Raw genomic sequence first — 230686 nt, forward strand, 5'->3', positions numbered from 1 at the left:
ACAGGGCTCTTAACGGGTTGTCGGGTAGCATCCAGAGCAGGATGAAGCCCACCATCAGAAAAAGGATGACCAGCTTGGCAACCAGATTTGGAGTCAGCGCAACGATCAGATTGGCGCCCAGAAAAATGTAAAACAGTGAGTAAGTCGCAATTCCGATGGCGACGCCATGGGAGGTAAATCCGCCGTTAAAAAGCTTGTAAGCATGCACAACCGCGTAATTCAAAAATGCATAAGCCACGCATCCGAGGGCGTGGGTTAATAAACATAGGTCGAGACGGACGTAGCTGTTCATACTGCTATCAGTTTTCCAGAATCTCGTAGGGTGTATTACTGATGAAAATATTCAGCCAGCTTTCTTCCCATTGCGGCATGGAAATTACAAAAGCCTTATCTTTCTTTTCGAAGGAGATCCAAGTAATTCCAACCTCAGCATCATCTTCAAATGTACGCATATCCAATGACTGAGTATCATACAACGGGGTTCGATATACCTTTTCTGGCTCTTTTGAATCGATAACTCTTAAATACGCCATACCACCAAGCATGAAGATCCTGCCGACACGTACATTCTCAATTGTGTAGCGGCCCGAGGGACTAGCTGTAGTTGTACTTGCAGGATAATCCAGCATTGCGTTCAAGCAATAAACGAGCAATGCAATAAACACCAAGAGCAAACTGATAGGCACTAGCCATTTCTTTTTAAGCGTAGTCATTTTTTCGCCACACCCAGTTCGACAGCGGATTGTACACGAGTAAAAATGCGCATCATTTATTCCAAACATTAATAACTGTCGCGGGAACGTTTTGATATTGAACATCAGACAAAACCTGGAAATCACCGCCTTTTTTAAATTCCATCCGATATTTTACAAAGTGAGAATTTGTAATATAGAAATAACGCGAGCTCTCTATTTCCCTAAACATCGCCTGAGAATCTTCCGCACTGATATAGGGGTTTGAAGCGATGTCTGACTTCATCTGCGCTGCACCGGTATTTGCGGTGGCCGCATAGGCAGGGTTGGCTATACCATCAAAGTTCCAGAACCCCAATGGCTGACTGAAATTGTCATCCGGTGAGTCATTGAAGTCATACGCATCCTCAGCATAAAACCCAATTCGCTCCACAAACAGCTGAATGCTATCTACGGAAATCACCAGTTTTCCTTCTGGAAATACGCGAACATTAAAGTTTGCCAGCGCAGCTCGCAACTCATCAGTCTTGTCTATCAGGCCAAATTTAACTGCTCGACTATTACTGTATCCAAACTCTTCAACCTTCCTGGCGCTCGCAAACTTAAAAGAATAGACACCCGGCGCCGAGCCAAAATACTTATCTTTAATCTTCTTGCTTATATTATTACGACCTGCAGTATTATCCCAAGCAGACTTAAGCTCTTCAATGACAGCTTTCGCAGGTTCAAACTGCATCAACCAGTCCATTTTTACGATAGTGTCATTCACGTAGGCGATGTCAGCAAGAGCAATATGGTCTTTGACCTCTTTACTCATCGCACCATCGGCGGTTGGCCATGGCGCGCCATCAAACCAGTGGCGCATAAGCTTCGCAGCAACTGGCCATTTCATCTTATCCATCGCATCAGGTATATCTGTGATTTTGAATTGACGGACAGCTGCAGACTTACCAGTTTGGTTACTGGCCGGCGTCAGACTTGATGCTATTTTCGTATCCGCCATAACAAAATCCTTTTATCCAATTACAACTTCAGATTGCTGTTCAATAGTCAACTCATAGGACTCCGCTATAGAGGACGAGATTTTTTGCGTCTTCCCGTCGGCTCCCGTGACCCCACTGATAACTTTCCCCGAGGCTGTTTTGAAGCTGTATGCCACTCCCGCCAGTGGCTTCCCAGAGTCCTGACAATTGATGACGTAGTGCTCGTTAAACGGCCATTTGATCTCCACCGGCAACGGCGGCACAAACGGCGCCGGCGAATGCGAATTGCCAATAATCACCGTCCCGGACCCAGCCGTGACCTTGTTGCCATGGGTCCCCACCGAATCAACCGTCGCGGCAGGCTTGCCATTGATCAATACAGTGGTCGCCAAACCGCCCGACATCGCACCACCACACGCCGAGGCATCGCCTTGGCGGGCGGCCGCGAGGCCGTCGAAGAATACGTCGCCGGAACCGGCGGCGATCGGGTTGGTGCCGTGGCCGGGGAGCGGGCAAGCGGTGGGGTCGGATACGCGTGCTGCGGGTTTGCCAGACATCGGGGATCTCCTTAGGTGACCTTGACTTGACCGCTGCCATCCAGGCGCGCGGAGAAACTGACCTGACGCTTGAAACCCTCGACTTCCAGCAAGCCTTCGATACTGAAGGCCAGGCGCAGTTGATCGTGGTCACGCGGCAAGGAAATGACACGCACATTACTCAGGCGTGGCTCGTAGGCTTCGATGAAGTTTTCGATAGCCAGACGTGCCTGACTGAGGGAGTCGTGCAGGCTCAGGCGCATGTCATTGAGATCGGGCAACCCGTAGTCGGCCAGCGTTTGCACGCTGCCGGCCCGGGTGCTGAGCATTTTGGCCAGATGGGCAGCCACTGACGCCATGGCGCAAGCCTCAAGGCTGTCGCCCTTGCGTAGTTGTGCGTCGCCGTTGAGGCGTTCGAACAGGCTGCCGTATCCGTCCATGAGTCGCTCTTACTCTTTGTCCAGCTTGCCAACCAGCGACAGGGTGAAATCGGCACCCATGTACTTGAAGTGCGGACGCACGTTCAAGCTCACGCGGTACCAGCCCGGCTCGCCTTCAACGTCGCTGACGATCACTTGCGCAGCGCGCAGCGGACGACGGCCACGCACTTCGGCGCTCGGGTTTTCCTGGTCGGCCACGTACTGACGGATCCACTTGTTCAGTTCCAGCTCGAGGTCGGTACGCTCTTTCCACGAACCGAGTTGCTCGCGCTGCAGCACTTTCAAGTAGTGAGCCAGACGGTTGACGATCATCATGTACGGCAGTTGGGTGCCGAGCTTGTAGTTCAGCTCTGCCGCCTTGCCTTCTGCGCTGATGCCGAAGAACTTCGGCTTCTGCACCGAGCTTGCGGAGAAGAACGCCGCGTTGTCGGAGCCTTTGCGCATGGTCAGGGAGATGAAGCCTTCCTCGGCCAGTTCGTATTCACGACGGTCGGAAACCAGAACTTCAGTAGGGATCTTGGTTTCGATTTCGCCCATGCTTTCGAAATGGTGCAGAGGCAGGTCTTCAACCGCGCCACCGCTCTGCGGGCCGATGATGTTCGGGCACCAGCGGAATTTGGCGAAGCTGTCGGTCAGCTTGGTGCCGAACGCGTAAGCGGTGTTGCCCCACAGGTAGTGCTCGTGGCTGTTGGCAACGGTTTCCTTGTACACGAACGACTTGACCGGGTTTTCTTCCGGATCGTACGGGTTACGCAGCAGGAAACGCGGCACGGTCAGGCCAACGTAGCGCGAGTCTTCCGAGGTACGGAAGCTCTGCCATTTGGCGAATTGCGGGCCTTCGAAGTGGTCTTTCAGATCTTTCAGATCCGGCAGGCCGGTGAAGCTTTCCAGACCGAAGAATTTCGGCCCGGCGGCAGCGATGAACGGCGCGTGGGACATGCACGAAACGCTGGCCACGTACTGCATCAGCTTGACGTCTGGCGAGCTTGGCGACATGTAGTAGTTGGCGATGATCGCGCCCACCGGCTGACCACCGAACTGGCCGTATTCAGCGGTGTAGATGTGCTTGTACAGGCCCGACTGCATGACTTCCGGCGAATCTTCGAAATCGTCCAGCAGGTCTTCTTTGGAGACGTTGAGGATTTCGATCTTGATGTTTTCGCGGAAGTTGGTGCGGTCGACCAGCAACTGCAGACCACGCCACGACGATTCCAGCGCCTGGAAATCCGGGTGGTGCAGGATCTCGTCCATCTGACGGCTGAGCTTGGCATCGATCTCGGCGATCATGCGGTCAACCATGGCTTTCTTGACCGGCTCACCGTTGTTCTGCGGCTTGAGCAGCTCTTCGATGAACGCCGACACGCCACGCTTGGCGATGTCGTAGGCTTCGTCGTCCGGGGTCAGACGGGTTTCGGCGATGATGCTGTCGAGAATGCTGTATTCGCCGCTGGCGGCGCTCTTCTCTTGTGCTGCGCTAGTGCTCATTGTGTTGGCTTCCTTGGCAAGAGTCTCAGGCGTCCGGGGCTGCGGCGTTCAGGCCCAGCTCACCGAGTACGCGACCGCGGGATTCGTCGTCGGCGAGCACGCCTTCGATCGCTTTACGGAACGCAGGTGCGTTACCCAGCGGGCCTTTGAGGGCCACCAGCGCATCGCGCAGTTCCATCAGTTTTTTCAGCTCAGGCACTTGCTCGACCAGGCTGGCCGGGTTGAAGTCCTTCATCGAATTGACGCGCAATTGCACGGCCAGCTCTTCAGCCTCGCCATCTTCCTGCAGACGGTTCGGCACGCTCAGCGTCAGACCCAGCTCTTGCTTGGCCAACACTTCGTCGAAGGTCATCTTGTCGATGCTGATCGGCTTGCGATCTTCGATTTTGCGATCGTCCTTGCGGTGGGTGTAGTCACCGATTGCCAGCAGCTTCAGCGGCAGTTCAATCTCTTCCTGAGCTCCGCCGGTGGCGGGTTTGAAGGTGACGTTGATGCGTTCCTTGGGGGCTACCGAGCCTTCTTTGGCCATGGCTTTTCTCCTTGCGGTTGTGGCCCTGGGGCCTATTCGAGTACCACTTCGAGGTCGAGGTGGCACAGCCTGCGATAAATCTCTTCCTTGCTTTCACGTACGGCGTGGTTCTGCGGCAACAACTCGCAGCAACTGTGCAGCAGGTGCAGCACTTGCAATGCAAGATCGGGCTCCCAGGCGTGCAGGCCTGAGTCCTGTAATGTCTGATCGAGGGTTTCCAACTGGTTCTTGGCCAGTTCGTATTTCTTGGCCAGGAAACACAGCCGCGCGAGGGTGAACTGCCAGAAGAAGCGTTCACGGCCACCGTGGGCTGATTGCAGGCCTTGCTTGAGAATCTGCACGGCCGGCTTCAAGCCTTCCTTGCGCAGGATCGGCTGGACTTCCTCGAGGGCTTTTTCCCAGGCCGGCTGGGTTTCGACGTTCTCGCTTTCGACCTTGCGCGGCGCGCTGGCGCTTTGCAGATGCGGCATGACGTTGGCGGCGATCCACGCCCGGGTGGACGGATCGGCAAACGGCGCGCCGTCATGGAAGCGCAACTCGATGATGCCCGGCAGGCGCTGAATCAAAAGCGCGAAGTGGATTTCCACTTCGCGCATGGCCAGCTCGGCGTTGAGGTTCTGGAGACATTCCCAGACCATCCTCTGGCCATCGAACCAGAACGGCGCCTTCGCCAGGCTCGCCTCCAGTTCCACCAGCAGGTCGGCGTATTTGCCCTGATCGAAACGGTCCTGATAGAGCTTGAGTTTTTCCAGCGGCAGGCCGCGCAGCACGGTGATCTGCTCGGCGTTGCGCTCGGGCACCGCGTCGATGGTCATCCACAGCAGCGTGCGATTGAGGCGCAGGGCACGCAGGTCGGTGGCTTTCTGTTTGAGCCACCAGGCACACAACGGACGGGCGCTGTCCTGCTGGGCGCGCAGGGCTTTGTGCGCATCGCGTTCGTTGTCGATCGGCGCGCCAGGAGTGAGCAACTGGGTCGCGGCCTGCTTGACCTGCGCCACCGCCGCGCCCACCACGCCGGGCGCCGGCTGGTTGTCGGCGGCGCGCTGAATCATGGTTTTCAGGCGGCGGGAGATCGGCAGCAGCAGCGGCGCGTCATCGCCCAGATGTTCAGTGCACGCGGCCTCAAGACCGGCCAGGTGCTCGGAGAGCTGCCGGAACATCGGCAGCTGCTCCTTGATCGCAATGTTTTCGGTGATGACCTGCTCGAGACGCGGCACCAGCCAGCCGATCGCGGCGGCACGGGTGCGGGGTTTGAGCGGGTGGACGTCGGCCCAGTTGTTTTCCGACAGATGGTGCAGCAGACCGAGGCCGGCGAGCAGCCCGGGGAAGGATTCGCGCTGGTACAGCGACCAGGTCAGCCAGGCGCCGACACGCAGATCCTTGGATTGGGTACGCAGCAGATTTTCGCTGTTTTCGCGGATTTTCAGCCAGTCGATCTGCCCGCTTTCGTGCATCGACGAAGCCTTGGCCAGCTCACTTTCCAGCGCCTCGAATTCGCTCGAAAAACGAACGTCTTCGCCCGCGAAATTCTCTTTGGAAACAGAGACTTTTGCGAGTTCGAGGTAATGGGCGGAAAGTTTGCTTGAGTAGGACATCCATGGCCTTTATTAAGGATTACAGTCATGCGCGCGAATGGAGTTTCAGCAACGCGGGACAGTATCGAAGAGCAGTTCAGCGACTCATCCAATTGAGATGTGCTCTTTCAAGTGGGCGCATCGTAATCACTATGATGGCCACTAGCAAGCATCTGATTAAACAACAAGACGAACTGTTCATTGCGGTCTGTAGGAGATCGCCCTATATGTCGCAGGGGTTTCCCTGAGGCCGATTGATACACAGTGCGTTTACCATGGTCCTGCGAAACCATTGATCCAGAGCCTCCCGTTGCAGACGGGCGAGTTTACCGGACGCTCATGTCCTTGAGCGACGTGCAGCATGACAAATCCGGAAAAAAATAGAAGTAGGACACTTCTGAATAAAGACCGGCATCTTTTAACCTTTCGCAGACGACAACGAGCAACGGCAAAAGTGCTAGCAAAATGATGGCATTTCATATAATTGAAACTTGTATCTTCAACATATACGCTGCTCCACAGCGAACTCGATAGTTATTGATGTACCTTTCCCCGGCAATGCCTTCACCTCATGCCAGAAAATACTCTGACAAAACTCAGGGATACTTCTTACATAATTCATATCCTGCAGGCTTGGTTAAAGATCCGAGCCCAAGCAAATCCCCTTGAAACGCAGGTCTGGAGCTTTACTTCATGGAACTGAAACCACTGTTTTTCGCCGCGCTCATGTGGCTGCCCATCACCCACGCGTCAGCGGAAACCCCACCATTGGACGGCCATTACTACCTGACCGGCGCAATGGAAATGGGCGCCGAGTTGCTCTTGCGCAAGGACGGCACCTTTGATGCCGGTGTGGCGTATGGCAGCGCCGATGGCTTTGCCAAAGGCACCTGGAAAGTCGAGAACCAGACCGTAGTGCTGAAAAGCAAAACCAAGCCTGCCTCCAACAGCGATCTGGGCGGACTGTTCCAGGACCTGCAACTGGCGATCGAGCCAAACTGCCTGGCCGTGGATTTCGGCAACGGCAAGGCCTGCTTCCGACGCCAGTAAGCCAACAGACAGCCACAAAAAATGGGCACCCGACCGCAATCGGTGTGCCCATTTCTCATTTGCGGTTCTCCCCGTTATTCAGGGGAGCACGCCGCCATCAAGGATTGACGCTGTCTTTCAACGACTTGCCTGGCTTGAACGCCACGGTGTTGCTGGCCTTGATCTTGACCGGTTCGCCGGTCTGCGGGTTTTTGCCGGTGCGGGCGCCGCGGTGGCGTTGCAGGAAGGTGCCGAAGCCGACCAGCGTCACGCTGTCCTTGCGGTGCAGGGCGCCGGTGATTTCTTCGAGGACGGCGTTGAGGACGCGATTGGCCTGTTCTTTGGTCAAGTCTGCCTTTTCGGCGATTGCAGCGGCGAGTTCTGGTTTACGCATTAGTGAAGCCCCTTTGACGGTTTTTTGTTGTTATGTCCGTGCTGTTCTCGTTGGAACAGCGCCCAAGGCGCCGCAGGCTCTACTCTGCGGCAGACGGGAGTGAGAATGGCACGCCGCCAACGGCGGCGCCAGTCTCCCCAAGACCTTTGTCGGGGCAAAAGAGCGGTGTTTGCGACAGAACGACCGGCATTTACGCCAGCAGCGGCGGCAGCTGTTTGTTCAGGGCCAGTTTTTCCATGACCGCCCCGCCGGTCAGGGCGTAACCGAGCAACTGACCTCCGGCACTGTGGCACAGCGCTTTGATGTCGGCACCCTGCCCTTCGACGCTCCAAACGCCTTCGCTGCCCCGTGGCGGCGGCGAAACCACCAGCGGGCACACCGGGGTTTTCACGGTGATCGGCATCGGACCGTAGCTGACGGCCGTCGGGTTTCCCGCCAGCGTTTGCGCCAGCGCCCGTGCACAACTCATCAGCGGCATCACGTAGAGCAGATTGAGCCCGTCGACTTCGGCGCAGTCGCCCAAGGCGTAGATGTTGGCGTGGGAGGTCTTCAGGTAACGATCGACCATCACGCCGCGATTGATCTGCACGCCGGCAGCCGCTGCCAGATCGATGCGCGGGCGCAGGCCGATCGCCGACACCACCACGTCGCACGGGATGATCTGGCCGTCGGACAGGTGCGCTTCGAGGCCATCGGCGACTTTCTCCAGCCGGGTCAGCACCGGGCCGAGGTGAAACTTCGCCCCGATACTTTCCAGCCCGGCCTGCACGGCCGCTGCAGCGGCGGGATGCAAGAGCATCGGCATGACCTGTTCGCACGGCGCGACCAGTTGCACTTCGTAGCCGCCGAGGATCAGGTCATTGGCAAACTCACAGCCGATCAACCCGGCGCCGAGCAACAACACCCGACGCTTGCCCGCCGCTGCGGCACGGAAGCGCGCGTAGTCTTCGAGATCGTTGATCGGGAACACCAGTTCCGCGCCGTCGCCTTCGATCGGCACGCGCACGGTTTCCGCGCCCCAGGCCAGAATCAGGTCGCGATAGGGCACGGCTTCTTCACCGATCCACAAGCGTTTGTGGCCGGCGTCGATACCGCTGATGCGCGTGTGGGTGCGCACCTCGGCTTTCAACTGCTCGGCCATGGCGCCGGGTTCGGCCATGCTCAGGCCGTCGGCGTCCTTGTTCTTGCCGAAACCGGTGGAGAGCATCGGCTTGGAGTAAGAGCGGCCGTCATCGGCGGTGATCAGCAGCAGCGGGGTTTCGCTGTCGAGCTTGCGAAACTCGCGGGCCAGGTTGTAGCCCGCAAGCCCGGTGCCGATGATGACGACTGGTGCGCTCATGCCTTACTCCTCTGATTTGCTTAGTTGATTTCGATCATTTCGAAGTCCATTTTGCCGACGCCGCAGTCGGGGCACAGCCAGTCTGCCGGTACGTCTTCCCAGCGGGTGCCCGCCGCGATGCCGTCATCCGGCCAACCATCGGCTTCGTTATAGATCAGGCCACAGACGATACATTGCCACTTCTTCATTCAGGTACTTCCTCAGGGTTCAGGCGTAGTGCCGGCGCGGACGGTCGATGGGTGCTGCGTTGCCATCCGGCTCAGGGCGTTTTGTACTGAGGGTGCCGCGCAGATGCAAGCCTGTTCGGCGCAACGGCGGCCGGCGCCGCTCAATCCTGTCGCCCGCCATGGTAAGCTCGCCGCCTCATTTGCGGCCAATAATGACTCATTGTGCAACATTCAAATGCCTGCCCCGCCCCGCTCTGGCTGACCCAAGACCGCCTGACGCCCCGCCCCGATCCGTTGACCCTCGACTGGTTGTTCGACGAAGGCTCGCTGACCCGCCGTTTGACCCGTTTGTCCGAGGACGGCTTCAGCGTGTCGCCGCTGTTCGAAGGCTGGGGCACCTTGCGCGCTGATGAATGCGCGGCACTGGATCTGGCCGAGGGCAGCGAAGGCTGGGTGCGCGAGGTGTATTTGCGCGGCCACGGCGAGGCCTGGGTGTTTGCCCGCAGCGTTGCCTCGCGGGCGGCCCTGCAAGGTGATGGTTTGCACATGGATGAACTGGGCAGCCGCTCGCTGGGCGAATTGCTGTTTTGCGATCAGGCGTTCCAGCGCCGCGCCATTGAAGTCTGCCACTACCCTGAACAATGGTTGCCGCCAGCGGTGCAAGCCCCTGAGCTGTGGGGCCGGCGTTCGCGTTTCGACCGTGGCGCGCTGAGCGTGCTGGTCGCGGAAATCTTCCTGCCGAGCCTGTGGGACGCCGCCCGCGCCCATCCGGAGAACTGCTGATGTATCAGAGCCTGCTCAAGTCCCTCAACCGTCTGAACCCACGCGCCTGGGATTTCGTTCAGTTGACGCGCATGGACAAGCCGATTGGCATTTACCTGCTGCTGTGGCCAACGCTGTGGGCATTGTGGATTGCCGGCAAGGGTTCGCCGTCGCTGGCCAACATCGTCATCTTCGTCCTCGGCGTGGTGCTGACCCGTGCCGGCGGTTGCGTGATCAACGACTGGGCCGACCGCAAGGTCGACGGCCATGTCAAACGCACCGCGCAACGGCCGCTCGCCGCTGGCCGGATCAGCTCGAAGGAAGCGCTGGTGTTCTTTGCCGTACTGATGGGCATCAGTTTTCTGCTGGTGCTGTGCACCAATGCGCCGACGATCTGGCTGTCGCTGGGCGGCTTGGCGCTGGCATTCACGTATCCGTTCATGAAGCGCTACACCTACTACCCGCAAGTGGTGCTGGGGGCGGCGTTTTCCTGGGGCATGCCAATGGCCTTTACCGCTGAGACCGGCGAGTTGCCAGCAGCGGCGTGGTTGCTGTGGATCGCCAATCTGCTGTGGACGGTGGGTTATGACACTTATTACGCAATGACCGATCGCGATGACGACCTGAAGATCGGCGTGAAATCCACGGCGATTCTGTTTGGCGAGGCGGATCGGGTGATCATCCTCAGCTTGCAGGCATTGTCGCTGGCCTGCCTGATTCTGGCCGGGTCGAAGTTCGAGCTGGGGATCTGGTTCCACCTCGGTTTGCTGGTGGCTGCGGGATGTTATGCGTGGGAGTTCTGGTACACGCGCAGCAAAGACCGTATGCGTTGCTTCCAGGCCTTCTTGCACAACCATTGGGCAGGGTTGGCGATATTTGTCGGGATCGTGCTGGATTACGCACTGCGCTGATGCATGACACCTGTGGGAGCGAGCCTGCTCGCGAAGGCGTCATTTCAGTCACCTCTGCGACAACTGACACAACGCTTCGCGAGCAGGCTCGCTCCCACAGTTTTGTGCGTCTCGGTTATTTGGCCTTGGCGACTTTCCATGCGCCGTCCATTTTGCCGTCGCCGGTCATGTCGCCGGCCTTCTTGTCCATCACGAAGGTGTACAGCGGCATGCCCTGGTAGGCCCACTGCTTGCTGCCATCATCACGAGTGATTACCGTCCAGTCCCCCATCGACTTGTCATTCGCTGTCGCCATTAGCGGCGGCCAGTTTGCCGCGCACTTGTCATTGCACGCGGACTTGCCAGCGGAGTCCTTGGCAAAGGTGTACAGGGTCATGCCCTTTTGATCGGTGTACATGCCGTCCTTTTCCATCGCCGGATCGGCCGCCATGGCCAGCCCCGGCGATGTCAGGGCGGCGGCCAGCAGCAGGGCTTTGAACGAAGCAGTCATCTGAGTCATGGAAACCTTCTTTTGTGGTTGTCAGGATTCGGACTTAGAGCTTAGTCGAGGATGGGTGCAAATGTTGCGGGCCTGAAATACTGTCACACGACTGCAATAATTCCGTTATCTAATGCGGCGCAAGACAGTTAAATGACAAGAGGATTAAGGCATGGTTGGCAGGAGCATTCTGATCGTCGACGACGAAGCGCCCATTCGCGAAATGATCGCCGTGGCGTTGGAAATGGCCGGCTATGACTGCCTCGAGGCAGAGAACTCGCAGCAGGCGCATGCCATCATCGTCGACCGCAAACCGGACCTGATCCTGCTCGACTGGATGCTGCCCGGTACCTCGGGCATCGAACTGGCCCGGCGCCTCAAGCGTGACGAGCTGACCGGGGACATCCCGATCATCATGCTCACCGCCAAGGGCGAAGAGGACAACAAGATTCAGGGCCTGGAAGTCGGCGCCGACGACTACATCACCAAACCGTTTTCGCCGCGTGAACTGGTCGCCCGCCTCAAGGCAGTGCTGCGCCGCGCCGGACCGACCGATGGCGAAGCGCCGATCGAAGTCGGCGGCCTGCTGCTCGACCCGATCAGCCATCGCGTGACCATCGACGGCAAACCCGCCGAAATGGGCCCGACCGAGTACCGCTTGCTGCAATTCTTCATGACCCATCAGGAACGCGCCTACACCCGTGGCCAGTTGCTCGATCAGGTCTGGGGCGGCAACGTGTATGTCGAAGAGCGCACCGTCGACGTGCACATCCGCCGCCTGCGCAAGGCCCTCGGCGACGCTTACGAAAATCTGGTACAAACCGTACGCGGCACCGGTTATCGGTTCTCTACAAAAGCGTAAAAGCAGCTGCAAGTTTCCAGCTACAAGCGGCAAGTGAAAGCCGATCCGTTTTAGCTTGGAGCTTGCGGCTTGAAACTTGAAGCTGCGGCTAAGGACGCCTCTGTGAATCAAAACTGGCATGGCACCCTGATTCGCCACATGCTGTTGCTGGTCACCGCCTGCCTGGTGATCGGCCTGATCACCGGCTATTACGGCTGGAGCCTCGCGGCGGGTCTGGGACTTTATCTGGCCTGGACGCTCAAGCAATTGCTGCGTCTGCACGAATGGCTGCGCCAGCATCAACCCGACGAAGCGCCGCCCGATGGCTATGGTCTGTGGGGCGAGGTGTTCGATAGCATCTATCACCTGCAACGCCGCGACCAACGGGTGCGCGGACGTCTGCAAGCGGTGATCGACCGGGTGCAGGAGTCCACCGCCGCGCTGAAAGACGCGGTCATCATGCTCGACAGCGACGGCAATCTCGAATGGTGGAACCGCGCCGCCGAAACCCTGCTCGGTCTGAAGACTCCGCAGGACAGCGGCCAACCGGTGACCAACCTGGTGCGCCATCCGCGCTTCAAGGAATACTTCGAGCAGGACAGCTTCGCCGAGCCATTGGAAATCCCTTCGCCGACCAACGATCGCGTGCGCATTCAGCTGTACCTGACCCGCTACGGCAACAATGAACACCTGATGCTGGTCCGCGACGTGACGCGCATTCATCAGCTGGAACAGATGCGCAAGGACTTCATCGCCAACGTCTCCCACGAACTGCGTACACCGCTGACGGTGATCTGCGGCTATCTGGAAACCCTGCTGGACAATGTCGAGGAAGTGAACCCGCGCTGGAGCCGAGCCCTGCAACAGATGCAGCAACAGGGCGGGCGCATGCAGACACTGCTCAACGACCTGTTGCTGCTGGCCAAGCTGGAAGCCACCGACTATCCGTCGGACAACCAGCCAGTGCAGATCGACACATTGCTGCAATCGATTACCAGCGATGCGCAGCAGTTGTCCGGGGCGAAGAACCAGCGCATCAGCCTCGAGGCCAATGCCGGAGTGCTGCTCAAGGGCAGCGAGGCCGAGCTGCGCAGTGCGTTTTCCAATCTGGTGTTCAACGCGGTCAAGTACACCCCGGCCGAGGGCAACATCCGCATTCGCTGGTGGGGCGACGATCAGGGCGCGCACCTGAGCGTGCAGGATTCCGGCATCGGCATCGACAGCAAACACTTGCCGCGCCTGACTGAACGTTTCTACCGCGTCGACTCCAGCCGTAACTCCAACACTGGCGGCACCGGCCTCGGCCTGGCCATCGTCAAGCACGTGCTGCTGCGCCACCGCGCGCGCATGGAGATCAGCAGCGTGCCCGGCCACGGCAGCACGTTCACCTGCCATTTCGCCCCGGCCCAGGTGGCCAGCGCACGGGCGATCAGCGCCACCGAGTGATGCCGCCCGGCACACGCCACTAGGCAATCGCACGGTCAGCCGCTACATTGGCTGACTTGTGCCTGCTTTTCAGGCGCTGTTTCTCCCTACTTTCGAATCACACGGAACCCGCAAAACTCCATCATGGACCCTTCCCCTGGCTTGTCCCTCGCTACCATTTTTGCCGACTTCGGCATGATTCTTTTTGCTCTGATCCTGGTTTTGCTCAACGGCTTTTTCGTTGCAGCGGAATTCGCCATGGTCAAATTGCGCTCGACCCGGGTCGAGGCTATCGCTGAACAACACGGCTGGCGCGGGCACATCCTGCGCACCGTGCACAGTCAGCTCGATGCCTACCTGTCGGCGTGCCAGCTCGGCATCACCCTCGCCTCCCTCGGTCTGGGCTGGGTCGGTGAGCCGGCGTTCGCGCATATTCTCGAGCCGCTGCTGAGCGCAGTCGGCGTCGACTCGCCCGAGATCATCAAAGGCGTGTCGTTCTTCACCGCGTTCTTCATCATTTCGTACCTGCACATCGTGGTCGGCGAGCTGGCGCCCAAGTCGTGGGCGATCCGCAAACCCGAGCTGTTGTCGCTGTGGACGGCGGTGCCGCTGTACCTGTTCTACTGGGCGATGTACCCGGCGATCTACCTGCTCAACGCCAGCGCCAACGCGATTCTGCGTATCGCCGGGCAAGGTGAACCCGGCCCGCACCATGAACACCATTACAGCCGCGAAGAACTGAAATTGATTCTGCACTCCAGCCGTGGCCAGGATCCCAGCGATCAGGGCATGCGCGTATTGGCCTCGGCAGTGGAAATGGGCGAGCTGGAAGTGGTGGACTGGGCCAACTCCCGCGAAGACCTGATCACCCTGGAATTCAACGCGCCGCTGAAGGAAATCCTGGCGATGTTCCGTCGCCACAAGTTCAGCCGTTATCCGGTGTACGACAGCGAGCGCCAGGAGTTCGTCGGCCTGCTGCACATCAAGGATCTGCTGCTGGAACTGGCGGCGCTGGACCACATTCCCGAGTCGTTCAACCTGGCCGAGCTGACCCGCCCGCTGGAGCGCGTATCGCGGCACATGCCGCTGTCGCAGCTGCTGGAGCAGTTCCGCAAGGGTGGCTCGCACTTCGCCGTGGTCGAGGAGGCTGACGGCAACATCATCGGCTACCTGACCATGGAAGACGTGCTGGAAGTGCTGGTCGGCGATATCCAGGACGAACACCGCAAGGCAGAGCGCGGCATCCTCGCCTATCAGCCGGGCAAGTTGCTGGTGCGTGGCGATACGCCGTTGTTCAAGGTCGAGCGCCTGCTCGGCATCGATCTCGATCACATCGAAGCGGAAACCCTTGCCGGGCTGGTTTACGAAACCCTGAAACGGGTGCCGGAAGAGGAAGAAGTGCTGGAAGTCGAAGGCCTGCGGATCATCATCAAGAAGATGAAAGGGCCGAAGATTGTTTTGGCCAAGGTGTTGATGCTGGATTGATGGGAGTTTGGGGGGCTCTTGTGGCGCGGGGATTTATCCCCGTTGGACGGCGCAGCCGTCCCAAAACCATTGAATGCAGTCAGTTAGTACAGAGTTGCAATATTTGGGGCCGCTTCGCGGCCCAACGGGGATAAATCCCCTCGCCACAAAAACCCTCAACACCCTATCGCGCCTACTGTTTGCCCAACGCAAAGTTGGGCAACGCCCCCAGCGGCTGGTTGAACTGATAGGGAATCGACACCAGTCCTTCGCCGGTATTGCGCTGCACCACGAAATGCAGGTGCGGGCCGCTGCTGTTGCCGGTGTTGCCCGACAGCGCCAGCGGGCTGCCGACCTTGACCCGCTGGCCTTCGCGCACGCTCACCGAACCCTGTTTCAAATGCAGGTACACGCCCATGGTGCCGTCGTCGTGCAGCACCCGGACGAAATTGCCGGAGGCATCGGTGCCGCGCCCGCTCTGGGAGTTCTCGGTCTTGACTACCACTCCCGCTCGCGCGGCGATGATCGGCGTGCCCACCGGCATGGCGATGTCCATGGCGTAGCGGTTTTTCGGCCCGTAGTGGCTGTACTGGCCGTTGGCGCCCTGGCTCAGGCGAAACGGCCCGCCACGCCAGGGCAGCGGATAGCGATAGCTCTGTGCGGTGCCTGCGGGGTCGCCCAGTGAATACTGGAACTGCGGCGAATACACCAGCGGCTGGTCACGACTGATCGCGGTCAGCAGCGCCAGCCGCGTGTTGCTGCGCGGTGGCAGCACACGACGGATCGCCCGCGCGGGCGCGCCACGCACATTGCTCGTGCCGATGAAGGCCAGGGCAACCTCGACCGGCGCGTACAGATCGTTGCGCGCAAACACTACGTCGACGCCCTTCTGCTTCTTGATGTCCAAGTACACCTGGCGGTCGAGGCGCTCGACCATGCGGTCCTGAAACACGAACACCTTCGCGCCTTTGCTCGGGCGGTCACTGTACGAGACCACGCCGTTGGCGTCGGTGGATTTGTAAATGGTCATGGCCATCGCCAGCTGGGAGGCCAGGCAGAGACCGCAGAAAAACAGCAGGCGCGCGAGCATGGGCAAAAGTCTGTCGAAGGAAGGCCTGGGAATCAGCCTAGCAGCTGAGACAGACCAGGCTAGTCGACAGATGTTTCAAAATGGCCAGCGCGGGAGATGGGTGGTGCTTTTGATGGCCCCTTCGCGAGCAAGCTCGCTCCCACAGGTTCGGTGTGATCTCTGTGGGAGCGAGCCTGCTCGCGAAGGCGGCCTATCGGGCGACGAAGCTTACGCGCCGGGCACGAAGTGCTTCTGCGCCGTGCCCCGGGCGATCAGGCGCGAGATGTAGTCGAGCTTCTGCGCATCCTGGTCGACAAAGCGGAAGGTCAGTTGCAGCCAGTCGCTGTCGGCTTTCTGCTCGTGGGCGACGATCGCGTGCAGGTAACCATTGAGGCGCGCGATCTCGGCGTTATCGCCCTGCTCCAGATCAAGCACGGCGCTGTCGAGGATCTGCGGCAGGGTTTCAGTGCGCTTCACTACCAGCAGGGCTTCCTTGATGCTCAAGGCCTTGATCACGCATTGCTGAGTACCGCTCGGCAGGCGCAATTGGCCCTGACCACGACCGCCCACCGGCGCCTTGGATGCACCGGGCGCCTGAACTGGCGGGCTATTGAGCAAACCGCGCGACGGTGCAGCGGCTGGAGCGGGGGCAGCAGCGGCAGGCCTGGCCGCAGCGCCGCCGACCACGGCCGGCTTGCCGCCGGTCAGTGCGCTCAGGGAATCGTTGCCGAACGCCGAATTCATCTTGGTCGGCGCGCTGTTCATCAAGGTGTCGAGCTTGCCGACCTTGTTCAGTGCCTGCTTGACCTTGGTCAGCAGTTGCTCGTTGGTGAACGGCTTGCTGACGTAGCCGGAAACGCCGGCCTGAATCGCCTGCACGACGTTTTCCTTGTCGCCACGGCTGGTGACCATGACGAACGGCATGGTCTTGAGGTTGTCCTGCTCGCGGCACCAAGTCAGCAGTTCGAGGCCGGACATTTCCGGCATCTCCCAGTCACACAGCACCAGGTCAAAAGCCTCTTTGGCCAGCATGGCCTGGGCCTTTTTGCCGTTGATGGCGTCCTCGGTGCGGATTCCCGGGAAGTAATTACGCAGGCACTTTTTCACCAGGTCACGAATGAACGAAGCATCGTCCACGACCAACACACTGATCTTGCTCATCCAACACCCCTATTAAAATCCCGGCAAGCATAACGCTGGCTGATGGCACATTGCCAAAACTCTTCAGTCACGCCGGGACTTTTCGTTCGCGGGTGCTGCTTTTTAATTCGATCTGCCTTGTGTAAAGCGCAAACAAAAACGCCCGGCCAGAGGGCCGGGCGCTTTTCTCAGGCAATCTTACTTATCGTCAGCTTCGCCCGGAACATTAGCGGTTTCAGTGCTTGTGCCTTCAACTTCTTCCTTCATGCGCTTGAGTCCCATGTGGCGCACGTCGGTGCCGCGCACCAGGTAGATCACCAGTTCGGAGATGTTGCGCGCATGATCGCCGATGCGCTCCAGCGAACGCAGGACCCAGATGATGCTCAACACCCGCGAGATCGAGCGCGGATCTTCCATCATGTAGGTGGCCAGCTCACGCAAGGCGGTTTTGTATTCGCGGTCGATGATCTTGTCGTACTGCGCCACCGACAACGCCAGATCGGCATCGAAACGGGCGAAGGCGTCCAGCGCATCGCGGACCATGTTGCGCACCTGGTCGCCAATATGACGAACCTCGACGTAACCGCGCGGCGCTTCGCCTTCTTCGCACAACTGGATGGCACGACGGGCGATCTTGGTCGCTTCGTCGCCGATACGCTCGAGGTCGATCACCGATTTGGAAATGCTGATGATCAAACGCAGGTCGGAGGCTGCCGGCTGACGACGGGCGAGAATGCGCAGGCATTCTTCGTCGATGTTGCGTTCCATCTGGTTGATCTGGTCATCGATCTCACGGACCTGCTGAGCCAGGCCGGAGTCGGCCTCGATCAGCGCCGTGACCGCGTCGTTGACCTGCTTCTCGACCAGCCCGCCCATGGCAAGGAGGTGGCTGCGCACTTCCTCCAGTTCAGCGTTGAACTGCGCGGAAATGTGATGGGTAAGGCCTTCTTTGGAAATCATTGTTCGCTCCGCGAAAGTTGCAAGCTTCAAGCTGCAAGCTTCAAGCAGTTATGTGTAAGTCCTGATATCGCACCAATTCTTTCTTGCCGCTTGAAGCTTGCGGCTTGCAGCTGCCCCAATCAGCCATAACGACCGGTGATGTAGTCTTCGGTCTGCTTCTTCGCCGGATTGGTGAACAGGGTATCGGTGTCGCCGAATTCCACCAGTTTGCCCATGTACATGAACGCCGTGTAGTCGGACACCCGCGCTGCCTGCTGCATGTTGTGGGTCACGATGACGATGGTGAACTTGGACTTCAGCTCGTAGATCAGCTCTTCGACTTTCAACGTCGAGATCGGGTCGAGAGCCGAGCAGGGTTCGTCGAGCAGCAGCACTTCCGGCTCGACCGCAATAGTACGGGCGATGACCAGACGCTGTTGCTGACCACCGGACAGGCCGAGGGCCGAGTCGTGCAGGCGGTCTTTGACCTCGTCCCACAATGCCGCGCCTTTCAACGCCCATTCAACGGCTTCGTCGAGGATGCGCTTCTTGTTGATGCCCTGGATGCGCAGACCGTAGACGACGTTCTCGTAGATGGTCTTCGGAAACGGGTTGGGCTTCTGGAACACCATGCCGACGCGACGACGCAGTTCGGCAACGTCTTCGCCCTTGCGATAGATGTTGTTGCCGTACAGGTTGATCGCGCCCTCGACACGGCAGCCGTCGACCAGATCGTTCATCCGGTTGAAGGTACGCAGCAGCGTCGACTTACCGCAGCCCGACGGGCCGATGAACGCGGTCACGCGCTGTTTCGGGATGTTCATGCTGACGTCGAACAGGGCCTGTTTCCCGCCGTAGTACAGGCTCAGGCCCGGTACTTCGATGGCAACGGTTTCCTGCGCCAGGTCCAGGCTCTGCTTGTCGCGGCCCAGGGCAGACATGTTGATGCCGTGGCTGTGTGTTTCGTGCTGCATGGGAGGCTCCCTGTGCTAACAAATTCGGTTCGGAACACTGCTTGTTGCAGCTTCCATCAATATTCCAGTGGACGCGGTTCAATGTGGGAGCGAGCTTGCTCGCGAAGGGGCCCTTACGGCCGCCAAAAGCTTCGCGAGCAAGCTCGCTCCCACAGGGTTCGTGTCGTCCTTAGCTGTCCAGTGCTTTGTATTTTTCGCGCAGGTGGTTGCGGATATACACCGCCGACAGGTTCAGCGTCGCGATCACCAGCACCAGCAGCAGCGCGGTGGCGTACACCAGCGGGCGGGCTGCTTCGACGTTGGGGCTCTGGAAGCCGACGTCATAAATGTGGAAGCCCAGGTGCATGATCTTCTGATCCAGGTGCAGGTACGGATAGTTGCCGTCCACCGGCAGCGACGGCGCCAGTTTCACCACACCCACCAGCATCAGCGGCGCCACTTCACCAGCGGCACGGGCCACGGCGAGGATCATCCCGGTCATCATGGCCGGGCTGGCCATCGGGATAACGATTTTCCACAGCGTTTCCGCTTTGGTCGCGCCGAGGGCCAACGAACCTTCACGCACAGTGCGGGGAATCCGCGCCAGACCTTCTTCGGTCGCCACGATCACCACCGGCACTGCCAGCAGCGCGAGGGTCAGCGAAGCCCAGAGCAGGCCCGGCGTGCCGAACGTCGGCGCCGGCAGAGCTTCAGGGAAGAACAAGCGGTCGACCGAGCCACCCAGCACGTAAACGAAGAAGCCCAGACCGAACACGCCGTAAACGATCGCCGGTACGCCAGCGAGGTTGTTCACCGCAATGCGAATGACACGGGTCAGGGTGTTCTGCTTGGCGTATTCGCGCAGGTACACCGCTGCCAGCACGCCGAACGGTGTAACGATCATCGCCATGATCAGGGTCATCATCACGGTGCCGAAGATCGCCGGGAAGATCCCGCCTTCGGTGTTCGCTTCACGCGGGTCGTCGGAGAGGAATTCCCAGATCTTGCTGAAGTAGAAACCAACCTTGGTCAAGGTGCTCATGCCGTTTGGCTGGTAGGCATGCACGACTTTGCCCAGACCGATTTCGATTTCCTTGCCGTTGGCGTCACGGGCGGTCAAGGCGTCGCGGTTGAACTGAGCATGCAAATCAGACAGACGTGCTTCGATGTCCTTGTAGCGCGCGTCCAGCTCGGCGCGCTCGGATTCCATGTCCGCCTGCGCGGTGGCGTCGAGTTTGCCTTCCAGTTCCAGTTTGCGCCCATGCAATCGGATGCGTTCAAGACCGGCGTTGATCGCGCCGATGTCGGTTTTTTCCAGCGTCTTCAGTTGAGCAGCAAGATCGTTCACCCGATCGATGCGCGCTTGCAGCTCAGGCCATGCGGCCTCGCCTTCGGCGATGACCTTGCCATCCTGTTTGACGTTGACCAGATAGCCGTAGAAGTTGCCCCACTCGCGACGCTCGATCGCCATCAATTCTGGCGGTGTGGTCTGCTTGGTCAGCCACTCGCCGACGATCCACGTGAAGTCATTGCCGTTCAGGTCACGGTTGCCGACCTTGATCAGCTCGCGGGTCATGAATTCCGGACCTTCGTCAGGCACCGGCAGGCCGGCGCTCTTCAGACGCGCGCGCGGCACTTCTTCTTTCTGCACCACTTCGCCGATCACCAGGTGATTGGCCTGGCCCGGTACGTCGTAATGGGCGTGGATCAGGTCCGCCGGCCAGAAGTGACCGAGACCGCGCACGGCAATCACCGCCAACAGGCCAATGGTCATGATGACCGCGATGGACACCGCGCCACCGCTGATCCAGACGCCCGGGGCGCCGCTCTTGAACCATCCTTTCAGGGAGTTCTGTTTCACAGACTTCTACCTTTGCTTAAAGCGACGAGTATTTCTTGCGCAGACGCTGACGAATCAGTTCTGCCAGGGTGTTCATGACGAAGGTGAACAGCAGCAGCACCAGCGCCGAGAGGAACAGCACGCGGTAGTGGCTGCCACCGACCTCCGACTCGGGCATTTCCACCGCGACGTTGGCGGCCAGGGTGCGCAGGCCTTCGAACAGGTTCATCTCCATCACCGGGGTGTTGCCGGTGGCCATCAGCACGATCATGGTTTCGCCGACCGCACGGCCCATGCCGATCATCAGCGCCGAAAAAATCCCCGGGCTGGCGGTCAGGATCACCACGCGGGTCATGGTCTGCCATGGCGTCGCACCGAGGGCCAGCGAACCCAGGGTCAGGCCGCGCGGCACGCTGAACACGGCGTCTTCGGCGATCGAGTAGATGTTCGGGATCACCGCGAACCCCATGGCCAGACCGACCACCAGAGCGTTGCGCTGGTCGTAGGTGATGCCCAGGTCGTGGGAGATCCACATGCGCATGTCGCCACCGAAGAACCAGTTCTCCATGAACGGACTCATGTACAGCGACAGCCAGCCCACAAACAGGATCACCGGAATCAGCAGCGCACTTTCCCAACCGTCCGGGACTTTCAGGCGGATCGATTCGGGCAGGCGGCTGAAGGTGAAACCGGCGACCAGAATGCCGATCGGCAGCAACATCAGCAGGCTGAAGATGCCCGGCAGATGGCCTTCTACGTACGGCGCGAGGAACAGGCCGGCGAAGAAACCGAGGATCACCGTCGGCATCGCTTCCATCAGTTCGATCACCGGTTTGACCTTGCGGCGCATGCCCGGGGCCATGAAGTACGCGGTGTAGATCGCCGCAGCGACGGCCAGTGGCGCGGCCAGCAGCATGGCGTAGAACGCGGCTTTCAGGGTGCCGAAGGTCAGCGGCGACAGGCTCAGTTTCGGTTCGAAATCGGTGTTTGCCGCCGTCGATTGCCAGACGTATTTAGGCTCGTCGTAGTTCTCGTACCAGACCTTGCTCCATAGTGCGCTCCACGATACTTCCGGGTGCGGATTGTCGAGCAGCAACGGCTGCAGCTTGCCGCCGGCTTCGACGATCACTCGGTTGGCGCGCGGCGACAGACCAAACAGGCCCTGGCCTTCAACCACCTGATCGACCAGCAACGTGCGGTGTGCAGTGCTGTGGAACACGCCGAGCTTGCCGCTGGCATCAAGGGCGAGGAAGCCTTTGCGGCGCTCTTCGGCAGCGATTTCAACGATCGGCGTGGTGCCCATCTGGAAGGTGCGGATCTGCTTCAGACGCTGCTCGCCATCGGTATCGCGGGCCATGAACCACTGGGCCAGACCGCCCTTGGAATCGCCGACGATCAGCGAGATACCGCCGACCAGCTGCGCGGTGGCGGTGACTTGGGCGTCAGCGTTTTCCAGCAGTTTGTAGCGCCCGTTGAGGCTCTTGTCGCGCAGGCTGAACACGTCGGCCTGGGCACGCCCGTTGACCACGTACAGCCATTGCTGGCGCGGGTCGACGAAGATGTTTTTCACCGGCTCGGTCATCTGCGGCAGATCGATGCGCGTCTGCTCGTTGGTGACTTCGCCGGTCATCATGTTTTCTTCGCTGGTCAGCGAAAGCACGTTGAGTTGCGAGCCAGTGGAGCCGACCAGCATCAGCGTCGAGTCGGTGGCATTGAGGCTGACATGCTCCAGCGCGCCGCCGCTTTCGTTCAGCGCGATCGGTGCCTCGCCATAGGGATATTCGATGGCCGGGCTGATGGTTTTCTTGCCATCGGGGTAGGTGACTTTATAGGTATGACGGAACACCAGCGCCTGACCGTTGGACAGCCCCACGGCCACCAGCGGATGACCCGGCTGGTCTTCGCCAATAGACGTCACGGTGGCGCCCGCAGGCAGCGGCAGATCGACACGCCTCAATTCAGCGCCACTGTCGAGATCGAAGAACAGCGCCTGGCCCTTGTCGGACACACGCATGGCTACCTGATTCTGCTCTTCGAGCGAGATCATCAGCGGCTTGCCCGCGTCCTGCATCCAGGCCGGGGTGATCGAGTCTTTCGCGGTCAGGTCGGCACCTTGAAACAACGGCGCTACAACGTAAGCGAGGAAGAAGAAGATCAGGGTGATGGCCGCCAGCACCGCCAGGCCGCCGACGAGGACGTACCAACGGGTGAAGCGATCCTTGAGCGCGCGAATGCGGCGCTTGCGTTGCAGCTCAGGCGTATTGAAATCAATGCGCTTGGGAGGGGAAGACGTAGTCATTGGGGAATTGGCCAGATCATTCATGCGCACACCCTAGCGATCCTGTATGACAGAAAGATGACAGTGCAGTGACGCAGCAAATCCGCCAGCCGGAAGTCCGGCAGCGGAGTCGAAAATTTGGTGGTTGCAGGAGCGCGTCTGCTCGCCAAGGCGTCGGGTCAGTCACATCGATGCTGCATGTGACCACCCCTTCGCGAGCAGGCTAGCTCCCACAGGAGTCCGGCTTCAGGCCGGCCTCAGGGTGTTACTTCTTGGCGACAGCGCCGCCTTCCTGCAGACCGAGGTCAGCCAGTGCCTTGGCGGCAACCTTGGCTGGCAGCGGGATGTAGCCGTCTTTCACTACCACTTCCTGGCCCTGCTTCGACAGCACCAGCTTCACGAACTCGGCTTCCAGCGGGGCCAGAGGCTTGTTCGGGGCTTTGTTGACGTAAACGTAGAGGAAGCGCGACAGCGGATACTTGCCGTTCAGGGCGTTTTCTTCGGTGTCTTCGATGAACTCGCCGCCTTCTTTCTTGGCCAGGGCGACGGTTTTCACGCTGGCGGTCTTGTAGCCGATGCCCGAGTAGCCGACGCCGTTAAGCGAGCTGCTGATCGACTGCACCACCGACGCCGAACCTGGTTGTTCGTTGACGTTAGGCTTGTAGTCGCCTTTGCACAGGGCTTCTTCCTTGAAGTAGCCGTAGGTGCCGGACACCGAGTTACGGCCGAACAGCTGGACTGGCTTGTTGGCCAGGTCACCGGTCACGCCCAGGTCACCCCAGGTCTTGACGTCAGCTTTGGCACCGCACAGACGCGTCGAGGAGAAGATCGCATCGACTTGAGCCATGGTCAGGTGCTTGATCGGGTTGTCCTTGTGCACGAACACCGCCAAGGCATCGACGGCAACCGGGATTGCGGTCGGCTTGTAGCCGTACTTCTGTTCGAAAGCCTGTAGCTCGTTGTCCTTCATCTTGCGGCTCATCGGGCCCAGGTTGGCGGTGCCTTCGGTGAGTGCAGGTGGCGCGGTGGAAGAACCGGCAGCCTGAATCTGGATGTTGACGTTCGGGTATTCTTTTTTGTAGTTCTCAGCCCACAGGGTCATGAGGTTGGCCAGGGTATCGGAACCGACGCTGGACAGGTTGCCCGACACACCAGTGGTCTTGGTGTAGCTCGGGATAGCAGGGTCAACAGCGGCGAACGCGTTGGCAGTCGCAACGCCAGCAGCGACAAAAGTCATTGCCGCCATCAAACGCTTCAGTTTCATGCCTTACTCCTAGCAGATAGGGTGTGTTAAGTCGGGGCCAAGTATCAGCAGGCCATGTGAACACTCTATGGCTGAAATATGACAATTGGATGAAAGGCCAGCATCGGGTTTTGCTGGATGAACAGAGCGTTCCCACGCTCTGCGTGGGAACGCCGCCATGGACGCTCTGCGTCCGCATTTGAGACGTGACGCGGAGCGTCACAGGATGCGTTCCCACGCGGAGCGTGGGAACGATCAGGCGCGAGAGAAAATCAACGCCCCTTCTTCCAGAGCCACGCCCCGACCAGAATCCCCATCCCGCACAGCACTGCCACATAGTACGCAGGCCCCATCGCGCTTTCTTTCAGCAGCAGGCTCACCACCATCGGCGTCAAGCCACCGAAGATCGCGTACGCGACGTTGTACGAGAACGACAAGCCACTGAAGCGAACCACCGGCGGGAACGCCTTCACCATCACGTACGGCACCGCGCCGATGGTGCCGACCAGCAAACCGGTCAATGCGTACAGCGGGAACAGCCAGTCCGGGTGGTCGGCGAGGCTGTGGTAGAAGGTCCAGGAGCTGATCAGCAGGCCCAGGCAGCCAAAGACGAAGACGCGACCGGCGCCGAAGCGATCGGCCAGCGCGCCGGCGCCAATGCAGCCGAGGCTGAGGAAGACGATGGCCAGGCTGTTGGCTTGCAGCGCCGTGGTCGGCGAGAAGTGGTAGACCGTTTGCAGCACGGTCGGGGTCATCAGGATCACTACGACGACGCCGGCCGACAGCAGCCAGGTCAGCAGCATCGAAATGGCGATGGCGCCGCGATGATCCCGCAGCACCGCGCGCAACGGCACTTCTTCGGCCAGCGCTTTACGCAGTTGCAGTTCGGCGAACACCGGAGTTTCGTGCAGCCAGCGGCGCAGGTACACAGAGAACAGGCCGAACACGCCGCCGAGCAGGAACGGGATCCGCCAGGCGTAATCCGACACTTCGGCTGGCGTGTAAATGCTGTTGATCGCCGTGGCGACCAGCGAGCCGAGGAGAATGCCGGCAGTCAGGCCACTGGTGAGCGTGCCGCAGGCATAACCGATGTGCTTTTGCGGTACGTGTTCGGAAACGAAGACCCACGCCCCCGGCACTTCGCCGCCAATCGCCGCGCCCTGGATCACCCGCATCAGCAGCAACAGGATCGGCGCCCAGATGCCGATCTGCGCGTAGGTCGGCAGCAGGCCCATGATCAGCGTCGGCACGGCCATCATGAAAATGCTCAGGGTGAACATCTTCTTGCGCCCCAGCAGGTCACCGAAGTGCGCCATGACGATGCCGCCCAAAGGGCGCGCCAGATAGCCGGCAGCAAAGATGCCGAACGTCTGCATCAAGCGCAGCCACTCGGGCATGTCGGCCGGGAAGAACAGCTTGCCGACGACGGTGGCGAAGAAGACGAAGATGATGAAATCGTAGAACTCCAGCGCCCCGCCGAGGGCGGACAGCGACAGAGTCTTGTAGTCATTGCGGGTCAACGGTCGTGCGGGTTGCTCGGGCTGCGCGAGGCTCGAAGGCGCTGTGGTCATGGCAAGGGCTTCTCTTATAGTCGAATCTGTCGCCACAACAACGCTGGCGGTGGCTCGGACAGGTTCGGCACCATAGCAAATTGTTCGAAAAAGCACATAGAGGCGCGTAATTGACGGTCGAAATCAGAACCGGGTGGTCGTCGCGGGGTCTATCGACCGATATACTCGCCACCTGCGCAGGATTTGTAAGAGGTTGCTGTGCGAAAACGTTGTTGGCCCGTCCTTTGCTCGGGATTTAGCCTTTTTCGCAGAGTTTCCCTTTAGGCGCCTGATGGAAAACGTGACGAACGCAGTGTGTTCGGTGTTGAATCGTTTTTCTTGAAGACGGCTACCACCCGCAATACCCACGAAGAGTCACGGGTCAGAGGCCCCTCGGCATGATAGAGCTCGAACAAGAAGATCCGATCCCACAGGGCGACCTGGCCCTGCAAATCACCGCACTCCCGCGCGAAACCAACGGCTTTGGCGATATTTTCGGCGGCTGGCTGGTCGCGCAGATGGATCTGGCCGGCACCGCCATGGCCAGCCGGGTGGCCGGTGGCCGCGTTGCCACTGTCGCCATCGATCGCATGGCGTTTCTCGTCCCGGTCGCGGTCGGCGCGCAGTTGTCCTTTTATACCCAGACCCTGGAAATCGGCCGCAGCTCGATCCAGATGATGGTCGAAGTGTGGAGCGATGACCCACTGTCCAGCGAATGGCGCAAGGTCACCGAAGCGGTTTTCGTTTTCGTCGCCATCGACGGCAGCGGTCGCACCCGTTCGGTGCCGCCACGCGCGCGTTAAACCTCGCGGCCGTTTTGCGGTCGATAGTCGTCCCCAGTGTCTGATCGAGAGTTGCCCATGAACACGCCCAACGTTGAAGCCGTGAAACAGGATGAACTGAACTGCTGGCGCATCCGCCACGGCAAGGCCGAAGTGCTGGTGGCCCAGCAAGGCGCGCACATCCTCAGTTATCAGATCGACGGCCAGCCGCCGATCATCTGGCTCAACGACAAGGCCGAGTTCAAGACCGGCAAAAGCATCCGCGCCGGCGTGCCGGTGTGCTGGCCGTGGTTCGGCAAATTCGAACGCAATCCGAGCAGCGTGCAGGCCATGTACACCGGCGAGCAGCCGGCCCCCGCGCACGGTCTGGTGCGGGCGATGGACTGGGAGTTGGGCAACATCGAATCAGAGGCTGACGGCATCAAGGTCGAATTCAAGCTGCCCTACCCGGAAGGTGGCCTGCCGGGCTGGCCCCACGAGGTCGATCTGACCCTGACCCTGCATCTGGCGGATCAACTGCATTACAGCCTGACCAGCCATAACCGGGGTACTGACAGCGTCACGCTGAGTCAGGCGCTGCACACCTATTTCGCCGTGAGTGACGTGCGTAATGTGCATGTCGACGGCGTGGCCGGGCTGAATTACATCGAGACCCTGGACGACTGGAACACGGCCAGCCAGAGCGGCGATCTGCATTTCGCCGGCGAGACCGACCGTATCTACCTCGACGTTCCGCCACAATTGAGCATCGTTGATCCGACCTGGGAACGACGCATCGTGCTGACCTCCACCGGCTCGCGCACTGCGGTGATCTGGAACCCATGGATCGACCGTGCCGCCGCCCTGCCGGACATGGACGACGACGGCTGGCAGCGCATGCTGTGCATCGAAACGGCGAATGTGATGGATGATCTGGTGACCCTGGCGCCGGGGGCGAGCCATACCATGGGTGTCAGCGTGGCCAGCAAACCGCTCTAAGCAACACCCGATAAAACTGTGGGAGCGAGCTTGCTCGCGAAAGCGTCGTATCAGTCAACATCAATGTGACTGAGAGACAGCATTCGCGAGCAAGCTCGCTCCCACAGTTGTTTTGTGTCGGTCCTACAGATCAGATTCCTGCACCACCCGCACCTTCTCCGCCTCCAGCGCATACGCCGCATCAGCGAGGTCATTGCTGACCTTCTCGATTTTCAGCGTGCCGGTCACCCACAGCGGTGTGTAGATATCGTCCAGCTTCAAACCCTTCGGATATCGCACCAGCACCAATTGATTGGACGGCGGTGGCGGTACGTGGATGCAGGCGCCCGGATACGGCACGAGGAAGAACAACGTGCTGCGGCCCTTGGCATCCGACTCAAGCGGCACCGGGTAACCACCGATGCGGATGTGTTTGTCATTCATCGACGCCACGGTTTTCGTCGAATACATCACCGCCGGCAGACCTTTGGCCTGCTTCATCCCGCCCTTCTCGGTGAAGGTGCCGGTGGCTTCGGGGGAGTTGTGGTCGATTTCCGGCATGGCCTCGAGGGCCTTTTGATCCGACTTGGGCATCAGTTCCAGCCAGTCGGTTTCCGGCAGTTCGCCGGCGTGGGCGAGATAGCTGCCCAGCAAGAGGAGAATCAACAGAAGACGGCGCATGAAGGTGCTCGGCAGACAAAGGAATGGACGGTGAGTCGCCGCGCATTCTAGCCCTCCCGGCCGCGCGGGCCGAGAGGGCTTGGTCGCTTTCGATCAGTTCTTTTTGATCAGACCGTAGATCACCAGCAACACGACAGCGCCGACCAGTGCGCCGAGGAAACCCGCGCCCTCGCCCGCCTGATAGATGCCCAGAGCCTGGCCGCCGTAGGTGGCTGCCAGCGAACCGCCGATACCGAGCAGGATGGTCATGATCCAGCCCATGCTGTCATCGCCCGGTTTCAGGAACCGAGCCAGCAGGCCGACGATCAAGCCGATAAAGATGGTTCCGATAATTCCCATGGCATTTCCCTCTGATTTGGTAGATATGCCAAAGCCTAGACAGACTTTGGCATCCTGCCATGAGAGAACGGCGGCCCCTGAATGGTTCCGCCGCGGCCACATGAAACTGGTTTACTCGGCGATCAGCGCTTGGACCTTGATGATCTGCGCTTGCAGCGTGGCCATGTCGGCGCAGCGCAGGTTGGCATGGCCGACCTTGCGTCCGGCCTTGAAAGCTTTGCCGTAGTGATGCAGATGGCAGTCTTCGATGGCGATGACTTTTTCCACCGGCGGCACTACACCGATGAAGTTGAGCATCGCGCTCTCGCCGACCTTGGCGGTCGAACCCAGCGGCAGGCCGGCCACGGCACGCAGGTGGTTTTCGAACTGGCTGCACTCGGCACCTTCGGTGGTCCAGTGCCCGGAGTTGTGCACGCGCGGGGCGATTTCGTTGGCTTTCAGGCCACCGTCGACTTCGAAGAACTCGAAAGCCATCACGCCGACGTAGTCGAGGTGCTTGAGCACACGGCTGGAATAATCTTCGGCTAGCGCCTGCAACGGGTGATCGGTGCTGGCCACCGACAGCTTGAGGATGCCGCTGTCGTGGGTGTTGTGCACCAGCGGATAGAACTTCGTTTCACCATCGCGGGCACGCACGGCGATCAGCGACACTTCGCCGGTGAATGGCACGAAGCCCTCCAGCAGGCAGGCAACGCTGCCCAGTTCGGCGAACGTACCGGCAACATCTTCCGGCTTGCGCAGGACTTTCTGGCCCTTGCCGTCATAACCCAGGGTGCGGGTTTTCAGCACGGCCGGCAGACCGATGGAAGCGACGGCGGCGTCCAGGTCGGCTTGCGACTGGATGTCGGCGAAGGCCGGGGTCGGAATGCCGAGGTCTTTGAACATGCTCTTTTCGAACCAGCGGTCACGAGCAATGCGCAGGGCTTCGGCGCTCGGGTAGACCGGCACGAATTGCGAAAGAAACGCCACGGTTTCGGCCGGGACGCTTTCGAATTCGAAGGTCACCAGATCGACTTCATCGGCCAGTTGGCGCAGATGATCCTGATCGCCGTAATCGGCCCGCAGGTGTTCGCCCAACGCAGCGGCGCAAGCGTCCGGCGCAGGGTCGAGAAAAGCGAAGTTCATGCCCAGCGGAGTGCCCGCCAGAGCCAACATGCGACCCAACTGGCCGCCACCGATTACACCGATCTTCATCTCAACAACCTCAGGCAATACGTGGGTCTGGATTGTCCAGGACGCTGTCTGTCTGCTCGGCACGGAAGGTTTTCAGTACCGCATGAAATTGCGGGTGCTTGGCGCCGAGGATGCTCGCCGAGAGCAGGGCGGCGTTGATTGCGCCGGCCTTGCCGATGGCCAGGGTGGCGACCGGAATGCCCGCCGGCATCTGCACGATCGACAGCAGCGAATCGACGCCCGAGAGCATGGCCGACTGCACCGGCACGCCCAGCACCGGCAGGTGGGTCTTGGCCGCACACATGCCTGGCAAGTGGGCGGCGCCACCGGCACCGGCGATGATCACCTCGATGCCGCGGCTTTCAGCCTCTTCGGCGTACTGGAACAGCAGATCCGGGGTGCGGTGGGCGGAAACCACCTTGACCTCGTACGGGATGCCGAGCTTTTCCAGCATATCGGCGGTGTGGCTAAGGGTGGACCAATCGGACTTGGAGCCCATGATCACGCCAACCAGTGCACTCATCGTCGCGCCTCTTCTCTCTGGAGCGCCCGCAGGCGCGTCATAAAACAACAAGCCACGCAGGTTGCGTGGCTTGATTGTACGAAAAATGGCCGGACGTGCCGGCCGAAGGCCGCGCAGTATACCGCAAAGAAAGCAATAAACAGCCCCCGAAACGACCATCTGTCAAATGAGCGAAACGCCCGGTTTTATTGACCTTGAGGTCAGCGAAAGAACAGCGCAAAAATCCCCCTGTGGGAGCGAGCCTGCTCGCGAAAGCGTTGTGTCAGACGATACCTCAGGGCCTGACACTGCGCATTCGCGAGCAGGCTCGCTCCCACATTCGATCTTCATCAGCTTCAAGCGCTTTGTGCGGCGCCGCCTTCAAGCTTGCGCCACAGCAACCGCACGTTGGCCTTGCGCACCAGGGCGCAGCGGTACAGGCGGATCTCCAGCGGCACATGCCACTGCGGGCCGCCGCACACCACCAGTTCACCGCGAGCCAGTTCGGCGCGCACACTCAATTGCGGCACCCAGGCGATGCCGAGGCCTTCCAGCGCCATGCTTTTCAGGCTGTCGGCCATCGCGGTTTCGTAGATCGTGGTGAAGCGCAACTGGCGCTGGCGCAACAATCCATTCACCGAACGCCCAAGAAACGCACCGGCGCTGTACGCCAGCAACGGCACGCTCGCCTCGCCTTCCAGATCGAACAGCGGTTTGCCATCCAGATCTGCCGCGCACACCGGCAGCATTTCGGTCTGGCCCAAATGCAGCGACGGGAAGATTTCCGGGTCCATCTGCATCGCCGAATCCGGGTCGTAGAACGCCAGCATCAGATCGCAGCCACCTTCACGCAAAGCGTGCACGGCGTCGCCAACGTTGGTCGCCACCAGCCGCGTGGCGATGTTCAGCCCTTCGTTGCGCAACTGGGCGATCCAGCGCGGGAAAAAGCCCAGCGCCAGCGAGTGTGCCGCCGCCACCTGCATCACCTCGCCCTGCCCGCCTTCCAGATGATGCAGATGGCGCAGCACTTCGCCGAGCTGTTCGACCACTGTGCGCGCGGTCACCAGAAACAACTGCCCCGCCGCCGTCAGTTCGACCGGCGTGCGCGAGCGATTTACCAAGGTCAGCCCCAGCGCCGCTTCGAGGCTGCGGATCCGCCGGCTGAACGCCGGCTGGGTCACGAAGCGCCGTTCGGCCGCCTGCGAGAAGCTGCGGGTGGCGGCCAGGGCACTGAAGTCCTCGAGCCATTTGCTTTCCAGATTCATCACGTCCTCCCGGACACGCACCAAAACAGGTCACACGTCTGCCGCACAGGCGGCGTCACACGGGCATTATGCCGAATGTGCATAGGGCAGTGCTGAACAGCATTGGCCCAAAAATCCCCACAAGCCTAGCATTCGCAGCGTTCCGGCACAGACCGGGTCCTTATCGAGATGATTTCTATCATGTCCTCCGCTGCATCTTTCCGCACAGAAACCGACCTGCTTGGCGCCCTCGAAGTACCGGCCCATGCGTATTACGGCATCCAGACCCTGCGAGCGGTGAACAATTTCCGCCTCTCGGGCGTTCCGATTTCGCATTACCCGAAACTGGTTGTGGGCCTGGCGATGGTCAAACAGGCCGCCGCTGACGCCAACCGCGAGCTGGGTCACCTGAGCGAAGCCAAGCACGCTGCCATCAGCGAAGCCTGTGCCCGATTGATCCGCGGCGATTACCACGAAGAGTTCGTGGTCGACATGATTCAAGGTGGCGCCGGCACCTCCACCAACATGAACGCCAACGAAGTGATCGCCAACATTGCTCTGGAAGCGATGGGCCACGAGAAAGGCGAGTACCAGTACCTGCACCCGAACGACGACGTGAACATGGCGCAGTCGACCAACGACGCCTACCCGACGGCGATCCGCCTGGGTCTTCTGCTGGGTCACGACGCGCTGCTGGCCAGCCTCGACAGCCTGATTCAGGCGTTCGCGGCCAAGGGTAAAGAGTTCGACCACGTCCTGAAAATGGGCCGTACCCAGCTGCAAGACGCCGTGCCGATGACCCTCGGCCAGGAATTCCGCGCGTTCGCCACCACCATGGGCGAAGACCTCGCGCGTCTGAAGACGCTGGCCCCGGAGCTGCTGACCGAAGTCAACCTGGGCGGCACCGCGATCGGCACCGGCATCAACGCCGACCCGCGCTATCAGGCACTGGCTGTTCAACGTCTGGCTTTGATCAGCGGCCAACCGCTGGTACCGGCCGCCGACCTGATCGAAGCGACCTCCGACATGGGCGCCTTCGTGCTGTTCTCAGGCATGCTCAAGCGCACTGCGGTCAAGCTGTCGAAGATCTGCAACGACCTGCGCCTGCTGTCCAGCGGCCCACGCACCGGCATCAATGAAATCAACCTGCCGGCGCGTCAGCCAGGCAGCTCGATCATGCCCGGCAAGGTCAACCCGGTGATCCCGGAAGCCGTGAACCAGGTCGCGTTCCAGGTCATCGGTAACGACTTGGCGCTGACCATGGCAGCCGAAGGCGGCCAGCTGCAACTGAACGTGATGGAGCCGCTGATCGCTTTCAAGATCCTCGATTCGATCCGCCTGCTGCAACGCGCCATGGACATGCTGCGCGAGCACTGCATCGTCGGCATCACCGCCAACGAAGCGCGCTGCCGCGAACTGGTCGAGCATTCGATCGGTCTGGTCACCGCACTGAACCCGTACATCGGCTACAAAAACGCCACCCGCATCGCCCGTATCGCCCTTGAAAGCGGCCGCGGCGTGCTGGAACTGGTGCGCGAAGAAGGTCTGCTCGACGAAGCCATGCTCGCCGACATCCTGCGCCCGGAAAACATGATTGCCCCGCGTCTGGTTCCGCTCAAAGCCTGAGCCGACGCGAACTTGTAGCACCGCTCACCAGGTCGAGGGACTAGACACCTCTCACCTTTTGAGGGCTTGGGGATTTTGTCCCCGAGCCCTTTTTTTTAACTGTTTGATCCTGAAACCCGAACGTAGAGGACTGAACAATATGCAGGTGAGCCCTTGTGGCAAGGGGATTTATCCCCGTTGGGCTGCGAAGCGGCCCCGATACCAACAATAAGGATGTACCAGAAACACCGCGTGCAATGGTTTACGACTGCTTCGCAGCCGAACGGGGATAAATCCCCTCGCCACAAACGCCAAGTGTTTCAAAGCTTCGTTTCGTCGCTTGCACCACTACCGTGCAGACGGGCGCGCCACTGATCGGTATAGTGCCGCCCCTCTTCGCGTGAGCGGTCGTCGGTAACGAGGCCATCACCCATGCGAAACCCGAACTAATAACAAAACCCGCGATATGGATCCGGGACGAAACCTTCGCCTCACCCGTCGTGCCGCGTGCATGCCGGTGTAACACGATGTTTCTCCGATCCAGCATTTGCACCCACAAAAAACAGCGAGGATAAATCCATGCTCGAAGTCATCAACGACTTCCTCTCAGGGAAAGTACTGATCGTGCTCATTGTCGGGCTCGGTAGCTACTTCACGATTCGCTCGCGTTTCGTTCAACTGCGTCATTTCTTCCACATGTTCGCGGTGTTCCGCGACAGCCTCAAAGGCAGCGCCGGGCAGCTCAGCTCGTTTCAGGCCTTGATGCTCAGCCTCGCCGGCCGCGTCGGTGCAGGCAACATTGCCGGTGTTGGCATCGCCGTGACCCTCGGTGGTCCGGGTGCGGTGTTCTGGATGTGGGTAACCGCACTGGTCGGCATGTCCAGCAGCTTCTTCGAGTGCACCCTGGCCCAGGTCTACAAGCGCGCGGATGGCGACGGCCTGTACCGTGGCGGTCCGGCCTACTACATCCAGCACGGGCTCAAGCTCAAAGGCATGGCGATAGTCTTCTCCGTTCTGCTGCTGGTCACCTACGGCTTCGCCTTCATCGGCCTGCAGTCCTACACCGTGACCCACTCGCTGCAGAACGCCTTTGACTTCAACCCACAACACACCGGTATCGTCCTCGCGGTGCTGCTGGCCATCACCTTTATCGGCGGCATCAAGCGCATCGCTTCGGTCTCCGACCTGCTGGTGCCGATCAAGACCCTGGCCTACATCGGCGTGACCCTGTACGTGATCGGCACCCAGATCGAACACGTGCCGGCCATGCTGGAAACCATCTTCAAGAGCGCCTTCGGCCTCGACCCGGCCTTTGCCGGCCTGCTCGGCAGTGCCATTGTCATGGGCGTGAAGCGTGGCGTGTTCGCCAACGAGGCGGGTCTGGGCAGTGCGCCGAACGTCGCCGCCGTCGCCGCCGTCAAGCACCCGGGCGCGCAGGGAGTGGTCCAGGCTTTCAGCGTGTTCCTCGACACCTTCGTGATCTGCACCTGCACCGCGCTGCTGATCCTGCTGTCGGGCTTCTACACCCCGGGCTTCGAAGGTGACGGCATCGTCCTGACCCAGAACTCGCTGGCTGCCGTGGTCGGTGACTGGGGTCGCATGTTCGTCAGCGTCGCGCTGTCGCTGTTCGTCTTCACCTGCATCCTCTACAACTACTACCTGGGCGAGAACAGCTTGCAGTTCCTCAGCCGCAACCGCGCCCTGCTGATGCTGTTCCGCGGCCTGGTGCTGGCGCTGGTGGTGTGGGGTTCGATGCAGGACCTGACGACAGTGTTCGCCTTCGCCGACATCACCATGACCTGTCTGGCCTTCGTCAACCTCGTGGCCCTGGCCATGCTGTTCAAGGTCGGCCTGCGGGTGATGCGCGACTACGATGAGCAGCGTCGCGCCGGCGTCAAACAGCCAGTGTTCGATTCGAGCAAATTCGCCGACCTGGATCTGGATCGCAACGCCTGGCCGGTCAACCCGCCAGCAGCGGCGGGCCAGACTGAAACTGCGCCGCAAGGCGTACCTGCAGCGCAACGCTGACAGGTGAATGACGGGCGCATCCCCTGCGCCCGTCAGTTATTGTGATGCAATAACTTGCAGGAGTGAGCCTGCTCGCTCCTGCAAGGCCCTCATCGTTTCGGAGAATCCTATGAGCTCGTCGACCTATCCCGCCGCTCAACACGTCATGGTGCTCTACACCGGTGGCACCATCGGCATGCAGGCCAGCGCCAACGGGCTGGCCCCGGCGTCCGGTTTCGAAGCGCGGATGCGCGACTACCTGCACAGCCAGCCTGAGCTGGTAGTGCCGCAGTGGCAGTTTCGGGAAATGTCTCCGCTGATCGACAGCGCCAACATGACCCCGGCCTACTGGCAGCAACTGCGCGAAGCGGTGGTCGATGCCGTGGACGTGCAAGGCTGCGACAGCGTGCTGATCCTGCACGGCACCGACACGCTGGCGTACAGCGCGGCGGCGATGAGTTTTCAGTTGCTCGGCCTACATGCCCGCGTGTGTTTCACCGGCTCGATGTTGCCGGCGGGCGTGACCGACAGCGATGCCTGGGAAAACCTCGGCGGCGCGCTGGTCGCCCTCGGCCAGGGCCTGGCGCCGGGCGTGCATTTGTACTTCCACGGTGAACTGCTGGCGCCGACCCGCTGCGCGAAAGTGCGCAGCTTCGGCCGCCATCCGTTCAAACGCCTGGAGCGTCAGGGCGGTGGTGTGAAGGCGCCTTCGATTCCAGTCGCGCTGAACTACAACCAGCCGAAGCAACTGGCGAAAGTCGCGGTGTTGCCGCTGTTTCCCGGGATCAGTGCCGAGGTTCTCGACGGTCTGCTCGACAGCGGCATTCAAGGTCTGGTGCTGGAATGCTACGGCAGCGGGACCGGGCCGAGCGACAATCCAGAGTTCCTCGTCAGCCTTGGCCGCGCACGGGATAACGGCGTGGTGGTGGCTGCAGTGACGCAATGCCATGAAGGTGGGGTCGAGCTGGATATCTACGAGGCTGGCAGCCGCTTGCGTGGGGTCGGCGTGTTGTCCGGTGGCGGCATGACGCGCGAGGCGGCGTTCGGCAAGTTGCATGGTTTGCTGGGGGCCGGGCTGGAAACGGCTGAAGTGCGTCGATTGATCGAACTGGATTTGTGTGGTGAGTTGATCTGAGCACGGCGCTGGATTGCCCCTCACCCTAACCCTCTCCCAGAGGGAGAGGGAACTGATCGTAGTGTCTTGCGCTATACACCGACCTGATAAACAGTGTCGATTACGGATTCGGCGGCGGTGTCTCACGTCGGTGTATTTCTGCAATATCCCCCGTTCGGCCCCCTCTCCCTCTGGGAGAGGGCTGGGGTGAGGGCCTGCGGCATGCAACTTGCTGCGTTCCAGCCACCTCCAGGCTGGAAGATCCCATGCTCCACTCCCACCTCACCACCCTCAACGCGGTCTCGCTGATCCTCAACACGTTCAAGGCCGAAGGCCTGTCGAGTGAGGCGCTGCTGGCTGGCAGCGGCATCGTGGCGGCCGATCTGCAGCGTGCCGATACGCGCATCACCACCCATCAAGAGATGCAGGTCTGCACCAACGCGGTCGCGCTCAAACGTGACATCGGCCTTGAGTTGGGCCGGCGCATGCACGTGTCCTGTTACGGCATGCTCGGTTACGCCCTGCTGACCTGTGCCACCTTCGGTGACGCTTTGCGTCTGGCGATCCGTTATCCGGCGCTGTTGGGCACGTTGTTCGAACTGAGCCTGGAAGACGATGGCGAGCAGGTCTGGTTCGTCGCTGCTGATTACCGTGAAAGCCCGGCGATGGCGGTGTTCAACGCCGAATTCTGTCTGGTGTCACTGAAAGTCATCTGCGACGACTTGCTCGGCCATCCGCTGCCGCTGCGCGCCACGCGCTTCGAACATGCAGCGCCGGACTATCGCGACAGCTACGCCGAACCCTTCGACTCGCCGCTGCACTTTTCGGCCAAGGACAACGCCTTCGCCTTCGACCGCCACTGGCTCGAGCAGCCGCTGCCGCTGGCCGACGCGATCACCCATCAGGCGATGGCAGAGCGCTGCCGCAAACAGAATCTGGAGTTCACCGGACGCCAGGCCTGGCTGGGGCGGATTCGGCAGTTGCTCAGCGCACAATTGAATGCCGCGCCGGGACTGGAAGGTCTGGCACAGCAGATGAAGTGCTCACCGCGCACCCTGCGTCGGCATTTGAAAGACATGGGCAGCAGCTATCAGGAACTGCTCGATGAACTGCGCTTCGAACGGGCCAAGCAGATGTTGTGTGAGGATCAGCTGCCGATCTATCGGATCGCCGAGACGCTGGGCTTCAGCGAGACCGCGAGTTTCCGCCATGCGTTTGTGCGCTGGAGCGGCGTGGCGCCGAGTCAGTTCAGACCGCATTGATGGCTGCTCCAGGCATGAGCCTGCATGAACAAGGGGCGAATTTCGGTCAGAGGTTTTGGCCATATCTATCCCCTTTTGGCCGCTCCCGACGTTCTCCGATTCAACTTGCGCCGCAACACTGAAGACCACCGAATCAGCCTTGCGGAGAACAACAAATGCTGACGATCTACTCAGACGATCACCACTTGCACCATGGCCGCTGCGAACTCATCGATGGCCAGCTCAAGCCGTGCTTCGAGATGCCGTCGCGTGCCGACCATGTGCTGCAACGCGTGCACAAGCAAAACCTCGGTGCGGTCGAAGCGCCGAAGGATTTCGGCCTGGAGCCGATCGCGCGCATTCACAGCCGCGGCTATCTGGAGTTTTTCAAAGGTGCATGGCAGCGCTGGACCGAGTTCAACACTGACGGCGACTTGCTGCCTTACACCTGGCCGGCGCGCACCCTGCGTGCGATCAAACCGACCAGCCTGCATGGCCAGCTCGGTTATTACAGCTTCGACGGCGGCGCGCCGATTACCGCCGGCACCTGGCAAGCGGCCTACAGCGCAGCGCAAGTGGCCCTTACCGCGCAGGCTGAAATCCAGCGTGGCGCACGCGCGGCCTTCGCCCTGTGCCGTCCGCCGGGACATCACGCCGCCAGCGACTTGATGGGCGGTTATTGCTACCTCAACAACGCCGCCATCGCCGCTCAGGCCTTTCTCGATCAGGGCCACAAGAAAGTCGCGATTCTTGACGTCGACTACCACCATGGCAACGGCACTCAGTCGATTTTCTACGAACGCAGCGATGTCCTGTTCACTTCGATCCACGGCCACCCGGAAGCGGAGTTTCCGTTCTTCCTCGGCTATGACGACGAGCGCGGCGAAGGTGCCGGTGAAGGTTTCAATTTCAACTATCCACTGCCGGCCGGTTCCGGCTGGGATGTGTGGAGCGCGGCGCTGGATCAGGCCTGCGACGAGATCGCTCGCTATGGCGCCGACATCATCGTCGTCTCCCTCGGCGTCGACACGTTCAAGGACGACCCGATCTCGCAGTTCAAACTCGACAGCCCGGATTATCTGGCCATGGGCAAACGCATCGCCGCCCTCGGCAAGCCGACCCTGTTCGTCATGGAAGGTGGCTACGCGGTGGAGGAAATCGGCATCAACGCGCTGAACGTGCTGGAAGGTTTTGAACAATGAAAAAGCGACTGATCGCCTCGGCGCTGTGCGCGGCTCTGCTCAGCGCTGGCGCCTACGCCGAAGAACGCACGCTGCGCGTCTATAACTGGTTCGACTACATCACGCCCAAGGCGCTGGACGACTTCAAGGTACAGAACAGCCAGACCAAACTGATCTACGACATCTTCGACACCAACGAAGCGCTCGAGGCCAAGCTGCTCACCGGCAACTCCGGCTATGACGTGGTGGTGCCGTCCAACGTGTTCCTCGCCAAGCAGATCGAGGCCGGGGTGTTCCAGCCGCTGGATCGCAGCAAACTGCCGAACTGGAATCACCTTGATCCGAAACTGATGAAGCTGATCGAGGCCAACGACCCGGGGAACAAGTTCGCCGTGCCATACATGTACGGCACCATCCTGATTGGTTTCAACCCGGCCAGGATCAAGGCGGCCCTGGGCGACAACGCGCCCGTGGACAGTTGGGACCTGATCTTCAAAGAGGAAAACATCAGCAAGCTCAAGCAGTGCGGCGTCGCCCTGCTCGACTCGCCGTCGGAGATTCTGCCGCTGGCTCTGCAACACCTCGGCCTCGACCCCAACAGCGAGAAGCCGGCGGATTACGCCAAGGCCGAAGCGCTGCTGATGAAGATCCGCCCTTACGTGACGTATTTCCATTCCTCCAAGTACATGGCTGACATTGCCAACGGCGACATCTGCGTGGCCGTCGGTTATTCCGGCAGCTTCTCGCAAGCGGCCAACCGCGCCAAGGAAGCGAAAAACGGCGTGGTGGTCGATATGCGTTTGCCGAAAGAAGGCGCGCCGATCTGGTTCGACATGCTCGCCATTCCCAAGGGCGCGAAGAACACCGAGGACGCCTACACCTTCATCAACTATCTGCTGCAACCGGCGGTGATTGCTCCGGTCAGCGACTTTGTCGGTTATCCAAACCCGAACAAGGACGCCACCGGCCTGGTCGATCCAGCCATTCGCAACAACCCGAACCTGTACCCGACCGATGCGGCAATGAGCACGCTCTACACCTTGCAGCCGCTGCCTCGGGATGCCGAACGCGCACGCACGCGGGCCTGGACGAAAATCAAGTCCGGGACCTGAAACCGGCTCGTTTGCCGAAGACCCGCCGAGGCGGGTCTTTTTTTTGCCTGGCAGCTTTATCTACCGCACGGGTCGCTGTCGCGCCTTTTAACTTGACCTGCTCCGCCGCCCTCGCGGCGTCCCGACAGAGCAGGAAACCACCATGACCGCCATTCCCAAAGCCAGTGCCGTCGATATCGTGACTCAGCTGGTTACCGGCCCCTCGCTGCAAGAAGTTGCATCAAAAACGCTGCGCGAAGCCCTCAAGACGTTGTATCCGAATCTCGACATAGACCCGCGTCTGGCGATGGTCGTGCAACCCACCTGGGCCATTGTGGAGGGTCGAGTGGTACCCGACGGGTATCAGGCTGGATCGCTGACCAACGCCCTGGTGCGGCTCGGCCTGTCCGGTACCACGGTGACGTACCTCGATGGTGAGCATTACCTGACCCTGCAACCCGGCGTGCCCGCCCCTGCGCATCTGCCGGTGAAGATCGATGCGATCGGCCTGTTGCTCAACGAACTGGCACCGCTGCTGTTCATCGCCTACAAGGAACAGCACGTCGACTACTGGGACGAGTTCACCTATCCCGGGCAACCACGCTGGCAGCAATTGTCCGAGGCACTGCGCAACCTGTGGAACGTCGATGCCAGCGTCGGCTGGGATGCCGATGAAATCGCCATGGCCCAGGCGATTTTCAAACAGCCCGACCCGCAACAACGCCTGGCCCCCGCCCCGTACTCGGCAAAGGCATATCTGATTGATCTCGATCGGGGGAACGCCGACACGCAAAGCCACTTGACCCTGCTCGACGCCGCAGTGTTGGTCGGCAGCATCGCAGACCGTACGTTGATTCTCACCCACGCGATTACTCAGGGCTTTCAGCGTTTCGATTCACTGGAGGAACTCGGCGAGGCTCTGCTGCGGATATATGGCGCAAACGCCACGGGCGAAGATCTCAAGTGGCGGCTGGTCGAACCCCAGGGCAATTTCTTCGACCAGCAGGCCTGCACCCTGATTTCCCTGGAAGCGGATGCCTTGGGCAAAATCAGTTTTTTTCAGGACTCCCCTGATAAACGCGTCTATCCGCATACCGGCACGGCCGGCAAACCGGCACAACCGACACCGCGCCTCGAAGCGCACTTCGAGCGTTTACAGCCGATGCTTCCGGACTGGCTGAACGACGCCTTGCCCATCGATCAGACACGTTACAGCCGGCACCTGCTGGACCTGACGACGCTGCAGCACGAGAACAACGGCAAATCCTTTCAGAACGAAATCACCAGCCTGCAGGCGTTCACTCGGGCAGCGCTGATCAAACAGATTCTCAAGGAGCAGCCCGACGCCAAAGACGTGAACATCGACAACATCGAAATCACCATCACCAGTCTCGTGGTCTGGGGCACGTTTGTGTTGCCGGGAAATACTCAGACTCAGACATGGACGCTGACCGAGCTTGCCCTGCAAAACCTCGCCGGCCTGCCCTTGGGCAACAAGACTGTGCGGTACAAGGATGGCAGCCCGGTACCCGAGTGGATGAGCGCGACTTTTCTGGAGAAGCTGGTCAGCGCCGTCGACATTGGCAAGACCTACCCGGCGCATCTCAAGGCCGTACTGATAGACGACTCAGTGCAAGCGTCACGGTTGGAAAGGCTCTATACCAGTCAGCTACGCGTCGAGCTGCCATTGCTGGCGTTGCAGCACAAGATCCAGGGCAGAGCCGGCATTGACGAATCGGGTTATCGATACGTGGTTGCCGCATTGGCCACGACTGACGCAGAACGCTACGTCGATGGTGAGGAAATCGTCATTCGCCCATTGGCGTTCGTGGCCCATCGCAGCCGCTCCACCGCAGACACTGTCGACAACATGTATGTCATAGGCCCGCGCGATGCCGACAAAGGGCCGTGCGTGCTGTATCGACCGTTGTTCGACAAGGCTCTGCTGCAATATCCGGGATTTGCCAATCTGCTCTTTGCGATCCAGCATTCGCGACATCTGCGCGATTCGGTACTGGCCTGGTTGCCGGACGATGTGCGCTTCAATTACAGCCAGTTCGTCTTCACCGCCAGGCTGCCCTCGGTGTGGACGATCCCGCAACTGATGATCAACCCGACCACAGCACTGGACATGTCCGGCGCGGTCGCGCTGGGCACTCAGGTGATCGCCAGCGATGTCCTCGCCACCCTGCACGAACGCAACGTCAAGGCGCTTGTCACTCAAGCCGACCGGCAATCGGTATCCGATGCAGAAGCACGCTGGGCCTCGCTGAAACAGGGTGGCTGGGTGATGCTCAATGCCGCACTGCCGTTTCTGGGCCGCAGCGTAGGTACAGCGGCGTGGATCTGGCAGATCATGGATGATCTGCAGGAAATCACCGACGGCGCCAACGAGCAATCGGCGAAAGTCGCCTGGACGGCCATCGCCGATATCCTCCTGGCGCTGGGCATGGTGCTCGCCCATCGTGCGGCAATGGGTGATGCGCCATCGACGCCCGTGGCCACAACGCTCGAAGAGGACACAGCAACGAGCAAACCTGCCGCCAGAATCGTCAAAGCGCTGCGCCAGCCGGACATCACCGGCCCGCAATTGACCGAAGCCCATGGCACATCGATTGACAGCATCACGGCGCTGAAACGATCCCCGTTGGCCCTCGCCAAGCTGTTGGATACGTTCAACCTCGCCAAGCCCAAAGGGCTTGGCGCTGCCACCAGAGAGGGTGCGCAGCGAGGCCTCTACGCCCACGCAGACAAATGGTACGCCCGCGTCGGTGAACGCTGGTTCGAAGTCGCGCGCAACGCGCATGGCGATGTGCACATCGTCGATACGCGTCAGCCCACCCGACCTGCCGGACCCAGGCTGGCCTATACCGCCAACGGCCAGTGGGTAATCGATCTGCGCTTGCGTCTGCGCGGCGGCGGATTGGAAGAAGGTCGCCAAGCCGCGCAAGGCATAAGAACCAAGGAGGTGGCCATATTGGCCGAGCAGATTACTGCATTCGATTTGACGATGGAGAGCAAAGGGAGCCGTCTCGATGCAGACCGCAACAGCCTGCACGATGCCCCTGCGCAGGCACGTGAGCAAGCGCTTGCGCAGTACCTTGCCACGCTCGATTCACAGCACAACGAATATGCCGCAAACATTAAGCTGATCAAGAAACTCAACTGCAAGCAATCCATTCCCAACTACCGCACGGTAATGCCGGAGCGGTTGGACATGCAGTTGTTTCTGGGACAGGAGTGGCTGAGTAATAACGCTTCGGATTACCAGCAGCGGGTACTGGCGGTGCAGGCGATACTCGACGACGAACTGCGCAGCGAATCGCAGGCAGCCACCTCTGCGTTCGAACAGTTGAACGATGTCACTCAAACCATTATCGAGAAAATGGAGTCGGCTGAAGCCTGCATGAAGGAGCTCACCAGGCTGGGACCGGATGGCTTTGATATAAAGCAGAAATACAACATCAGCCTTGCGCCCTACCCGCTGGATGATCTGAAGACTTTGCAGATCAGTCTCGGCCAGTACACCTGCATCAAGCCCGGCGATTCCACCGCTCATGTCGAGGCACAACAAGCGCTGGCCGGTCTGTTCGAAGATGCTGCGCTGAACGTTCAGAGTTCACGGGACCTGAGCGCCGATGAAAGCCTCAGTGATCTGCGCATACGCATCGACGCCCTGAGCCAGGTGAGCGAACAGTTTGCTTCCGTGGACAAGCGATTCGATGACCTGGCGAGTGAATATTCCGAACACATACACACGGAGCGACTCAAGCAGTTGCAGGCGCGCGTGGCCGCATTCAAGGAAAGCGCCGACAATCGACTCGCCGATCTGTTGCGCTACCGGCATTTACTGGTGCCGCAAGCCGGTCCGTCGAGACCTTCCCCGTCATCTTCGAATCGGCAGATCATCAAGACGCGCAACAAGGGCATCCTGGTCGGCGAACGGAAAAAAAGCCTCGACGGCAAAGACACCGATCTGGTCGAGGTCAGTACAGCACTGACGAGAGTCATCGCGACATTCAAGGAGGAGTCGCCAGGTATCTGGGTCGAACAGAATGCACGGCCGGCACCGTCGCTAAAAGCCCGGCCCAACCTCAACAACAGCATCAGCGCAGGGCAGGCCTTGATCGACGGGCTGGCGGCGTTCCATCGGCGCATCGAGGCGCGCCTCAAACGCGGCTCGCGCATTCCGGTGGAAGTCGAAGAGGAATACCACAACCACGCCGCCCTGTTGCGCAAGGCCGGTGCCGCCATCGATGAAGCGTTGACGGTGAGTAACCTCACCGCAGCTCTGCATGAACCGTCCGAAACGCTCAACCACAAGCTCGACGCTGCGGCTACGACGCTGGAGGAAAAGGGCACCAGCACGCGAATCCGTCTGGTCAAGCAACAACTACCAACAGCCGCCGGGGTCGAGTGGCTCAAGGACAAGGGCGAAGTGAACATTTCGAAAACCCTGACCCGACGGCGCCTGAGGCGCCATAAGAATGACTTCCTCGACGAGTATCAGATTCGTGATGCGCATACCGACAAGGTCCTCTGCTATGCGCATTTCCATTACAGCAGCGCCGACGCGCCCGATGGCGCATTTTTGCGTGGACACATGAAGACAGTTGCCCAGCACCGCCTCGGAGGCACCTCTGAAATAACCGATGTGGATAATCAGAGGCTGATCGAAATCCATCGCAGCGAAATTTCCAGTCGCAGCGCCGAAACGCTGTTCTTCAATCTCGCCAAGCCTGCCGCAGACGCGACAGCGCCGCTTTGATTGCTGGCTCTGGTACAGCAGCGAACCCCAACACCAGGCCGGCGCGCTTATCCATGGGCGTAGTCGAATCGGGGAGCCAGTAGCTGCTCAGGCCGTTGATTTCGACATCGACCTCAGCGGCCTGAGCGATCAATTGCTGCTCGCGCTCGATGCTGTCCACGGCGACGGTCAAGTGCAGCCCGGCCGGCACGGCGGGCAGTTGACCGACGCCGGCGACCGTCGGCCAGCCTTCGAGCAGGCAGTTGCGTCGGCTCAGCGCAGCCCGGCGCATGCGGCGGATATGCCGCTGGAAATGCCCGGCGGCCATGAATTCGGCCATCACCGCTTGCGTGCTGACCTCCGAGTGCCGCACATCGACGGCGCGGCGTTGCGCGAACGCCTCGACCAGCGCGGGCGGCAGCACCAGATAGCCCAGGCGCAACGCCGGAAAAGCGACCTTGCCGAACGTACCGACGTAGAGCACACGCCCCTGACGATCAAGTGCCGCCAACGGTGCCAGCGGTGCGCCGGTGTAGCGATACTCGCCGTCGTAATCATCCTCGACGATCCAGCCGCCGACACGTTCGGCCCAGGCGAGCAACTCCAGACGCCGGGCCAGGCTCATCACCACACCGGTCGGGTACTGATGAGACGGCGTCACGTAAGCCACTCGACAATCGCTGAGCTGAGCCATGGCGCTGCAATCGATGCCGTCGCTGTCCACCGCCACCCCATGCAATTTCGCCCCCGCTACAGCGAAGGCATGCCCGGCGGCGCGATAGCCCGGATTCTCGATCGCCACACCGTCCCCAGGCTCGACCAGCAGCTGTGCACAAAGGCTGATGCCCTGCTGCGCGCCACTGGTGATCACAATTTGCTCAGCCGTGCACTGCATGCCCCGCGAGCTGCGCAAATACGCAGCAATCATGCCGCGCAGCCGCGCGTCACCGGCCGGGTCGCCGTAACACAGCTGTTGCAGATCCGGTTTACGCCAGAAAGCCGCGTTGAGCTTGGCCCAGACCTCGAACGGATACAGATCGAATGCAGGCACACCCACCCGAAAAGCACGCGGCGGACCGCTCGGTGGTCGCGGCAAATGATGCTTTTCAATGCAGGAAAATCCGTCGCTGTGGATAACTTTGCTGGATGAATTTACAGGTAAATCCAGCCAATTTGTGGATAAGGCTGTGGGTAAGGCTGTTGACAAGCCTGTGGATGAATTTGTGGATAGTTTTTTCTCAGGCGTGGATGCCTGAGCCAATTGCGCCACGTAAGTACCGTCGCCAACGCGCCCTTCGATAAAGCCCTCGGCATACAACTGATCGTAGGCGCGCACCACGCTGTTGCGGGAAATGCCCAGCGCCGAGGCCAGGTCTCGGCTGGCCGGCAATCGCGTGCCACTGGCCAGACGTCCATCCAGCACCCTCAGGCGCAGAGCCTGATAGAGCTGGCGGCTCAGGCCCTGACGGCGATCAAGCTCTATACCGGCCGGGTTGAAGGGCATCGACAAGGGTGGCAGATCAGGCATGGCGAATGGACCTATGAAATGGCTCAGCAATGGCTCTTACAACGGACCAATAGCCTGCCTAGGATGCAGGCATTCGCCAAGGAAAATCTGTCCATGTACACGCCACGCGCCTTTGCCATCGAAGACTTGTCCCAACTGCACGAACTGATCCTCGCCACGCGCCTGGCCATTCTGGTCAGCCACGGCGAAAGCGGCCTGCAAGCCAGCCACGTGCCGGTGCTGCTGCATCGCGAACAGGGCGAATACGGCACGCTCTACGGCCATCTGGCCAAGGCCAATCCGCAGTGGAAAGACCTGCGTGACGGCGCCGAGGCCATGCTGATCTTTGCCGGACCAGACGCCTACGTCAGCCCAAGCTTGTATCCGAGCAAGGCCGAGCACGGCAAGGTCGTGCCGACCTGGAACTACATCGCCGTGCACGCCTACGGCCAGGCTGAGACCTTCAGCGATGGCGGCCGCTTGCTCGACATTGTCAGCACCCTCACCGACCGTCACGAGGCAGGCCGTGCCCAGCCGTGGTCGGTCGACGATGCGCCGGCCGACTACATCGACACCATGCTCAAAGCCATCGTCGGCTTCGCCATTCCCATCGACCGCCTCGAAGGCAAACGCAAGCTCAGCCAGAACCGCAGCGCCGAAGATATTGCCGGGGTGCGCGAAGGCCTCGCCGCAAGCCCCGACGCCAACGACCAAACCCTTGCCAGCCTGATGCGCTAAGGATCTACCCATGACCCAGATCGACATTCGCCCGGTCAGCGCCAATGACCACGCCGCTTGGCTGCCGCTGTGGCAGGCGTACCTGCGCTTCTACAACACGGAACTGCCGGACGCTGTCACCCAAAGCACTTGGCAGCGTTTTCTCGACCCGAACGAACCGACCCACGCCGCCCTCGCCTGGGCTGAAGGCAAAGCGCTGGGCATGGTGCATTACATCTATCATCGCTCGAACTGGAGCATCGAAAATTCCTGCTATCTGCAGGATCTGCTGGTGGTGCCGGAAGCCCGTGGCACCGGTGTCGGTCGGCTGTTGATCGAGCATGTCTACGCTACCGCCAAGGCTGATGGTTGCTGCAAAGTCCACTGGCTGACCCATGAAACCAACGCCACCGCGATCCAGCTCTACGAGCGCATCGCTGAACGCCCGGGCTTCATCCAATTTCGCAAGGCACTGTAAGGAGACGCGCACATGACCGCTTCACTCGCTGACTGGAAAGGCGTCCCCGCCCCCTCCGCCACCCTGCTCGAGGGCCGTTTCATTCGTCTGGAAAAACTCGACCCGGCGCGGCATGCCGAGCAACTGTACGCCGCCCTCGAAGGGCCCGGTGCCGATCCGAAGCTCTGGGATTACTTGCCTTACGGTCCGTTTCCCGAGCGCAGTGCGTTCAACGACTGGCTGAACAATCATGCGGCCAACAGCGACCCGTATTTCTTCAGCGTCATCGACCCCGCGACTGGTCAGGTGCAAGGCATCCTCAGCCTGATGTCGATCGTCCCGGCGCAGGGCCGCATCGAAATCGGCCACGTCACTTTCGGTGCGCCAATGCAACGCTCGCCGAAAAGCACCGAGGCGGTGTACCTGCTGGCCAAGTATTCGTTCGAGTTGGGTTACCGGCGCCTGGAATGGAAGTGCAACAACGGCAACGCCCGCTCCAAATACGCGGCGGAGCGTCTGGGTTTCAGCTTTGAAGGCGTCTTCCGCCAGCATATGGTGGTCAAGGGGAAGAACCGCGACACCGCGTGGTATTCGATTCTGGATGGGGAATGGCCAGCGATTGGTGCTGGGTTCGAGCGCTGGCTGAGCGATGAAAACCAGACGCCTGATGGCCAGGTGAAAGGCTTGGCCGAGTGCCGTAGCTGATCGTCACAAAGCCCCTGCTCGCGAAGGCGCTGTGGCAGTCACTGAAATATTGACTGACTGACCGCTTTCGCGAGCAGGCTCGCTCCCACAATTGGCGGGGGCAGGCTTATCGACGCAGCTTCTGCGCCAGCACCGCAATGTGCTCCGGGCCGATCCCGCAGCAACCACCCAGATGACTGGCGCCGCGCTGTTGCCAGTCCAGCGCCCAGTGCAGATACCCCGGCGGATCGAGATCGTCACGCAACGGGTCGAGCCCGTCGTTGGCCGTGGCTTCTTTCGGTTGCGGAGGAAACGCGTTGGCATACGCGCCGATGTTGATCGTGACGCCGAGACGCTCAAAGGTTGCGCGCGCCGCATCGATAGCCGCGCCAATCACTTCAGGCTGACTGCAATTGAACAGCAGGGTTTCGACGCCGAGTTCAGCCGCCACCGCAGCCGCTTCGGCTACCGGCTCACCGGAGCGCAGGCGTGGCACTTCATCGGTGTCTTCATCCTTGAGGGTGAACGACAGCCAGAACGGTTTACCGTCCTTCGGCAACCCGGCGTGAATGGCCCGCGCCTCGATAATCGAACTCTGGGTTTCCGCCAGCCACAGATCAACATGCGGGGCCAACCCATTGACCAGCGGCGTCAGCAGCTCGGTCACGCGATCCGCTTCGAACAGATCTGGACGATACGAACCAAACAGCGGCGGCAACGACCCGGCAACACGCACTGGCTTGCCGGATGCCTGCACCGCCCGCCGCGCCAACTCCCCCGCCAGTGCCGCGAGCGCCTGGCCCTCAGCCGCAAAGCGCGCCTCGCCAATGTGAAACGGCACCACCGCGTAACTGTTGCTGGTGATCACGTCCGCGCCGCTGTTGATGTACGCGGCATGCACCGCTTCGACCGCCTGCGGCGCTTCACTCAGCGCCAGTGCCGACCACTCCGGTTGGCGAAACGGCGCGCCGGCGCGTTGCAACTCGCGTCCCATGCCGCCGTCGAGAATGACCCTGTTCGCTGCGCCCATATGCTTTTCACTCATATGCTTATGAAAATAACTCACTATCAGAGTCGTTCTTATAACTATTTAATACGCACCACTCGGTTAATAACAACCTCTTTTTTCAACAGGAAGCGACTGTGAAACTCCAACCGCTATTGGCCCTGGGCCTGACCATTCTGGCCTCCACCCAAGCCTTCGGTGGCGCGACGCTGGATCGTGTCGAACAGAAAAAAGAGCTGGTCGGCGTGCTCATGGAAAGCTATCCGCCCTTCTCGTTTCTCAATGAGCAGAATCAACTCGACGGTTTCGATGTCGACGTTGCCAAAGCGGTGGCGGACAAGCTTGGCGTCAAACTGCGTCTGGAAACGCCGTCCTGGGACGTGATCGCCGCCGGGCGGTGGAGCGGGCGCTACGACATCTGCATCTGCTCGATGACCCCGAGCAAGGCCCGCGCCGAAGTGTTCGACTTCCCGGTCGAGTATTACGCCTCGCCAGCGGTAATCGTGGTCAACGCCAAGGACGATCGCATCCACAGCGCCAAGGATCTGAGCGGCAAAAAGGTCGGCCTGACCAGCGCCTCCAGCTACGAAAGTTATCTGAACAAGAACCTGGTCATCGAAGGCGCCGAGGATACGCAGTTGCAGTATCCGTTCGAGGATGTGCAGATCGCTCCGTACGACACCGACAAACTCGCCTTCCAGGATCTGGGCCTGGGCGCCGGCGTGCGCCTGGATGCGATCCTCACCAATCTGGTCACCGCACAGCCGCGCCTGAACCAGGACCAGCGCTTCAAATTGGCCGGCGAACCGCTCTACTCGGAACCGAACTCGGTGGCCATCGAAAAGGGTGATCCGCAGTGGGACGCCAAGGTGCGCGAGGTGTTTGTCCAACTGAAACAGGACGGCACTCTGAGCAAGCTGTCGCAGAAATGGATCGGCGCCGATATCAGCCAATGACTTCCTTTCCGACCCCGCCACAGCCACCGCAACCGGTGGCTGAAACACGCCTGCAAAAGCTCTTTGGTTTCCGTACGCGCCTGTACCTGACGTGGGCGGTGCTGTTCTGCCTGTTTGCCGGATTCTTCCTCAGCTTCGACCTGAAGTTCGCGATCATCCTCGACAAGCTGCCCAACCTCCTCGGCCTGAAGCTCGCGCCGAACGGCTTCCTGCAAGGCGCAGCGCTGACGCTGTTTCTCTGCGCCTGCTCGATCATCGCCTCGTCGCTGCTCGGTTTCATCACCGCGCTGGCGCGCCTGTCGAACAGCGCCGTCGCATTTGGCATCGCCAGTTTCTACACCTCGTTTTTTCGTGGCACGCCACTGCTGATCCAGATCCTGCTGATCTACCTCGGCTTGCCGCAACTGGGCATCGTCCCCGGCGCCATCGTCGCCGGCATCATTGCCCTGTCGCTGAATTACGGCGCCTACCTGAGCGAAATCTTCCGCGCCGGCATCCTCGGCGTCGATCACGGCCAACGCGAAGCATCCCTGGCGCTGGGCCTGCGCGAAAGCGTGATCTTCTGGCGCATCACCCTGCCCCAGGCCATGCGCACGATTATCCCGCCGACTACCAACCAGTTCATCTCGATGCTCAAGGACTCGTCGCTGATCTCGGTAATGGGCGTCTGGGAAGTGATGTTTCTCGCCCAGTCCTACGGGCGCTCAAGCTATCGCTACATCGAAATGCTCACCACGGCGGCGATCATCTACTGGCTGATGTCGATCGGGCTGGAGCTGATTCAAGCACGGATGGAGCGGCATTACGGCAAGGCGTATGTGCGGCGTGGCTGAAGCGTATTCAAACGGTGTCCCGGCGTATTCGCACAACGCCCATTTTCATGCCGAATGGGCGGAACACCGCGTTCAGCGACTTCAGGGTCTGATTGCCTTCGCCATGTTCGATATGCACCAGCGTGCGCACTGAAATCTTGCACATCTTCGCGAACTGGGACTGATGCAGACCGGTGACTTCGACCCGTAAACGGCGCACGGCGTCACCGATTTCCAGAGTGCCTTCGGCCAGTGATTCCTTGATGCTGTCGATAAGCGCCATGCGATCAAGGACAGTAAGGCCCCGTGCAGATTTGAGTTTACTCATGACGCGGCAGATTCGTTTTGTGAGAGGCGCAATTTAATGCAGCGTGATGACAGTTTTGGTAATTAAACTGCAACAAAATGCAGACGGGAGCCGCTGGGGCTTCAATCGACGCAAAACAATGCAGATGGACCCCCGACGTATGTCGCTGTGACCCATATAGGCTGTAGGAAAACGAACCGCCGCCACCGCGCAAAAGCCTTGTTTGCGAAATCCCGTGAGGATTTTCGACAGAACGATCCGACGTCGCCTGCACAGCATCAGGAACCGACCGACATCGTTTTTTTCAAGGCAGCAATAGAGTTGAGCCTTTCATACAAGGAGGTTGAACTCGATGCCTGCCCTACACAAATACCGTCCCCATCACCTCGCTCTGGCGATCGCGCTGACGATCGGATCTGCCGAGGCGTCCATCGAACAGCTGCCCGACGTCCAGGTTTCTGCGCAGATCAGCGAAGACAAAACCGCCAAGCCTCGAAAGAAGAAAACACCCACACCGAAAGTGGATCCTGATGACTTGTTTGCGATCAAGGAATTCATCGGCCCGCTGGAGCACACTTCTCCGTCGCCCGGGCAGGCCTCTGACGCGCCTTCGGTCGATGCCGTACGCGCGACGGTTGCGATCGAGGATTTCAGTCCGGCCTTTTATGAAGGGCTGGAGTTTCCAGAGTTCGTGGTGGAGGAAACCGGCGATGAGGAATTCGATCTCGTCGACCCGTTTGAACGCGACATGTTGGCGATCACGACGCAGCGCTCTTTTGTCTCGAGCCCGCTCGAGAATATCGACGGCGTATCCCTGCAACTGGGCGATGGAGATGACCTGCTGGTGATCAATAAGGGCGCCCGTTGGGACGGTCGCCTGGACGGTGGCAAAGGTGCGAACGGGTTGCTGTTCAATGCCGTAGAAGGCGGCGAGATCGGTGAGACGCGCAATTTCTCAGCCATGCGTATCGCACGTGGACAGTGGACCCTGCGTCACGCTTTCGAGGGTGATGCTGACGTCAAAGCCGACGCCGTGCTGCTCAACTACGCATCGATCAATGGTGTCGATGTCGACCCGGGAGCGGTCTTTGGCGGTTATGGACACGTGACGGGGCTATATGTCGCAGGAACCCTGCTTGCCAGCCAGCAACACGGCTCTCCCAATATCAAAGGCAATCTGACGCTCCATGAGGACGCTGTGTTTTCTTACGCCGTATCTGCCGACCGCGGCTCAGATCCCGTGCATGTTCAGGGCACCGCGAGCCTGGGGGGTGCGCGTGTCGAGATTTATGGCGTACCGGGCGACTACGCTCGTACCAATGAGTATCGGCTGTTGTCTGCAAACGTCATTGATGGCGAGTTCGGTGAGGTCACCACCAATCTGGCCTACATGACACCAACGCTCTCCTATGAGCCAAACGCGGTGAACCTGCACTACGTGCGCAACGATGTAGGGTACGAACAACTGGCCCGAACGCGCAGTGCTCGTTCGATTGCGCAGAGCTTGGATAATCGAGGGGCTTCCACTCAAGCTTTCGATATCGGCACCAACAGGGCCGTCGCCGCACTGCTGACCAGCGATAAAACCACCGCGCCCATCGCCCTCGATCAACTTGCCGCAGGCAGCAATGCCAACCTCGCCAAAGCCACGCTGAGCAGTATCACGCCGGTCAGTACGAGCATGCTTTCGGCAATGTGGCAGCTGGACAATCATTCCGCCTCGACCTACGGCTCGCGCAGTTCACCGCGTCAGGCCGCAGGCAACGAAGACTCCGGGCGGGTGTGGATTCAGGCGTTGGGCCTCGGCGGCAAGGTTGATCGCGACGCTGACGGTATCCTCCAACATGCCTCGCAAGGGCTGGTCGTGGGCGCCGACTGGCGACTCGACGAGCACTGGCATGTCGGCCTGCTTGGCGGCAAATCGCAGACGAAATTCGATGCCCGCCAGTACGACGGCGATCTCGACAGCTGGCATCTCGGCGCCTACGCCATGCGTCAGGATGGCCCGCTGTCACTGCGCCTCGGCGCGACCTACGCCAGCCATGACGGCAGCAGCACACGGCGGGTCGCGTTCAAGGGTTTCAGCGATCGTCTCAAGGGCAACTACGACGCCCATACTCAACAGGCATTCGCCGAAGTCGGGTTCAATCTGGGCCGGGATAGCATCACCCTCGAGCCCTACGCCAGCCTCGGCTATCAGCGTTATCAACGCGACAGCTACAACGAAAAGGGCGGCGACGCGGCGCTGAAAGTCTTCGGTCAGACTCGCGACAACTTCAGCAGCACCTTTGGCCTGCGGCTTGCGCAGATCAATACGCTGGATAACGGCATGCATTTGACCCCGCGCTTGAGCGCAGGCTGGAAACATACCTTCGGCGAGGTCGACAGCGACACCGGCCAGCAACTGCGCAAGGGCGGCAAGCGCTTTGAAGTGACCGGGGCGGCACTGGATCGGAACAGCCTCGCGGTGGATGCGGGCCTCGACCTTGGTCTTTCGGCGGCGCACACACTGGGCGTGGGCTTAACGGGTGAGCTGGGTAATGACAGCCGATCGTATGGCGTGGCGGGTCAATGGCGCATGGCGTTCTGATGGATCAAGCACGCCTCCTGTGGGAGCGAGCCTGCTCGTGAAAGCGCTGGATCATGCAAAGATGCTATTGGCTGACCTGGCGCATTCGCGAGCAGGCTCGCTCCCACATGTGGTCCCTGATGACCTGAGAAGGTAGGAAAATCACAGGCAAAAAAAGGGGAGCACATGCTCCCCCGAGGTTTAAAGCGTTGGATCGCGACTGTTATCTCAGCCTTCGATCTCGATGAGGATTTCGCCCGGGTTGACCCGGTCGCCCTTGGCCACATGAATCGCGGTGACCTTGCCGGCAATGGCGGCCTGGACTTCGGTTTCCATCTTCATCGCTTCGGTGATCAGTACCGCCTGGCCAGCCTTGACGGTGTCGCCCTCCTTGACCAGCACATCGACGATGTTGCCCGGCATGGTAGTGCTGACATGGCCTGGTGCCGAGGCCTGTTTGCGTTTGCTGCTGCCGCCGCCAACGAATTCGTTGAGCGGCTCGAACACCACTTCTTCCGGCATGCCGTCGATGGACAGATAGAAGTGGCGCTTGCCTTCAGCCTTGACGCCGACACCGGTGATGTCGACGCGATAGGTTTCGCCGTGGACGTCGATGACGAACTCGGTCGGCACGCCTTCGCCGCCCGCCGAAGCAACGGCGCCCGCTTCCGGGATTGGCAACAGCACTTCCGGCGTGAGGGTGCCGGCGGCACGCTCCTCGAGGAACTTGCGGCCGATGTCCGGGAACATGGCGAAGGTCAGTACGTCTTCTTCGGACTTGGCCAGCGCGCCGATATCGGCACGCAACTTGGTCATTTCCGGCTTGAGCAGATCGGCCGGGCGCACGTCGATGACGTCTTCGCTGCCGATCGCCTGACGGCGCAGTTTTTCATTGACCACGCCCGGTGCCTTGCCGTAGCCGCCCTGCAGATACAGCTTCACTTCGTTGGTGATGGTCTTGTAGCGCTCGCCGGCCAGCACGTTGAAAAACGCCTGGGTGCCGACGATCTGCGAGGTTGGGGTCACCAGCGGCGGGAAGCCAAGGTCTTCACGCACGCGCGGGATTTCTGCGAGCACTTCGCTCATGCGGTTCAGAGCGCCCTGCTCTTTCAACTGGTTGGCGAGGTTGGAAATCATCCCGCCCGGCACCTGGTTGACCTGCACACGGGTGTCGACGGCGGTGAATTCGCTTTCGAACTGGTGGTACTTCTTGCGCACGGCATAGAAGTACAGGCCGATTTCCTGGAGCAGCTCCAGATTCAGGCCGGTGTCGTACTCGGTGCCCTTGAGCGCGGCGACCATTGATTCGGTGCCCGGGTGGCTGGTGCCCGAGGCGAAGCTGGAGATCGCGGTGTCGATGTGGTCGGCACCGTTTTCGATCGCCTTGAGCTGGCACATGGCGGCCAGGCCAGCGGTGTCGTGGGAGTGGATGAACACCGGCAGCGACTGCTCGGCTTTCAACGCGCGCACCAGTTCACCGGTGGCATACGGGGTCAGCAGACCGGCCATGTCCTTGATCGCTACCGAGTCGCAGCCCATGGATTCCATTTGCTTGGCCTGGGTGACGAAAGCCTCGATGGTGTGCACCGGGCTGGTGGTGTAGGCGATGGTGCCTTGCGCATGTTTGCCGGCAGCCTTCACTGCTTCAATGGCAACACGCAGGTTACGCACATCGTTCATCGCATCGAAAATGCGGAACACGTCGATGCCGTTCACCGCTGCTTTGGCGACGAAGGCTTTGACCACGTCGTCGCTGTAATGGCGATAGCCGAGCAGATTCTGCCCGCGCAGGAGCATTTGCAGGCGGGTATTGGGCAGCGCCGCACGCAGTTGGCGCAGGCGCTCCCACGGGTCTTCCTTGAGAAAGCGCACACAGGCGTCGAACGTCGCGCCGCCCCAGCATTCCAGCGACCAGTAGCCGACCTTGTCGAGCTTGTCGCAGATCGGCAGCATGTCTTCGGTGCGCATGCGGGTGGCGAGCAGCGATTGGTGAGCGTCGCGCAGGATGGTGTCTGTTACGAAGATTTTCTTGCTCATTCTTGTATTCCTCACAGGCCTGCGTGGGCGGCGATGGCGGCGGCGATGGCCAAGGCCAGCTCTTCGGGTTTGCGCTTGATCGAGTAGTTGGTCAGTTCCGGGTGGCTTTCAACGAAGCTGGTGTTGAACTGGCCGCTACGGAATTCCGGGTTGCGCAGGATTTCCTGGTAGTAGGCGGCGGTGGTCTTCACGCCCTGCAGACGCATGTCGTCCAGCGCCCGCAGACCACGGTCCATCGCCTCTTCCCAAGTCAGCGCCCAGACCACCAGTTTCAGGCACATCGAGTCGTAGAACGGTGGAATGGTGTAACCGGTGTAGATCGCCGTGTCGGTGCGCACGCCCGGGCCGCCGGGGGCGTAGTAACGGGTAATTTTGCCGAAGCTCGGCAGGAAGTTGTTCTTCGGGTCTTCGGCGTTGATACGGAACTGCAACGCAAAGCCTCGGTGCTGAATGTCTTCCTGCTTCACCGACAGCGGCAGGCCGGAGGCGATGCGAATCTGTTCGCGGACGATGTCGATGCCGGTGATTTCTTCGGTGATGGTGTGTTCCACCTGCACCCGCGTGTTCATTTCCATGAAGTACACCTCGCCCTCGGCGAGCAGGAACTCCACGGTGCCGGCGTTCTCGTAGCCCACAGCCTTGGCTGCACGGACCGAAAGGTCGCCGATGTAGGCGCGTTGTTCCGGGGTCAGCTGCGGACTCGGCGCGATCTCGATCAGCTTCTGATTGCGGCGCTGGATCGAGCAGTCACGCTCGAACAGATGCACGACGTTGCCGAAGCTGTCGCCAAGGATCTGCGCTTCGATGTGCTTGGGATTGACGATGCATTTTTCCAGAAACACTTCCGCCGAACCGAACGCCTTGGTGGCTTCGGAGATGACCCGGGGGAAGTTCTGTTCGAGTTCTTCGCGGCTGTTGCAACGACGGATACCGCGACCGCCACCACCGGAGGTGGCCTTGAGCATTACCGGGTAACCGATGCGGTCGCCCTCAACCAAGGCTTCTTCGATGCCGGAGACGTTGCCCTCGGTGCCGGGCGTCACCGGTACGCCGGCCTTGATCATGCTGCGCCGCGCTTCGGTCTTGTCGCCCATGCGCCGGATGACTTCCGCCGACGGGCCGATGAATTTGATACCGCGCTCAGCGCAGATTTCCGCCAGCTCGGCGTTTTCCGACAGGAAACCGTAGCCGGGGTGCAGCGCATCGCAGCCGGTTTCCACGGCGAGGTTCACCAGCTTGCGCGGGTTCAGGTAGCCGGCCAGTGGCTCGGCACCGACGCTGTGGGCCTCGTCCGCACGCTTCACATGCAAGGCATGGCGATCGGCGTCGGAGAAAATCGCAACCGAGCGAATGCCCATTTCGGCGCAGGCTCGTACGATGCGTACGGCAATCTCACCACGGTTGGCGATCAGGATCTTTTTTATCACTTGGAAATTCCCTTGAGCCGGTGGCACCACGACCTGCTGGAGCCAGGTCGACGCGTGACCAAATGTTTCAATTCAGTCGCAGGTCCACACTAGCGCTGCTGAGGGATTAACAAAAATGAATAAAAATTGGGTCAGGCATAAGTAAACACTTATAGTCTGAACATCCGTGTTCCATGAGAGCCTGAATAAAATGCGTAAGTCATTGATGCGTATGACATTGCGTCAATTGCAGATCTTTAATGAGGTGTGTGATTTACGTTCCTACAGCCGCGCCGCCGAGGAAATGTCCCTCACACAACCGGCCGTGAGCCTACAGATTCGTCAGCTTGAAGAGCTGATTGGCCAACCGCTGTTCGACTATGTCGGCAAAAAACTCTACATGACCGAGGCGGCGGAAGCCCTTCAACGCGCCAGCCGCGACATTTTCGGGCGCCTGGAAAACCTCGACATGCAACTGTCGGACATGCAGGGTTCACTGCAGGGTCAGCTGAAACTGGCAGTGGAATCGAGCGCGAAATATTTCGTGCCGCATCTGTTTGCTGCGTTCAAGCGCCAGCATCCGGAAGTCAATTTGCAGCTGACGGTGGTCAACCGTGGCCAGGTCATTCGCCGCCTCTCGGACAATCGCGATGATCTGGTGATCATGTCGATGGTGCCGCAGGACATGGGCCTGGAATTTCTGCCGTTTCTCAACAATCCGATTGTCGCCGTGGCGCGCCCGGATCACCCGCTGGCGCACATGGGCCCGTTGCGCTTGCAGGATCTGGAGCCGTATACGCTGCTGATCCGCGAGCCGGGCTCGGGCACGCGCCTGGCCTGCGAAGAATATTTCAAGGAAAAGCGCGTGCACTTCACCCAGACCCAGGAGGTAGCCTCGGCCGAAGCCCAGCGCGAATGCGTGGTGGCGGGTCTGGGCCTGGCGCTGCTGACGCGCCACGCCCTGAACCTGGAGCTGGCGACCGGCGGCCTGGTCGAGCTGCCGGTCGAAGAGTTGCCGCTGCTGCGCAGCTGGTGTCTGGTGCAGGCCAAAGCCAAGCGGCTGTCACCGGTGGCGCACGCCTTCCTGGCGTTCATCCGCAGCGAGCGGGCGCAGATTATTGCGTTGGTTGAGCGTTTCGACGGGAAGCTGCGGGGGTCGCCTGCCAGTGCGTGATCTCGGGAAAATCGCCGATCTCGGCCTGAAGCTGGCGAAGTTCGAAGCGATCCTCGATTGCGCGGCGAAATTCCATGCGGCGCTGGTCTTCCTGCTGACGACGGGTTTTCGCGGCGCTGTTGCGTTCTTCGTAGGGCTGAGCCATTTCGAGTCTCCCAGGGCGAGTACGGGAGTTTCACGATAGGCATGGAGGATGACGGTTTGGCTGCGCGGGGATGACAATGTGATGAAATGTGCGCAGGGATGTGCTGTTGTTGAAGATGCTTTCGCGAGCAGGCTCGCTCCCACATCTGATCCCGTTATGACCCAGAGTTTGTGTTCTCAGGAGGTCCCCTGTGGGAGCGAGCCTGCTCGCGAACAAGGTCGGAACGAACCTTGCTCAATCATCCAGCGCTTTCACGGCTTTTGGAGACAAACGCAAACTGCGCAGACTGCGCTTGACGCTCTTGAGGTGATTGACCAGGCTCGGCCCGCGCGCCATGGCCACGCCCATTGCCAGCACGTCGATCACCACCAGATGAGCGATTCGCGAGGTCAGCGGCGTGTAGATCTCGGTGTCTTCGTGCACATCGATCGCCAGATTGACGGTCGACAGTTCGGCCAACGGCGTCTGGCTCGGGCACAGGGTGATCAACGACGCCCCGCTTTCGCGAACGAGGTTAGCGGTGATCAGCAAATCCTTGGAGCGCCCCGACTGGGAAATACAGATCGCCACATCGGTAGGCTTCAGCGTCACAGCCGACATCGCCTGCATATGCGGATCGGAATACGCCGCTGCGGTCAGCAGCAAACGGAAGAACTTGTGCTGTGCATCCGCGGCCACCGCACCGGAAGCACCGAAGCCGTAGAACTCGACACGCTGCGCCTGCGACATCAGCGTCACCGCGCGCTGCAGCTCCACCGGATCGAGCTTCTCGCGCACTTCCATCAAGGTGTGCAGCGTGGTGTCAAAAATCTTCAGGCTGTAGTCGGCGACGGAGTCGTCTTCGTGGATCGCGAACTGGCCGAAGCTGGCGCCGGCGGCCAGGCTTTGCGCCAGTTTCAGTTTGAGATCTTGAAAGCCGGAACAACCGATGGCGCGGCAGAAACGCACGATGGTCGGCTCGCTGATGCCGACGCTGTGAGCCAGGTCGGCCATGGAACTGTGCATCACTGCCGCAGGGTCAAGCAGCACGTGGTCGGCGACCTTGAGCTCCGACTTGCGTAACAGGTGACGTGACTGGGCGATGTGTTGCAGCAGATTCAAGGGGCTGGACTCTTCTTGTGGGCAAGGATGTAGCAAGCTTGTAGTTATACTACATGAATGGGCATTTTGCCTGCTCAATGCGTAACTCGATGTCCCGGCGGCAGGCACGCTGAGGAGCATGTAGCCCTTACTGCGGGTTTTTCTGATCACGCAAAAGGCCGGCCAGACAAGCAGCGTCTACCGGCCGGCTGATCAGATAACCCTGCACTTCGTCGCAGTGTTCGGCGCGCAGAAATGCCAGCTGATCCTCACGCTCGACGCCCTCGGCCACGACTTTCAGGGCCAGTCCGTGGGCCATGGCGATGATCGCGCGAGTGATCGCTGCGTCCGCACTGCCCTCGCTCAAGCCGCGAATGAACGCCTGATCGATCTTCACGTAATCCACCGGAATGCGCTTGAGGTAACTCAACGACGAATACCCGGTACCGAAATCATCGATCGCCAGTTTCACTCCCAGATCGCGCAGTTGCTGGAACGTCGCAATGATGTGTTCGACGCTGTCGAGCAAATGACTTTCGGTCAGCTCCAGCTCGAGGTAGTGCGGCGCCAGCCCGGTTTCTTCCAGCACCTGCCGGACCAGACTGACCAGTTTGCCCTGACGCAACTGATGCACCGACAGGTTCACCGACACGCGGATCGGCGCCAGGCCCTGGCGCTGCCATTCGCACGCTTGCCAGCACGCCTGACGCAAAACGAATTCGCCGATCGGCCCGATCAGACCGGTCTCTTCGGCCAGGCCAATGAAGTCCGCCGGCGGCACTTGGCCCATGCTCGGATGATCCCAGCGCATCAGCGCTTCAGCGGCATTCATGCGGCCGGTTTGCAGGCACAGTTTCGGTTGGTAGAACACCGTCAGTTGCTGTTCTTCAATGGCTCTGCGCAGGTGGTTTTCCAGCTGCAAACGTTCGAGTGTGCTGGCTTGCAGACTGTCGGTGAAGAACTGGAAATTGTTGCCGCCCAGATGTTTGGCATGCTGCATGGCCATGTTCGACTGGCTGACCAGCGCCGAGATCTCACGCGCGTTGTCCGGCAACAGGCTGATGCCCATCGAAGCGCTGACCACCAGTTCATGCCCGTCAACGCTCAGCGGCAAACGCAGCTTGGCCGACAACCGCGTCGCGACCCGTGCGAGGCTCGACAGATTGCCGTAGGCATCGAACAGCACGGCAAATTCGTCACCGGACAGGCGCGCAATGGTGTCGGCTTCCGGCAAGGCATTGACCAGCCGCCGGGCCATCTTCTGCAGGAGCTGATCGGCGACTTCATGGCCGAGACTGTCATTGAGCAATTTGAAGCGATCGAGATTGATGTGCAGCAACGCCAGACTGCGGCGCCCGCCCTGGCGCACGCGCTGATGGGCTTCGTGCAGGCGTTCGCGGAACAGCGAACGGTTGGCCAGGCCGGTGAGCTCGTCGTAATGGGTCAGATAGCGCAGGCGTTCTTCCGAGGCCCGCCGCGCCGAGAGATCGGCGAAGAAGCCGACGATGTGGCTGACATTGCCACGGCTATCACGCACGGCATTGAGTTGCAGCCACTGCGGATACAGCTCGCCGTTCTTGCGGGTTTCCACGAGTTCGCCCTGCCAACTGCCGTACTGCTCCAGCGCATGACGGATCGCCACATAGTGACGACGGGCATCGCGGCTGCACGGCAACTCGACGACGTTGCGCCCGAGCATGTCGTCTATCTCGTAACCGGTAACCCGGCTGAAAGCCTGGTTGATCGCGATCAGCGCGTATTCCGGGTCAAGAATCACGATGCCTTCGCTGGCCGCTTCGAACACCGTCGCCGCCAGCCGCTGCTGCTCTTCGAGGCTTTTGCTGGCGCTGATATCGCGGCGAGTGCCGACCATGCGAATCACCCGGCCGTTGGCGCTGCGTTCTACGGCGCGGCCACGGTCCTCGATCCATACCCAATGGCCGTCGCCGTGGCGCAGGCGATATTCGACCTGATAATCCTCGGTGCGCCCCTTCAGATGCTCGACCAGGGCGAACTTGAGTGACGGCACATCTTCAGGATGCAGTCGTGGCTTGAGGTCGCGCAGCAGCGCGGTGACGTATTCCGGGGCGAGGCCGAACAGTTCCTGAATCTGCGTGTGATGGACCTCGTCGGTCTGCAGGTTCCAGTCCCACAATCCGAGCTCACTGGCCTTGAGCGCCAGCGCCAGGCGCGCTTCGCTTTTGCTCAGGGCCTGATTGGCGGCATCCAGTTCGCGGCTGCGCTGGGCCACGCGATCTTCGAGATCGACCTGCGCTTCACGCAACTGCGCCTCGGCACAGCGGCGCTGTTCGATCTCTTTGCCCAGCTCCTGATTGAGTTGTTCGCTGCGCGTCTGCGCTTGCTGCAAATGCTCGATCAGGTGCTGATTCTGGAAACGCCGAAGCAATCCACGGTCGATCAGCCGATTGACCTGCCACGCCACCACGCTCAACGAACCGAGCAGGATCAGACCCAGCCAGCCCCAGCCCCGGGCCTGATCGTCGCCGCCCCAGAACAGGTAGCCGATCGCTGGCAGCAGGCACGGCAAGGTAAACGAGAGGAACGCCGGCAGGCTCACCGCGTAGGCGACACTGGCGGACAGCGTTGCCGCGCCGATCAGGCCAAACACCCAGGCTTGCTGCATGAAGTTGTCAGCGGGTACCAGAGCGATGCCGGCTCCCGCCAGCGTCAGGCCAGTCATGGTCGAACCGAGCAGGAACATGCGGAACCAGATCGGCTGGGCCTGACGATCGGGAATCGCCGAATCGAACGCAGCTACCTGAATCACCCGCAGCGCGACCAGCGACAGCAGCCACACCAGCCAGACGCTGACCACGAAGTAGCGCTGCGGGCTCCAGAGCAAAGCGGCGCAGACCAGACCATTGATCAACATGAACAGCGTGGGCAACAACGAGCCCTGATACAGCAGACGCGTGCGCTCCACCGCCATTTCGACGGCATAGTGCTTGCGGATCACCCGGGGGTCCACGGAGGGCCCCGACAGTTCGGCGCTGAGGATCATGGGCAACGTTCTTGTTCTTATAGGAGGGCGTGCGCCCGAAACGTGCACGGAGCATACACAAGCCGATCCCGATGCCAAACTGCTGCGGATCACAATTGCAGGGAAATTTTCCGCCGCTTGCGCACCGCTGCAACCCCTCAGGCGAGACGGGCCGAAGCCTGCAGCCAGTGACCGACCGGTCGTCATCGGCAGCACATTCATCGGCTAATGCAACGCACGGTTTGCCCGGGCCTGCGGCGCACCCTAGAATGCCCCGATGCGCGATGATCTCTCCCTTCTGCTGAACTCCCTCAACGATGCCCAACGCCAGGCCGTAGCAGCCCCCGTTGGCCGTCAGTTGGTCCTGGCCGGCGCCGGTTCCGGTAAAACCCGAGTGCTGGTGCACCGTATCGCCTGGTTGATCCAGGTCGAAAACGCCTCGCCTCACTCCATCCTGTCGGTGACCTTCACCAACAAGGCCGCTGCCGAGATGCGCCATCGCATCGAGCAGTTGCTGGGCATCAACCCGGCCGGCATGTGGGTCGGCACCTTCCACGGCCTCGCGCACCGCTTGCTGCGGGCGCACTGGCAGGAAGCGGGCCTGAGCCAGACCTTCCAGATTCTCGACAGCGATGACCAGCAGCGTCTGGTCAAGCGGGTGATCCGCGAGCTGGGCCTGGACGAGCAACGCTGGCCAGCGCGTCAGGCGCAGTGGTTCATCAACGGCCAGAAAGACGAAGGTCTGCGGCCGCAACACATTCAGGCCAGCGGCGACCTGTTCCTCGCCACCATGCGCGGCATCTACGAAGCCTACGAGTCGGCGTGCCTGCGGGCTGGCGTGATCGATTTCTCCGAACTGCTGCTGCGCGCGCTCGATCTGTGGCGCGATCACCCCGGCCTGCTGGCGCACTACCAAAAGCGCTTCCGGCACATTCTGGTCGACGAGTTCCAGGACACCAACGCCGTGCAGTACGCCTGGTTGCGCCTGCTCGGCAAGGGCGGCGACAGCCTGATGGTGGTCGGCGACGACGACCAGTCGATTTACGGCTGGCGCGGGGCGAAGATCGAGAACATCCATCAGTACTCTTCCGACTTCCCGGACTCCGAAACGATTCGCCTGGAGCAGAACTACCGATCCACTGCCGGCATCCTCAAAGCCGCCAACGCGCTGATCGCCAACAACACCGGGCGTCTCGGTAAAGAGCTGTGGACCGACGGTGGCGACGGCGAAGCGATCAACCTGTACGCCGCGTTCAACGAGCATGACGAAGCGCGCTACGTGGTAGAAACCATCGAAAGCGCGCTGAAAACCGGTCTGGCCCGTAGCGATATCGCCATTCTGTACCGCTCCAACGCCCAGTCGCGGGTGCTTGAAGAAGCCCTGCTGCGCGAGCGCATCCCGTACCGCATCTATGGCGGTCAGCGCTTCTTCGAACGCGCGGAAATCAAGAACGCCATGGCGTATCTGCGTTTGCTTGAGGGTCGCGGCAACGACGCGGCGCTGGAGCGGGTGATCAACGTGCCGGCCCGGGGCATCGGCGAGAAAACCGTCGAAGCGATTCGCGAGCATGCGCGGCACAGCGATGTGTCGATGTGGGAAGCGATGCGCCTACTGGTGGCCAACAAAGGCTTGACCGGCCGTGCAGCGAGCGCGCTCGGTGCGTTTATCGAGCTGATCGAGAACCTCGCCGCCAAGTGCGCCGAGATGCCGCTGCACCTGATGACGCAAACCGTCATCGAGCAATCCGGCCTGATCGCTTATCACGAAGCGGAAAAAGGCGAAAAAGGCCAGGCCCGGGTGGAAAACCTTGAGGAACTGGTCAGCGCCGCACGCAACTTCGAGAACACCGAAGAAGACGAAGAACTGACGCCACTGGCGGCGTTCCTCGGCCACGCTTCGCTGGAGGCCGGCGACACTCAGGCCGACGAGCACGAAGACAGCGTGCAGCTGATGACCCTGCACAGCGCCAAAGGCCTGGAATTCCCTTACGTGTTCCTCGTGGGCATGGAAGAAGGCCTGTTCCCACACAAGATGAGCCTGGAAGAACCGGGGCGTCTTGAAGAGGAACGGCGTCTGGCTTACGTCGGTATCACCCGGGCGATGCAGAATCTGGTCATGACCTACGCGGAAACCCGGCGCCTGTACGGCAGCGAAACCTACAACAAGGTGTCGCGTTTCGTCCGCGAAGTGCCGAAAGGCCTGATTCAGGAAGTGCGCCTGTCCAATAGCGTCAGCCGACCGTTCGGCGGCAACCAGTCGATGAGCGGCAGCAGCCTGTTCAGCGGCAGCGAGATTCCGGAAACCGGTTTTGTGCTCGGTCAGGCCGTACGTCACTCGATCTTCGGCGAGGGCGTGATCCTCAACTTCGAAGGCTCCGGTGCCCAGGCCCGGGTGCAGGTGAACTTCAGCGAAGGCAGCAAGTGGCTGATGCTCGGCTATGCCAAGCTGGAAGCGATCTAACCACCGGCACTGAACCCATGTGGGAGCGAGCCTGCTCGCTCCCGCAGGTTATGCGACGCAAGTACATCAATCCCTCTGAACCTACCGCCTTTTCCTACAGACAAAAGTACATCGGCTGATTGCCTCGCCAAGCTGAACGCGACCTGTCAGGCAAAAGCCCGAAACACTCTCTCGCTAGCCAGTAACACTTCAGCTGTGCAACATGGCGCGCGTGTCTCCACAAAACGGGAATACCCTTTATGAAACGTTTTCTTAGCATCGCCATGGCGTTGTGCATCGGCCTGACGATGAGCCTCGACGCCAACGCCAAGCGCTTTGGTGGTGGCAAAAGCGCCGGCGCTGCGCCGACGCACCAGACCAGCCAGATGGCTCCTTCTTCTCCAGGCGTGGGCGGCGCAGCAGCGACCGCTGGCGCTGCCGGTGCTGCTGGCGCCGCAGCCAAGGCCGGCGGTGCGTCGCGCTGGCTCGGCCCGCTGGCGGGCATCGCCGCCGGTGGCCTGCTCGCGTCGATGTTCATGGGCGACGGCTTCCAGGGCATGCAGATCTTCGACATCCTGATCATGGCCCTGATCGCGTTCGTGATCTTCCGCTTCATCGCCGCCCGTCGTCGCAAGCAGCAGGAGCAATTCGCTCCGGCCGGCGCGCCGATGCAGCGTGAAGTGTTCGAGCAGAAGCCTGCCGCCATGGGTTCGATCTTCGGTGGTTCGGCTGCTCCGGCTGCCGCCCGTCCAGTGATCAACGCACCGGCCTGGTTCAACGAAGAGCGCTTCCTTGAAGCTGCGCGCAGCCACTTCCAGTCGCTGCAGCAGCACTGGGACGCCAACGAAATGGACAAGATCGCCGAGTTCGTGACCCCGCAAATGCTTGAGTTCCTCAAGCGTGAGCGTGCGGATCTGGGCGACGGCTTCCAGTCGACCTACATCGACAACCTGCAGGTGCAGCTGGACGGCGTCGACGATCGTGCCGACAAGACCATCGCCACCCTGACCTTCACCGGCGTGTCGAAAACCTCGCGTTTCGACCAAGGCGAAGTGTTCAGCGAAAGCTGGAACATGGAACGTCCGCAGGGCGACAACCAGCCTTGGCTGGTCGCCGGTATCCGCCAGAACGGCTGATCCCTGCTGCGCTTCACTTGCGGTAACAGAACCCCGGCCTCGGCCGGGGTTTTTCATTTCACGGTTGCATCTATGGCGAGCTACTGTATAAACCGGCCCATATAAACCGCGCCATTCAGCAAGAGGATCCCGGACGTGGAAGAAATCATCGAACAACTGCGCGAAGCCAACGAACCCGTGCCGGTTCCATTGGAATTGCCAGACGAAGACCAATTGGTGGAGATCGAAGAAGAACTCTTCATCAACATTCCGTTCGTCTTCAAAGAGTTTTTGCTGACCGTCAGCGACGTGGTCTATGGCAGCCTCGAGCCGGTGACCGTCACCGACCCGCAATCGCACACCTATCTGCCGGACGTTGCCGCCAATGCCTGGGACGCCGGCGTGCCGCGTGACCTGATCCCGATCTGCCAGGACGGCGACGACTACTACTGCGTTGAAGAAGACGGCACCGTGGTGCTGTGGTCCGGCGAAGAAGAGCTGATCACCGAAGAATCATGGGAATCGGTGTGGCACTGGGCGCGGGACGTCTGGCTGGAAAGCTGATCCGCCACACGCCCCGGCAGGTCAATGCCCCGACGACTCCTTGTGGTTGTCGAGGGTTTCCAGCAAGGCCACCTGCATCCGCGTATGCACGCGGATGAACCAGCGCCACAGCAGCGCCGCCACGGCGGCCGCGACGACGGCGATCAGCACCAGCAGCTTGTTGGTCGGCAGGATACTGGCCGACAAGGCTGCCAACAGCAGGAAAATCACCAGCAGCGAGAGAATCGGGATCACTTCGGCGATCACCCGGCGCACTCGCTGCGTGTGACGCCCGGCCATCTCCGGCTTGACGCCCATCTCCGCCAGCAGCATCGACAGCGCCTTGAGCTTGCGATAAGCCGCGATCAGAAATGGTAGCGAGACCAACAACGCTCCGCCCCAGATCAATGCCTTCTGCCAGCTCGGATCGCTGATCCAGTCCTGCAGCCACAACGACATCCGCTCGGCGAAGTATGCGCCGGCAAAGAAGATCGCAATCACCAGCGCCAGATTGACCCCGACCTGCAACAGGATCCGCCGGATCATCGACGCCAGCAGCGCACCCTCGCCCTGCGGTTGAATACTGCGCAACCATTCGCCATACATGCCGAGCACCCGCCCGAGCCGCTTGGGCACAGCGGCCGAGAGCTTGATCGACAACGGATCCGCCGCGCGAATCAGGTACGGCGTCAGCAGGGTGGTGATCACCGACACGGCTACAGCGACCGGATAGAGGAAGTTGCTGGTGACCTGCAAGGTCATGCCCAGCGCGGCGATGATGAAGGAAAATTCGCCAATCTGTGACAGACCCATGCCGACCCGCAGTGAGGTCCGTCCGTCGTTGCCAGCGATAAACGCACCGAGGCCGCAGGACAACATCTTGCCCAGCACCACGGCCACGGTGATCACCGCAATCGGCCAGGCGTATTCAATGAGAATCAGCGGGTCGAGCATCAGCCCGATGGCGACAAAAAAGATCGCACTGAACAGGTCGCGAACCGGCTCGACCAATCGTTCGATTTTCAGCAATTGCCGCGACTCAGCCATGATCGCGCCGATCAGGAAAGCGCCGAGCACCATGCTGTATTCAAGCTTGACCACCAGCAGGCAGAAGCCGAAACACAGGCCGAGCACGGTGATCAACAGCATCTCGTTGCTTTCGAATTTCGCCACATAAGCCAGCAGACGCGGCACCAACAGAATGCCGATGACCAGCGCGACGATCATGAACAGCGACAGCTTGCCGACCGTGGAAAACACTTCCCCCGAGCTCACCGTGCCGCTGACGGCGATGCTCGACAGCAGCGCGATGATGCCGATGCCAAGTATGTCCTCGACAATCAGCACACCGAAGATCAACTGCGCAAAGCGCTCGTTCTTCATCTTCAGGTCATTCAGCGCTTTGACGATGATGGTGGTTGAAGAGATCGCCAGAATCGCGCCGAGGAACAGCGAATCCATGGTGTTCCAGTCGAACCAGCGACCGATTTCGTAACCGATCCAGATCATCAGGATGATTTCGAGAAACGCGGCAATGAACGCCGTTGCCCCAACCTTGAACAACTTGCGCAGGCTGAACTCCAGGCCAAGGCAAAACATCAGGAAGATCACCCCGAGTTCGGCCAGGGTCTTGATGGTTTCTTCGTCGTGAATCAGGCCGAACGGCGGCGTATGCGGGCCGATGATGAAGCCGGCGACGATGTAGCCGAGCACCACCGGTTGCTTGAAACGATGAAACAGCACGGTTACCACGCCCGCGACCAGCATGATCACTGCCAGATCCTGAATGAAACTGATGGCATGCATGGCGTGGGCTCCTTGATGACGAGGCGCGCGGACAGACGTCAGACGTTCTGCGCGAGCAGGGTAAAATCCGCTTTTGATGTAGGAATTGCCCTTGGGCAGGGCTTTTGCAGGTTAACACCGCGACTTCGCTCTGGAAGCCGGTGCAATATATGGAAACAGATCGCTACCGGCGTGACGGCGGCCCGCCGCGCGGCGTCCCGATAACGGTGCTTTTTGAAAAGCCACCAGGTGCCCGCAGAGGCGCTTCCTGCAATCAGCCTTGATCCGTGAGAACGTTATGGAACCCGGAAACGCCCAGCTGTCGATGACGGTACTGATGACCCCCGACATGGCCAACTTCTCTGGCAATGTCCACGGCGGCACCCTGCTCAAATACCTCGACGAAGTGGCTTACGCCTGCGCCAGCCGTTATGCCGGGCGCTACGTGGTGACCCTGTCGGTGGATCAGGTGATTTTCCGCGAGCCGATTCATGTCGGCGAACTGGTGACGTTCCTCGCCTCGGTCAACTACACCGGCAACACGTCGATGGAAGTTGGCATCAAAGTGGTCACCGAAAATATCCGCGAACGCTCGGTGCGCCACACCAACAGCTGCTTCTTCACCATGGTCGCGGTGGATGATCAGCGCAAACCGGCCGCCGTGCCACCGCTGCAACCGCAGAACAGCGAAGACAAACGCCGCTTCATGCAGGCGCAGCAGCGCCGGCAGATTCGTCAGGAACTGGAGAAGCGTTATCAGGAGATCAAGGGCGACGCCTGAGACCAAAAAGCAAAAGATCGCAGCCTTCGGCAGCTCCTACATTTTGGAATGCAAACCCATGTAGGAGCTGCCGAAGGCTGCGATCTTTTTTAAACAACGACGAGATTACAGACTGATTGCGGTCGCATCGAACTTCACCCGCGGATGCGCAATGCGATCCTGCGCCCGCACCAGTTGCAGCTCGTAACTGGCGCACGCCTGGGTTTCCAGCAACACCTCATGCACCGCCGCTGCGGTGAATTCGAACGCTGCCAGTAGGCTGTCGCCCAGCAACACCCGCGCCAGGAACAGACCAGAGGTCAGATCGCCGACGCCCACTGGCTGACGTGGAAACGCCAGCAACGGACGGCGCAGATGCCAGCTGCCCTCGGCGGTCACCAACAACATTTCGAAGCCATCCGCCGGTTTGCCCGGGTAATCCAGGTGCTTGACCAGTACCGCTTTCGGCCCGCGCGCCAGGAGCGCTCGCGCCATCGCCAGGCAATCGAACAGCGACTGCGGCTTGCGCCCGGAAAAACTGTCCAGCTCCAATTGGTTCGGGCACATGATGTCCGCCACGGCCGCGGCCTCATCAAGAAGGAAATCGCTGACCTCGGTGGGCACGCTGCAACCCTTTTCCGGATGACCCATGACCGGATCACACAGATACAGCATCTTTGGATTGACCGCTTTGATCCGCGCCACACCGCTGAGAATCGCCCGTCCCTGGGCGGCGCTGCCGAGGTAGCCGGACAGCACCGCGTCGCAATTGCCCAACTCGCCAATTGCGGCGATGCCTTCGATCAGCTCGGGAATCTGCTGCGGCGCCAGCACTTCCCCGGCCCACTGACCATACTGGGTGTGGTTGGAAAACTGCACGGTGTTGAGCGGCCAGACGTTGACCCCGACGCGCTGCATCGGAAAAACCGCAGCGCTGTTGCCGGCGTGGCCAAACACCACGTGGGACTGGATGGCGAGCAGATGAGGCGTACGTTTCATTCGGGTCATTCCGTAAAACGATTGAAATTCAAGCCGCGCAGTATGCGACGAAACACAGCCTGTACGACAGACCGGCGAGGCAGTTAAGCTGACGCCATCATTTGGAGTTCGATGTAGATGCTGACCCTGGAAAACATCTTCGTGCTGATGCTGTTCGCCGCCGCTGGTGCCTGGCTATGGCACAACCACGGCTTGCGCGAGCGCGCGCTGGAGCGGGTCAAGCAGCATTGCACCAATGTTGGCGTTGAACTGCTGGACGGTAACGTCGCGCTGAAAAAGATCGGTCTGATCAAGGATGCCAACGGTCGCCGGCGGCTGGCGCGGGTCTACAACTTCGAGTTCACCGTGACCGGCGAAAGCCGCCACAACGGCACCGTCACCCAATTTGGCGCGCACAGTGCGCAGATTGAACTGGCACCCTACCCGGCGCCGTTCGACGATACGCCGCCGGTAGTCGAAGTCCACAAGCCTCGCGCCGAAGTCATCGAGCTGAGCCAGTGGCGCCAGGAACATACCAAGTGGAAGCCCTGAGCTGATTCACTGAATCCGGCATTCAGCCAAACCGGCTTGCAGCTGTTCGATATTCTGCGGTTCAGCGAAGATCAGCTCGATTCTTGAGTCTTTTCGCCATTCGCTGGCTTGCCAACTCAGCTCGGCATTCTCCAGCGCATTGGCCGAGACCCAGCCATCCGTGCTGTGGATAAGCAGTTTGGCCCGCTTCCAGTCGAGCGCGCTCAGCCAATCGGCGATGCATGCTTGATCAAATACCTGCCGCGGATGCCAGCGCCAACCGATGCTCCACCCACCCTCCTGCGCCTGACTCAGGCAAATCGGTTCGGCCGGATCGCTCCAGACCGCTGGCAGCTGTGCCAATCCAGTCGGCAGCGGCAGATGCCCTGCGCCTTCGTTCGCTTTTACTGCCAGCCCCGGCAGCTCGCTCAGAGGCAGTTGCGCTTGCTGCGTCCAGATCAGTCTGACGGGCGGCAACCGACTGGCGATTTTATCTCGAACCGCTTCATCGAGATCTTCGGCCTTGTTCAACAACAGCAAACCCGCGCTGGCCAACGCTTGCTGCTGGGCGTCCGGCAGGGTTCTACCCGCGTGCAATGCCTGAGCGTCCAGAACCAGCACACAGGGCTGAACCGCCAGCACGCCCAGCCACGGCGCCTCGTTCAATTGCTTGAGCAACTGCGCCGGATGGCCCAGCCCGGATGGCTCGATAAACAGTCGATCTGGCCTGGCCTTGCGCAGCAGGCGGCCGAGGCCGATCTGGAATGGCGCGCCATTGACGCAACACAGGCAGCCCCCGGCCACCTCACCCAGTGCGATACCATCGGCGTCATTCGTCAGCAATGCAGCATCCAGACCGATCTGGCCGAACTCGTTGATCAGCACCGCCCAGCGCTCGTCCGCAGGCCGTTGCGCCAGCAACTGGCGAATCAGGCTGGTCTTGCCGGCGCCCAACGGGCCGGCGATGACGTGGGTCGGAATGTTCTGCAACATGGCGGGTACTTTCTGCGGACAGTTATTGAGGAGATCGAAGATGCGCTGGTCGGGATGGTCGTTGCTGTTGGCGCTGCTGTCGAGTGAAGCGTGGGCTCAGGCCTGCGTGGTGCACACACAGGGCGAACGGCTCGACGTCAAAGTCTGTCAGCAGAACCGGACGATTCCGCAGAAATTGTTCAATGACGGCTTCTGCCAACCGACGCTGGCCGGGCAGAAGGTCGAGGTGCAATACGTCGACCAGTGCCCCAGCGGCGCTTTCGGCGTGTGCAGCAACGCGCAAGTCGCCAATATGCCCTATCGCCAGGATATCCACTATTACGGCGTGGCCACTGATGCGGCGTATCTCAAGCCTTATTGCGAAGGCCAGAGCCAGGGCGCCTGGCGCAAGCCCTGATGTGTCAGCCGAGCCAGTCGAGGGTCAGCAACAGACGGCGTTCACCGGGTGCCGGTTGCGGCGAACGATGGATCAGGCCGAAGCCTTCATTGCCGTGCCATTTTTCGCCTTTGAGCAGCGCGACGTCGCCGCTGTTGAGCTGACGAATCGACGCTGCACCTTGCGGTTCGGCATTGGCCTGGCCAAGTTGCAGGCGATCCATCGCGCCCTCCTCAAGCCATTGGCTGCCGATGCCAGCGTAAGTTGTGATCAAGCGCACCGGCACGTGATCGACGTGGAAGCGCGGACACATGGCCTTGTCCAGCACACGCAAACGCACGCCGATACGCCGCGCACCGAGCAGGCAGGCGAAGGCACTGATCAGCCATTTAAGATCGCTCACGAAACCTTCGAAACCTTGCAGATCACGCAGCCCTGCAGCCAGACCGGCGAGATCCGGTTCGGCATCTTCGTCGGGCAATTCCAGACACAGCGACTCGGCCAAGGGCTCGTTGAGTGACAGCACCAATTGCGCAAAATCGGCAATGTGCACGGGCAGCTGACGTTGCCAGACGGCGAGATTGGTCTGGTCTTCCAGGATTCGCGTCAACGTTTCCGGGGTCACGCCCTGGTGCTGATGACGGGTAAGCAGCGGCTGATCTTGGAGTGCGAGCATCAGGCGGCCTCTTCGTGCCAAGGACCGAATGGATCAGGCAGCGAACGCCAGCCTTCTACACCCATGGCCATTTCTTCGTCGGTCAGCAGACAGGCATCGAGTTCGGCGGAGAGCTGTAGGAAATCTATGTTCTGACCGATGAAAACCAGCTCCTGGCGGCAATCTCCTACGCTTGGAATCCAGTTTCCCATGATCGCCTGGACACTTTCCTGATCCTGCGGCCATTGATTCTTTGGCACAAAACGCCACCAGCGACCGGCGAATCCATGCCGCATCAAGCCGCCTGCTTGGGACCAGCTACCGGCATCGGTGGGTTTGCTGGCGAGCCAGAAGAAGCCTTTGGAGCGCAGCAGCTTGCCGTTCAGCCAAGGCCGATCAATGAAGCTGAAGAAACGTTGCGGGTGAAATGGCCGGCGCGCGCGGTAGGCCGTCGAGGCGATGCCGTATTCCTGTGTTTCCAGGACGTGCTCACCGCGCAATTCCTTTAGCCATCCGGGCGCTTGTGCGGCCTGATCGAAATCGAAACGACCGGTGTTGAGGATTTTTTCCAGGGGGATTTCGCCCATCACCATTGGAATGATTTCAGCCTGGGCATTGAGGCGCTTGAGGATGGCGGTGAGTTCTTCACGCTCGTGCTGGCTGATCAGGTCGATTTTGCTGATCAGCAGGACGTCGGCAAACTCGATCTGCTCGATCAACAGATCGGTGATGGAGCGCTCGTCTTCTTCACCGAGGATTTCGCCGCGAGAGGCAAGGCTTTCGGCAGCCTGGTAATCGAGCAGGAAATTCACACCGTCGACCACGGTGACCATGGTATCGAGGCGAGCAATGTCGGCGAGGCTTTGCCCCTGATCATCGCGGAAGGTGAAGGTTTCAGCGACCGGAAGCGGTTCGGAAATGCCGGTGGATTCGATCAGCAGGTAATCAAAACGATCCTCGCGGGCGAGTTTGCTGACTTCTTCAAGCAGGTCTTCGCGTAACGTACAGCAAATGCAGCCGTTGCTCATCTCAATGAGCTTTTCTTCCGCACGGTTCAGGCTGACATCGCGCTGGACTTCACTGCCATCGATGTTGATCTCGCTCATATCGTTGACGATCACCGCAACGCGCAAGCCGTCTCGGTTACGTAGTACGTAATTCAAAAGTGTACTTTTTCCGGCACCGAGAAATCCTGAAAGTACGGTGACGGGCAATTTGGCTGACATTGGATAATCCTCATAAATGGCAGCCGATTTGCGCTTTGAGGTGCGCTTGGCGTGTTGCGCTTCATTTAACCGGGTCAAAGAAGGCATACGATTGTGATCGGCAGCTCAGGCTGGTTGCGATTTATGTTATAGTATAACAACTTGATTTTGCCAGTCCGGCAGAGGAGATTTCGCAAGTTGCTGCACCACCGATCGTGGAAACTCGCAATGAACCAGGGGTTGAAATGCCTGCTTTTGAGCTTTGCCATGTCGCTGGCCAGCCAAGCACAGGCGCACATGCCGGGGCCGGCGCACTGCACACGCAGCGCTAATCTGCTGGCGTGTGTAGACGTCGACGGCAATGCCTATAGCGTCAATACGGTAGGCACCACGCTTTACCTGCGCGGATTCGAGAAGGACGGCCATCGCTATTGGGCGCAGACCAACAGCCGCTTCGGCCAATTAACCTTTTTTACCGGTATTGCCTCCGATGGCGAGGCTTGGGTTGGCTATACCCGCCGTGTCGGCTGGACAACCATCAACCGCTTCTCCAGCTCGGGAGGGAGCAGCGCAAGGTTCACTTGCAGCCGGATGACGGGCTGCTAGTGAAATCCTTTTCATGAAAAAAGCATCGCTGAATGGATTGTTATAATGTAACGTAAATAGAGATCAATACGACGGTCTCAACCATGAATGCTCTTACTCTCCCGGATATCGCCGCCCAATCTGCACGCTTGGCACTGCCCCTCGACTGGGTAGGCATGCGTGGGATTGCTCTACCCGTTGTGCTTGAAGGCCAATGCCTCAGCGCCAGAGTCGACGCTGGCGTGAGTCTCGATGATGGTGAAGCGCGTGGTATTCACATGTCGCGCTTGTATCTGGCACTCGAAACCCTCGAACAGCGAAGCCTTTCTCCCGCTTTGCTGCATCAGGTACTCAAGTGTTTTCTGACAAGCCATCAAGGTCTATCCGCCTGCGCGTATCTGAATATTCACACCGAATTGTTGCTGAAACGACCCGCGTTGGTCAGCCCCTTGGCCGGCTGGAAATCCTATCCGGCGTCCATTTCAGCGAGCCTGAAACAGCAAATGTTCCACGTGGAACTAAAAATTGAACTGCCCTATTCCTCGACGTGCCCATGCTCCGCAGCCTTGGCAAGACAATTGATCCAGCAGCAATTCGTCGACGATTTCGCCAACAAGGCTCTGCAGCACGCAGATGTTTTGGCATGGCTTGGCTCAACTAAAGGGATCGTAGCGACACCGCACAGCCAGCGCAGCTATGCGCAACTGCACCTGCAACTCGACAATTTCATCGACGAGCTACCGCTGACCGCGATCATCGATGACGCTGAAGCAGCCCTCGGCACCGCCGTGCAGACCGCAGTAAAGCGCCCCGACGAGCAAGCCTTCGCACTCGCCAATGGGCAAAACCTGATGTTCTGCGAAGACGCCGCGCGCCGCCTCACCCTGGCACTGCAACGCACACCCGGCATCAAACAATTGCATATCCGCGTGATCCACGCCGAAAGCCTGCATGCTCATGACGCCGTCGCCGAAAGCAGCTGGCAGCGGGAGCAAATATGATCCGCTGCCAATCGCTGGCCTGGGGCGCTCCCGGTCAACCGCTGACGACGCCTCTGAGTCTTGAGTTCGAGAGCGCCAGCCTGACCGCCATCATCGGCGCCAACGGCTGCGGCAAAAGCAGCCTGCTTAAGGTCATTGCGGGATTGCAGAAGCCTCTCGCTGGCAAAGTGGAAATGGCTGTTCCACGCCAAAGCGGAATTTCCTTTCTGCCGCAACAGCAGCACTTGGATCGGCAATTTCCAATAAGCCTGGAAGAACTCATCGCCGCAGGTTTCTGGGGCCGCCGGCTGTCGACGCAACTGCGCACGCAGCGACTGAAAAACGCATTGGAAGACTGGCATTTGAGTGGGCTCGAACAGCGTCCGTTGATGGCCCTGTCCGGCGGTGAGCTACAACGTGCCCTGCTCGCGCGACTGAGCCTTGCTGACGCCCCGGTGCTGTTGCTGGACGAACCGCACTCCGCACTCGACGAACTCGGCCAGCAATTGCTCTGGCAGCACATTCACCACTGGCACGCCGAAGGCCGGACACTGCTTGTGGTCTGCCATGACCTGGCGGCTGTCCGCCAACAAATTCCGCATACCCTGCTGATCAAAAACGGCCAATGCGTGTACGGAACCAGCAGAGAACTGATCCAGCCAACACCGCACATGCAGGTCGCCTGATGCTCGCCACCGTCAGCCATTTCTGGCAGCCGTTCAGCGAGTTTGTGTTCATGCGCCGTGCCTTGCTCGGCGGCCTGGTGCTGGCATGCAGCACGGCGCCCTTGGGTGTTTTTCTGATACTCAGGCGTATGAGTTTGATCGGTGACGCTGTCGCCCACGGCATCCTTCCTGGCGCTGCTTTGGGATTCTGGTTTGCCGGTTTGAGCCTTCCCGCACTCACCCTCGGTGGCTTGGGAGCCGGGCTGAGCATGGCCGGACTCGCGGCTTGGATCACCCGGCGAACGGGGTTGCGAGAAGATGCCAGCCTCGCCGCGATCTATCCGATCTCACTGGCCAGCGGCGTTTTGATCCTTGGCATCGCCGGCAAGCGCCTCGACCTTCTGCACTTGCTGTTCGGCTCAGCGTTGGCCGTAGACGGGCCGACACTGACCGGCATGCTGTGGGTCTCGGCGGTCAGCCTCATGGCGATGGCGGCGATCTACAAACCTCTGCTGCTGGACACACTGGACCCATTGTTCTTGCGCACGGTCAGTCGTCTCGGACCACTGGCTCATGGCGTGTTCCTGACTCTGGTCGTGCTGAATCTGGTGATCGGCTTTCAGGCCATCGGCGCACTGATGGTTGTCGGCCTGATGATGCTTCCGGCTGCTGCGTCGAAATTTTGGAGTCGCCGCCTACCGCTACTGATCGCCATCGCCGCGGTCATGGGCTGCGTGTCTGTGTGGCTCGGCTTGCTGCTGTCGTTCTACTACTCGCTGCCCAGCGGCCCGGCCATCGTGCTGGTCGCGGGGGTCGGCTATCTGCTGTCGGTGGTGTTCGGACCGGTTCACGGTTTGCTGCGCCGCCCGCCTTTGCTCACATCCCAATGAGGTGTTTCCCGATGCGCGCTCTACTCGTGCTGTTCAGCCTGATGCTGTCGATGTCCTTGTCAGCCGCCGAAAAACTGCCGGTGGTCACCAGCTTCAGCATCCTTGCCGACATGGTTCATCAGGTCGGCGGCGAGCACGTTGAGATCACCAACATGGTCGGCGCGGACGCCGATGCGCACACCTACGAGCCGACACCGGACGATGCCAAGGCGTTGCTCAAAGCCAAAGTGATCATCAAGAACGGCCTCGGTTTCGAACCTTGGCTGGATCGCCTGGTGACCAGCACCGACAGCAAGGCAACGGTGATCAGTGCCAGTCGCGGGGTGATTCCACGTTCGCTCGATGAAGATGGCGAAACCGTTCCGGATCCACACGCCTGGCACAATCTGGCGAACGCTGAGTGGTACGTCGCCAACATCACCAAGGCGCTGATCGCCGCCGACCCGGCCAACAAGGCTGACTACGAGCGCAACAGCCAGACCTACCTCAAGCAGATCTATGCCCTGCTCGCCGAAGCCAAAAACAAACTCGGCGCGCTGCCGCCGGGTAATCGCAAGATCGTCACCAGCCACGATGCCTTTGGCTATCTGGGTCAGGCCTATGGCATCGACTTTATCGCGCCACAGGGTTTATCCACCGAACGCGAACCCTCCGCCGCCGAAGTCGCTGCGCTGATCACGCAGATTCGCCAGGCCAAGGTCAAGGCGGTGTTCATGGAAAACATCAAGGACGCGCGTCTGCTCAAGCAGATCGCGGATGAAAGCGGCGCACACATCGGTGGCACGCTGTACTCGGATGCACTGGCTTCCACCGGGCCTGCGAGCACTTTTACCGGGCTGTTCGAGTACAACCTTAATACGCTGTACAAGGCGTTGAGTCAGCCATGACCTGAGGTGCGCTTTCGATCTATTCGCGAGCAGGCTCGCTCCCACAGTTGGAATGGCTTCCAACTGTGGGCGTCGCAGAGGGTTCAAGCGCGGGGTTTTACCGTGCCGCAATCCTGACCCAGCCACACGGCACGGGTTTCCAGACTACCCTTCTGGTTGATACCGATGGCGTTGAAGGTGCCATTGGCAACGGTGGTGAATTCGCGGTCACTGAGGAATGTCGCGACGCCGGTGCCTTGGGCTTTCGGGCAGCTGAAGCGGAATTTCCACTGGTTGCCGGTGCGCTCGGTGATCTGTTGCTTGCAGCCCGATTGCGGATCGGCCAGCGGGATGTCGTTGGTCGCGACCTGCTGCGGCGTCAGGCAAGCGCGGATCCCTTTGCCGCCGATGTTGATGCCGTTCTTCTCCAGCGCAGCGCGCTGCTGCGGGGTGATCTGGCCTTGAATCTGGCCAAGGATCGATTGCACATCCATGGCCTGATCATCGACCTTCAGATTGCTCGAAGACATTTCCCACAACCCCGGCTGCAGCATTTGCGCCTGCGCAACCACCGGCAATGCCAAACCCAGGCCCAGCGCCAAACCCAGCAGACGAACGTTCATCGAGAAACTCCTGATCAGTTGTGGCCGTTAGACGCCGGCCGGTTGCGTCGGTTCATGCACCGATTAAATAGAGACATTCGCCGCAGAACATGGTCTGTTAAGCATTGCATCTCACGGAGCAAGGCTGCCCCATGGATTTTTTCGGACCGCACATTTTCGGTTACCTGATCGCCCTGTTGCACACACTCGGTTCGATCGCTGCAATCCATGCGGTGCTCACCGTGCGCACTGCGCAAGGCTCGATCGCCTGGGCATTGTCGCTGATCTTCATTCCCTATCTCACGCTTATTCCATATCTGGTCTTTGGTCGCAGCACCTTCGATGGCTACATCAAGGCCCGGCGCCAGGCCAACGAGCAGATGCGCCTGGCCATTTCCGAATTGAACTGGCGCCCGTGGGTGGAAGAAGCCCTGGCCGCTCGCGCGTCGAGTGCCTACGCCTCACTGCGCGCAATGCCGAAACTGGGTCGCATGCCGTGCCTGGCGAACAACGAGGTGCAACTGCTGGTGAACGGCACCGCGACTTTCGATGCGATTTTTCAGGCGATCGCACAAGCGAAGGAAGCCGTGCTGATCCAGTTCTTCATCATTCACGACGATCGGCTCGGCCAGCGCTTGCGTGATCTGCTTTTGCAGAAAGCCGCCGAAGGCGTGTCGATTCATTTGCTCTACGACCGCATCGGCAGCCATGCCCTGCCCCATCATTACGTGCAGGCGCTGCGTGATGCCGGCGTCGAGGTCAAAGCCTTTGCCACGCGCAGCGGGTGGCTCAACCGCTTTCAGGTCAACTTCCGCAACCACCGCAAAATCGTTGTGGTCGATGGCGTAGTCGGCTTTGTCGGCGGGCATAACGTCGGCGATGAATACATGGGTGAGAAGCCACCATTGGCGCCGTGGCGTGACACCCACGTCAAAGTCCGCGGGCCGGTGGTGGCCTGCATGCAGGAATCGTTCGCCGAAGATTGGTTCTGGGCTGCTCGTACTCTGCCGCCGTTGATCCTTCCGGATACATACCCGGAGGATGGCGTGCTTTGCCAATTGCTTGCCAGCGGTCCGGCCGATGCTTATGAAACCTGCTCGCTGTTTTTCGTCGAAGCCATTCACGCAGCAACACAACGGGTCTGGATTACCAGCCCTTACTTCGTCCCGGACGAAGCCGTATTTGCCGCGCTAAGGCTGGCAGTGTTGCGCGGTGTTGATGTGCGCCTGCTGTTGCCGTCGCGGCCTGATCATCGCATCGTCTATGCCGCCTCCAGCCTGTATGCCTTCGAGGCGGTGCGTGCCGGCGTGCGGGTGTTCCGCTATCGCCCAGGTTTCCTGCATCAGAAAGTGGTGTTGATCGACAGCGAAATCAGCGCCATCGGCAGCGCCAATCTGGACAATCGCTCGTTTCGCCTGAATTTCGAAGTGATGTTACTGACCGTCGACAGCGAGTTCGCCGCCGCTGTGGAACAAATGCTCAATGACGATTTCGCCCTGGCCGATGAAGTGGCCAAAGAAGAAAGCCGGGAGATCCACCGCCTGCAACAGGTCGGCATGCGGATCGCCCGGCTGATTTCGCCGATACTCTGAGCGCCCCGTTTCAGGGGTGGTAGATATCGTCGCGGGTCCAGGGCAATTCGTGGCTGCCATCCGGATGCGCTTTCACGGCGAGGATCTGATGCAGGTTGATCCAGCCCCGCGCGAAGGCATACGCGCAACCGGCCAGATACAGACGCCAGATACGCAGCGCTTGTTCAGGCACCAGTTTCGCCGCAGCTTCGAGGTTATCCTCCAGTCGTTCGCTCCAGTGATCGAGCGTGCGCGCGTAGTGCAGGCGCAAGCTTTCGACATCGACGATTTCCAGCCCGGCTTCACTGATCTCGGCTGAGATCATCGCCAGATGTGGCAGCTCGCCGTTGGGGAACACGTATTTTTCGATAAAGTCGCCAGCGCCGCGTCCAACCGGGCGGCCATCGGTGTGCTTGGCGGTGATGCCGTGGTTCATCACCAAGCCGCCCTCCTTCACCGCGCCAAACAGCGTTGCGCAATACTCGGCGAGATTGGCATGACCAACGTGTTCGAACATGCCGACGCTGACAACCTTGTCGAAGCGGCCGTCCTGCGGCAGATCGCGGTAGTCGAGCAATTGCAGTTCGACCTGATCTTCCAGACCCTCGGCCTTGACCCGCTCCTGCGCCAGCGCCAACTGCTCCTTGCTCAAAGTAATACCGAACACCTTTACGCCGAACTCTCGCGCCGCATACCGCGCCAGACCGCCCCAACCGCAGCCGACATCCAGCAAATACTCGCCCGGCTGCAAGCGCAGCTTGCGGCACAGATGGCGGAATTTGGCTTGCTGCGCCTGTTCGAGGGTTTCGCTACCGGTTTCGAAATAGGCACAGGAATACGCCATGTCGCTGTCCAGCCAGAGCTGGTAGAACGCATTCGACAGGTCGTAGTGGTAGGAAATGGCCTTGGCGTCAGTGTCCTTGTCGTGATGCGCACGCACCGGCTGACTGCCTTCGTCTTCGTCGAGCAGCGCATTGCTCAACTCGTCGCAAACCCGAATGACCTCGCTGATCGAGCCCTCCAGTTCCAGCTTGCCTTCGACGAACGCCGCACCCAGCGCATCCAGGCTTGGGTGGGTGAATTGAGTAACCATCTGCGGGTCCTTGACGACGATGGTTACGCTGGGCGTCGGGCCCAGATTGAACTCGTGGCCGTCCCAGAGTCGCAGGCGAAGCGGTAACTGCAGATTCTGTAAGGCCGGTGGAAGTTGCGCGAGCATGGAAAATCCCCCCTTGTTTCAGACGTCTGATCTGAGGGTAGACCAACCTGGAAAAATAGCAGGCTATCGATTCGATCGGCCTTGTCTATCGTGATCGGCACATCGGCTGAACGCCACAGACGACGCGTCTTACGATAGATGACTGCCTGCGCACTCGGCGGTTCGATGAATTTTCTTTCATTTATCCTGAGCGTCGAGCCTGAGCAATGGCTCCTGAAAGCGCAGCAAACGTCCGGCGTTGCCCAACACCAACAAGGTACTGAGGTTATGCAGCAGCGCCGCGATCATAGCCCCGGCCGCACCAAGCCAGCCGAACGCCGCGAAGACCACGATAGCCAGCGTCCAGCCGAGGCCGATAATCACGTTGACCTGCAAAGTACGCCGGCACTGACGACTCAAGCGCACGCAAGTACCGAGGCGACGCAAGTCGCTGCCGATCAAGACGATGTCCGCCGACGCCAAGGCAATGTCGGCCCCGCCAGCGCCCATCGCCACGCCGACCACGCCGGCCTTGAGCGCGAGTGAATCGTTGATGCCGTCGCCTACTACCATCGGGCGGAAGCCGTGATCGATTTCCTTCAGTACGCGATTGAGTTTGTCCTCCGGAAGCGCTTGCGCTTGGACTTCGTTCAGCCCGACTTCCTGCGCCAACGTTCGCGCAACGCTCTGGCGATCCCCCGTCAGCAGGAGTTGGCGTCCCAGCCCCAGTTCACGCAATTCGCTCAAGGCAAAGCGTGCTTCGGGTTTGATGCTGTCGGCGAGTAACAGCCAGGCGAGGAATTCGCCCTTAAGGGCCAACCCGGCAATCGGCCCATCGTGCTCAGGAACAAGGGTGGTTGTGATACCCAGTTGCGCGAACAACTCTGGACGACCGAGCGCAGCTTCGCCCTTCTCTGTCGTCGCCACTACGCCCAGGCCTTGGCGCTCATGGATGTTGGTCAGAGGCCAATACGCTTCCTGGTCAACCAGCCCAGCGAGTGCTCGGCTCACCGGATGACTGCTTGCCGCGCCGAGACTGGCGGCCAGTGTCTGCACTTCGGCGGTGTCCGCATTCAGGCTGTCTATCGACTGCAAACGCAAGGTGCCGTAAGTCAGCGTGCCGGTCTTGTCGACCACGAGCGAGGTCAGATCGGCGAGTTCTTCGAGGAACGCCGAGCTGCGAATCAGGATCCCGTGACGCGCGGCGACGGCGACACCGGCAATCGCCGTGGCCGGCGCCGACAGCACCAACGCACACGGACACGCCGCCACCAATACCGCGAGCATTGCTTGCGCATCATGAGTGACGAACCAGGTTACCGCCGCCAGCAGCAAGACCAGAACCATGTAGCTGCCGGCATAGCGTTCGAGCAATCGCGTGATCGGCGGTTTCGAGCGCTCGGCGTTTTGCATCAGGGCGATGACTTTGCCCAAGGTGGATTCGTCGCCGGTGCGGGTGACTTCGACGCGCAGCAATCCATCGAGGTTGATCGCGCCGCCGAACACTAGCATGCCGACGCCCGCTTCCACCGGAACCGACTCACCGGTAATCGACGCGGTATCAAGGCTCGCCTGCCCCGATAACACACGACCGTCCGCCGGCACCCGATCACCGGCCCGCACCTCGACAATATCGCCAGCACTGAGCGTGCCGTTGTCCACTTCGATAATCGAACCATCTGCTTGCAGCTTGCGCGCATGGCTGCGGGTCAACTGGCCAAGCGCATTGATCGCTTCCTGGGAGCCGATCACGCTGCGCTCCTCAAGCACATGGCCGAAGATCATGATGATCGGCAACAACGCCGCAGTGAGCAGATCACCGGTCGCCCAGGCACCGAGCATGGCCAGCGCGATCAACTGATCGGTGATGCCGTGCAGGCTCGGGTAACGCAGGCTGTACCACGCCGAACGCATCACCGGAACCGCTACCAGCAACGAGGCGAAACCGAGCAGCAACTGGCTGACACCGGTTTGCTCCGGGAGCATCCAGCGCCAGAGCAACCCCAGACCCAGCAATCCGAGCGCAAGCATCGCCAGGGTCAACTGACGCGCGGCGCGACGTTGTTCGGCCGAGGACAACAGACTCGGAGCAGCGGTGGTCGCCGTCATTGACTGGCTCCTTGAATGATCAATCGGGAATCGTCTTTCGGGTTGACGGTGGTGACCGACCCGGCCTGACCGAGAATTTTCGGCAGGCGTTCGCGATACAGACGCAGGAGCATTTGCGGGTCGGTAGACGTGGCCAGACTCGAGACGGTTGCGGTATCGGTCGAGGCTTTGGCAAGACGCTCGCCCGCCTGCGCGTGAGCTACCTGCAAGGTGCGGTCAGCCTGTTCGTTGGCAGATTGAGTGAGTTTTTCCGCCTCGGTACGCGCATTGGCCACAGCTTTATCGGCTTGCTGACTGGCCGTCAGAACCGCATTGAAGGCACTGACCGCTGGCTCCGGCAGACTTGATTGCACATCCACCCGCGACACCTCAATGCCAATACCCTGGCCGCTCGCCTTCAGTTCAGTGAGTCGCGCGTTGATGCCTTGCACCAGATCACCGCGCAATCGCTCACGACGCTCGGCCGCCTGATTGTCGGCGCCGATCAGTTCCGGGCGAGCGACCAGAATGGTGTCGAGATCTCGCGCGGCGGTCAGGGCCACGGCGCTGCGCGTCACCAGCTGATCGAGTGCTGGCAGCACATGTTCGCCCTGCAACACGAACGCATAGGGATCGGAGACTTGGTAAAACACTCGCACGTCCAGTTGCACTACGCCGGCATCGCCGGTCAATAAATAACCAGACCCGGCGAGTGCATCGCTCAATGGCGTGGCGAAGGACGCCACCCGGTCAGCCTTCAACGCCTCGTCACTGCGCAACAGATTTTCCACTCGACGCTCGATCACCCGGTCAGCCGCCGGCAACAGAACCACCTGCTCAAAGGGTTGCGGCCACGCCCATAACAGCCCGGCATTCTGAACGCGATCCAGCGCGCCGAAGTGCAGCACCACGGCGCGGTTTTGCGGATCAATCTGCCGGACGTTCGAGAATGCCCATGCCAACGCCGCCAACACGGTGATCGCATACAGCGCGATGAAGGTCAGACGTCCGGCCTGGATCCACGGACTGTTCAACGCATGTGTTCCACGTGGAACTTCTTCGCTCATCGTTGCGATCCAGCTTTGTTGTCGAGCGTCGGTGGGCCGTCGACCAATACGCGGAAAGGTGCGGCATCGGTGCGCAGAATCAATTTGGTGTCCGGCGTGACGATGGTGCCGAGGGTGTCGAGGGAGCGCAGGAGGTTGTAAAGCTGTGGCGAGCTGGCGTAGGCGCGCCCATAAACCTGCGCAGCCTCGACTCGCGATTGCGCTTCAATGTCAGCGGCTTTCACCATTGCATCAGCCTGGACGATCCGCGCATCGCGCTCGGCGGCGGAGCGAATTTGCGCCGCTTCGCGTTTGCCGATCGCTGTACGTTCCGTAGCAATGGTTTCACGCTCGGCACGCATGCGGTCGACCGTGGCGCTGAGCGTGACCGATGGCAAAGTCAAACGCTCGATACCCACCTGCACAACGCGCACGCCATATGTAGCAAGCAACTGTTGATCGATCTGCTGACGCAACTGCGTTTCAAAATCGCCGATGCGCACTTGTTTGGCATCAGTGTTGACCAGATTCGCCAGATCGAAACTGCTGGCCGTGGTCTCCAGCGCTGAGCCGACAAAGGTTCGAATCTGCCGCGCCGCTTCGTCCGGCTGATTCTGCACGGCACGCATGAAACGCTGCACGTGTTCAGGATCACCCTGCACCTGCCACGCCACGTAGGCCTGAACGATGATGCGCAAACCGTCCTTGGTGCCGACGTCCTGCAAACCACTTGAGGTGGTACGTAGACGCAAGTCCACCGGAATCGCCGCTTCGAACGGCGCAGGCCAGCGCCAGCTCAAACCGGGATCAAGCAATACCCGCGAAGGATTACCGAAACGGGTGATGACCGTGGCTTCACCGGAGCGCACTTGCACCAGACTTGCGGCGGCAATGGCAAACGCCACCAGCAACGCAGCCCAGCCCATACGCCGCCACGGAAATGGTCCGACTTCTGGCACCTCGCCGTGATGGTGGTGATGCCCATGATGATGGTGATGCCCGCCGTGGCCGTGGTCGTGGCCGCTGTGGTCGTGAACGTCATGAACAGGCGACTGGCTCAATGGGTGGCTCCTGGTTGAGCGGTGGTACGGGCGGGCGACGGATCAGTCGGCAGTGTGAAAGTACGCAGATCGATGGTTGGCGCATTTGCGCTCCCGCCGAGTCGATGATCGAGTATCAGCAACTTGGCTTTACTCAAGCCCTGACTGAGCTGGCTGAGATATTGCTCCAGCACGAAGGCCTGGCCGGCATTGGTGAAAGCTTTCTGATCGGCGCTGAATTTAAGGTCGGCGGTTTGCGCGGCTGCATTGATCTCCCGCGCATTGGCCACTGCCTGATCCCGCGCCGTACTCGCCTGCAACTGCGCCTCGTTAGTGGCCTGCGCAGCCGCCCCGCGTTCGCGAGCGATCAACGCCTGCGCGCCGATCTGCGCCGCTTGCACACTGTGGTAGGCATTCGCCGCGCCGGCCGGTGGATGAATCGCTTCGACAACTGTGGCGAGGATTTCCACACCGCTGTTCAATCTGTTCAGATCGCTTTGCACTGCGCGACCGATTTCCTCGGCCAGCCCTGCCCTGTCGTCGCCGAGCAGACCGTCGAGGGTGCGCGAGGCAAAATCGTGAACCAGGATGCGGCTGGCGGTGCTGCGAATCAGCGTCGGTACATCGGCACTGTTGTAGGTCGCAGCAAGTGCCGCTTCGTCGTTCAAACCGATGCGATAAACGAAGCGCACGTCCATGTTGACGATTTGCAGGCCCTGTTGCGCGCCGCGGCTGCTGGCGATGACCTGGGATTTGTCGTTGACGTGGCTGGCGTCCCACAAACGGTTGGCGGTCAGCGGCGCCGGGCCTTCAGCGGAATCGGACTGCACGGCGATTGGCTTATCGCCGACGCTGGTGGCCAGTTCGTGGACTACGCCGTTTTCAACGGAGATCACACGCCCCAATGGCGAGGGCAAACCGGCATGCAAACCCGGGCCGAAAACCTGTACCGGATTACCGAAGCGCTCGTAGATGCCGCGACCTTGCAGGGGAATTTCATGTACGCCGCTCAGCAGCCAACCGCTTAGGGCGACCACCGCCAACACCGGCAACAAGGCCCGGCGCATGTAACTGAAGGCCCAGATCTGGCGCAGATCGATGCCGAACCGATTGTGCATTTCATGCTGCAACGCCAGCCACGGCTGCGGCGGCCAGCGCAGCATATCGGCGATAAAACTGCGCGCCAGCAGGGTCGGTTCCAGTTGTTCACGCCGCGGGCTGAAGACAGACAGTAACGCGCGCAACAGCAGTTCGCCGGCAACCAACATTGGCAGGACTGCGCTGAGCACCGCCACGCGTACCGGCCAGACTGCGCTTTCGCTGGCAAACAACAGACACAGCGCACCGATCAAGAGTGTGATGACCACCACCCGGGTCAGTTGCGCCAGCGCAGCCGCTTCCGGCCATTGCGCCGGCGGTTCCTGCGCCAGGTGCCGCTCCAGCACCAGCAGGGCAAACGCCAGCAACAACGCCAATGCCGCACCGATGCTCGCCGACAGCCCCAAGGCCGCCGCAGGCAACGTGAGATTCCACACCTGCTCAATACCAAGCAGAACCAGCAACGCCCAGCCGCCGAGCCACAACGTCGGCGCACCGATTTGTCCAAGCAGATGGCGGCCCCGCTGACTCAATCGCTCCAGCAGCCTTTCGTACCAGCCCTCGGCTGCGGCGCCCTCCTCCACGACGCTCGGTTGCGAAGCGGGCGGATGCATCACCCGCGCGCGCCATCGCGCCACCCACCACGCCGATTGCAGACCGGCGACCAGCACCAGCAACGCTGCGCCCTGATTGACCAACAACGGCAACCACAGGGACTGCGGCGCAAACAGGCAGACGAAAAACGCCAGCACCCAGCCCGACCCCGCCACTGCGCCGAGTCCATACGCCAACCGACGCAATTTGCGTGACTGCACGGCTGCCTGCTGAAAGCGCGGCAGCCCGGTGACTGGCGTGGCGTCCAACTCAAGATCGACTTGCATAACACCCCGAAAATGTAGGCTCTGCGTTCATAGCGTTACGATATAACGCAAACTGTGAAATATTCGTACACAAATACGCTTATTCAAGGATGCCGCAGCTGTCGCTTGCCTGAAGCCTTGACCGAAATGTTCGACGAAGCTCATATTACGCACATAATTTTTATCGCGACTAATCTTGGCTATCCCCTTCGAGCAATCTGGAGCAAGCGCATGAGCAACTATGACGTAGTGATTCTGGGCGGCGGCCCCGGCGGTTATAACGCAGCGATCCGCGCGGGCCAGCTCGGGCTCAAGGCCGCTTGCGTCGAAGGACGTGCGACCCTGGGCGGCACCTGCCTGAACGTCGGTTGCATGCCGTCCAAAGCCTTGTTGCACGCCTCAGAGCTGTACGCCGCTGCGGTGGGCAAGGAGTTTGCCAATCTCGGCATCGAGGTCGAACCGACGCTGAACCTCGCGCAGATGATGAAGCAGAAGGACGAAAGCGTCGCCGGCCTGACCAAGGGCATCGAGTTTCTGTTTCGCAAGAACAAAGTCGACTGGATCAAGGGTTGGGGCCATATCGACGGCCCGGGCAAAGTGACGGTGACCGACGCCCAAGGCAACAAGAGCGAACTCAGCGCCAAGGACATCATTATTGCCACTGGTTCCGAGCCCACTCCCCTGCCCGGCGTCGAGATCGACAACCAGCGCATCCTCGATTCCACCGGCGCACTGTCATTGAGTGAAGTACCCAAACATCTGGTGGTCATTGGTGCCGGGGTGATCGGCCTGGAGCTGGGTTCGGTATGGCGCCGACTCGGCGCGCAGGTCACCGTGGTCGAATACCTTGATCGTATCTGCCCCGGCGTCGATGGCGAGGCCGGCAAGACCTTGCAGCGCGCGCTGAGCAAACAAGGCATTGCCTTCAAACTGAGCTCGAAGGTCACCAGTGCCACCAGCTCCGCCACAGGCGTGCAGCTGAGTGTCGAGCCTGCCGCTGGCGGCACGGCTGAACTGATCGAAGCCGATTATGTGCTGGTGGCCATCGGGCGCCGGCCATACACCCAGGGCTTGGGGCTGGAGAACGTCGGCCTGAGTACCGACAAACGCGGCATGCTCGCCAACAAGCAACATCGCACCGAAGCCGCCGGGGTCTGGGTGATCGGCGACGTCACGTCCGGCCCGATGCTCGCGCACAAGGCTGAAGACGAAGCCATGGCCTGCGTCGAGCAGATCCACGGCAAGGCTGGCGAGGTCAATTACGCGCTGATCCCCAACGTCATCTACACCCAACCGGAGCTGGCCAGCGTCGGCCAGACCGAAGAACAGCTAAAGGCCGAGGGCCGTGCCTACAAGGTCGGCAAGTTTCCTTTCACCGCCAACAGCCGGGCGAAGATCAATCACGAAACAGAAGGCTTTGCCAAAGTCCTCGCCGACGAGCGCACGGACGAAGTGCTTGGCGTGCATCTGGTCGGGCCGAGCGTGAGCGAGATGATCGGCGAATTCTGTGTGGCGATGGAGTTCAGCGCCTCGGCCGAGGACATTGCCCTTACCTGCCATCCGCACCCGACGCGTTCGGAAGCGTTGCGTCAGGCAGCGATGAATGTCGAGGGGATGGCGACGCAGATGTAGGTTCCAAACTTTGCCGCCGTCTTCGCGAGCAGGCTCGCTCCCACTTTGGAATGCGTTCCCCATGTGGGAGCGAGCCTGCTCGCGAATGGCGCCACCCGGTCTACAGCGGCAGATGGCCTAACGGCAACGCGCCCGGCGCTTTCACTGTGTGAATGGCAAAGTTGCTGCGAATATCGCTCACACCCGGAAGCTTGAGCAGATGGCCGCTGACAAAGCGGTCATAAGCGCGCAAGTCAGGCACCACTACCTGCAACAAAAAGTCCGATTCGCCGGACACCAGAAACGCTGAGACCACCTCAGGCAGCGCAGTAACAGCGGCATAAAAAGCCTCGGCGCGTTCTTCGTTGTGGCGCTCGACCTTGACCCCGACAAACACCGTCAGCCCCAGCCCGACTTCATCGCGATCCAGATTGGCCTGGTAACCTCGGATCACCCCCGCCTCTTCCAGCATGCGCACCCGGCGCAAACACGGCGAAGCCGACAGGCCGATTTCTTCTGCGAGCTCGACATTGCTCAAGCGCCCGTTGCGTTGCAGCGCGGCGAGAATCTTGCGGTCATAGGCGTCGAGTTTCATCATTGGCAGATCCCGATAGTCTGACGGTTGAAAACCAGCAGGTTATGCCAAAGCTGCGAACAATTGAAGCCGACTACGCAAGCACCTGCCCTGCCCTCTCGCTCTAGACTGGCCCGAGCAAATCAACAGCGAAAGGGGGTGTGATGTGGCAAGTCTGTGGCTGTTCGTTCTGACGCTGGCTGTGGTTCTGCTACTGCCGGGACCGGATATGATCCTGCTGTTGCAAACCGGTGCGCGGCAAGGTCGAGCTGCGGCGCTGGCCACGGCGTTGGGTTTGGCCATCGCCCGCGGCTGCCACGTGGCACTGGCGGCATTGGGGCTGGCGGCGCTGTTCAAAACGGCGCCGTGGACGTTTGACGTGGTGCGCATCGCTGGCGCGGCCTATTTGTTGTGGATCGGCATCCAGTGTTTTCGCAGCTCGCTGGTGCCGAACCTGCAAGCCCAAGAGCAGGCACCTGCCCACGACCAGTGGCGCGGTGCGATCCGTCGCGGTTTGCTGACCAACCTGCTCAATCCCAAGGCGTTGCTGTTCTGCTCGGTACTGTTGCCACAGTTTATCGTCAGCGGCGGCGCGCCGGTGCTGACACAGTTCGCCATGCTCGGCCTGGTGCTGGTCAGCGTCGGCCTGCTGTTCGACAGTGTTTTCGCCATGACCGGCGCGGCACTGGGCCGTTGGCTGCAACACAGTCCGACCGCCCAGCGCGCTCAGCAATGGCTGTTCGGCAGTCTGTTGATTGGCTTCGCCGTACGCCTGAGCTTCATTCAACAGGCCTAGCCTTTGCGCACCTTGCGCTGACGACGGGTAATCAGCATTAACGCAGCAACAGCGACCAGCAGCACCGCGCCGATCTGCACCGGCCACTTGTACGGCCGCAGCGTCCCACGCACGGCATCGGTCACTTGGGTGACGTAGCGCTTGTCGGCATTCTCAAAATCCGGATACGGGCATTGATTGCCGAAGTCTTGCGCCCACGGCACATAAGGGCCTTCCTTGACGTAGCGCTGATACAGCGCACTCTGGTCTTCAAGGCTGCTGTTCCAACCGGCGGCGTTGCACAACACCGCGGCAAATGCCTGACTGGTGTGCGGCAGGTTATCGGCGGCGCGACCGGCCAGTGCCGTGGCGACAAAACGATAGTGATAACGCTGATCCGGTTGCGCGGCGCTGGCCTGCTGGCGCTGCACTTCCGCCGTGGAAATCAGCGGGCCGACATCCAGCTTCGTGCTCTCCAGCGTGTAATTGCCGCCGAAGGTGGCGTAATCAGGCGCCATCTCATAACCGAGGATGTCCATGCCCCACTCCCGGGCCGTCCATGCGGCGTTGTATAACGCACTGGCGCGTTTGCTCGGCCACCACGCCGACTCGGCCTTGAGCCGTTGCTCGCCATAGAGCCGGGCCTTGTGCTGCAGATCGTCACTGGCGAAATAACCGACCGCTTCCTCGTAACGTCCCTCACGCAGCAAGCGCCGACCGAGCAGATTGCGCAGATTGGCGGCCACCGGCAGCGGCACATAGTTGTCGCGCTCCTGCTGCGTCAATGGCGGCGGCGCCGGCACGTTCTCATCGACGTACCGCTTGAGCTCATCGACCGTCAGCACCCGCTCGGCAACGGTGGCGGCATCGAACCAGTAAAGGCTGTTGCTGCGATACAACTGCACGAACGCTTGCAGGTATTCGCCGCGTTGCAGCGCCAGGATCGCGCTTTCGCCCTCGACCCGGCATTTTGGCTGCACCGTTTCAAACGCCCAGTCCGGCGTGCGGCGATAACCCCAGTCTTCATTCTGCGGAAAGGCCTGGGCGGCTTTGGCGTAGGCGGCGGCAGCGGCAGTCGTGTCGCCGTCACGCACTGCCAGTTTTGCCCGCAGCCACCAGGCCAGCCCGCCGTCGCCGGCGTTTACCAGAAAGGCCTTGGCAGACGCGTAGTCGCCCTGTTGATAACTCATCGCCGCCAGTCGATCGGCATTGTCGAGGCTGCCACGGGTGCTGTTTTGCAGGAGTGTGACGAGTTTCTTTTCATTCGGCGGCTGCTCACCGAAAGACCAGCCCTGACGGCTGACCAGCGACGCCGTGACCAGTTGCTGCACTGCTGGCTGCTGGAGCAGTTTGGCCAACTGAGATTCCGGCAATTCGGCCAGTTCGTTCATCAGTTGCTTGAGCGAGGTGTAACCGACGGCCGAACCGTGCAGGTTCTGTGCTTCGTACAGTTCGATGGCGCCGCTCCAGTCGCCCGCGCTGCGCAACACACGCGCCTCCTCACCAAGGCTGGCAACGCCCAGTTCCAACGGATCGCTGAAGCCGTCGATGCTCAGTTGCCGGGCCTGGCGGAAGGCATCGCGCGCTTCTTCCAGCGCTTCGATGCGATCGTGCGCCTCGTTGCTCATGGCGAAGGCGATACGCCCGAGGGAATACGCCGCCCAGGTGCTGCGCAACGGACGCTGGTCTGCCGGCAGCGCCAGCACTTTGTTGAAATACTCCGTGGCCAATTGATGGTCGCCGGTGGCAAAGGCCACCGCGCCGGCGACATACAACCGGATTTCCGCCGGCAGACTGGCGCCCTGCTCCTCGGCCTGACGTGCATCGCTGAGCCCGCGCAGGCGCTTGACCACAGCGTATTGCTCGACGCTCAGGCCCACCTGCTCAGCCTGTTCGCGCGCCAGTTCTGACGCGTTGTCTTCGGCATAATCGTTGGGGTTGTGGGTCGCCGCTGTGACATTTTTCAGCCCGGCAATGGTTTTACCGAGGCGACTGACTTCGAAGCTGAAACTGCCTTCGGGCAGATCGGCGAGGGTCTGCGCGCGGTTGTCGAGCAGGCGCATCGGGAAGTCCGGGCCGCAGGCCAGCGCCGACCCCAGCGGCAGACTGAGGCTCAGGCAAAGCAGATGGCGGGGCCAGTTACGGGTCAACATGCGAACCTCCTTGATCAATATGTGCACAACGCGCCCAACCGACAGCGCGCTGTCCGCCCGCCGGCAAGCGGCCGTCACGCAGGCGGGTGAAGGTAAGCAGATTGGCACTTTGTTGCAACGAGTAACCGGTGAGCGCATCGGCGCCTGCACAACCCCGCGCCTTTAGGGTGATTTGCGCGGGCCACGGGCTGTCGAGATTGCCGCGGTTATCGAGCTGGATGTCATAGAGTCCGCCCTGCTCTTTGAATGACAGGCGCAACTGACTGTTCAGCACATTGCCACGCGCCACGGCGCGCAAAGTAGTCAGGCTCCAGGCGCGACGATCGTTGGCCAGCGGCAGGCGAAACCAGATCAGCCCGGCCAGATGCTCGGGCGGATCCTCGCGCAAGGTCTTGGCCAATTGGCTGAGTTGCTGCGGATCGGCGAGCAACTCCCGGCGCTGCCCGCCGCGCTCCAGTTGCACTTCGCTTTCCACTACCGGCGCGCCACCGTCATCGCTCAACAGCGCAACGCCGTAGGCCGGCAGCGCCAGATAGAAGGGTTTGTCGCTGACATGTGCCCAGGCCTTGGCCCATCTCAACGCCTGCTCGGGATCGAACAGACCCAGTCGCGGATCGCTCACGGCGTGGACTTGCAGCACGCTGCTGTCGACGCTTCGCAACAGCGCCGGCAACTGCGCGCTATCGAGCCAGGCCGGTAGCGCGGTGATGCTCAAAGGCAACGATGGCGGCAAGACCGCACGCAAGTGTTTGAGGAATTCAGCGTACACGGGCAGCCGTGCATTGCCGGCATCGTGGTCGATTTCGATACCGTTCAGCGTGAGGCCTTGCGCTTGCCAATCGGCGACGACTTGCAGAATCTGCGCGGTGACCTGCTGCTGGTCCAGCGACTGCAACTGGCCATCGAGGCGAATCACTGCGATCAGAGCGCGACCATCAGCTTTCAACAACGCCGGATTAACCCGCGCCCTGCTCCACCGCTCGCCGGGAAAGGCCTGCAACGCCAGCACGCGCAGGGTGGAGAAATCATGGCGACTGTCGCGCAATGCCGGCTCATGCGCAGGTGTCCATTGGCGTTGCCAGACGTAGAGCTGCTGGTCGAGGGCCGGTGCGGCGTGTTGCTCGCAACCTGCCAGCAAGACGCTAAGGATCAGACCCGCAATAAACCGCATACCTTGAAAATCCCTGAAGCCACAGGGCTGCAAGGTTACACAAAACCCTGCGCAGACGATCAGGGTTTGCGCGCGATAATCACCTGACTCTTGGCCACCACCGCATCCAGCGCCTGCTTGATCTGTGCACCGCGCGGGGAATCCAGCACCGCTTGCCACGTGTTGGCCCAGTGCTCGAGCATCGGGTGATCGGGATTGCTGAACTCGACCTTGGCCTCCCAGAACAACATCATCCACATCGACCAGTAGAAGCCATATTGGCTGTGGCTGATGATCTCCAGCCCGGCGTCGCTGACCATGGCCTTGAACTGGTCTTCGCTGATGATGCGTATGTGATTGGGTTTCTGGAAATACTCCGGCGCGGCGATGTCCTTTTGCAGGTCCTCGGAGCTGGGATGCGGCACGCTCAGCAGATACAACGCGCCCGGCTTGCCGACACGCACCAGTTCGGCAAGAAACTGCGCGGGATCGTCAACGTGTTCGATAACTTCAGTGCAGACCACACGCGTTGCCGTTGCCTCGGCAATCCGTAGCGGGTTGCAGTCGGTAACGTGGCATTCGATGTCCCGGGCCGGGGTGTCGCTCAGACGCTGGCGCGTGGCTTCGACCTTGGCTGCATCGATATCGGCAAGAATGATCTTCGCCCCACGCATAGCGCAGAAGTGCACGTTGCCGCCATCACCGCAACCGACATCAAGCAACGTGTCGTCGGCGCTCACAGCGAAGCCCGTGTACAGCTCGTGAGTCTCCTGGTTGAACCAGCCGCTGAGCTTCGCATCGTAAAGGCCGAGCATGTACGGATCGACTTTATCGGCAACCGCAGCGACCGGTTCTGCCGAAGTTTGCGCAGGCGTTGTCGCCGAGAGTTTCTTCAAAAAGCTCAGCATGAGGTGGCTCCGGGTGAGGTAACTGCAGTTCGGGAGGTGCCGAGGCGCTTGACCAGCGCAGCACCGCGATTGCGCATCGGCATTTCGATCAAGCGATAGTTGAATTCGCTGAGCAGCGCGATCAGGCCAAAGGCAATCAGCACCGTAAGGATGGGATGTCCGGCCGGGCTCGGCAGACCGCTGCTCTGCAAGCGAAAGATCAGCTCACGCAGCAGCAGATAGGCGGGGATGTGGATCAGGTAGATGCCGTAGGAACGGCTGCCGATCCATGCCAGCAACCGCTGCAAGCGTCCGGCAGGCATCAGGTAGTTGCGGTTGTACGAGGCGGTCCAGACCAGCAGCGCACTGAGCACGGCGATCGAACCGATTCGGAAGCTGGCCAAGGTAAAACGGTCGGTCGCCATGAAGCTCAACAGCACTGCAATGACAATCAAGGCTGAAATGCCAAGCCATGGTTGGCGCAAGAACGAGGGCTGCCAGCGCTGATAACCCGGCTGCGCACTCCACATCGCCAACAGTACGCCAAGGGCCAGCGCGTCGGTGCGCACTACCATCAGCAACGGCGTGCGTACGGTCAGAATCTGCACCGCGACCAGCGCCAGCAATGCCCAGACCAGGTGTCGGCGAAACAACAGGATCAGCAACGGAAAAAGCAGGTAGAACTGCTCCTCCAGCGCCAGGCTCCAGTAAACGAAACTGCTGCCATATTCGTATTGGAAGAAGCTGTCGGCGAAGCGGAAATTGGCGTATTGCAGCACCCCGGCCAGGGTCGCCTGAAGATTGGCGGATAGCGTGCCGAACGCACCGGATCGATTGAAAAACATACAGGCCAGCAGGATCAGCGCAAGCCACAGCCAAGCTGAAGGCAACAACCGAAAAGCCCGGCGCAGCCAGAAATGGCGGACCTGTCGCCAGCGCTCCTGGCCCGTCGTGCAGCCTTGCAGCACCGGGATCAAGCTCCGGGCGATGACAAAACCGGAGATCGCAAAAAACAGGTCAACGCCCCACCACGTCTGCGCCCATTCGTGGATCCGGGCCAGCGACGGCACCGGGTCGGTGAAAAGATTGTCCGCCAGATGGTGGAACAACACCGCGAGCACCGCGACCGCACGCAGGACTTCAACGTCCATGATGCGCTTGCCGTTCATGCCTGGGGGGCTTCCAAGGCAGGCGCACGATGCTCGAACAACCGCGTCAGAAACCCTCGCAAACGCTGTTCAGCCACAGCCTGGCTGCAGAACGCCTGCAAACTGTCGACTGCCTGCGCGGACATATCGGCATAGCGCTGCGGCTGGGTTTTCGCGACGTCGTAACTGGCCCGATAGGCTTCGCACAACGAGGTCCAGTTGGTCACGTAGCGCAGGGTTCGGAAGGCCTTGCGCGGGTCGTGGGGCCAGGCTGTCAGTTCATCCGTGGACTCGATGAGAAAGGCATTCGCGGTGCCCAGGTAATCGATCATCGCCGTGGTACGCGGCGCCACAGCCGGCTTGCCGCAGGACATGAATTCCATCAGCGGCAGGCACTGCCCTTCACCGTACGAGGTGTTGACCACATACCGCGTGGCCTGCACCAGTTGCTCGTAGTCCGGATCGGCGAGGTAGCCGTAGATCAGAACGATGCGGCAGCGATAAGACTGGTTTTTGTACAAGTGATGAAGAATATCGCTGAGCGCTTCTTCGGCGTCATGGTGAGTGAGCTTGAGCACCAGCGTCGCGTCTTCGACATCGCGGAAACACACACAGAACGCACTGAGCATGTCTTCCCAGTTCTTGCGCCCGTCACCGGGATTGAACACCGAGGTGTAAACCACACCGTCAAGCATCAGCGACTGTTCGGAGGCCGGCGCGGCGAAGTCGATGCCGTCGCCGCTGCGCAGGTGCGCCGGCCCGAATGCGTTCAGATTGAGGGTGCGGCTGTCCGCGACCAGGCCTTTGATCGTCAGGCTGTACGCGGCGGCCAGCGCTTGCTCGGGCATTTTCGCGCCACGGGCAGCAAAACGGTCCCAGACCGGCGCCGGCACCGCGACGATCGGGTATTCGGCACCCATCGCCTCGTGCACGGCGTTGACCGTATAGCTGGAATGGGTAATCGCCGCCCCGCAGGCATGCAAGACGCTACGCCAGTCGTTGCGCGGCTCGCCCGCAAAGGCTTCGTTGGGGATCGTGCTGAACTCCCACGCAAACACCGGCAGCGTCGGACAGGACAGGTGTACGGGGGTGCGATGCGGCGGCGAGAACGACAGAAACACGCAAGGCTCGCCACGGCTCAGGCATTCCAGATACAGCGCATCGACTTCTGTCTGCGGATCGGCCACTTCCACCACCCGACCGATGCGTTCTAGCACCGGACGATATTCCTTGAGCACGAAGTAATAGCTGTACTCCGAACGTCCGAGGTTCTGCGCGATGGTGTGCCGGTTGGTTTCCGAATGAATGATGATCAGCATGAGGCGTTATCCGTCACAGGCGCAGCATCGGTGGGGCCTGCTGTCAGCGCAAAGAACTCCGCGAGGCGTTTGCGCACCGGCGCGAAGGCGCAGTATTGCTGCATGCGCGCGACGGCGGCGGCAGACATCCGCTGATATTCCTGCGGCTGAGCCTTGGCCATTCGATAGCTGTTTTCGTAGGCGTTTTTCAGCGAGCCCCAGTCGGGGCGGTGCCGCAGCGTGCGGTAGATGATCCGCGTGTCCTGCGGCCAGATCGTCAGCTCTTGACTGGACTTGACCACGAACGCCACCGAGTCATCGATGTAGTCCTTCATCGCCGTGTGATCGGGGGCTATCACCGGTTTGCCGCTGGACATGAACTCCATCAGGGGCAGGCACAACCCTTCGCAGCGTGACGCGTTGACGTAGAAACTGGCCGCCTGATAAAGCCTGGCGTACTGCGCGTCGTCGAGGTAACCGTGCATCACCACGACCCGACAGGCGAACGGCGTGAGTTGCGCCAGCAGGGTCATCAATTCGCTGTAATAGGACGCCAGATCATTCTGGGTAATCTTGAGCACCAGCGTCGCGTCGGGCGTTTCGCGGAACGCCCAGCAGAATGCGCTGATCAGTCGATGCCAGTTCTTGCGGCCATCCTTGGGGTTGAATACCGAGACGTACACCACACCCTCGACAGTGGTTTCGACCACCGATGAGGTGTCCGGCAGATCGAGCGGCGCCGGTTCGATCACGGGCACCGGCGCAGCGCCGCACACCTCAGGCCAACGCTGTTGCAGCCAGCCATGCAGAGCGTCCGGCAGCAGATCGCGAATGCCTTCCCAGTACCAGTTGTGCAGAAATTTCACCCGCGGCACCGGCTCCGCCTGCTCGTGTCCCAGATCCAGCACCCACAAGCGCAGATAATGTCGAGCAATGACCAGTCGGCGTTTGAACGTCAACGGTGGCGGCCGCGCGGCTTCAATTGCTGCGGCCAGTGCAGCCTGCTCTTCAGGGCTGATTGGCGTCGGGATCAGCGCATCGGCTGACAGGCCGAGGGTGCGCGAATCGAATATGCACCCCTTGATTGCCAGTGCAGTGCCCGGGTTGACCGGCATCGGTTGGTGTTGCTGACGAATCGTTGCGAAGCTGTCCCACAACGGCGTCGGCAAAACCAGCACCGGGAACGCTTCGCCCATGGCGCGGCGGATGGCCGTTGCCGTGTGGCTCGACAGGGTGATGACCCGACCGTGGCGCGCGAGCATGCGTGTCCAGTCCTGACGCGGATCGTCGTCCCACTGTTCATCGGGGATCGAATCGAACTCCCAGGCCACCACGCAAATCGTCGGGCATTGCAGATCAACCGGAGTTTTCTGCGGCGGGGTGAAGGACAGGAACACACTGTCTTCGCCAGCGGCGAGCAATTGCCGGTAAATCACATCGACGTCGGCGACAGATCCGGCCACGTGCACGCGCCCCAGGCTTTCCAGCACCGGGCGATAGGCTTTGAGGACAAAGTAATAGCTGTATTCCGGACGCCCGAGACTGGCACTGATGGAGCTGTCGTTGACGTCCGAGTAGAGAATGAAATTCATGGCATCCCACGATGAAGCACCATCCCGGCGACTTCATGCTATGACGGCCGCGCGGCGGAGCGGGTCGGCAGGGCCGGCACTCGTCCGTCATCATCGGGCACGTCTCTGTTCTTGTTTTAGTGGTCAGTTTCACCCCGCGTCGCGGCGTCCGGAAAACAACCGGCCAACTCGCGACGAAGGCCATTCTAAACACATCCATCGCGAGTCCGGGAACCGCCGGGCGAGAATAAATCGGACTATGCTGACGAGAACTGACCAGTCACGGTTTGCCCGGTTGAAATTGCCGAGCAATTGGCACAGATTGGCAACCAAACAACTACAACAACGGCTTCGCCTGCTGTTTCACCGGATATTTCCTCCGGTCTGACAGGGCTTTCCTCAAAGCGTGTAAGGAAAGCGGCGCGAGTCATGACCAAGGGGTCGCTGTTTGAAAAAACGTCTGTTCGTCACGGGCCTCAGCGGCTTCGTGGGACAACACATTCAGTCTCGTCTGGCTTCGCCGGGATCGTCGTGGGCGCTGCTGCCTGCCGCATCGGCCTACGACCTTACGAACGCCGACAGCCTCATCGACCTTTGGCCCGAGATGCCGGATGCAGTCATTCATCTGGCCGGCCAGACCTTCGTGCCGGAAGCCTTTCGTGACCCGGCCCGCACCTTCGATATCAATCTTTTCGGCACTCTCAACCTGCTGCAGGCGCTCAAGGCTCGCGGCTTTTCCGGCACTTTCCTGTACGTCAGCTCCGGCGACGTTTACGGGCAAGTCGCCGAAGAGCATCTGCCAATCACCGAGCAACAACCGCCGCTGCCGCGCAATCCTTACGCGGTGAGCAAACTTTCAGCGGAGTTCCTCAGTTTGCAATGGGGCCTGAGTGAAGGCTGGCCGGTGCTGGTGGCGCGTCCGTTCAACCACATCGGCACCGCGCAGAAAGACAGCTTCGTCATCGCCAGCGCAGCCCGGCAGATCTGCCGTATCAGAGAGGGTCTGCAAGCGCCGCAATTGCAAGTCGGCGATATCGACGTTACGCGGGATTTTCTTGATGTCGGCGACGTGATCGCAGCGTATTTCGCCCTGCTGGAAAACGGCGCACCGGGGCAGGTCTACAACATCTGCTCGGGCCGCGAGCAAAGCATTCGCAGCCTGATCGAGCAATTGGCCGATCTGGCCGAAGTCGACGTAGAACTGGTGGCGGATCCGGCGCGCATGCGGCGCGCCGACCAGCGCCGCGTCTGCGGCAGTCACGCAAAACTGGCCAGCGCCACAGGATGGGCGCCAGCCACCACCACACAACAATCCCTGCGGGCGATCCTGTCCGACTGGGAGATGCGAGTACGACAACAATGACAAAAAGTGCACTGATTACCGGGATCACGGGCCAGGACGGCGCCTATCTGGCCAAACTGCTGCTGGACAAGGGTTACAAGGTTCACGGCCTCGTCGCCCGGCGCAGCAGCGATTCACGCTGGCGCCTGCGCGAGACGGGTATCGAAGCCGATATCGTCTACCTCGACGGCGACATGGCTGACGCCTGCTCGGTGCAGCGTGCGGTAATCAAATCGGCACCGGACGAGGTCTACAACCTCGCCGCACAGAGTTTTGTCGCCGCCTCGTGGGATCAACCGGTGACCACCGGCATCGTCGATGGGCTGGGCGTGACACACCTGCTCGAAGCGATCCGCCAGTTCAGTCCGCACACGCGTTTTTATCAGGCCTCGACCAGCGAAATGTTCGGCCTGATCCAGGCTGAGCAACAGGACGAGAACACCCCGTTCTACCCGCGCAGCCCTTACGGCGTGGCCAAGCTCTACGGACACTGGATTACCGTCAACTACCGCGAAAGCTTCAACCTGCACGCCAGCAGCGGCATCCTCTTCAACCATGAATCACCGCTGCGCGGCATCGAATTCGTCACCCGCAAAGTCACTGACGCCGCCGCGCGCATCAAGCAGGGCAAACAGCAGGACCTGGCGCTGGGCAACATCGACGCGAAACGCGATTGGGGCTTTGCCGGCGATTACGTCGAAGCCATGTGGCTGATGCTGCAGCAGGACAAACCCGACGACTTCGTGGTCGCCACGGGCGTCACCACCACCGTGCGCGAGATGTGCCGCATTGCCTTCGATCACGTCGGCCTTAACTACCGCGATTACGTGAAGATCGACCCGGCGTTCTTCCGCCCGGCCGAAGTCGAAGTGCTGCTCGGCAACCCGGCCAAGGCCCAGCGTGTGCTGGGCTGGAAACCGAAAACCGACCTGGATACCTTGATCCGCATGATGATGGATGCGGACATGAAACGCGTCGCCAAGGAGTAGGCCATGCTGATTCCGGTGATTCTGTCCGGCGGTGCCGGCACCCGTTTGTGGCCGGTGTCCCGCGAGGGCCACCCCAAGCCGTTCATGACCCTGCCCGACGGCCAGTCGCTGCTGGGCAAGACCTACCAGCGCGCGGCGGCGTTGCTGGACGGCTGGGGCGACATCGTCACCGTGACCAACCGCGAGTATTACTTCCAGAGCAAGGATCACTACTGCGCGGCGCATGTGTCGCGCCATCGCGGGCACTTTCTGCTGGAGCCGAGCGGGCGCAGCACCGCACCGGCGATCGCAGCGGCAGCACTGTCATTGCAGGCGCTGCACGGCGACGACGCAATCATGGTGGTGATGCCGGCGGATCATCTGATCGTCAATCAGGACGCCTTGAAGAGTGCGGTCGAGCACGCAGTGAATCTGGCGAAGGACGGTTATCTGGTGACCTTCGGCGTAGTTCCGACCGCGCCGGAAACCGGCTTCGGCTACATCGAGACCGGTGCGCCGCTGGACGCCAGAGGCGCGGCCAAGGTGCAGCGTTTCGTCGAGAAACCCGACTTGCAGACCGCCACGCATTACCTGGAGAGCGGCAACTTCCTGTGGAATTCGGGGATGTTCTGCTTCACCACCGCGACGCTCATTGCCGAACTGCAACTGCACGCACCCGAGTTGCTGGAACAGACCCGCGCCTGCATGGCCGCCAGTGCACCGGTCGAAACGGTCGGCTGCCTGCAACAGGAGCTGTCACCGACGCTGTTTGCCGAAATTACTGACATCTCCATTGACTACGCACTGATGGAGCGCTCGGAAAAAGTCGTGGTGGTACCTGCCGGTTTCGACTGGAGCGACATCGGTTCGTGGAACGCGGTCGCCGCGCTGATTCCCGCCGACGCCGACAACAACCGCGCCAGCGGCGAAGCGATCTTCATCGACAGCCACAACAACTTCGTGCAGAGCGAAGGCCGGCTGGTGGCAACCGTCGGTGTGGATAACCTGATCATCGTCGACACCGCCGACGCGGTGCTGGTGGCCCATGCCGATCGTGCGCAGGATGTACGCCGCGTGGCCAAGCAACTCAAGGACAAGTCCCACGAAGCCTATCGCCTGCATCGTACGGTCAGCCGTCCGTGGGGCACCTACACCGTTCTGGAGGAAGGCCCGCGTTTCAAGATCAAGCGCATCGTGGTCAAACCCGGTGGCAAGTTGTCGTTGCAGATGCACCATCATCGCAACGAACACTGGGTAGTGGTCGAAGGCATGGCCAAGGTCACCAACAACGGTTCCGGCACGACCCTCGTCGCCAAGAACGAATCGACGTTCATTGCTGCCGGCCACAAGCATCGCCTGGAGAACCCCGGAGTGATCGATCTGGTCATCATTGAAGTGCAAAGCGGCGAGTACCTGGGCGAGGACGATATCGTTCGCTTCGAAGATCAATACGGCAGGACGGTCTGAATGCTGCTTTCCCTGTACCGCTCGCTGTACAGCTACCGTGGGTTCATCCTCGGCAGCGTGCAGCGCGAGTTTCAAGCGCGTTATCGCAACTCGCTGTTCGGCGCGCTATGGCCGATCTTCAATCCGCTGTCGATGATCATCGTCTACACGGTGATCTTTTCCCAGATCATGCGCGCGCGCCTGCCCGGTGTGGACGACAGCATGGCCTACAGCGTCTACCTGTGCGCTGGTCTGCTGGCCTGGGGACTGTTTTCCGAAATCACCCTGCGCAGCCAGAACATGTTTCTGGAAAACGCCAACCTGCTGAAGAAAATCAGCTTCCCGAGGATCTGCCTGCCGGTGATCGTGCTAATCAACGCCGGGATCAATTTCGCCATCATCATCAGCCTGTTTCTCGGGTTTCTGCTGGTCACCGGGCGCTGGCCGGGGATGGCTCTGCTGGCGCTGATTCCGCTGATTGCTGTGCAAATGATGTTCTGCGCCGGGCTGGGCATGGTCCTTGGCGTATTGAACGTATTCTTTCGCGATGTCGGCCAGCTGTTCGGCATCTGCCTGCAGTTCTGGTTCTGGCTGACACCGATCGTCTACCCGATCACGATCCTGCCGGAATGGGTGCAGCGCCTGCTGCAACTCAACCCGCTGACCAACCTGTTCAGCAGTTATCAGAACCTGTTTCTCTACGGTCAGTGGCCGGTATGGAGTTCGCTGCTGCCGGTTTTCATTACCGGCATGGTGTTCTGTCTGATCGGTCTGCGACTGTTTCGCCAGCGCGTCGGCGAAATGGTGGATGAACTCTGATGGGACATATTCGCGTCACCGGCCTGGGCAAGGCCTATAAGCAATACCCCAACCGCTGGGCGCGCCTGGCTGAGTGGCTGATTCCGTTTTCGCCGATCCGCCATCAACAGCATTGGGTGCTGCAAGATGTCGAATTCGAGATTGCTCCGGGTGAAGCGGTGGGTATCGTCGGCGCCAACGGTGCAGGCAAAAGCACCTTGCTGAAAATGATCACCGGCACCACTCAACCCACCCAAGGCAAGATTGAATTGCAAGGGCGCGTCGCAGCCCTGCTGGAGCTGGGCATGGGTTTCCATCCGGACTTTACCGGTCGGCAGAACGCAATCATGGCCGGTCAGTTGTTGGGCATGCAGCTTGAAGAAATCCAGGCCCTGATGCCCGATATCGAGCGTTTTGCCGAAATCGGCGAAGCCATCGATCACCCGGTGCGGACTTACTCCAGCGGCATGCAGATGCGTTTAGCGTTCAGCGTCGCCACGGCTCGGCGCCCGGACATCCTGATCGTCGACGAAGCGCTGTCGGTGGGCGACGCCTATTTTCAGCACAAGAGCTTCGAACGCATCCGCAGCTTTCGTAAATCCGGCACGACGTTATTGATCGTGTCCCATGATCGTTTCGCGATTCAGTCGATTTGCGACTCGGCGATCCTGCTCAAGGACGGGCGCGTGGCCATGCGCGGCAAACCGGAGCCGGTTCTGGATTATTACAATGCGCTGATGGCCGAACGGGAGGGTCAGGTCGTACGCCAGGAAACGCTCGCCGGCGGCGAGGTGCAAACGGTTTCCGGCACCGGCGAGGCGGCGATTCTCGGCGTACGCCTGCTCGATGAAAACCAGCGCAGCATTGACGCTGTCGAAGTCGGCCAACCGGTGGTGCTCGAAGTGCAGGTCGAGGTACGCGAGGACATCGAACGGCTGGTGCTGGGTTTTATCCTCAAGGATCGACTGGGCCAGATGATGTACGGCATCAACACCCACCGGCTGAACAAGGCATTGACCGATCTGCGCGCCGGTGAACGCTTCACCTATCGCTTCGCCTTCATCATGGGCCTGGGCAAAGGCAACTATTCGGTGTCCCTTAGCCTGTCGCGTCTGGACTCGCACCTGGATCGCAATTTCGAGTGGCGTGACTACGCACTGGTGTTCCACGTGATCAACAACCCACGGGAGGATTTCGTCGGTTGTGCCTGGCTCGACGCAAAAACCACCATTACCCGTGAAACCGAGGCCCGGCCTGTCGAGCGTGCGCCATGACCCGCCTCTTGGTTGAATGCACTCACGTATTCAAACACCCCAAGGTCAATTCGGGGATTCAGCGCGTGGTGCGCAACGTCATCAAGCAGCTGCCCGCCAGCGCTGACGGCGTTGAGTGCATGCCGGTGGTGGTGATCAATCGCCAGCTCTACCGGGTGCTGCAACTGGCGCCTCTCGATACACCGTTCTGGAACAGCCTCGAAACCTTCGGTGAACGCCTGGAGCGCCTCGCCCATCGTTTCTGGCAGTGGCATCAGCGCCGCGATGCGCTATGCACTTCGAAACTGGCGCGGCGGCTCCTTTATGTCAGCTATCGGTTGACCCAGTTTGCCGTGCTCGGCCTGCCGATTCGGCTCGTCAGACGGATCAACCGCAGGCAGCTGCTTCAACGTTGCTCGCCGCTTCAACACCATCAGGGCGATCAACTGGTGCTGCTGGATTCATCCTGGCACTCGGACTTTTTCGCCCATGTCGAGCAGCTCAAACGCGACGGCGTCGGCATGATCGCGGTGATCTACGACCTGATTCCGCTGACGCATCCGCAGTTTTACGACACGCGTCTGGTCGAAGTTTTCAATGAGTGGTTCGACTGGATTACCCGCACGGCCGACGGCTACATGGCAATTTCCGCCACGGTGCGTGATCAGGTGCGTGGTGAATTGCAACGCAGAATCGGTGCCGAGCAGACTGAAAACCGCTGGTTCGATTACTTTTATCTGGGGTCCGAGCTCGACCTGCATCACGGCGCGGCAACGATCGAACCACGCCTCGAGGATCTGTTCGCTGCATCCGGCCCGGTATTTCTGATAGTCAGCACCATCGAGCCGCGCAAGAACCATGGGTACCTGCTCGACGCCTTCGAACGCGCCTGGGCTGCCGGCTCGACGGCACGCTTGTGCATCGCCGGGCGTATCGGCTGGAAATGCGACGCGCTGCTCGAGCGAATCCGCAATCATCCGGAACTGAATCGGCGCCTGTTCATGTTCAATGACCTGAGCGACACCAGCCTTGAATACGCATACGCGCAGGCCAGTGCGCTGGTCTTCCCCTCGTTCGTCGAAGGCTTCGGCCTGCCGCTGGTGGAAGCCATGCAGCGCGGTTTGCCAGCGATGGGTAGCGACATCGCGGTATTCCGCGAAATCGGTGGCGAGTTCATGGCGTATTTCGATCTGCTGGATCCACAAAGCCTTGCCGATCTGATCGAAACCTATCAGCGCAGCGGACAGTTTCCCGCCGCCCGCGACGTCGCTGACTGGCGCTGGATCGGCTGGCGCGAGGCCAGTGAGCAGCTGGCGACACGCAGCCTTGCCCATGTTCAGCAGGCCCCGCGCGTGCAAGCGAGGCCGCATGCGCATTGCTCTTAACGCCCGCATCCTGCAAGCACCGCGCACCGGCATTGGCCACTACGTCGCCGAACTGGTCAACGCGTTGCGCAGCGAACCCGATGTGGACGTAAGCCTGTTTCACGGATGGGGCTGGAGTTCGGCCCTGCCGGCCGCAGCCATGCCCGGCTACTCGCGCATGACGCCATTGCTGCGGCAAATTCCCGGGGCTTATCAGGCACGCCGCTGGCTGGAGCAGAAACGTTTTGATCAAGGGCGTGCACAAGGGCTCGATCTTTATCACGAGCCGAGCCTGTGGCCGCTGGCCTTCGACGGCCCGACCGTGATCACCCTGCATGATCTGACGCACCTGCATTTTCCAGAAACCCAGCCACCAGCACGTTTGAGGGAAATCGAACGTCGTCTGGCCGCCGGCGTGGAGCAGGCGCGGGTCATTCTGACCGATTCGCAGGCGATCGCTGACGAGGCGCAGGCCTACTTCAATCTCCCTGCACAGCGATTCGTGGTGGCGCCGTTGGGTGTGGCCGAACGCTTCCGTCCTCGGCCACTTGAGGAAATCGACAGTGTGCTCAAGGCTCACGCCGTCCAGGCACGGGAATATTTCCTCTGTGTCGGCACCCTCGAGCCACGCAAGAACCTGAGCCTGGCGTTGCAGGCCCACGCCCTGCTGCCAGACGCTGTGCGCCAGCGCTTTCCCTTGTTGATTGCGGGCATGGCCGGTTGGCAGCGCGAGCAGTTCAACGAGCCACTGCGCCAGGCATTGGCCAGCGGCCACGTGTGCCTGCTCGGCTATCTGCCCGATGAGCAATTGGCGCAACTGCTGGCCGGCGCCCGGGCGCTGATATTTCCATCATTGTATGAAGGCTTTGGCTTGCCGGTGCTGGAAGCCATGGCCAGTGGCACGCCGGTGGTGACCACCCGTTCTTCGGCGATGCCGGAAGTGGCCGGTGCGGCTGGCAACTATATTGAAGCGGACGATGCCGAGGGCCTGCGCGATGCAATGAGCCGTCTGCTTGACGACTCGCAGCATTGGCAGGCCTGCCGCGAAGCAGGATTGCAGCAGGCGCGGCTTTTTTCCTGGCAACGTTGTGCACAGGCTACGGCCGGTGCCTATCGCCAGGCCATGGGAGGTTGAATGCGCGTTCTTCATTTCTTCAAGACGTACCTGCCCGATTCGGTCGGCGGCATCGAACAAGTCATCTTTCAGTTGTGCGAAAGCGGCGCCCAGCATGGCATTGATGGGCAAGTGCTGACCCTCAGCACCAATCCGACACCGCCCGTGGTGCAACTGGGCCAGCACGAAGTACATCGGGCGAAGCTGGATATTCAGTTCGCCTCGACCGGTTTTTCCTGGAGCGTGTTCAAGCAGTTCCGTGAGCTGGCCGCCGAAGCCGACGTGATCAACTATCACTTCCCTTGGCCATTCATGGACCTGGTGCATTTCGCCAGCGCCGTGAACAAGCCGAGCGTGGTCACCTACCACTCGGACATCATTCGCCAGAAGCATCTGCTCAAGCTCTATCGGCCACTGATGAATCGCTTCCTCGCCAGCGCCGACCGCATCGTTGCTGCATCCCCGAACTATCTGCACACCAGCGATGTGCTGCAGCAGTTTCAGGACAAGACCCGCGTTATCCCCTACGGCCTGAATAAAGCAGGTTATCCACAGCCTGATACCGAACGCATGAACCGCTGGCGCCAACAGCTTGGGGATAAGTTCTTTCTGTTCGTCGGGGTGATGCGTTATTACAAGGGGCTGCACATCCTGCTCGATGCGCTCAAAGACATCGATTATCCCGTGGTGATCGTCGGTGCCGGTCCGCTGGAGCAGGAACTGCATGCACAGGCCGCCGCGCTGGGCCTGCGCAATATTCACTTTCTCGGCCGACTGAGTGACGAGGACAAAGTGGCGTTGCTGCAATTGAGTTACGCGATCGTATTTCCTTCGCACCTGCGCTCCGAGGCTTTCGGGATTTCGCTGCTCGAAGGCGCGATGTACGGCAAACCGATGATCTCCAGCGAAATCGGCACCGGCACCAGTTTCATCAATATCCACAACGAAACCGGACTGGTGGTGCCACCGAGCAATCCACAGGCCTTTCGTGAAGCCATGCGTACGCTTTGGGAAAACCCTGAGCGTGCTGCCGAGATGGGGGTCAAAGCGGAAGCGCGCTATCGGCAGTTGTTCACCGCCGATGAGATGGGTCGCAAGTGGACAGAGCTGTATCAGGAACTGCTGGCTGAAAAGGCTCTGTCCTACGCTTGAGTGGAGATCACGCGGTTTTCTGCAACCCTGCCACCGTACGCGGCATCGCGACAAAACCCGGCAACGCTTCGATCCGTGCCAGCCAGGCGCGAACATTGGCGTAGTCATCCAGCGAGACATTGCCCTCCGGCGCGTGAGCAACGTAGCTGTAGGCAGACACGTCAGCGATGGTCGGCTCTTCGCCCGCCAGATACGCTGTTTTGCCCAACTCCAGCTCCATGACCTTGAGCAGGTTGTGCGCACGGCCAATGACTTCCTCGGCATTCAGTTGCGCACCAAACACCGTGATCAGGCGTGCCGCCGCCGGGCCAAAGGCAATCGGTCCCGCCGCTGCCGACAGCCAGCGCTGCACATGCGCTGCGCCCACCGGGTCGGCCGGCAGCCAGCGTCCGTTGCCGTATTTCTGCGCCAGATAAACCAGAATCGCGTTGGAATCGGCCAGCACCACGCCGTTGTCATCAATCGCTGGCACTTGGCCAAAGCTGTTGATCGCCAGGTACTGCGGCTGCTTGTGCTCACCTTTGGCCAGATCGACGAAGATCAGCTCGGTCGGCAGTTGCAGCAGCGACAGCATCAACTCGACGCGGTGCGCGTGACCGGAACGGGGAAAGTTGTAGAGTTTGATCGCTTGCATGGTCGACTCCGCTGGAAAGTGACGTCGCTACGGGGATGAGCGCGCCGATGGAGTCATCATCCATGGGTTGCCGGAACAACAGAATAACCACCCACTGCAATCGATTATTTCATCTCGTGCAATAACGCCGCTGCGTTCAAGGCCGGATGCTCGCGCAGCGCCTTCACGGCGAAGTCGACAAAACTGCGGATCCGCGCCGGCGCCTTGCGCCCGCCCTGATACACCACATGAATCGGCAACGGCGGCAATTCAAACTTGGCGAGGACGATTTCCAGCTCGCCCGCTGCGACCTTGTCCGCTACTTGATAGGACAGCACTCGCGTCAGGCCCAGGCCTTTTCGCGCGGCGGTGATCGCCGACTGATTGGCCGTGACGGTCAGGCGCGGTTCGGTGCGCACACTGAGTGCTTCACCGCCGTCGAGAAACGGCCAGTTGCGTTGCTGACCGATCGCCGACGTCGCCACCACCGGCAGCCCGGCCAAGGCCTGCGGATGCTCCGGGCGGCCATGTTCAGCCAGAAACCCCGGCGAAGCGCAGATTACCCGCCGCACTTCCCCGACGCGAATCGCATGCTGATTGCTGTCCGGCAGCTCACCGATGCGCACCGCGACATCAATGCCCTCCTCGACCATGTTGACGACCCGGTCCAGCAACAGCGCATTGATCGACACATCAGGGTAGCGACAGAGGTAATCGGCCATGACCGGAGTGACGAACAGATCGCCAAACAGCACCGGCGCAGTGATCGTCAACTGCCCGCGCGGCAAGGCATGGCTGCCTGCCGCCGAATCCTCGGCCTCCTGCACTTCGGCGAGAATCCGCCGGCAGTCATCGCAGTAACGTTGCCCGGCTTCAGTCAGATGCACAGTGCGCGTGGTACGCACCAGCAACTGCGTACCGATATGCTGCTCCAGCGCCGCCACCGCCCGGGTGACGCTCGCCGCCGACAAACCCAGACGCCGCGACGCCGCCGAAAAGCCTTGCTCCTGGGCGACGACAACGAAAATCTGCATTTCCTGAAAGCGGTCCATGGGATTCCTCGGCGGCGGATACGACAATCGCAGCCGAGGCTGCGATTGAGGAAGCTGGTTACCAACAACATAGTTTGACACAGCCCCTCAAGTAAACCGGGGCCTGTAGGATGATCCGGGGTCCATACAACAGCAACATAGACTGACACAGACGCGTCACATTTCAAATACGATGCTCGATTGGTAACAACATAGATTGACACAACAGCGACGGCGTTCATTCATGCCGAAACGCTATGCGAGCGCGACTTGCCACTCACCTGTGTGGGAGTGAGTTTTTCAGCACAGGCTCAGTGCGATGTCTAAATCTGTACGCAACCTTCGACCGGCCCCCATCAGCACATAAACTGTGTTTTTTGTTGGAAACAGGCAGTTGTGGGTGAAAGAAACACCCAGTGTTGTTTTGACCCAATCACCAGGTGCGAAGCGACCTTTACTATCTTGGATAACGGTCGAAGCGTAAACGAGAGCAGGAATTAGCTCCCTGTCCTTAATGGCTTTCAGCTGACTTGTTGTGACGTCGAGATCCAATATTGCCCAATCAGCAACAAGACAATAGGCACGGGAAGGGAAATGCAGGCGGGCGAGCGCTACAGCATCTGGTGTGGTGAGTTGGCATCCGTCTATTTTCTCACCATCAGAAAGCACTGAAATATAATCTGCCAAATTCATGACTACCTCCTGCCGATTAAAAAAACCGATTCGAACGAGAAGCATCACTCAGCTTAGCTGCTAGCGGATCACCAGGTTCCGATGCCGACGGATAGCAGCAGGGTGACCTCATGGCTGTTTCGTCTTCTCCCTTCATCTCACTGAACGGGATGATTTCTATCGAGCTGCCACCCGATAAAGTGGTTTGCGCCAGTACCCAGCTATGCCATTGCCGTGCGTGTATCTTTCTCAACGGTACGTGCCGATGTGAGTGAAACCTAGTGCTTCAATGGATGCCCGTGGATGCCGTATCGGCAAGGCGACGCCGGTATAGGCGCCTGAAATCCATGTTACTCAAGGAGCGGTAGACGCCGTTTGGCTGCGGCTGAATCAAAATGACATGCCCTCCGACACTTGAATCAGCATTTCTTCGACTAGATGTGTGCCAAAGGTTGTAGCAACCATCGACGATGGGCTTTCTCCCAAAAAGCGGGCTTTGGGTTTGGAAAGCCATTGTTTGGCCTTAACTTTGTCACCGAAGATCACCTCGGCCATGGCGGTAATATGTACAAACCGGAAAAGGCGATCGCTCTCAGGCAGGGTTAAGAGCTGATTGGCTGACAGTTTTGTTTTTAGCGTTTTGGGTTGAATGATTCTGTCGCGCTCTTCGTCGCTTAAGGTTCCATCATCACAAAGCATTTTGATCAGGCTGACCGAGAAGCCAGCTACTATCATGTCGTGAATGTCCAGATCCGAGGCATTGACAGAGATATGAAGAAGCCTCTCCAGACGCATGCGGTAAGCATGATAGACATCCTGACGCAGGACGCCAGAAACCATGGGCCGCAATGATGTTGCGTTGTGCACGGGCGTAAGCACTAGTGTGCCATTCGCTACGGTTAGCTCCAGGTCGTCCCCAACACCTAACCTCATTTGGTCAAGCAACTCTTGAGGCAGATCGATGATGATGTCGCCAGTACCGTCCTCAGTTTTTTGGCACTTGACTATCCAACGCTCGGTTTCACTCATGATCGTCCGGCCCTCATCCGCCATCAGAATGACACACATCATTATGCCTGGGCGCAGAGCTGACCAAAGGAATGGGCAACCGCTGACAGACAGGCACTGCCGCTGCTCGAACGCCGGATAACGAGTGAAAGGGCAAAAAATGGGTCAACGGCTATACCTGCCTTTCCACCTTCACATGGCTAAGCCTGAGCGTGATCAGGTAACTACACGAAAGGATATGACATGCACCCTGATGAGCTTTATGTTTCCGTCGATGTCGAGACGTCTGGACCTATACCAGGCGAATACAGTCTGCTTTCCATTGGAGCTTGTCTTGTAGCCCAACCTGAAACGTCCATCTATCTTGAACTACGACCTGACAGTCCGAAACACGACCCCGAAGCGCTGGCAGTATCGGGGCTGATTCTGGAGAATCTGGAGCGTGATGGCCTCGCTCCGCAACAGGCGATGCTGACATTTGATCAGTGGCTGAAATCGTCCTGCCAAACGGGGCAAAAGGTCATTTTCGTAGGACTCAATGCGCCGTTTGACTGGTCATTCGTCAATTACTACTTCCACAAATACCTGGAAACCAACCCCTTTGGTTTTACCGCCATCGACATGAAGGCCTACTTTATGGGCGCTTTAGGTTGCAGCTGGCAGGAAACAAAATCATCCAAAATGACCGCTGCGCTGAAGCCACTCAGCGAGCCGAACCATAACGCATTGGATGATGCCCGCTTTCAGGCAGAGCTCTTCGCCCTGATGCTAGCGGGTAAAGATAAACGCTGACCTGCCTTCCACCTCACGGACTTAAAGCTCATCTGACCCAGGCTGCCTCAACATATCTGCCGTCCCTGAACGACCACGCCTTGATACCTTCAGGTTTTTCGGACTTGCCGACAATAACGGCTATCGGGTGCGGCAAATCCTGCGTGTAACGTGCAGCAAATTTGGAGAAACTTCCGATATCTGCCGGAGAGATCACCGGAACGGATTGGGGGTGTGTATGCCAGTAGCCCACCAGACGTAACCCTTGTTCGTTGGCAGCCCTGATCTCCTGACGGCACCGCTCCGCATCCAACTCTAGCCAAGACCAACCTGACCGATCGGCGCGATGAGGCACCGTGGCCAAGGCCAACAGCAGACCTTTCGGATCAACCGGATTGACGAATAACTGTCCCCCTCGCTCCACGCCAAAAAGGCCCTGCCGATGACTATCGAAGATGTTCGCGACAGCTTGGGACACCAATAGCTCGGTATTCACCTCCGGCCATCGCCAGCGCCATGCGATATCCGTCATACCGTTTCGTCCTTATCTTCCGGCCATCCACGCTCGAGTAGGATTTGCTGCGCCCCCTCTGGCAGTTTGGGCCCAAGGTATTTGCCTCCCAGGCTCAGCACATCTTCAGGTCTGTAAATGCTGCTGACCCAAGATGCAGTTGCGATGTTGCCAGTCAATGCGCGAAGGGCCGTGTGCGACACCATAGAGGCGATATTGGTCATCCCCAGCGAGCCGCCTGGGATAAAGCTCTCCCCACAGGCGGGTAGTGGAACAACACCTCCTCCCGGCCACTCTGTAAATCTATGCAAGAAATCGCCGACGTTCGTGAATAGATGACGGCCATCAAACGTACCGGCTGGTGCGAATAGCGCATGACCTACCTGGGTATACGGTTCGCTCCAGGCTTGTAAGAGCCCCCAAGGAGCGCCGCTGGATTTCGCTCGCCATACAGTGACCTCCGACTGCCAATCTGCTGTCGTGATCACCACCAGATCTGCGTTATCGAACACTTCTGGTTTGCTGCTCATCACCACTTCGGCAAAAGTCGAATAAGCGGTGCATTCTGTCGTCGGAAGATCTAACAAAATCTTGTCCCTCAACGCTGAGGCTTTCAGTCTCCCTAGGCTATCCGCTCCAAGAACATGCCTCCCCAGATTGGCTGATACCAAGGTGTCAGGATCGATGAGGGTGAGGTGGCCGACACCGGATCGTGCCAACTGTATTGCCACCGCACTGCCTAACGAGCCAACACCAACGCAAACTACCCGAGCACTTTCAAGGTGCTGGGCAGTGCCGCTTATATCGCGGGACAGAATGGACGCTCGATCAAGCACGTCCAGGGCAGTTGCCCGGACGAGCGCCGGAGGATGTGCATTTGCGATAGCTGGCCGGCGGCGCGCTGTACGCAAGCCAAACTTTGCCCCCCGCTCCTGCTGTACGCCAAGCGAGCGTACATTGAGGCAATAAGTTGGAGCATCCGTCCCCCCAGGAAGCTCCAGAACAATCCATCGACTTGCCAACGTTCCATGCTGCTCAAACCATGCCAGCAATTGCTCGGCATCGTCTGGTTGAAGGTGGGGCGTTAGCCACGGCAATAGATCTTCTGGATCCGGGGTGCGGATATCCGGATAATTCTGAAGCTTGACGTAAAAACCGGGAGTTTCGGCCGCGCGAATGACAGCGGAACGCCCGACAACCCGTCGGTAATGCCCTTTGAGTGCAGCTACGTTCGATGCTAACCAAACCGTTTCCTGACCGGATGGCACAGCCCGGCGCGGATCGCTGAGCGCAAACAACTGCGAGGCAGCCTGAGGCCGATCCAACAGTAAGAGGTTCTGGAAAGACTGACCGTGCTGAAAAGACCAGTAGGTAGTGATCTCATTCTGAAATTCGATATCGCGCGTTGCCTGGCTTGATCCCATCTTTGACAACGAAACGATCTGGGCCAAGCGAGCAAGGCTGTCCTCTACCACAACTTCCGGAGAGCCCATGATGGGGCGTTCCTGAAAGCCATGAAGGCAGAGCCCCGACTTGGTGGCATGCGGCCAAACCAGCCATGGAGAGGGTTCGACGTTCAGCCGCAAAAGCCCACGGGGAAAGTTGGAGGGGAAACCAATACGCAGTCGCCGCTCCTGTCCCGTGTAATCGATGGGCAAGGGAAAGAAAAAGGACGCCGCTTCGTCAGCCCGCATGGGGGCGGGCTGGAGCAATGCATCGGCAGCGTCCTGACCTAGGGTAATTCGCAGTGCGGCGATTCCGCGCTGCAATAGCGTCGTAATAGGATCAGCCAAGGCGTCCAACTGGCTTTACGCTCGACTGAGAGGTTCCGCCACCGCTGGCCCCTCCGAACAGCGAACCCATCGAAGCAGAGTTTCGAGTAGTGCCATCCGGTCGGCCGGGCATGGTCCAATTCGCAGGGATCTCATTGTTCACTGCCGTAATGAGCGCCGGTGCAATACCGAAATTCTTTTTCACTGCCTCGGCAAAGGAATCGTTGGATTCAAAACTTTCCAAACCCAAAGACACAGATGCACTGGCGTCCGCATGCCACCTGGCAAATGCTTGGCGATAACCTTGCCCCTCGCCCGGTCGATTCCACTTCTCTGCAAAGTTTTCGCCGTTATCGGCTGGGTTGCAGACAAAGCAATCGCTACCTCTTTGCGCGATGTGCTGCGGCATTCTGCGAACGATTTCCAAAATTGCATCGAGCGGCGCCAAAGGCTTCGACTGCGATTCCTTCACGACATCCAGGTATGCGTGAGTCGCCAAAGTGGTTATGACAGCGGATATGGGGCGAGTATCAGCGCTCCTTGTGTTGATGGCCCATTCATCGCGATGCCGCTTGAGCAGCTTTATAGTCGCACGCAGGGGATCTTGATCGATGTAATCCTGATAATGCGGCAAAGGATCTTGCGTCGCGGCATCGAGCATCCGCTGGCTCTTGGCAACTACCAAGCTTTCTAGAGAGATTTCCTGGGCAGAAGCAACCTGTAACCAATTCGAGTAAGGGATAGGGCTGCTTGCTTTCCACCCTGTGACCCGATCCGGAACCTCCAACTTACCCTCGCCGTTGGCTTCGCCATTTCCGTTGATCGCGCGGGCGGGCGTGACGTCGATGTGGAAGCCTGGATTTTCGTCGGCATAAACGATGCGGATGCCCCGACGTAATTGTTTAACTTCTTCCTGAACGCGGGAGCCTTCCCTAAAACGCTGCTCAATCGCCTCTAGAACTTCCTTCGCACTAGCGCCTTGAGCGTGAGGGAGCCAGATAATCGCGTCCGCATCAATGGTGTCCAGATCCGCAGGCGCGCCGGGGATTGGCTTGATGGTCGTTTTCAGCCGCATCGAGCCTTGAACGAAGATATGGGCCTCAGCGAGCAGCGGGTTGTCGGAAGCCGAGAGGATTTTTTCCAGTTGGGAGTAGCGGTCATTTATTTTTTCGTACTGCGCTTCCGACAGCGAGATTTCCCGCGCGGCGCGAAGCAGAAAATATTCCCAACTGCTGCGCTTGGTCTGTTCGTTGCTCAATAGCATTTACCTAGCCTCCTGGGCCACCGAGCCCAATTGCAGTGTTTGCGTAAACCGATCCTGGTTTTCTTTGTCCCGATCGAAGATCAGGTACGTATGTTGATGCTGCGTTGTGAGCAACGCGCCAAACTCGATGGCCAATGCCGCAGGAATAGCGGCGAAGACGTGGATAGGTTCAGGAGTCAGAGCTTCAAGCTGACTCAGTCGTATTTGAAGTGCGTCGCGAAAGGCATGAATCACTCGACGGTTCTGTACCATCGCATAGCTTGGTTCTGGGATCGACAGCTCTGCAATACGTGCACCCGGCAGAGCGTCGGTCACGTCGCGAACTGGGACTTGCGCAGAAATGGAAAGCACCAGCGCCAGTGGCCCGTCGCCTTCGGGGGGAGGTGTAAACAAAAAAACGGGCGGCTCAGCGGACTGATCGGGCCAGCGCAAACGATGTTCGCGGTGAAAGGAGAAGATCAAGCGCTTGGAACGGTCGCCGATACTCTGGCCCAGCATCATCAAAGCCGGGATGTCGGCCAAGCCGACTACTGCCAGCGCGGGCGAGTCGCCGTAGGTACCGCCGCGACGCTTGAGTTGCTGTTCCAGCTCATACTGGATGCTGTCTTTGACGTTCTGCCAATAGGTAGTGTCGCGGCCGCGTGGTCCTGGCGCAGGGAAAGTGATTTTGATGCCTTGATCGAAGGCGGTTAATCCCTCGGCGGACATCGCAGTCAACAGATCGCGAACGGGAATATCGTTGATTGTCTGAAAATGCTGACTTTGGACGATGAGAGGAATGGCTCTACCACCATCGGGGGTCGTTGCGGCGAGTCGGATGCGTTCCAGGTACGCTTGGTGTAAACCACTCAAATCATTTTCAGGATACCCATCTGCGTCACGATCAATTTTGTCATGACAACCTGGGCACAGGAGCATCAGATTAGCGGTATCGTTTGTGTGCGCCTCAGCATCATGATCCGCGCGTCCCCGAGGGCCTTTGGGACTGGCGGGTAGGATATGCGCCACTTCGCCCCATTTCATTGGCTTGCCGGCACGATAGTCGAACGTTAGATCTGTGCCGCACAGTTCACAATGACCAGCGGTCTGTGTCCATACGATCCGCTTCGTCTCATCATTCGTATTAAAGCGCCCACTCGCAGGCTTTGCGTCGTCTTGTTCTGCCATTCCGACCTACCCCCCGAGAAACATCCATGATTGAAAACGATGATGGCAAGATAAGATCATATTAAGGTCATTTGCCTCAATTTCAAGAGAGATATCAGGGTGACGAATGCTGAGTCGGCTTTGAGCAGGGTGCTTTTTTTGGCTCATCGAAACGCAGTGATGGAAGCGGGCGTTTTTCTAGCAAGTGCTGGTGGGGAGTGGCACTGACCACAGCGTATGTATCGAAATTAGCGAGTTTATGCAAAGTACATAAACTCGCTAATTTCGATACATACCGCGCGTAGAACTGATGACAACGAGATGTGCAACTCAAACGAGGCTGCAAGCGCAGCCCCTTTTGCACATTTTTTCCGCGTTAGTACCTGCCAGGCTCAGCGGATAGGCGTCGACGGCGCATGAGGTGATAGGCCGCCGGAATGACGAACAGCGACAGCAACGGCGCCGTGACCATACCGCCAATCATCGGGGCGGCAATGCGGCTCATCACCTCGCTGCCGGCACCACTTCCTAAAAGTATTGGTAACAAACCAGCGATAACCACCGCAACGGTCATGGCCTTGGGGCGAACGCGCTGCACAGCGCCTTCACGAATCGCGGCCATCAACCCGCGTTCTGTGTTGTCACCGAGCTCTTGACGCTCGGCCCAGGCATTTTTCAGGTAGAGCAGCATGATCACGCCAAATTCGGCAGAAACTCCAGCCAGGGCGATAAAGCCGACCCCGGTGGCAACCGACAGGTTGAATCCCAACAGATAGAGAAACCATGCTCCGCCCGTGAGAGCGAATGGCAGTGTGGCCATAATCAGCAAAGCCTCATCAAAGCGTGCAAATGTCAGGTAAAGCAGGACGAAGATGATCAGCAGCGTGGCGGGGACCACCAGTTTTAGTCGTGCATTTGCCCTCTCAAGAAACTCGAACTGACCTGAGTAGCTCAGGCTCATGCCGGGCTGCAACTTGACCTGCTCGCTGACGAGCCGACGTAGATCGGCGACTACCGAGGCAATGTCCCGGCCACGCACGTCGACGTACACCCAGCCTGAAGGCCGTGCGTTTTCACTTTTGAGCATCGGCGGCCCGTCGTTGACCTTGATCTTCGCCACTGTGCCAAGGGTGATCTGGCTGCCTAGCGGGGTGTAGATTGGCAACTGCTCCAAAGCGCCAAGCGAATCCCGCCACTCCCGAGGGTAACGGACGTTGATTGGGAAGCGTGCAAGCCCTTCAATGGTTTCACCGACATTTTCCCCGCCGATAGCGCCGGCCACGATCGACTGCACATCGGCGATATTCAGTCCGTATCGGGCGGCGGCTTGTCGGTCGATATCCACGTCGATGTAACGTCCACCGGTCAATCGCTCGGCCAGCGCCGAACTGACACCGGGTACGCTCTTGGCCACTCGCTCGACCGCCTGAGTCGCGGAATCGATTTCCGTCAGGTTGGTGCCGGCAATCTTTACACCAATAGGACTTTTGATCCCCGTAGCCAGCATGTCTATTCGGTTGCGAATCGGTGGTATCCAGATATTCGTCAGCCCAGGAACTCGCACGACTCGGTCCAGCTCTTCCACCAGTTTTTCCTGAGTCATGCCTGGGCGCCATTGCTCCTGTGGCTTGAACTGGATAGTGGTTTCGAACATCTCCAGCGGCGCCGGGTCGGTGGCAGTTTCGGCACGTCCCGCTTTACCGAAGACATGTTCGACCTCCGGCACGGTTTTGATCAGGCGGTCGGTCTGTTGCAGCAGTTGCGCCGCTTTCTGTGCGGACAATCCGGGCAGCGCCGAAGGCATATAGAGCAGGTCGCCCTCATTCAAAGGCGGAAGAAACTCGCCCCCCAAGCGCGACATTGGCCATAGCGCACTAAAAAACACCAACGCCGCCACCAGCAGCGTGATCCTCGGTCGCCGCAGCACTGCATCCAGAGCCGGCTGGTAGATCCGGATGAGCCAGCGGCTCAGCGGGTTGTTTTTTTCATTAGGAATCCGTCCCCGAATCCAGTAGCCCATCAAAACCGGCACCAAGGTCACTGACAATCCCGCTGCTGCAGCCATGGCGTAGGTCTTGGTGAAAGCCAGCGGGCCGAACAGCCGACCCTCTTGCGCTTGCAGGGTGAACACCGGAATGAACGAAAGAGTGATGATCAACAAACAGAAGAATAGGGCTGGTCCAACTTCAGTCGCCGCTTCGGTCATTACCTGCCAATGACGTTCACCATTCAGTTCCTCACCTGGATTGGCCACGTGCCATGCCTCAACTTTCTTGTGTGCGTTTTCGATCATCACCACAGCAGCATCGACCATGGCGCCGATGGCGATGGCTATCCCACCCAGGGACATGATGTTGGCGTTGAGCCCTTGGTAGCGCATGACAATAAAGGCCATCAGTACACCGACCGGCAGGGAAATAATAGCCACCAGAGAGGAGCGCAGGTGCCAAAGAAAGATCCCGCAAACCAATGCGACAACGATGAACTCTTCGATGAGCTTGTGGCTGAGGTTTTCAACAGCGCGGTCAATCAGTTTCCCACGGTCGTAGGTGGTGACAATTTCCACTCCGGCCGGAAGGCTGCTTTTCAACTCGTCGAGTTTGGTCTTGACCGCCGCAATGGTCTCGCGAGCATTCTTACCGCTGCGCAAAATCACCACGCCGCCAACCGTCTCGCCTTCGCCGTCGAGTTCGGTGATGCCACGGCGCATCTCCGGCCCCAACTGGATCGTGGCGACATCGCCCAAGTTCACCGGCACACCGCCCGATCCCAGCTTGAGGGGGATCGCCCGAAAATCATTGAGCGTCTTCAGGTAGCCGGATGCACGCACGATGAACTCGGTCTCTGCCATCTCCAGCACCGCGCCACCCGTTTCCTGATTGGCCTTGCCGATCGCTTCGGTCACCTCGGCCTGCGTAATACCAAGACTGGCCAGTTTGAGCGGATCAAGCTGCACTTGGTACTGCTTGACCATGCCGCCCACAGTGGCCACTTCCGCCACATTGGGCAGGGTCTTGAGTTCAAACTTGAGGAACCAGTCCTGAAGTGCGCGTAGCTGCGCCAGATCATGCCCGCCAGTGCGATCCACCAGCGCGTACTGGAAGATCCATCCTACGCCTGTCGCATCTGGCCCCAACGCTGGCTTGGCGCTGGCCGGCAAGCGGCTTTGTACTTGGCTCAAGTACTCCAACACCCGCGAGCGAGCCCAGTACAAGTCAGTGCCGTCTTCGAACAGCACATAGACAAAGCTGTCACCGAAAAAGGAATAACCACGCACCGTCTTGGCACCTGGTACTGAGAGCATGGTGGTGGCCAACGGATAGGTGACCTGGTTCTCGACAATCTGGGGTGCTTGTCCAGGATACGGGGTGCGGATGATCACCTGCACATCGGACAAGTCTGGTAGCGCATCAATGGGCGTGCTCTGCACCGACCAAATGCCCCACGCCGTGATAAACAGCGTCGCCAGTAGCACCAGGAATCGGTTGGTTACGGACCAACGAATCAGGGCTGCAATCATGGCTGGCCCCCTGATTTGTCCAGACGCTCAACACGCAAGCCGTCGTCGGTCTGATTCACACCTATCCGGACCTTGTCGCCCGTTTTAAGACCCTGCATCAGAGCGGGATTGGCGAGCGGGAACGTCATCGTCATGCCAGGCATGCCCAGCGTCTTAAAAGGGCCGTGAGCGAGAGTGACTTCTTTATCGTTGATCTCAACGATTTGCCCATCCGCTTCATGCAAACCGGCGGCGGCTGCACTGGTGGGTGAAGGTTCCTCTGATTTGGCAACGATGCCTTTAAGACTGGCCTCTGAGTCGAGCAGGAACTGGCCAGAGCTAACCACTTTTTGGCCCTCTTCCAACCCTTTCAATATCGCCGTCTTGCCATCGCTTTCCTGCCCAAGTTGCACCTCCACGGGACGATAGCGACCGGCGTCTTCAGCGAGCATCACCAGCGCACGTAGACCGGTGCGAATGACCGCCTCGCTCGGCACCCACAGCACACTTTGCTCCGTCGCGCGATTAAGGCTCACGCGTGCGGTCATACCCGGCCTGAGACGGCCTTGCGGGTTAGGCAATTCGACGCGCACGCGAAGGGTGCGACTATCGGGATTGGTTTCTGGAAGAATCGCGCTTACCACGCCGTTGAGCACGACGCCTGGGAACGCGGGCAAACGCGCCTCAGCCACTTGTCCCAGCTGTATCGACCCGAATTCAGTCTCCGGGACCGCCAGAGCCAGCCAGACGTTACTCAACCCATTCACGCGTGCCAGTGTTTGGCCGGCAGCCACTGTCATACCTTCGCGCACATCGAGTTCTTGCAACACCCCACTGATAGGGCTGGTGAGGGTCAGGTTCGGTTGGACTTTGCCACTGCGCTCTACTTGAGTAATCGATGCCGCCGGCATCCCGGTAAGCCGCAAACGCTGGCGAGCCGCTGCCAGCAAGCCCGCATCGCCGCTACGCTTAAGTGCGAGAAACTCCTCCTGAGCCGCAGACCACTCCGGGACAAGAATATCCGCCAAGGCGGCGTTGGCTTTGATCACATCGCCAGGAGCATGGGCATACACGCGCTCGACGAAACCCGCCGTACGGGCCTGGATGACGGCGACGTCACGCTCGTTGAAGGTCAATACACCTACAACGTCCAGACTCGAAGCAAACACACCTCGATTGACCGTAGCCAGTCGCACACCAAGATTCTGGGTCAGGCTTGGATCAATGCGAACAGTGGCGCTGTCCCCCTTGCTATCCGCGTACTGAGGGACCATCTCCATGTCCATGAAGGGCGACTTACCCGGCTTATCGAATTTCTGTTGTGGGTACATGGGGTCGTACCAATACAGAACCTTGCGATCGACTGAGGACTCCGGCTTCGGCTCCGATGCTGCATCCGGTACTGCGCTCACCCTCGGTTGAGCCAACCAGTAACCACCGGCGACTCCCAAAGCAATTGAGATGCTGACAACAAAAACCCCTTTCCATGTTCGAGAGATCATTGAGCGGACTCCCCATAGGCGAAATACAGGCGAGCGCTGGTGAGAGCACGCTGCTCTTCAACATCAATCTGCTTGAGACGGGCTTCGATAAGCTCGCGCCGAGCGGCCACGACGGAGTTCAGATCGCCTTTGCCGGCGCGATAGCTGGCCATAGTGAGCTCGACCTTTTCCTTAGCCAAAGGGAGCAGGCTGGTCTGGGCTCGATGAACGGCGCGGTTCAGGCGCTCATAGTCCGCTAAGTCATCCTCCAATTGCTGGGTGTGCTCGCGTGAAAGGACCTCACGCTCAGCCTCAAGCTGATTGAGTTCCGCATGCTTGGCTGCGATTTTTGGGTTTTGTCGCGAGTCAGGAAACAGTGGTAGATCCCATGAAAACTGCACGCTGACCATGTCGCCGAACTCTCGGCCGCGATGCTGATAGTCGACTTCCCAGCTCCAATCAGACCGCTTTTCCGCTTCGGCCTCGCGCACCTTGGCCTGCGCTTCGCGGGTCATTGGGGCAAACGCTGCCAATTCTGGGTGATGTTGAACGTTGTGAGAGTACCCAGAGGCTTCTACAGGCCATTCAGGCAAGCTGCCCACAGGTTTATCGTTTGCGGCTGGTCCAATCCAGCTCTTCAAAGCTGCTCGGGCTTGCGATCTCTGGCGAATCAGATCGTCCTGCTGCTCTTCCAGTTGTGCCGCCTCCTGTTTGGGCGTGACGGCATCAGCAGGTTGAGCGCGGCCACCGGCAATCTGCGCGCGGACGGTATCGGCCAGCAGGCGGTTTTCCCTATAGAAGTCCTGGAACAGCGCGTCTTTACGCTCAACGGAATAGCTGCTGATCCAGGCCAGCGCCGTGGCCTGACGAACCTTTAGACGTTCGACCAGACGCTCAGCGGCAGCGCGGTCAATGGCTGCATCAGCAACCTCGATTCGGGCTTTTCGTTTGGCGCTGTTCGGCATTTCCTGACTGACACCGACCATTTGCATGGTCATGAAGTCCTGATCGATGCTCCAGCGATCCGGCCCCCCAATGGGATAGTTCTGTATACCTACCAGCAACTTGGGATCGGGTAGTTCCCCGGCTGGGATGGCTGCACTAGTGGCGGCACGAATTTTTGCATCTTGTGCAGTCAGCGACGGCGCATTGGTTTCAGCCAGCTGCAAAGCATCATCGAGTGTCAACGCAGCAGCGAAACTCGGCGTGGCCAATACGCTTGCCGCCAAGATGGCCACGAGGGGCCGCCCTGTGCAATAGCACTTGGATTTCATGTTCACGATTCCTGTGATGATCCACTGCGTGCTTCATGAGAGATGCACGCAGATATCCCATACCGCCTGACGCGGAATGAGGCTCAGTGTGGTACAGGAATCAAATGCGGGGAGGTCGCCATACCCCTGATGGAGTTTGGACAGGATGGGAATCTATGGAGATGGACGCTGCGAGGGGGCTCGACAGGGTCACCGGAGGCTTGATGATGGAGACTTGCAGCATGCCGCCGGTCTTGCACTCCTGGCCCGGCTTACAGGGTTTACCGTGCTCGGTTGGGCTTTTCATGTCATGGCAGCAGTCTTGGCCCATGCCGTCCATCATCGCCATGCCCATGGTTTGCATCGGGCACGGCTCTGTCGGCGCCTGAACACCCGCCATCCCGCTGAAGGGAAGCGCCAGGCTAATCAGGAAAATCAGGCAAAGCCGTAGATAGCGTGTCATGGGCTGAAGTGTAGCCAGTAGAAATGGTGCTAACAATCACGTTCTAGGCTTCTTGGTTAGCTGCCAGAAACCTCTATTGCGCGCTCATTTCCATTTCAGGACTTAGCGTGCCTAACCATGCGACAAGACAGATGATGAGGATTGCCATCAGGAATTCGAATTTCATGCTGCGGCGCAAGGCATTGACCGCTACAGAGTATTGACCATTGCGAACCGAGCGCTCCAATAGCGGGCTTAAGTGAAAGCGGTTCAGCGTCGCTAAAACGATCATCCCGGCAAAGAGCAGGATCTTCAAAAACAGCAACTGACCATAGGTACTGAGCATGACCTCATCAAGGTTGGGACCGACGATGAAAAGATAATTTACAACTCCCGTAACGCTTATGATCGCAACAATCACACCGCCGGCCGACTCAAAGCCAGTCAGCACGCGGGCAAGAATACGTGCTTCCTCCTCACCCTTCAGCGATTTCAACCGCAGCAGTAGAGCGAAGGCCGCTAGAGCACCCAACCAGCCACCTGCCGCTAATAAATGGAAAATGTCGCTGAGAAAATGCCAGTAGCGGCGGCTGCCTTCGTCCATGGCACCATGCCCTGTCCAGGCTAGCGTGGCCAACGCGATTGCTCCACAGGCGGTGACGATCCAGAGGCTGGGTGTCGGATATCGTTTATTCAACGCGACGCCCAGAATTGCCCCCACCAAGGCGGCTATCCGAACCATCCAGGTCAACCCAACATCGGTGCCCATGATGACCATTTCAAAAATGTGGTGATGTAGCTCCATAAGCTCCGATACACCGCTCATTGCTTTTGCAAGCAACAACATCGCAGCAAGGGACAGAGCTACACCTGCAATAGAAGTACCGTAAAGAAGCGACTCAAAGTTCAAGACCGTGCCCGATACCCTTTCCTTTCCCCTGAGACTGTACAAGCCGAATATGGCCAGTCCAAATAACAACATCAGGTCAAAATAGAGAGCAAAGCGAACCACGATATTTAATGAGTCGCTCATGGATCATTTCACTTTGAATGAAAAGTTGCCGGTGATCGGGTGGGTGTCCGAAGACACTGCACGCCATTCAACTTTGTAGGTACCGGTGGTCAGCGGTGCAGCCGGCGTAATCACCATCGTTTTCGGATCACCACCAGCAGCGACAGCGGCCTTTACACCCATGGGGGAGTTAGGCATGCCAGGCATGTCGGTCATGATCAGCTTTGCACCGGAAAACTGAGTGGTGAGATTCTCAGAAAAATGCAGTTCGATTTTCGACGGAGCCGCCGCATCCGAGCCTTCTGCCGGAGTGGAAGAAAGTAGTTTCGGATGTGCCTGGGCCACTGCACTCAGAAGCAAACCAGCAGTGATTGCAACGGCCACGGACGTAGTTTTAAGGAATGACATGCAAGACTCCTCACAGCAAGCGCTGTTGATTCGAGGTTTTTTGGGAGGAACTAGTTTTTAATTTCTTTAAAAACCACTGTTGATTAACTCGGAGCCCCCGTCCTCTTCGCCAGGTTGAACAGGAGAAACTCGCTAGCCCTAACGTTACAGTGCGAGAACACGATGCCACACGATCACAAACTGTTCGATTACATTTCAGTCAGCTTGATCCGATGTTTGGCATCTAGTCGTTGAGCGTAGCAAGGCCTGGAAAAGAGACGGCATACCGCAGGACCGGGGAGTTAAATCGATCTACAAAATCCGCAGAGGCGTAGCTAAGCGCAGAACGCCAACCCGCCGATGATCACAAATGTTCGTCGCTCAGCTAACCGTTGAATCGACGGCCGGAAACTCAAGATGAAAAGCCGTTTTTCCGTCGCCTGACGTACACCAGATCTTGCCATTGTGCGCCTCGACAATTGATCGGGTAATCGACAGACCTAGCCCTGCGTTGCTTGGACTTCCTTCTCGCCGCGCTGGGTCCACGCGATAAAAACGATCAAACAGCTTTTCAAGGTGTTCGGGGGCAATGGGCTGACCATGGTTTTCCACGACAACCGTTACCGACGCGTCCTTGTGCTGAATATCGACACTGATTGACGTCCCTTCATAGGTATAGCGCAGCGCATTTGAGAGCAGATTTGAAATAGCCCGGTCTAGCATAAGGGCATCACCTCGCACGCTCCCCCGTCCTGAAACCTTGAGCTCGATCCCGCGTTCATCCGCCAAGAGGCGATAGTACTCAAGCAATTTTTCCACGACCGCCACCAGGTCTATTGGCTTGTTCTCGTGGGTAATTAGACCGTTGTCTGACTTCGCCAGAAAAAGCATGTCATCAATCATCCGGCTCATGCGCTTCAAGTCATCAAGATTGGAGTACAAATTGTCTTCGTAGTCCTCGATGTTTCTTTTTCTTGAAAGCACCACTTCAGTGTGGGTCATCAAGTTGCTCACGGGGGTCCGTAGTTCGTGGGCAATGTCTGCCGAAAAGTTGGATAACCGGACAAACGCATCGTCGAGCCTGGATAACATGGCGTTGAACGACAACACCATCTGTTGAAGCTCTTTCGGAACGGGTGCCAGGGGAATACGCTCCTTGAGTGATTTTGCTGACATGGAGGCAGCAACCCGTGTGACCTGGCGGATAGGCCGCATGCCACTGCTAGCGACCATCCAGCCGAGTGCAGCACTGACCAATGCGCTGATCACCAACCCTATCCAAAACCATCGTTCGAGCGTCTCGAAAAAGGACATATGCTGCGTCACGTCAAAAATCAACATGACAGTTAATGGCTTTTCTTGTCCCGTCACTACGGATTGCGCAGTCACACCACGGAACATCTGCTCTTGCTCCCGCCATTCCCAGACGGTTGTGTTTGTGGTTGTGCGAAAGGCCTTCGGAACGTCGACCGGGCCGGGATCCGCAAACAGCACCTTGCCGTCGCCATCGATGATAAGCGCAGTCAAATCACGGTGTGCGCCCAGCAGCGCTTCTAACTCCGGTTTAGCCTCGCTGAATTGATCGATGTTGCTCAGCCCGGACAAGATCCGCTGGGTCGAATGGAGTTTTTCGTACAACGCCTGCTGATCCAGCATCTTGAAATGATGCCGGCTGAGGTTATTGAAACTGAGTCCGGCGACCGTGAGCACGGCCGTTACCGCGAGCATAAACATCAGGCTCATACGAGTCGTCAGGGACATCCGGTTCATCACGACTCCGAATCTGGTGCATCGAGCATGTAACCCATTCCCCTTGAGGTATGAATCAACTTGACCTCAAAATCGTCGTCTATCTTGGCCCTGAGCCGTCTCACTGCAACCTCGATAACATTGGTATCGCTGTCGAAGTTCATATCCCAAACCTGGGAGGCGATAAGTGATTTTGGCAGCACCTCCCCTCGACGACGCAGCAGAAGCTCAAGCAACGCGAACTCTTTGGCCGTAAGGTCTATGCGTTTGCCTCCTCGGATGGCTCGACGCTTGAGCAGGTCCACTTCAAGGTCAGCCAGTTTCATAAAGGTTTGCGAAGGTGCGCTGCTACCTCGACGCAGCAACGTTCTGACTCGAGCAAGCAATTCAGAAAACGCGAAGGGTTTGATCAGATAGTCATCCGCACCGAGTTCAAGTCCCTTCACTCGGTCTTCAACGCGGTCTCTGGCAGTGAGAAAAAGCACCGGGACGTCTTTCCCGGAAGCGCGAACCTTCTGCAGGACTTCCCAGCCATCCAAACCCGGCATCATGACGTCGAGAATCAGCAGATCATAGGCTTCGCTCAAAGCGTGCTGAAGCGCCTCTTTTCCATTCGTGAACCGGTCGACATTGAACCCGGCCTCGTTGAGCCCTTGCTGCAAATAGATACCTATTTTTGGTTCGTCTTCAGCGACAAGAAGTCTCATGAGGTCGTTCTCAGATAATGGTTAAGCGAAGTCTGCAACGAAAACTGGCAGCCAACCAGCAACTGACAGAAAAGTAATCTTGGCTTCAGGTAGATGTCAGCGAGTGCTGGCTAGGGTTCAGACATGAGCACTTCATTGGTGCTCGACCGACCTCTGAGCGATGAATCGTATGGAAGTCGGATTCCCTCATGAGGAGCTAACCCTATGAACCGCCTGAAAATGCTGTTTTTTGTAAGCTCGATACTCGTCTCGGCTTCTGTGTGGGCTGAAAGCGGTGGAGATCGTGTGATTGAGCGTATGGAAGGTTTGCGCGAAAAGGCCGAAGCCACGTTGATGAAAGCTGAACAAGCCCCTGAAGGAGAGCGTCACATCCACATGGCAGAGCACATGAAGATGCTTGGAGACATCATGAGCCAACTCCACAACGATCACCCAGATGCCTCAATGTCACCGCAGCAGCATCTAGCCTGGATGGAGAAGCACGACAAAATCGTCGATGACGTTTTGCGCCAGATGCAGCGCGAGCACAAATTGATGCTTTCAGGAAACCATCAATAAACGCCCCTGGATAAGTACTTGTCAGCATCTTGTTGCGGCGTCAATTGGACGCCGTATCTGTTTATAAAACTGACAAAGAAGTAATGCCCAAGTCAGTTAGCTGGCAGCTGAGCATCATTAGCATAGCCAATGTTCCCACGTATTCCTGAGGTCACCATGAAAACTACGCTCGCTACCCCGTTCATCGCAGCTATGACCCTGTTTTTCGCTGCCACGGCTATGGCCAATGCAGGGCATGAACAAGACGACATAGGCCAGCCTGGTGTGGCCTCTGACGTTACCCGCACGGTAGAGGTCGAGATGGGCGACATTTTTTTCAAGCCTAAAAGCATCGACGTAAAACCTGGTGAAACAGTCCGCTTTGTCCTACACAACGAGGGTTGGCTGCTGCATGAGTTCAACATCGGCAAAGCCGCTGCTCATGTAGCACACCAGAAAGAAATGGCAAGTATGTTCGAGAACGGAACACTGAGCCCTACCGGTACCGGGAAGATGAGCGGCATGAGCCACGGCATGGGCGGAATGAAGATGGTGGCAATGGAGCATGACGACCCTAACAGTGTCCTGATTGAGCCTGGCGCAACCCAAGAGCTGATCTGGACCTTCAACGACAGTGCAGGGCTTCAGTTTGCGTGCAACGTGCCGGGGCATTACCAATCGGGAATGGTCGGCGAGTTTGATCTGAAATAAACCGGAGTCGGCTGTTTCTGCCGGCCCAACGCAAGAGTTGGCTACGCTATGTCGCAAGGAACATAGCAACGCTTACTCAGCCTGGGTCCGGGCGCAAACATCACCGCACCACTGTGGCGCCGCAAATCACCGTTGTACTGAATATGCTCATTTCTAGTAGCACCTTACAAGGGGAATAGACATGCCTACCACATCTGGCCATCACGACCATAATCACACCCATGCTGCTTCCCGGGATGATGCTGATCTACATGACCCGGTGTGTGGAATGGCAGTCACTTCGTCGAGTAAATTTGCTGAGACTTACCAGGGACAGACGTATCGGTTCTGTAGCCTGAAATGCCAGGAGAAGTTTCGAGCGGACCCTGAGCGCTACAGTGGCCACGTGGTGCGCGACGAGTCAGGCAGCACAACGCCCGAGTCTGCGGTACAAACGGGCGCTGAATTTACGTGCCCGATGCATCCTGAAATACGGCAGACCGGACCCGGTAACTGTCCTAAATGTGGCATGGCACTAGAGCCTGTCATGCCGGCGCTTGATGAAGAAGAAAATCCTGAACTCCGGGATTTCAATCGCCGCTTCTGGTGGTCGCTGCCCTTAACCGTGGTCGTAACCGTGCTCGCGATGGCGGGTCACTCGTTACAACTTCTTCATGGTTCGACTCAAAACTGGATTGAGTTCGCTCTGGCGACACCCGTGACCTTGTGGGCAGGATGGCCTTTTTTTGTAAGGGGACTGGCCTCGGTTAAAAATCGCAGTCCCAACATGTGGACTCTGATTGGGTTGGGCACCGCCGCAGCTTATCTGTACAGCGTCATAGCAACGCTCTTCCCCGAAAGTTTTCCCGCCAATTTCATACAAGATGGACGTATCGGCGTTTACTTCGAAGCGGCAGCGGTCATCATCTCGCTCACGTTGCTTGGCCAGATCCTTGAGCTCAAAGCCCGATCACAAACTTCCGCCGCCATTAAGTCTCTTCTCGGCCTTTCGCCCAAAACTGCACGTCGGATCAATGCCAATGGCCAGGAGGAAGACATTCCTCTCACCCATGTGCACCTGGGAGACCACTTACGGGTGAGACCAGGTGAAAAGGTGCCAGTTGATGGTTCGGTACTTGAGGGTGAAAGTGCGGTGGATGAGTCGATGCTCACTGGCGAGCCAGTCCCGGTAATGAAGAAAGCTGGAGATAGCCTGATCGGCGCCACGCTTAATACGCATGGAAGCCTGGTAATGGAGGCGCAGAAGGTCGGTGCCGAAACCATGTTGTCTCAGATCGTACAGATGGTCGCGAGAGCTCAGCGTTCCAAGGCGCCGATGCAACGAATGGCCGACTCGATTGCCGGCTACTTCGTGATGGGTGTTATCACGATTGCGATAATGACATTTATCGGTTGGGGGCTTTTCGGTCCTGAGCCCAGTTGGGTGTTTGGTCTAATCAACGCTGTCGCCGTGCTGATCATCGCTTGTCCCTGTGCGTTGGGACTTGCTACGCCTATGTCGATCATGGTGTCGACAGGTAAGGCAGCCAGCATGGGTGTTTTGTTCAGAGATGCCAGTGCAATTGAAAGCCTTTGCAGAATCGACACGCTGATTGTTGACAAGACAGGCACCCTGACAGAGGGACGGCCCGTGTTTCACAGCGTGGAAGCCACTCCCACCTTCAATCCCGACGACGTCCTTCACTTGGCTGCCAGCCTTGATCAAGGTAGCGAGCATCCTTTAGCACATGCGATCGTCGATCACGCCCGAGCCGAGAACATCAAGCTCACCAAGCCCGAATCCTTTGAGTCTGATTCGGGTATCGGGGTCAGTGGCGTTGTCGATGGCAAAAAGCTCCAGCTGGGGAACACAGCGTTGATGGAAGCCGCAGGCGTGAGCACCAACTCCCTACAAGAGCGCGCTGAGGTGTTGCGACTTGACGGCATTAGTATTATCTACCTCGCAGTCGACGGCGCATTGGCAGGACTGTTGGCCGTATCAGATCCGATCAAGCCAACCTCAAAAGAGGCCGTCACCAAGCTTAAGGCTCACAACGTGAAAATCATCATGGCTACTGGGGACGGGCTTACTACCGCTCGGGCTGTCGCCAGGGAAATGGGGATTGAAGAGGTCCACGGTGAAGTCAAACCCCATGACAAGGAGCGCCTGGTGGCAGATCTACAGCAACACGGGCGAAAAGTGGCCATGGCGGGTGACGGGATCAACGATGCTCCGGCCCTAGCGCGAGCAAATGTCGGGATAGCCATGGGAACGGGGACTGACGTGGCGATGAATAGCGCGCAACTCACGCTGGTAAAAGGTGACCTGATGGGGATCTTACGAGCACGAGCTCTTTCAGTCGCCACAGTTAAAAACATGCGCCAGAATTTGGGCTTCGCTTTTCTCTACAACTCAATGGGTATACCTCTTGCCGCTGGTTTGCTCTATCCATTGACGGGGCACCTCCTGTCGCCAATGATCGCTGCTATAGCCATGAGCGTCAGTTCTGCATCTGTAGTATTCAATGCATTGAGGTTGAGGAATAGTCGAATTGACTGAGCGTCGATGACGCTCACGACCTTGATCAGATAATCGTTGACCTTGCCATGGTGTCAACGTCGATGCTGTCGCTGCGGGGAAAAGACACCGCTCAGCACGAGGGTAATTTACATGGTCGTCTTAGATGTATCAGGCATTGGTTGCGGCAGCTGCGTCGGCAAAATCACCAGAGCGATCCAGGCACTGGACGGCAACTCTACGGTCTCAGTCGATCGATCAACCGGTAAGGTGAGTGTTGAAAGTAGCGAAAACGCGGAACAGCTTCGTAAAGCTGTGGAGGCGGTTGGCTTTCCTTCCAAGATCAGCCATTGAACGGAGACTCCTGCTCCTGAGTAGAGCGCCGTCTGGAGGAGAATACCTCTGAATCTAGGAGTACTTAAGCTGCTGTGTCGGTCAAAATGGGCTCGCATGCGCCTGCGCTGCTAGTCACCGCGCAGAGCTTTGAGCAAACCCTTGAATGCTCCATTCAACCGAGTAAAAGCCGCGTTGAAACGTATTGCGTTTTCTGTGTATTTGGCGACCTCGACCTGCTGATCGACAGTATTTTGGTCCAAGGCAGGCTGAGCCGGCGTGCTGTAAAGCAAGTCGCGCCCGTATATAGCCACCGCCGATTCTTTCTTAAGAAAATGCTTTGCGTTTGTTGTTTTCAAAGAAAACGCAGTGGTAGCAGGTTCTTTGGTTTGGCTGGCGAGCACAGTAGAAAAATCCAAGTCTTGGGCTTTGAAGTTCGGAGTGTCAGCGTTCGCGATATTGTTACTCAAGATCTCAGCTCTTTGGCCACGATAAACTAATGCTCTTTCTGCGGAGCCTAATGCTTTCTCAAAATTAATACTCACAATTAATCACCCTCGGTGGCATTACTATCTTCTTTGATCATTGAACACTCAGCTGTTGCAGCAGCGCATTCAAGTCTCCTATTAATTTTAATGGAGAGACCTAGAACATCGCCTCCGTGAGAATTAATGGAACCCAAAGCAATGATTACACTTCAATCTTATATTCAATAAAAGTCGCGCAATGCGAAAAGATGGAGACCATACGTATTAAATAGCGTGTACTTCAAGAAAAATATCCCAAACTGACACAACTGTAATATTGGCCTAAGCTTCCTGACAGGGGGTGTCTCTTATAGTCCAACTGAGTCTTTTGCTCACCCCCAAAGAGTCCAATCCATGTGATTCAGAGGGGATATTTTCACACATCTGAGGTAGCCCATATGAACACCATCAAAACCTTGTTCGTCGCCGCAGCGCTGACTGTTTCCACTCTGGCCATGGCTGAAGGCGGTGGTGACCGGACTTTCGCACGTATGGAAGTGGCCAGGACGAATTCGATGGAATCGTACCAGGTAGCTCAAACGCAGAGCGCTCAACCGCCTGTCGCTGAAAGCAAAGCCAAAGCGATGGACCATAAAAACTGCTGAACGATCAGGCACGCGGCCAAGCTGACAGAAATGTAATCACGAAGGTGGTTTAGATGTGGCAATTTCTGAGCTCGCTTGCAATGAAAAATTCGTCTTTTTTTCGGTAAGCGAAGCTCATCTTGCCAACTCACGGGTTGATTTGAACGGCTCCCTTTTGACTGATTGGAAATAAACGGCATGCATTCCAAAACCTCTAGACGGACATTCGTTAAAGGCCTGGCCGCCGGCGGCATCCTTGGCGGCCTTGGTCTGTGGCGCACTCCTGTATGGGCAGTGACCAGTCCAGGTCTGCCGAGCGTCCTCACCGGCAACGAATTTGATCTGTTTATTGGTGAAACGCCGGTAAACATCACTGGCTCGCCGCGCACAGCCATGACCATCAATGGCTCGTTGCCGGGGCCTTTGCTGCGTTGGCGCGAAGGAGAGACGGTCACTCTGCGCGTGAAAAACCGTCTGGAGCAAGACACCTCCATTCACTGGCACGGCATCATTTTGCCTGCCAACATGGATGGGGTACCGGGTTTGAGTTTCCACGGCATCGCGCCGGACGGCATGTACGAGTACAAGTTCAACGTGCATCAAAACGGCACGTACTGGTACCACAGCCACTCCGGGTTACAAGAGCAGGCAGGCGTTTACGGGCCAATCGTAATCGATTCGAAAGAGCCTGAGCCGTTTCAATACGATCGCGACTATGTGGTGATGCTGACTGATTGGACCGATGAGGATCCTGGTCGCGTCATGGCCAAACTCAAGAAACAATCGGACTACTACAACCACCACAAACGTACCGTGGGCGACTTCATCGACGACGTCAGCAAGCAAGGTTGGTCTGCTGCCGTCGCCGACCGGAAAATGTGGGCCGAAATGAAAATGAACCCCACTGATCTGGCAGACGTCAGCGGGGATACCTACACCTACCTCATGAATGGCCAAGCGCCGAACGGCAACTGGACCAGTATTTTTAAGCCTGGCGAGAAGCTGCGCCTGCGCTTTATCAATGGCTCAGCGATGAGCTATTTCGATGTTCGCATTCCTGGTTTGAAAATGACCGTGGTGGCGGCCGACGGCCAATATGTCCAACCAGTCAGTGTCGATGAATTCCGAATCGCCGTGGCAGAAACCTATGATGTGATTGTTGAGCCTGCCACCGAGGAGGCTTACACAATCTTCGCCCAGTCCATGGATAGAACCGGCTATGCGCGGGGGACCTTGGCAGTTCGTGAAGGACTGAAAGCACCGGTACCGGCGATCGATCCACGTCCGCTCTTGACCATGGATGACATGGGCATGGGCGGTATGGCTGGCATGGACCATGGCAGCATGGCTGGCATGGGCGGCGGCGATATGAAACCGGGTGACATGTCAGGTATGGCTGGCATGGATCACAGCAAGATGCAGGGAATGGACCAAGGTGACATGACCGGAATGACCGGCATGGGCAGCGGTGACATGACCAACATGGCCGGTATGGACCATAGCAAGATGGCAGGTATGGACAAAGGTGACATGTCCAACATGGCCGGCATGGACCACAGCAAGATGGCGGGGATGGACAAAGGCGACATGTCCAACATGGCCGGCATGGATCACAGCCAGATGGCAGGGATGGGCGGCATGGGAGGCGAGATGCAATCTCACCCAGCGTCCGAAACCAACAACCCGTTGGTTGACATGCAGGCCATGAACCCAACGCCAAAACTGAACGATCCAGGTATCGGTTTGCGGAACAACGGTCGACGGGTGCTCACTTACTCAGATCTGAAGAGTACTTTCCAGGACCCTGATGGCCGCGAGCCCAATCGCACCATTGAGCTGCATCTGACCGGTCACATGGAAAAGTTTTCCTGGTCCTTCAACGGCATCAAATTTTCTGATGCTGAGCCCCTTCGTCTCAAGTACGGGGAGCGTCTTCGCATCACCTTGGTAAACGACACCATGATGACGCACCCCATCCACCTTCATGGAATGTGGAGCGACCTTGAAGATGAAAACGGCAAGTTCATGGTACGTAAGCACACAATCGACATGCCACCGGGTACCAAGCGCAGCTATCGAGTCACCGCCGATGCTTTAGGTCGCTGGGCCTATCACTGCCACCTGCTTTTCCATATGGAAATGGGCATGTTCCGTGAAGTACGGGTTGATGAGTAAAGGAGACGATCTGTGAGCACACACCTAAATCGTAAATCGCTGGTCGGTTGCCTCTTTGCCTTTGGCCTCATGGGTGGGTTCTCCTGCGTAGCATTGGCAGTCGAAGAAAGTGGTGATCCTTCACCTGCTACTTCTGCGGATGCGCCGAACAAGACTGCGACCAAGTCAAACGAGGCAACGCCGAATCACGCGACGATGCCTCATACCAAGATGCGCCATGAGTCGATGGATCATGACCAAGAAAACAAGAAGGCGGATTGAGATCATGACCAGGAATTTTTTACGCCCAACGTTGATGGTATTGGCAGTTTCTACGAGTCCTGTCTTCTTTGCCGTGGCTCACGCCGCTGAAAAGATGGATCACTCCAAGATGAACCATGGCTCCATGGGAGCGATGGACCATAGCAACATGGGGGCTATGGACCACAGCAAGATGAAAATGGACGACGGTCAAATGACCGGCATGGAAAGTATGGATGAAGGAACGACGACAACCAGTCGAACCCCTGTCCCCGTACTTACCGATGCTGACCGTGCAGCCGCCTTTCCAGATGTCGCTGGTCATGGTGTCCACGACAAAACAATCAACTCTTTCATGCTGCTGGATAAGTTTGAATACCAGGATGCTGACAACGGTAGTGCGTTGGCTTGGGATGCAAAAGGATGGATCGGCGGTGACATTAATCGACTGTGGTTGCGCTCGGAAGGCGAACGTACCAATGGCGTGACGGAAAGCGCTGAATTATCCGCGCTCTGGGGGCACTCCATCGGACCGTGGTGGGACGTCGTCACCGGTGTACGACAGGATTTCAAACCAGGGTCTCCTCAAACCTGGGCCGCACTCGGCATTCAGGGCATGGCCCTCTACAACTTCGAGGCCGAAGCAACAGCCTACATCGGTGAGAACGGTCAATCGGCTGCTCGGCTGGAAGGCGATTACGACATTCTGCTGACGAATCGATTGATTTTGCAGCCGACGGCCGAGGTCAATTTTTATGGGAAGAATGACCCTCAGCGCGGCATCGGGTCCGGATTAGCCAACACCGAAGTGGGGCTCCGATTGCGTTATGAGATTGTCCGGCAATTTGCCCCTTATATCGGGGTGAGTTGGAGCCGTTCTTATGGTAATACGGCAGACTTTGCACGTGAGGAAGGTGAAGATGCCAGCGAGGCACGCTTTGTCGCCGGTATTCGGATGTGGTTCTGAGAACCAAGTATGAAAATAACGCTGAAGGCACTGATAGCTGCTGGTCTGGCCACCGTAGCAGCGGCTGCCGGCGCGGTGTATTTCGGCGTGATCAATGTCGGGGCGGATGACCCGCACTCCGCCCCCGTCTACGCAATACTTTCTATTGCTCGGGATCGCTCGATCGAAGTGCGCTCGCGCAACATTCAGGTCCCCGACCTGAGCCAAGAAGCCCTCATCCGTGAAGGTGCTGGCAACTACAACTCGATGTGTGTCGGTTGCCATTTGGCTCCGGGGCTTGCAGGCACCGAACTGAGTAACAGCCTTTACCCCGCACCTCCGAACCTTTCGAAACTGGGCGTCGATGGGCACCCAGCCGCAGCTTTTTGGATCATCAAGCACGGCATCAAATCCACCGGCATGCCCGCGTGGGGCAAAAGCATGGCCGATCCCTACATATGGGGGATGGTCGCATTTCTCCAGCAACTTCCGTCACTGGATGCAGAGCAATACAAGGCTCTGATCACGAGTAGCGGTGGCCATCAACACGGTGGTGGCGAAAGCGTGATGCACAACCATGAGGGTCAGCATGGAACGACCCAGGGGCAAAGTGGCGCAGGTGCTGCCAACCAAAGGGCGGAAGTCCGCGCTCATGATGACGAGAAAAACACGGCACATGCCCATGGCCCCTCCGCAGCGCCGTCTGCAAATGAGCCTGCTGACCACGCCGATCATAAGGTTAGGGAAGCTTCAGATGATGCGGCCCCGACTCCAACCGTACAGCCCAAACCACATACACATACTGATGGGAAGGAACATACCCATGCGAAATAAATCTCTTCGTCGCAGACGGGCACTTCGTCTCGCTGCTCTCGTGGCTCTGTTCATCAGTTCAGCCAGTCACGCAGCAGAGCCATTGACGATCGATGTACATCGCGACGCTAATTGCGGGTGCTGCAAGAAATGGATCCAGCACCTTGAAGCTAGCGGCTTTACCGTCGTTGATCACGTGGAAACCAACATGAGCGCGATCAAGCGCGGTCTCGGGATTTCTCCTGAGCTCTCGTCTTGTCACACAGCAACCATCAACGGAAAGTTTGTTGAAGGTCACGTGCCCGCCGAGCAAATCATTGCGATGAGCAAACGTGATGACCTGCTCGGGATTGCCGTTCCAGGCATGCCGGCCGGCTCCCCAGGAATGGAAGTGGACGGGAAACATGACGCGTATAAGGTAATCGGCTTGTCAAAGGCAGGCACAGACCACGTCGTTGCTGAATACCCCGAAAATTGATCTTCTAATCTTGCTCCTGCATGGTGAGGGTCATGGCCGTGCAGAGGAAATAGCTCATTTCGAACGTAAAAAAGGCGCCACTAGGGCGCCTAAACCACCTCCCAAACCAAAGGAAAAACAAGGAGGCGGGATGTATCAGGTGGTCGAGCAATTGTTTACTGTACGTTAGAAACACTTCAACTGACGGACATGATTTCATAAAATGGATAACTTCAGCCTTTCCTGAAAATTACTTCTACGTCAGCGAGCAGTAAGCTAGTTTCGGAAAAAGGAGAATTATGCAGTTCTTAAATAATTTTCATTGTCTAGCTTCCATGGGGGCAGTTGTCGGCCATGACCTTATATTCCACGGTGTTAAGCTTGCCCGTAGAGTCTTCATAGGTCATGCGCGAAGGAGCAACCCCACAGGTTTTATTGGCTTGCGTGACACTGACGACCTTCTGGATATCGAGGTTCATACCATATTCATAATGAACAACTTCAGGAGGAGTCTTGCCGTTCCTTGAGGCATATTGTTCCATTGCTTGTTGGTTCTCTTGCATCATTCGACCATACACGCGGTCACCGCCTCCTTCCGCCATGGCTAATGAAGATAAGGTCAAAATCGAAGCGGCGCAAAACGCTTTCACTGCTGTCATTGCTGTCATGATTTTCTCCTAAAGCTCAATTTACTGAGTTAAAGAGTAACAAGTGAAAGCTTTCAGAAAGCTGCCGCGAAGGTTACTAATGTGAAAGGTGGACGCTACCCCGCATTTACGCTTTCAAGCCAGATGGGATTTTTGTTAACACCAAAGGTTGGCAGACGCTGACGGAACAAAGATGCCCTCAAAAGCTTATTTGAACCGGTGGTCCCTCCCAATTCCTCGATACGCCGGTAGACCTGAGCAGGGCCTCCGCGTCGACCCCGGTTCTTGCCAGGCTTTCCAGATCCCACTCAAAGAAACTGGAGAAAACCAGGAAAACCTTGCTTGATACCGCTGAGGTCAATCTTACCGTCGAGTAATTCACGGGGAGCTTCATCCTGATGAGTTCAGAGACAGTCCACACCAAAGTTCTTAGACGGAAATGCCATACTGACTCCTGATGAATCTTGATCTGTTGATAAGTAAGAGGGAACCTCTGCTTGCGTAGATACAGCTCATGAGGTAATGAACCTGGGAGCAGCGATTGCAAATTCCGAATGTTCACTCTCTTCGGATCTTTCGTAACTTTATACAGCTCATCTACGCCCGCTTCGATAAGGGCTGCATAGGCGTCGTCTCTTGAATCGACGGACTTTTCGACCTTAACTGTAGCTTTTTTAGGGGCATGGAGTTTTGCCATTAACCATGCGTTATCATTTTCTAGAATCCATTGCGTAGGTTTGTACGCCTTCTTCCAGAGGTACTCGATATTGGCATCGGTACGCAGCGCTAAAAGCAACTCGATTTTTTGGCGATATCTAGTTTTTTGGCTAAGACGCGATTCTTCGACTTTGGGCGCTCGCGGAGAAACAGCGGCACTCAGCAGGATTGACTCATTCTTCAGAGCCTCTTCAAAGCCATCTGCACTGGAAAACAAATGTAGAGCAATGATCAAATGCCGCGCGAGCGGCATATTTAGCTGACCTTTATCTGATTTGAGCCGGATCCATTGCTCATGCTTTCCGTTGTTGTAGGCTGGATCAATCTGCGCCAAAAGTTCATCGCCGTAAGCGCTTTGGATGCTGTCGAATAGTTTCGCAATACCCGCATTTTTTCCGAAAATGAATCCGCGCTTCTTGCATTGGCGGACGTAGCACGAACTCAATACCGTACTGCCTATCGGAGGAATATTGCGTTGCAAGATATCGTGTGCGAACAGAGCGACTTTCTGTTCCATCTTTGAACCCTTGTGTATTGCTGCGCTGTTTAACGGGCTCCAGCCGCATGCGCATGGCTCAGTCAGATTGGGAAGCAGCTTCAATTTACGGTAGAACGGGCGAGAGCACTCGGGGCAGGCATGGATCAATGCGTCGCCATGACGCCAACAGACGGCAACACCGGGTATCTGGTGAGATCGATGCCAGTAGGCAGAACCCCGCTCAATCAAATCTTCCTGAACGCAGGTAGGACAAAGCTTAGCCTTGCCATGGGTGGACTCTTCTCTGCGGGGCACCCGTACCACCCCGTCATAACCCAGCGGTCCTTCGTTGTTCTCCGGCCCCTGCTTAACCCCAAGAAACGGCCGGTAAGCAGGAAAAGTAGTATTGCTACTGATCAGCTCTGCGAGATTGCTCTCCGATTGCCCCGGCAGCCTGTGTGCGAGCCTCTCGATCTGCTTGGGTACGATGCCACCAATGCAAAAGGGTTTCGATGCGAACAAATCGCGGTAGGTTTCTGTCGCGGTTCTATTGCCTGACAGATAGTGATAGCGGGTGACACGAGAGTGCAGCATTTCATCCGGCATCGACACGGGAAAAAATAATAGATCAGACATCATTTACCAATTAAAGGTAGGGGTCGAAGAGAACGTGCATCCGGGGGCAGTATATATGCAACCCGTAAAATTCTGTATCCGGTCTGGATTTGGAAATGACACAGCCGCTCAATTTTGAATCGTAGTAAATTCATCTAAACCCCGCCGCGCCCGTACTCCTTGAAATACAGAACACGTATCGATAACCCGTGTAGGTCAGCCAATGGCGATTGCAAAACTATTTCGGGTGATCGCGGGTTAGTACGTTTTAGATGATGATTGTGATGATCCAGCGTATGCCGACGCTATTCTCGTGGGTGCAAATTTTCATTAACAGAAAAACAATGTGTTCACGGTGAATTGATTTAGAACTTTTTTTAGATGGAGAGAATGCCCGGCTGGATTACAGCGGGGGCCGAATGCTCGCGACTCTGTAGAGCGAAGAACGTGATATAGGCATGCCCTCCGAGAACAATTGGCGTCTAGCCCATTGCAGACGCCTATCGTGAAAGCCTTCGATTGGTTCACATACTTTTTCGAGCATTGCTGCACAGAGAGGAAGCTTGCAGAGCTGCTTTTCGAAGCGAGAAAGAACATGAAGCTCCCGACCAATCCTGGTACGCGAAATGCGGACAGGCTTACCCGCGAGAGCATAAAGCGTGTCGGCACACTGACGGACTTCGCCGGACAGTCTCGCATCGAGGGCAGCGAACATTTCGGCGCTATTCAGACGGGGCGTACGATGGGGGCTTGGGTTTGCAGTTGACTCCGAAAGCCACTGTCTGTCGTGACGATACAGCCACGCATACCCCCTGCATGCATGTGCTTTGTACAATCGATAATCAGCCTCGAAAGCCGCGCGTCTTGCGCATAGCTCAATGTGAAATCGCGCCTCCCTCCAAGCATCTTGCCCGCCGGGTACATTTCGGATGTGACGATAGACATATGCTGATGAAACGCCTAGAACGGCAGCGATCTTTTTGGCATCAGCTCCTTCAAGAGCATGTTCCCACACAGCGGCTGACGAACAGTCCAGGCCTTCACCAGGCATCACCGGAGAAAGGCGCGCGTGAAGCCGAATGTGAGCTTTCGGATCACATGCCACCGCCTGTTTCACAGGGCATTGACCATGCAGCAAGCTCACCATTTCAACGCCCAGAGCACCGGCCAATAAGATGTATTTGAGCGGATGGTGAGAGCTTATAGGCGTACGAAGCAGCTTCGTGACCCATGAGGCGGGTGTACCTGCACGAACATCTCCGAGTATAGAAAATTCCCATTCTCGCGGGAGTGCGGCAAAAAAATCGGCCATGTGCTGCGCCAGCAAGTGCAGGTGCAAGCGATGGTTATCAGAAGCAAGGTTGAGCTGCGTTGCCCTGTGTAAAAGCGTGAAGCGCACCGCCTCCGCCGACAAAGCAGTGACTTCAGACTCGAGGACCTGAAGTGAGCGCAACGCGATTTCGTGAAGCGGTGGCATGCACCGCAACGGGGTGTCGAGAAGTACTGTGTGTGCTTGCACATTCTCATCACTGGGCAGATTGAGTTGTCGAGAGCTGCGGCTGGACCAGCGAGGATCAAGGATCCTGAGTGACGTACCGTGATGCGGACATACCAGCACGCCTGGAAGCATGTGGACCCTGTGCCAGTAAGCGACTCCCCGTTGAGCCTGATCTTGGGCGATACATTCTGGACATAACCGCACTCGGGAGGCGAATCCAATACGGCTCGCGTTGACGCCCAGCTTTAACATCAAGCCTTTACCACCAGCGGTCATCAGCGTCCGAGCGTGTTCAACCTGGCTCCCCCTCAAAAACGGCGCGTAATAGGGTAGTAATGTGTGGCGCATCAGGACGTCGGCTACCGATAGCTCGGTACCGCTGGGTAGCGCGTCGACAAAATCCCCTAAGTGACTCGGGAATGCCACATTCTGCGAAAAAGCTGCCGCCGATTTCAGTCCGGCAAATGCTGCTTGGCAATTACGAACACCGCAAAGACGGGCATAACGAGAAATCACGCTGTGCAGCGTCTCGTCGGGAAACGCGGCGGGGAAGAAATGGAGTTTAAGCTGCACTTCACCCCCCTCCTACTCACGCTTTGTGATACATCGGTGAGAACTCAAACAGGTCCTCGTTGAGCCAGCCCGCAGCGCGCAGAGCGTCGAGGGGAGCGTCATGTTCGCTAAGCGCTTTAGCCTCTGAGTTTTCCACAGCAGTAGCAATCGGCGATGGGTGATCTTTCGCAAGAATGGTTGGAGATGGGTCTGCCGGTTTCTCACGGGATACAACGCTTCGAAGCAAGGTGAGGCGATCCTCTCGTGCCAATCCATCGAAGACCATCATTTCGCTCAGTTGATCCTCAATCGGCAGCAAATCGTCAAACTGTCGCATCCGCTTCGGATCACGGCTACGCAGGGCTGAAAGGGCTGGCTTTAGAATCTGCATTTTTGAGTTGCTTACCTTCACCATGACCTCGGCAGTCAAACACTCCGAGCCACTCTGGACCGCATAACGCTGACTCAATACCAGCAGCTTGACCAGGAAATCTGTCACGCCTTGAGTGTGTTCATACAGCGTGTCAAAAATCTCGTCGGTCAGCTCGGCAGTCTGCTTGCACCACTGATAGCTCCAGAGATTTTCGACCAACAACCGCCACTCCTCATCATCCTTTTCGAATCGTTTGAATTCGAGCGTACCGGCACCACAAACTCGGCGGGCAGTCCGCATGGCTTCTGAGAACAGGCTAATTGTCGAGTTCGTGCCACTGAAAACCACCGGGATACCGATGTTGTTTACCAAGTGCAGGAAAAAATTCAGCATGCTCTCTTTACCACCGGTTTTCGCCAGGTGGAGGTTTTGCAGCTCGTCGATCAACAAGGCGCCGATGAAAAACGTGCTGGCCACCTGCTCCATCTGTTGCAGCGCATCATTGATGTTTCGATGCCTGTAGCGCTTGTGGTAGTCCTTATCTCCTAGAGCGTCACCAACCGCATAAAAAAACTGCTGGCAAAATCCAGCCAGCGATCCATCCCGAGGGCAGTCAAGCTTCAGCCATGTGATTTGGGTATGAACAAACTGCTTTCCCTCATAGCGCTCATGACGGATTGTCTGTGGATAAAGGCTCAAGATGGCGTGGAGCGCCGTCGACTTGCCAATGCCGCTCAGGCCGACGACGGTAAACGTTTCTGCAGTGGACTTGAACGCATCGTGGTAACGCTGAGCTCCCGATAAAGAATGCAAATGCCGGACGGTAGCGGGCGACATAGGGTTACGCCCGACATACCCTCGACGGATGAGCAGTGAGAACAGGGCCTCCAGTTCCAGATGTAGCAAGAACGGCTGTACGACGGTTCTCAGCCTGTCGATACAGTGAATTCGAGTGGCTCCTTCGAGCGTCAGCTCTTTCGGATCCACCGGCTGAGGAAAGTTCGAGATCAGTTCAACAGCCGCCGCCTCCGACAATATCGGAGGCAAAGCTTCGATCAGCGGGTTACCCGCGTACTCACTAATGTCCTGTCTGACGTAATTGGCAAACGTCTGTGCACCTTTCATTTTGCCTGTCCTGGCCGAATTCTTTTGAGCAAATCGATAACCTGCGCGGTGCGCTCGCCGGCATATGAATCATGCGCTTTCGGTGTCGTTTCAGATTGAAGTGAAGCTGGCTCCACCCTCACGCCTTCAGGAACAACCGCATTTTCACGCTCACGGAGACGTTCTTCTGCGCGGTTCTCGCGGATGTGTCCAGTGGCCTCTGCCTTGGTAGGCGGAGCAGGTTCCTGTTTTCGTTCTGCGAGCGCATGACTGATGATCTGGTGGACCTGATCGCTAAGCTGCACACGGCTTTCCAGCTCAGCTCGCCGGCGCGTAGGCGGTTTTTGGCGATAGGCTTCGAGCAGATCAAAAATCTCGTCCGAGCGGTAATTCGCGTAACCGGCATCCGATCGTCGAAGATCACAACGGATAAACTGCTTGGCCTCTCCTTGAATCCAAATGTGTGCCGCCGAGTTCGGATCGAACCAACACTCTATTGACCAAACGCCCCCTTTGCGAGCCTTAGCAAACCAATCTTTCGCTATGGCCATATCACACACGTAGTGCATGCCGCGAAACATCACTCCGCCCTTTTGAACGGTCGCGCGCTCACGCGGTAAAAGGTGGAGATAAACCAGCTCGTCGGGACGTTTGTTGGATTCGATCAGGTCGTTGTCGCAGGCCCAATTCCATATACCGTTGGGGGTAGGTTCTACGCCGTCATTCATCATCGCTTGAGTCAGTCGGTCAGGCTGTCGATGGTGTCGGTTATAGTGGAGCACGCAATTAATGAGGATTTGGGTGAACTCTTTGAGGTTCAGCGTGGCATCGAGCCGGTAATCTCGCTCGCCGCGCTCTTTGTCCCTCGCAGCTACCCCGCCAGGTAGCCATCTGATACCCGTCAAATCATTCAAAATGCCAAACCGACTTTCTACCATAGGCTTCCAATCAGGCCGATAAGGTGGAGCAGTGCCCATCTCAATTCCCAATCCTGAGGATAACCCCTCTGCTGCGAGTGACAGCATCTCTCCCCGGTCGGCGTAAATCTGGTGGGGCAGGTGGTGACAATTCCAATCATCTGCATTGATTTCAACGCCGTTCTGAGCGCAGAACTCGACTTTGGAGGTAAACGCGTTGAACAGCGCTTGTCTCGCCCCATTCCAACTAGGGCCCTCCAATCCTACATAGAGACCAGCAATTATTCCGGAGAAACTATCCACTACGATATAAACGACGGGCCGACCAATGAGCATCCGTCTAGAGTAGCTGTTGACCAAATAAATATCGGCAATCGTTGCGTCGATTTCGAACTGATGACAGGGTCCACGCAGCCAATCTCGAACGGTACCTGAAAGCGGACGGCAATCCTTTAACCACCTCCTCAACCCTTTACGGCCACGCTCGGTTTCAATCTCGTCGAAAAAAATCTGCCCCCAATATTGGAACTGCCTCAAGCTGGGGAGTTCTGAACCAGGCAACAAACGAAGCGCTTCTTCACTGTTTTTAGAGATGTCTCGAACAGAGTAGAATCGTCTCAACATTTCGTCATATGCGCTCGAAATGGAAGATTTCTTATCTCTTACATAAAGAGCATATCCAACACGGATGCATCGTTTATCAACTGCACTGAGCATCTTTGAAGGCGAAGTAAGAACGCCTTGAAATTTAGGCTTTCGCCCTGGTGGCCTGCTCGGATCATATTTTCTATCGGCAACACCTACTGCCGTATAATTGTTAAGCAATGAGTTGCGAACTTGACCATATAACCAATAGCGGTAAAGAAGCCGATAGATCGTTTTCCGCTGAATTCCGAGTTCTGACGCCCGTTTGCTAACAAGTCGGCCTAACTCACCTCGTACAAATATTTGTCCTGGGTATTCAGGATCTAGCAGAGGGGCGATGACGGCCCACTTTTCGTCCCGGCCTTGCTTGGCTCTCTCATCCAACTGTTCCTCAAGCACAAGCATGAACTCGGGCGTGGCAATGGCTGCTGATTTGGTGTGACCAGACGCTAACGATCGACGCAGCTCCTCCAGTCCAACAGCGTATGGCTGCCGGGGTGGGTCAGCTAGATCCATCAAAACTGCTAAGTCATGCGTTTCATCCTGGTAAAGGAGCCTGGCTATCGTAGCGATGACCGACAGATCGGTTACAGGCTCGAAAACGTCATTAACGAGAACAGTCATGACATTTTCTCCTTCAACGATACTTGGACAGGGCTCGGGGAAACTTCGAAGCCAGGAACTAGACCAGTAAGGTGGAGAGGAGTGTTAACCAAATCGATTTTCAGTATCTTGTTCCAAACCAGATGAAAGAAAATTGCTTGAGCGTCTATATAGGAAATGGACAGAAGTGATGCTATTTTTCTTAGACAGGTGGCCAAGGTCCACGAATATTCCCGGCTGTTTACAAGGCACTCGATAAAATTCGAATGCAACGGCGCTTTCATTAAATCACGAGAGAGCTTCGAGTACCTCCTGATTAGTCCAAGATTTTTAATCAAATCTCGTGTAAAAAACTCGTCTGTTACGATTTTCCAATCAACACCTTGGCTTTCCCAAAAACGCTTTTCAATTTCAAGTTTTTCAAGCGTTCTTTTACTTCCGTTGCCAATTAAATCGGAACGATACTTCACCGTCCTAGCTACCGATTTGAAGTTTCCGCTCGGGTCCTTAACAGTTAACAGGAAGTCTGTTGTCATCACATAAGGCAGTGTTGTTCTAGGGTATCTTGGATAGCGTACATCGATCGCCGACGCTATCGCTTGCGCACGCCCTGTGGGTAGTAAAGGGTATTGCTCCCGGATATCCACGACGTCTTCAGAAAATTCACACACAAGGAAGTAGGAACGCTCGAGATCTGACAGGAGGTGATGAATCCTCTCGATCTTCACACCTTGAATCTTGTGCGAACGACCTATCGACGGGACATCTTGTACCCGCAGCCAAGGCACGTAGCTTGCCCCGGCGCCTTCGCCAAATCCATTTGCGATGTGCCGTTCAATGTCCTGCTGTGATGCAAATTTACGACCTCGCAACCCACGCCTCCTCAGTCGATGCGGACCGCTTCACCTCGCGTCGAGAAAAAGTCGTAGAAGGACACGACCGCCAAAGCGGCCGCATTCAAAACATTTTCCAGACTACACCCGCTGAAAGTTGAAGCGATGATTCCAGACCAAAGGGAAAGCCTGGAAAGGAAAACCCCCGTAGATACGGGGGTTTGAGCCTTGTGTCAATCTATGTTCATGCGTGTCAAACTTTATTGTTTTGTGTCAATCTTTATTGTTGAAAACCAGAAGCGTAGATCATCTGTGGATAACTTATTCCACGGTCACCGATTTCGCCAGGTTGCGCGGTTGATCAACGTCGGTGCCCTTGAGCACGGCGACGTAGTACGACAACAGTTGCAACGGGATCGTATAAAGGATCGGCGAGAGAATGTCGTGGATGTGCGGCATTTGCACCACGTGGGTACCTTCGCCGTTCGTCATCGCAGCCTTCTCATCCGCGAACACGATCAACTCGCCGCCGCGAGCGCGGACTTCCTGCAGGTTGGATTTGAGCTTTTCCAGCAGTTCGTTGTTCGGTGCGACAGTGACCACCGGCATGTCGTTATCCACAAGTGCCAGCGGCCCGTGTTTGAGCTCGCCGGCCGGGTAGGCTTCGGCATGAATGTAGGAGATTTCCTTGAGCTTCAAGGCACCTTCCATCGCGACCGGGAATTGCGCACCACGGCCGAGGAACAGGGTGTGGTTTTTCTCGGCAAACAGCTCGGCGATTTTTTCCACGGTGCTGTCCATCGCCAGCGCTTCGCCGAGACGGGTCGGCAGGCGACGCAGTTCTTCGACGAGTGTGGCTTCGACGCCGTTAGCCAGAGTGCCGCGCACCTGACCCAGCGACAGGGTCAGCAGCAACAGGCCGACCAGTTGCGTGGTAAAGGCTTTGGTCGAGGCCACGCCGATTTCGCGACCGGCCTGGGTCAACAGGGTCAGATCGGATTCACGCACCAGCGAGCTGATGCCGACGTTGCAGATGGCCAGGCTGGCGAGGAAGCCCAGCTCCTTGGCATTGCGCAGCGCCGCGAGGGTGTCCGCAGTTTCGCCAGACTGCGAAATGGTCACGAACAGCGTGTCCGGCTGCACCACCACTTTGCGATAACGGAATTCGCTGGCGACTTCGACCTGGCACGGAATACCGGCCAGTTCTTCGAGCCAGTAACGCGCGACCATGCCGGCGTGATAACTGGTGCCGCAGGCGACAATCTGCACATTGCGCACTTTGGCAAACAGCTCGGCAGCTTGTGGACCGAAGGCCTCAACCAGCACCTGATTGTTGCCCAGGCGACCTTCGAGGGTGCGTTGTACCACCGCCGGTTGTTCGTGGATTTCCTTGAGCATGTAGTGGCGGAACTCGCCCTTGTCGGCGGCTTCGGCACCGTCGGTGTACTGCACGGTCTGGCGCTCGACAGCGTTGCCGTTTACGTCCCAGATCTGCACGCTGTCGCGACGGATTTCAGCGATATCGCCTTCTTCCAGGTACATGAAGCGGTCAGTGACCTGACGCAGAGCCAACTGGTCGGAAGCGAGGAAATTCTCGCCCAGGCCCAGGCCGATCACCAATGGACTGCCACTGCGCGCGGCAACCAGACGATCCGGTTGCTGTGCGTTGATCACTGCCAGACCGTAGGCGCCATGCAGCTCCTTGACGGTCGCTTTGAGCGCGGCAGTCAGGTCCGGTTGTTCCTTGAGCTTGTGGGTCAGCAGGTGCGCGATGACTTCGGTGTCGGTGTCCGAGCTGAACGCATAGCCCAGCGCTTTCAGCTGTTTGCGCAGGGCTTCGTGGTTCTCGATGATGCCGTTGTGCACCACCGCAATGTCACCGGAAAAATGCGGGTGGGCATTGCGCTCGCACGGCGCGCCATGGGTAGCCCAACGGGTGTGGGCGATACCGAGGCGCCCGGCCAGCGGGTGTTCGGCCAGCGCGGTTTCCAGTTCGCTGACCTTGCCCGGACGGCGCATGCGTTCCAGGGTCTGGTCATTGGTATAAACCGCCACACCGGCGCTGTCATAGCCGCGGTATTCGAGGCGCTTCAGGCCTTCGAGAAGGATGGCGGTGATGTTACGTTCAGCTACAGCGCCGACAATGCCACACATGGTTATTTCTCCTGACTGACAGCCGCACAGATCAAATTGATCCCGCGGGCCTGAAGCTGATCGCGTGCCTCGACAGACAGGCGATCATCGGTAATGAGGGTATGGATGCTGCTCCAGGGCAGCTCCAGGTTGGGAATCTTGCGACCGATCTTGTCGGCCTCGACCATGACGATCACTTCTCGCGCAACGTCGGCCATCACTCGGCTGAGGCCGAGCAGTTCATTGAAGGTGGTGGTGCCGCGCACCAGATCGATACCGTCAGCGCCGATGAACAGTTGATCGAAGTCGTAAGAGCGTAGTACCTGCTCGGCGACCTGGCCCTGAAAGGATTCCGAGTGCGGATCCCAAGTGCCGCCGGTCATCAGCAGCACTGGCTCGTGTTCCAGTTCGCTCAAGGCATTGGCGACATGCAGCGAGTTGGTCATCACCACCAGACCCGGTTGCTGGCCCAGTTCGGGAATCATCGCGGCGGTGGTGCTGCCGCTGTCGATGATGATGCGCGCGTGCTCGCGGATGCGTTTGACCGCCGCGCGGGCGATCGCCTGCTTGTACTTGGAAATACTCTGCGCCGTTTCTGCGACCAGCTCTTGCGGCATGGTGATCGCCCCGCCGTAACGACGCAGCAACAGACCATGGGTTTCCAGCGCCGCGAGATCCTTGCGAATCGTAACTTCGGAAGTTTCGAAACGCTTGGCCAGCTCGTCGACACTGACTTCGCCCTGCTCATTGAGCAAGGCGAGAATGTTATGGCGACGTTGAGGAGTATTGCGCTTGGACATGGCAGCTTAAGTTTCGATTCGAAAGATAACGCAAGCAATGAAACTCTATCGAAAGGTTGCCGTCAAGACGCGGGGAGAAAAATTCAGAAAGATTGAAACGACTGTGGGAGCGAGCCCGCTCGCGAAAGGGAGTCTCGGCCACTGAAGACGTGACTGACAAACCGCATTCGCGAACAGGCTCGCTCCCACAGGAGGTTGTGGATAAATCAGGATTTTTTGATTTTTTCCGGCCGCTTCCAGCCGTCGATGTTCTTCTGACGGGCTCGGCCAACCGCCAACTGAGCGTTATCCACATTTTGCGTGATGGTCGAGCCGGCAGCAGTAGTTGCACCATTGGAAATATCCACAGGGGCAACCAGCGAGTTGTTGGAACCGATGAATACATCAGCGCCCAAAACGGTTTTCCACTTGTTCGCGCCATCGTAATTGCAGGTGATGGTGCCGGCGCCGATGTTGGTGCGTGCGCCGATTTCGGCATCGCCCAGATAGGTCAGATGGCCAGCCTTGGCACCCTCGCCCATGTGGGCGTTTTTGAGCTCGACGAAGTTACCGACATGGGCGCGCGCTTCGAGCACAGTGCCCGGGCGCAAACGCGCGAAGGGACCGGCGTCGCTGCCTTCACCGAGAATGGCACCTTCGATATGACTGTTGGCCTTGATTACCACGCCTTTGCGCAGGGTACTGTCCTTGATCACGCAGTTCGGGCCGATCTGTACGTCGTCTTCAATGATCACCTTGCCTTCCAGGATCACGTTGATGTCGATCAGCACATCGCGGCCTACGCTGACTTCGCCACGCACATCGAAACGCGCCGGGTCACGCAGGGTCACGCCCTGAGCCATCAGGCGACGGCCGGCGCGCAACTGGTAATGACGCTCCAGTTCAGAGAGCTGCTTGCGATCATTGGCGCCCTGCACTTCCATCGGGTCGTGCGGTTGTTCGGTGGCAACCACCAGACCATCGCTGACCGCCATTTCGATCACGTCGGTGAGGTAGTACTCGCCCTGCGCATTGTTGTTCGACAGGCGGCTCATCCAGTCCGCCAGACGATCGGCCGGCACAGCGAGGATGCCGGTGTTGCCTTCGGTGATCGCACGTTGCGCTTCGCTGGCGTCTTTGTGCTCGACGATCGCCGCGACCTTCCCGTCAGCATCACGCACGATGCGGCCGTAACCGGTCGGGTCATCCAGCTCGACAGTGAGCAAACCCATCTGGCCCGGCACGACATGCTTGAGCAGACGTTGCAGGGTTTCCACTTCAATCAGCGGCACATCGCCGTAAAGAATCAGCACAGTGTCGGCATCAATGAACGGCACCGCCTGGGCGGTGGCATGGCCAGTGCCCAGTTGCTTGTCCTGCAACACGAAATTCAGGTCATCAGCTGCCAGACGCTCACGCACCACATCGGCACCGTGACCGATCACCACGTGAATGCGCTGTGGATCAAGTTGCCGAGCGCTGTGGATAACATGGCCGAGCATGGAGTTGCCGGCAATCGGGTGCAGCACTTTGGGCAGCGCCGAGCGCATGCGAGTGCCTTGACCGGCCGCGAGGATAACGATTTCGAGAGACATGACTGGCTACCAATCCTGGGTGGTCAGCAACTGCGACCGGTTTGTGGGAATTCGGAAAAGAAAAAAGGGTAGCCGAGGCTACCCTTTTTTATCAATCGCACAATAAGCGGCTGACGGATTAACCGCCAAACTTCTTGCGGATCTGCTGGACGGTGCGCAGCTGGGCTGCAGCCTCGGCCAGACGTGTGGCAGCGGCGCCGTAATCGAAGTCCGCGCCTTTTTCGTTCAGGGCATTCTCGGCAGCCTTGAGAGCTGCCTGAGCCTGAGCTTCATCCAGGTCGGCGGCACGTTGCACGGTATCGGCAAGTACCTTGACCATGTTCGGCTGAACCTCGAGGAAACCACCGGAGATGTAGAACACCTCGGCTTCCCCGCCTTGCTTGATCAGGCGGATCGGACCCGGCTTGAGATTAGTGATCAGCGGCGCGTGACCCAGAGCGATACCAAGATCACCCAGTGCACCGTGCGCAATCACCATCTCGACCAGGCCGGAAAAGATTTCCCCTTCCGCGCTGACGATATCGCAATGGACTGTCATAGCCATCTGATTGCCTCAACCTAAATTAGCGCCCGTTGCCGGGCGCCGGGATTACAGTTTCTTGGCTTTCTCGATCGCTTCTTCGATGCCGCCAACCATGTAGAACGCTTGTTCTGGCAGGTGGTCGTAGTCACCGTTGAGGATGCCTTTGAAGCCAGCAATGGTGTCTTTCAGGGAAACGTATTTACCCGAAGCACCGGTGAAGACTTCAGCCACGAAGAACGGCTGCGACAAGAAGCGCTGGATCTTACGAGCACGGTTAACCAACTGTTTGTCGGCTTCCGACAGCTCGTCCATACCCAGGATCGCGATGATGTCTTTCAGCTCTTTGTAACGCTGCAGAACATACTGAACGCCGCGAGCGGTGTCGTAGTGGTCCTGACCGATCACGTTCGGGTCCAGCTGGCGCGAAGTCGAATCCAGTGGATCTACCGCTGGGTAGATACCCAGGGAAGCGATGTCACGGGACAGAACGACGGTGGCGTCCAAGTGGGCGAAGGTGGTCGCTGGCGACGGGTCGGTCAAGTCGTCCGCAGGTACGTATACCGCTTGGATCGAGGTGATCGAACCTTCCTTGGTCGAAGTGATACGTTCCTGCAGAACGCCCATCTCTTCAGCCAGGGTCGGCTGGTAACCTACTGCCGAAGGCATACGGCCCAGCAGTGCGGATACTTCAGTACCGGCCAGGGTGTAACGATAGATGTTGTCGACGAACAGCAGAACGTCGTTACCTTCGTCACGGAACTTCTCGGCCATGGTCAGGCCAGTCAGTGCTACGCGCAGACGGTTTCCCGGCGGCTCGTTCATCTGACCGTAAACCAGTGCCACTTTGTCCAGAACGTTGGAGTCCTTCATCTCGTGGTAGAAGTCGTTACCCTCACGAGTACGCTCACCCACACCGGCGAACACGGAATAACCGCTGTGCTCGATGGCGATGTTACGGATCAGTTCCATCATGTTTACGGTTTTGCCTACACCGGCACCACCGAACAGACCGACTTTACCGCCCTTGGCGAACGGGCAGACCAGGTCGATAACCTTGATGCCGGTTTCCAGCAGGTCGTTGCCGCCTGCTTGCTCGGCGAACGAAGGTGCTGCGCGGTGAATGCCCCAGCGCTCTTCGGTGTCGATCGGGCCAGCTTCGTCGATCGGGTTACCGAGGACGTCCATGATCCGGCCCAGGGTTGCTTTACCGACCGGTACGGAGATGGCTGCGCCAGAGTCGGTGACTTCCAGACCGCGCTTCAAGCCCTCGGTGGAACCCATCGCAATGGTACGCACCACGCCGTCGCCCAGCTGCTGCTGAACTTCCAGGGTGGTTGCGGCCGCGCTTTGTACAGTCAGCGCGTTGTAGATGCTCGGTACGCTGTCGCGTGGAAATTCCACGTCGATAACGGCGCCGATGATTTGAACGATACGTCCGCTACTCATAGCTGGATCCTCTGAATATTTGAACCGTTAAACCGCGGCAGCGCCGCCGACGATTTCCGAGATCTCTTGGGTGATCGCAGCCTGACGCGCCTTGTTGTAGATCAGCTGCAAATCGCTGATCAAATCACCGGCGTTGTCGGTAGCGTTCTTCATCGCGATCATCCGCGCAGCCTGTTCAGCCGCGTTGTTCTCGACCACCGCCTGGTAGACCTGCGACTCGACGTAACGGACCATCAAGCCGTCAAGCAGCTCTTTGGCGTCCGGTTCGTAGAGATAGTCCCAGTGGTGCTTGAGATCCTGATCCGGGGTTGCCACCAGTGGAATCAACTGCTCCACGGTAGGCTGTTGAGTCATGGTGTTGATGAACTTGTTGGACACCACGGACAGGCGGTCGATACGGCCGTCCAGGTAGGCATCCAGCATCACCTTGACGCTGCCGATCAGGTCATTGATCGACGGCTCTTCACCCAGGTGGCTGATAGCTGCAACGACGTTACCGCCGAAGTTGCGGAAAAAGGCCGCACCCTTGCTACCGACTACACACAGATCAATCTCGACGCCGTTTTCGCGGTTTACCGCCATGTCCTTGACCAGGGCCTTGAACAGGTTGGTGTTCAAGCCGCCGCACAGACCACGGTCACTGCTCACGACGACATAACCGACGCGCTTGATTTCGCGGTCGATCATGAACGGGTGGCGGTATTCCGGGTTGGCGTTGGCCAGATGCCCAATTACCTGGCGGATACGCTCCGCATAAGGACGGCTAGCAGCCATGCGCATTTGTGCCTTGCGCATTTTGCTGACCGCCACTTTTTCCATGGCGCTGGTAATCTTTTGCGTGCTTTTGATGCTCGCAATCTTACTGCGAATCTCTTTTGCGCCTGCCATGTAACACCTATCAGGTTAGCAAGCGGGAGCCTCGCGGCTCCCGCTGCGGCTTACCAGGTTTGGGTGGCCTTGAACTTCTCGATACCGGCTTTCATGCCAGCGTCGATTTCGTCATTGAAGTCACCTTTAACGTTGATCTTGGCCATCAAATCGGCGTGATCGCGGTTGAAGAAAGCGATCAGCGCTTGTTCGAAGCTGCCGACCTTGGCGATTTCAATGTCAGTCAGGAACCCACGCTCAGCGGCATACAGCGACAGCGCCATGTCAGCGATCGACATTGGTGCGTATTGCTTCTGCTTCATCAGCTCGGTAACGCGCTGACCATGCTCAAGTTGCTTGCGGGTCGCTTCGTCCAGGTCAGAAGCGAACTGGGCGAATGCCGCCAGTTCACGGTACTGAGCCAGAGCGGTACGGATACCACCGGAGAGCTTCTTGATGATCTTGGTCTGAGCGGCACCACCCACACGGGATACCGAAACACCGGCGTTCACTGCAGGGCGGATGCCCGAGTTGAACATGGCCGATTCCAGGAAGATCTGACCGTCGGTGATGGAAATCACGTTGGTCGGAACGAACGCGGAAACGTCGCCAGCCTGGGTTTCGATGATCGGCAGTGCGGTCAGGGAACCGGTTTTGCCGGTCACTGCGCCGTTGGTGAACTTCTCTACGTATTCTTCCGAAACGCGGGATGCGCGCTCCAGCAGACGGGAGTGGAGATAGAACACGTCGCCTGGGTAAGCTTCACGGCCTGGTGGACGGCGCAGCAGCAGGGAGATCTGGCGGTAAGCCACTGCCTGCTTGGACAGATCGTCATAAACGATCAGCGCGTCTTCACCGCGGTCGCGGAAGAATTCACCCATGGTGCAACCGGAGTACGGTGCCAGGAATTGCAGCGCAGGAGATTCCGAAGCACTGGCAGCCACGATGATCGTGTTGGCCAGGGCGCCGTTTTCTTCCAGCTTGCGAACCACGTTGGCGATGGTCGATTGCTTCTGACCGATGGCTACGTAGACGCAGAAAATGCCGCTGTCTTTCTGGTTGATGATCGCGTCGATCGCCAGAGCGGTTTTACCGATCTGACGGTCACCGATGATCAGCTCACGCTGGCCACGGCCGACAGGGATCATGGCATCGACAGCCTTGTAGCCAGTCTGTACAGGCTGGTCTACCGACTTACGCCAGATCACGCCTGGAGCAACTTTCTCGACCGCGTCGGTCTCGGTGTTGCCCAGTGGACCTTTGCCGTCAACAGGGTTACCCAGAGCATCGACTACGCGGCCCAGCAATTCCTTACCAACAGGAACTTCGAGGATGCGGCCGGTGCACTTGGCGCTCATGCCTTCAGCCAGCGACTGGTAGGAGCCCAATACCACGGCACCTACGGAGTCCTGCTCCAGGTTGAGGGCCATACCGTAGACGCCGCCCGGAAACTCGATCATCTCGCCGTACATGACGTCGGCCAGACCGTGAATCCGCACGATGCCGTCAGATACGCTGACGACAGTGCCTTCGTTACGGGCTTGGGAGGTCACATCGAGCTTGTCGATGCGGCCCTTGATAATTTCACTTATTTCGGAAGGATTGAGTTGCTGCATTGCTCTGCTGCCCCTTCAAACTCAAGATTTCAATGCTTCGGCAAGTTTCGCGATTTTGCCGCGAATCGAGCCATCGATAACCAGGTCGCCGGCGCGGATCACGACACCACCAATCAAGGCAGCGTCCTCCGCAACTTGCAGGCGCACTTCCCGGTTGAGTCGTGCACTGAGAACCTTGGCGAGTTTGTCTTGCTGTTCTTGGTTCAATGCAAATGCACTGGTTACTTCAACGTCTACCGATTTCTCTTGTTCGGCCTTGTACAGGTCGAACAGAGCGGCGATCTCCGGCAGAAGCAGGAGACGGTCGTTTTCGGCAACGACGTTGATGAAATTGCGTGCCTTTTCATCAAACTTGTCGCCGCACACGTCAATGAACGTGGCGGCCTTTTCTGCGCTCGTCAGTCGCGGGGCCTTGAGCACGCGCTGCAGGGTGTCGTCTTGCGACACCGCTGCTGCCAGGCCGAGCATGGCTGACCAATTGGCCAGTTGCTGGTGGGCCTGAGCGTGCTCGAAGGCCGCCTTAGCGTAAGGTCGGGCCAACGTGGTCAGTTCTGCCATGATCGCCCTCGCTTAGATTTCAGCAGCCAGTTGGTTAACCAGCTCTGCGTGCGCGTTTTGATCGATTGTGGCACCCAGGATCTTCTCGGCGCCGCCGACAGCCAGCAAGCCCACTTGGGCACGCAGCTTGTCTTTGACGCTGTTCAGTTCCTGTTCGATCTCGGCTTGAGCCTGAACCTTCACACGGTCAGCGTCGATACGGGCTTTTTCAACAGCCTCTTCGACGATCTGGTTACCGCGTTTCTTGGCTTGCTCGATGATTTCAGCTGCCTGAGCTTTCGCTTCGCGCAGTTGCTGACCCGCTTTCTCTTGGGCCAACTCCAGGTCGCGAGCTGCACGGCTGGCAGCGTCCAGACCATCAGCGATCTTCTTTTGACGTTCGTGCAGAGCAGCGATGACCGGAGGCCATACATACTTCATGCAGAACAGTACAAAAATCAGGAACGCAACGGACTGGCCAATCAGGGTCGCATTAATGTTCACGCCAACACCTCGCAGTTACGTTGTCCATCACACCAAATTACCCGGAAGATCCGAGTAATCAGCCAGCGATCTGACCAACGAACGGGTTCGCAAAGGTGAAGAACAGAGCGATACCAACACCGATCATGGTTACGGCGTCGAGCAGACCGGCAACGATGAACATTTTCACTTGCAGCATTGGAACCATTTCTGGCTGACGCGCTGCGCCTTCCAGGAACTTGCCGCCCAGCAGGCCGAAACCAATTGCGGTACCCAGTGCGCCCAGGCCGATCAACAGTGCAACAGCGATAGCGGTTAGACCAACTACAGTTTCCATCTTTCCTCCCGACTTTTACGTCGTATGGTTTAGGTTTTTTAGATTAAAGCGGTAAAACAAATCGTTTCAGCTGCCCCGCAAGGAGCTCCCTCCCGTTTGACCGGGAGGAACATCAGACTAGTCGAGACTGGTCTTAATGGTTTTCTTCGTGCGCCATCGACAGGTAGACGATGGTCAGCATCATGAAGATGAACGCCTGCAGGGTGATGATCAGGATGTGGAATACAGCCCACGCCCACTGCAGAACAACGCCCAGGCCGCTGAGCCAGAGCAGGCCGCTGCCGAACATCACAGCGATCAGAATGAACACCAGCTCGCCGGCATACATGTTGCCGAACAGACGCAGAGCCAGAGAGATCGGCTTGGCGATCAGGGTGACGAATTCCAGCAGGAAGTTCACCGGGATCAGCAGGGCCTGAACGAAGATGTTCTTGCTGCCGAACGGGTGCAGGGTCAGTTCGCCGATGAAGCCGCCGATGCCCTTGACCTTGATGCTGTAGAAAATGATCAGTGCGAACACCGAGAACGCCATGCCCAGAGTCGCGTTCGGGTCGGTGGTCGACACGGCGCGGAACGGGATGTGGGCATCGCCGGAGATCAGGATGGCCAGCTGAGGAATCCAGTCGACCGGTACCAGGTCGACGGCGTTCATCAGGAACACCCAGACGAAGATGGTCAGCGCCAGCGGTGCAATCACCGGGCTACGGCCATGGAAGCTGTCTTTCACGCTGCCATCGACGAATTCGACCAATACTTCAACGAAGTTCTGCAAGGCACCCGGCTGACCCGACGTCGCTTTCTTCGCCGCCATGCGGAAAAGAAGAACGAAGATCAGACCCAGCGCGACCGACCAGCCGAGGGTATCGACGTGGAAAGCCCAGAAGCCCATTTCCTTGGCCTCTGCTGCGGTGTGGGCAAAGCCCCAGCCGCCGTTGGGTAGCTGACCGAAAGTCAGGTTCTGCAAGTGGTGCTGGATATAGCCCGAAGCGGTTGTCTCTGCCATGGTTGCCTCAAACGCCCTAAGGTCTCGAAAGTCTTGTTCTCATCAGCAGGGGAGCGAACCAGCTGACCGACTGCGTCAGCACGAACACGCCGAATACTGCGATCGGCGCCAGTGGCTTCACACCTGCGAACACCAGTGCAAACAGCACTGCCGTCAAAATAAGTTTGCCTGCCTCGCCGGCATAAAAAGACCGGACGATGGACTGGGCTGCTCGGGCGCCGGAAAACCGAAATGCCCTGTGAGCGAAATAAACATTGGGCAGCAAGGCTATCAGGCCTCCGCAAAGTCCCGAGTATCCGGCAACGACTCCATGCCATTGCCAGAGCGCCAAAGCGGCAATGAGCAGAATGACAAATTGAGCCATCAACACCGGAAAAACCGCCAGGCGATGGAAAGGCAAGCGGTTTGGCGTGCGGGTTTCCATCACAGTTGCTCTCCAATGGTCGGCTGCCGAAATTCAATAACTTGGCATAATTTGTGCCGACAAAATGCGCGCAGAGTATAGGGGCGGTTCTGCCCCTATTCAACTGTCAGGTAGTGATTTCCGACTGCGCGCTACATGAGGAAATGTTTCAGCGGATGTGTGCGAGCACACCTTGAAGCTCGTCGAGCGAGTTATAACCAATCACTAATTGGCCCTTGCCCTTCTTGCCATGGCGAATCTGCACCGCAGAGCCTAGGCGCTCGGCCAGACGCTGCTCGAGGCGAGCGATGTCCGGGTCGGGTTTTGCAGCTTCCACAGGCTCCGGTTTGCCACTCAACCACTGGCGAACCAGTGCCTCGGTTTGGCGCACAGTCAGCCCTCGTGCGACAACGTGTCGCGCCCCTTCGACCTGCTGATTGTCCGGCAGACCGAGCAAGGCACGCGCGTGACCCATTTCCAGGTCACCGTGCGACAGCATCGTCTTGATCACTTCAGGCAGTGCAATAAGTCGCAACAGGTTAGCCACAGTCACCCGCGACTTACCCACAGCCTCGGCGACCTGCTGCTGAGTCAGCTGGAATTCCTGCTGCAAGCGCTGCAGGGCCACCGCTTCTTCGATCGGATTGAGATCTTCGCGCTGGATGTTCTCGATCAGCGCAATCGCAATGGCGGTTTCATCCGGCACATCGCGGACCATCGCCGGGATGGTTTCCTGCCCGGCCTGCTGACTGGCGCGCCAGCGGCGTTCACCGGCAATGATCTCAAAACGACCGCCGCCAATCGGGCGTACCACGATCGGCTGCATCACGCCCTGAGCCTTGATCGACTGCGCCAGCTCTTCCAGGGCCTGCGGGTCCATGTCGCGGCGCGGCTGATATTTGCCGCGCTGCAGCAGGTCCAGCGGCAGGTGTTGCAGTTCGCGGGTGTCGGCCTGCGCGGCTTGTTCTTCCAGCGCGCTGACCGTCGGACCACTCAGCAGTGCATCCAGTCCACGTCCGAGACCTCGTTTCTTGACGGCCATGGGGATTCCTTAAGTTGGCTGAGCAGCAGCAATGCGTGAATTTTTGCGCTGACGACGAACCATCTCGCCCGCCAGAGCCAGATAGGCCAGAGCGCCACGCGATTGCTTGTCGTAAGCCAGCGCCGGCATGCCGTAGCTCGGTGCTTCGGCCAGGCGGATGTTGCGCGGGATCACCGTGTCGTACAGCTGATCGCCGAAGTGCTCTTTGAGCTGCGCCGAAACATCGTTCATCAGGCTCAGGCGCGGGTCGTACATGGTCCGCAGCAGGCCTTCAACTTTCAGGTTCGGATTGAGCAGTTCAGCGATGCGCTTGATGTTATCCACAAGGTCGCTCAAACCTTCCAGCGCAAAGTATTCGCACTGCATGGGAATAATCACCCCGTCAGCGGCGACCAGTGCATTGAGTGTGAGCATCGACAGCGACGGTGGGCAGTCGATCAGAATGTAATCGTAGTTGTCACGGATCGGCGCCAGCGCGCTGCGCAGACGGCTTTCCTTCATCTGCATTTCCAGCAGCACCACTTCGGCCGCGGTCAGATCGCGGTTGGCCGGCAGCAGTTGATAACCGCCGTGCTCGGAGAAGTGCATGGCCTGGCCGAGGTCGCATTCACCGATCAGCAGATCGTAGACCGAGTTTTCCAGACCATGTTTATCCACACCGCTACCCATGGTGGCGTTGCCCTGTGGATCGAGATCGATCAACAGCACCCGGCGCTTGGTCGCGACCAGGGATGCTGCGAGGTTGATGCAGGTGGTGGTTTTGCCCACACCACCCTTCTGGTTCGCTATCGCGAATACCTTAGCCATTCTTGCTTGTGTTCCCAATCATGCCGTGCGGCGCAGTATCAGCAGATGGCGTTGGCCTTGGCAACCGGGGACGGCCAGGGCGTGTTCGCTATCGAGTTTGAAATCTGCCGGCAATGCTACCAGCTCATCGGCCGGATGAACGCCCTTCATTGCCAGCCAGCGTGTATCGGCATCGCCCAAGTGGCGAGTCCAGTTGGTGAAGTTTTCCATGCTGCTGAACGCACGGGAAATGATCCCGTTGAATGGCTGCGCAGGCTGGAAGGCTTCGACGCGACTGTGGATAACTTGCAGGTTATCCAGCTTCAGCTCCAGTTTGACCTGAGTCAGGAAGCGGGTTTTCTTGCCGTTGCTGTCCAGACAGGTCACCTGCGAGTCCGGATACAGGATCGCCAGCGGGATACCAGGCATGCCACCGCCACTGCCGACATCGAGCCAGCGACCGTTTTCGATAAACGACATCACGCTGAGACTATCGAGCAAGTGCCGCGAAACCATTTCATCAGGATCGCGCACGGCGGTCAGGTTGTAGGCCTGGTTCCATTTGATCAACAGGGCCAGATAACCCAGCAGCAATTCGTGCTGGGTTTCTGTGAGATTGACACCGAGCTCGCGGGCTCCTGTGGATAACTCTTCGGCGTGTTGCGAAGTGACCTTGGCACTCAAGCGCTTTGCTCCAACTGACGGCCCGCGCCGCGTTTTTTCAAATGAATCATCAACAGCGAAATCGCTGCCGGGGTCACGCCCGGGATCCGCGAAGCCTGGCCCAGCGTTTCGGGACGTGTGGCGCCGAGCTTGCTCTGGATCTCTTTGGACAGACCGGAGATGTTGGTGTAATCGATATCCACAGGCAATTTCGTGTCTTCGCTGGCGCGCAGACGGGCGATCTCGTCCTGTTGGCGGTCGATGTAACCGGCGTATTTGGTCTTGATCTCGACCTGCTCGGCGACCTGTGGATCTTCGGCGCCCTGCCCGGTCACTTCGACCAGACCGGCGTAATCGATTTCCGGACGGCTCAACAGGTTGAGCAAGTTGTATTCGTGGGTCAGCGGCGTGCCGAATTTCTCGGCAATCGCATCGCCCTGCGGGGTGTTCGGCCGCACCCAAGTGCTTTTCAGGCGCTGTTCTTCAAGCTCGATGCTTTCGCGTTTCTTGCAGAAGGCCGCCCAGCGCGCGTCATCGACCAGACCGAGCTCGCGACCTTTTTCGGTAAGACGCAGGTCGGCGTTGTCTTCGCGCAGAATCAGGCGGTACTCGGCTCGGGACGTGAACATGCGGTACGGCTCTTGGGTGCCGAGGGTGATCAGGTCGTCGACCAGAACGCCGATGTACGCTTCATCGCGGCGCGGACACCAGGCTTCTTTGCCCTTCGCGCGCAGTGCAGCGTTGGCCCCGGCGAGCAGCCCTTGAGCGCCAGCTTCTTCGTAACCGGTGGTGCCGTTGATCTGCCCGGCGAAAAACAGACCGCCGATGACTTTGGTTTCCAGGCTGTACTTCAGGTCGCGCGGATCGAAGTAGTCGTACTCGATCGCATAACCCGGACGCACGATGTGTGCGTTTTCCATGCCGCGGATCGATTGCACGATCTGCAATTGCACGTCGAACGGCAGGCTTGTGGATATCCCGTTCGGATACAGCTCATGGGTGGTCAGACCTTCCGGTTCGATGAACACCTGATGGCTTTCCTTGTCGGCAAAGCGATGAATCTTGTCTTCGATCGACGGGCAATAACGCGGGCCGACGCCTTCGATCTCCCCGGCAGCGGAATACATCGGCGAACGATCGAGGTTCGCCGCGATGATTTCGTGGGTACGCGCATTGGTATGGGTAATCCAGCAACTGACCTGGCGCGGATGCTGCTCCTTGCTGCCCATGAACGACATCACCGGGATCGGAGTGTCACCCGGCTGCTCGGTCATCACCGAGAAATCCACAGATTTGCCATCAATACGCGGCGGTGTACCGGTTTTCAGGCGCCCGACACGCAATGGCAACTCACGCAGACGGTGGGCCAGAGCAATCGACGGTGGATCACCGGCGCGACCGCCGGAGAAATTCTGCAAACCGATGTGGATAAGTCCGCCGAGGAAGGTACCGGTGGTCAACACCACGGAATCGGCGAAGAAACGCAGCCCCATCTGTGTAACCACACCACGGACTTGCTCCTGCTCGACGATCAGGTCGTCAGCAGCCTGTTGAAATATCCACAGGTTCGGCTGGTTTTCCAGGATTTCGCGAACAGCTGCCTTGTAGAGAATCCGGTCGGCTTGTGCACGGGTGGCCCGTACGGCCGGACCCTTGCGGCTGTTCAACACGCGAAACTGGATGCCGCCCTTGTCGGTAGCCATGGCCATCGCGCCGCCGAGGGCATCGATTTCCTTGACCAGATGGCTTTTGCCGATGCCACCGATGGCCGGGTTGCAACTCATGGCGCCGAGGGTTTCCACGTTATGCGTCAGCAACAGGGTTTTTGCCCCCATGCGTGCTGACGCCAGTGCTGCCTCGGTACCGGCATGACCGCCGCCGATGACGATCACTTCAAAACGGGAAGGGAAATCCACCACGCACCTCGTGCCTGCTTAAGTAGGTCATTCAGGAAATATTGAAACCAGGTTTCTGGACCTGGTCGGCAAGTATAGGGACTTCGCCCTTTCTAAAGAACCCTTTGCACAAAATTTAACCAGCTGTGGAGAACTCGAGGTTAAAAGAATAAAAAAGAGAGAAATTTATAAAACCTTTGTTTTTATGTTTATTCTTACTGAACCACCTTTCTGTGGATAGATCGCTACATGCCTTATTTTTCAAGGTGTACAGAGATTCAAAACTCTGTGCTCATGTGGCAATGAGGCCATTGGATAACCAGTTTAAGCCTGTGGATGAATAGGGTGGTTATCCACAGTGCCGGTTATATTCAGTTTTCAACCCCATTTATCAACTGCCTTCAGTGGCAGTTATTCACAGGGCTTAATCCACAGAAAAGCGCCAACAAGGCTTTTTCCGGACGCAAAAAAAGCGCCAGCGAAGGATCGGTGACGCTTGGCAAGCCAAGGGCAGGAAAATGAAAAGGCTATTGTGAGAGGACGTAACAGAGGCTAATAATAGCCATTATCATTAACTCGTCAGTTTTCCCATGTCCCTACCCGCCCACACCGCTGCGATCGAGCGAATCTACGAACAACATCATTCGTGGCTATATGGTTGGCTCAAGGGCAGACTGCACAACGCCTGCGATGCAGCCGATGTGGCGCATGACACGTTTTTGCGAGTTCTGACGGCGCGCAATGCAGCTCATATTCGTGAGCCGAGGGATTACCTGACGACCATTGCACGCGGGCTGGTCATCGATCGTTATAGACGCAGGGCCATTGAAAGCGCTTATCTGCAGGCCCTCGCAGCTCGGCCGGAAGCGACGACCGTCAGCGAAGAAGACAGAGCGCTGATCATTGAAACCCTGGTTGCTGTGGATAAAGCATTGACCGGATTGGGCACGCGCACACGGCAGATCTTCATGCTTTCGCAAGTCGACGGACTGACTTATCAACAGATCGCTGTGCAATTGGAGGTTTCGCTGACCACAGTGAAAAAACACATGGTTCGCGCCCTGACTGAATGCGCGCTGATCATGGCGCAACCATGATGGCCGTCGCTGCAGACCGTCAGGTCTTCGAAACTGCCGCCAGCTGGTATGTGCAGTTTCAATCCCAGCCACCGAGCCCTGCCGAACAGAAAGCCTGGCAGTTGTGGATAGACAGCGATCCGGCGCATCTGGCGGCGTGGAACCAGATGGAACAATTACAGCGCCACCTCGGTACGCTGCCGCAGGATCTGAAACGACGTGCGCTCAATAGCGGCCAACAAAGACGCCAGGTACTCAAACTGCTGTTGCTTGCGGCGGGAACAGGTTTCGTTGGCTGGAACGTTCAACGCCACACCTGCCTCGGCAACGTCTGGGCCGACTATAAAACCGGTGTAGGTCAGCGTCGCACCATCAGCCTGGCCGATGGCAGCCGGATCCAGCTCAACACTGACTCGGCCATTGATGTCTCTTTCGACGCAGCGCAACGCCTGATCCAACTGCGCGCCGGTGAAATCCTTGTCCAAACCGGCAAGCTTGGCGATCAGCGGCCGTTTTATGTGCAAACCCGCGACGGGCGGATTCAAGCATTGGGCACCCGGTTCTCGGTGCATCAGATGCCGAACTCAACCCGGGTCGGCGTACTGGAGGATCGAGTCAGCGTTCAACCTGCGCAGTCATCCAGTGCTGCGCTCATCCTGAACGCAGGCGAAGGCGCGGATTTCGACAGTCGGCACATCGGCCTCAGGCATCCCTTCCAGTCATCAGAAGTGGCCTGGATCAGCGGTCAGTTGATCGTTCTCGATGCGCGCCTGGGCGATGTCATCACAGAGTTGGGGCGCTATCGCAGCGGTGTATTGCACTGTGATCGCCGCGCTCGGGATCTGCGGGTCTCCGGGACCTTCCGGCTCGATTCGACCGACGCAGTGCTGGCCAATCTCAAGGCTTCGTTGCCGATCAACGTCCGCTATTTCAGTCGTTACTGGGTCTCGATCAGCCACAACGTTTGATCAAAAAAACGCCTGGGAAAAATAATCGCAAACAGGGTTATCTTTTTGCGTCCTGAGCCGGCCCTACAGGTAATCGCGATCAACGCGGCTCTTCGCCACCTTCAGGGCTAATCCACACATGCGTCTTCCCACGTTCCGTCAGCGCTTTTCTCCACACTGCATTGCATACAGCTTATTGATGGCCAGCACTGCGTCCTGTCTGGTGATCAGCAACAGCGCCTTCGCGGCGTCGACATCCCAGCGCTTCGCCATTGCCGCCGGCCCGCTGGATAGTGCCTTGAGCCAGTTCGCCGCTACCGCCAATGTGATTCTGTCGTTCTCGCCGCAGCAGACCAGCCGCTTGCGCAGTGCCGGGCTGAACGGCGACTTCAGCGTCGAACAAGGTTTCGCTCAATTGCTGCAAGGCTCGGGTTTACAGGCAGTGCCACAAGCACCCGGCAGTTTCATTCTGCAGAACGCGCGCAACGGTGACTCCCTGGAACTGGCGCCGACCAACATCAATGCGCAGTTGGGCAATCCAATGAAGCTCGATTACGCCGCCGACGTCGGCTACAAGGCGCAAAACAGCCGGATCGGTACGAAAACCAGTACGCCGCTGTCGGAAACACCGCGTTCCGTGTCAGTGGTGACCGGGCAGCGGATCAAGGATCAGAAATCCCAGACACTCACCGACGTACTCGGCTACGTGCCGGGGATCTTCGCCCCACCTTTTGCCGCCGGCGACAGCTTGGCTGGCGACCTGTTCTATATCCGTGGTTTCAACGCCACCGATTACGGCTACGGTTTGCTGCGCGACGGACTGCGCGTGCAGGGTAATCGCTATGACACCAGCACCGAGCCGTACGGACTTGAGCGGGTCGAGGTGTTCCGTGGCCCGTCTTCGCTGCTGTATGGCGAAAATGCGCCAGGCGGTCTGGTCAATCTGGTCAGCAAACGCCCGACCGCCGCGCCTCAGGGCGAAGTGCAACTGGGCTATGGCTCGAACAATCGCCGGCAAATCGGCGTAGATGTCTCCGGCCCGCTCAATGACAGCGGCAACGTTCTTGGACGCGTGGTGATGCTGGGGCGCAAATCCGATACCCAGACCGATCACGTGCCTGACGACCGTATTTATATCGCCCCTTCGCTGACCCTGAATTTCGACGATTTCAATACGCTGACGCTGCTGGCCAACTACCAGAAAGACCACACCAACATGGAGCTTGGCCTGCCGGCCGCCGGCACATTGCTGAGCAACCCCAACGGCCAGCTATCCAAAGACACCATGCTCGGTGACCCAGACTGGAATACCTTCGAACGGGAAACCTGGAGCACCGGCTACGAGTTCAGCCACTCGTTCAACGATGACTGGCAGTTCCGCCAGAACTCGCGCTACATGCAGTCGCGCATCACTCGCCACGAAACCTGGCCGGGCAATCTGAACAACGCCGGTTTCGGCACGCGGTTGAACGTGACCGCCTACGATCGCTTCAACAAATCCATGGTGTATTCGCTGGATAACCAGCTCGAAGGCAAGTTCCAGGCGGGGGATCTGGAAAACACCGTGCTGTTTGGCGCCAGCTACGATCGCACCTCGTTCAACCAGGACTGGAATGCCGGCATTGTCGGGCCGATCGACATCTTCAACCCGGTTTACCTGCGTGATCCGACCACGCCGATTGCCGTACAAAACACATTGCTCGAGCAGCAGATGAAGGGTGTTTATGCACAGATTCAGAGCAAGTACGACCACTGGCTGTTCCTGCTCGGCGGGCGCCAGGACTGGGTCGACAGTGACTTCCGCGACAAGGTGGCCCGAGGCAGCAACATCAGCTCCGAGGACAAGAAGTTCACCTATCAGGGCGGCGTGATGTATCAGTTCGACAACGGCATGACGCCGTATGTCAGCTATTCCACGGCGTTCGTGCCGGTGCAGCAGATTTCCAACGTCGGTGCGCCGCTTGATCCGATCACCAGCAGCCAGTACGAAGTGGGCTTGAAGTACGAACCGATCGGCTGGGACACCGCGTTCACCGCTTCGGTGTATGACCTGCGCAAGAAGGACGACACCTATTTCGACGCAACGACTTCGACCTATCGCCAGGTGGGCGAAAGCCGCGCCAAGGGCGTCGAGCTGGAACTAAACAGCAACCTGACGCAGAACCTCAATGTCACGGCGGCCTATACCTACACCGACGCGAAGATCACCAAGGATGCAGCAACATCGTTGGTCAAAGGTCATCAAATGACCGGCGTGCCGCGTAATCAGGCCTCGGTCTGGGCGAAATATCGCTTCCTCGACAGTGATTTGAAAGGCTTGTATGTCGCCGGTGGCGTGCGCTATTTCGACAGTGCGTTTGCCTACACTTCGCCTTCTCTATACGGAAAGCTGGATGCCGGAGACGTTACATTGGTCGACGCGGCTGTTGGATATCAGATCGACACACACTGGAGTGTCGATCTGAATGCGAAGAACCTGTTCGACAAGGAATATGTGTCGGGATGCAACGACGCAGGTCGCTGTTACTGGGGCGAGGATCGTACTTTGCTCGGTACGGTGTCCTATAACTGGTAAACAAAAAAGGGCTGCGGATGAATTATCCACAGCCCCTTCTTTTATTTGCCGATGCAGAAGCTGGAGAAAATCCTTCCGAGCAAATCATCAGAGCTGAACGCCCCGGTAATTTCACCCAGGGAATGCTGAGCCTGGCGCAGATCTTCGGCGAGCAATTCGCCTGCCCCGGCCAGGGTCAGTTGCGCGCGGCCATGTTCCAGTGCCGCGCTGGCGTGGCGTAGTGCTTCCAGATGCCGGCGACGTGCGCTGAAGCTGCTTTCCGAAGTCTGCTCGTAACCCATGCACGCCTTGAGGTGGTCCCGCAGCAGATCGAGGCCTTCGGCGGACTTGGCGCTGAGACTGATGGTCACGTGGCCGTCGTCACTGGTCTCCAGAGAAACCGCTTCACCGGTCAGATCGGCTTTGTTCCGGATAAGGGTGACCTTCGCCGGGTCCGGTCGAGACTCGAGGAATTCTGGCCACAAGGCAAAAGGATCCAGTGCCTCCGGTGCGGTCGCATCGACTACCAGTAAAACCCGATCCGCTTCACCAATGGCTTTCAAGGCCCGTTCAACACCGATCTTTTCCACATGATCATCGGTGTCACGCAGGCCTGCGGTATCTACAACATGCAACGGCATGCCGTCGATGTGGATATGCTCGCGCAGGATATCCCGCGTGGTGCCGGCAATCTCGGTAACGATGGCAGCCTCGCGACCGGCCAGAGCATTCAACAGGCTGGATTTACCGGCATTCGGACGCCCTGCGATGACGACGGTCATGCCATCACGCAATAACGCGCCCTTCCCTGCTTCGCGCAGCACTGTGGATAACTCATCGCGTACTTTGTCGAGCATGCTCAGCACATGGCCGTCGGCGAGAAAGTCGATTTCCTCTTCCGGGAAGTCGATCGCGGCTTCGACGTAGATACGCAAGCCGATCAGTTGCTCGGTCAGGTTATGCACACGCTGGGAAAACGCACCCTGCAATGAACGCAGCGCATTGCGCGCAGCTTGTGCAGAACTGGCTTCGATCAAATCGGCGATTGCCTCGGCCTGGGCCAGATCGAGTTTGTCATTGAGGAAGGCGCGCTCGCTGAATTCCCCCGGACGGGCCAGACGGCAGCCCAGTTCCAGGCAGCGCTTGAGCAACATGTCCAGCACGATCGGGCCGCCGTGACCTTGGAGTTCCAGCACGTCTTCGCCGGTGAACGAGTTCGGCCCCGGGAAATACAAAGCCAGACCTTCATCCAGCACTTGCCGGTCGTCACTGAAAAACGGCCCGTAATGGGCGTAACGCGGTTTCAGTTCTCGGCCGCTGATGGCTTTTGCCGCCATGCTGGCCAACGGCCCGGAAATACGGACGATGCCCACACCGCCGCGCCCTTGAGCAGTGGCGACAGCGGCGATGGTTTCACGGGGTGTGCTCATAAAGCGGCATCCAGACAAAAGTGGCAGATAGCAAAACGCCCCACTAGGGGGCGTTTTGAGTGGTGTTATCCACAGTGCAAGTTACGCCTCGGCTTTTTTCGTCGCCGCTTCGATCTTACGCGTGATGTACCACTGTTGTGCAATCGACAGGCAGTTGTTCACAACCCAGTACAGCACCAGACCCGCCGGGAACCACAGGAAGAAGAAGGTGAAGATGATTGGCATCATTTTCATGACCTTCGCCTGCATCGGATCCGGAGGCGTCGGGTTCAGCTGCTGCTGGATGAACATGGTTGCGCCCATGATGATCGGCAGAATGAAGAACGGATCCTTGATCGACAGGTCAGTGATCCACAGCATGAACGGCGCTTGACGCATTTCCACGCTTTCCAGCAGAACCCAGTACAGCGACAGGAAGACGGGCATCTGTACGAGGATCGGCAAGCAGCCGCCCAGTGGATTGATCTTCTCTTTCTTGTACAGCTCCATCATGGCCTGCGACATTTTCTGCCGGTCGTCGCCATGTTGCTCTTTCAGCGCAGCCAGTTTCGGTGCCACGGCACGCATGCGCGCCATCGATTTGTAACTGGCGGCCGACAGCGGGAAGAAAATCCCTTTGATCAGCATGGTCAGGAAGATGATCGACCAGCCCCAGTTACCGACAATGGCGTGGATGTGTTGCAGCAGCCAGAAGATCGGCTGGGCAATGAACCACAGAATGCCGTAGTCGACGGTCAGTTCCAGACCTGGGGACAACTCTTTCAGCACAGCCTGACTTTTCGGACCGGCGTACAGCACAGCGCTGGTTTCAACTTTTGCACCTGGAGCAGCGGTCAGAGTAGGACCGGTGTAACCGATGATGTAGTTGCCTTTGCTGTCTTTACGGGTCTGGACGATATTGTTTTCGCCCTTGGCCGGAATCCACGCGGTCACGAAGTAGTGCTGCAGCCAGGCTACCCAACCACCGGTGACGGTTTCCTTGAGCTGCGCCTTGTCCATGTCCTTCATCGACACTTTCTTGTACGGCTCGGAACTTGTCCACAGGGCAGCGCCCAGGTAAGTCGCGGTGCCAGTAGCAGTGGTCGACGAAGGATCAGCGCTGGCATCGCGCTTCAACTGGGCAAACATTGCGCCGTTCCAGGGCTGAGCGCTCTGGTTATCCACAATGTAGGAGACAGCAACGTCGTACAGGCCACGTTTCAGGGTGAAACGCTTGATGTAGTTGACGCCGTCCTTGCTGAATTTCAGGTCAACGACGAGTTGATCCTGACCGTCAGCCAGTTGGTAAACCTTCTTCTCCGAGGAATAAACCGGACGACCGGCCGGGTTTGCATCCGGGCCGTTGGTACCGATCAGACCGCTTTGCGCCAGATATACACGCTCGCCGCCGTTATCGAACAGCTGGAACGGAACGTCAGGACGATCCTGACGACGTGGATACAAAGGCAGAGTCAGTTGCGCAACGTCGCCACCCTGCGGATCGATCGCCAGATCGAGCACATCGGTCTTGACCTGAATCAGATCCTTGCTGGCGGCGACCGGCGTTTCGGCAGGTGCGCTGGTATCGCTGGCGGCGCGCGGAATATCGTCACTGGCGGCATTTGTGCCAGTGGCGGTGTCCGGCAAACCGGATGTAGTCGTACTGGAAGCAACATTCTGAGTCGGCAGGGCAGCCTGGCCATAATCCTGGTTCCATTTAAGAACCATGACGTAGGACACGATTGCCAGGGCGACGATCAGGATCGTGCGTTTGATATCCATGATTACTCGGCCATCGAAGAAGAACGGGAGGTAGGGACAGGTGGAACCGGGTCATAACCACCGGGATTCCACGGATGACAGCGACCTAAACGACGAAAGGTCAGCCAGCCACCGCGCAGAAGGCCATGATTTTCAATGGCTTCATACGCGTAGCAGGAACAACTGGGGTAGAAGCGACAGTGGCTGGCCATTAAAGGACTAATGGCATAGCGATAAAACTGGATCGGAACGAGGGCCAGTTTACGCATCGGTACTGTCTACCCCTACAGTGTCGGTTTTGACTGCCGGAACGGGCTTGTTGCGTGCCAGACGCTTCCAGAGTTTGCCGAAATGCTGAATCAATTCGGGGTTTTCTACATCACCCAAACCTTTGCGCGCGACGATAACGATGTCCCAGCCGACCAGTGAATCCTGGTGCAGACGGAACGATTCGCGCATCAGACGTTTGAGGCGATTGCGCTCAACGGAGAGCTTTACGCTCTTTTTCCCGATAACCAGCCCGAGACGGGGGTAATCAAGATCGTTGTTGCGTGCAAGGAGCAGGAGATTTTTCCCCGGAACCTTGCCGGTAGGGGAGTCAAAGACTGCCTTGAAATGCCGGGGGGTAAGCAGACGCTTTTCCCGACTGAAGTCCTGACTCACCTCCAGTACCGGATTATCAAACTGCCAGACGCGCACGACCTTTGGCGCGACGACGCGACAGGACTGCGCGGCCGTTCTTGGTAGCCATGCGAGCACGGAAACCGTGGGTACGAGCGCGTTTGATAGTGCTTGGTTGGAAAGTACGTTTCATGTCGTGTTACCTGGTTCGTCCACAACGGGCCGGAATGGCCCCCGTTTTAAGAGACCGGGGATTCTAGAGAAAGCAAGCCTTCAGGTCAATTTCCAACCAGCGTTTCCTTATAAATAGATCCGGGCAGGTTTTTAGCTTGAACGCCTGTCAGCCAGATATAGAAATAAAGAAAGGGAATTATTTAAAGCTTTTCTGTAAAGCTTGTAAAAGCTAGACACGCCATCTTCTGTGGATAACTGCCATGAAGCCTTATTCCACGGGATGTACAGAGAATGACAACTATAGTGGAAAACCGTGTTCAGCCTGTGCTGCGCTATCGGATAAGCTGTGCGTGAAATGGCTGGTTATCCACAGGCTGGTTATCCACCGGGTTTAGCCCCCAGTTGTCCAGTGCCCACAGAGGCGTTTATCCACAGGGCTTATTCACATGCCGTTGGTCGCCTTTTAATGCGTTAACGCGTTGATAAATGATGGTGACGAACCTACCTGCATGTGGATAAGTGAATCGCTCGCCGCTACAATGGCCGCTTGTTTTTGCCTCACCGGCTTTCAACTTAGGGGATATCCGTGTCAGTGGAACTTTGGCAGCAGTGCGTGGAGCTTTTGCGCGAAGAGCTGCCTGCCCAACAATTCAACACCTGGATCCGTCCACTACAGGTCGAAGCCGAAGGCGACGAGTTGCGCGTCTACGCACCGAATCGTTTCGTGTTGGACTGGGTCAACGAAAAGTACCTGGGCCGCGTCCTTGAACTGCTGGATGAGCACGGCAATGGCTCGACGCCGGCGCTGTCCTTGTTAATAGGCAGCAAACGCAGCTCGGCACCGCGTGCCGCGCCGAATGCGCCACTGGCGGCCGCGCAGGTTGCTCAGGCGCAGGCCAACAATGTGCCAGCGAGCAATCCGGCACCGACGCCAGCCCCTGCTCCGGCCAAGCGTTCCACACAAAAGACCGCTGAAGTCAGTGAGGAGCCTTCCCGCGACAGCTTCGACCCGATGGCGGGCGCTGCTTCGCAGCAGGCTCCGGTTCGCGCGGAGCAGCGCACCGTGCAGGTAGAAGGTGCGCTCAAGCACACCAGTTACCTGAATCGCACGTTCACCTTCGAAAACTTCGTTGAAGGTAAATCCAACCAGCTCGCCCGTGCGGCGGCCTGGCAGGTGGCGGACAATCCCAAGCACGGTTACAACCCGCTCTTCCTTTATGGTGGCGTCGGCCTGGGTAAAACCCACTTGATGCACGCGGTGGGCAACCATCTATTGAAGAAGAATCCGAATGCCAAGGTCGTGTACCTGCATTCCGAGCGCTTTGTGGCCGACATGGTCAAGGCGTTGCAACTGAACGCCATCAACGAATTCAAGCGTTTCTACCGGTCGGTGGACGCCTTGCTGATCGACGATATTCAGTTCTTCGCTCGCAAGGAGCGTTCCCAGGAAGAGTTTTTCCACACCTTCAACGCGTTGCTTGAAGGTGGTCAGCAGGTCATTCTCACCAGTGACCGCTACCCGAAAGAAATCGAAGGCCTTGAAGAACGCCTCAAATCCCGCTTCGGTTGGGGCCTGACGGTTGCTGTCGAGCCGCCGGAACTGGAAACCCGCGTGGCGATCCTGATGAAGAAGGCCGATCAGGCCAAAGTCGAGTTGCCTCACGATGCCGCGTTCTTCATTGCCCAGCGCATTCGCTCCAACGTCCGTGAGCTGGAAGGTGCGCTGAAACGCGTAATCGCCCACTCGCACTTCATGGGCCGCGACATCACCATCGAGCTGATCCGCGAATCCCTGAAAGACTTGCTGGCGTTGCAGGACAAACTGGTCTCTGTGGATAACATTCAGCGCACCGTCGCCGAGTATTACAAGATCAAGATTTCCGACCTGCTGTCCAAGCGCCGTTCGCGCTCGGTGGCTCGTCCGCGTCAGGTGGCCATGGCGTTGTCCAAGGAACTGACCAACCACAGCCTGCCGGAAATCGGCGATGTGTTTGGCGGCCGCGACCACACCACCGTGTTGCACGCCTGCCGCAAGATCAACGAACTTAAGGAATCCGACGCGGACATCCGCGAGGACTACAAGAACCTGCTGCGTACACTGACCACTTGATGAACACCAGCGCAGCTTATTAAGGCAAGGGACTAGACCATGCATTTCACCATTCAACGCGAAGCCCTGTTGAAACCCCTGCAACTGGTCGCAGGCGTCGTCGAGCGCCGACAGACCTTGCCGGTACTGTCCAACGTGCTGTTGGTCGTCGAAGGCCAGCAACTGTCGCTGACCGGTACCGACCTGGAAGTCGAGCTGGTCGGTCGTGTGCAACTCGAAGAGCCGGCCGAAACGGGCTCGATCACCGTGCCGGCGCGCAAACTGATGGACATCTGCAAGAGCCTGCCCAACGACGCGCTCATCGACATCAAGGTCGACGAGCAGAAGCTGGTGGTGAAGGCCGGCCGTAGCCGCTTCACCCTGTCGACCCTGCCGGCCAACGACTTCCCGACTGTTGAAGAAGGCCCGGGCTCGCTGACGTGCAGCCTGGAGCAGAGCAAACTGCGTCGCTTGATCGAACGCACCAGCTTCGCCATGGCCCAGCAGGACGTGCGTTATTACCTCAACGGCATGTTGCTGGAAGTTTCCGCTGGTGTGATCCGCGCCGTGGCCACCGACGGTCACCGTTTGGCGATGTGCTCGATGCAGGCCGATATCGGTCAGCCGGATCGTCATCAGGTGATCGTACCGCGCAAAGGTATCCTCGAACTGGCGCGTCTGCTCACCGAGCCGGACGGCAATGTCAGCATCGTCCTCGGTCAGCATCACATCCGCGCCACCACGGGCGAGTTCACTTTCACCTCGAAACTGGTCGACGGTAAATTCCCGGATTACGAGCGCGTCCTGCCGAAAGGTGGCGACAAACTGGTACTCGGCGATCGTCAGGCATTGCGTGAAGCCTTCAGCCGTACGGCGATTCTGTCCAACGAGAAGTACCGCGGTATCCGTCTTCAGCTGGCCAGCGGTCAGTTGAAGATCCAGGCCAACAACCCGGAGCAGGAAGAAGCGGAAGAGGAAGTGGGTGTTGAATACAACGGCGGCTCGCTGGAGATCGGCTTCAACGTCAGCTACCTGCTCGACGTGCTGGGCGTGATGACCACTGAGCAGGTTCGCCTGATCCTGTCCGACTCCAACAGCAGTGCGCTGGTGCAAGAGTCCGACAATGACGACTCGGCTTACGTTGTCATGCCGATGCGTCTGTAATCAGCTGATCCTGAATGTCGTTAAGTCGTGTTTCGGTCACCGCGGTGCGTAATCTACACCCGGTGACCTTCTCCCCCTCCCCCCGCATCAATATTCTTTACGGCGCCAACGGCAGCGGCAAAACCAGTGTTCTGGAAGCCATTCATCTGCTGGGGCTTGCCCGTTCGTTTCGCAGCACGCGGCTGTTGCCGGTCATTCAGTACGAACAGCTCGCCTGTACTGTATTTGGTCAGGTTGAGCTGGCTGAAGGCGGACACAGTGCGCTGGGGATTTCTCGCGCCCGTCAGGGCGAGTTCCAGATTCGCATCGATGGCCAGAACGCCCGTAGCGCTGCGCAGCTGGCGGAGATCCTGCCGTTGCAGTTGATCAACCCGGACAGCTTTCGTCTGCTGGAAGGCGCGCCGAAGATTCGCCGGCAGTTTCTCGACTGGGGTGTGTTCCACGTCGAGCCGCGTTTCATGGCCACTTGGCAGCGTTTGCAGAAGGCGCTGCGCCAGAGAAACTCCTGGCTGCGGCATGGTACACTTGACGCCGTTTCGCAAGCGGTTTGGGACAGGGAACTGTGCCAGGCCAGCGCTGAAATCGATGAATACCGCCGCGCTTACATCACAGCCTTGAAACCGGTCTTCGAACAGACCTTGAGCGAACTGGTTGAGCTCGAGGGTTTGACGCTCAGCTATTACCGAGGCTGGGACAAGGACCGCGAATTGAGCGCCGTGCTTGCCGGTTCCGTGCAGCGGGACCAGCAGATGGGGCACACCCAGGCCGGACCGCAACGAGCTGATTTGCGTCTCAGATTGGGCGCACACAATGCCGCGGACATCCTGTCCCGGGGTCAGCAGAAGCTTGTGGTCTGTGCACTACGGATTGCCCAAGGGCACCTGGTCAGCCAGGCCCGCCGCGGACAGTGTATTTATCTGGTGGATGACTTGCCGTCCGAGCTGGACGAGAGCCACCGTCGCGCGCTGTGCCGCTTGCTGGAAGACTTACGCTGCCAGGTGTTCATCACCTGTGTAGATCACGAATTACTGAGGGAAGGCTGGCAGACGGAAACGCCAGTCGCTTTGTTCCACGTGGAACAGGGCCGTATCACCCAGACCCACGACCATCGGGAGTGAAGGCATTGAGCGAAGAAAATACGTACGACTCAACGAGCATTAAAGTGCTGAAAGGCCTGGATGCCGTACGCAAACGTCCCGGTATGTACATTGGTGACACCGACGATGGCAGCGGTCTGCACCACATGGTGTTCGAGGTGGTCGACAATTCGATCGACGAAGCCCTCGCCGGCCATTGCGACGACATCAGCATCATCATCCACCCGGACGAGTCCATCACCGTTAAAGACAACGGTCGTGGCATCCCGGTAGACGTGCATAAAGAGGAAGGCGTTTCCGCCGCTGAGGTCATCATGACCGTCCTCCACGCTGGCGGTAAGTTCGACGACAACTCCTACAAGGTTTCCGGCGGTCTGCACGGTGTAGGTGTGTCGGTAGTGAACGCACTGTCCGAAGAACTGGTCCTGACTGTTCGCCGCAGTGGCAAGATCTGGGAACAGACCTACGTCCACGGTGTGCCTCAGGCACCGATGGCCATCGTTGGCGACAGCGAAACCACCGGCACCCAGATCCACTTCAAGGCTTCCAGCGAAACCTTCAAGAACATTCACTTCAGCTGGGACATTCTGGCCAAGCGCATTCGTGAACTGTCCTTCCTCAACTCCGGTGTCGGCATCGTCCTCAAGGACGAGCGCAGCGGCAAGGAAGAGCTGTTCAAGTATGAAGGTGGCCTGCGTGCGTTCGTTGAATACCTGAACACCAATAAGACTGCGGTCAACCAGGTGTTCCACTTCAACATTCAGCGTGAAGACGGCATCGGCGTAGAAATCGCCCTGCAGTGGAACGACAGCTTCAACGAGAACCTGTTGTGCTTCACCAACAACATTCCGCAGCGCGACGGCGGCACCCACCTGGTGGGCTTCCGTTCGGCACTGACGCGTAACCTGAACAACTACATCGAGCAGGAAGGTCTGGCGAAGAAGCACAAAGTCGCCACCACCGGTGACGATGCCCGTGAAGGCCTCACCGCGATCATTTCGGTGAAGGTGCCGGATCCGAAGTTCAGCTCGCAGACCAAAGACAAGCTGGTGTCTTCCGAAGTGAAGACTGCGGTCGAGCAGGAGATGGGCAAATACTTCTCCGACTTCCTCCTGGAGAATCCGAACGAAGCCAAGCTGGTGGTCGGCAAGATGATCGACGCCGCCCGCGCCCGTGAAGCCGCGCGCAAGGCCCGTGAGATGACCCGCCGCAAAGGCGCGCTGGACATCGCCGGCCTGCCGGGCAAGCTCGCCGACTGCCAGGAAAAAGATCCGGCGCTCTCCGAACTGTACTTGGTGGAAGGTGACTCCGCGGGCGGTTCTGCCAAGCAGGGACGTAACCGCAAGACCCAGGCGATCCTGCCGTTGAAGGGCAAGATCCTCAACGTCGAGAAAGCGCGTTTCGACAAGATGATCTCTTCCCAGGAAGTGGGCACGCTGATCACCGCGCTGGGCTGCGGCATCGGTCGCGAAGAGTACAACATCGACAAGCTGCGCTATCACAACATCATCATCATGACCGATGCTGACGTCGACGGTTCGCACATCCGCACCCTGCTGCTGACCTTCTTCTTCCGTCAGCTGCCGGAGCTGATCGAGCGTGGCTACATCTACATCGCCCAGCCACCGCTGTACAAGGTCAAGAAAGGCAAGCAAGAGCAATACATCAAAGACGACGACGCCATGGAAGAGTACATGACGCAGTCGGCCCTGGAAGATGCGAGCCTGCACCTGAACGAAGAAGCCCCGGGCATTTCCGGTGAAGCGCTGGAACGTCTGGTCAATGACTTCCGCATGGTGATGAAAACCCTCAAGCGTCTGTCGCGCCTGTACCCACAGGAGCTGACCGAGCACTTCATCTACCTGCCGGCCGTCAGCCTTGAAACCCTGGGCGACCATGCAGCGATGCAAGAGTGGCTGGCGCAGTACGAAGTCCGCCTGCGCACCAACGAGAAGTCCGGCCTGGTCTACAAGGCCAGCCTGCGCGAAGACCGTGAACGTGGCGTCTGGCTGCCAGAGGTCGAACTGATCTCCCACGGCCTGTCGAACTATGTCACCTTCAACCGCGACTTCTTCGGCAGCAACGACTACAAAACCGTGGTCACCCTGGGCGCGCAACTGAGCACTCTGCTCGACGAAGGCGCGTACATCCAGCGTGGCGAACGCAAGAAAGCCGTTACCGAGTTCAAGGAAGCCCTCGACTGGCTGATGGCCGAAAGCACCAAGCGCCACACCATCCAGCGCTACAAAGGTCTGGGTGAAATGAACCCTGATCAGCTGTGGGAAACCACCATGGACCCAAGCGTGCGACGCATGCTGAAAGTCACCATCGAAGACGCCATCGGTGCAGACCAGATCTTCAACACCCTGATGGGTGATGCGGTCGAACCTCGCCGAGACTTCATCGAGAGCAACGCACTGGCGGTTTCCAACCTGGATTTCTGATCCTGCTTGCTACCCGCTCATGAAAAACCCCGGCCAATGCCGGGGTTTTTTTTGCCTCACTCATTCCCAGTGCCGACACTCTCCAACCGATACCCATACCCATAAATAGTCAGCAACTGCCAACCCCGATCCGCTGTCAGCCCGAGCTTGTTGCGCAATCGGTAGATATGCGTGTCGAGCGGCCGCGAGGAAGTCGTCTCTTCGTTCGGCCAGAAGCGCTCATACAGATAATCCCGCGACAACGGTCGACCCAGGTTGCTGAACAGACACCGCGCCAGGCGGTATTCGCGTTCGGTCATGAGGATCGGTTTGCCTTCACGGGTGACGGTCAGTTCGGCGTCGTCGAAAGTCAGATCATGGAACGTCTGTACTTCGCCCGCCGCGCTGCGCGGTTGGCTATGCCGACGCAATACCGCTGCCACCCTCGCCTTCAACTCATTCGGGCGAAACGGCTTGCTGACATAATCGTCGGCCCCGGCATTCAAGGCTTGAACGATATCGCTCTCGCCGTCGCGGCTGGTGAGCATGATCGCTGCCGGTGGCGCGTCCATGTGTTCGCGGGTCCAGCGCAGCAGTGCCAGGCCCGTGAGATCAGGAAGTTGCCAATCGAGAATCAACAGGTCGAAGGTTTCCCGGCGCAACTGGCGCAACAAGTCTTCGCCGCGCTCGAAGCTGTGCAGTGACCACGGCTGTTCGCCAGCTTCGGCCATTTGCTCCAGGGTTTGCTCGACCCGGCGCAGTTCGGCAGGTTCGTCGTCCAGAATGGCAACGCGCATCGGCGGTGTTCCTTGTCGCTGGGGCTGGGATGTCGACAATAGCGACTCCCCGGCCGCGATGAAAGAAGCAGCCCGTCGGTGGTCGACGTCCGCTATGATTCTTCGGGTCTACGCCTCAGACCTGAGACCTATGAAACCATTCCCACTGCCCTGCCCTGTGCCTCATGCATAACACTCAACGCCGACGTGAAAGTCGTGAGCCGAGCCAAGTCCAGCGTCTGTTCCGCCGGCTGGTGCGCGAGTGGTTGTGGATAAGTCTAGTGCTGTTGCCGCTGACTGCCTTGTTGTCTTATCGCGCCCAGATCAATCTGCACAATCCGTCGCCAGCGCCCGGCGCGCTGTTGTCCGTGGCGATGGTCGCCGGTGTGCTGGGATTATTGCTGTGGCGGCCGCGTTGGGCGCTGTGGGTCACCTTGATCGGTATGGCCTGTGCGCTGATCGCCAGCGCCCTACTGGCCGAAGTCCGCTACTGGTGGTCGCCAACGCCAGCCGCGCTGGGCATGTTGTTCGGTTACCTGATCTGGAACTGGCGACGTCTGAGCGTGGTGCTGACCTACTTCGGTTGGGAGCTGGCGCGTCTGGACAGCGAACCGAAAGTCTTCCCTGAACGCCGCCGGACCCGCTTCACCGGTGCCGACCGTTTGCAGGGCCAGATCATGGCGCTCGAACAAGCCATGAGCCGTACCCGCGACACCCGGCGGTTCATTGCCGATGGCTTGGAGTACCTGCCGGTGGCGACGCTGATTAGTGATCCGCAGGGCAAGATCCTGCTGGGCAATCGCAAGGCGCGCGAGTTGTTCGAGGATCCGCTGGTGGGCGATGAAGTACTCGAGCAACTGGCGCGCCTCGGCTATCCGGAATTATCCACAGCGCCGCGACCGCCTTTGGCCACCCTGCCGCTGCTGGAATTTCGCGATCACAAGGAGCGCAGCCTGCGCCTGGAAAGAGCGGCGCTGCTGCCGGTCGACGGCGATACGCCGATCGGTTGGCTGCTCAGCCTGACGGATTTGAGTGCCGAGCGTGCGGCCGAGGAGCAGCGCGGCGTCCTGCTGCGTTTTCTTTCCCACGACCTGCGCGCCCCCCATTCGGCGATCCTCGCCCTGCTGGATGTGCATCGTCATCAGGCCGGCGCTGATGCGCCGTTGTTCGAGCAGATTGAGCGTCAGGTGCGCCGCGCACTGGATCTGACCGATGGTTTCGTCTTGTTGGCGCGGGCTGAGTCCGAGACCTACCAGTTCCGCCCGACATTATTCGCGATGCTGGTATTGGACGTCCTCGATCAGGCCCTGCCCATCGCCCAGCAGAAACGCATCGAGCTGCTCAACGAAGTTGATGAGGAATGTCAGGAGCGGCTGATTCTGGCCGATCAGGGATTGCTGACTCGCGCCCTGTTCAATCTGCTGGAAAACGCGATCAAGTACAGCCCGGCAGACAGCACGGTGCAACTGACGGTCAGCTGTGATGGGCAGTGGCTGCGCTGCGAATTGTCCGATCAGGGCAAGGGCATTGCCGCCGATGAATTGCCTGACCTGTTCAGCCAGTATCGGCGTTTCTCCTCCGCCCAGGGCATCGACGGTGTGGGCCTGGGTCTGTCGATGGTCAAAGCCGTGATTGATCATCATGGCGGCACAATCGAGTGTCGCAGCGTGGTCGACGCGGGAACCACATTCCGCATCGATTTGCCGCTGATTTCTGAATGAAAAAGAGGCACAAAAAAACCGGCTATAACGACCGGTTTTTTTACATTCGAATAAAACTTATGCACGGATTTCGTTCAACTTATCGATTTAAAAATATCGATGAAAATCAATAAGTTACAAAACGATCACGGACTTTTGAAGCAAAAGCGTACACAGGTTATCCACAAAATTCAGACAGCCAGTTGGTCACTCGCGGCCGGTGCCTGTGGCGCCGGTGGCAGCGAGCCCATTTCTCGCTGGGTCTTCTCGTTCCACGCCTGCACACGGTCATTCAGATCAGCGATGGCGCGCGGCCCGCTGCCTTCGGCATACATCGGTTCGCCAATGACCACTGTGATCACTCCGGCCTGTTTGCCCCAGCCGATTTTTGGCCAGAATTTGCCGGCATTGTGTGCAATAGGCAGCACCGGAAGCGCCGCATTCACCGCCAACGCGCTGCCACTGCGGGAGAACTTCCCAACGGTGCCGTACGGGACTCGTGTCCCTTCCGGAAAGATCAGCACCCAGACGTTGTCCTTGAGCAGCTCGTCGCCTTTAGCCGCGACCTGTTTGAGCGCTGCCTTCGGGTTGTCGCGGTCGATGGCGATCGGGCGCAGCATGGCCATGGCCCAGCCGAAGAACGGCACGTAAAGCAATTCGCGCTTGAGCACTTGGCTCAATGGCGAGAAATAAGCGGAGAGAAAGAACGTCTCCCATGTGCTCTGGTGGTTCGATTGAATCACGCAGGGCCGGTCTGGCACGTTCTCCGCGCCTTTGATTTCGTAGCGGATGCCAAGGAACACCTTGGTCAGCCACAGGGCGCAACGGCACCAGTACACGTTGATGAAACGATAGCGCGCCTTGAAGGACAGAAACGGCGCGATGAAAAAGCTCAGGCTGCACCACAGCAACGCTGTTGTGCCCAGCAGCAGGTAGAAAAGAAAGATTCTGAAGGCCCGCAGTATCGACATGGCGACGGTTACCGTTACGGGGCAATGCCCGACTGTTCAAGCGCACTCCCGAGCAATCCCTGGCCAGGAAATTCAGAAGTACTCTAGTTGTGGATAAGTTCTGCGGCAATCGCCGCCAGATCGTCAAAAATCAGAGTGCCAACCGGCAGGGTTTTGCCCTGAGTCTTTTCGCCTTTCCCGGTCTTCACCAAAACTGGCTGTGAATCGACGGCTTTGGCGGCCTCCAGGTCACCGAGGCTGTCGCCGACGAACCAGACGTTGGTCAACGGCACCGTGTAATGCTCGGCAATGGCTTTCAGCATTCCCGGTTTCGGTTTGCGGCAATCGCAACCTTCGTCCGGGCCGTGCGGGCAATACACGATCAGACCGACTTCGCCGCCCTGCGCCGCGACCAGCTCGCGCAGGCGCGCGTGCATGGCCTCGAGGGTGGCGAGGTCGTAATAGCCGCGAGCAATGCCCGACTGGTTGGTGGCCACCGCCACCGTCCAGCCGGCCTTGCTCAACTGCGCAATCGCTTCGATCGAGCCGGGCAGCGGAATCCACTCCTCCACCGACTTGATGTAGGCATCGGAGTCGTAATTGATCACGCCGTCACGATCGAGAATCAGCAGTTTCAACAGCAATCCCTCAACCCAGCAGCGAAATGTCGGCAACACCGAGGAACAAGCCACGCAGACGCGCCAGCAGCGCATAACGGTTGGCCCGCACATTGGCGTCGTCGGCATTGACCATCACCGCGTCGAAGAACGCGTCGACCGGCTCGCGCAGTGCCGCCAGGCGTGCCAGCGATTCGTTGTACTGACGCGCTGCGGCCATTGGCTGCACCGCTTGATCCGCTTGCTGGATTGCCGAATACAGCGAGAACTCGTTGGCGTTGTCGAAATACTTGGCTTCGACCACGGTCGGTACCGAGCCTTCGACTTTGCTCAACAGGTTCGACACACGCTTGTTCACCGCCGCCAGCGCTGCCGCTTCCGGCAGTTTGCGGAAGGCCTGCACCGCCTGCACACGCTGGTCGAAGTCCAGCGCCGAACCCGGCTTCAGTGCACGTACCGACAGGTAGGTGGCGACGTCGACGCCTTCGTCTTCATAACGCGCACGCAGGCGGTCGAAGATGAATTCCAGCACGGCTTCGTTGAGACCGGCCGCCTTGACCTTGCCGCCGAACGCATTCACCGCGAAAGCCACGGCGTCGTTCAGGTCCAGATCCAGTTGTTTCTCGATCAGGATCCGCAGCACGCCCAGTGCCGCACGGCGCAGGGCATAAGGGTCTTTGCTGCCCGTTGGCAGCATGCCGATACCGAAGATGCCGACCAGAGTGTCGAGCTTGTCGGCGATGGCGACAGCTGCACCGGTCAGGGTCGCTGGCAATTCGGCACCGGCCCCGCGTGGCATGTACTGCTCGTTCAGTGCCAGCGCGACATCCTGTGGCTCGCCGTCATTGAGGGCGTAGTAGTAACCGGCGACACCTTGCATCTCCGGGAACTCGCCGACCATTTCGGTGGCCAGGTCGCACTTCGACAGCAGGCCCGCACGGGCAGCCCACGAGGCGTTGCCGCCGATGCGCGCGGCGATGTACGCGGCCAGTTTCGATACGCGCTCGGCCTTGTCGTAGACGCTGCCAAGTTTTTCCTGGAACACCACGTTCTGCAGGCGCAGGTTGAAGTCTTCGAGTTTCTGCTTCTTGTCCTGCTTGAAGAAGAACTCGGCGTCGGTCAGGCGTGGGCGCACCACTTTCTCGTTACCGGCGATGATCTGCTGCGGGTCTTTGCTTTCGATGTTGGCCACGGTAATGAAACGTGGCAGCAACTTGCCGTCGGCATCCAGCAGGCAGAAGTACTTCTGGTTGTCCTGCATGGTGGTGATCAGCGCTTCCTGCGGCACGTCGAGGAAGCGTTCTTCAAACGAGCACACCAGCGGCACCGGCCATTCGACCAGCGCGGTCACTTCGTCAAGCAATGCCGGCGGAACGATCGCCGTGCCTTCCTGACGGGTGGCCAGCTCTTCGGTGCGCTTGCTGATGATCTCGCGACGCTCGTTGGCATCGGCCAATACGTAAGCGGCGCGCAGGTCGGCGAGGTAGCTCGACGGCGAACCGATGCGTACGGCTTGCGGATGGTGGAAACGGTGACCACGGGATTCACGGCCAGCCTTCTGCGCGAGGATCGTGCAGTCGATGACCTGGTCACCGAGCAGCATCACCAGCCACTGGGTCGGACGCACGAACTCTTCCTTGCGCGCACCCCAACGCATGCGTTTCGGAATCGGCAGGTCGTTCAGCGAATCTTCGACGATGGTCGGCAGCAGGCTCGCGGTCGGCTTGCCGGCGATGTTCTGGCTGTAGCGCAGTTTCGGACCGCTCTGGTCGATTTCGCTCAGCTCGACGCCGCACTTCTTGGCGAAGCCCAGGGCGGCCTGAGTCGGATTGCCATCAGCGTCGAACGCGGCCTGACGTGGCGGGCCATCGAGGTTGATGCTGCGATCCGGCTGCTGAGTGGCCAGCGCAGTGATCAGCACGGCCAGACGACGTGGCGCGGCATACACGGTTTTGCTTTCGTAGCTCAGGCCGGCGGCTTGCAGGCCCTTGTCGATACCGGCGAGGAACGCATCAGCCAAAGTGTTCAGGGCTTTGGGTGGCAGTTCTTCGGTGCCCAGTTCAACCAGAAAATCTTGCGCACTCATTGTGCAGCCTCCAGCTTGGCCAGTACTTCGTCACGCAGGTCCGGGGTCGCCATCGGGAAGCCCAGCTTGGCGCGGGCCAGCAAGTAGGCTTGCGCAACGGAACGCGCCAGGGTGCGTACGCGCAGAATGTATTGCTGACGCGCGGTCACCGAGATCGCCCGGCGCGCATCCAGCAGGTTGAAGGTGTGCGACGCCTTCAGCACCATTTCGTAGCTCGGCAACGGCAGCGGCTGGTCGAGTTCGATCAGGCGCTTGGCTTCGCTTTCATAGAAGTCGAACAACTCGAACAGTTTGTCGACGTTGGCGTGTTCGAAGTTGTAGGTGGACTGCTCCACTTCGTTCTGGTGGAACACATCGCCATAGGTGACTTTGCCGAACGGTCCGTCAGCCCAGACCAGGTCGTAGACCGAATCGACGCCTTGCAGGTACATCGCCAGACGCTCGAGACCGTAGGTGATCTCGCCGGTCACCGGGTAGCACTCGATGCCGCCCGCTTGCTGGAAGTAGGTGAACTGGGTGACTTCCATGCCATTGAGCCAGACTTCCCAGCCCAGACCCCAGGCGCCGAGGGTCGGCGATTCCCAGTTGTCTTCGACGAAGCGGATGTCGTGCACCAGCGGGTCGAGGCCGACATGCTTGAGCGAGCCCAGGTACAGTTCCTGGAAGTTGTCCGGGTTCGGCTTCAGGACTACCTGGAACTGGTAGTAGTGCTGCAGACGGTTCGGGTTTTCGCCGTAACGGCCGTCAGTCGGACGGCGGCTTGGCTGCACGTACGCGGCGTTCCAGGTTTCCGGGCCGATGGCGCGCAGGAAGGTCGCGGTGTGGAAAGTGCCGGCGCCTACTTCCATATCGTAGGGCTGAAGTACCACACAACCTTGCTCGGCCCAGTATTGCTGGAGCGCGAGGATCAAGTCTTGGAAGGTACGCACGGCTGGCGTAGGCTGGCTCACGAAATTCACCTGTTTCTTGGGCTGCGATTTAAAGAGCGGGAGTATACCCGATTCGTTGCTGCGCACGCCCCCTGGAGCCTTATGCCACGCTGCTTTTGGTGTACCGAAGATCCGTTGTACATGGCTTATCACGATCAGGAGTGGGGCACGCCGCTGCGCGATGCGCAGGGTTTGTTCGAGTTGCTTTTGCTCGAAGGGTTCCAGGCCGGGCTGTCGTGGATCAATGTGTTGCGCAAACGTGAGCGCTATCGCGAGGTGCTGTTCGGCTTTGACGTGCAGCGCGTGGCGCAGATGAGTGACGCCGAAATCGACGAGCTCATGCTCGACCCGGGCATCATCCGCAATCGCCTGAAACTCAACGCCGCCCGGCGCAATGCCCAGGCGTGGCTGGCGCTGGAGGATCCGGTGGCGTTGCTCTGGTCATTCGTGGGCGACCAACCGATCATCAATCATTTCAAGGATCGCAGCGAAGTCCCGGCGATCACCCCCGAAGCGCTGGCAATGAGCAAAGCGCTGAAAAAAGCCGGATTCACCTTCGTCGGTCCGACCATTTGCTACGCGCTGATGCAGGCCTCGGGCATGGTCATGGACCACACCCAGGATTGCGACCGCTACGCGCAGCTCGCCAACGCCGGTTAGAATGCCCGCCTCCGCACAGCACAAAGATCAGGAGTGACCTGTGGAAAAGTTTAAAGGCGCCTTGCTGGTAGGCGCTCTGCGGCTGTTTGCCCTGCTGCCATGGCGGGCCGTGCAGGCCGTGGGTTCGGCGATCGGCTGGATCATGTGGAAAACCCCCAACCGTTCCCGCGACGTGGTGCGGATCAACCTCGCCAAGTGTTTTCCCCAGATGGATGCGGCCGAACGTGAGCGTCTGGTCGGGCAGAGTCTGAAGGACATCGGCAAGTCGCTGACCGAAAGCGCCTGCGCGTGGATCTGGCCGGCGCAGCGCTCGATCGATCTGGTCCGTGAAGTCGAAGGCCTTGATGTGTTGAAAGACGCGCTGGCCTCGGGCAAAGGCGTGGTCGGCATCACCAGCCACCTCGGCAACTGGGAAGTGCTCAACCACTTCTATTGCAGCCAGTGCAAACCGATCATTTTCTACCGTCCGCCGAAGCTCAAGGCAGTGGATGAATTGCTGCGCAAACAGCGCGTGCAGCTGGGCAACAAGGTCGCAGCGTCGACAAAGGAAGGCATTCTCAGCGTCATCAAGGAAGTGCGCAAGGGCGGTGCCGTGGGCATTCCCGCCGACCCGGAACCGGCCGAATCCGCCGGGATTTTCGTGCCGTTCTTCGCCACTCAGGCACTGACCAGCAAATTCGTCCCGAACATGCTGGCCGGCGGCAAAGCGGTTGGTGTGTTCCTGCATGCCCTGCGCCTGCCTGACGGCTCGGGCTACAAAGTCATTCTCGAAGCCGCGCCCGAAGCGATGTACAGCACCGATACCGCAGAGTCCTGCGCGGCGATGAGCAAGGTAGTGGAACGTTATGTTGCGGCGTATCCGAGCCAGTACATGTGGAGCATGAAGCGCTTCAAGAAGCGTCCGCCGGGCGAGGCGCGCTGGTACTGAGCAACTTCGATGGGGTGACGGTTGATGCAGACCGGCTCGCCTTGCTCAATCGGTAGCTCAAGGCGCCTGCCGCTCGAGCTTCTTCAGGAACACCGTCATCTCCTTCTCGGCCTGTTTGTCACCATGGGCGCGGGCCGCTTCCAGGCCCTGTTCCCAGGCCTGGCGCGCAGCGGCGTGATCGCCCAGCGCCAGCTGCGCCTTGCCCAGCAACTTCCACGCCGCTGAGTATTTCGGATCGAAAGCGACACAACGCTGAAAATGCTCGGCAGCCTTGGAGTTTTCACCCAAGTCCAGATAACCCTTGCCCAGACCGAAGCGCAGCAGAGCGTTATCCACACCCTTGGCGAGCATTTTTTCCAGGGATTCGAGCATTTTTTGCAACCTCGTTTGAGTGATCGTTCCCACGCTCCGCGTGGGAATGCCTCAATGGACGCTCTGCGTCCGCTTATGGGGCGCAGAGCGTCCCGGGCTGCATTCCCACGCGGAGCGTGGGAACGATCAACCTCAGAAAAAGCTCAACCCCACATGAAACAGCTTCTCCACATCGCGAATATGCTTTTTATCCACAAGGAACAGAATCACGTGGTCGCCCGCTTCGATCACCGTGTCGTCGTGGGCGATGATCACTTTCTCGTTGCGGATCACCGCGCCGATGGTGGTGCCGGGCGGCAGGCCGATCTTCTCGATCGGCTTGCCGATGACCTTGCTCGATTTCGCATCACCGTGGGCAATCGCCTCGATCGCTTCCGCCGCGCCGCGTCGCAGTGAGTGCACGCTGACGATATCGCCTCGACGCACATGGGCAAGCAAAGTGCCGATGGTCGCCAGTTGCGGGCTGATGGCGATATCGATGTCGCCGCCCTGGATCAGATCGACGTAGGCCGGGTTGTTGATGATCGTCATGACCTTTTTCGCCCCCAGCCGTTTGGCCAGCAGCGACGACATGATGTTGGCTTCGTCATCGTTGGTCAGGGCGAGGAAGATATCGGCGTCGGCGATGTTCTCTTCCAGCAGCAGATCGCGATCCGACGCACTGCCCTGCAACACTACGGTGCTGTCGAGGGTGTCGGAGAGGTAGCGACAGCGCGCCGGGCTCATCTCGATGATCTTCACCTGATAACGGCTTTCGATGGCCTCGGCCAGGCGCTCGCCGATCTGTCCGCCACCGGCGATGACGATGCGTTTGTAGGTTTCGTCGAGGCGGCGCATTTCGCTCATTACCGCGCGAATGTCTTCGCGGGCGGCGATGAAGAACACTTCGTCATCGGCTTCGATCACCGTGTCGCCCTGGGGCAGGATCGGCCGGTCACGGCGGAAGATCGCCGCCACGCGGGTTTCGACGTTCGGCATGTGCTCGCGCAACTGGCGCAGTTGCTGACCGACCAGCGGCCCGCCGTAATAGGCGCGCACCGCTACCAGTTGCGCCGCGCCTTCGGCGAAGTCGATCACCTGCAAGGCGCCGGGGTGCTGGATCAGGCGCTTGATGTAATTGGTCACGACCTGCTCGGGGCTGATCAGCACGTCGACCGGAATCGCTTCGTTCTGGAACAGTTGTTCCTCGCGATTGAGGTACGACGCTTCGCGCACCCGGGCGATTTTGGTCGGCGTGTGGAACAGCGTGTGGGCGACCTGGCAGGCGACCATGTTGGTCTCGTCGCTGTTGGTCACCGCGACCAGCATGTCGGCGTCGTCGGCACCGGCCTGACGCAGCACCGACGGCAGTGAGCCCCGGCCCTGCACGGTGCGGATGTCGAGGCGGTCGCCGAGGTCGCGCAGGCGCTCGCCATCGGTGTCGACCACAGTGATGTCGTTGGCCTCGCTGGCCAGATGTTCGGCCAGCGAACCGCCGACCTGTCCCGCACCGAGGATGATGATTTTCATCCAGTCACTCCATGAATCCGTTTAGCCGCGCGCGGCGGCGATCTTCATCAGCTTGGCGTAGTAGAAGCCGTCATGCCCGCCCTGCTGGGCCAGCAACTGGCGACCATGGGGCTGCTTGATGCCGGCCGCGGTGGCCAGATCCAGCTCCCGCGCGCCGGGGGTGCGCTCGAGGAACGCGGCGATGACTTCGGTGTTCTCGGTCGGCAGCGTCGAGCACGTGGCGTAGAGCAGGATGCCGCCGACTTCGAGGGTTTTCCACATGGCGTCGAGCAGTTCGCCTTGAAGTTGCGCGAGCGCGACGATGTCGTCGGGCTGGCGGGTCAGTTTGATGTCCGGATGGCGGCGGATCACCCCGGTGGCCGAGCATGGCGCATCGAGGAGGATGCGCTGGAACGGTTTGCCGTCCCACCATTTGTCGATATCGCGACCGTCGGCGGCGATCAGTTCAGCGTCGAGGCCGAGGCGCTCGAGGTTTTCCTTCACCCGCACCAGACGCTTGGCTTCCAGATCCACCGCCACCACCCCGGCCAGCGCCGGTTCGGCTTCGAGGATGTGGCAGGTCTTGCCGCCAGGGGCGCAGCAGGCGTCAAGCACCCGCTGGCCCGGCGCCAGATCAAGCAGGTCGGCAGCCAGTTGCGCGGCTTCGTCCTGCACGCTGATCCAGCCTTCGGCGAAACCCGGCAGGCTGCGCACGTCGGCAGCGGCTTCGAGGACGATGCCGTCGCGGCTGTAAACGCACGGTTTCGCGGCGATCCCGGCTTCGCCCAGCAACGCAAGATAAGCATCGCGGCTGTGATGACGGCGGTTGACCCGCAGGATCATTGGCGGATGCGCGTTATTCGCTGCGCAGATCGCTTCCCACTGCTCGGGCCAGAAGGCCTTCAGGGATTTTTGCAGCCAGCGCGGGTGGGCCGTGCGCACCACCGGATCGCGTTCCAGTTCGGCGAAGATCGTCTCGCTTTCGCGCTGGGCATTGCGCAGCACCGCGTTGAGCAGACCTTTGGCCCAAGGCTTTTTCAGCTTGTCGGCACAACCGACGGTTTCGCCGATGGCGGCGTGGGCCGGCACGCGGGTGTAGAGCAGTTGATACAGACCGACCAGCAGCAACGCCTCGACATCAGCGTCGGCGGCTTTGAACGGCTTCTGCAGGAGTTTTTCCGCCAGTGCCGACAGGCGTGGCTGCCAGCGTGCAGTGCCGAAGGCCAGATCCTGAGTGAAACCGCGATCGCGATCCTCGACCTTGTCCAGTTGCGTCGGCAGGGAGCTGTTCAGCGAGGCTTTGCCGCTGAGTACGGCAGCGAGTGCCTTGGCGGCGGCCAGACGCGGATTCATTGTGAGTCCACCGCTGCGCCGAGGACGCTGCCAACGGCGAATTTCTCGCGGCGGCTGTTGAACAGGTCGCTGAAGTTCAGCGCCTTGCCGCCGGGCAATTGCAGGCGGGTCAGGCACAGCGCTTGTGCACCGCAGGCGACAATCAGGCCGTCCTTGCTGGCGCTGAGGATTTCACCCGGAGCGCCAGTGCCTTCGGCCACGGTCGCGGCCAGCACTTTCAACGCTTCGCCATTGAGCGTGCTGTGGGTGATCGGCCACGGATTGAAGGCGCGGACCAGACGTTCCAGCTCCACCGCCGGACGGCGCCAGTCGATGCGTGCTTCGTCTTTGTTCAGTTTGTGAGCGTAAGTGGCGAGCTCGTCATTCTGCACCTCACCTTGCAGGGTGCCGGCAGCCAGACCGGCAATCGCCTGCACAACGGCGGGCGGCCCCATCTCGGCGAGGCGATCATGCAGGGTGCCGCCGGTATCTTCAGCGCTGATCGGCGTGACGACCTTGAGCAACATCGGCCCGGTATCCAGCCCGGCCTCCATGCGCATCACCGTTACACCGCTTTCGGCATCGCCGTGTTCGACCGCGCGCTGGATCGGCGCCGCACCGCGCCAGCGTGGCAGCAGCGATGCATGGCTGTTGATGCAGCCCAGACGCGGAATATCCAGCACCGCTTGCGGCAGGATCAAACCGTAAGCGACCACCACCATCAGATCCGGCTTCAGCGCGGCCAGCTCCGCCTGGGCGTCGGCATTGCGCAAGGTCGGCGGCTGCAACACCTGGATATTATTTTCCAGGGCCAGTTGTTTGACCGGGCTCGGCATGAGTTTTTGCCCACGGCCGGCCGGGCGATCCGGCTGGGTGTAGACCGCGACGATCTCGTATGGGCTGCTCAGCAGGGCCTTGAGGTGTTCAGCGGCGAATTCCGGGGTACCGGCAAAAACAATGCGCAGTGGCTCAGTCATGAAAGGCGTCTCATAAAAAGAAAAAGGCTTGCCGCAGCAAGCCTTTGAAGAGGGGCATCAAGCGTTCTGGCGGTGCAGCTTTTCCAGCTTCTTCTTGATCCGGTCGCGTTTGAGCGTGGACAGGTAATCGACGAACAATTTGCCGTTGAGGTGGTCGCATTCGTGCTGGATGCACACCGCGAGCAGACCTTCGGCGATCAGCTCATAAGGCTTGCCGTCGCGGTCCAGCGCCTTGATTTTGACCTTCTGCGGGCGGTCGACGTTTTCGTAGAAGCCCGGTACCGAGAGGCAGCCTTCCTGGTACTGGTCCATCTCGTCGGTCAGCGGTTCGAACTCGGGGTTGATGAACACCCGTGGCTCGGTACGGTCTTCGGACAGGTCCATCACGACGATACGTTTGTGCACGTTGACCTGGGTCGCGGCGAGGCCGATGCCCGGCGCTTCATACATTGTTTCAAACATGTCGTCGACCAACTGACGCACTTCGTCGTCCACTACAGCCACTGGTTTGGCGATAGTGCGCAGACGCGGGTCCGGAAATTCGAGGATGTTTAAAATGGCCATAGGCTTCGATTGCTGCACACGTTGAGTAAAGTCGGGTCGATGGCCTGGCGGGTCCGAAGATGCAGGCTACCGTTGTGAAGCGTAGCTTCTGAAAAACAGAAGCGAGCCACGGGGGCTCTGACGATTCACGCGAATGCACATGATAAAGGGATTCACTGCATGAGGAAAACACTACTCGCCCTGCTGCTCCTGGCTTCGGCCGGCGCCGCGCAAGGGCAAGTGCAACTCAGGGATGGTTTTCCACAGCAATACACGGTGGTTTCCGGAGACACGCTCTGGGACATTTCCGGCAAATACCTGCGCGAGCCCTGGCAGTGGCCACAACTGTGGCGGGCCAATCCGCAGATCGAAAACCCCAACCTGATCTATCCCGGCGACACACTGACCCTCAGCTACGTCAACGGCCAGCCGCAACTGACCGTCCATCGTGGCGAGTCGCGCGGCACCATCAAGCTCTCGCCCCGGATTCGCACCAGCCCGGTGGCCGAGGCGATTCCGAGCATTCCGCTGAAATCGATCAACAGCTTTCTGCTGAGCAACCGTATCGTCGACAAGGCCGAAGACTTCGACAAGGCCCCCTACATCGTCGCCGGCGATGCCGAACGGGTGCTCAGCGGTACCGGTGACCGCATCTTCGCCCGTGGCCATTTCGATCCGGAGCAACCGGTGTACGGCATCTTCCGCCAGGGCAAGGTCTACACCGATCCGCAGACCAAGGAATTCCTCGGCATCAACGCCGACGATATCGGCGGCGGCGAGATTGTTGCCACCGAAGGCGACGTCGCCACCCTCGCCTTGCAACGCACCACCCAGGAAGTGCGCCTCGGTGACCGCTTGTTCGGCGGTGAAGAACGTTCGATCAATTCAACGTTCATGCCCAGCGCGCCGAAGCGTTCCATCGACGGCCTGATCATTGACGTGCCGCGCGGCGTTACGCAGATCGGTGTGATGGACGTGGTCACCCTGAACAAGGGCAAGCGCGACGGCCTCGCCGAAGGCAATGTTCTGGCGGTCATGAAAACCGGCGAAACGGTGCGCGACCGGATCACCGGCCAGCCGCTGAAGATTCCCGATGAACGCGCCGGTCTGCTGATGGTGTTCCGCACCTACGACAAGCTCAGTTACGGCCTGGTCCTCAATGCTTCACGCTCGCTGGCGGTGCTCGACAAGGTGCGAAATCCGTAAGCTTGCTTAACAAGTTACCAACAGAGTTATCCACAGCTTGTTCCGAATGGTTCGGAGCATAGAACGATCAAGGATGATCCATTCATGTTGCCTGTCAGCACTGCCATTTCCCCGGCGGAACTGGAAGCGCGTCTGCGCCTGCACCGCATGCCGGATATCGGCCCCAAGCGTTTTGCCAAGTTGCTCGAAGCCTTCGGCTCGGCGTCGAAAGCCCTCAGCGCGCCGGCCAGTGCCTGGCGCTCGCTGGGATTGCCGGCGGCCTGTGCCGAAGCACGGCGTTGTCCGACAGTGCGCGACGGCGCCAGCCACGCCATGCGCTGGCTAGAGCGTCCCGGTCAATATTTGCTGATGTGGGACCAGGCGGATTATCCAGCGTTGCTGGCGCAAATTGCCGATCCGCCGCCGCTGTTATTCGTCGCGGGCGATCCGTCGATTCTGGAAAAGCCGCAACTGGCGATGGTCGGCAGCCGCCGCGCTTCGCGCCCGGGCATGGACACGGCGGCGGCGTTTTCCCGCAGTCTGGCCGGGGCCGGTTTTGTCATCAACAGTGGTCTGGCGCTGGGCATCGATGCCGCTGCCCACCAGGCTGCTCTGGATGTTGGCGGCTTGACCGTGGGTGTGCTCGGCACGGGGCTGGAAAATTTTTATCCACAACGCAATAAACGCCTGGCCGAGGCGATGATTGGCTCGGGCAGCGCGGTGCTTTCCGAGTTTCCGTTGGACGCCGGGCCGAGCCCGAGCAACTTCCCCCGGCGCAACCGCATCATCAGCGGGTTGTCCCTCGGCGTGCTGGTGGTCGAGGCCAGTGTTGCCAGCGGTTCGTTGATCACCGCGCGGCTGGCAGCCGAACAGGGTCGCGAGGTTTATGCCATTCCGGGCTCGATCCATCACCCCGGCGCGCGCGGTTGTCACCAATTGATTCGCGACGGGGCGGTGCTGGTGGAGACTATCGAACATATCCTCGAAGCCCTGCGCGGCTGGCAGCAGCCGTTGCTATCCACAGCGGCGGTGCAGGCCGATCACCCGTTGCTGGCGCTGCTGCACGCGGCGCCGCACACCAGCGAGGCCTTGGCCGCGAGTTGTGGCTGGCCGTTGCCGAAGGTGCTGGCAACGTTGACCGAGCTGGAAATCGAAGGCCGTGCGGTATGCGAAAACGGTCGTTGGCTGGCGCGGTCGAGCTAGGTTTTACGAGGAAGATCGGTAAACTGCGCGAAACCTGTTTGTGGGAGAGTTTTTTCATGGTCAACAGTTGGCGTGTGCAACAAGCCGCGCGTGAAGTTCGCGCCGGCGCGGTGATTGCCTATCCAACCGAAGCCGTCTGGGGGCTGGGTTGCGACCCGTGGAATGAAGACGCGGTGGACCGCTTGCTGGCGATCAAGAATCGCTCGGTGAGCAAAGGGCTGATCCTGGTCGCCGACAACATCCGCCAGTTCGATTTCCTCTTCGAGGACTTCCCCCAGGACTGGATCGACCGCATGGCCAGTACCTGGCCGGGGCCGAACACCTGGCTGGTGCCGCATCAGAACCTGTTGCCGGAATGGGTCACAGGCGTGCATGACACCGTGGCGCTGCGGGTCAGCGATCACCCGCAGGTGCGCGACCTGTGCTCGCTGGTCGGGCCATTGATTTCCACATCGGCCAACCCACAGGGGCGACCGCCGGCGCGCACGCGTTTGCGCATCGAGCAGTATTTCCGTGGTCAGGTCGATCTGGTGCTGGGCGGCAGCCTTGGCGGGCGCAAGAATCCCAGCGTGATCCGCGACCTGGCCACCGGTAGCGTCGTTCGTCCTGACTGACGCCATTCTTTTTATTTTTTTGCGGACTCCTCGGCGTCGACGAGGAGTTCTGCGCATGCCCGCACTTTATTCCTGCATTCGTTCAAAACTTATCCGTTGCCATTGTTCTTTCATGCGTCAGACGAATCTTTGAGTCTGAAATATCTGTAAGTTTTCCCACGTGATTCTCAGAACGCGTGCAGTGGCGAGATTTCCAAAAGCATCCATTCTTTCAATGTGCTTGAAGCAACTTCGAAATATTAATGGCTGCGGAGAAGTAATGGATATTACCGATTTACACCTCAAGGATTATCTGCAGGGCTTTCAGGAGACACTCAAGAATCAACAGGCCGACTATCGTGTGGCCATTGTTGAGGCAGGATCGGATGCCGGGGAATTTGAACGCTTCATCAATCGACAGTTTCGCCTGCGATTGCAGCATTACATGCTCACCTCCAGAGCCCGGGCGCTGGAAACCCGACTGGCGATCACCTCACGCAGCACGCACTTTCTGTTGTATCAGCGTGATCAGCTTATTGCGGTGCTGCGGGCAACTCCGGCGCCCTTCGAATGGGCTTCACTGGCGCAGCATCATGTGTCTCCCACTGTGGCATTGGCGCGCCACGTCGAGTTCAGCCGTCTGATCACCCATTCCCAGCAGCACCGGCCGGTGTCGGTCAATGGTCTGCTTGCCACCGCTGCGGAATGGGCGATCGATCGCGGATATCACGGGGTGACGGCCTTGTGCAGATCGCCACAGCGGCAACTGTATCAGCGCTTCGGCCTGACACCGATCGCTTCGCAGGCAATGCATATCGAGCAGCGTGCCCGGGGCGATTATTGGCTGTTATCCGCCGAATGGCGGCAAATCCTGATGGCCCTGGATCAGCCTGTGAACATGAACGCGCATCAGCCGGAGTATCGTGATGTTTTTAACCGTCAGTATTGATCCGCCAGTGATTGAAGAGTGGGCTGAGAAATGGCTCGTATATGAATCGAAGAAGTTGCGCAGGAAGTTTGCCGGTCGTAGGCCTGCGGCGAAGAAACTTCACCGCAAGATGTACTTGATATAGCTGAAAGATACTCGGCGAACTCATGGAGGAGTTCGCCGAGTATCAACTTGAGGCTTTATGGCAGCAGAATTGTGGAACCGGTCGTGCGCCGTGCCGACAGTTCGGTTTGTGCTTTTGCCGCATCCGCCAGTGCATGGCGCTGGCTGATGTCGACCTTCAGCTTGCCGCTGATGATCATCTCGAACAGCTCGTCGGCCATGCGTTGCAGGTTCTCGGCGTTGTTGGCGTAGGTCGCCAGCGTAGGCCGGGTGACGTAGAGCGAACCCTTTGCGGCGAGAATGCCCAGATTGACGCCGTCGACCGCGCCCGAAGCATTGCCGAAACTCACGACCAGGCCCCGAGGTGCGACGCTGTCCAGGGATGTGAGCCAAGTGTCCTTGCCGACGCCGTCATACACTACCGGGACTTTCTTGCCGTCAGTCAGTGCCAGCACGCGCTCGGCAACGTTTTCATGGCTGTAGTCGATGGTGGCCCAGGCGCCGTTGGCTTTGGCCAGCTCGGCTTTCTCCTTCGAGCTGACGGTGCCGATCAGCTTCACGCCCAGCGCTTTGGCCCATTGACAGGCCAGCGAGCCGACGCCACCGGCTGCGGCGTGGAACAGAATGGTTTCGCCGCCCTGCAGTTGGTAGGTCTGGCGCAGCAGGTATTGCACGGTCAGGCCCTTGAGCATGACCCCGGCGGCAGTTTCGAAACTGATTTCATCGGGCAGGTGCACCAGATTGTCCTGCGGCAGCACATGCAGCTGGCTGTAGGCGCCGAGCGGGCCGCTGCCGTATGCAACACGATCGCCGACCTTGAACCGGGTGACTTCGCTGCCCACCGCTTCGACCGTGCCGGCGCCTTCCGAACCCAGGCCGGACGGCAACGCGGGTGGCGCATAGAGGCCGCTGCGGTAATAAGTGTCGATGAAGTTCAGGCCGATCGCCTGATTGGCCACGCGCACCTGATTCGGCCCGGGCGCAGCGGGTTCGTAGTCAACATATTCGAGCACTTCGGGACCGCCGTGGGCGCGGAACTGGATACGCTTTGCCATCTGCCTGCTCTCCTTGGGTCGTTGCTAAGCCCTCTATCCAACTCCCCTGCTTGATCTTCGTCAACTGCGGCGCGCCGGTCTGCGATGGTATGCTACGCGCCCATTTGCGCCGCCCGCCTGCCGGGGCGCCGCCCGATTCAAGGTGAAGCCATGACGACCCGCACCGACGCCGTAAAGGCCTATCTGCTCGATCTGCAAGACCGCATCTGCGCTGCACTGGAAACCGAAGACGGCGGCAAATGCTTCGTCGAAGACGCCTGGACCCGGCCGGCGGGCGGTGGCGGGCGCACCCGCGTGCTGGAAAACGGCACGCTGATCGAAAAGGGCGGCGTCAATTTTTCCCACGTGTTCGGCAGCGGCCTGCCGCCGTCGGCCAGTGCCCATCGGCCGGAACTGGCCGGGCGTGGTTTCGAGGCGCTCGGCGTGTCGCTGGTGATCCACCCGCACAACCCGCATGTGCCGACCTCCCACGCCAATGTGCGTTTTTTCATTGCTGAAAAAGAAGGCGAAGAACCGGTCTGGTGGTTCGGCGGCGGTTTCGACCTGACCCCGTACTACGGCGTTGAAGAAGACTGCATCCACTGGCACCGCGTCGCCGAGCACGCCTGTGCGCCGTTCGGTGCGGACGTCTACCCGCGCTACAAGGCCTGGTGCGACACCTATTTCCATATCAAGCATCGTCATGAGCCACGTGGCATTGGCGGTCTGTTCTTCGACGATCTGAACGAGTGGGATTTCGACACCAGTTTCGCCTTCATGCGCGCCATCGGCGATGCCTACATCGAGGCCTACCTGCCGATCGTGCAGCGGCGCAAGAACGACGCCTTCACTGCTCAGCAGCGCGAATTCCAGGAATTCCGTCGTGGCCGCTACGTCGAATTCAACCTGGTTTACGACCGTGGCACGCTGTTCGGCTTGCAGTCGGGTGGCCGTACCGAATCGATTCTGATGTCGCTGCCGCCGCAAGTGCGCTGGGGGTATGACTGGAAGGCCGAGCCGGGCAGCGCAGAAGCGCGCCTGACCGATTATTTCCTGCAGGATCGCGACTGGCTGGCCGAGGCCTGAGGACGGGTGATGGATCGTTACGTCGTTTTCGGTAATCCGATCGGCCACAGCAAGTCGCCGATGATTCACCAGTTGTTTGCCGAACAGACCGGCCAGCGCCTCGATTACAGCACGCTGCTGGCGCCGCTGGATGATTTTTCCGGCTGCGCCACGGCGTTCTTTCGCGAAGGGCGCGGCGCCAATGTGACGGTGCCGTTCAAGGAAGACGCTTACCGTCTGGCCAACAGACTGACCGCCCGCGCGCAGCGCGCCGGTGCGGTGAACACCTTGAGCAAACTGGACGACGGTTCGCTGCTCGGCGACAACACCGATGGCGCCGGCCTGGTCCGTGATCTGACGGTGAATGCCGGGTTCAGCCTGACCGGCAAGCGCATCCTTTTGCTCGGCGCCGGCGGCGCGGTGCGCGGTGCGCTGGAGCCGTTGCTGGCAGAGAAACCGGCCTCGGTGATCATCGCCAACCGCACGGTGGACAAGGCAGAACTGCTCGCCGAGTTGTTTGGCGATCTGGGGCCGGTGTCGGCCAGTGGTTTCGACTGGCTGCGCGAGCCGGTGGACGTGATCATCAACGCCACTTCCGCCAGCCTGACCGGCGACGTGCCGCCGATCGCGCCAAGTCTGATCGAGCCGGGCCAGACGCTGTGCTACGACATGATGTACGGCAGGGAACCGACCGCGTTCTGTCGCTGGGCCACTGAGCACGGCGCGGCGCTGGCGATGGATGGTCTGGGCATGCTTGCCGAACAGGCCGCCGAGGCATTCTGGCTGTGGCGGGGCGTACGCCCGGATACCGCGCCGGTACTTGCCGAGCTGCGCCGCCAGCTGGCCCTTTAACTTTTGCTCCCACATTGAAATGCGATCAATGTGGGAGCGAGCCTGCTCGCGAATCGCATCACCACCAATGTCAGCTCAATCCTCAAACCTGATCGGGCACTTCTCCGCCCCCTCCAGCTTCCTCAGTTCCTCCACCACTGGCGGCCGCGCCCGGCGCAAGGTCAGGCTGCGACCCTGGCCCAGCAGGCGTCGCGCTTCCTGATGCAGCATCTCTACCCCTGAATAATCGATGAAGTTGATCTGCTGTGCCTCGATTACCACCCGCGCGCCATGCAGGCGTTGCAGGCGTACTTGCAGGTAATGGCTGGCGCCGAAAAAGATCGAACCGCCCACACGCAGCACATCGTCCTCACCGTCGCGCAAATGCTGCACCCGTGGTTGCGAGGTGCGCTTGAGGTAAAAGAACAACGACGCCAGCACCCCGGCGTAAATCGCCGTCTGCAATTCCAGCAGCAAGGTCGCGAGACAGGTCAGGGCCATGACCACGAACTCGGCACGGCTGACTCGCAGCAAAGCGCGAATGCCCCGGTGATCGACCAGACCCCAGGCAATCAACAGGATGCTGCCGGCCATGGCCGGGATCGGAATGTGCGCGATCAGCCCGGCGCCGAACACCGCGAACAGCGCCACCCAGAGCGCCGAAAATACCCCGGCCAGCGGCGAGCAGGCACCCGCCTCATAACTCAATCCCGAGCGAGTAAACGATCCGGCGGACAGCGACCCGGAAAAGAACGCACCGACGATGTTCGACAGACCCTGTGCGCGGACTTCCTGATTGGCGTCGAGCAACTGTTGCGAGCGCGCCGATATCGAACGGGCGATCGACAGACTGGTGACCAGCCCGAGCATGCCCACCGCCACCGCGCTTGGCAGCAGGCGCAGGATCACCTCCAGATCCAGCGGCAAGGCGCTCAGCGGCGGCAGGCGTCCGACGAAAGCGCTGACCAGATGCACATGACCGAACATCGCCGGCCAGATCCACACCAGCAGACTGGCCAGCACCAGCGTGAGCAACAGCGTCGGCCAGCGCGGCAGAAGCTTTTTCAGGGCCACGCCGACGATTACCGTGGCGACGCCGAGCATCAGTGAAGGCTTATCCACAGCCCCCAGATGTCGCAGCAGATCCATCAGGCTGGCGAGCGCTGTGGTGTTGGCCGGCAATTCCAGCCCGAGCAGATTGGGCAATTGCCCGATGGCGATCACCACGGCGGCACCGAGGGTGAAGCCGAGCACCACCGAATGCGAAACGAAATTCACCAGCGCACCGAAGCGCAGCAAACCGAGCAGCCACTGGAAAATCCCGGCGAGGAATGTCAGCAGCAGGATCAGGGTGATGTAGTCCTCGGAAGCCGGCACCGCGAGCGGGCTGACGCTGGCGTACAGCACGATGGAAATCGCCGCCGTCGGGCCGCAGATCAAATGCCATGACGAACCCCACAGGCACGCGATCAACACCGGGATGATCGCCGCATACAGCCCGTATTCCGGTGGCAGCCCGGCAATCAGTGCGTAGGCAATCGACTGGGGTAAGGCGAGAATCGCACCGCTGAGGCCGACGATCAGGTCCCGCCCGACGCTGGCACGGGATTGCCGTGGCAACCAGCTCAGGAAAGGAAACAGTGAATGGCGGCTGGGTAAGGCCATGGGTCCTCGCGGTTGGGGTTTTATTCAAGGTTATCAGGGTGTCAGGTGTAAAAGCCCCTCACCCTAGCCCTCTCCCTGAGGGAGAGGGGACTGACCGAGCTGTTTGTTGAAGATTCACCGACCTGCGATTTCGGCGTTGAACGCAAGTTTTGATTCAACAGCGATCGGCTCCCTTTCCCCCTCGCCCCCTTGGGGGAGAGGGCTGGGGTGAGGGGGAAAAAATCTCCAGCCGAACGCTATTCCAGCAACCCTGAGATCAAAGCTTGGCCTTCACCGCCACCAACGCATCCTTGCCATCCACGGTCTTCACCCCATCCAGCCACTTGTCCAGCACCGCCGGATTGGCCTTGATCCACGCTTTCGCTGCCTCGGCATTGCTGATCTTCTTATTCACCACCTCGGCCATGATGCTGTTCTCCATGTCCTGGGTGAACGCCAGATTGGTCAGCAACTTGCCCACATTCGGGCAGGCCTCGGCGTAGCCCTTGCGGGTCAGGGTGAAAACGTTGCCGGTGTCGCCGAAGTATTTTTCGCCGCCCTTGAGGTAACGCATTTTCAGCTGCACGTTCATCGGGTGCGGGGTCCAGCCGAGGAAGGTGACGAATTTCTGTTTCTTCACCGCCCGCGACACTTCGGCGAGCATCGCCTGTTCGCTGGACTCGATCAGCTTCCACTGGCCCATGTTGAAGTCATTCTTCTTGATGATCTCCTGCAACGAAATGTTCGCCGGCGCGCCTGATCCGATGCCGTATATCTTCTTGTCGAACTTGTCGGCGAATTTGTTCAGGTCGGCAAAATCATGCACACCCGCCTCCCAGACATAGTCGGGGACGGCGAGGGTGAATTCGGTGCCTTCGAGGTTCTTGGCCAATTGCGTCACATCACCGGTGGCGATGAATTTGTCGTAGAAGCCCTGCTGCGCCGGCATCCAGTTGCCGAGGAACACATCCACCTGGCCATCCTTCAAGCCGCCAAAGGTGATCGGCACCGCGAGGGTGTCGATCTTGGCCTTGTAGCCCATGCCGTCCAGCAGAAATCCGGTGATGGCATTGGTCGCGGCGATGTCGCTCCAGCCCGGATCGGCCATCTTCACGGTTTCGCAACTTTGCTCGGCGAAGGCCGAGGCGCTGCTCAATGCGATCAGGCCAACGGTGACAGCTGTGGATAACTTGCGCATGGACTTCCCCTTAACGTTATTGGTTTTGGCAGGGTTGTGGATAACGGGCCTTGCGCTCCAGATCATCAAGGTCGATGTGGTTGCGCATGTACTGCTGACTGGCATCGACCAGTGGCTGGTGATCCCAGCTCTTCAGCTTGCCGATGGTTAACGCATCGGCGACGAAACGGCGTCGGCGCTGGCTGGCCAGTACGTCCCGGTGGATCGCCGGAATGTCCCACTTGGCCCGCGCTTCAGCGAGAAAATCGTCGAACAGCTGACGATGTTGCGGCGATTGGCTCAGTTCCTCTTCTTCGCGCGGATCGTTATCCACATCGAAGAGTAGGCACGGGTCGCTTTCGCTGTAGATAAATTTGTAGGCGCCCCGGCGGATCATCATCAGCGGGCTGACAGTGCCTTCGGCCATGTATTCGCCGAACACCTCGTCATGCCCGCCCTGCCCTTGCAGGTGCGGCAGCAACGAACGACCGTCCAGTGGCAAGCCCGGCTCAAGCGTGCCACCGGCCAGATCCACGAACGTCGGCAGCAGGTCGGCGGTGGAAACCGCGGCGCTGACCCGGCCCGCCTCGAATTGTCCTGGTGCGCTGATCAGCAGCGGCACTCGCGCGGCCATCTCGAACCAGTGCATTTTGTACCAGAGGCCCTTCTCGCCGAGCATGTCGCCATGGTCACCGGAGAAGACGATGACGGTGTCGTCGATCAGCCCGGTTTCTTCAAGGGTTTGCAGCAGTTTGCCGACATTGGCGTCGATATAGCTGCAAGCACCGAAGTAGGCGCGACGGGCATCGCGGATCTTATCCACAGGCAGCGGCCTGTCCCACAGGTCGTAAACCTTGAGCAGACGTTGCGAGTGCGGATCGAGATCGTCCTGGTTCAAGGCTGTAGGCAACGGGATATCGGCATCGTCATACAGATCCCAAAAAGCCTTGGGAATCGTGTACGGATCGTGCGGGTGGGTCATCGACACGGTCAGGCAGAACGGTTGCTCGCCGTCCTCGCGAATGTGATCGAACAGATATTGCTGCGCCTTGAACACCACCTCTTCGTCGAAATCCAGCTGATTGGTACGCACGCACGGCCCGGCTTGCAGCACGGAAGACATATTGTGATACCAGCTCGGCCGCACGTCCGGCTCGTCCCAGTTCACCGCCCAACCGTAATCGGCCGGGTAAATATCGCTGGTCAGGCGTTCTTCATAACCGTGCAACTGGTCCGGCCCGCAGAAATGCATCTTGCCCGACAGCGCGGTGCGGTAGCCGAGACGCCGCAGGTAATGCGCGTAAGTCGGAATGTCGGCAGGAAAGTCAGCCGCGTTGTCGTAGGCGCCGATCTTGCTCGGCAACTGGCCACTGACCAAGGTGAAGCGCGACGGCGCGCACAGCGGGCTGTTGCAATAGGCAGCATCGAACACCACGCCTTGGGCGGCGAGGCGGGATAGATTCGGCAGTTTGATCGGCGATGGGCCGTAGAACGGCAACATTGGCGCGGCCATTTGATCGGCCATGATGAAAAGAATGTTCTTGCGCTTCATGTGATCGCGGCATTCCATGTTGAATATTTATGCGAGAGTGCTGCGATCGAGCATGGATTCCATGCCTGTTCCGGTAAAGCCCGCGCCGGACAATGACTAGGATAAGTACAGCTTATGTATGACGCCCTCGGTGACCTCTCCCTCGATCTGCTGCGCGCTTTTGAAGCGGCGGCCCGCCATCGCAGTTTTACCGCTGCTGCGGTGGAGCTTGGCACCACGCAGCCGGCGATCAGCCAGCAAATGAAACGTCTGGAAGAGCAGCTCGGTACGCGCCTGTTCGACCGGATTTACCGGGGTATCGAGTTGACAGAGGTTGGCGCCCTGCTGTTCGAGCAAGTTACCCTCGGTTTGCAGAATATCGACGCAGGATTGAGCGCAATCAGCACTCAGCAGCAACATGAAGTGCTGCAAGTGGCCACGGATTTCGCTTTCGCCGCCTATTGGCTGATGCCGCGCCTGCACCGCTTCCATGAGGCCAATCCGCACATCGATGTCAGCCTGGTCACCAGCGAGCGTAACCACAACATGCTGCGCACCGACATCGACGTGGCGATCCTGTTTGGCGATGGTCGATTCAAGCAGGGCGAGAGCCACTGGCTGTTCAGCGAAGAGGTGTTCCCGGTGTGCAGTCCGCTGCTGCTCAAGGAGCGTTCATTGCCGCTGCCCGCGCAGGCACTGCTGGAATTTCCGCTGTTGCATCTGCGTGGGGAAAACAGCAGCAACTGGTTCGACTGGAGTGGCTTGTTTCGTCAGTTGGGCCTGACTACGCCGCCAGCGCCGGGGCAATTGCGCTTCGACAATTACACCTTGCTGATTCAGGCGGCGATTGGCGGACAAGGCGTGGCGATTGGCTGGCGGCACCTTGTGGATAACTTGCTGGTGCAGGGTTTGCTGTGCCGGCCGCTGGCGGAAACCACGCTGTCGAGCCTTGGCTATTACGTTGTGCTGCCGCAACGCAAACGTCGGGGTGCGTTGATTCAGGAATTTGTTGATTGGTTAATGGCGGAACAGGCCAGCAGTGCCGAATCGCTTAACGGTCTGGCCCTGCCCTCGATTGCGGTGTGAAGAGCAAAAGATCATCCGATCGCGGCCCGAGCCTTCGGACGATCTTTTACGAATCAGAAGCCGCCACAAAATTCACATGCTGCCCCACATGCAGGTTCAACCGCAGCTCGTCGGCGATGCCCACCGCCACGCGGTTCAATCGCTCCAGCGGTTCGGCCAGTCCCGGTTCGAGATTGCCGCCGACCTGACTGAAGTGCTCGATGGTCAACCCGGCCACGCCATGCGGCGCATTGACCAAGGTCCAGCGCAGTGAGCTGCTTTGTACCGCCTCGAGGATTTCTTCGGCAGCGTGACGTTGCAGACGCTCGTCATTTTCTGGCTCGTCGAGCACACCGAAGTTGCCGACCAGAAACAGGCGCGGCACGCTGGCCAGTTGCAAACCTTCGACCAAGGCGTCGACTGCCAGCACTTGTTCCACCGGCCCCAGCGTCACCGAGCGCTCAACGTGGTCGCTGCTGAACGGCAACCCCGGCGCGTCCAGCAGGCAGATCACCGCCGAACTGCCGGCGACGCTCTGATTGACCCGCTCGGCATCGAACAGATCGCCGGTTTTGGTGCGCAACCCCGGACGCGGCGCGAGTGCGGTGAGATCGTCGAGAATGGCGATGACTTCGTGTTGGCGACGGAGCAATTCAGCCATCAATGCACCGCCCAAGCTGGCCATGGCACCATAAAGCACCACTTTGACCACTGGGGTCTCGGCATTTTTCATGGCTGTTTTCCTTATAGTTGTCCTATATGACCTGTGACGGTGGAAACAGCCAAGGGTTCGAACCGATTGAGAGGCGACACGATGCAAGGGATCAAGGGCTATCACGCCCATGTCTATTTCGACGCGCAAACCATCGACCAAGCGCGGGCCTTGTGCGAACAGGCCGCGCAGTTGTTTGCGCTGAAAATGGGTCGCGTGCACGAACGCCCGGTGGGGCCGCATCCCGAGTGGAGCTGCCAACTGGCTTTCGGTCCCGAGCTGATCGGCGAAGTGCTGCCATGGCTGGCGCTCAACCGCAAGGGCCTGGTGGTATTCCTGCATCCGGAGACTGGCGATGACTTGCTTGACCACACCGAACACGCGATCTGGATGGGCGCGGTGCGGCCGCTGAATCTGTCGATTTTTTAACCAGTTACTTGCGCTGAACTGATAACGGATGTGTCCAGACCGCCAGCCAGCGCTGACTGTCCGTTTATCCGCATCGCTACCAACCCCGTATTCATTGGCTGTCGTTGCATCCGACCGCCGGTTGATCATTCATTGATCGCTTTCGCTCGCGAAAGGTAGCTGAAAGCTTCCCCGATTAGGATCGCCCCACTCCCGGCAACAGACCGGTTGGCCCAAGCCCTGTGTTTTTTCCACAGGCCCGGCCCAATTAACAACAACAATGGTGATTCTGATGTCTTCTGCAACCCGCCGTTTCTCCCGCTTCCTGCTGGTCACTCCGCCCGTACGCCTCGCGCCTCCCGTTCTGCGCTGATCCCGCCCGATCCGCTCATTCCATTAGCCGCGCTACGCCTGGAGTATTCCCATGCTGACTTTCCTTGGCTTCGCCATGGTCATCACGTTCATGTTCCTGATCATGACCAAGCGCCTGTCCGCGCTGATCGCCCTGATCATCATCCCGATCCTGTTCGCGCTGTTCGGTGGTTTCGCGCCGAAAATCGGCCCGATGATGCTCGAAGGCATCACCAAACTGGCGCCGACCGGCGTGATGTTGATGTTCGCCATTCTGTATTTCGCCCTGATGATCGACTCCGGCCTGTTCGACCCGGCCGTGCGCAAGATCCTCAAACTGGTCAAGGGCGACCCGTTGAAAGTTTCGGTCGGTACCGCCGTTCTGGCGCTCGTCGTTTCCCTCGATGGTGACGGCGCGACCACTTACATGATCTGTGTGGCCGCCATGCTGCCGCTGTACAGCCGCATCGGCATGAGCCCGCGGATCATGGCCGGTCTGATCATCCTCGCCGGTGGCGTGATGAACATGACCCCATGGGGCGGCCCGACCGCCCGCGCGGCGAGTGCCCTGCATGTCGACCCGTCGGACATTTTCGTACCGATGATCCCGGCCATGGCCGCCGGTGTCTTGGCGATCCTGGTGATTGCCTACTTCTACGGCAAGCGTGAACGCGCCCGCCTCGGTGAACTGCACTTGGTCGGCGACGAGATCGATCACAGCGAAATCAGCGTCTCGCAATTCCCCGACGCACGCCGTCCGAAGCTGATCTGGTTCAACGCCGCACTGACTTTCGGCCTGATGTGCACACTGATCGGCGGCCTGTTGCCGCTGCCGGTGCTGTTCATGGTGGCGTTCAGTATCGCCATGATCGTCAACTACCCATGCCTGCAAATGCAGAAAGATCGTGTCGCGGCGCATTCCGGCAGCGTGCTGGCAGTGGTCGGGCTGATCTTTGCGGCGGGTATCTTCACCGGTATCCTGTCGGGCACCGGCATGGTCGATGCGATGTCGAAGAGCCTGTTGGCGGTGATTCCGGATTTCCTCGGCCCGTACCTGGCGGTGATCACGGCACTGGTGAGCATGCCGTTCACCTTCTTCATGTCCAACGATGCGTTCTATTACGGTGTATTGCCGGTGCTGACCGAAGCGGCCAGCCACTATGGGATCACTGCGGTGGAAATGGCCCGTGCCTCGATCGTCGGCCAGCCCGTCCACTTGCTGAGCCCGTTGGTGCCGTCGACCTATCTGTTGGTGGCGCTGGCCGGCATCGATTTCGGTGATCACCAGCGTTTCACCCTGAAATGGGCGATCCTGGTGTGCATCTGCATTCTGATTGCTGCACTGCTGTTGGGGACTTTCCCGATGTTCAGCACTCTATAAGCCCAAGACTCACCGTTACGGGTCCCGGCTTCGCGGTTTGAAGCCCGGACCTTTTTCGGTTCAACAATTGCTCAAAGGAATACACATGGATTGGCTGACCAACCCCGAAATCTGGGTTGCCTTCTTTACCCTGACCGCCCTGGAAATCGTCCTCGGTATCGATAACATCATCATGATTTCGATCCTGGTCAGCCGCATGCCCAAACACATGCAGCAGCGCACGCGGATCTTCGGTCTTGGCCTGGCCATGGTCACGCGGATCCTGTTGCTGCTGTCGATCACCTGGGTCATGCGCCTCACTGCCGATCTTTTCGAAGTGTTCGGCCAGGGCATCTCCGGTCGCGACCTGATCCTGTTCTTCGGTGGCCTGTTCCTGCTGTGGAAAAGCTCGCAGGAGATGTACCACGCGCTGGAAGGTGAAGATGAAAGCGACGACGCGCCATCGGGCAAGGGCGGCAACTTCCTCTACACCATCATCCAGATTGCGATCATCGATATCGTCTTCTCGCTGGACTCGGTGATCACTGCGGTCGGCATGGTCTCCCACGTTCCGGTCATGGTCGCGGCGATCGTCGTGGCAGTGCTGGTGATGATGCTGGCGTCGGGCAAGATCAGCGAATTCATCGACAAGCACCCGTCGCTGAAAATGCTCGCCCTGTCCTTCCTGCTGGTGGTCGGTACCGTGCTGATCGCCGAATCGTTCGACGTGCACGTGCCAAAAGGCTACGTCTACTTCGCCATGGCGTTCTCGCTGGCGGTTGAGGCTATCAACATCAAACTGCGCGGCGCGATGGCCAAGAAGAGACAGCAACAGGATCCGGTGAAACTGCGCAAGGATGTGCCGGGCCAATAATCTGGTAGTCCCGGCAGCACGCTACACCCCTGTGGGAGCGAGCCTGCTCGCGAAGATGGAGTGCAAGTCGACAACAATGTTGGCTGGCCCACCGCTTTCGCGAGCAGGCTCGCTCCCACATTTGTTTGTGCAGCATTCAGGCACCGCGGACCCTGTGGGAGCTGGCTTGCCAGCGATAGCGGAATGTCAGGCGACATCAATGTTGGTTGTGCCGACGCCATCGCTGGCAAGCCAGCTCCCACAGGGGCGGCGTTGATTTAAATGGGAGTGTATGAAGCGCTTCTCATGACACTTTTGTTTCAATCCCCTCTTTAGCTGTGCAATGCTGGCGCCGAGACCGTTCGCCAACTACAGCTTAAGTATCAAGAACGTAGAAACCGCGCGGTGCCGTCCACTTGCCCCTCTGGGGCGCTGCTACTACAGGGGGTCTGCATGCTCACCCTGCTCAATCTGCTGTCCGCCGTCGCCCTGTTGATCTGGGGCACGCACATCGTCCGAACCGGCATCCTGCGGGTTTACGGCACCAATCTGCGACATGTCATCGGCCAGAACATGTCGAAGAAATGGCTGGCGTTCATCGCCGGTATTCTCGTCACCGCCATGGTGCAGAGCAGCAACGCTACGGCGATGCTGGTCACTTCGTTTGTCGGGCAAGGCCTGATGGCGCTGACCCCGGCGCTGGCGACCATGCTCGGCGCCGATGTCGGCACCGCGCTGATGGCGCGGGTGCTGACCCTCGATCTGTCGTGGCTGTCGCCGCTGCTGATTTTCCTCGGGGTGATTTTCTTTCTGTCGCGCAAACAGACGCGGCTCGGGCAGATGGGCCGGGTGTCGATTGGTCTCGGGCTGATCATTCTCGCCCTGCAATTGATCGTCGAGGCCGCCGCGCCGATTACTCACGCGCAGGGGGTGAAGGTGATTTTTGCCTCGCTGACCGGCGACATTCTTCTCGACGCCCTGGTCGGCGCGCTGTTCGCGATGATTTCCTACTCCAGCCTCGCCGCCGTGCTGCTCACCGCTACATTGGCCGGTGCTGCGGTGATCAGCCTGCCGGTGGCGATCGGTCTGGTGATCGGCGCCAACATCGGCAGCGGCATCCTTGCCTTCATGAGCACCAGCATGCAGAACGCCGCCGGCCGCCAGGTTGCGCTGGGCAGTCTGTTGTACAAATTGATCGGTTTGCTGCTGATCATCCCGGTGCTCGACCCGCTGGTGCACTGGATCGACAGCCTTGATTTCAGCCCGCAGGAAATGGTCATCGGCTTCCACCTGCTCTACAACACCGCGCGCTGCCTGATCCTGCTGCCCAGCGTCGGGCCGATGGCGCGGCTCTGTGCTTGGCTGTTGCCGGAGCGGCCGGAGGTCAACGGCGCCGCCAAACCGCGCCATCTCGACCCGACCGCGCTGGTCACGCCGAGCCTGGCGCTGGCCAATGCCGCGCGGGAAACCCTGCGCATGGGCGATCTGCTCGACAACATGCTCGACGCCTCCCTCGACGTGCTGCGCGGCAAGCAGACCGCCGTCACCCAGGAAATGCGCCGCCTGACCGACGACGTCGAGGCGCTGTACAGCGCGATCAAGCTGTATCTGGCGCAGATGCCCCGCGAGGATCTCGGCGAGCACGACAGTCGGCGCTGGGCCGAGATCATCGAGCTGGCGATCAACCTGAAACTCGCCGCCGACCTGATCGAGCGCATGCTGCGCAAGATCCAGCAGCAGAAGACGTCGCAGCGCCGTTCGTTTTCCGAAGAGGGCCTGGAAGATCTTGCCGGGCTGCAACAGCAACTGATCGCCAACCTGCGCCTGGGCCTGTCGGTGTTTCTCAGCGGCGACCGCGAAAGCGCGCGGCAGTTGTTGCGGGAGAAACGCCGCTTTCGTGCGCAGGAACGGCGTCTGGCCCATGCGCATGTCAGCCGTTTGCAACGCAAGATCGTGCAGAGCCTTGAGACCAGCTCGCTGCATCTGGAGTTGATCGCCGACATGAAACGGCTCAATTCGTTGTTCTGCAGCAGCGCCTATGTCGTGCTGGAAACGGCGGACACCGGCGCGCTGGCGGTGGATGACATGGCCGACATTACGCATTCGCCTTGAACGTCTGGGGCTGGGGCCAGTCAGTTACAGTGGTTCAGCCTTGAGACCGTCATCGCTGGCAAGCCAGCTCCCACAGGGTTTTGTGAGCGCCGCAGATCCTTGTGGGAGCTGGCTTGCCAGCGATGGGGCCTGACTGACGACACGGATCTCCAAATCAGCCGTATGGAAGCCTGTTATGCGTTGCCTGTTGTTCGCCTGTCTGTTGCTCGGTTCCCTGCCCGCCTTTGCCCTGGATCGCTTTCAGGTCGAAGGCTATGCGCTGCCCAACGGTTTGCAACTGATGCTCAAGCCCGGCACCGAGCGTGGGCATGTGGCGATCCGGCTGGTGGTCGGCGTTGGCCTCGATGACTTCGACTGCGATGAAAAAGAGCTGCCGCATTTGCTCGAACACCTGCTGTTCAGCGGTATCGACGCCACCGGCGAAGGCGGTCTGGAAGAACGCATGCAGGCGCTGGGCGGGGACTGGAATGCGTTCACCAGCAATGCCGACACCACGTTCGTCATCGAAGCCCCGGCGAAAAACCAGCGCAAGGTGCTTGACCTGCTGCTCGCGCTGCTGACCCAGACACGCATCGACGACAACGCAATCAACGCGGCGAAACGGGTGGTCGAGCGTGAGGACGGCGGGCATTACACCAGGCTGCAACGTTTCCTCGACCGTCAGGACCTCGGCCATACTGCGAGCAATCAGCTGGCTGTCGAGTTGGGTCTGAAATGCCCACAGCGCGCCGAGGTCGGCCATCTGACCCAAGAGCAATTGGAGACGGTGCGCAAGGCCTGGTACGCGCCGAACAACATGACCCTGATCGTCGTCGGCGAACTCGACAAACTGCTGCCGGCCTATCTCGAGCGTACCTGGGGTGAGCTGGAGCCGGTCGAGCCCACCGAACACCGCGCGCTGCCGGACATCCGCACCAGCGCCGCCCATGAACGCACCCTTACCCGTGGCTTTATCGGCGACAGCGCCAAGCTGCACTGGCTGGTGCCGGAACCGGTGCTCGACGATCAGTACGACCAGACGTTCGACATTCTCAAGGATTACCTCGACTGGGCGCTGTACCGGCAGATTCGTCTCAACCATGGCTTGTCGTACGGGCCGTGGGCCGAGCGCGAAGTGTTCGGTGGTGTCGGCTTCATGAGCCTCAACGCTGACCTGGATCGCGATGACGTCGACGAAGCCATCCAGGTACTCGATGACCTCAAGGCCGACCTGCTGAAAAACGGCCTCGACCCGAGCACCTTCGCCCGCATCAAACAAGCCGCCATCGCCCACCAGGCCTGGGCCGTGCAGGGCAACAGCGCGCTGGCGGACTATTACTGGAGCGCGCTGGCCGACTATCAGGATGGCCGCTTTGCCAATCCCGCGCGGGAGCTGCAAGGGGTGACGCTGGAAGCGGCGAACAAAGCGATGCGCGAGCTGTTGCTGCAGCCGGGGTATATCCGGATCGAGAAGCCTTTAATCAGTGATGATCAGGTGTTGTGGCTGGCTGCAGGTGGGGTGGGTCTGGTGCTGCTGATGTTGATCGGCTGGCGTGTGTATCGCCGCCACAAAATTGCTGGAAGCCATTAATCCTCTGGTGAGTGAGCACTTGTGGCGTTAACCTTTCCGGGATTTTCCCCATATCGTCGTGAACCGCCAAAATGCCAAAACTGACCCTCCTTATCCAGCGCCTTCTCGAGCTGATGAAGCGCTACCCCGGGTTGATCGCGGCGGGTGGTTTCATTTCCGGGGTCGGCAGTTTCATCCTCGTCGATCGCCAACAGGGGCTAGCCAGCTGGATCACGGTGATCATGCTGCTCAGCTGGATCTGGCTGATGCTGGAAAACACCCTGACCGGGCTGTTCACACAGATTTTCAAGCGCGAGATTCCCCAGCCGCTGCTGCGCTACGCGACGCAGATGATCCATCAGGAAAGCCTGTTTTTCGTTCTGCCATTCTTCTTCATCACCACCACGTGGAACAGCGGCCAGTTTGTCTTCACGGGGCTGCTCAGCGTTGCTGCACTGATCTCTATCGTCGATCCGCTGTACTACAAATGGCTGGCGCCACGGCGCTGGGCGTTTCTCGCGCTGCACACCCTGACCCTGTTCGCCGCCCTGCTCACCGCGCTGCCGGTGATCATGCACCTGACCACCGCGCAGAGTTTCAAATGGGCGCTGGGGATTGCCGTGCTGCTGTCGTTCCCGAGCCTGGCATCGATCTTCCCGATCCGCACGGTGCGCAATGCCCTGGCGATTCTGTTCATCACAGTCGGCATCGGCGGCGTCGGTTGGGCGCTGCGTTCGTGGGTGCCGCCGGCAACGCTGTGGATGACCGACGTAGCGATCAGCACGCAGCTGCAGGATCGCACCCCCGGCGCCAGCCTCGATACTGTCAGCGCCGAGCAGATCCGCAGCGGCGGGCTCTACGCCTACACCGCGATCAACGCGCCGCGCGGCCTCGACGAGCGGATTTATCACGTGTGGACCTTCAACGGCAAAGAGGTCGACCGCATCGCCCTCGACATCCATGGCGGGCGCAAGGAAGGCTACCGGGCGTGGACCCACAAGCAGAATTTCCCCGGCAGCCCGGCGGGCAAGTGGCAGGTGCGGGTGCTGACCGAGGATGGCCAGTTGATCGGCGTGCTGCGTTTCGCAATTACCGACAGCACACCGGCCAAAGAAAAGTAATCCGGTTCGTGCTATTACGTAGGATCTCGTAACGGCCGTACAAGCACGGAGCTTATGACCAGCAGCCCAACCCCCGGCAGTGCCCACCTGGACACCGCGCTCAGCCCTGCCCGTCTGCGGGTCAGCGGCGACTGGACGCTCGCCCACTACACCGCGCTCAAGCATCTGAGCGAAAAGCTCCGCGGCCAGTACGACGCCAACACTTCCATCGATCTGAACGGCCTCGGAGCCCTCGACACCGCCGGCGCCTCGTTGCTGGTCGAGCTGCTCGGTTCCGAGCGCTTGGGTAAAACCGCCGAACACCCCGATTGCACCCTTTCAACTGCCGACCGCGCCTTGCTGCAAACCGTGTACCGCTCGCTGAGTGATTTCTGCGTGCCGATCAAGGAGCCGGAAATCAGCGTCAGCGTGCAACTGCTGACGCGCATTGGCCGCGCGGTGGACAAGGTCTGGACCGACACGCTGCAACTGCTCGGCTTCGTCGGCCTGATTCTCGAAGTCATCGCCCGTGGTCTGTTGCGGCCCAAGCGCTGGCGCATCACGCCGATGATCGCGCACATCGAGCAGACCGGCCTCGACGCCGCGCCGATCGTGGCCCTGCTGACGTTTCTGGTCGGCGCGGTGGTGGCGTTTCTTGGCGCCACGGTACTGGCCAGTTTCGGCGCGACGATTTTTACCGTGGACCTGGTCGGCTTCTCGTTCCTGCGCGAATTCGGCGTGCTGCTCACGGCGATCCTGATGGCCGGGCGCACCGCCAGTGCGTTCACTGCACAGATCGGCTCGATGAAGGCCAACGAAGAAATCGACGCGATCCGCACCCTCGGCCTCGACCCGATCGAGTTGCTGGTGGTGCCGCGCGTGCTGGCCCTGCTGGTGGCGCTGCCGATGCTGACGTTTCTGGCGATGCTCTCGGGGATTGTCGGCGGCGGCGTGGTCTGCGCAGTGTCGCTGGACATCTCGCCGGCGATGTTCCTCTCGCTGCTGCAATCGGACATCGGCATTCAGCATTTTCTGGTCGGGCTGGTGAAGGCGCCGATCTTCGCCTTCCTGATCGCGGCGATCGGTTGCCTGGAAGGCTTCAAGGTCAGCGGCAGCGCCGAATCGGTCGGCGCGCACACCACCTCCAGCGTGGTGCAGTCGATTTTCGTGGTGATCGTGCTCGATGCGGTGGCTGCGCTGTTTTTCATGGAGATGGGCTGGTGAGTCGTCTACCCCGCGCGCCCTCGGAGGCGGTGATCGAAGTCCGTGGCCTGTGCAATCGCTTCGGCCCGCAGAGCGTGCACGAGAACCTTGATCTGGACGTGTACAAGGGCGAGATCCTCGCCGTGGTCGGTGGCTCCGGTACCGGTAAATCGGTGCTGCTGCGCAGCATCGTCGGGCTGAATCGGCCCAGCGAAGGCATGGTCAAAGTCTTCGGCCAGAACCTGCCGAATCTGCCCGAGCATGAACGCTCGCTGATCGAAAGGCGCTTCGGTGTGTTGTTCCAGAAAGGCGCGCTGTTTTCCTCGCTGACCGTGACCGAGAACGTCGCCCTGCCCCTGATCGAACACGCCGGCCTCAGCCGTCACGATGCCGAGCACCTGGCGGCGGTGAAACTGGCGCTGGCCGGGCTGCCGTTGTCGGCGGCGGACAAATACCCGGCGTCGCTGTCCGGCGGCATGATCAAGCGCGCGGCGCTGGCGCGCGCCCTGGCGCTGGATCCGGACATTCTGTTTCTCGACGAACCCACCGCCGGCCTAGATCCGATCGGCGCGGCGCAGTTCGATCAATTGATCCTGACCCTGCGTGATGCGTTGGGTTTGAGTGTGTTTCTGGTCACCCACGACCTCGACACGCTGTACACCATCACCGATCGCGTGGCGGTGCTGGCGCAGAAGAAAGTGCTGGTTGCCGGCCCTATCGACGACGTCTCGGAAACCGACGACGCGTGGATTCACGAATACTTCCACGGCCCGCGCGGCCGCTCGGCGCTGGACGCCGCCAAACAGCTCAACGAGGTCTGATATGGAAACCCGAGCCCATCATGTGTTGATCGGCCTGTTCACGGTGATCGTCGTGGCCGGCGCCCTGCTCTTCGGCCTGTTTTTGGCCAAATCGAGCGTCGACACTGAGTTCAAGGATTACGAAGTGGTGTTCAACGAGGCGGTTAGCGGTCTGTCCAAGGGCAGCTCGGTGCAGTACAGCGGGATCAAGGTCGGTGACGTGGTCAGCCTGCGCCTCGACCCGCAGGACCCGCGCCGGGTGCTGGCGCGGATTCGTCTGGCGGGCGACACGCCGGTCAAGGAAGACACCCAGGCCAAACTGGCGCTGACCGGCATCACCGGCACCTCGATCATCCAGCTCAGCGGCGGCACACCCGAGAGCCCGAAACTGCGCGGGCATGACGGCAAGCTGCCAACTCTGGTCGCCTCGCCCTCGCCTATCTCACGTCTGCTCAACGACAGCAGCGACTTGATGACCGGCATCAGCGCCCTGCTGCAAAACGCCAACCACATGTTCTCCGCGGAAAACGTCGAGCGTGTGAGCAAGACCCTTGCCCATCTGGAACAGACCACCGGCACCATCAACGACCAGCGCGGCGACATCAAACAAGCCATGCAGCAACTGGCGACCGTCGGCAAACAGGCCGGCAGCATGCTCGAGCAGACCTCACTGCTGATGCGCAACGCCAACGGCCTGCTCAATGATCAGGGCAAGCAGGCCTTGGGCAGCGCCGAACAGGCGATGAAGTCGCTGGAGCAAAGCAGCGTGACCATCAACGGCTTGCTCAGCAAAAACCAGAATTCGCTGGATAACGGCATGCAGGGCCTCAACGGCCTGGCCCCGGCGATTCGCGAACTGCGCGAGACGCTGACCTCGCTGCGCGCCATTTCCCAACGCCTTGAGGCCAACCCCAGCGGCTACCTGCTGGGCAGCGACAAGAACAAGGAATTCACCCCATGAAGCTGACTCGAATCGCCCTGCTCGGCGCTGGCCTGACCCTGATCGGCGCGTGCTCGATCTTGCCCAAGTCGGAACCCTCGGACGTCTACCGCCTGCCCGCCGCGCAAGCGCCCGCCTCGGCCAGCCCGGCGGCGACGCAGTCGTGGTCGCTGCGCTTGAATAAATTGCAGGCCAGCGAAGCACTGAACCGGCCGAGCATTGCCGTTATCCCGCAGGGCGATGTGATCAGCAGCTACAAAGGCTCGCGCTGGAGCGATCCGGCGCCGGTACTGCTGCGCAATCGCCTGCTCGATGGATTCCAGCGTGACGGCAGAGTGACGTTGCTGAGCACCGACGACAGCAACTTCCAGGCGGATCTGGAACTGGGCGGCAGTTTGCAGGCGTTTCAGACCGAATATCAGGGCACCCAGGCCGGCGTTGTGGTGCGGGTCGATGCGTTGCTGGTGCGCGGCTATGACCAGCGCATCCTCGCCAGCCGCCGTTTTGAAGAGCGCCAGCCGTTGAGCGATGTTCAGGTGCCAGCGGTGGTCGCCGGGTTTGGCCAAGCCAGTGATCGCCTCACGGCCAAGGTTGTGGCCTGGGCCGTGGAGCAAGGCCAGAAACTCGCCCCGCAACCCCGCTGACACACCACAGCTCCTGTGGGAGCGAGCCTGCTCGCGAAAGCGGTGTATCAGTCACTTAAGCGTTGACTGACACTCCGACTTCGCGAGCAGGCTCGCTCCCACATGGGAATTTTGCTCAGCCGAAGAACCAGTAGCAGACCCCGATAGCGCCCACCACTCCGGCAAACTCCGCCAGCAACGCACACCCCACCGCGTGCCGTGCGCGTTGAATCCCCACCGCGCCGAAGTATACCGCCAGCACATAGAACGTGGTTTCGGTACTGCCCTGCACCGTCGCCGCGACCAGCGCCGGGAAGCTGTCGACGCCGGAAGTCTGCATGGTCTCGATGAGCATCGCCCGCGCGGCGCTGCCGGAGAACGGTTTGACCATCGCCGTCGGCAGCGCATCGACGAAGCGCGTGTCCCAGCCGGCCCATTCGACCAGATGGCGAATGCCGTCCAAGCCGAAATCCAGAGCACCAGAGGCGCGCAGCACGCCAACCGCACACAGCATCGCGACCAGATACGGCAAGAGGTTCTTCGCCACATCGAAGCCTTCTTTCGCGCCTTCGACGAACGCCTCGTACACCTTGACCTTGCGCAGCGCGCCGATCAGCAGAAACAGCATGATCAGGCCGAACAGCGTGAGATTGCCGAGGATCGACGACAATCCCGCCAGCGCTGTCGCGGAAAGCGTGCCGAGCAGCGCCATGAAGCCGCCAAGGATCAGCGCGCCGGGCAGCAGATAGGCGAGCACCACCGGGTCCCAGATGCGCAGGCGTTGCATGAAAGCTACGGAGAGAAAACCGACGATAGTCGAGCAACTGGTCGCCAGCAGAATCGGCAGGAACACCAGCGTCGGATCCGGCGCGCCTTGCTGGGCGCGGTACATGAAGATGGTCACGGGCAGCAGGGTCAACGACGAGGCATTGAGCACCAGAAACAGAATCTGCGCGTTGCTGGCGATGGTGGCGCTGGGGTTCAGCTCCTGCAGCGCTTTCATGGCTTTCAGGCCGATCGGCGTGGCGGCGTTGTCCAGGCCCAGACCGTTGGCGGCGAAATTCAGCGTGATCAGGCCAAGGGCAGGGTGGCCGGGCGGGACTTCCGGCATCAGCCGCAGAAACAGCGGGCCGAGGACCTTGGCCAGCCACTCGACGATCCCGGCCTTTTCGGCGATGCGCAGAAAGCCCAGCCACAGGGTGAGGGTGCCGAACAGCAGCACCATGACTTCGACCGACAGCTTGGCCATGGCGAAAATGCTTTCCACCATCGCCGCGAAGATCCCGGCGTTGCCGCCGATCAGCCACTGCGCCAGCGCCGACACGGATGCAACGATGAAGAAGCCAAGCCACAGGCCATTAAGCATCAGTCAAATCCCCCGAAGAATGCGGCGAATGATAGCGGGGTCGCCAGAAACGACAAACCCCGGATTGCTCCGGGGTTCGTTAGTGGGGCTTGCATCAATCACTGTGGGAGCGAGCCTGCTCGCGAAGAGGCCGGCCCATTCAACATCTCTGTTGTCTGGTGTACCGCTATCGCGAGCAGGCCCGCTCCCACAGGTTTTGCATCAGTTCTTGGAAATTTCGCCAGCCGGCAGTTTTTCCTTGCTGCGCCAATGCGGCAGGGAGTTCCAGTAGCGCTCGCCCTTGGCGTCGTCGTACATGCCTTCCCAGCGCGCGATGACCAGCACCGCCAGAGCATTACCGATCACGTTCAGTGCGGTACGGGCCATGTCCATGATGCGGTCGACACCGGCGATGAACGCCAGGCCTTCAAGCGGGATGCCGACGCTGCCCAGAGTCGCCAGCAGCACTACAAAGGACACGCCCGGTACGCCGGCGATGCCTTTGGAGGTGACCATCAGCGTCAACACCAGCAGCAGTTGCTGGCTGATCGACAGGTCAATGCCATACAGCTGGGCAATGAAGATCGCCGCGATCGACTGGTACAGGGTCGAGCCATCGAGGTTGAACGAGTAACCGGTCGGTACCACGAAGCTGCAGATGGCTTTCGGCGCGCCGTAGGCTTCCATCTTCTCGATCACGCGTGGCAGCACGGTTTCCGAGGAAGCGGTGGAGTAGGCCAGTACCAGCTCATCCTTGAAGATGCGCATCAGCTTGAGCACCGAGAAGCCGAACAGCTTGGCGATCAGGCCCAGCACGACGAAGGCGAAGAAGGCGATGGCGACGTAAACCAGGATCACCAGTTTCGCCAGCGGCAGCAGCGAGGCGAAGCCGAAGTTGGCCACGGTCACCGCGATCAGTGCGAACACGCCGATCGGGGCGTAGTTCATGATCATGTGGGTGACCTTGAACATGCTTTCCGAAACGCCCTGGAACATCTTCACCAGCGGCTCGCGCAGGTCCGACTGCAGGCTCGACAGGCCGAGACCGAACAGCACGGAGAAGAAGATGATCGGCAGCATTTCGCCGCGAGCCATGGCCGCGAAGATGTTCGACGGGATCAGGTTGAGGATGGTTTCGATGAATGCATGTTCATGCTGCACTTCGGCGGCGGTCGCCTGGTACTTGGAGATGTCCACCGTGCCCAGGGTGCTCATGTCGATGCCGGTGCCCGGATGGAACACGTTGGCCAGCACCAGACCGACAACGATGGCGATGGTGGTGACGATCTCGAAATAGATGATGGTCTTCAGGCCGATACGCCCGAGTTTCTTGGCGTCGCCGACGCCAGCGATGCCGACGATCAGCGAGGAAATGACGATCGGGATCACGATCATCTTGATCAGACGGATAAAGATATCGCCTGCCGGTTGCAGGACGTTGCTGATCCACCAGGCCTTTTCAGCGCTGAAGTGGTTGAGCAACGCACCAATTGCAATCCCCAGAATCAGACCGATGAGGATCTGCCAGGCGAGGCTGATTTTTGCCTTCTTCATTATCTTTACCCTTACTTGCGTTTGACTCAGGCACATGCAGGAACTGGAACGCTCATCAGCGGAAAAGTCTGTGCATCTGCCTCCGTATAAGGTGCCCCGAAGCGCGTGTTTACGGCTCTTCGGCAGGCGAAAAAAGGCGCAACTATTCCGATGCAAGGTGGCGCCGTCTAATGCCGTAAACGCCTACCCTATGCCTAATCGGCATGAGCTTTTTCATTTGAAACTGGCGTCCCAAGCGGTTCGATTGTGACATTTATGCCGGCATAAGTGCCGTGAACCGGCCGTTACAGCGTAGGCTGGTTAGATTTTGCACAGGAAAAACCGGCGGAAATTTCCGGAAAAAGTCTGAATCGCAAGACTAGAAGTCACACGGAACGAGCGCGATCTTTGTCGATATACGGTCGCCAGGAAACACCGCGAAATGTTTTCCTCGCAGTGTCGACGATTGAAAAAGGAATTTGGCTTGCTGGATCAATGTTTTAGCGGATTCAAAGCCCAGCGCAGATTCGTCAGACCACCGGGTCGACGAACCTGCGGCGCAGCTTTTACCCTGACCCGGCCCTTGCGCAGGTACTCCCTGTACCCGTAGGTCACTCCGACCCCGTATCAGTCAGAACATCCCGGCCCCCTGGTCATGCACCGACCCTCATCGGGCGGCGCAATGGAAAGCAGCGGGGCGCTGCTTTCGTGTTCGAAACCTTTGCGCGTCCTGCGTCAGTACCACTTCGGATCTTTCTTCAGGGTTTCCATCAGCAGATCCTGCATGCCCTGATCAGGTTTGCCGAAGAAGCGATAAGTCGCGTGTCGCGTCGGCGACTTGTCCTGCGGCAGACCTTCCGGCACATCGACCAGCATGGCGTAGGCGTCATCCTTGTCGAAGCTGAAGGCCACGATCAAACGGTGATTCAGACACTTGTCCTGACTCTCGCAGAGCGGGCCGACCAGATACTGATCGCCATCTTCCGTAACGGCATGCATCTGTTGTTCGGAGGTGCCGGACAGGTTGATCACCCATTCCGGTACGCGCTCTTCCTTTTTGATCACGCCTTCCCAGGTTTCACGGTACTGCGCGTCGGAGGCGAGCAGTTCGTTGACCCGGGTTTGGCCGTCATTGGCCGCCATGGCCATGGCACTGCCGCCCAGAAGCAGGGCGGCGGCCAATGTCTTGAGACCGATCATCGTTAACCTCGGCCGCGACGGCCAAAGAAGAAAGAAGCGATGAACATCACCAGGAACACGACAAAGAGAATCTTGGCGATACCCGTGGCGGTGCCCGCGATACCACCGAAGCCCAGAACGGCGGCGATGATGGCAATGATCAAGAATGTAATTGCCCAGCTCAACATGGTGATTCTCCTTACTTCTCTATTTAGGGGTGTTTCCGGTTTCCGGCGCTACGCGCCTGAATGTGTTCAAAGGCTTAGAAAACCCAGCGCTCTTCCCGTGGCAATTGATCCAGCGGTTGCGCCTGGTCGACATCGATCATGTGCATCGAAGCGTTTTCAACCTGGCTGCTGCTCACGGCACTGAAGTGCGTTTGAGTGCTGTGCTGCATCGAAATCAGTGGCTCGGGTTTGCGGCTGTTTTCCCAGCTCATGTACTGCTGGCAAACGATCAGGGTGATCAGCAACGCCAGTACACCGAACAGACCTTGCTGGATCTGCAGTGGCGAAATACGTACTTGGGCGGCGATTGGGCGAGTCATCCTGTGTTCCTCACGCTTGTTCGGTTGGGGCAGTGCTGTTCTGCCCGGGCTGAGTGAGGTATTGCAGCCTGCATGCCAGTTTTTTCATCTGTGAAAAAACCAATGAAAACAAGGAGTTATACGTGATTGAGAAATTTCCTAAGACGCATCCTGCACGATGGCTCTTCTGCGGTCGTGCGCAATGCACGATTATTTCGTGGGAAATTTCGATGATATGGAATTGCTACCGGTACGCAGATGTCAGAAGAGGACGCAGGATCTGCCCTGCAAAACGCAGAATGTTTTAAAACTCAACGAAATCAATGAATTGGCCGTTATGGCAGTAGAGAGCTACCCTCCTATGGCTGGTATCGTTCAGAATCAACCATGCAACTTGCCCGATTTTTCCGGGACTAACCCAAGACTAATCACTATGGAGCGTAGGAAAAATGGAATCTGCCACTGAGCAACAAGGCCGCATTCTGCTGGTGGACGATGAATCCGCCATCCTGCGTACGTTTCGTTATTGCCTCGAAGACGAAGGCTATACGGTAGCCACCGCCAATAGCGCGGCCCAGGCCGATGCTTTGCTGCAACGTCAGGTCTTCGATCTGTGCTTCCTTGATTTGCGCCTCGGCGAGGACAACGGTCTCGACGTCCTCGCGCAGATGCGCATTCAGGCGCCGTGGATGCGCGTAGTGATCGTCACCGCCCATTCGGCGGTCGACACCGCGGTTGATGCCATCCAGGCTGGCGCCGCCGATTATCTGGTCAAGCCGTGCAGCCCTGATCAACTGCGCCTGGCCACCGCCAAGCAGCTGGAAGTGCGCCAGCTCTCCGCGCGCCTTGAAGCGCTGGAAGGCGAGATCCGCAAACCGAAAGACGGTCTCGATTCCCACAGCCCGGCGATGAAAGTCGTGCTGGAAACGGCCCGGCAGGTCGCAAGTACCGACGCCAACATTCTTATCCTTGGCGAGTCCGGCACGGGTAAAGGTGAACTGGCCCGTGCGATCCACGGCTGGAGCAAGCGCGAGAAGAAATCCTGCGTCACTATCAACTGCCCGTCGCTGACTGCCGAGCTGATGGAAAGCGAGCTGTTTGGCCATAGCCGTGGCGCGTTTACCGGCGCCAGCGAAAGCACGCTGGGTCGAGTCAACCAGGCGGACGGCGGCACGCTGTTTCTCGACGAGATCGGCGACTTTCCGCTGACTTTGCAACCCAAGTTGCTGCGCTTCATCCAGGACAAGGAATACGAGCGGGTAGGCGACCCGGTCACTCGCCGCGCCGATGTGCGCATCCTCGCTGCGACCAACCTCAACCTCGAAGACATGGTCCGCGACGGCCGTTTCCGCGAAGACCTGCTCTATCGTCTCAACGTCATCACCCTGCATCTGCCGCCGTTGCGCGAGCGCGCCGAAGACATCCTGACCCTTGCCGATCGCTTCCTCGCACGTTTCGTCAAAGAGTACGCGCGTCCGGCGCGCGGCTTCAGCGATGAGGCGCGCGAAGCGCTGCTCGGTTATCGCTGGCCGGGCAATATTCGCGAACTGCGCAACGTGGTCGAGCGGGCCAGTATCATCTGCCCGCAGGAACGCGTGGAAATCAGCCACCTGGGCATGGCCGAACAACCGGCCAACAACGCGCCACGGGTCGGCGCGGCACTGAGCCTGGACGAGCTGGAGAAAGCGCACATCGGCGCGGTGCTGGCCACCGCCGGCACCCTGGACCAAGCGGCGAAAACCCTCGGCATCGACGCCTCGACCCTGTATCGCAAACGCAAGCAGTACAACCTGTGAGCACTGCGCGATGAAACTGGCGATCAAGCTGCGCACGCGCCTGTTCCTGAGCATTTCTGCGTTGATCACCGTGGCCTTGCTCGGGCTCTTGCTCGGGCTGGTCAGCGTGATGCAGATGGCCGGGTCACAGGAAGCGCTGGTGCGCAGCAACTTCGTCACCCTGGATCTGGGCCTCAAGCTGCGCCAGACCCTCGGTGATCAATTGATCATCATGCTCGCCGAAAAACCCGATCCCGTTGCGTTCGAAGCGTCCAAGCAGCACTACTTCGAGTTGCTCGACCAAGGCATCGCCCAGCAGCAGGAGGGCGATGGCCAGCCTTACGGTTTCCGCCAGGCCAAGGCCGACTACCTGAACTTCCTCGCCTCATTCGACGTGACCGCCGAAGCGGCGAAGAACGCGAGCACCAGCGCGGATTTCCGCGAGCGCTTCAATATTCTCCGTAACGGTTTGATCGCTGAGCACAAACATGCGCTGGAAACCATCAACGCGGTCCAGCACGCTGCCCGTGAACGCGCGTTGCTGATTGCCGGGCTGCTTGGCCTGGTCGGACTGGCGGTGCTGATCATCGGTTTCGTCACCGCCCAGGGCATCGCCCGACGTTTCGGCGCACCGATCGAAGCGCTGGCCAAGGCTGCCGACAATATCGGCCAGGGCAACTATGACGTGACCCTGCCGATTTCCACGGCCATGGAAGTCAACCTGTTGTCGCGACGCTTCGGCCTGATGGCCGAGGCGCTGCGCGAACACCAGGCGATGAATGTCGACGAACTGTTGGCCGGTCAGCAGCGTTTGCAAGCGGTGCTCGACAGTATCGACGACGGTTTGTTGATGATTGATCGCCAGGGCCAGCTCGAACACCTCAACCCCGTGGCTCAGCGCCAGTTGGGCTGGGAAGACGACCGCCTCGGCCAAGGCCTGGGAACTGCACTCGGCCGTCCGGAGCTGGATGCGCAACTGCAATTGGTCCTGCGCGGCGGCACGCTGGAGCGTGCGCCGGAAGATCTGAGCATCGAAGTCGATGGCGAATCGCGCCTGCTGACCTACAGCCTGACGCCGGTCAGTCATACCCAGGGGCATATTCTCGGCGCGGTGATGGTGCTGCACGACGTCACCGAGCAACGCGCGTTCGAGCGCGTGCGCAGTGAGTTTGTCTTGCGCGCTTCCCACGAGCTGCGCACGCCGGTCACAGGCATGCACATGGCTTTCGGGCTGTTCCGCGAGCGGACGAAATTCCCGGCGGAATCGCGCGAAGCTGACCTGCTGGATACGGTCAACGAAGAAATGCAGCGCCTGATGCAGTTGATCAACGACTTGCTGAATTTCTCGCGCTACCAGAACGGCCTACAGAAACTCACTCTGGCGCCATGTTCCATTGAGGACCTGCTGGAGCAGGCGCAGCTGCGCTTTGCCGACGTGGCTGCGGCCAAAGGTGTTGCGCTGAACGTCGAGATTCAAGGCCCGCTGCCGAGGTTGCAGGCTGATCAGGCGCAACTTGATCGCGTCCTCGACAACTTGATCGACAACGCCTTACGCCACACCGCCCGCGACGGGCAGATCCGGCTGCAAGCGCGCCGGCATGGCGAGCGGGTCATCATCAGCGTCGAAGACAATGGCGAGGGCATTGCCTACGGCCAGCAGGGGCGGATCTTCGAACCGTTCGTGCAGGTCGGGCGCAAGAAGGGCGGCGCCGGCCTTGGCCTGGCGCTGTGCAAGGAAATCGTCCAGCTGCACGGCGGGCGCATGGGCGTTTATTCGCGGCCGGGGCAGGGCACTCAGTTCTACATGGCGCTGGCCGTCTAGGCTTCGTCGTCCATACGCCGCGCGGCAAGGCGCCTGCCGCGGGTGATCAGTTCGATGAATTGCACGGCGCTCAGTGCGTGAGCGAACAGCCAGCCCTGACCGAACTTGACCCCCTCACTGCTGAGCAGCGCTGCCTGGGATTCCAGCTCGATGCCTTCGGCAATCACTTTCAGATCCAGCGCCTGCGCCATGCGAATGATGTGCGGAGCGACGCCGCTGCTCGCTGCGTCATGGCCCAGCGCATCAATGAACGCCTTGTCGATCTTCAGGCAGTCCACCGGCAAGGTCTGCAGATAGGCGAGGCTGCAATAGCCGGTGCCGAAATCATCGATCAGCACCTGATGGCCGACGTCGCGCAAGGCTTGCAGGTTTTCCCGCGCCACCACCACATCAATCAGGCCCCGCTCGGTGACTTCGAAGGCTATCTGCCGCGCGGCGACACGGTGCAGCGCGAGCAGCCGCGCCATGACCTGGCCGATGCGCGGCACCATGACATCGCAGGCTGCGAGGTTCACCGAGATATACAGCTGCGGGTTGGCGCGCAGTAACTGCCCCAGTTGTTCGAGCAGACGCTGCAAGACGAAGTCGGTCATCTGCCGGATCTGTCCGGTGTTCTCCGCCATGGGAATGAACAGGTCGGGACTGGTCAGCGTGCCGTCCGGGCGCCGCCAGCGCAGCAGCGCTTCGGCACCGACGCAGTTGCGGCTGTCGAGATCGAAGATCGGCTGATACAGCACCTGCAACTCACCCCGGCGGATCGCCCCGTGCAGCTCGGCATCCAGCGACTGGCGCTGACGCACCAGTAGCAAGGTCAGAAAACCTACAACAGCCCCGGCGATCAGGCACACCGGCAACAGCCACCACCACACAGCCGGGACGTGCATGCCCGTGCGCGGCGTAATCAGCACCAATTGATATTCCGGGTTGTCGGTGGGCATGCGATAGATCAGCCGCGTTTGCGTGACTTGCAGCGCATCAGGGCTCCTCGGTGGCCAGGGTTCGGTCGGTGGCCAGGTCTGTGCGGTGCCGAGCACCGGAATCGCTCGAGTGCCGTGATCGAGTACCACCAGCAGGCTGCTGCCGGGCGACAGATCGACCATGTCGGTCAAATGTCCACGCGAGGTAGCGACACGAAAATTGCCGCGACCGAGCATCAGCGCCGCGCGGTTTTCATCGGGTTCGGTGGTGGTGTTCAGCCAATAGCTGTAGGTCGGGCCCTGAATGTCCGGCGCGCGCACCAACGACAGACCTTCTTGGCGCGGACGGTTGGAGCAGAACCGCGAAGCGTCCATATATGCGGCTTCGTAGACGAAGCGGTAGTTGAAGGTGACTTGCTGCAAGGTCGCGATCATTTCTTCGTCGCAGCCGCGCAAGGGCTGGGCTTCAAGGTCGTCGAGACTTTCGCGCAACTGGCCGAACAATTGTTCGAGGCGCGCGAGGAAACGTTCGCCCTGGGCGTTCATTTCCTGGCTCTCGCGCATTTCCATCTGGCGCATCGCCACGAACATACCGCCGGCGATCAACAGGCTGGCGCTGAGGACAGCCGCGATCATCGCCAAAAAAACAGGGCGATAAAACCAGCTACGCAGCGTCTCTCGGGTCGCAGCCATCAGGGATTTTCCGAAGAATTACCATGAGTTATAGCTGCTGATTGCGATTTCGCCCTGACCGTCGGGCGGGCGTCATTATTTTGTCTGATTGAGAACCAGAAGAAGTGCCGCGGTTTGTGCATCCGGCGTGCCGTCGAAGCGGGCAGGGCGGTAATGCATCTGGAACGCGGCGAGGACATGCCGCGTGGCGACGTCCAGCTCGCCGGTCTGCGGTGTGTCGTAACCCAGACGCGCGAGTTGGGCCTGGAACCAGCCGATCTCCGGCAACGGGTTGCTGCTGAACACCGCCTGCTGACGCGCCACTGCTTGCTCGTTCGGCCACAGGCCAAGGCCTTCGGCGGCGAGACGTTTCCAGGGGAACAGTGGCCCCGGATCAAGCTTGCGCAACGGCGCGATGTCGCTGTGACCGATGATGTGCCGCGGGCTGATGCCGTTGCGTTTGCTGATGTCCTTGAGCAGGGTGATCAACGACTGGATCTGCGCTTCGCTGTACGGATACCACAGGCGCCCGGTCGGTGTGTCCTTGTAGCCGGGATTGACGATTTCGATGCCGATGGAACTGGAGTTCAGCCAAGTACGGCCCTGCCACTGACTTTCGCCGGCGTGCCAGGCGCGCTGGTTCTCGTCCATCAGCTTGTACACGGTGGCGCTCTTGTCATCGCCGATCAGGTAATGGCTACTGACGTCGCCATGGGTCAGCAATTGCAGCGAACGCTCCAGAGACGCGGAGGTGTAATGCACCACAACGAACTGGATGCGGCTGTCGTAATTGGCCGAAGGGTGGCTGGTGTCATAGCGCGGACCGCTGGCGCAACCAGCGAGGACGAGCAGCGAGGCAACAAGGGCAAAGAATTTCATGGCAGAGGACGATACGCTGAAAACGATAATGCAACAGTGTAACGTACGGATTTGCTCAGAGTCCGCCAGCGGGCGGATTTAAACAAAATGGAACAATTGCCTTAGCCGAGCTCGACTCGGTTGCGCCCGGCGTTTTTTGCTCGGTACAGCGCCTGATCGGCTCTTTTCAGCACCAGATCGCTGTGTTCTCCCGCCCGGAATGACGCGAGTCCCATGGAAATGGTGATAGTCACTCGCTCGCCCTTGAAATGAAACGGGCAGGCTTCGATCGCCGCGCGCAGGGTTTCCAGCAGTTTCGCGCCCACCGCTGGTGGCGTCGCGGGCAGCAACAGCACGAACTCCTCACCGCCGAAACGGGCGATGAAATCCGAGCCGCGCAGGCGTTTGCGCAATACCGTGGCGATGATCTTCAGCACTTTGTCGCCGGCCAGATGGCCATAGCTGTCGTTGATCCGCTTGAAGTGATCGAGGTCGAGCATGGCCAGGCTGAGGGTGTTGCCGTGCTGCTGCCATTGCTGGATTTCATGCTCAAGGCGTTCGCTCCACGCCGCACGGTTGGGCAGGCCGGTCAACGGATCGATCAGGGCTTTCTGCCGCTGCTCTTCAAGGTGTTCACGGAAGCCCATGGCTTCCTGCTCCATATGCGCCACGCGCTCCGACAGGCTCTTCAACCTGGCGGCGACTTCCTGTTCGCGGGCGTCGCGCTGCTTCTGGTGCTGGTCCATCGTTCCCAGCAGGCCTTCCAAGTGATTCTCCAGCACATGCTTGAGGTCATCGAGGTCGGCTGCTTGCTGGACGCTGCTCTGCAAGCCGTCGACCTGCTCGCGAATCTGCGTGTCCATGGCCCGCGCCGCCGAGCTGTTGTCGGCATGCCCTTCGCTGGCCGCTTGCAGGTTGCTCTGAAACGCTTCAAGGCGTTCGTTGAGCTGTTGCAGATAGGCTTCGAATTCGTGCTGACCGCTATCGGTAATCGCCAGCATCAAAGTCGCGAGATCGTCGAGGATCGGCAACAGTTCGTACCAGTTCAGCCCGTGTTTGAGCCGTTCGCGCATGGCTTCGGCTTGCGGCCGGTGGCGCTCGGGCAGGGTCAGGTCGTCGAGCAGGCCGATCAGCGTGTCTTCGATATGTCTGGCCACGGAGCTGTAGGACGGCTCCGGGGAATCCGGCAGAGCGAAGAGGATGTCGTGCTCCGACTGCTCCGGGTCGATGGCGGCCAAGGCCTGAGCGATCGGCTCGGGCAAGGGCAGGCTATCGAGAATCAGCGGGAAAGGATCGCCGGGGTGGCTCAGTTCGTCGGGGTTGAACGCCTCGGTTGCTGGCGCAGCGACGGTCATCTCGGTGTCAGGGGCTGGTTCAACCTGCACTGGCTCGGCTTCAACGACGACCACAGGCGCAGCGAACGCAATGACTTGCGGCTCATCAGGCGGTGTCTGGGCGGGCGTTTCGATGACGGTCTCGGGCGCTGCGATCGTTGGCTCAGCTTGGGCCACCGGTGCCGATTGCACAGGCTCCGGTTCAGATTGTCGGGCTTCGACCGGTTGCGGCACTGGTGTGGCTGGTATGTCGGCCGCCGGTGCAGCAGCTTCCTCACCGTCACGGCTGCCAAACAAACGCTGCAACAGCCCCGGCCGGCCAGGCTCGGCAGGCGTTTCCAACTGACTCAAGGCCTTGCCCTGCAAGCCACTGAGTTCGCTCAGCAGCAGCGGCATTTCCCGTGCCTGACCGACGCGGCTGTCCAGTTGCTTGGCGAATTTCTTCAGCGGTTGCGCGACTTCGCGCGGCAGTGGCAGGGCCTGCAACTGGGTGACCAGCGCGGTCAGCGCGGTGCTGACCTGATCAATGCGCGTTTCACGGCGCTGCTCGGAGTCGAGCACGGCTTTTTCCAGACGCGGCAGCAGGGCGGCGAGGCCGGCGTCCATGTCATCGGTACGCACGACTTCGCGCATTTCTTTCATGCACTGATCGACGACCTTGTCGGTGCCCTCGGCCGCCAGCGTGCTGCGCACCAGACCGCGCCGCAGCAGGTCGAGTCGCGCGGCCCAGCGGCGCTCGAGCTTGTCCTGCTGTTCGATGCTCTTGAGGTACTTCTCTTTCCAGCGCTGGGCGTCATCGCTCATTCACAGGTTCCGCGAGGGGCAGGGCTCAACGCGGGCAATGCGTCGGCCGTGAGCGAACCCGGCAGACGAATTTCCACCGCGACCGGCAGGTGATCGGAAATGGGCTGGGCCAGCACCTCGACCTTTTCCAGGGTCAGGGTCGGGCTGAGCAGAATATGATCAAGGCAACGCTGTGGGCGCCAGCTGGGGAAGGTCGCTTCCACCTGCGGGGCCAGCAGGCCGAGATCGCGTAACGGCGAGTGTTCGAGCAGGTCGCTGGCATGGGTATTCATGTCGCCCATCAGCACCTGATGCTTGTACCCGCTGATCAAATCACGAATGTAGGCCAGTTGCAGGCTGCGCGTCCGCGCGCCGAGGGCCAAATGCATCATCACCACCACCAGTGCCTCCGGACCTTCGCCGAAGCGCAGCAGGATCGCGCCGCGACCTTTCGGGCCGGGCAGCGGGTGATCCTCGATCGCCCACGGCTTCAGGCGACTGAGCACGCCATTGCTGTGCTGGGCCAGTCGACCGAGGTTGCGATTGAGTTGTTGATACCAGTAGGGAAAGGCGCCGAGGTGGGCCAGGTGTTCGACCTGATTGACGTAGCCCGAGCGCAGGCTGCCGCCATCGGCTTCCTGCAGCGCGACCAGATCGAAGTCGCCGAGCAGGTCGCCGATCTTCTGCAGATTGCCGGAACGCCCGGTGTGGGGCAGCAGATGCTGCCAGCTGCGGGTCAGGTAATGCCGATAGCGCTCGGTGCTGATGCCGACCTGAATGTTGAAGCTGAGCAAGCGCAGACGCTGGTCTGCGGGCAGGCCCGTAGACGCCAGATGATGCTCGTTGACCTGCGGATCATGCAGGCCAACGATGCGTTCGGACTTCCAGCGGTGCATGACGAATGCCGCGCTTAGTTGGCAGCAGCCTTGTTCGCCGCTCGCTCTTTGGCGACCAGATCGTCAGCCAGCTTCAATGCTTGCTCGGCACCACCGGCAGAGCCGATGTCGAAGCGGTATTTACCATTGACGATCATGGTTGGCACGCCAGTGATTTCGTACTTCTTCGCCAGCTCACGGGCCTTGACGATCTGGCCTTTGATAGCGAACGAGTCGAAAGTGGCGAGGAACTTGTCCTTGTCCACGCCTTGAGTGGCGAGGAAGTCAGCCATGTCGTTCTTGTCGGTGAGCTTCTTGTGTTCTTTCTGGATCGCGTTGAACACGGCGTTGTGCACCTGATGCTCGACACCCATGGCTTCCAGAGTCAGGAACATCTGGCCGTGAGCATCCCATGGGCCGCCGAACATGGCGGGAATGCGCACGAAGTTGACGTCGGACGGCAGTTTTTCAACCCATGGATTGATCACTGGCTCAAAAGCGTAGCAATGCGGGCAGCCGTACCAGAACAGCTCGACCACTTCGATCTTGCCAGGCTTTGCCACCGGCACCGGGTTGGCCAGTTCGACGTAAGGGGCGGCAGGGGCTTCAGCGGCCTGGGCGGTGACGCCGAACAGGCTGGCAGCGACGAGGGCGGCGCTGATGATCAGATTACGCATGCTTTACTCCTGAACAATTTGGGTCGCCTCGCTCGACCTGTTGCGACACAGATCCTGGCGGGCATGAGTGCTGTAGTGTAACGGCAGCGGCCACAAAAAAGGGCGGCCAAAGCCACCCTTTTTATACTTGCTGCGAAGGATTAATCGAGCGTTAACGTGACCGGCGCTGCGCGCCTCGCTCAGCCCTCGATTCAGGGCCTCAGTGCAGGCCCTGGATGTAGCTGGAAACCGCAGCGATGTCTTCGTCGCTCAGCTTGCGTGCGATGGTGCGCATGGTCATCGCGTCGCCGTCGTTGGCGCGACCGCCTTCTTCCTTGCGGAAATCGGTCAGTTGCTTGGCGATGTATTGCGCATGCTGGCCACCCAAGTGTGGGAAGCCTGCGGCGGCATTGCCGGAGCCGTTCGGCGAGTGGCAGCCGGTGCAGGCTGGCAGACCTTTTTCCAGGTTGCCGCCACGGAACAGCGCTTCACCGCGAGCGACGATCTTCGGATCGGCGGCGCCGACGCTGCCTTTCTGGCTGGCGAAGTACGCAGCGATGTCGGCCAGATCCTGGTCATTCAGGTTGGTCAGCAGCCCGGTCATTTCCAGCACCACGCGCTTGCCCGACTTGATGTCGTGCAATTGCTTGTCGAGGTAGCGTTCACCTTGACCTGCCAGTTTCGGAAAGTTTGGCGCCATGCTGTTGCCGTCCGGGCCATGGCAGGCTCCGCACACGGCAGCTTTGGCCTGGCCTGCTGCGGCATCGCCGGCAGCATGGGCGACACCTGAAATTCCCACGGTCAACAGCAGACTCACGATCAATTTGTTCATCAGCTAATCCAACTACGGCTAAGGGTTAAGTTATGGACCGGGCTTACTCTCGCTCATCCACAGGATGATGGCCTGGTAATCCTCGGCACTGCAGTCCATGCACAAACCACGCGGCGGCATCGCCTTGAAACCCTGGGTCACGTGTTGCACCAGCGTCCCCATACCTTTCGCCAACCTCGGCGTCCAAGCTTCCTGATCGCCTCTTGCGGGCGCCATGGGTAGTTGGCCGGA

Annotated in this window: 206 protein-coding genes (2 of these 206 running past the window's edge); 84 read left to right on the top strand and 122 right to left on the bottom strand. The window is 59.2% G+C overall.

Going from position 1 to position 230686, the window contains the following annotated elements; all coding sequences use genetic code 11:
• The 8 genes in view from ACYSTU_RS06420 to tssA are tightly spaced (at most 52 nt apart) and all read right to left on the bottom strand, a layout consistent with a single transcriptional unit that may run on beyond the window.
• Positions 1-292 carry the 5' portion of a hypothetical protein gene (locus ACYSTU_RS06420; protein WP_498996888.1) on the bottom strand. 131 nt of this gene lie to the left of the window's left edge, so 292 of the gene's 423 nt are visible here — the first part of the coding sequence; its start codon is at positions 290-292; its stop codon lies beyond the left edge, outside the window.
• A 7-nt stretch (positions 293-299) separates the two neighbouring features.
• Positions 300-713 (bottom strand): hypothetical protein, encoded by a 414-nt coding sequence (locus ACYSTU_RS06425; RefSeq protein ID WP_064365134.1) that lies wholly within the window; start codon positions 711-713, stop codon positions 300-302.
• A 52-nt stretch (positions 714-765) separates the two neighbouring features.
• Positions 766-1695, bottom strand: coding sequence for a DUF6402 family protein (locus tag ACYSTU_RS06430; protein WP_498996893.1), 930 nt, complete (start codon positions 1693-1695; stop codon positions 766-768).
• A gap of 12 nt (positions 1696-1707) precedes the next feature.
• Positions 1708-2232, bottom strand: coding sequence for a PAAR domain-containing protein (locus ACYSTU_RS06435; protein ID WP_212617446.1), 525 nt, complete (start codon positions 2230-2232; stop codon positions 1708-1710).
• A gap of 11 nt (positions 2233-2243) precedes the next feature.
• Positions 2244-2651 (bottom strand): type VI secretion system baseplate subunit TssE, encoded by a 408-nt coding sequence (tssE, locus tag ACYSTU_RS06440; RefSeq protein ID WP_498996898.1) that lies wholly within the window; start codon positions 2649-2651, stop codon positions 2244-2246.
• A gap of 9 nt (positions 2652-2660) precedes the next feature.
• Positions 2661-4136, bottom strand: a complete 1476-nt coding sequence (tssC, locus tag ACYSTU_RS06445) for a type VI secretion system contractile sheath large subunit (RefSeq protein WP_016772499.1) — start codon at positions 4134-4136, stop codon at positions 2661-2663.
• Between the two features lie 25 nt (positions 4137-4161).
• Entirely contained in the window at positions 4162-4665 is a 504-nt protein-coding gene (gene tssB / locus ACYSTU_RS06450; protein ID WP_016772498.1) for a type VI secretion system contractile sheath small subunit, read from the bottom strand.
• A 32-nt stretch (positions 4666-4697) separates the two neighbouring features.
• Entirely contained in the window at positions 4698-6260 is a 1563-nt protein-coding gene (gene tssA / locus ACYSTU_RS06455) for a type VI secretion system protein TssA (protein WP_056790892.1), read from the bottom strand.
• A gap of 672 nt (positions 6261-6932) precedes the next feature.
• Between tssA and ACYSTU_RS06460 the strand changes: the two genes are divergently transcribed.
• Entirely contained in the window at positions 6933-7289 is a 357-nt protein-coding gene (locus ACYSTU_RS06460) for a hypothetical protein (protein WP_498996903.1), read from the top strand.
• 97 nt (positions 7290-7386) lie between these two features.
• On the opposite strand, the gene ACYSTU_RS06465 is transcribed toward ACYSTU_RS06460, so the two are convergent.
• The 3 genes from ACYSTU_RS06465 to ACYSTU_RS06475 all read right to left on the bottom strand — a co-directional run bounded on the left by ACYSTU_RS06465 (position 7387) and on the right by ACYSTU_RS06475 (position 9189).
• Entirely contained in the window at positions 7387-7662 is a 276-nt protein-coding gene (locus ACYSTU_RS06465) for an HU family DNA-binding protein (protein ID WP_003213368.1), read from the bottom strand.
• A 190-nt stretch (positions 7663-7852) separates the two neighbouring features.
• Positions 7853-9001, bottom strand: a complete 1149-nt coding sequence (locus tag ACYSTU_RS06470; RefSeq protein WP_498996904.1) for an NAD(P)/FAD-dependent oxidoreductase — start codon at positions 8999-9001, stop codon at positions 7853-7855.
• Between the two features lie 20 nt (positions 9002-9021).
• Complete coding sequence (locus ACYSTU_RS06475; protein WP_016772491.1) at positions 9022-9189, bottom strand: rubredoxin; 168 nt, start codon at positions 9187-9189, stop codon at positions 9022-9024.
• A gap of 201 nt (positions 9190-9390) precedes the next feature.
• Between ACYSTU_RS06475 and ACYSTU_RS06480 the strand changes: the two genes are divergently transcribed.
• Both ACYSTU_RS06480 and ubiA read left to right on the top strand, forming a co-directional pair.
• On the top strand, positions 9391-9951 hold the full coding sequence (locus tag ACYSTU_RS06480; RefSeq protein WP_217879049.1) for a chorismate--pyruvate lyase family protein: 561 nt from the start codon (positions 9391-9393) through the stop codon (positions 9949-9951).
• Complete coding sequence (gene ubiA / locus ACYSTU_RS06485) at positions 9951-10841, top strand: 4-hydroxybenzoate octaprenyltransferase (protein ID WP_076564596.1); 891 nt, start codon at positions 9951-9953, stop codon at positions 10839-10841. Before ACYSTU_RS06480 ends, ubiA begins: the two co-directional genes overlap by 1 nt.
• A 115-nt stretch (positions 10842-10956) precedes the next feature.
• On the opposite strand, the gene ACYSTU_RS06490 is transcribed toward ubiA, so the two are convergent.
• Positions 10957-11340, bottom strand: a complete 384-nt coding sequence (locus ACYSTU_RS06490; protein WP_125916889.1) for a COG4315 family predicted lipoprotein — start codon at positions 11338-11340, stop codon at positions 10957-10959.
• A gap of 151 nt (positions 11341-11491) precedes the next feature.
• Between ACYSTU_RS06490 and phoB the strand changes: the two genes are divergently transcribed.
• The 3 genes from phoB to ACYSTU_RS06505 all read left to right on the top strand — a co-directional run bounded on the left by phoB (position 11492) and on the right by ACYSTU_RS06505 (position 15070).
• Entirely contained in the window at positions 11492-12181 is a 690-nt protein-coding gene (gene phoB, locus ACYSTU_RS06495) for a phosphate regulon transcriptional regulator PhoB (RefSeq protein ID WP_007896474.1), read from the top strand.
• Between the two features lie 138 nt (positions 12182-12319).
• Entirely contained in the window at positions 12320-13606 is a 1287-nt protein-coding gene (gene phoR, locus ACYSTU_RS06500; RefSeq protein ID WP_221264854.1) for a phosphate regulon sensor histidine kinase PhoR, read from the top strand.
• Positions 13607-13729: 123 nt separating this feature from the next.
• Positions 13730-15070 (top strand): hemolysin family protein, encoded by a 1341-nt coding sequence (locus ACYSTU_RS06505; RefSeq protein ID WP_016772486.1) that lies wholly within the window; start codon positions 13730-13732, stop codon positions 15068-15070.
• A gap of 172 nt (positions 15071-15242) precedes the next feature.
• On the opposite strand, the gene ACYSTU_RS06510 is transcribed toward ACYSTU_RS06505, so the two are convergent.
• The 8 genes from ACYSTU_RS06510 to ACYSTU_RS06545 all read right to left on the bottom strand — a co-directional run bounded on the left by ACYSTU_RS06510 (position 15243) and on the right by ACYSTU_RS06545 (position 26082).
• Positions 15243-16139, bottom strand: coding sequence for a peptidoglycan DD-metalloendopeptidase family protein (locus ACYSTU_RS06510; RefSeq protein WP_123441867.1), 897 nt, complete (start codon positions 16137-16139; stop codon positions 15243-15245).
• Between the two features lie 207 nt (positions 16140-16346).
• The gene (locus ACYSTU_RS06515; RefSeq protein WP_041476598.1) at positions 16347-17279 is read right to left on the bottom strand and encodes a response regulator; all 933 of its coding nucleotides are present in this window, start codon (positions 17277-17279) and stop codon (positions 16347-16349) included.
• A 177-nt stretch (positions 17280-17456) separates the two neighbouring features.
• Positions 17457-18218 carry a phosphate signaling complex protein PhoU gene (gene phoU / locus ACYSTU_RS06520; RefSeq protein WP_039757305.1) on the bottom strand — a complete coding sequence of 254 codons (762 nt, stop codon included), beginning with the start codon at positions 18216-18218 and terminating at the stop codon, positions 17457-17459.
• Positions 18219-18337: 119 nt separating this feature from the next.
• The gene (gene pstB, locus ACYSTU_RS06525; protein WP_498996914.1) at positions 18338-19171 is read right to left on the bottom strand and encodes a phosphate ABC transporter ATP-binding protein PstB; all 834 of its coding nucleotides are present in this window, start codon (positions 19169-19171) and stop codon (positions 18338-18340) included.
• Between the two features lie 169 nt (positions 19172-19340).
• Positions 19341-21011 (bottom strand): phosphate ABC transporter permease PstA, encoded by a 1671-nt coding sequence (gene pstA, locus ACYSTU_RS06530; protein WP_016772481.1) that lies wholly within the window; start codon positions 21009-21011, stop codon positions 19341-19343.
• A 16-nt stretch (positions 21012-21027) separates the two neighbouring features.
• Complete coding sequence (locus tag ACYSTU_RS06535; protein ID WP_498997224.1) at positions 21028-23061, bottom strand: ABC transporter permease subunit; 2034 nt, start codon at positions 23059-23061, stop codon at positions 21028-21030.
• Between the two features lie 472 nt (positions 23062-23533).
• Complete coding sequence (locus ACYSTU_RS06540; RefSeq protein WP_016772480.1) at positions 23534-24532, bottom strand: phosphate ABC transporter substrate-binding protein PstS; 999 nt, start codon at positions 24530-24532, stop codon at positions 23534-23536.
• A gap of 251 nt (positions 24533-24783) precedes the next feature.
• Positions 24784-26082, bottom strand: a complete 1299-nt coding sequence (locus ACYSTU_RS06545) for an MFS transporter (RefSeq protein WP_016772479.1) — start codon at positions 26080-26082, stop codon at positions 24784-24786.
• 377 nt (positions 26083-26459) lie between these two features.
• Between ACYSTU_RS06545 and ACYSTU_RS06550 the strand changes: the two genes are divergently transcribed.
• Together ACYSTU_RS06550 and ACYSTU_RS06555 are read left to right on the top strand one after the other, a co-directional pair.
• Entirely contained in the window at positions 26460-26864 is a 405-nt protein-coding gene (locus tag ACYSTU_RS06550; RefSeq protein WP_003229628.1) for an acyl-CoA thioesterase, read from the top strand.
• Between the two features lie 57 nt (positions 26865-26921).
• Positions 26922-27821, top strand: coding sequence for a D-hexose-6-phosphate mutarotase (locus ACYSTU_RS06555; RefSeq protein ID WP_498996918.1), 900 nt, complete (start codon positions 26922-26924; stop codon positions 27819-27821).
• 123 nt (positions 27822-27944) lie between these two features.
• On the opposite strand, the gene ACYSTU_RS06560 is transcribed toward ACYSTU_RS06555, so the two are convergent.
• The 5 genes from ACYSTU_RS06560 to ACYSTU_RS06580 form a co-directional block, all read right to left on the bottom strand.
• Positions 27945-28481 (bottom strand): DUF3299 domain-containing protein, encoded by a 537-nt coding sequence (locus ACYSTU_RS06560; RefSeq protein WP_498996921.1) that lies wholly within the window; start codon positions 28479-28481, stop codon positions 27945-27947.
• Positions 28482-28574: 93 nt separating this feature from the next.
• Positions 28575-28820 (bottom strand): GlsB/YeaQ/YmgE family stress response membrane protein, encoded by a 246-nt coding sequence (locus ACYSTU_RS06565; protein ID WP_016772475.1) that lies wholly within the window; start codon positions 28818-28820, stop codon positions 28575-28577.
• Positions 28821-28931: 111 nt separating this feature from the next.
• Positions 28932-30014: a 5-(carboxyamino)imidazole ribonucleotide synthase gene (locus ACYSTU_RS06570; RefSeq protein ID WP_073470876.1), complete on the bottom strand. Its 1083-nt coding sequence runs from the start codon at positions 30012-30014 to the stop codon at positions 28932-28934.
• Positions 30015-30024: 10 nt separating this feature from the next.
• Positions 30025-30516 carry a 5-(carboxyamino)imidazole ribonucleotide mutase gene (gene purE / locus ACYSTU_RS06575; protein WP_007920220.1) on the bottom strand — a complete coding sequence of 164 codons (492 nt, stop codon included), beginning with the start codon at positions 30514-30516 and terminating at the stop codon, positions 30025-30027.
• A gap of 335 nt (positions 30517-30851) precedes the next feature.
• A complete protein-coding gene (locus ACYSTU_RS06580) occupies positions 30852-31760 on the bottom strand; it encodes a LysR substrate-binding domain-containing protein (protein ID WP_024014837.1) in 909 nt (302 codons plus the stop codon).
• A gap of 180 nt (positions 31761-31940) precedes the next feature.
• Between ACYSTU_RS06580 and aspA the strand changes: the two genes are divergently transcribed.
• The 7 genes from aspA to ACYSTU_RS06615 all read left to right on the top strand — a co-directional run bounded on the left by aspA (position 31941) and on the right by ACYSTU_RS06615 (position 44746).
• A complete protein-coding gene (gene aspA / locus ACYSTU_RS06585; RefSeq protein ID WP_016772472.1) occupies positions 31941-33365 on the top strand; it encodes an aspartate ammonia-lyase in 1425 nt (474 codons plus the stop codon).
• Between the two features lie 558 nt (positions 33366-33923).
• Entirely contained in the window at positions 33924-35372 is a 1449-nt protein-coding gene (locus ACYSTU_RS06590; RefSeq protein WP_016772471.1) for an alanine/glycine:cation symporter family protein, read from the top strand.
• Positions 35373-35481: 109 nt separating this feature from the next.
• Positions 35482-36486 (top strand): asparaginase, encoded by a 1005-nt coding sequence (locus ACYSTU_RS06595; protein WP_498996924.1) that lies wholly within the window; start codon positions 35482-35484, stop codon positions 36484-36486.
• A 245-nt stretch (positions 36487-36731) separates the two neighbouring features.
• On the top strand, positions 36732-37727 hold the full coding sequence (locus tag ACYSTU_RS06600) for an AraC family transcriptional regulator (RefSeq protein ID WP_122880274.1): 996 nt from the start codon (positions 36732-36734) through the stop codon (positions 37725-37727).
• A gap of 155 nt (positions 37728-37882) precedes the next feature.
• A complete protein-coding gene (locus tag ACYSTU_RS06605; protein WP_498996928.1) occupies positions 37883-38908 on the top strand; it encodes a histone deacetylase family protein in 1026 nt (341 codons plus the stop codon).
• Positions 38905-39999: a polyamine ABC transporter substrate-binding protein gene (locus ACYSTU_RS06610; protein ID WP_206421358.1), complete on the top strand. Its 1095-nt coding sequence runs from the start codon at positions 38905-38907 to the stop codon at positions 39997-39999. Before ACYSTU_RS06605 ends, ACYSTU_RS06610 begins: the two co-directional genes overlap by 4 nt.
• A 142-nt stretch (positions 40000-40141) precedes the next feature.
• On the top strand, positions 40142-44746 hold the full coding sequence (locus ACYSTU_RS06615; RefSeq protein ID WP_498996931.1) for a dermonecrotic toxin domain-containing protein: 4605 nt from the start codon (positions 40142-40144) through the stop codon (positions 44744-44746).
• Here ACYSTU_RS06615 and pdxR read toward each other — a convergent pair.
• Positions 44703-46253, bottom strand: a complete 1551-nt coding sequence (pdxR, locus tag ACYSTU_RS06620; RefSeq protein WP_498996934.1) for a MocR-like pyridoxine biosynthesis transcription factor PdxR — start codon at positions 46251-46253, stop codon at positions 44703-44705. The two genes, ACYSTU_RS06615 and pdxR, sit on opposite strands and share 44 nt — an antisense overlap.
• A 93-nt stretch (positions 46254-46346) precedes the next feature.
• Here pdxR and ACYSTU_RS06625 point away from each other — a divergent pair, with 93 nt between their 5' ends.
• Genes ACYSTU_RS06625 through ACYSTU_RS06635 form a run of 3 tightly spaced genes read left to right on the top strand, consistent with a single transcriptional unit; the run spans position 46347 to position 48111 of the window.
• Positions 46347-46970: an FMN-binding negative transcriptional regulator gene (locus ACYSTU_RS06625; RefSeq protein ID WP_073471070.1), complete on the top strand. Its 624-nt coding sequence runs from the start codon at positions 46347-46349 to the stop codon at positions 46968-46970.
• A gap of 10 nt (positions 46971-46980) precedes the next feature.
• The gene (locus tag ACYSTU_RS06630; RefSeq protein ID WP_024014846.1) at positions 46981-47427 is read left to right on the top strand and encodes a GNAT family N-acetyltransferase; all 447 of its coding nucleotides are present in this window, start codon (positions 46981-46983) and stop codon (positions 47425-47427) included.
• Between the two features lie 12 nt (positions 47428-47439).
• Complete coding sequence (locus ACYSTU_RS06635; protein ID WP_498996937.1) at positions 47440-48111, top strand: GNAT family N-acetyltransferase; 672 nt, start codon at positions 47440-47442, stop codon at positions 48109-48111.
• Positions 48112-48217: 106 nt separating this feature from the next.
• On the opposite strand, the gene ACYSTU_RS06640 is transcribed toward ACYSTU_RS06635, so the two are convergent.
• Complete coding sequence (locus ACYSTU_RS06640) at positions 48218-49120, bottom strand: homocysteine S-methyltransferase family protein (protein ID WP_110599764.1); 903 nt, start codon at positions 49118-49120, stop codon at positions 48218-48220.
• 113 nt (positions 49121-49233) lie between these two features.
• On the opposite strand from ACYSTU_RS06640, the gene ACYSTU_RS06645 reads away from it, so the two are divergent.
• The gene (locus ACYSTU_RS06645) at positions 49234-50052 is read left to right on the top strand and encodes an ABC transporter substrate-binding protein (protein WP_498996940.1); all 819 of its coding nucleotides are present in this window, start codon (positions 49234-49236) and stop codon (positions 50050-50052) included.
• Positions 50049-50885, top strand: coding sequence for an amino acid ABC transporter permease (locus ACYSTU_RS06650; protein ID WP_498996942.1), 837 nt, complete (start codon positions 50049-50051; stop codon positions 50883-50885). Before ACYSTU_RS06645 ends, ACYSTU_RS06650 begins: the two co-directional genes overlap by 4 nt.
• Before the next feature lie 7 nt (positions 50886-50892).
• Here ACYSTU_RS06650 and ACYSTU_RS06655 read toward each other — a convergent pair whose 3' ends face one another.
• Entirely contained in the window at positions 50893-51192 is a 300-nt protein-coding gene (locus ACYSTU_RS06655) for a helix-turn-helix domain-containing protein (protein ID WP_136493215.1), read from the bottom strand.
• 331 nt (positions 51193-51523) lie between these two features.
• Here ACYSTU_RS06655 and ACYSTU_RS06660 point away from each other — a divergent pair, with 331 nt between their 5' ends.
• A complete protein-coding gene (locus tag ACYSTU_RS06660; protein WP_498997227.1) occupies positions 51524-53761 on the top strand; it encodes an autotransporter outer membrane beta-barrel domain-containing protein in 2238 nt (745 codons plus the stop codon).
• Between the two features lie 207 nt (positions 53762-53968).
• On the opposite strand, the gene oadA is transcribed toward ACYSTU_RS06660, so the two are convergent.
• Positions 53969-55777: a sodium-extruding oxaloacetate decarboxylase subunit alpha gene (oadA, locus tag ACYSTU_RS06665; protein ID WP_498996945.1), complete on the bottom strand. Its 1809-nt coding sequence runs from the start codon at positions 55775-55777 to the stop codon at positions 53969-53971.
• A gap of 11 nt (positions 55778-55788) precedes the next feature.
• The gene (locus ACYSTU_RS06670; RefSeq protein ID WP_024014853.1) at positions 55789-57204 is read right to left on the bottom strand and encodes an acetyl-CoA carboxylase biotin carboxylase subunit; all 1416 of its coding nucleotides are present in this window, start codon (positions 57202-57204) and stop codon (positions 55789-55791) included.
• 190 nt (positions 57205-57394) lie between these two features.
• Between ACYSTU_RS06670 and ACYSTU_RS06675 the strand changes: the two genes are divergently transcribed.
• Positions 57395-58357, top strand: a complete 963-nt coding sequence (locus ACYSTU_RS06675) for a LysR family transcriptional regulator (RefSeq protein ID WP_071171371.1) — start codon at positions 57395-57397, stop codon at positions 58355-58357.
• Here ACYSTU_RS06675 and ACYSTU_RS06680 read toward each other — a convergent pair.
• The 3 genes from ACYSTU_RS06680 to ACYSTU_RS06690 form a co-directional block, all read right to left on the bottom strand.
• Entirely contained in the window at positions 58299-58502 is a 204-nt protein-coding gene (locus tag ACYSTU_RS06680; RefSeq protein WP_081932351.1) for a PA3496 family putative envelope integrity protein, read from the bottom strand. The genes ACYSTU_RS06675 and ACYSTU_RS06680 overlap by 59 nt on opposite strands.
• A 234-nt stretch (positions 58503-58736) precedes the next feature.
• Complete coding sequence (gene hexR / locus ACYSTU_RS06685) at positions 58737-59603, bottom strand: transcriptional regulator HexR (protein WP_007962240.1); 867 nt, start codon at positions 59601-59603, stop codon at positions 58737-58739.
• A gap of 127 nt (positions 59604-59730) precedes the next feature.
• Positions 59731-62604, bottom strand: coding sequence for a putative bifunctional diguanylate cyclase/phosphodiesterase (locus ACYSTU_RS06690; protein WP_498996950.1), 2874 nt, complete (start codon positions 62602-62604; stop codon positions 59731-59733).
• Between the two features lie 256 nt (positions 62605-62860).
• On the opposite strand from ACYSTU_RS06690, the gene uvrD reads away from it, so the two are divergent.
• The 3 genes from uvrD to ACYSTU_RS06705 all read left to right on the top strand — a co-directional run bounded on the left by uvrD (position 62861) and on the right by ACYSTU_RS06705 (position 66702).
• The gene (uvrD, locus tag ACYSTU_RS06695; protein WP_110644548.1) at positions 62861-65044 is read left to right on the top strand and encodes a DNA helicase II; all 2184 of its coding nucleotides are present in this window, start codon (positions 62861-62863) and stop codon (positions 65042-65044) included.
• 239 nt (positions 65045-65283) lie between these two features.
• Positions 65284-66159, top strand: coding sequence for a Tim44 domain-containing protein (locus ACYSTU_RS06700; protein ID WP_016772449.1), 876 nt, complete (start codon positions 65284-65286; stop codon positions 66157-66159).
• Between the two features lie 135 nt (positions 66160-66294).
• The gene (locus ACYSTU_RS06705) at positions 66295-66702 is read left to right on the top strand and encodes an SMI1/KNR4 family protein (protein ID WP_007954245.1); all 408 of its coding nucleotides are present in this window, start codon (positions 66295-66297) and stop codon (positions 66700-66702) included.
• A 21-nt stretch (positions 66703-66723) separates the two neighbouring features.
• Here the strand turns inward: ACYSTU_RS06705 and ACYSTU_RS06710 are convergent, their stop codons facing one another.
• Positions 66724-68487: a cation:proton antiporter gene (locus ACYSTU_RS06710; protein ID WP_110599748.1), complete on the bottom strand. Its 1764-nt coding sequence runs from the start codon at positions 68485-68487 to the stop codon at positions 66724-66726.
• Positions 68488-68764: 277 nt separating this feature from the next.
• Here ACYSTU_RS06710 and ACYSTU_RS06715 point away from each other — a divergent pair, with 277 nt between their 5' ends.
• The gene (locus ACYSTU_RS06715; RefSeq protein ID WP_016772447.1) at positions 68765-69247 is read left to right on the top strand and encodes an acyl-CoA thioesterase; all 483 of its coding nucleotides are present in this window, start codon (positions 68765-68767) and stop codon (positions 69245-69247) included.
• Positions 69248-69352: 105 nt separating this feature from the next.
• On the opposite strand, the gene pdxY is transcribed toward ACYSTU_RS06715, so the two are convergent.
• Positions 69353-70225, bottom strand: coding sequence for a pyridoxal kinase PdxY (pdxY, locus tag ACYSTU_RS06720; protein WP_125927522.1), 873 nt, complete (start codon positions 70223-70225; stop codon positions 69353-69355).
• Positions 70226-70342: 117 nt separating this feature from the next.
• Between pdxY and ACYSTU_RS06725 the strand changes: the two genes are divergently transcribed.
• A complete protein-coding gene (locus tag ACYSTU_RS06725) occupies positions 70343-70756 on the top strand; it encodes a DUF3301 domain-containing protein (protein ID WP_076564658.1) in 414 nt (137 codons plus the stop codon).
• A gap of 6 nt (positions 70757-70762) precedes the next feature.
• Here the strand turns inward: ACYSTU_RS06725 and ACYSTU_RS06730 are convergent, their stop codons facing one another.
• Positions 70763-71728 carry a CobW family GTP-binding protein gene (locus ACYSTU_RS06730; RefSeq protein ID WP_498996958.1) on the bottom strand — a complete coding sequence of 322 codons (966 nt, stop codon included), beginning with the start codon at positions 71726-71728 and terminating at the stop codon, positions 70763-70765.
• A 40-nt stretch (positions 71729-71768) separates the two neighbouring features.
• Between ACYSTU_RS06730 and ACYSTU_RS06735 the strand changes: the two genes are divergently transcribed.
• On the top strand, positions 71769-72125 hold the full coding sequence (locus ACYSTU_RS06735) for a hypothetical protein (RefSeq protein ID WP_016772443.1): 357 nt from the start codon (positions 71769-71771) through the stop codon (positions 72123-72125).
• Positions 72126-72129: 4 nt separating this feature from the next.
• Here ACYSTU_RS06735 and ACYSTU_RS06740 read toward each other — a convergent pair whose 3' ends face one another.
• A complete protein-coding gene (locus ACYSTU_RS06740) occupies positions 72130-72780 on the bottom strand; it encodes a DUF1826 domain-containing protein (RefSeq protein WP_038860854.1) in 651 nt (216 codons plus the stop codon).
• The gene (gene zigA, locus ACYSTU_RS06745) at positions 72780-73985 is read right to left on the bottom strand and encodes a zinc metallochaperone GTPase ZigA (protein ID WP_498996962.1); all 1206 of its coding nucleotides are present in this window, start codon (positions 73983-73985) and stop codon (positions 72780-72782) included. The genes ACYSTU_RS06740 and zigA overlap by 1 nt, the downstream gene beginning before the upstream one ends.
• A gap of 207 nt (positions 73986-74192) precedes the next feature.
• On the opposite strand from zigA, the gene ACYSTU_RS06750 reads away from it, so the two are divergent.
• The 5 genes from ACYSTU_RS06750 to ACYSTU_RS06770 all read left to right on the top strand — a co-directional run bounded on the left by ACYSTU_RS06750 (position 74193) and on the right by ACYSTU_RS06770 (position 77971).
• The gene (locus ACYSTU_RS06750) at positions 74193-74570 is read left to right on the top strand and encodes a hypothetical protein (RefSeq protein WP_024014861.1); all 378 of its coding nucleotides are present in this window, start codon (positions 74193-74195) and stop codon (positions 74568-74570) included.
• Positions 74571-74653: 83 nt separating this feature from the next.
• Positions 74654-75550: a GTP cyclohydrolase FolE2 gene (gene folE2 / locus ACYSTU_RS06755; protein WP_136493223.1), complete on the top strand. Its 897-nt coding sequence runs from the start codon at positions 74654-74656 to the stop codon at positions 75548-75550.
• Complete coding sequence (locus tag ACYSTU_RS06760) at positions 75547-76215, top strand: metal ABC transporter ATP-binding protein (protein WP_498996967.1); 669 nt, start codon at positions 75547-75549, stop codon at positions 76213-76215. Before folE2 ends, ACYSTU_RS06760 begins: the two co-directional genes overlap by 4 nt.
• Positions 76215-77084, top strand: a complete 870-nt coding sequence (locus ACYSTU_RS06765) for a metal ABC transporter permease (RefSeq protein WP_130888840.1) — start codon at positions 76215-76217, stop codon at positions 77082-77084. Before ACYSTU_RS06760 ends, ACYSTU_RS06765 begins: the two co-directional genes overlap by 1 nt.
• A gap of 11 nt (positions 77085-77095) precedes the next feature.
• Positions 77096-77971: a metal ABC transporter substrate-binding protein gene (locus ACYSTU_RS06770; protein WP_136493225.1), complete on the top strand. Its 876-nt coding sequence runs from the start codon at positions 77096-77098 to the stop codon at positions 77969-77971.
• 83 nt (positions 77972-78054) lie between these two features.
• Here the strand turns inward: ACYSTU_RS06770 and ACYSTU_RS06775 are convergent, their stop codons facing one another.
• On the bottom strand, positions 78055-78573 hold the full coding sequence (locus ACYSTU_RS06775) for a DUF3617 domain-containing protein (protein ID WP_016772436.1): 519 nt from the start codon (positions 78571-78573) through the stop codon (positions 78055-78057).
• Positions 78574-78704: 131 nt separating this feature from the next.
• On the opposite strand from ACYSTU_RS06775, the gene cls reads away from it, so the two are divergent.
• Positions 78705-80144 carry a cardiolipin synthase gene (gene cls, locus ACYSTU_RS06780; RefSeq protein ID WP_122692290.1) on the top strand — a complete coding sequence of 480 codons (1440 nt, stop codon included), beginning with the start codon at positions 78705-78707 and terminating at the stop codon, positions 80142-80144.
• A 10-nt stretch (positions 80145-80154) separates the two neighbouring features.
• On the opposite strand, the gene cfaB is transcribed toward cls, so the two are convergent.
• From cfaB to hflK (ACYSTU_RS06805), 5 genes are all read right to left on the bottom strand, one after another.
• Positions 80155-81342 carry a C17 cyclopropane fatty acid synthase CfaB gene (gene cfaB, locus ACYSTU_RS06785; RefSeq protein WP_122612801.1) on the bottom strand — a complete coding sequence of 396 codons (1188 nt, stop codon included), beginning with the start codon at positions 81340-81342 and terminating at the stop codon, positions 80155-80157.
• 177 nt (positions 81343-81519) lie between these two features.
• Entirely contained in the window at positions 81520-83430 is a 1911-nt protein-coding gene (locus ACYSTU_RS06790) for a cation-translocating P-type ATPase (RefSeq protein WP_498996974.1), read from the bottom strand.
• Positions 83427-84476: a protease modulator HflK gene (hflK, locus tag ACYSTU_RS06795; RefSeq protein WP_498996977.1), complete on the bottom strand. Its 1050-nt coding sequence runs from the start codon at positions 84474-84476 to the stop codon at positions 83427-83429. The genes ACYSTU_RS06790 and hflK (ACYSTU_RS06795) overlap by 4 nt, the downstream gene beginning before the upstream one ends.
• Complete coding sequence (gene hflC, locus ACYSTU_RS06800; protein WP_498996980.1) at positions 84473-85516, bottom strand: protease modulator HflC; 1044 nt, start codon at positions 85514-85516, stop codon at positions 84473-84475. The genes hflK (ACYSTU_RS06795) and hflC overlap by 4 nt, the downstream gene beginning before the upstream one ends.
• Positions 85513-87474: a protease modulator HflK gene (hflK, locus tag ACYSTU_RS06805; protein ID WP_498996983.1), complete on the bottom strand. Its 1962-nt coding sequence runs from the start codon at positions 87472-87474 to the stop codon at positions 85513-85515. The genes hflC and hflK (ACYSTU_RS06805) overlap by 4 nt, the downstream gene beginning before the upstream one ends.
• Positions 87475-87684: 210 nt before the next feature.
• Here hflK (ACYSTU_RS06805) and lpdA point away from each other — a divergent pair, with 210 nt between their 5' ends.
• Positions 87685-89085, top strand: coding sequence for a dihydrolipoyl dehydrogenase (lpdA, locus tag ACYSTU_RS06810; protein ID WP_136493231.1), 1401 nt, complete (start codon positions 87685-87687; stop codon positions 89083-89085).
• Positions 89086-89185: 100 nt separating this feature from the next.
• Here lpdA and ACYSTU_RS06815 read toward each other — a convergent pair whose 3' ends face one another.
• Positions 89186-89659, bottom strand: coding sequence for an Lrp/AsnC family transcriptional regulator (locus ACYSTU_RS06815; protein ID WP_041476556.1), 474 nt, complete (start codon positions 89657-89659; stop codon positions 89186-89188).
• Between the two features lie 145 nt (positions 89660-89804).
• Between ACYSTU_RS06815 and ACYSTU_RS06820 the strand changes: the two genes are divergently transcribed.
• A complete protein-coding gene (locus ACYSTU_RS06820) occupies positions 89805-90434 on the top strand; it encodes a LysE family translocator (RefSeq protein WP_498996986.1) in 630 nt (209 codons plus the stop codon).
• Here the strand turns inward: ACYSTU_RS06820 and ACYSTU_RS06825 are convergent.
• Genes ACYSTU_RS06825 through ACYSTU_RS06850 form a run of 6 tightly spaced genes read right to left on the bottom strand, consistent with a single transcriptional unit; the run spans position 90431 to position 98641 of the window.
• Positions 90431-92566 (bottom strand): hypothetical protein, encoded by a 2136-nt coding sequence (locus ACYSTU_RS06825; RefSeq protein WP_498996989.1) that lies wholly within the window; start codon positions 92564-92566, stop codon positions 90431-90433. The two genes, ACYSTU_RS06820 and ACYSTU_RS06825, sit on opposite strands and share 4 nt — an antisense overlap.
• Positions 92553-93737, bottom strand: a complete 1185-nt coding sequence (locus ACYSTU_RS06830) for a DUF3142 domain-containing protein (RefSeq protein ID WP_498996991.1) — start codon at positions 93735-93737, stop codon at positions 92553-92555. The genes ACYSTU_RS06825 and ACYSTU_RS06830 overlap by 14 nt, the downstream gene beginning before the upstream one ends.
• A 59-nt stretch (positions 93738-93796) precedes the next feature.
• A complete protein-coding gene (locus tag ACYSTU_RS06835) occupies positions 93797-94624 on the bottom strand; it encodes a class I SAM-dependent methyltransferase (RefSeq protein WP_123441898.1) in 828 nt (275 codons plus the stop codon).
• The gene (locus tag ACYSTU_RS06840; protein ID WP_498996995.1) at positions 94618-95772 is read right to left on the bottom strand and encodes an acyltransferase family protein; all 1155 of its coding nucleotides are present in this window, start codon (positions 95770-95772) and stop codon (positions 94618-94620) included. Before ACYSTU_RS06840 ends, ACYSTU_RS06835 begins: the two co-directional genes overlap by 7 nt.
• Complete coding sequence (locus ACYSTU_RS06845; protein WP_136493237.1) at positions 95769-97070, bottom strand: glycosyltransferase; 1302 nt, start codon at positions 97068-97070, stop codon at positions 95769-95771. The genes ACYSTU_RS06840 and ACYSTU_RS06845 overlap by 4 nt, the downstream gene beginning before the upstream one ends.
• Positions 97064-98641 (bottom strand): glycosyltransferase, encoded by a 1578-nt coding sequence (locus tag ACYSTU_RS06850; protein WP_217879076.1) that lies wholly within the window; start codon positions 98639-98641, stop codon positions 97064-97066. The genes ACYSTU_RS06845 and ACYSTU_RS06850 overlap by 7 nt, the downstream gene beginning before the upstream one ends.
• Positions 98642-99068: 427 nt before the next feature.
• Here ACYSTU_RS06850 and ACYSTU_RS06855 point away from each other — a divergent pair, with 427 nt between their 5' ends.
• The 8 genes from ACYSTU_RS06855 to ACYSTU_RS06890 are packed head-to-tail and all read left to right on the top strand — an operon-like array spanning position 99069 to position 108057.
• Positions 99069-99983 carry a GDP-mannose 4,6-dehydratase gene (locus ACYSTU_RS06855; RefSeq protein ID WP_217879077.1) on the top strand — a complete coding sequence of 305 codons (915 nt, stop codon included), beginning with the start codon at positions 99069-99071 and terminating at the stop codon, positions 99981-99983.
• A complete protein-coding gene (gmd, locus tag ACYSTU_RS06860; RefSeq protein WP_016772418.1) occupies positions 99980-100951 on the top strand; it encodes a GDP-mannose 4,6-dehydratase in 972 nt (323 codons plus the stop codon). The genes ACYSTU_RS06855 and gmd overlap by 4 nt, the downstream gene beginning before the upstream one ends.
• Before the next feature lie 3 nt (positions 100952-100954).
• Positions 100955-102397 carry a mannose-1-phosphate guanylyltransferase/mannose-6-phosphate isomerase gene (locus ACYSTU_RS06865; protein WP_498997006.1) on the top strand — a complete coding sequence of 481 codons (1443 nt, stop codon included), beginning with the start codon at positions 100955-100957 and terminating at the stop codon, positions 102395-102397.
• On the top strand, positions 102398-103195 hold the full coding sequence (locus ACYSTU_RS06870; protein ID WP_217879079.1) for an ABC transporter permease: 798 nt from the start codon (positions 102398-102400) through the stop codon (positions 103193-103195).
• Entirely contained in the window at positions 103195-104448 is a 1254-nt protein-coding gene (locus tag ACYSTU_RS06875) for an ABC transporter ATP-binding protein (RefSeq protein ID WP_123441904.1), read from the top strand. Before ACYSTU_RS06870 ends, ACYSTU_RS06875 begins: the two co-directional genes overlap by 1 nt.
• Positions 104445-105812 carry a glycosyltransferase family 4 protein gene (locus tag ACYSTU_RS06880; RefSeq protein WP_498997009.1) on the top strand — a complete coding sequence of 456 codons (1368 nt, stop codon included), beginning with the start codon at positions 104445-104447 and terminating at the stop codon, positions 105810-105812. The genes ACYSTU_RS06875 and ACYSTU_RS06880 overlap by 4 nt, the downstream gene beginning before the upstream one ends.
• On the top strand, positions 105796-106926 hold the full coding sequence (locus ACYSTU_RS06885; RefSeq protein ID WP_136493242.1) for a glycosyltransferase family 4 protein: 1131 nt from the start codon (positions 105796-105798) through the stop codon (positions 106924-106926). The genes ACYSTU_RS06880 and ACYSTU_RS06885 overlap by 17 nt, the downstream gene beginning before the upstream one ends.
• Positions 106927-108057 carry a glycosyltransferase family 4 protein gene (locus tag ACYSTU_RS06890; protein WP_280036297.1) on the top strand — a complete coding sequence of 377 codons (1131 nt, stop codon included), beginning with the start codon at positions 106927-106929 and terminating at the stop codon, positions 108055-108057. It abuts the gene before it with no gap.
• A gap of 7 nt (positions 108058-108064) precedes the next feature.
• On the opposite strand, the gene ACYSTU_RS06895 is transcribed toward ACYSTU_RS06890, so the two are convergent.
• The 4 genes from ACYSTU_RS06895 to ACYSTU_RS06910 all read right to left on the bottom strand — a co-directional run bounded on the left by ACYSTU_RS06895 (position 108065) and on the right by ACYSTU_RS06910 (position 111441).
• On the bottom strand, positions 108065-108691 hold the full coding sequence (locus ACYSTU_RS06895) for a glutathione S-transferase family protein (protein WP_016772412.1): 627 nt from the start codon (positions 108689-108691) through the stop codon (positions 108065-108067).
• A 104-nt stretch (positions 108692-108795) separates the two neighbouring features.
• The gene (locus ACYSTU_RS06900; RefSeq protein ID WP_136493244.1) at positions 108796-109722 is read right to left on the bottom strand and encodes a LysR family transcriptional regulator; all 927 of its coding nucleotides are present in this window, start codon (positions 109720-109722) and stop codon (positions 108796-108798) included.
• Positions 109723-110001: 279 nt separating this feature from the next.
• On the bottom strand, positions 110002-110394 hold the full coding sequence (locus ACYSTU_RS06905) for a DUF6957 family protein (RefSeq protein WP_070411934.1): 393 nt from the start codon (positions 110392-110394) through the stop codon (positions 110002-110004).
• Positions 110395-110763: 369 nt separating this feature from the next.
• The gene (locus ACYSTU_RS06910) at positions 110764-111441 is read right to left on the bottom strand and encodes an antitoxin Xre/MbcA/ParS toxin-binding domain-containing protein (RefSeq protein WP_236167829.1); all 678 of its coding nucleotides are present in this window, start codon (positions 111439-111441) and stop codon (positions 110764-110766) included.
• Positions 111442-111624: 183 nt separating this feature from the next.
• On the opposite strand from ACYSTU_RS06910, the gene ACYSTU_RS06915 reads away from it, so the two are divergent.
• A complete protein-coding gene (locus tag ACYSTU_RS06915; protein WP_070411935.1) occupies positions 111625-112173 on the top strand; it encodes a 3'-5' exonuclease in 549 nt (182 codons plus the stop codon).
• 28 nt (positions 112174-112201) lie between these two features.
• On the opposite strand, the gene ACYSTU_RS06920 is transcribed toward ACYSTU_RS06915, so the two are convergent.
• The 12 genes from ACYSTU_RS06920 to ACYSTU_RS06975 all read right to left on the bottom strand — a co-directional run bounded on the left by ACYSTU_RS06920 (position 112202) and on the right by ACYSTU_RS06975 (position 127375).
• A complete protein-coding gene (locus ACYSTU_RS06920; protein WP_034115605.1) occupies positions 112202-112684 on the bottom strand; it encodes a Mov34/MPN/PAD-1 family protein in 483 nt (160 codons plus the stop codon).
• On the bottom strand, positions 112681-114465 hold the full coding sequence (locus ACYSTU_RS06925) for a ThiF family adenylyltransferase (protein ID WP_070411936.1): 1785 nt from the start codon (positions 114463-114465) through the stop codon (positions 112681-112683). The genes ACYSTU_RS06920 and ACYSTU_RS06925 overlap by 4 nt, the downstream gene beginning before the upstream one ends.
• Positions 114449-115699 carry a nucleotidyltransferase domain-containing protein gene (locus tag ACYSTU_RS06930; RefSeq protein WP_060480364.1) on the bottom strand — a complete coding sequence of 417 codons (1251 nt, stop codon included), beginning with the start codon at positions 115697-115699 and terminating at the stop codon, positions 114449-114451. Before ACYSTU_RS06930 ends, ACYSTU_RS06925 begins: the two co-directional genes overlap by 17 nt.
• Positions 115700-116866, bottom strand: coding sequence for an SAVED domain-containing protein (locus ACYSTU_RS06935; RefSeq protein WP_498997018.1), 1167 nt, complete (start codon positions 116864-116866; stop codon positions 115700-115702).
• A 355-nt stretch (positions 116867-117221) separates the two neighbouring features.
• On the bottom strand, positions 117222-120365 hold the full coding sequence (locus ACYSTU_RS06940) for an efflux RND transporter permease subunit (RefSeq protein WP_487208039.1): 3144 nt from the start codon (positions 120363-120365) through the stop codon (positions 117222-117224).
• The gene (locus ACYSTU_RS06945; RefSeq protein WP_039593196.1) at positions 120362-121846 is read right to left on the bottom strand and encodes an efflux RND transporter periplasmic adaptor subunit; all 1485 of its coding nucleotides are present in this window, start codon (positions 121844-121846) and stop codon (positions 120362-120364) included. The genes ACYSTU_RS06940 and ACYSTU_RS06945 overlap by 4 nt, the downstream gene beginning before the upstream one ends.
• Positions 121843-123099 carry a TolC family protein gene (locus ACYSTU_RS06950; protein ID WP_024014906.1) on the bottom strand — a complete coding sequence of 419 codons (1257 nt, stop codon included), beginning with the start codon at positions 123097-123099 and terminating at the stop codon, positions 121843-121845. The genes ACYSTU_RS06945 and ACYSTU_RS06950 overlap by 4 nt, the downstream gene beginning before the upstream one ends.
• A gap of 100 nt (positions 123100-123199) precedes the next feature.
• Complete coding sequence (locus tag ACYSTU_RS06955) at positions 123200-123541, bottom strand: hypothetical protein (protein WP_080377434.1); 342 nt, start codon at positions 123539-123541, stop codon at positions 123200-123202.
• A gap of 73 nt (positions 123542-123614) precedes the next feature.
• On the bottom strand, positions 123615-124553 hold the full coding sequence (gene copD / locus ACYSTU_RS06960; protein ID WP_024014908.1) for a copper homeostasis membrane protein CopD: 939 nt from the start codon (positions 124551-124553) through the stop codon (positions 123615-123617).
• Positions 124554-124556: 3 nt separating this feature from the next.
• A complete protein-coding gene (gene copC, locus ACYSTU_RS06965) occupies positions 124557-124940 on the bottom strand; it encodes a copper homeostasis periplasmic binding protein CopC (protein ID WP_024014909.1) in 384 nt (127 codons plus the stop codon).
• A gap of 360 nt (positions 124941-125300) precedes the next feature.
• On the bottom strand, positions 125301-126689 hold the full coding sequence (locus ACYSTU_RS06970; protein WP_099586117.1) for a heavy metal sensor histidine kinase: 1389 nt from the start codon (positions 126687-126689) through the stop codon (positions 125301-125303).
• Positions 126689-127375 (bottom strand): heavy metal response regulator transcription factor, encoded by a 687-nt coding sequence (locus ACYSTU_RS06975; RefSeq protein ID WP_019816984.1) that lies wholly within the window; start codon positions 127373-127375, stop codon positions 126689-126691. Before ACYSTU_RS06975 ends, ACYSTU_RS06970 begins: the two co-directional genes overlap by 1 nt.
• 204 nt (positions 127376-127579) lie before the next feature.
• Between ACYSTU_RS06975 and ACYSTU_RS06980 the strand changes: the two genes are divergently transcribed.
• From ACYSTU_RS06980 to ACYSTU_RS06995, 4 genes are all read left to right on the top strand, one after another.
• Positions 127580-127933: a co-regulatory protein PtrA N-terminal domain-containing protein gene (locus ACYSTU_RS06980; RefSeq protein WP_099586118.1), complete on the top strand. Its 354-nt coding sequence runs from the start codon at positions 127580-127582 to the stop codon at positions 127931-127933.
• 156 nt (positions 127934-128089) lie between these two features.
• Positions 128090-128623, top strand: coding sequence for a cupredoxin domain-containing protein (locus ACYSTU_RS06985; RefSeq protein WP_498997028.1), 534 nt, complete (start codon positions 128090-128092; stop codon positions 128621-128623).
• Positions 128624-128804: 181 nt separating this feature from the next.
• A complete protein-coding gene (locus ACYSTU_RS06990; protein ID WP_099586120.1) occupies positions 128805-131162 on the top strand; it encodes a heavy metal translocating P-type ATPase in 2358 nt (785 codons plus the stop codon).
• Between the two features lie 111 nt (positions 131163-131273).
• On the top strand, positions 131274-131474 hold the full coding sequence (locus ACYSTU_RS06995; protein ID WP_083293928.1) for a heavy-metal-associated domain-containing protein: 201 nt from the start codon (positions 131274-131276) through the stop codon (positions 131472-131474).
• A gap of 110 nt (positions 131475-131584) precedes the next feature.
• On the opposite strand, the gene flgB is transcribed toward ACYSTU_RS06995, so the two are convergent.
• On the bottom strand, positions 131585-131998 hold the full coding sequence (flgB, locus tag ACYSTU_RS07000) for a flagellar basal body rod protein FlgB (RefSeq protein WP_034115527.1): 414 nt from the start codon (positions 131996-131998) through the stop codon (positions 131585-131587).
• Between the two features lie 380 nt (positions 131999-132378).
• Here flgB and ACYSTU_RS07005 point away from each other — a divergent pair, with 380 nt between their 5' ends.
• From ACYSTU_RS07005 to ACYSTU_RS07030, 6 genes are all read left to right on the top strand, one after another.
• On the top strand, positions 132379-132585 hold the full coding sequence (locus ACYSTU_RS07005) for a co-regulatory protein PtrA N-terminal domain-containing protein (RefSeq protein ID WP_070411944.1): 207 nt from the start codon (positions 132379-132381) through the stop codon (positions 132583-132585).
• 177 nt (positions 132586-132762) lie between these two features.
• Entirely contained in the window at positions 132763-134739 is a 1977-nt protein-coding gene (locus ACYSTU_RS07010; protein WP_498997039.1) for a copper resistance system multicopper oxidase, read from the top strand.
• 12 nt (positions 134740-134751) lie between these two features.
• Positions 134752-135000 carry a hypothetical protein gene (locus ACYSTU_RS07015; RefSeq protein ID WP_139146094.1) on the top strand — a complete coding sequence of 83 codons (249 nt, stop codon included), beginning with the start codon at positions 134752-134754 and terminating at the stop codon, positions 134998-135000.
• Positions 134972-135946 (top strand): copper resistance protein B, encoded by a 975-nt coding sequence (locus ACYSTU_RS07020; protein WP_169836537.1) that lies wholly within the window; start codon positions 134972-134974, stop codon positions 135944-135946. Before ACYSTU_RS07015 ends, ACYSTU_RS07020 begins: the two co-directional genes overlap by 29 nt.
• A 9-nt stretch (positions 135947-135955) precedes the next feature.
• Positions 135956-136759: a c-type cytochrome gene (locus tag ACYSTU_RS07025; RefSeq protein WP_070411947.1), complete on the top strand. Its 804-nt coding sequence runs from the start codon at positions 135956-135958 to the stop codon at positions 136757-136759.
• Positions 136749-137216, top strand: a complete 468-nt coding sequence (locus tag ACYSTU_RS07030; RefSeq protein ID WP_070411948.1) for a DUF411 domain-containing protein — start codon at positions 136749-136751, stop codon at positions 137214-137216. Before ACYSTU_RS07025 ends, ACYSTU_RS07030 begins: the two co-directional genes overlap by 11 nt.
• Before the next feature lie 305 nt (positions 137217-137521).
• Here ACYSTU_RS07030 and ACYSTU_RS07035 read toward each other — a convergent pair whose 3' ends face one another.
• The 22 genes from ACYSTU_RS07035 to mnmG form a co-directional block, all read right to left on the bottom strand.
• Positions 137522-137854: a DUF2790 domain-containing protein gene (locus tag ACYSTU_RS07035; protein WP_039593249.1), complete on the bottom strand. Its 333-nt coding sequence runs from the start codon at positions 137852-137854 to the stop codon at positions 137522-137524.
• Positions 137855-138041: 187 nt separating this feature from the next.
• A complete protein-coding gene (locus ACYSTU_RS07040) occupies positions 138042-139673 on the bottom strand; it encodes a TniQ family protein (RefSeq protein ID WP_256587903.1) in 1632 nt (543 codons plus the stop codon).
• Between the two features lie 382 nt (positions 139674-140055).
• A complete protein-coding gene (locus ACYSTU_RS07045) occupies positions 140056-141723 on the bottom strand; it encodes a TnsD family Tn7-like transposition protein (RefSeq protein WP_169836536.1) in 1668 nt (555 codons plus the stop codon).
• A 16-nt stretch (positions 141724-141739) separates the two neighbouring features.
• A complete protein-coding gene (locus tag ACYSTU_RS07050; RefSeq protein ID WP_095160024.1) occupies positions 141740-143200 on the bottom strand; it encodes an ATP-binding protein in 1461 nt (486 codons plus the stop codon).
• Positions 143197-145365 (bottom strand): TnsB C-terminal domain-containing protein, encoded by a 2169-nt coding sequence (locus ACYSTU_RS07055; protein ID WP_095160023.1) that lies wholly within the window; start codon positions 145363-145365, stop codon positions 143197-143199. Before ACYSTU_RS07055 ends, ACYSTU_RS07050 begins: the two co-directional genes overlap by 4 nt.
• Positions 145362-146216 (bottom strand): TnsA endonuclease N-terminal domain-containing protein, encoded by an 855-nt coding sequence (locus tag ACYSTU_RS07060; protein WP_201869137.1) that lies wholly within the window; start codon positions 146214-146216, stop codon positions 145362-145364. Before ACYSTU_RS07060 ends, ACYSTU_RS07055 begins: the two co-directional genes overlap by 4 nt.
• A gap of 282 nt (positions 146217-146498) precedes the next feature.
• Positions 146499-148331, bottom strand: a complete 1833-nt coding sequence (gene glmS / locus ACYSTU_RS07065; protein ID WP_498997048.1) for a glutamine--fructose-6-phosphate transaminase (isomerizing) — start codon at positions 148329-148331, stop codon at positions 146499-146501.
• Between the two features lie 2 nt (positions 148332-148333).
• Positions 148334-149110 carry a DeoR/GlpR family DNA-binding transcription regulator gene (locus ACYSTU_RS07070; RefSeq protein WP_186568701.1) on the bottom strand — a complete coding sequence of 259 codons (777 nt, stop codon included), beginning with the start codon at positions 149108-149110 and terminating at the stop codon, positions 148334-148336.
• A gap of 206 nt (positions 149111-149316) precedes the next feature.
• The gene (glmU, locus tag ACYSTU_RS07075) at positions 149317-150684 is read right to left on the bottom strand and encodes a bifunctional UDP-N-acetylglucosamine diphosphorylase/glucosamine-1-phosphate N-acetyltransferase GlmU (RefSeq protein WP_016772408.1); all 1368 of its coding nucleotides are present in this window, start codon (positions 150682-150684) and stop codon (positions 149317-149319) included.
• A 118-nt stretch (positions 150685-150802) separates the two neighbouring features.
• Positions 150803-151228 carry a F0F1 ATP synthase subunit epsilon gene (locus ACYSTU_RS07080; RefSeq protein ID WP_016772407.1) on the bottom strand — a complete coding sequence of 142 codons (426 nt, stop codon included), beginning with the start codon at positions 151226-151228 and terminating at the stop codon, positions 150803-150805.
• Positions 151229-151273: 45 nt separating this feature from the next.
• Entirely contained in the window at positions 151274-152653 is a 1380-nt protein-coding gene (gene atpD, locus ACYSTU_RS07085; RefSeq protein ID WP_016772406.1) for a F0F1 ATP synthase subunit beta, read from the bottom strand.
• Positions 152654-152680: 27 nt separating this feature from the next.
• A complete protein-coding gene (atpG, locus tag ACYSTU_RS07090) occupies positions 152681-153541 on the bottom strand; it encodes a F0F1 ATP synthase subunit gamma (protein ID WP_007911960.1) in 861 nt (286 codons plus the stop codon).
• 50 nt (positions 153542-153591) lie between these two features.
• Positions 153592-155136, bottom strand: a complete 1545-nt coding sequence (gene atpA / locus ACYSTU_RS07095; RefSeq protein WP_016772405.1) for a F0F1 ATP synthase subunit alpha — start codon at positions 155134-155136, stop codon at positions 153592-153594.
• A 21-nt stretch (positions 155137-155157) separates the two neighbouring features.
• Positions 155158-155694 (bottom strand): F0F1 ATP synthase subunit delta, encoded by a 537-nt coding sequence (locus ACYSTU_RS07100; protein WP_016772404.1) that lies wholly within the window; start codon positions 155692-155694, stop codon positions 155158-155160.
• Between the two features lie 12 nt (positions 155695-155706).
• Positions 155707-156177: a F0F1 ATP synthase subunit B gene (locus tag ACYSTU_RS07105; protein ID WP_016772403.1), complete on the bottom strand. Its 471-nt coding sequence runs from the start codon at positions 156175-156177 to the stop codon at positions 155707-155709.
• Positions 156178-156235: 58 nt separating this feature from the next.
• Complete coding sequence (gene atpE, locus ACYSTU_RS07110) at positions 156236-156493, bottom strand: F0F1 ATP synthase subunit C (RefSeq protein WP_003097235.1); 258 nt, start codon at positions 156491-156493, stop codon at positions 156236-156238.
• 133 nt (positions 156494-156626) lie between these two features.
• Positions 156627-157496 (bottom strand): F0F1 ATP synthase subunit A, encoded by an 870-nt coding sequence (atpB, locus tag ACYSTU_RS07115; RefSeq protein WP_016772402.1) that lies wholly within the window; start codon positions 157494-157496, stop codon positions 156627-156629.
• 16 nt (positions 157497-157512) lie between these two features.
• On the bottom strand, positions 157513-157920 hold the full coding sequence (locus tag ACYSTU_RS07120; protein ID WP_016772401.1) for a F0F1 ATP synthase subunit I: 408 nt from the start codon (positions 157918-157920) through the stop codon (positions 157513-157515).
• Between the two features lie 148 nt (positions 157921-158068).
• A complete protein-coding gene (locus ACYSTU_RS07125; RefSeq protein WP_007960777.1) occupies positions 158069-158941 on the bottom strand; it encodes a ParB/RepB/Spo0J family partition protein in 873 nt (290 codons plus the stop codon).
• Between the two features lie 9 nt (positions 158942-158950).
• The gene (locus tag ACYSTU_RS07130) at positions 158951-159748 is read right to left on the bottom strand and encodes a ParA family protein (RefSeq protein ID WP_016772400.1); all 798 of its coding nucleotides are present in this window, start codon (positions 159746-159748) and stop codon (positions 158951-158953) included.
• A gap of 18 nt (positions 159749-159766) precedes the next feature.
• Positions 159767-160411, bottom strand: coding sequence for a 16S rRNA (guanine(527)-N(7))-methyltransferase RsmG (rsmG, locus tag ACYSTU_RS07135; protein ID WP_016772399.1), 645 nt, complete (start codon positions 160409-160411; stop codon positions 159767-159769).
• A complete protein-coding gene (mnmG, locus tag ACYSTU_RS07140; protein ID WP_123441913.1) occupies positions 160408-162306 on the bottom strand; it encodes a tRNA uridine-5-carboxymethylaminomethyl(34) synthesis enzyme MnmG in 1899 nt (632 codons plus the stop codon). The genes rsmG and mnmG overlap by 4 nt, the downstream gene beginning before the upstream one ends.
• Positions 162307-162875: 569 nt before the next feature.
• Here mnmG and ACYSTU_RS07145 point away from each other — a divergent pair.
• From ACYSTU_RS07145 to ACYSTU_RS07155, 3 genes are all read left to right on the top strand, one after another.
• A complete protein-coding gene (locus ACYSTU_RS07145) occupies positions 162876-163382 on the top strand; it encodes a sigma-70 family RNA polymerase sigma factor (RefSeq protein WP_122506312.1) in 507 nt (168 codons plus the stop codon).
• Positions 163382-164329, top strand: a complete 948-nt coding sequence (locus ACYSTU_RS07150) for a FecR domain-containing protein (protein WP_498997058.1) — start codon at positions 163382-163384, stop codon at positions 164327-164329. The genes ACYSTU_RS07145 and ACYSTU_RS07150 overlap by 1 nt, the downstream gene beginning before the upstream one ends.
• 118 nt (positions 164330-164447) lie before the next feature.
• On the top strand, positions 164448-166883 hold the full coding sequence (locus tag ACYSTU_RS07155) for a TonB-dependent siderophore receptor (protein ID WP_498997061.1): 2436 nt from the start codon (positions 164448-164450) through the stop codon (positions 166881-166883).
• Positions 166884-166924: 41 nt separating this feature from the next.
• Here ACYSTU_RS07155 and mnmE read toward each other — a convergent pair whose 3' ends face one another.
• From mnmE to rpmH, 5 genes are all read right to left on the bottom strand, one after another.
• Positions 166925-168292 carry a tRNA uridine-5-carboxymethylaminomethyl(34) synthesis GTPase MnmE gene (gene mnmE / locus ACYSTU_RS07160; RefSeq protein ID WP_498997064.1) on the bottom strand — a complete coding sequence of 456 codons (1368 nt, stop codon included), beginning with the start codon at positions 168290-168292 and terminating at the stop codon, positions 166925-166927.
• A gap of 81 nt (positions 168293-168373) precedes the next feature.
• Positions 168374-170053: a membrane protein insertase YidC gene (gene yidC / locus ACYSTU_RS07165; protein WP_071173916.1), complete on the bottom strand. Its 1680-nt coding sequence runs from the start codon at positions 170051-170053 to the stop codon at positions 168374-168376.
• Between the two features lie 2 nt (positions 170054-170055).
• On the bottom strand, positions 170056-170301 hold the full coding sequence (gene yidD / locus ACYSTU_RS07170) for a membrane protein insertion efficiency factor YidD (RefSeq protein WP_027901580.1): 246 nt from the start codon (positions 170299-170301) through the stop codon (positions 170056-170058).
• Positions 170294-170695 (bottom strand): ribonuclease P protein component, encoded by a 402-nt coding sequence (rnpA, locus tag ACYSTU_RS07175; protein WP_476307949.1) that lies wholly within the window; start codon positions 170693-170695, stop codon positions 170294-170296. The genes yidD and rnpA overlap by 8 nt, the downstream gene beginning before the upstream one ends.
• A 16-nt stretch (positions 170696-170711) precedes the next feature.
• The gene (gene rpmH, locus ACYSTU_RS07180) at positions 170712-170846 is read right to left on the bottom strand and encodes a 50S ribosomal protein L34 (RefSeq protein ID WP_003213577.1); all 135 of its coding nucleotides are present in this window, start codon (positions 170844-170846) and stop codon (positions 170712-170714) included.
• Positions 170847-171413: 567 nt separating this feature from the next.
• On the opposite strand from rpmH, the gene dnaA reads away from it, so the two are divergent.
• From dnaA to gyrB, 4 genes are read left to right on the top strand one after another with little or no spacing between them, the layout of a single operon-like run.
• Complete coding sequence (gene dnaA, locus ACYSTU_RS07185; protein WP_476307842.1) at positions 171414-172937, top strand: chromosomal replication initiator protein DnaA; 1524 nt, start codon at positions 171414-171416, stop codon at positions 172935-172937.
• 39 nt (positions 172938-172976) lie between these two features.
• Positions 172977-174080: a DNA polymerase III subunit beta gene (gene dnaN / locus ACYSTU_RS07190; protein WP_016772390.1), complete on the top strand. Its 1104-nt coding sequence runs from the start codon at positions 172977-172979 to the stop codon at positions 174078-174080.
• A 14-nt stretch (positions 174081-174094) separates the two neighbouring features.
• Positions 174095-175198, top strand: a complete 1104-nt coding sequence (gene recF / locus ACYSTU_RS07195) for a DNA replication/repair protein RecF (protein ID WP_476307844.1) — start codon at positions 174095-174097, stop codon at positions 175196-175198.
• A gap of 5 nt (positions 175199-175203) precedes the next feature.
• The gene (gene gyrB / locus ACYSTU_RS07200) at positions 175204-177621 is read left to right on the top strand and encodes a DNA topoisomerase (ATP-hydrolyzing) subunit B (protein ID WP_024014948.1); all 2418 of its coding nucleotides are present in this window, start codon (positions 175204-175206) and stop codon (positions 177619-177621) included.
• 56 nt (positions 177622-177677) lie between these two features.
• Here gyrB and ACYSTU_RS07205 read toward each other — a convergent pair whose 3' ends face one another.
• A complete protein-coding gene (locus ACYSTU_RS07205) occupies positions 177678-178397 on the bottom strand; it encodes a response regulator transcription factor (RefSeq protein ID WP_024014949.1) in 720 nt (239 codons plus the stop codon).
• 164 nt (positions 178398-178561) lie between these two features.
• On the opposite strand from ACYSTU_RS07205, the gene ACYSTU_RS07210 reads away from it, so the two are divergent.
• Positions 178562-180097 (top strand): sensor histidine kinase, encoded by a 1536-nt coding sequence (locus ACYSTU_RS07210; RefSeq protein ID WP_476307847.1) that lies wholly within the window; start codon positions 178562-178564, stop codon positions 180095-180097.
• Between the two features lie 170 nt (positions 180098-180267).
• Here ACYSTU_RS07210 and ACYSTU_RS07215 read toward each other — a convergent pair whose 3' ends face one another.
• The 4 genes from ACYSTU_RS07215 to glyQ all read right to left on the bottom strand — a co-directional run bounded on the left by ACYSTU_RS07215 (position 180268) and on the right by glyQ (position 184679).
• Positions 180268-181047, bottom strand: a complete 780-nt coding sequence (locus ACYSTU_RS07215) for a lysophospholipid acyltransferase family protein (protein ID WP_130927986.1) — start codon at positions 181045-181047, stop codon at positions 180268-180270.
• A gap of 83 nt (positions 181048-181130) precedes the next feature.
• The gene (gmhB, locus tag ACYSTU_RS07220; protein WP_172834008.1) at positions 181131-181670 is read right to left on the bottom strand and encodes a D-glycero-beta-D-manno-heptose 1,7-bisphosphate 7-phosphatase; all 540 of its coding nucleotides are present in this window, start codon (positions 181668-181670) and stop codon (positions 181131-181133) included.
• Between the two features lie 4 nt (positions 181671-181674).
• Positions 181675-183729, bottom strand: coding sequence for a glycine--tRNA ligase subunit beta (glyS, locus tag ACYSTU_RS07225; RefSeq protein WP_024014953.1), 2055 nt, complete (start codon positions 183727-183729; stop codon positions 181675-181677).
• Positions 183726-184679 carry a glycine--tRNA ligase subunit alpha gene (glyQ, locus tag ACYSTU_RS07230; RefSeq protein WP_003187265.1) on the bottom strand — a complete coding sequence of 318 codons (954 nt, stop codon included), beginning with the start codon at positions 184677-184679 and terminating at the stop codon, positions 183726-183728. Before glyQ ends, glyS begins: the two co-directional genes overlap by 4 nt.
• Positions 184680-184760: 81 nt before the next feature.
• Between glyQ and ACYSTU_RS07235 the strand changes: the two genes are divergently transcribed.
• Together ACYSTU_RS07235 and ACYSTU_RS07240 are read left to right on the top strand one after the other, a co-directional pair.
• Entirely contained in the window at positions 184761-185318 is a 558-nt protein-coding gene (locus tag ACYSTU_RS07235) for a DNA-3-methyladenine glycosylase I (protein WP_476307854.1), read from the top strand.
• 40 nt (positions 185319-185358) lie between these two features.
• Positions 185359-186246: a lysophospholipid acyltransferase gene (locus ACYSTU_RS07240; RefSeq protein WP_024014955.1), complete on the top strand. Its 888-nt coding sequence runs from the start codon at positions 185359-185361 to the stop codon at positions 186244-186246.
• 57 nt (positions 186247-186303) lie between these two features.
• On the opposite strand, the gene ACYSTU_RS07245 is transcribed toward ACYSTU_RS07240, so the two are convergent.
• From ACYSTU_RS07245 to def, 5 genes are all read right to left on the bottom strand, one after another.
• Positions 186304-186618 (bottom strand): tetratricopeptide repeat protein, encoded by a 315-nt coding sequence (locus ACYSTU_RS07245; protein WP_110599673.1) that lies wholly within the window; start codon positions 186616-186618, stop codon positions 186304-186306.
• A gap of 132 nt (positions 186619-186750) precedes the next feature.
• Positions 186751-188127: a Trk system potassium transporter TrkA gene (trkA, locus tag ACYSTU_RS07250; RefSeq protein ID WP_016772381.1), complete on the bottom strand. Its 1377-nt coding sequence runs from the start codon at positions 188125-188127 to the stop codon at positions 186751-186753.
• 21 nt (positions 188128-188148) lie between these two features.
• Complete coding sequence (gene rsmB, locus ACYSTU_RS07255; protein WP_498997075.1) at positions 188149-189459, bottom strand: 16S rRNA (cytosine(967)-C(5))-methyltransferase RsmB; 1311 nt, start codon at positions 189457-189459, stop codon at positions 188149-188151.
• Positions 189456-190415 (bottom strand): methionyl-tRNA formyltransferase, encoded by a 960-nt coding sequence (gene fmt, locus ACYSTU_RS07260; RefSeq protein ID WP_498997077.1) that lies wholly within the window; start codon positions 190413-190415, stop codon positions 189456-189458. Before fmt ends, rsmB begins: the two co-directional genes overlap by 4 nt.
• Before the next feature lie 57 nt (positions 190416-190472).
• A complete protein-coding gene (gene def / locus ACYSTU_RS07265; protein WP_016772378.1) occupies positions 190473-190979 on the bottom strand; it encodes a peptide deformylase in 507 nt (168 codons plus the stop codon).
• 159 nt (positions 190980-191138) lie between these two features.
• Here def and ACYSTU_RS07270 point away from each other — a divergent pair, with 159 nt between their 5' ends.
• From ACYSTU_RS07270 to ACYSTU_RS07285, 4 genes are all read left to right on the top strand, one after another.
• Positions 191139-192164, top strand: coding sequence for a LysM peptidoglycan-binding domain-containing protein (locus ACYSTU_RS07270; protein WP_016772377.1), 1026 nt, complete (start codon positions 191139-191141; stop codon positions 192162-192164).
• Between the two features lie 84 nt (positions 192165-192248).
• On the top strand, positions 192249-193346 hold the full coding sequence (dprA, locus tag ACYSTU_RS07275) for a DNA-processing protein DprA (RefSeq protein ID WP_024014960.1): 1098 nt from the start codon (positions 192249-192251) through the stop codon (positions 193344-193346).
• Between the two features lie 56 nt (positions 193347-193402).
• A complete protein-coding gene (tsaC, locus tag ACYSTU_RS07280) occupies positions 193403-193960 on the top strand; it encodes an L-threonylcarbamoyladenylate synthase type 1 TsaC (protein ID WP_016772375.1) in 558 nt (185 codons plus the stop codon).
• A 259-nt stretch (positions 193961-194219) separates the two neighbouring features.
• The gene (locus ACYSTU_RS07285; protein ID WP_016772374.1) at positions 194220-194888 is read left to right on the top strand and encodes a hypothetical protein; all 669 of its coding nucleotides are present in this window, start codon (positions 194220-194222) and stop codon (positions 194886-194888) included.
• Between the two features lie 179 nt (positions 194889-195067).
• Here ACYSTU_RS07285 and ACYSTU_RS07290 read toward each other — a convergent pair whose 3' ends face one another.
• A complete protein-coding gene (locus ACYSTU_RS07290) occupies positions 195068-196045 on the bottom strand; it encodes a quinone oxidoreductase family protein (RefSeq protein ID WP_122506322.1) in 978 nt (325 codons plus the stop codon).
• Positions 196046-196195: 150 nt separating this feature from the next.
• Between ACYSTU_RS07290 and hemF the strand changes: the two genes are divergently transcribed.
• Both hemF and aroE read left to right on the top strand, forming a co-directional pair.
• Positions 196196-197110, top strand: a complete 915-nt coding sequence (hemF, locus tag ACYSTU_RS07295) for an oxygen-dependent coproporphyrinogen oxidase (RefSeq protein ID WP_130927979.1) — start codon at positions 196196-196198, stop codon at positions 197108-197110.
• Positions 197111-197119: 9 nt separating this feature from the next.
• Positions 197120-197941, top strand: a complete 822-nt coding sequence (gene aroE / locus ACYSTU_RS07300) for a shikimate dehydrogenase (RefSeq protein ID WP_130927978.1) — start codon at positions 197120-197122, stop codon at positions 197939-197941.
• Positions 197942-198016: 75 nt separating this feature from the next.
• Here the strand turns inward: aroE and ACYSTU_RS07305 are convergent, their stop codons facing one another.
• From ACYSTU_RS07305 to betC, 3 genes are all read right to left on the bottom strand, one after another.
• Entirely contained in the window at positions 198017-199585 is a 1569-nt protein-coding gene (locus tag ACYSTU_RS07305) for a SulP family inorganic anion transporter (RefSeq protein WP_476307867.1), read from the bottom strand.
• Between the two features lie 256 nt (positions 199586-199841).
• Positions 199842-200762 (bottom strand): choline ABC transporter substrate-binding protein, encoded by a 921-nt coding sequence (gene choX, locus ACYSTU_RS07310; protein ID WP_498997087.1) that lies wholly within the window; start codon positions 200760-200762, stop codon positions 199842-199844.
• Positions 200763-200778: 16 nt separating this feature from the next.
• On the bottom strand, positions 200779-202293 hold the full coding sequence (betC, locus tag ACYSTU_RS07315) for a choline-sulfatase (protein ID WP_366300778.1): 1515 nt from the start codon (positions 202291-202293) through the stop codon (positions 200779-200781).
• A gap of 114 nt (positions 202294-202407) precedes the next feature.
• Between betC and ACYSTU_RS07320 the strand changes: the two genes are divergently transcribed.
• Positions 202408-203358, top strand: a complete 951-nt coding sequence (locus ACYSTU_RS07320) for a choline sulfate utilization transcriptional regulator (protein ID WP_498997090.1) — start codon at positions 202408-202410, stop codon at positions 203356-203358.
• 46 nt (positions 203359-203404) lie between these two features.
• Here the strand turns inward: ACYSTU_RS07320 and ACYSTU_RS07325 are convergent, their stop codons facing one another.
• Complete coding sequence (locus tag ACYSTU_RS07325; RefSeq protein WP_016772367.1) at positions 203405-204070, bottom strand: NAD(P)-dependent oxidoreductase; 666 nt, start codon at positions 204068-204070, stop codon at positions 203405-203407.
• Positions 204071-204151: 81 nt separating this feature from the next.
• Between ACYSTU_RS07325 and ACYSTU_RS07330 the strand changes: the two genes are divergently transcribed.
• From ACYSTU_RS07330 to ACYSTU_RS07375, 10 genes are all read left to right on the top strand, one after another.
• Positions 204152-204478, top strand: a complete 327-nt coding sequence (locus ACYSTU_RS07330) for a DOPA 4,5-dioxygenase family protein (protein WP_206421314.1) — start codon at positions 204152-204154, stop codon at positions 204476-204478.
• 403 nt (positions 204479-204881) lie between these two features.
• On the top strand, positions 204882-206189 hold the full coding sequence (locus ACYSTU_RS07335; protein WP_016772365.1) for a CitMHS family transporter: 1308 nt from the start codon (positions 204882-204884) through the stop codon (positions 206187-206189).
• A gap of 85 nt (positions 206190-206274) precedes the next feature.
• Positions 206275-207042 carry a TerC family protein gene (locus ACYSTU_RS07340; RefSeq protein ID WP_122698793.1) on the top strand — a complete coding sequence of 256 codons (768 nt, stop codon included), beginning with the start codon at positions 206275-206277 and terminating at the stop codon, positions 207040-207042.
• A gap of 432 nt (positions 207043-207474) precedes the next feature.
• The gene (locus ACYSTU_RS07345; RefSeq protein WP_110599651.1) at positions 207475-209133 is read left to right on the top strand and encodes a Na/Pi cotransporter family protein; all 1659 of its coding nucleotides are present in this window, start codon (positions 207475-207477) and stop codon (positions 209131-209133) included.
• A gap of 175 nt (positions 209134-209308) precedes the next feature.
• Positions 209309-210703, top strand: a complete 1395-nt coding sequence (locus ACYSTU_RS07350; RefSeq protein ID WP_498997095.1) for a M16 family metallopeptidase — start codon at positions 209309-209311, stop codon at positions 210701-210703.
• A 71-nt stretch (positions 210704-210774) separates the two neighbouring features.
• Entirely contained in the window at positions 210775-211803 is a 1029-nt protein-coding gene (locus ACYSTU_RS07355; RefSeq protein WP_498997098.1) for a DUF5924 family protein, read from the top strand.
• Positions 211804-211857: 54 nt separating this feature from the next.
• Entirely contained in the window at positions 211858-213006 is a 1149-nt protein-coding gene (locus ACYSTU_RS07360) for an ABC transporter permease (protein ID WP_498997101.1), read from the top strand.
• On the top strand, positions 213003-213806 hold the full coding sequence (locus ACYSTU_RS07365; RefSeq protein ID WP_123441935.1) for an ABC transporter ATP-binding protein: 804 nt from the start codon (positions 213003-213005) through the stop codon (positions 213804-213806). Before ACYSTU_RS07360 ends, ACYSTU_RS07365 begins: the two co-directional genes overlap by 4 nt.
• 1 nt (position 213807) lies before the next feature.
• Positions 213808-214746, top strand: a complete 939-nt coding sequence (locus ACYSTU_RS07370; RefSeq protein ID WP_016772359.1) for an MlaD family protein — start codon at positions 213808-213810, stop codon at positions 214744-214746.
• Positions 214743-215369 carry an ABC-type transport auxiliary lipoprotein family protein gene (locus tag ACYSTU_RS07375; protein ID WP_123441936.1) on the top strand — a complete coding sequence of 209 codons (627 nt, stop codon included), beginning with the start codon at positions 214743-214745 and terminating at the stop codon, positions 215367-215369. Before ACYSTU_RS07370 ends, ACYSTU_RS07375 begins: the two co-directional genes overlap by 4 nt.
• 115 nt (positions 215370-215484) lie before the next feature.
• Here ACYSTU_RS07375 and ACYSTU_RS07380 read toward each other — a convergent pair whose 3' ends face one another.
• The 5 genes from ACYSTU_RS07380 to ACYSTU_RS07400 form a co-directional block, all read right to left on the bottom strand.
• Entirely contained in the window at positions 215485-216714 is a 1230-nt protein-coding gene (locus ACYSTU_RS07380) for a nucleoside recognition domain-containing protein (protein WP_498997106.1), read from the bottom strand.
• Positions 216715-216915: 201 nt separating this feature from the next.
• Positions 216916-218247: a glutamate/aspartate:proton symporter GltP gene (gene gltP / locus ACYSTU_RS07385; RefSeq protein WP_024014978.1), complete on the bottom strand. Its 1332-nt coding sequence runs from the start codon at positions 218245-218247 to the stop codon at positions 216916-216918.
• A gap of 714 nt (positions 218248-218961) precedes the next feature.
• The gene (locus ACYSTU_RS07390) at positions 218962-219426 is read right to left on the bottom strand and encodes an inhibitor of vertebrate lysozyme family protein (protein ID WP_016772356.1); all 465 of its coding nucleotides are present in this window, start codon (positions 219424-219426) and stop codon (positions 218962-218964) included.
• A 2-nt stretch (positions 219427-219428) separates the two neighbouring features.
• Positions 219429-219593 (bottom strand): DUF1328 domain-containing protein, encoded by a 165-nt coding sequence (locus tag ACYSTU_RS07395; RefSeq protein ID WP_003177151.1) that lies wholly within the window; start codon positions 219591-219593, stop codon positions 219429-219431.
• Between the two features lie 74 nt (positions 219594-219667).
• On the bottom strand, positions 219668-219952 hold the full coding sequence (locus tag ACYSTU_RS07400) for a hypothetical protein (RefSeq protein WP_016772355.1): 285 nt from the start codon (positions 219950-219952) through the stop codon (positions 219668-219670).
• A 428-nt stretch (positions 219953-220380) separates the two neighbouring features.
• On the opposite strand from ACYSTU_RS07400, the gene algB reads away from it, so the two are divergent.
• Positions 220381-221727 carry a sigma-54-dependent response regulator transcription factor AlgB gene (gene algB, locus ACYSTU_RS07405; protein WP_024014980.1) on the top strand — a complete coding sequence of 449 codons (1347 nt, stop codon included), beginning with the start codon at positions 220381-220383 and terminating at the stop codon, positions 221725-221727.
• Positions 221728-221737: 10 nt separating this feature from the next.
• Entirely contained in the window at positions 221738-223528 is a 1791-nt protein-coding gene (locus ACYSTU_RS07410; protein WP_498997111.1) for an ATP-binding protein, read from the top strand.
• On the opposite strand, the gene ACYSTU_RS07415 is transcribed toward ACYSTU_RS07410, so the two are convergent.
• The 7 genes from ACYSTU_RS07415 to ACYSTU_RS07445 all read right to left on the bottom strand — a co-directional run.
• Positions 223525-225138, bottom strand: a complete 1614-nt coding sequence (locus ACYSTU_RS07415; protein WP_498997114.1) for an EAL domain-containing protein — start codon at positions 225136-225138, stop codon at positions 223525-223527. The genes ACYSTU_RS07410 and ACYSTU_RS07415 overlap by 4 nt on opposite strands.
• A 75-nt stretch (positions 225139-225213) precedes the next feature.
• Positions 225214-225996 (bottom strand): N-acetylmuramoyl-L-alanine amidase, encoded by a 783-nt coding sequence (locus ACYSTU_RS07420; protein WP_498997118.1) that lies wholly within the window; start codon positions 225994-225996, stop codon positions 225214-225216.
• A gap of 101 nt (positions 225997-226097) precedes the next feature.
• On the bottom strand, positions 226098-228113 hold the full coding sequence (locus ACYSTU_RS07425; protein ID WP_498997121.1) for a GGDEF domain-containing protein: 2016 nt from the start codon (positions 228111-228113) through the stop codon (positions 226098-226100).
• The gene (locus ACYSTU_RS07430; protein ID WP_136493262.1) at positions 228110-228988 is read right to left on the bottom strand and encodes an endonuclease/exonuclease/phosphatase family protein; all 879 of its coding nucleotides are present in this window, start codon (positions 228986-228988) and stop codon (positions 228110-228112) included. Before ACYSTU_RS07430 ends, ACYSTU_RS07425 begins: the two co-directional genes overlap by 4 nt.
• 14 nt (positions 228989-229002) lie before the next feature.
• A complete protein-coding gene (locus ACYSTU_RS07435) occupies positions 229003-229644 on the bottom strand; it encodes a thiol:disulfide interchange protein DsbA/DsbL (protein WP_016772349.1) in 642 nt (213 codons plus the stop codon).
• 199 nt (positions 229645-229843) lie between these two features.
• Positions 229844-230455, bottom strand: coding sequence for a c-type cytochrome (locus tag ACYSTU_RS07440; RefSeq protein ID WP_071173954.1), 612 nt, complete (start codon positions 230453-230455; stop codon positions 229844-229846).
• A gap of 30 nt (positions 230456-230485) precedes the next feature.
• Positions 230486-230686 carry the 3' portion of a c-type cytochrome gene (locus ACYSTU_RS07445; RefSeq protein WP_136493263.1) on the bottom strand. 105 nt of this gene lie beyond the right edge of the window, so the window shows 201 of its 306 coding nt (coding positions 106-306); its start codon lies off the right edge, out of view — the gene reads right to left on this strand; its stop codon occupies positions 230486-230488.

It is taken from the genome of Pseudomonas glycinis, assembly GCF_054871425.1.

Bases quoted from the DNA above. Each gene is read 5' to 3' on its own strand.
- ACYSTU_RS06425 (WP_064365134.1), bottom strand. From the start codon at position 713: ATGACTACGCTTAAAAAGAAATGGCTAGTGCCTATCAGTTTGCTCTTG.
- ACYSTU_RS06430 (WP_498996893.1), bottom strand. From the start codon at position 1,695: ATGGCGGATACGAAAATAGCATCAAGTCTGACGCCGGCCAGTAACCAA.
- ACYSTU_RS06435 (WP_212617446.1), bottom strand. From the start codon at position 2,232: ATGTCTGGCAAACCCGCAGCACGCGTATCCGACCCCACCGCTTGCCCG.
- tssE (WP_498996898.1), bottom strand. From the start codon at position 2,651: ATGGACGGATACGGCAGCCTGTTCGAACGCCTCAACGGCGACGCACAA.
- tssC (WP_016772499.1), bottom strand. From the start codon at position 4,136: ATGAGCACTAGCGCAGCACAAGAGAAGAGCGCCGCCAGCGGCGAATAC.
- tssB (WP_016772498.1), bottom strand. From the start codon at position 4,665: ATGGCCAAAGAAGGCTCGGTAGCCCCCAAGGAACGCATCAACGTCACC.
- tssA (WP_056790892.1), bottom strand. From the start codon at position 6,260: ATGTCCTACTCAAGCAAACTTTCCGCCCATTACCTCGAACTCGCAAAA.
- ACYSTU_RS06460 (WP_498996903.1), top strand. From the start codon at position 6,933: ATGGAACTGAAACCACTGTTTTTCGCCGCGCTCATGTGGCTGCCCATC.
- ACYSTU_RS06465 (WP_003213368.1), bottom strand. From the start codon at position 7,662: ATGCGTAAACCAGAACTCGCCGCTGCAATCGCCGAAAAGGCAGACTTG.
- ACYSTU_RS06470 (WP_498996904.1), bottom strand. From the start codon at position 9,001: ATGAGCGCACCAGTCGTCATCATCGGCACCGGGCTTGCGGGCTACAAC.
- ACYSTU_RS06475 (WP_016772491.1), bottom strand. From the start codon at position 9,189: ATGAAGAAGTGGCAATGTATCGTCTGTGGCCTGATCTATAACGAAGCC.
- ubiA (WP_076564596.1), top strand. From the start codon at position 9,951: ATGTATCAGAGCCTGCTCAAGTCCCTCAACCGTCTGAACCCACGCGCC.
- ACYSTU_RS06490 (WP_125916889.1), bottom strand. From the start codon at position 11,340: ATGACTCAGATGACTGCTTCGTTCAAAGCCCTGCTGCTGGCCGCCGCC.
- phoB (WP_007896474.1), top strand. From the start codon at position 11,492: ATGGTTGGCAGGAGCATTCTGATCGTCGACGACGAAGCGCCCATTCGC.
- phoR (WP_221264854.1), top strand. From the start codon at position 12,320: ATGCTGTTGCTGGTCACCGCCTGCCTGGTGATCGGCCTGATCACCGGC.
- ACYSTU_RS06505 (WP_016772486.1), top strand. From the start codon at position 13,730: ATGGACCCTTCCCCTGGCTTGTCCCTCGCTACCATTTTTGCCGACTTC.
- ACYSTU_RS06510 (WP_123441867.1), bottom strand. From the start codon at position 16,139: ATGCTCGCGCGCCTGCTGTTTTTCTGCGGTCTCTGCCTGGCCTCCCAG.
- ACYSTU_RS06515 (WP_041476598.1), bottom strand. From the start codon at position 17,279: ATGAGCAAGATCAGTGTGTTGGTCGTGGACGATGCTTCGTTCATTCGT.
- phoU (WP_039757305.1), bottom strand. From the start codon at position 18,218: ATGATTTCCAAAGAAGGCCTTACCCATCACATTTCCGCGCAGTTCAAC.
- pstB (WP_498996914.1), bottom strand. From the start codon at position 19,171: ATGCAGCACGAAACACACAGCCACGGCATCAACATGTCTGCCCTGGGC.
- ACYSTU_RS06535 (WP_498997224.1), bottom strand. From the start codon at position 23,061: ATGCAGGACGCGGGCAAGCCGCTGATGATCTCGCTCGAAGAGCAGAAT.
- ACYSTU_RS06540 (WP_016772480.1), bottom strand. From the start codon at position 24,532: ATGAAACTGAAGCGTTTGATGGCGGCAATGACTTTTGTCGCTGCTGGC.
- ACYSTU_RS06545 (WP_016772479.1), bottom strand. From the start codon at position 26,082: ATGACCACAGCGCCTTCGAGCCTCGCGCAGCCCGAGCAACCCGCACGA.
- ACYSTU_RS06550 (WP_003229628.1), top strand. From the start codon at position 26,460: ATGATAGAGCTCGAACAAGAAGATCCGATCCCACAGGGCGACCTGGCC.
- ACYSTU_RS06555 (WP_498996918.1), top strand. From the start codon at position 26,922: ATGAACACGCCCAACGTTGAAGCCGTGAAACAGGATGAACTGAACTGC.
- ACYSTU_RS06560 (WP_498996921.1), bottom strand. From the start codon at position 28,481: ATGCGCCGTCTTCTGTTGATTCTCCTCTTGCTGGGCAGCTATCTCGCC.
- ACYSTU_RS06565 (WP_016772475.1), bottom strand. From the start codon at position 28,820: ATGGGAATTATCGGAACCATCTTTATCGGCTTGATCGTCGGCCTGCTG.
- ACYSTU_RS06570 (WP_073470876.1), bottom strand. From the start codon at position 30,014: ATGAAGATCGGTGTAATCGGTGGCGGCCAGTTGGGTCGCATGTTGGCT.
- purE (WP_007920220.1), bottom strand. From the start codon at position 30,516: ATGAGTGCACTGGTTGGCGTGATCATGGGCTCCAAGTCCGATTGGTCC.
- ACYSTU_RS06580 (WP_024014837.1), bottom strand. From the start codon at position 31,760: ATGAATCTGGAAAGCAAATGGCTCGAGGACTTCAGTGCCCTGGCCGCC.
- aspA (WP_016772472.1), top strand. From the start codon at position 31,941: ATGTCCTCCGCTGCATCTTTCCGCACAGAAACCGACCTGCTTGGCGCC.
- ACYSTU_RS06590 (WP_016772471.1), top strand. From the start codon at position 33,924: ATGCTCGAAGTCATCAACGACTTCCTCTCAGGGAAAGTACTGATCGTG.
- ACYSTU_RS06595 (WP_498996924.1), top strand. From the start codon at position 35,482: ATGAGCTCGTCGACCTATCCCGCCGCTCAACACGTCATGGTGCTCTAC.
- ACYSTU_RS06600 (WP_122880274.1), top strand. From the start codon at position 36,732: ATGCTCCACTCCCACCTCACCACCCTCAACGCGGTCTCGCTGATCCTC.
- ACYSTU_RS06605 (WP_498996928.1), top strand. From the start codon at position 37,883: ATGCTGACGATCTACTCAGACGATCACCACTTGCACCATGGCCGCTGC.
- ACYSTU_RS06610 (WP_206421358.1), top strand. From the start codon at position 38,905: ATGAAAAAGCGACTGATCGCCTCGGCGCTGTGCGCGGCTCTGCTCAGC.
- ACYSTU_RS06615 (WP_498996931.1), top strand. From the start codon at position 40,142: ATGACCGCCATTCCCAAAGCCAGTGCCGTCGATATCGTGACTCAGCTG.
- pdxR (WP_498996934.1), bottom strand. From the start codon at position 46,253: ATGCCTGATCTGCCACCCTTGTCGATGCCCTTCAACCCGGCCGGTATA.
- ACYSTU_RS06625 (WP_073471070.1), top strand. From the start codon at position 46,347: ATGTACACGCCACGCGCCTTTGCCATCGAAGACTTGTCCCAACTGCAC.
- ACYSTU_RS06630 (WP_024014846.1), top strand. From the start codon at position 46,981: ATGACCCAGATCGACATTCGCCCGGTCAGCGCCAATGACCACGCCGCT.
- ACYSTU_RS06635 (WP_498996937.1), top strand. From the start codon at position 47,440: ATGACCGCTTCACTCGCTGACTGGAAAGGCGTCCCCGCCCCCTCCGCC.
- ACYSTU_RS06640 (WP_110599764.1), bottom strand. From the start codon at position 49,120: ATGGGCGCAGCGAACAGGGTCATTCTCGACGGCGGCATGGGACGCGAG.
- ACYSTU_RS06650 (WP_498996942.1), top strand. From the start codon at position 50,049: ATGACTTCCTTTCCGACCCCGCCACAGCCACCGCAACCGGTGGCTGAA.
- ACYSTU_RS06655 (WP_136493215.1), bottom strand. From the start codon at position 51,192: ATGAGTAAACTCAAATCTGCACGGGGCCTTACTGTCCTTGATCGCATG.
- ACYSTU_RS06660 (WP_498997227.1), top strand. From the start codon at position 51,524: ATGCCTGCCCTACACAAATACCGTCCCCATCACCTCGCTCTGGCGATC.
- oadA (WP_498996945.1), bottom strand. From the start codon at position 55,777: ATGAGCAAGAAAATCTTCGTAACAGACACCATCCTGCGCGACGCTCAC.
- ACYSTU_RS06675 (WP_071171371.1), top strand. From the start codon at position 57,395: ATGCGTAAGTCATTGATGCGTATGACATTGCGTCAATTGCAGATCTTT.
- ACYSTU_RS06680 (WP_081932351.1), bottom strand. From the start codon at position 58,502: ATGGCTCAGCCCTACGAAGAACGCAACAGCGCCGCGAAAACCCGTCGT.
- ACYSTU_RS06690 (WP_498996950.1), bottom strand. From the start codon at position 62,604: ATGATCCTCAGCGCCGAACTGTCGGGGCCCTCCGTGGACCCCCGGGTG.
- uvrD (WP_110644548.1), top strand. From the start codon at position 62,861: ATGCGCGATGATCTCTCCCTTCTGCTGAACTCCCTCAACGATGCCCAA.
- ACYSTU_RS06700 (WP_016772449.1), top strand. From the start codon at position 65,284: ATGAAACGTTTTCTTAGCATCGCCATGGCGTTGTGCATCGGCCTGACG.
- ACYSTU_RS06710 (WP_110599748.1), bottom strand. From the start codon at position 68,487: ATGCATGCCATCAGTTTCATTCAGGATCTGGCAGTGATCATGCTGGTC.
- ACYSTU_RS06715 (WP_016772447.1), top strand. From the start codon at position 68,765: ATGGAACCCGGAAACGCCCAGCTGTCGATGACGGTACTGATGACCCCC.
- pdxY (WP_125927522.1), bottom strand. From the start codon at position 70,225: ATGAAACGTACGCCTCATCTGCTCGCCATCCAGTCCCACGTGGTGTTT.
- ACYSTU_RS06725 (WP_076564658.1), top strand. From the start codon at position 70,343: ATGCTGACCCTGGAAAACATCTTCGTGCTGATGCTGTTCGCCGCCGCT.
- ACYSTU_RS06730 (WP_498996958.1), bottom strand. From the start codon at position 71,728: ATGTTGCAGAACATTCCGACCCACGTCATCGCCGGCCCGTTGGGCGCC.
- ACYSTU_RS06735 (WP_016772443.1), top strand. From the start codon at position 71,769: ATGCGCTGGTCGGGATGGTCGTTGCTGTTGGCGCTGCTGTCGAGTGAA.
- ACYSTU_RS06740 (WP_038860854.1), bottom strand. From the start codon at position 72,780: ATGCTCGCACTCCAAGATCAGCCGCTGCTTACCCGTCATCAGCACCAG.
- zigA (WP_498996962.1), bottom strand. From the start codon at position 73,985: ATGTCAGCCAAATTGCCCGTCACCGTACTTTCAGGATTTCTCGGTGCC.
- ACYSTU_RS06750 (WP_024014861.1), top strand. From the start codon at position 74,193: ATGAACCAGGGGTTGAAATGCCTGCTTTTGAGCTTTGCCATGTCGCTG.
- folE2 (WP_136493223.1), top strand. From the start codon at position 74,654: ATGAATGCTCTTACTCTCCCGGATATCGCCGCCCAATCTGCACGCTTG.
- ACYSTU_RS06760 (WP_498996967.1), top strand. From the start codon at position 75,547: ATGATCCGCTGCCAATCGCTGGCCTGGGGCGCTCCCGGTCAACCGCTG.
- ACYSTU_RS06765 (WP_130888840.1), top strand. From the start codon at position 76,215: ATGCTCGCCACCGTCAGCCATTTCTGGCAGCCGTTCAGCGAGTTTGTG.
- ACYSTU_RS06770 (WP_136493225.1), top strand. From the start codon at position 77,096: ATGCGCGCTCTACTCGTGCTGTTCAGCCTGATGCTGTCGATGTCCTTG.
- ACYSTU_RS06775 (WP_016772436.1), bottom strand. From the start codon at position 78,573: ATGAACGTTCGTCTGCTGGGTTTGGCGCTGGGCCTGGGTTTGGCATTG.
- cls (WP_122692290.1), top strand. From the start codon at position 78,705: ATGGATTTTTTCGGACCGCACATTTTCGGTTACCTGATCGCCCTGTTG.
- cfaB (WP_122612801.1), bottom strand. From the start codon at position 81,342: ATGCTCGCGCAACTTCCACCGGCCTTACAGAATCTGCAGTTACCGCTT.
- ACYSTU_RS06790 (WP_498996974.1), bottom strand. From the start codon at position 83,430: ATGACGGCGACCACCGCTGCTCCGAGTCTGTTGTCCTCGGCCGAACAA.
- hflK (WP_498996977.1), bottom strand. From the start codon at position 84,476: ATGAGCGAAGAAGTTCCACGTGGAACACATGCGTTGAACAGTCCGTGG.
- hflK (WP_498996983.1), bottom strand. From the start codon at position 87,474: ATGCAAGTCGATCTTGAGTTGGACGCCACGCCAGTCACCGGGCTGCCG.
- lpdA (WP_136493231.1), top strand. From the start codon at position 87,685: ATGAGCAACTATGACGTAGTGATTCTGGGCGGCGGCCCCGGCGGTTAT.
- ACYSTU_RS06815 (WP_041476556.1), bottom strand. From the start codon at position 89,659: ATGAAACTCGACGCCTATGACCGCAAGATTCTCGCCGCGCTGCAACGC.
- ACYSTU_RS06825 (WP_498996989.1), bottom strand. From the start codon at position 92,566: ATGTTGACCCGTAACTGGCCCCGCCATCTGCTTTGCCTGAGCCTCAGT.
- ACYSTU_RS06830 (WP_498996991.1), bottom strand. From the start codon at position 93,737: ATGCGGTTTATTGCGGGTCTGATCCTTAGCGTCTTGCTGGCAGGTTGC.
- ACYSTU_RS06835 (WP_123441898.1), bottom strand. From the start codon at position 94,624: ATGCTGAGCTTTTTGAAGAAACTCTCGGCGACAACGCCTGCGCAAACT.
- ACYSTU_RS06840 (WP_498996995.1), bottom strand. From the start codon at position 95,772: ATGAACGGCAAGCGCATCATGGACGTTGAAGTCCTGCGTGCGGTCGCG.
- ACYSTU_RS06845 (WP_136493237.1), bottom strand. From the start codon at position 97,070: ATGCTGATCATCATTCATTCGGAAACCAACCGGCACACCATCGCGCAG.
- ACYSTU_RS06850 (WP_217879076.1), bottom strand. From the start codon at position 98,641: ATGAATTTCATTCTCTACTCGGACGTCAACGACAGCTCCATCAGTGCC.
- gmd (WP_016772418.1), top strand. From the start codon at position 99,980: ATGACAAAAAGTGCACTGATTACCGGGATCACGGGCCAGGACGGCGCC.
- ACYSTU_RS06865 (WP_498997006.1), top strand. From the start codon at position 100,955: ATGCTGATTCCGGTGATTCTGTCCGGCGGTGCCGGCACCCGTTTGTGG.
- ACYSTU_RS06870 (WP_217879079.1), top strand. From the start codon at position 102,398: ATGCTGCTTTCCCTGTACCGCTCGCTGTACAGCTACCGTGGGTTCATC.
- ACYSTU_RS06875 (WP_123441904.1), top strand. From the start codon at position 103,195: ATGGGACATATTCGCGTCACCGGCCTGGGCAAGGCCTATAAGCAATAC.
- ACYSTU_RS06880 (WP_498997009.1), top strand. From the start codon at position 104,445: ATGACCCGCCTCTTGGTTGAATGCACTCACGTATTCAAACACCCCAAG.
- ACYSTU_RS06885 (WP_136493242.1), top strand. From the start codon at position 105,796: ATGCGCATTGCTCTTAACGCCCGCATCCTGCAAGCACCGCGCACCGGC.
- ACYSTU_RS06890 (WP_280036297.1), top strand. From the start codon at position 106,927: ATGCGCGTTCTTCATTTCTTCAAGACGTACCTGCCCGATTCGGTCGGC.
- ACYSTU_RS06895 (WP_016772412.1), bottom strand. From the start codon at position 108,691: ATGCAAGCGATCAAACTCTACAACTTTCCCCGTTCCGGTCACGCGCAC.
- ACYSTU_RS06900 (WP_136493244.1), bottom strand. From the start codon at position 109,722: ATGGACCGCTTTCAGGAAATGCAGATTTTCGTTGTCGTCGCCCAGGAG.
- ACYSTU_RS06905 (WP_070411934.1), bottom strand. From the start codon at position 110,394: ATGAATTTGGCAGATTATATTTCAGTGCTTTCTGATGGTGAGAAAATA.
- ACYSTU_RS06910 (WP_236167829.1), bottom strand. From the start codon at position 111,441: ATGTGTGTCATTCTGATGGCGGATGAGGGCCGGACGATCATGAGTGAA.
- ACYSTU_RS06915 (WP_070411935.1), top strand. From the start codon at position 111,625: ATGCACCCTGATGAGCTTTATGTTTCCGTCGATGTCGAGACGTCTGGA.
- ACYSTU_RS06920 (WP_034115605.1), bottom strand. From the start codon at position 112,684: ATGACGGATATCGCATGGCGCTGGCGATGGCCGGAGGTGAATACCGAG.
- ACYSTU_RS06930 (WP_060480364.1), bottom strand. From the start codon at position 115,699: ATGCTATTGAGCAACGAACAGACCAAGCGCAGCAGTTGGGAATATTTT.
- ACYSTU_RS06935 (WP_498997018.1), bottom strand. From the start codon at position 116,866: ATGGCAGAACAAGACGACGCAAAGCCTGCGAGTGGGCGCTTTAATACG.
- ACYSTU_RS06940 (WP_487208039.1), bottom strand. From the start codon at position 120,365: ATGATTGCAGCCCTGATTCGTTGGTCCGTAACCAACCGATTCCTGGTG.
- ACYSTU_RS06945 (WP_039593196.1), bottom strand. From the start codon at position 121,846: ATGATCTCTCGAACATGGAAAGGGGTTTTTGTTGTCAGCATCTCAATT.
- ACYSTU_RS06950 (WP_024014906.1), bottom strand. From the start codon at position 123,099: ATGAAATCCAAGTGCTATTGCACAGGGCGGCCCCTCGTGGCCATCTTG.
- ACYSTU_RS06955 (WP_080377434.1), bottom strand. From the start codon at position 123,541: ATGACACGCTATCTACGGCTTTGCCTGATTTTCCTGATTAGCCTGGCG.
- copD (WP_024014908.1), bottom strand. From the start codon at position 124,553: ATGAGCGACTCATTAAATATCGTGGTTCGCTTTGCTCTCTATTTTGAC.
- copC (WP_024014909.1), bottom strand. From the start codon at position 124,940: ATGTCATTCCTTAAAACTACGTCCGTGGCCGTTGCAATCACTGCTGGT.
- ACYSTU_RS06970 (WP_099586117.1), bottom strand. From the start codon at position 126,689: ATGAACCGGATGTCCCTGACGACTCGTATGAGCCTGATGTTTATGCTC.
- ACYSTU_RS06975 (WP_019816984.1), bottom strand. From the start codon at position 127,375: ATGAGACTTCTTGTCGCTGAAGACGAACCAAAAATAGGTATCTATTTG.
- ACYSTU_RS06980 (WP_099586118.1), top strand. From the start codon at position 127,580: ATGAACCGCCTGAAAATGCTGTTTTTTGTAAGCTCGATACTCGTCTCG.
- ACYSTU_RS06985 (WP_498997028.1), top strand. From the start codon at position 128,090: ATGAAAACTACGCTCGCTACCCCGTTCATCGCAGCTATGACCCTGTTT.
- ACYSTU_RS06990 (WP_099586120.1), top strand. From the start codon at position 128,805: ATGCCTACCACATCTGGCCATCACGACCATAATCACACCCATGCTGCT.
- ACYSTU_RS06995 (WP_083293928.1), top strand. From the start codon at position 131,274: ATGGTCGTCTTAGATGTATCAGGCATTGGTTGCGGCAGCTGCGTCGGC.
- ACYSTU_RS07005 (WP_070411944.1), top strand. From the start codon at position 132,379: ATGAACACCATCAAAACCTTGTTCGTCGCCGCAGCGCTGACTGTTTCC.
- ACYSTU_RS07010 (WP_498997039.1), top strand. From the start codon at position 132,763: ATGCATTCCAAAACCTCTAGACGGACATTCGTTAAAGGCCTGGCCGCC.
- ACYSTU_RS07020 (WP_169836537.1), top strand. From the start codon at position 134,972: ATGACCAAGAAAACAAGAAGGCGGATTGAGATCATGACCAGGAATTTT.
- ACYSTU_RS07025 (WP_070411947.1), top strand. From the start codon at position 135,956: ATGAAAATAACGCTGAAGGCACTGATAGCTGCTGGTCTGGCCACCGTA.
- ACYSTU_RS07030 (WP_070411948.1), top strand. From the start codon at position 136,749: ATGCGAAATAAATCTCTTCGTCGCAGACGGGCACTTCGTCTCGCTGCT.
- ACYSTU_RS07035 (WP_039593249.1), bottom strand. From the start codon at position 137,854: ATGACAGCAGTGAAAGCGTTTTGCGCCGCTTCGATTTTGACCTTATCT.
- ACYSTU_RS07040 (WP_256587903.1), bottom strand. From the start codon at position 139,673: ATGTCTGATCTATTATTTTTTCCCGTGTCGATGCCGGATGAAATGCTG.
- ACYSTU_RS07050 (WP_095160024.1), bottom strand. From the start codon at position 143,200: ATGAAAGGTGCACAGACGTTTGCCAATTACGTCAGACAGGACATTAGT.
- ACYSTU_RS07055 (WP_095160023.1), bottom strand. From the start codon at position 145,365: ATGACTGTTCTCGTTAATGACGTTTTCGAGCCTGTAACCGATCTGTCG.
- glmS (WP_498997048.1), bottom strand. From the start codon at position 148,331: ATGTGTGGCATTGTCGGCGCTGTAGCTGAACGTAACATCACCGCCATC.
- ACYSTU_RS07070 (WP_186568701.1), bottom strand. From the start codon at position 149,110: ATGTCCAAGCGCAATACTCCTCAACGTCGCCATAACATTCTCGCCTTG.
- glmU (WP_016772408.1), bottom strand. From the start codon at position 150,684: ATGTCTCTCGAAATCGTTATCCTCGCGGCCGGTCAAGGCACTCGCATG.
- ACYSTU_RS07080 (WP_016772407.1), bottom strand. From the start codon at position 151,228: ATGGCTATGACAGTCCATTGCGATATCGTCAGCGCGGAAGGGGAAATC.
- atpD (WP_016772406.1), bottom strand. From the start codon at position 152,653: ATGAGTAGCGGACGTATCGTTCAAATCATCGGCGCCGTTATCGACGTG.
- atpG (WP_007911960.1), bottom strand. From the start codon at position 153,541: ATGGCAGGCGCAAAAGAGATTCGCAGTAAGATTGCGAGCATCAAAAGC.
- atpA (WP_016772405.1), bottom strand. From the start codon at position 155,136: ATGCAGCAACTCAATCCTTCCGAAATAAGTGAAATTATCAAGGGCCGC.
- ACYSTU_RS07100 (WP_016772404.1), bottom strand. From the start codon at position 155,694: ATGGCAGAACTGACCACGTTGGCCCGACCTTACGCTAAGGCGGCCTTC.
- atpE (WP_003097235.1), bottom strand. From the start codon at position 156,493: ATGGAAACTGTAGTTGGTCTAACCGCTATCGCTGTTGCACTGTTGATC.
- atpB (WP_016772402.1), bottom strand. From the start codon at position 157,496: ATGGCAGAGACAACCGCTTCGGGCTATATCCAGCACCACTTGCAGAAC.
- ACYSTU_RS07120 (WP_016772401.1), bottom strand. From the start codon at position 157,920: ATGGAAACCCGCACGCCAAACCGCTTGCCTTTCCATCGCCTGGCGGTT.
- ACYSTU_RS07125 (WP_007960777.1), bottom strand. From the start codon at position 158,941: ATGGCCGTCAAGAAACGAGGTCTCGGACGTGGACTGGATGCACTGCTG.
- ACYSTU_RS07130 (WP_016772400.1), bottom strand. From the start codon at position 159,748: ATGGCTAAGGTATTCGCGATAGCGAACCAGAAGGGTGGTGTGGGCAAA.
- ACYSTU_RS07145 (WP_122506312.1), top strand. From the start codon at position 162,876: ATGTCCCTACCCGCCCACACCGCTGCGATCGAGCGAATCTACGAACAA.
- ACYSTU_RS07150 (WP_498997058.1), top strand. From the start codon at position 163,382: ATGGCCGTCGCTGCAGACCGTCAGGTCTTCGAAACTGCCGCCAGCTGG.
- ACYSTU_RS07155 (WP_498997061.1), top strand. From the start codon at position 164,448: ATGCGTCTTCCCACGTTCCGTCAGCGCTTTTCTCCACACTGCATTGCA.
- mnmE (WP_498997064.1), bottom strand. From the start codon at position 168,292: ATGAGCACACCCCGTGAAACCATCGCCGCTGTCGCCACTGCTCAAGGG.
- yidC (WP_071173916.1), bottom strand. From the start codon at position 170,053: ATGGATATCAAACGCACGATCCTGATCGTCGCCCTGGCAATCGTGTCC.
- yidD (WP_027901580.1), bottom strand. From the start codon at position 170,301: ATGCGTAAACTGGCCCTCGTTCCGATCCAGTTTTATCGCTATGCCATT.
- rpmH (WP_003213577.1), bottom strand. From the start codon at position 170,846: ATGAAACGTACTTTCCAACCAAGCACTATCAAACGCGCTCGTACCCAC.
- dnaN (WP_016772390.1), top strand. From the start codon at position 172,977: ATGCATTTCACCATTCAACGCGAAGCCCTGTTGAAACCCCTGCAACTG.
- recF (WP_476307844.1), top strand. From the start codon at position 174,095: ATGTCGTTAAGTCGTGTTTCGGTCACCGCGGTGCGTAATCTACACCCG.
- ACYSTU_RS07205 (WP_024014949.1), bottom strand. From the start codon at position 178,397: ATGCGCGTTGCCATTCTGGACGACGAACCTGCCGAACTGCGCCGGGTC.
- ACYSTU_RS07210 (WP_476307847.1), top strand. From the start codon at position 178,562: ATGCATAACACTCAACGCCGACGTGAAAGTCGTGAGCCGAGCCAAGTC.
- ACYSTU_RS07215 (WP_130927986.1), bottom strand. From the start codon at position 181,047: ATGTCGATACTGCGGGCCTTCAGAATCTTTCTTTTCTACCTGCTGCTG.
- glyS (WP_024014953.1), bottom strand. From the start codon at position 183,729: ATGAGTGCGCAAGATTTTCTGGTTGAACTGGGCACCGAAGAACTGCCA.
- ACYSTU_RS07235 (WP_476307854.1), top strand. From the start codon at position 184,761: ATGCCACGCTGCTTTTGGTGTACCGAAGATCCGTTGTACATGGCTTAT.
- ACYSTU_RS07245 (WP_110599673.1), bottom strand. From the start codon at position 186,618: ATGCTCGAATCCCTGGAAAAAATGCTCGCCAAGGGTGTGGATAACGCT.
- trkA (WP_016772381.1), bottom strand. From the start codon at position 188,127: ATGAAAATCATCATCCTCGGTGCGGGACAGGTCGGCGGTTCGCTGGCC.
- rsmB (WP_498997075.1), bottom strand. From the start codon at position 189,459: ATGAATCCGCGTCTGGCCGCCGCCAAGGCACTCGCTGCCGTACTCAGC.
- fmt (WP_498997077.1), bottom strand. From the start codon at position 190,415: ATGACTGAGCCACTGCGCATTGTTTTTGCCGGTACCCCGGAATTCGCC.
- def (WP_016772378.1), bottom strand. From the start codon at position 190,979: ATGGCCATTTTAAACATCCTCGAATTTCCGGACCCGCGTCTGCGCACT.
- ACYSTU_RS07270 (WP_016772377.1), top strand. From the start codon at position 191,139: ATGAGGAAAACACTACTCGCCCTGCTGCTCCTGGCTTCGGCCGGCGCC.
- dprA (WP_024014960.1), top strand. From the start codon at position 192,249: ATGTTGCCTGTCAGCACTGCCATTTCCCCGGCGGAACTGGAAGCGCGT.
- tsaC (WP_016772375.1), top strand. From the start codon at position 193,403: ATGGTCAACAGTTGGCGTGTGCAACAAGCCGCGCGTGAAGTTCGCGCC.
- ACYSTU_RS07285 (WP_016772374.1), top strand. From the start codon at position 194,220: ATGGATATTACCGATTTACACCTCAAGGATTATCTGCAGGGCTTTCAG.
- ACYSTU_RS07290 (WP_122506322.1), bottom strand. From the start codon at position 196,045: ATGGCAAAGCGTATCCAGTTCCGCGCCCACGGCGGTCCCGAAGTGCTC.
- hemF (WP_130927979.1), top strand. From the start codon at position 196,196: ATGACGACCCGCACCGACGCCGTAAAGGCCTATCTGCTCGATCTGCAA.
- aroE (WP_130927978.1), top strand. From the start codon at position 197,120: ATGGATCGTTACGTCGTTTTCGGTAATCCGATCGGCCACAGCAAGTCG.
- ACYSTU_RS07305 (WP_476307867.1), bottom strand. From the start codon at position 199,585: ATGGCCTTACCCAGCCGCCATTCACTGTTTCCTTTCCTGAGCTGGTTG.
- choX (WP_498997087.1), bottom strand. From the start codon at position 200,762: ATGCGCAAGTTATCCACAGCTGTCACCGTTGGCCTGATCGCATTGAGC.
- betC (WP_366300778.1), bottom strand. From the start codon at position 202,293: ATGAAGCGCAAGAACATTCTTTTCATCATGGCCGATCAAATGGCCGCG.
- ACYSTU_RS07320 (WP_498997090.1), top strand. From the start codon at position 202,408: ATGTATGACGCCCTCGGTGACCTCTCCCTCGATCTGCTGCGCGCTTTT.
- ACYSTU_RS07325 (WP_016772367.1), bottom strand. From the start codon at position 204,070: ATGAAAAATGCCGAGACCCCAGTGGTCAAAGTGGTGCTTTATGGTGCC.
- ACYSTU_RS07330 (WP_206421314.1), top strand. From the start codon at position 204,152: ATGCAAGGGATCAAGGGCTATCACGCCCATGTCTATTTCGACGCGCAA.
- ACYSTU_RS07335 (WP_016772365.1), top strand. From the start codon at position 204,882: ATGCTGACTTTCCTTGGCTTCGCCATGGTCATCACGTTCATGTTCCTG.
- ACYSTU_RS07340 (WP_122698793.1), top strand. From the start codon at position 206,275: ATGGATTGGCTGACCAACCCCGAAATCTGGGTTGCCTTCTTTACCCTG.
- ACYSTU_RS07345 (WP_110599651.1), top strand. From the start codon at position 207,475: ATGCTCACCCTGCTCAATCTGCTGTCCGCCGTCGCCCTGTTGATCTGG.
- ACYSTU_RS07350 (WP_498997095.1), top strand. From the start codon at position 209,309: ATGCGTTGCCTGTTGTTCGCCTGTCTGTTGCTCGGTTCCCTGCCCGCC.
- ACYSTU_RS07355 (WP_498997098.1), top strand. From the start codon at position 210,775: ATGCCAAAACTGACCCTCCTTATCCAGCGCCTTCTCGAGCTGATGAAG.
- ACYSTU_RS07360 (WP_498997101.1), top strand. From the start codon at position 211,858: ATGACCAGCAGCCCAACCCCCGGCAGTGCCCACCTGGACACCGCGCTC.
- ACYSTU_RS07370 (WP_016772359.1), top strand. From the start codon at position 213,808: ATGGAAACCCGAGCCCATCATGTGTTGATCGGCCTGTTCACGGTGATC.
- ACYSTU_RS07375 (WP_123441936.1), top strand. From the start codon at position 214,743: ATGAAGCTGACTCGAATCGCCCTGCTCGGCGCTGGCCTGACCCTGATC.
- ACYSTU_RS07380 (WP_498997106.1), bottom strand. From the start codon at position 216,714: ATGCTTAATGGCCTGTGGCTTGGCTTCTTCATCGTTGCATCCGTGTCG.
- gltP (WP_024014978.1), bottom strand. From the start codon at position 218,247: ATGAAGAAGGCAAAAATCAGCCTCGCCTGGCAGATCCTCATCGGTCTG.
- ACYSTU_RS07390 (WP_016772356.1), bottom strand. From the start codon at position 219,426: ATGATCGGTCTCAAGACATTGGCCGCCGCCCTGCTTCTGGGCGGCAGT.
- ACYSTU_RS07395 (WP_003177151.1), bottom strand. From the start codon at position 219,593: ATGTTGAGCTGGGCAATTACATTCTTGATCATTGCCATCATCGCCGCC.
- ACYSTU_RS07400 (WP_016772355.1), bottom strand. From the start codon at position 219,952: ATGACTCGCCCAATCGCCGCCCAAGTACGTATTTCGCCACTGCAGATC.
- algB (WP_024014980.1), top strand. From the start codon at position 220,381: ATGGAATCTGCCACTGAGCAACAAGGCCGCATTCTGCTGGTGGACGAT.
- ACYSTU_RS07410 (WP_498997111.1), top strand. From the start codon at position 221,738: ATGAAACTGGCGATCAAGCTGCGCACGCGCCTGTTCCTGAGCATTTCT.
- ACYSTU_RS07415 (WP_498997114.1), bottom strand. From the start codon at position 225,138: ATGGCTGCGACCCGAGAGACGCTGCGTAGCTGGTTTTATCGCCCTGTT.
- ACYSTU_RS07420 (WP_498997118.1), bottom strand. From the start codon at position 225,996: ATGAAATTCTTTGCCCTTGTTGCCTCGCTGCTCGTCCTCGCTGGTTGC.
- ACYSTU_RS07425 (WP_498997121.1), bottom strand. From the start codon at position 228,113: ATGAGCGATGACGCCCAGCGCTGGAAAGAGAAGTACCTCAAGAGCATC.
- ACYSTU_RS07430 (WP_136493262.1), bottom strand. From the start codon at position 228,988: ATGCACCGCTGGAAGTCCGAACGCATCGTTGGCCTGCATGATCCGCAG.
- ACYSTU_RS07435 (WP_016772349.1), bottom strand. From the start codon at position 229,644: ATGCGTAATCTGATCATCAGCGCCGCCCTCGTCGCTGCCAGCCTGTTC.
- ACYSTU_RS07440 (WP_071173954.1), bottom strand. From the start codon at position 230,455: ATGAACAAATTGATCGTGAGTCTGCTGTTGACCGTGGGAATTTCAGGT.